At 59.6% G+C, this 212,807-nt stretch carries 197 protein-coding genes, 3 tRNA genes and 2 pseudogenes (1 of these 202 running past the window's edge); 110 read left to right on the top strand and 92 right to left on the bottom strand.

The window, feature by feature from the left end; all coding sequences use genetic code 11:
- Positions 1-192 precede the first annotated feature (192 nt).
- Positions 193-2,013, top strand: coding sequence for an ABCB family ABC transporter ATP-binding protein/permease (locus tag ACYQ0G_RS11790; protein WP_460102784.1), 1,821 nt, complete (start codon positions 193-195; stop codon positions 2,011-2,013).
- 112 nt (positions 2,014-2,125) lie between these two features.
- On the top strand, positions 2,126-3,619 hold the full coding sequence (locus ACYQ0G_RS11785; RefSeq protein ID WP_460102783.1) for a SulP family inorganic anion transporter: 1,494 nt from the start codon (positions 2,126-2,128) through the stop codon (positions 3,617-3,619).
- Here ACYQ0G_RS11785 and ACYQ0G_RS11780 read toward each other — a convergent pair whose 3' ends face one another.
- The 5 genes from ACYQ0G_RS11780 to ACYQ0G_RS11760 form a co-directional block, all read right to left on the bottom strand.
- Positions 3,620-3,991: an ACT domain-containing protein gene (locus tag ACYQ0G_RS11780; RefSeq protein ID WP_460102781.1), complete on the bottom strand. Its 372-nt coding sequence runs from the start codon at positions 3,989-3,991 to the stop codon at positions 3,620-3,622.
- Between the two features lie 21 nt (positions 3,992-4,012).
- The gene (locus tag ACYQ0G_RS11775) at positions 4,013-5,506 is read right to left on the bottom strand and encodes a S41 family peptidase (protein WP_460102778.1); all 1,494 of its coding nucleotides are present in this window, start codon (positions 5,504-5,506) and stop codon (positions 4,013-4,015) included.
- A gap of 64 nt (positions 5,507-5,570) precedes the next feature.
- Complete coding sequence (gene hslU, locus ACYQ0G_RS11770; RefSeq protein ID WP_460102776.1) at positions 5,571-6,872, bottom strand: ATP-dependent protease ATPase subunit HslU; 1,302 nt, start codon at positions 6,870-6,872, stop codon at positions 5,571-5,573.
- A gap of 64 nt (positions 6,873-6,936) precedes the next feature.
- Positions 6,937-7,497: an ATP-dependent protease subunit HslV gene (gene hslV, locus ACYQ0G_RS11765; RefSeq protein WP_460102774.1), complete on the bottom strand. Its 561-nt coding sequence runs from the start codon at positions 7,495-7,497 to the stop codon at positions 6,937-6,939.
- A 57-nt stretch (positions 7,498-7,554) separates the two neighbouring features.
- A complete protein-coding gene (locus tag ACYQ0G_RS11760; protein WP_460102773.1) occupies positions 7,555-8,031 on the bottom strand; it encodes an outer membrane protein assembly factor BamE in 477 nt (158 codons plus the stop codon).
- Between the two features lie 184 nt (positions 8,032-8,215).
- On the opposite strand from ACYQ0G_RS11760, the gene ACYQ0G_RS11755 reads away from it, so the two are divergent.
- From ACYQ0G_RS11755 to ACYQ0G_RS11740, 4 genes are all read left to right on the top strand, one after another.
- Positions 8,216-8,734, top strand: coding sequence for a ubiquinol-cytochrome C chaperone family protein (locus ACYQ0G_RS11755; protein WP_460102771.1), 519 nt, complete (start codon positions 8,216-8,218; stop codon positions 8,732-8,734).
- Entirely contained in the window at positions 8,731-9,267 is a 537-nt protein-coding gene (locus tag ACYQ0G_RS11750; RefSeq protein WP_460102768.1) for a YceD family protein, read from the top strand. Before ACYQ0G_RS11755 ends, ACYQ0G_RS11750 begins: the two co-directional genes overlap by 4 nt.
- A 45-nt stretch (positions 9,268-9,312) precedes the next feature.
- A complete protein-coding gene (gene arsN2 / locus ACYQ0G_RS11745) occupies positions 9,313-9,711 on the top strand; it encodes an arsenic resistance N-acetyltransferase ArsN2 (RefSeq protein ID WP_460102767.1) in 399 nt (132 codons plus the stop codon).
- Between the two features lie 350 nt (positions 9,712-10,061).
- Positions 10,062-10,466, top strand: a complete 405-nt coding sequence (locus ACYQ0G_RS11740; RefSeq protein WP_460102765.1) for a hypothetical protein — start codon at positions 10,062-10,064, stop codon at positions 10,464-10,466.
- Here ACYQ0G_RS11740 and ACYQ0G_RS11735 read toward each other — a convergent pair whose 3' ends face one another.
- From ACYQ0G_RS11735 to ACYQ0G_RS11720, 4 genes are all read right to left on the bottom strand, one after another.
- Positions 10,467-11,345, bottom strand: coding sequence for a hypothetical protein (locus tag ACYQ0G_RS11735; RefSeq protein WP_460102764.1), 879 nt, complete (start codon positions 11,343-11,345; stop codon positions 10,467-10,469).
- Positions 11,346-11,354: 9 nt separating this feature from the next.
- Entirely contained in the window at positions 11,355-13,826 is a 2,472-nt protein-coding gene (locus tag ACYQ0G_RS11730) for a fimbria/pilus outer membrane usher protein (protein ID WP_460102762.1), read from the bottom strand.
- Positions 13,827-13,851: 25 nt separating this feature from the next.
- Complete coding sequence (locus ACYQ0G_RS11725; RefSeq protein ID WP_460102761.1) at positions 13,852-14,502, bottom strand: fimbria/pilus periplasmic chaperone; 651 nt, start codon at positions 14,500-14,502, stop codon at positions 13,852-13,854.
- Positions 14,503-14,707: 205 nt separating this feature from the next.
- Positions 14,708-15,253, bottom strand: a complete 546-nt coding sequence (locus ACYQ0G_RS11720) for a Csu type fimbrial protein (protein WP_460102759.1) — start codon at positions 15,251-15,253, stop codon at positions 14,708-14,710.
- A gap of 624 nt (positions 15,254-15,877) precedes the next feature.
- On the opposite strand from ACYQ0G_RS11720, the gene ACYQ0G_RS11715 reads away from it, so the two are divergent.
- From ACYQ0G_RS11715 to ACYQ0G_RS11705, 3 genes are read left to right on the top strand one after another with little or no spacing between them, the layout of a single operon-like run.
- Positions 15,878-18,643 carry a beta strand repeat-containing protein gene (locus ACYQ0G_RS11715; protein ID WP_460102757.1) on the top strand — a complete coding sequence of 922 codons (2,766 nt, stop codon included), beginning with the start codon at positions 15,878-15,880 and terminating at the stop codon, positions 18,641-18,643.
- 11 nt (positions 18,644-18,654) lie between these two features.
- Positions 18,655-19,068 (top strand): curli assembly protein CsgF, encoded by a 414-nt coding sequence (locus ACYQ0G_RS11710; protein ID WP_460102755.1) that lies wholly within the window; start codon positions 18,655-18,657, stop codon positions 19,066-19,068.
- Positions 19,068-20,171, top strand: a complete 1,104-nt coding sequence (locus tag ACYQ0G_RS11705) for a CsgG/HfaB family protein (protein ID WP_460102753.1) — start codon at positions 19,068-19,070, stop codon at positions 20,169-20,171. The genes ACYQ0G_RS11710 and ACYQ0G_RS11705 overlap by 1 nt, the downstream gene beginning before the upstream one ends.
- Positions 20,172-20,268: 97 nt before the next feature.
- On the opposite strand, the gene ACYQ0G_RS11700 is transcribed toward ACYQ0G_RS11705, so the two are convergent.
- The gene (locus ACYQ0G_RS11700; protein WP_460102751.1) at positions 20,269-20,994 is read right to left on the bottom strand and encodes an SDR family oxidoreductase; all 726 of its coding nucleotides are present in this window, start codon (positions 20,992-20,994) and stop codon (positions 20,269-20,271) included.
- Positions 20,995-21,294: 300 nt separating this feature from the next.
- Here ACYQ0G_RS11700 and ACYQ0G_RS11695 point away from each other — a divergent pair.
- Positions 21,295-21,639 (top strand): annotated as a pseudogene (locus ACYQ0G_RS11695) (AraC family transcriptional regulator); the annotation flags it as partial.
- Positions 21,640-21,690: 51 nt separating this feature from the next.
- Here the strand turns inward: ACYQ0G_RS11695 and ACYQ0G_RS11690 are convergent.
- Together ACYQ0G_RS11690 and ACYQ0G_RS11685 are read right to left on the bottom strand one after the other, a co-directional pair.
- On the bottom strand, positions 21,691-23,676 hold the full coding sequence (locus ACYQ0G_RS11690) for a M48 family metalloprotease (protein ID WP_460102749.1): 1,986 nt from the start codon (positions 23,674-23,676) through the stop codon (positions 21,691-21,693).
- Between the two features lie 14 nt (positions 23,677-23,690).
- Positions 23,691-24,275: a LemA family protein gene (locus ACYQ0G_RS11685; RefSeq protein WP_460102747.1), complete on the bottom strand. Its 585-nt coding sequence runs from the start codon at positions 24,273-24,275 to the stop codon at positions 23,691-23,693.
- Between the two features lie 156 nt (positions 24,276-24,431).
- On the opposite strand from ACYQ0G_RS11685, the gene ACYQ0G_RS11680 reads away from it, so the two are divergent.
- The 3 genes and pseudogenes from ACYQ0G_RS11680 to ACYQ0G_RS11670 form a co-directional block, all read left to right on the top strand.
- On the top strand, positions 24,432-25,109 hold the full coding sequence (locus tag ACYQ0G_RS11680) for a PspA/IM30 family protein (protein ID WP_460102745.1): 678 nt from the start codon (positions 24,432-24,434) through the stop codon (positions 25,107-25,109).
- Between the two features lie 42 nt (positions 25,110-25,151).
- Positions 25,152-26,309: a hypothetical protein gene (locus ACYQ0G_RS11675; RefSeq protein WP_460102743.1), complete on the top strand. Its 1,158-nt coding sequence runs from the start codon at positions 25,152-25,154 to the stop codon at positions 26,307-26,309.
- 199 nt (positions 26,310-26,508) lie between these two features.
- Positions 26,509-27,127, top strand: a pseudogene (locus ACYQ0G_RS11670) (tyrosine-type recombinase/integrase); the annotation flags it as partial.
- Positions 27,128-27,289: 162 nt separating this feature from the next.
- Here the strand turns inward: ACYQ0G_RS11670 and ACYQ0G_RS11665 are convergent.
- From ACYQ0G_RS11665 to ACYQ0G_RS11640, 6 genes are all read right to left on the bottom strand, one after another.
- Positions 27,290-27,526: a hypothetical protein gene (locus ACYQ0G_RS11665; protein ID WP_460102741.1), complete on the bottom strand. Its 237-nt coding sequence runs from the start codon at positions 27,524-27,526 to the stop codon at positions 27,290-27,292.
- Between the two features lie 552 nt (positions 27,527-28,078).
- Positions 28,079-28,633, bottom strand: coding sequence for a single-stranded DNA-binding protein (ssb, locus tag ACYQ0G_RS11660; RefSeq protein ID WP_460102738.1), 555 nt, complete (start codon positions 28,631-28,633; stop codon positions 28,079-28,081).
- A gap of 170 nt (positions 28,634-28,803) precedes the next feature.
- Entirely contained in the window at positions 28,804-30,651 is a 1,848-nt protein-coding gene (feoB, locus tag ACYQ0G_RS11655; protein ID WP_460102736.1) for a ferrous iron transporter B, read from the bottom strand.
- Positions 30,648-30,887, bottom strand: a complete 240-nt coding sequence (locus tag ACYQ0G_RS11650) for a FeoA domain-containing protein (protein WP_221542631.1) — start codon at positions 30,885-30,887, stop codon at positions 30,648-30,650. Before ACYQ0G_RS11650 ends, feoB begins: the two co-directional genes overlap by 4 nt.
- Before the next feature lie 57 nt (positions 30,888-30,944).
- Positions 30,945-31,616 carry a COQ9 family protein gene (locus tag ACYQ0G_RS11645; protein WP_460102734.1) on the bottom strand — a complete coding sequence of 224 codons (672 nt, stop codon included), beginning with the start codon at positions 31,614-31,616 and terminating at the stop codon, positions 30,945-30,947.
- A gap of 1 nt (position 31,617) precedes the next feature.
- Positions 31,618-32,229, bottom strand: coding sequence for an ankyrin repeat domain-containing protein (locus ACYQ0G_RS11640; protein WP_460102732.1), 612 nt, complete (start codon positions 32,227-32,229; stop codon positions 31,618-31,620).
- A gap of 86 nt (positions 32,230-32,315) precedes the next feature.
- Between ACYQ0G_RS11640 and ACYQ0G_RS11635 the strand changes: the two genes are divergently transcribed.
- The 7 genes from ACYQ0G_RS11635 to ACYQ0G_RS11605 all read left to right on the top strand — a co-directional run bounded on the left by ACYQ0G_RS11635 (position 32,316) and on the right by ACYQ0G_RS11605 (position 37,032).
- Entirely contained in the window at positions 32,316-32,909 is a 594-nt protein-coding gene (locus ACYQ0G_RS11635; RefSeq protein WP_460102730.1) for an SCO family protein, read from the top strand.
- Positions 32,897-33,367, top strand: a complete 471-nt coding sequence (locus ACYQ0G_RS11630; protein ID WP_460102729.1) for a YcgN family cysteine cluster protein — start codon at positions 32,897-32,899, stop codon at positions 33,365-33,367. The genes ACYQ0G_RS11635 and ACYQ0G_RS11630 overlap by 13 nt, the downstream gene beginning before the upstream one ends.
- On the top strand, positions 33,364-34,086 hold the full coding sequence (locus ACYQ0G_RS11625; RefSeq protein ID WP_460102727.1) for a M48 family metallopeptidase: 723 nt from the start codon (positions 33,364-33,366) through the stop codon (positions 34,084-34,086). Before ACYQ0G_RS11630 ends, ACYQ0G_RS11625 begins: the two co-directional genes overlap by 4 nt.
- A 32-nt stretch (positions 34,087-34,118) precedes the next feature.
- Positions 34,119-34,604 (top strand): hypothetical protein, encoded by a 486-nt coding sequence (locus tag ACYQ0G_RS11620; RefSeq protein WP_460102726.1) that lies wholly within the window; start codon positions 34,119-34,121, stop codon positions 34,602-34,604.
- On the top strand, positions 34,585-35,574 hold the full coding sequence (gene ribD / locus ACYQ0G_RS11615) for a bifunctional diaminohydroxyphosphoribosylaminopyrimidine deaminase/5-amino-6-(5-phosphoribosylamino)uracil reductase RibD (protein ID WP_460102724.1): 990 nt from the start codon (positions 34,585-34,587) through the stop codon (positions 35,572-35,574). The genes ACYQ0G_RS11620 and ribD overlap by 20 nt, the downstream gene beginning before the upstream one ends.
- Before the next feature lies 1 nt (position 35,575).
- Positions 35,576-36,193: a riboflavin synthase gene (locus ACYQ0G_RS11610; protein WP_460102721.1), complete on the top strand. Its 618-nt coding sequence runs from the start codon at positions 35,576-35,578 to the stop codon at positions 36,191-36,193.
- A 344-nt stretch (positions 36,194-36,537) separates the two neighbouring features.
- The gene (locus ACYQ0G_RS11605; protein ID WP_460102720.1) at positions 36,538-37,032 is read left to right on the top strand and encodes a hypothetical protein; all 495 of its coding nucleotides are present in this window, start codon (positions 36,538-36,540) and stop codon (positions 37,030-37,032) included.
- A 40-nt stretch (positions 37,033-37,072) separates the two neighbouring features.
- Here ACYQ0G_RS11605 and ACYQ0G_RS11600 read toward each other — a convergent pair whose 3' ends face one another.
- Positions 37,073-38,272 carry an FAD-dependent oxidoreductase gene (locus ACYQ0G_RS11600; protein WP_460102719.1) on the bottom strand — a complete coding sequence of 400 codons (1,200 nt, stop codon included), beginning with the start codon at positions 38,270-38,272 and terminating at the stop codon, positions 37,073-37,075.
- Between the two features lie 336 nt (positions 38,273-38,608).
- On the opposite strand from ACYQ0G_RS11600, the gene ACYQ0G_RS11595 reads away from it, so the two are divergent.
- The 5 genes from ACYQ0G_RS11595 (at position 38,609) to ACYQ0G_RS11575 (ending at position 46,772) form a co-directional block, all read left to right on the top strand.
- A complete protein-coding gene (locus ACYQ0G_RS11595; protein WP_460102717.1) occupies positions 38,609-39,259 on the top strand; it encodes a helix-turn-helix domain-containing protein in 651 nt (216 codons plus the stop codon).
- 93 nt (positions 39,260-39,352) lie between these two features.
- Positions 39,353-40,540, top strand: a complete 1,188-nt coding sequence (locus ACYQ0G_RS11590) for a serine hydrolase domain-containing protein (protein WP_460102715.1) — start codon at positions 39,353-39,355, stop codon at positions 40,538-40,540.
- A 187-nt stretch (positions 40,541-40,727) separates the two neighbouring features.
- On the top strand, positions 40,728-43,283 hold the full coding sequence (locus ACYQ0G_RS11585) for a sensor domain-containing phosphodiesterase (protein ID WP_460102713.1): 2,556 nt from the start codon (positions 40,728-40,730) through the stop codon (positions 43,281-43,283).
- A gap of 166 nt (positions 43,284-43,449) precedes the next feature.
- Positions 43,450-44,607, top strand: coding sequence for a glycosyltransferase family 4 protein (locus ACYQ0G_RS11580; RefSeq protein WP_460102711.1), 1,158 nt, complete (start codon positions 43,450-43,452; stop codon positions 44,605-44,607).
- The gene (locus ACYQ0G_RS11575; protein ID WP_460102709.1) at positions 44,604-46,772 is read left to right on the top strand and encodes an amylo-alpha-1,6-glucosidase; all 2,169 of its coding nucleotides are present in this window, start codon (positions 44,604-44,606) and stop codon (positions 46,770-46,772) included. Before ACYQ0G_RS11580 ends, ACYQ0G_RS11575 begins: the two co-directional genes overlap by 4 nt.
- 23 nt (positions 46,773-46,795) lie before the next feature.
- Here the strand turns inward: ACYQ0G_RS11575 and ACYQ0G_RS11570 are convergent, their stop codons facing one another.
- Positions 46,796-47,521 (bottom strand): TetR/AcrR family transcriptional regulator, encoded by a 726-nt coding sequence (locus ACYQ0G_RS11570; protein WP_460102708.1) that lies wholly within the window; start codon positions 47,519-47,521, stop codon positions 46,796-46,798.
- Positions 47,522-47,621: 100 nt separating this feature from the next.
- Here ACYQ0G_RS11570 and ACYQ0G_RS11565 point away from each other — a divergent pair, with 100 nt between their 5' ends.
- A complete protein-coding gene (locus tag ACYQ0G_RS11565; RefSeq protein ID WP_460102706.1) occupies positions 47,622-48,479 on the top strand; it encodes an NmrA family NAD(P)-binding protein in 858 nt (285 codons plus the stop codon).
- A gap of 31 nt (positions 48,480-48,510) precedes the next feature.
- A complete protein-coding gene (locus ACYQ0G_RS11560) occupies positions 48,511-49,254 on the top strand; it encodes an SDR family oxidoreductase (protein ID WP_460102704.1) in 744 nt (247 codons plus the stop codon).
- Positions 49,255-49,319: 65 nt separating this feature from the next.
- On the opposite strand, the gene ACYQ0G_RS11555 is transcribed toward ACYQ0G_RS11560, so the two are convergent.
- From ACYQ0G_RS11555 to ACYQ0G_RS11535, 5 genes are all read right to left on the bottom strand, one after another.
- Positions 49,320-50,441: a serine hydrolase domain-containing protein gene (locus ACYQ0G_RS11555; protein WP_460102702.1), complete on the bottom strand. Its 1,122-nt coding sequence runs from the start codon at positions 50,439-50,441 to the stop codon at positions 49,320-49,322.
- A 174-nt stretch (positions 50,442-50,615) separates the two neighbouring features.
- Positions 50,616-50,750, bottom strand: a complete 135-nt coding sequence (locus ACYQ0G_RS11550) for an entericidin A/B family lipoprotein (protein ID WP_460102701.1) — start codon at positions 50,748-50,750, stop codon at positions 50,616-50,618.
- A gap of 98 nt (positions 50,751-50,848) precedes the next feature.
- Positions 50,849-51,394, bottom strand: a complete 546-nt coding sequence (locus ACYQ0G_RS11545) for a GNAT family N-acetyltransferase (RefSeq protein WP_460102699.1) — start codon at positions 51,392-51,394, stop codon at positions 50,849-50,851.
- A 6-nt stretch (positions 51,395-51,400) separates the two neighbouring features.
- The gene (locus ACYQ0G_RS11540; protein ID WP_460102697.1) at positions 51,401-52,582 is read right to left on the bottom strand and encodes an amino acid aminotransferase; all 1,182 of its coding nucleotides are present in this window, start codon (positions 52,580-52,582) and stop codon (positions 51,401-51,403) included.
- Between the two features lie 87 nt (positions 52,583-52,669).
- Entirely contained in the window at positions 52,670-53,479 is an 810-nt protein-coding gene (locus tag ACYQ0G_RS11535) for a DUF1134 domain-containing protein (RefSeq protein ID WP_460102695.1), read from the bottom strand.
- 227 nt (positions 53,480-53,706) lie between these two features.
- On the opposite strand from ACYQ0G_RS11535, the gene ACYQ0G_RS11530 reads away from it, so the two are divergent.
- Positions 53,707-53,798, top strand: a tRNA-Ser gene (locus ACYQ0G_RS11530).
- A 358-nt stretch (positions 53,799-54,156) separates the two neighbouring features.
- On the opposite strand, the gene ACYQ0G_RS11525 is transcribed toward ACYQ0G_RS11530, so the two are convergent.
- Positions 54,157-55,209 carry a sigma factor gene (locus ACYQ0G_RS11525; RefSeq protein WP_460102694.1) on the bottom strand — a complete coding sequence of 351 codons (1,053 nt, stop codon included), beginning with the start codon at positions 55,207-55,209 and terminating at the stop codon, positions 54,157-54,159.
- A gap of 597 nt (positions 55,210-55,806) precedes the next feature.
- Here ACYQ0G_RS11525 and ACYQ0G_RS11520 point away from each other — a divergent pair.
- From ACYQ0G_RS11520 to ACYQ0G_RS11505, 4 genes are read left to right on the top strand one after another with little or no spacing between them, the layout of a single operon-like run.
- Positions 55,807-56,274, top strand: a complete 468-nt coding sequence (locus ACYQ0G_RS11520; protein ID WP_460102692.1) for a response regulator — start codon at positions 55,807-55,809, stop codon at positions 56,272-56,274.
- Between the two features lie 2 nt (positions 56,275-56,276).
- Positions 56,277-58,619, top strand: coding sequence for a sensor histidine kinase (locus ACYQ0G_RS11515; RefSeq protein ID WP_460102690.1), 2,343 nt, complete (start codon positions 56,277-56,279; stop codon positions 58,617-58,619).
- Complete coding sequence (locus ACYQ0G_RS11510) at positions 58,612-59,775, top strand: EAL domain-containing protein (protein WP_460102688.1); 1,164 nt, start codon at positions 58,612-58,614, stop codon at positions 59,773-59,775. The genes ACYQ0G_RS11515 and ACYQ0G_RS11510 overlap by 8 nt, the downstream gene beginning before the upstream one ends.
- Before the next feature lie 49 nt (positions 59,776-59,824).
- Positions 59,825-60,433: a response regulator transcription factor gene (locus tag ACYQ0G_RS11505; RefSeq protein ID WP_460102686.1), complete on the top strand. Its 609-nt coding sequence runs from the start codon at positions 59,825-59,827 to the stop codon at positions 60,431-60,433.
- 58 nt (positions 60,434-60,491) lie between these two features.
- Here the strand turns inward: ACYQ0G_RS11505 and ACYQ0G_RS11500 are convergent, their stop codons facing one another.
- Positions 60,492-61,865, bottom strand: a complete 1,374-nt coding sequence (locus tag ACYQ0G_RS11500; protein WP_460102685.1) for an alginate export family protein — start codon at positions 61,863-61,865, stop codon at positions 60,492-60,494.
- Positions 61,866-62,069: 204 nt separating this feature from the next.
- Here ACYQ0G_RS11500 and ACYQ0G_RS11495 point away from each other — a divergent pair, with 204 nt between their 5' ends.
- Both ACYQ0G_RS11495 and ACYQ0G_RS11490 read left to right on the top strand, forming a co-directional pair.
- Positions 62,070-63,977 (top strand): methyl-accepting chemotaxis protein, encoded by a 1,908-nt coding sequence (locus ACYQ0G_RS11495; RefSeq protein WP_460102683.1) that lies wholly within the window; start codon positions 62,070-62,072, stop codon positions 63,975-63,977.
- Between the two features lie 254 nt (positions 63,978-64,231).
- The gene (locus ACYQ0G_RS11490) at positions 64,232-65,650 is read left to right on the top strand and encodes a methyl-accepting chemotaxis protein (protein WP_460102681.1); all 1,419 of its coding nucleotides are present in this window, start codon (positions 64,232-64,234) and stop codon (positions 65,648-65,650) included.
- Between the two features lie 381 nt (positions 65,651-66,031).
- Here ACYQ0G_RS11490 and flaF read toward each other — a convergent pair whose 3' ends face one another.
- Positions 66,032-66,394 (bottom strand): flagellar biosynthesis regulator FlaF, encoded by a 363-nt coding sequence (flaF, locus tag ACYQ0G_RS11485; protein WP_460102679.1) that lies wholly within the window; start codon positions 66,392-66,394, stop codon positions 66,032-66,034.
- A gap of 155 nt (positions 66,395-66,549) precedes the next feature.
- On the opposite strand from flaF, the gene ACYQ0G_RS11480 reads away from it, so the two are divergent.
- From ACYQ0G_RS11480 to ACYQ0G_RS11420, 13 genes are all read left to right on the top strand, one after another.
- Positions 66,550-67,266 (top strand): hypothetical protein, encoded by a 717-nt coding sequence (locus ACYQ0G_RS11480; protein ID WP_460102677.1) that lies wholly within the window; start codon positions 66,550-66,552, stop codon positions 67,264-67,266.
- Positions 67,267-67,350: 84 nt separating this feature from the next.
- Positions 67,351-68,235: a flagellar motor stator protein MotA gene (gene motA, locus ACYQ0G_RS11475; protein WP_460102675.1), complete on the top strand. Its 885-nt coding sequence runs from the start codon at positions 67,351-67,353 to the stop codon at positions 68,233-68,235.
- Positions 68,210-68,560, top strand: a complete 351-nt coding sequence (locus ACYQ0G_RS11470; RefSeq protein ID WP_460102673.1) for an STAS domain-containing protein — start codon at positions 68,210-68,212, stop codon at positions 68,558-68,560. Before motA ends, ACYQ0G_RS11470 begins: the two co-directional genes overlap by 26 nt.
- Positions 68,557-68,922: a response regulator gene (locus tag ACYQ0G_RS11465; RefSeq protein WP_460102671.1), complete on the top strand. Its 366-nt coding sequence runs from the start codon at positions 68,557-68,559 to the stop codon at positions 68,920-68,922. Before ACYQ0G_RS11470 ends, ACYQ0G_RS11465 begins: the two co-directional genes overlap by 4 nt.
- Positions 68,913-71,093 carry a chemotaxis protein CheA gene (locus ACYQ0G_RS11460; RefSeq protein ID WP_460102669.1) on the top strand — a complete coding sequence of 727 codons (2,181 nt, stop codon included), beginning with the start codon at positions 68,913-68,915 and terminating at the stop codon, positions 71,091-71,093. Before ACYQ0G_RS11465 ends, ACYQ0G_RS11460 begins: the two co-directional genes overlap by 10 nt.
- A 29-nt stretch (positions 71,094-71,122) precedes the next feature.
- On the top strand, positions 71,123-71,641 hold the full coding sequence (locus ACYQ0G_RS11455) for a chemotaxis protein CheW (protein ID WP_460102860.1): 519 nt from the start codon (positions 71,123-71,125) through the stop codon (positions 71,639-71,641).
- Positions 71,641-72,522, top strand: a complete 882-nt coding sequence (locus tag ACYQ0G_RS11450) for a CheR family methyltransferase (RefSeq protein ID WP_460102667.1) — start codon at positions 71,641-71,643, stop codon at positions 72,520-72,522. The genes ACYQ0G_RS11455 and ACYQ0G_RS11450 overlap by 1 nt, the downstream gene beginning before the upstream one ends.
- Positions 72,519-73,544, top strand: a complete 1,026-nt coding sequence (locus ACYQ0G_RS11445) for a protein-glutamate methylesterase/protein-glutamine glutaminase (RefSeq protein WP_460102665.1) — start codon at positions 72,519-72,521, stop codon at positions 73,542-73,544. The genes ACYQ0G_RS11450 and ACYQ0G_RS11445 overlap by 4 nt, the downstream gene beginning before the upstream one ends.
- Before the next feature lie 11 nt (positions 73,545-73,555).
- Positions 73,556-73,945 carry a response regulator gene (locus ACYQ0G_RS11440; protein ID WP_460102664.1) on the top strand — a complete coding sequence of 130 codons (390 nt, stop codon included), beginning with the start codon at positions 73,556-73,558 and terminating at the stop codon, positions 73,943-73,945.
- Positions 73,946-73,949: 4 nt separating this feature from the next.
- Positions 73,950-74,462 (top strand): chemotaxis protein CheD, encoded by a 513-nt coding sequence (locus ACYQ0G_RS11435; protein WP_460102662.1) that lies wholly within the window; start codon positions 73,950-73,952, stop codon positions 74,460-74,462.
- A gap of 42 nt (positions 74,463-74,504) precedes the next feature.
- Positions 74,505-74,795 carry a hypothetical protein gene (locus ACYQ0G_RS11430; RefSeq protein ID WP_460102661.1) on the top strand — a complete coding sequence of 97 codons (291 nt, stop codon included), beginning with the start codon at positions 74,505-74,507 and terminating at the stop codon, positions 74,793-74,795.
- Between the two features lie 2 nt (positions 74,796-74,797).
- On the top strand, positions 74,798-75,655 hold the full coding sequence (locus tag ACYQ0G_RS11425; RefSeq protein ID WP_460102659.1) for a flagellar motor protein MotB: 858 nt from the start codon (positions 74,798-74,800) through the stop codon (positions 75,653-75,655).
- A 29-nt stretch (positions 75,656-75,684) separates the two neighbouring features.
- Positions 75,685-76,143 carry a hypothetical protein gene (locus ACYQ0G_RS11420; protein ID WP_460102657.1) on the top strand — a complete coding sequence of 153 codons (459 nt, stop codon included), beginning with the start codon at positions 75,685-75,687 and terminating at the stop codon, positions 76,141-76,143.
- Between the two features lie 320 nt (positions 76,144-76,463).
- Here ACYQ0G_RS11420 and fliP read toward each other — a convergent pair whose 3' ends face one another.
- The 3 genes from fliP to ACYQ0G_RS11405 are packed head-to-tail and all read right to left on the bottom strand — an operon-like array spanning position 76,464 to position 77,824.
- A complete protein-coding gene (fliP, locus tag ACYQ0G_RS11415; RefSeq protein ID WP_460102655.1) occupies positions 76,464-77,201 on the bottom strand; it encodes a flagellar type III secretion system pore protein FliP in 738 nt (245 codons plus the stop codon).
- Between the two features lies 1 nt (position 77,202).
- Positions 77,203-77,580 carry a flagellar biosynthetic protein FliO gene (locus ACYQ0G_RS11410; RefSeq protein ID WP_460102653.1) on the bottom strand — a complete coding sequence of 126 codons (378 nt, stop codon included), beginning with the start codon at positions 77,578-77,580 and terminating at the stop codon, positions 77,203-77,205.
- A gap of 10 nt (positions 77,581-77,590) precedes the next feature.
- Positions 77,591-77,824 (bottom strand): FliM/FliN family flagellar motor switch protein, encoded by a 234-nt coding sequence (locus ACYQ0G_RS11405; RefSeq protein WP_460102651.1) that lies wholly within the window; start codon positions 77,822-77,824, stop codon positions 77,591-77,593.
- Between the two features lie 120 nt (positions 77,825-77,944).
- On the opposite strand from ACYQ0G_RS11405, the gene flgC reads away from it, so the two are divergent.
- Genes flgC through flhB form a run of 5 tightly spaced genes read left to right on the top strand, consistent with a single transcriptional unit; the run spans position 77,945 to position 80,800 of the window.
- Positions 77,945-78,352: a flagellar basal body rod protein FlgC gene (gene flgC / locus ACYQ0G_RS11400; protein ID WP_460102649.1), complete on the top strand. Its 408-nt coding sequence runs from the start codon at positions 77,945-77,947 to the stop codon at positions 78,350-78,352.
- 12 nt (positions 78,353-78,364) lie between these two features.
- Complete coding sequence (fliE, locus tag ACYQ0G_RS11395) at positions 78,365-78,691, top strand: flagellar hook-basal body complex protein FliE (protein WP_460102648.1); 327 nt, start codon at positions 78,365-78,367, stop codon at positions 78,689-78,691.
- Between the two features lie 23 nt (positions 78,692-78,714).
- The gene (locus ACYQ0G_RS11390; RefSeq protein WP_460102646.1) at positions 78,715-78,978 is read left to right on the top strand and encodes a flagellar biosynthetic protein FliQ; all 264 of its coding nucleotides are present in this window, start codon (positions 78,715-78,717) and stop codon (positions 78,976-78,978) included.
- Positions 78,926-79,732, top strand: a complete 807-nt coding sequence (gene fliR / locus ACYQ0G_RS11385; RefSeq protein ID WP_460102644.1) for a flagellar biosynthetic protein FliR — start codon at positions 78,926-78,928, stop codon at positions 79,730-79,732. The genes ACYQ0G_RS11390 and fliR overlap by 53 nt, the downstream gene beginning before the upstream one ends.
- 3 nt (positions 79,733-79,735) lie before the next feature.
- Entirely contained in the window at positions 79,736-80,800 is a 1,065-nt protein-coding gene (gene flhB / locus ACYQ0G_RS11380; protein WP_460102642.1) for a flagellar biosynthesis protein FlhB, read from the top strand.
- 45 nt (positions 80,801-80,845) lie between these two features.
- Here the strand turns inward: flhB and ACYQ0G_RS11375 are convergent, their stop codons facing one another.
- Positions 80,846-81,262, bottom strand: a complete 417-nt coding sequence (locus ACYQ0G_RS11375) for a flagellar assembly protein FliX (protein WP_460102641.1) — start codon at positions 81,260-81,262, stop codon at positions 80,846-80,848.
- 125 nt (positions 81,263-81,387) lie between these two features.
- Between ACYQ0G_RS11375 and ACYQ0G_RS11370 the strand changes: the two genes are divergently transcribed.
- From ACYQ0G_RS11370 to ACYQ0G_RS11360, 3 genes are read left to right on the top strand one after another with little or no spacing between them, the layout of a single operon-like run.
- Positions 81,388-82,452, top strand: a complete 1,065-nt coding sequence (locus tag ACYQ0G_RS11370; RefSeq protein WP_460102858.1) for a flagellar basal body P-ring protein FlgI — start codon at positions 81,388-81,390, stop codon at positions 82,450-82,452.
- Entirely contained in the window at positions 82,449-82,760 is a 312-nt protein-coding gene (locus ACYQ0G_RS11365) for a rod-binding protein (protein ID WP_460102639.1), read from the top strand. The genes ACYQ0G_RS11370 and ACYQ0G_RS11365 overlap by 4 nt, the downstream gene beginning before the upstream one ends.
- A complete protein-coding gene (locus ACYQ0G_RS11360) occupies positions 82,757-83,179 on the top strand; it encodes a flagellar protein FlgN (protein WP_460102637.1) in 423 nt (140 codons plus the stop codon). The genes ACYQ0G_RS11365 and ACYQ0G_RS11360 overlap by 4 nt, the downstream gene beginning before the upstream one ends.
- An 80-nt stretch (positions 83,180-83,259) precedes the next feature.
- On the opposite strand, the gene ACYQ0G_RS11355 is transcribed toward ACYQ0G_RS11360, so the two are convergent.
- Complete coding sequence (locus ACYQ0G_RS11355) at positions 83,260-83,682, bottom strand: flagellar basal body protein (protein ID WP_460102635.1); 423 nt, start codon at positions 83,680-83,682, stop codon at positions 83,260-83,262.
- Between the two features lie 24 nt (positions 83,683-83,706).
- Positions 83,707-86,448: an NHL repeat-containing protein gene (locus ACYQ0G_RS11350; protein ID WP_488199686.1), complete on the bottom strand. Its 2,742-nt coding sequence runs from the start codon at positions 86,446-86,448 to the stop codon at positions 83,707-83,709.
- Between the two features lie 104 nt (positions 86,449-86,552).
- Between ACYQ0G_RS11350 and fliG the strand changes: the two genes are divergently transcribed.
- From fliG to ACYQ0G_RS11310, 8 genes are all read left to right on the top strand, one after another.
- On the top strand, positions 86,553-87,587 hold the full coding sequence (gene fliG / locus ACYQ0G_RS11345; RefSeq protein ID WP_460102631.1) for a flagellar motor switch protein FliG: 1,035 nt from the start codon (positions 86,553-86,555) through the stop codon (positions 87,585-87,587).
- An 8-nt stretch (positions 87,588-87,595) separates the two neighbouring features.
- Positions 87,596-88,270: a FliH/SctL family protein gene (locus tag ACYQ0G_RS11340; RefSeq protein ID WP_460102629.1), complete on the top strand. Its 675-nt coding sequence runs from the start codon at positions 87,596-87,598 to the stop codon at positions 88,268-88,270.
- Between the two features lie 193 nt (positions 88,271-88,463).
- On the top strand, positions 88,464-90,005 hold the full coding sequence (gene fliF, locus ACYQ0G_RS11335; protein WP_460102856.1) for a flagellar basal-body MS-ring/collar protein FliF: 1,542 nt from the start codon (positions 88,464-88,466) through the stop codon (positions 90,003-90,005).
- Positions 90,006-90,016: 11 nt separating this feature from the next.
- A complete protein-coding gene (fliN, locus tag ACYQ0G_RS11330; protein ID WP_460102627.1) occupies positions 90,017-90,397 on the top strand; it encodes a flagellar motor switch protein FliN in 381 nt (126 codons plus the stop codon).
- Entirely contained in the window at positions 90,397-91,740 is a 1,344-nt protein-coding gene (locus ACYQ0G_RS11325) for a sigma-54-dependent transcriptional regulator (protein WP_460102625.1), read from the top strand. The genes fliN and ACYQ0G_RS11325 overlap by 1 nt, the downstream gene beginning before the upstream one ends.
- A 26-nt stretch (positions 91,741-91,766) precedes the next feature.
- On the top strand, positions 91,767-93,872 hold the full coding sequence (flhA, locus tag ACYQ0G_RS11320; protein ID WP_460102623.1) for a flagellar biosynthesis protein FlhA: 2,106 nt from the start codon (positions 91,767-91,769) through the stop codon (positions 93,870-93,872).
- A 470-nt stretch (positions 93,873-94,342) separates the two neighbouring features.
- A complete protein-coding gene (locus tag ACYQ0G_RS11315) occupies positions 94,343-95,392 on the top strand; it encodes a flagellar hook-length control protein FliK (protein WP_460102620.1) in 1,050 nt (349 codons plus the stop codon).
- Between the two features lie 10 nt (positions 95,393-95,402).
- Positions 95,403-96,068 carry a flagellar hook assembly protein FlgD gene (locus ACYQ0G_RS11310; protein ID WP_460102618.1) on the top strand — a complete coding sequence of 222 codons (666 nt, stop codon included), beginning with the start codon at positions 95,403-95,405 and terminating at the stop codon, positions 96,066-96,068.
- 243 nt (positions 96,069-96,311) lie between these two features.
- Here ACYQ0G_RS11310 and ACYQ0G_RS11305 read toward each other — a convergent pair whose 3' ends face one another.
- The 6 genes from ACYQ0G_RS11305 to ACYQ0G_RS11280 all read right to left on the bottom strand — a co-directional run bounded on the left by ACYQ0G_RS11305 (position 96,312) and on the right by ACYQ0G_RS11280 (position 100,752).
- Complete coding sequence (locus tag ACYQ0G_RS11305; RefSeq protein ID WP_460102615.1) at positions 96,312-96,725, bottom strand: hypothetical protein; 414 nt, start codon at positions 96,723-96,725, stop codon at positions 96,312-96,314.
- Between the two features lie 149 nt (positions 96,726-96,874).
- Positions 96,875-97,702: a flagellin gene (locus ACYQ0G_RS11300; RefSeq protein WP_460102612.1), complete on the bottom strand. Its 828-nt coding sequence runs from the start codon at positions 97,700-97,702 to the stop codon at positions 96,875-96,877.
- A 251-nt stretch (positions 97,703-97,953) separates the two neighbouring features.
- On the bottom strand, positions 97,954-98,694 hold the full coding sequence (gene flgH / locus ACYQ0G_RS11295) for a flagellar basal body L-ring protein FlgH (RefSeq protein WP_460102609.1): 741 nt from the start codon (positions 98,692-98,694) through the stop codon (positions 97,954-97,956).
- Between the two features lie 16 nt (positions 98,695-98,710).
- Positions 98,711-99,181 (bottom strand): flagellar basal body P-ring formation chaperone FlgA, encoded by a 471-nt coding sequence (gene flgA / locus ACYQ0G_RS11290; protein ID WP_460102607.1) that lies wholly within the window; start codon positions 99,179-99,181, stop codon positions 98,711-98,713.
- Positions 99,181-99,966: a flagellar basal-body rod protein FlgG gene (gene flgG, locus ACYQ0G_RS11285; protein ID WP_460102605.1), complete on the bottom strand. Its 786-nt coding sequence runs from the start codon at positions 99,964-99,966 to the stop codon at positions 99,181-99,183. The genes flgA and flgG overlap by 1 nt, the downstream gene beginning before the upstream one ends.
- A 39-nt stretch (positions 99,967-100,005) precedes the next feature.
- Positions 100,006-100,752 (bottom strand): flagellar hook basal-body protein, encoded by a 747-nt coding sequence (locus tag ACYQ0G_RS11280; protein ID WP_460102603.1) that lies wholly within the window; start codon positions 100,750-100,752, stop codon positions 100,006-100,008.
- Positions 100,753-100,885: 133 nt separating this feature from the next.
- Between ACYQ0G_RS11280 and ACYQ0G_RS11275 the strand changes: the two genes are divergently transcribed.
- The 4 genes from ACYQ0G_RS11275 to ACYQ0G_RS11260 are packed head-to-tail and all read left to right on the top strand — an operon-like array spanning position 100,886 to position 103,540.
- On the top strand, positions 100,886-101,401 hold the full coding sequence (locus ACYQ0G_RS11275; RefSeq protein WP_460102601.1) for a flagellar basal body-associated FliL family protein: 516 nt from the start codon (positions 100,886-100,888) through the stop codon (positions 101,399-101,401).
- Positions 101,401-102,420, top strand: coding sequence for a flagellar motor switch protein FliM (gene fliM / locus ACYQ0G_RS11270; protein WP_460102854.1), 1,020 nt, complete (start codon positions 101,401-101,403; stop codon positions 102,418-102,420). The genes ACYQ0G_RS11275 and fliM overlap by 1 nt, the downstream gene beginning before the upstream one ends.
- A complete protein-coding gene (locus ACYQ0G_RS11265; RefSeq protein WP_460102599.1) occupies positions 102,417-102,980 on the top strand; it encodes a DUF6468 domain-containing protein in 564 nt (187 codons plus the stop codon). Before fliM ends, ACYQ0G_RS11265 begins: the two co-directional genes overlap by 4 nt.
- Positions 102,977-103,540 (top strand): MotE family protein, encoded by a 564-nt coding sequence (locus ACYQ0G_RS11260; RefSeq protein ID WP_460102597.1) that lies wholly within the window; start codon positions 102,977-102,979, stop codon positions 103,538-103,540. Before ACYQ0G_RS11265 ends, ACYQ0G_RS11260 begins: the two co-directional genes overlap by 4 nt.
- 34 nt (positions 103,541-103,574) lie before the next feature.
- On the opposite strand, the gene ACYQ0G_RS11255 is transcribed toward ACYQ0G_RS11260, so the two are convergent.
- Complete coding sequence (locus ACYQ0G_RS11255) at positions 103,575-103,979, bottom strand: hypothetical protein (protein ID WP_460102595.1); 405 nt, start codon at positions 103,977-103,979, stop codon at positions 103,575-103,577.
- A 330-nt stretch (positions 103,980-104,309) separates the two neighbouring features.
- Between ACYQ0G_RS11255 and ACYQ0G_RS11250 the strand changes: the two genes are divergently transcribed.
- Positions 104,310-106,172, top strand: a complete 1,863-nt coding sequence (locus ACYQ0G_RS11250; protein WP_460102593.1) for a hypothetical protein — start codon at positions 104,310-104,312, stop codon at positions 106,170-106,172.
- A gap of 58 nt (positions 106,173-106,230) precedes the next feature.
- Here ACYQ0G_RS11250 and ACYQ0G_RS11245 read toward each other — a convergent pair whose 3' ends face one another.
- Genes ACYQ0G_RS11245 through ACYQ0G_RS11235 form a run of 3 tightly spaced genes read right to left on the bottom strand, consistent with a single transcriptional unit; the run spans position 106,231 to position 110,568 of the window.
- Positions 106,231-107,136 carry a flagellin family protein gene (locus ACYQ0G_RS11245; RefSeq protein WP_460102591.1) on the bottom strand — a complete coding sequence of 302 codons (906 nt, stop codon included), beginning with the start codon at positions 107,134-107,136 and terminating at the stop codon, positions 106,231-106,233.
- Positions 107,137-107,147: 11 nt separating this feature from the next.
- Positions 107,148-109,244, bottom strand: coding sequence for a flagellar hook-associated protein FlgK (locus tag ACYQ0G_RS11240; RefSeq protein WP_460102589.1), 2,097 nt, complete (start codon positions 109,242-109,244; stop codon positions 107,148-107,150).
- A gap of 25 nt (positions 109,245-109,269) precedes the next feature.
- Positions 109,270-110,568 (bottom strand): flagellar hook protein FlgE, encoded by a 1,299-nt coding sequence (locus ACYQ0G_RS11235; RefSeq protein ID WP_460102587.1) that lies wholly within the window; start codon positions 110,566-110,568, stop codon positions 109,270-109,272.
- 160 nt (positions 110,569-110,728) lie between these two features.
- On the opposite strand from ACYQ0G_RS11235, the gene ACYQ0G_RS11230 reads away from it, so the two are divergent.
- The 5 genes from ACYQ0G_RS11230 to ACYQ0G_RS11210 all read left to right on the top strand — a co-directional run bounded on the left by ACYQ0G_RS11230 (position 110,729) and on the right by ACYQ0G_RS11210 (position 115,335).
- Positions 110,729-111,133, top strand: coding sequence for a flagellar biosynthesis repressor FlbT (locus ACYQ0G_RS11230; RefSeq protein ID WP_460102585.1), 405 nt, complete (start codon positions 110,729-110,731; stop codon positions 111,131-111,133).
- 10 nt (positions 111,134-111,143) lie between these two features.
- Positions 111,144-112,472: a flagellar protein export ATPase FliI gene (gene fliI / locus ACYQ0G_RS11225; protein WP_460102852.1), complete on the top strand. Its 1,329-nt coding sequence runs from the start codon at positions 111,144-111,146 to the stop codon at positions 112,470-112,472.
- Positions 112,469-112,921: a hypothetical protein gene (locus tag ACYQ0G_RS11220; protein ID WP_460102583.1), complete on the top strand. Its 453-nt coding sequence runs from the start codon at positions 112,469-112,471 to the stop codon at positions 112,919-112,921. The genes fliI and ACYQ0G_RS11220 overlap by 4 nt, the downstream gene beginning before the upstream one ends.
- Before the next feature lie 183 nt (positions 112,922-113,104).
- Complete coding sequence (locus ACYQ0G_RS11215; RefSeq protein ID WP_460102581.1) at positions 113,105-114,001, top strand: peptidoglycan-binding protein; 897 nt, start codon at positions 113,105-113,107, stop codon at positions 113,999-114,001.
- A 275-nt stretch (positions 114,002-114,276) separates the two neighbouring features.
- Positions 114,277-115,335: a PAS domain-containing sensor histidine kinase gene (locus tag ACYQ0G_RS11210; protein ID WP_460102579.1), complete on the top strand. Its 1,059-nt coding sequence runs from the start codon at positions 114,277-114,279 to the stop codon at positions 115,333-115,335.
- On the opposite strand, the gene ACYQ0G_RS11205 is transcribed toward ACYQ0G_RS11210, so the two are convergent.
- Positions 115,304-115,696, bottom strand: coding sequence for a response regulator (locus ACYQ0G_RS11205; RefSeq protein WP_460102577.1), 393 nt, complete (start codon positions 115,694-115,696; stop codon positions 115,304-115,306). The two genes, ACYQ0G_RS11210 and ACYQ0G_RS11205, sit on opposite strands and share 32 nt — an antisense overlap.
- A gap of 422 nt (positions 115,697-116,118) precedes the next feature.
- On the opposite strand from ACYQ0G_RS11205, the gene ACYQ0G_RS11200 reads away from it, so the two are divergent.
- The 9 genes from ACYQ0G_RS11200 (at position 116,119) to ACYQ0G_RS11160 (ending at position 128,929) form a co-directional block, all read left to right on the top strand.
- Positions 116,119-119,613 carry a CHASE domain-containing protein gene (locus ACYQ0G_RS11200; RefSeq protein WP_460102575.1) on the top strand — a complete coding sequence of 1,165 codons (3,495 nt, stop codon included), beginning with the start codon at positions 116,119-116,121 and terminating at the stop codon, positions 119,611-119,613.
- Between the two features lie 99 nt (positions 119,614-119,712).
- Positions 119,713-120,081 carry a response regulator transcription factor gene (locus tag ACYQ0G_RS11195; RefSeq protein ID WP_460102573.1) on the top strand — a complete coding sequence of 123 codons (369 nt, stop codon included), beginning with the start codon at positions 119,713-119,715 and terminating at the stop codon, positions 120,079-120,081.
- A gap of 308 nt (positions 120,082-120,389) precedes the next feature.
- Positions 120,390-122,381, top strand: coding sequence for a TonB-dependent receptor (locus tag ACYQ0G_RS11190; RefSeq protein ID WP_460102570.1), 1,992 nt, complete (start codon positions 120,390-120,392; stop codon positions 122,379-122,381).
- 84 nt (positions 122,382-122,465) lie between these two features.
- Entirely contained in the window at positions 122,466-124,091 is a 1,626-nt protein-coding gene (locus ACYQ0G_RS11185) for an FMN-binding glutamate synthase family protein (protein ID WP_460102568.1), read from the top strand.
- 190 nt (positions 124,092-124,281) lie between these two features.
- A complete protein-coding gene (locus ACYQ0G_RS11180) occupies positions 124,282-125,124 on the top strand; it encodes a cytochrome c oxidase subunit II (RefSeq protein WP_460102565.1) in 843 nt (280 codons plus the stop codon).
- Positions 125,121-127,226 carry a cbb3-type cytochrome c oxidase subunit I gene (locus ACYQ0G_RS11175; protein ID WP_460102564.1) on the top strand — a complete coding sequence of 702 codons (2,106 nt, stop codon included), beginning with the start codon at positions 125,121-125,123 and terminating at the stop codon, positions 127,224-127,226. Before ACYQ0G_RS11180 ends, ACYQ0G_RS11175 begins: the two co-directional genes overlap by 4 nt.
- Positions 127,223-127,849, top strand: a complete 627-nt coding sequence (locus tag ACYQ0G_RS11170) for a cytochrome c oxidase subunit 3 (protein WP_460102563.1) — start codon at positions 127,223-127,225, stop codon at positions 127,847-127,849. Before ACYQ0G_RS11175 ends, ACYQ0G_RS11170 begins: the two co-directional genes overlap by 4 nt.
- A complete protein-coding gene (locus ACYQ0G_RS11165; RefSeq protein ID WP_460102561.1) occupies positions 127,846-128,226 on the top strand; it encodes a cytochrome o ubiquinol oxidase subunit IV in 381 nt (126 codons plus the stop codon). Before ACYQ0G_RS11170 ends, ACYQ0G_RS11165 begins: the two co-directional genes overlap by 4 nt.
- Before the next feature lie 7 nt (positions 128,227-128,233).
- Complete coding sequence (locus tag ACYQ0G_RS11160; RefSeq protein WP_460102560.1) at positions 128,234-128,929, top strand: YoaK family protein; 696 nt, start codon at positions 128,234-128,236, stop codon at positions 128,927-128,929.
- A gap of 29 nt (positions 128,930-128,958) precedes the next feature.
- On the opposite strand, the gene ACYQ0G_RS11155 is transcribed toward ACYQ0G_RS11160, so the two are convergent.
- Positions 128,959-129,639 carry a DUF4396 domain-containing protein gene (locus ACYQ0G_RS11155; RefSeq protein ID WP_460102559.1) on the bottom strand — a complete coding sequence of 227 codons (681 nt, stop codon included), beginning with the start codon at positions 129,637-129,639 and terminating at the stop codon, positions 128,959-128,961.
- 39 nt (positions 129,640-129,678) lie between these two features.
- Positions 129,679-131,982 carry an FdhF/YdeP family oxidoreductase gene (locus ACYQ0G_RS11150; protein WP_460102557.1) on the bottom strand — a complete coding sequence of 768 codons (2,304 nt, stop codon included), beginning with the start codon at positions 131,980-131,982 and terminating at the stop codon, positions 129,679-129,681.
- A gap of 189 nt (positions 131,983-132,171) precedes the next feature.
- Here ACYQ0G_RS11150 and fdhD point away from each other — a divergent pair, with 189 nt between their 5' ends.
- On the top strand, positions 132,172-133,554 hold the full coding sequence (gene fdhD / locus ACYQ0G_RS11145; RefSeq protein WP_460102555.1) for a formate dehydrogenase accessory sulfurtransferase FdhD: 1,383 nt from the start codon (positions 132,172-132,174) through the stop codon (positions 133,552-133,554).
- A gap of 25 nt (positions 133,555-133,579) precedes the next feature.
- On the opposite strand, the gene ACYQ0G_RS11140 is transcribed toward fdhD, so the two are convergent.
- Positions 133,580-134,785 carry a molybdopterin molybdotransferase MoeA gene (locus tag ACYQ0G_RS11140; RefSeq protein ID WP_460102552.1) on the bottom strand — a complete coding sequence of 402 codons (1,206 nt, stop codon included), beginning with the start codon at positions 134,783-134,785 and terminating at the stop codon, positions 133,580-133,582.
- Between the two features lie 160 nt (positions 134,786-134,945).
- Positions 134,946-135,614, bottom strand: a complete 669-nt coding sequence (locus tag ACYQ0G_RS11135; RefSeq protein WP_460102551.1) for an OmpW/AlkL family protein — start codon at positions 135,612-135,614, stop codon at positions 134,946-134,948.
- A gap of 144 nt (positions 135,615-135,758) precedes the next feature.
- On the opposite strand from ACYQ0G_RS11135, the gene ACYQ0G_RS11130 reads away from it, so the two are divergent.
- The 10 genes from ACYQ0G_RS11130 to hemN all read left to right on the top strand — a co-directional run bounded on the left by ACYQ0G_RS11130 (position 135,759) and on the right by hemN (position 145,886).
- Positions 135,759-136,460: a helix-turn-helix domain-containing protein gene (locus tag ACYQ0G_RS11130; RefSeq protein WP_460102549.1), complete on the top strand. Its 702-nt coding sequence runs from the start codon at positions 135,759-135,761 to the stop codon at positions 136,458-136,460.
- A 79-nt stretch (positions 136,461-136,539) separates the two neighbouring features.
- Positions 136,540-138,213: a cytochrome-c oxidase, cbb3-type subunit I gene (gene ccoN / locus ACYQ0G_RS11125; RefSeq protein ID WP_460102546.1), complete on the top strand. Its 1,674-nt coding sequence runs from the start codon at positions 136,540-136,542 to the stop codon at positions 138,211-138,213.
- Between the two features lie 12 nt (positions 138,214-138,225).
- Positions 138,226-138,990 (top strand): cytochrome-c oxidase, cbb3-type subunit II, encoded by a 765-nt coding sequence (ccoO, locus tag ACYQ0G_RS11120; protein ID WP_460102543.1) that lies wholly within the window; start codon positions 138,226-138,228, stop codon positions 138,988-138,990.
- Positions 138,987-139,151, top strand: a complete 165-nt coding sequence (locus tag ACYQ0G_RS11115) for a cbb3-type cytochrome c oxidase subunit 3 (protein WP_460102542.1) — start codon at positions 138,987-138,989, stop codon at positions 139,149-139,151. Before ccoO ends, ACYQ0G_RS11115 begins: the two co-directional genes overlap by 4 nt.
- On the top strand, positions 139,141-140,052 hold the full coding sequence (gene ccoP, locus ACYQ0G_RS11110) for a cytochrome-c oxidase, cbb3-type subunit III (RefSeq protein ID WP_460102540.1): 912 nt from the start codon (positions 139,141-139,143) through the stop codon (positions 140,050-140,052). Before ACYQ0G_RS11115 ends, ccoP begins: the two co-directional genes overlap by 11 nt.
- On the top strand, positions 140,039-141,619 hold the full coding sequence (ccoG, locus tag ACYQ0G_RS11105; RefSeq protein ID WP_460102537.1) for a cytochrome c oxidase accessory protein CcoG: 1,581 nt from the start codon (positions 140,039-140,041) through the stop codon (positions 141,617-141,619). Before ccoP ends, ccoG begins: the two co-directional genes overlap by 14 nt.
- Complete coding sequence (locus ACYQ0G_RS11100; protein WP_460102534.1) at positions 141,616-142,065, top strand: FixH family protein; 450 nt, start codon at positions 141,616-141,618, stop codon at positions 142,063-142,065. The genes ccoG and ACYQ0G_RS11100 overlap by 4 nt, the downstream gene beginning before the upstream one ends.
- Positions 142,062-144,179, top strand: coding sequence for a heavy metal translocating P-type ATPase (locus ACYQ0G_RS11095; RefSeq protein ID WP_460102532.1), 2,118 nt, complete (start codon positions 142,062-142,064; stop codon positions 144,177-144,179). The genes ACYQ0G_RS11100 and ACYQ0G_RS11095 overlap by 4 nt, the downstream gene beginning before the upstream one ends.
- Positions 144,176-144,328, top strand: coding sequence for a cbb3-type cytochrome oxidase assembly protein CcoS (gene ccoS / locus ACYQ0G_RS11090; RefSeq protein WP_460102531.1), 153 nt, complete (start codon positions 144,176-144,178; stop codon positions 144,326-144,328). The genes ACYQ0G_RS11095 and ccoS overlap by 4 nt, the downstream gene beginning before the upstream one ends.
- A gap of 244 nt (positions 144,329-144,572) precedes the next feature.
- Entirely contained in the window at positions 144,573-145,886 is a 1,314-nt protein-coding gene (gene hemN, locus ACYQ0G_RS11085; protein ID WP_460102529.1) for an oxygen-independent coproporphyrinogen III oxidase, read from the top strand.
- 406 nt (positions 145,887-146,292) lie between these two features.
- Here the strand turns inward: hemN and ACYQ0G_RS11080 are convergent, their stop codons facing one another.
- Positions 146,293-147,330, bottom strand: coding sequence for a histone deacetylase family protein (locus ACYQ0G_RS11080; protein ID WP_460102527.1), 1,038 nt, complete (start codon positions 147,328-147,330; stop codon positions 146,293-146,295).
- A 321-nt stretch (positions 147,331-147,651) separates the two neighbouring features.
- Between ACYQ0G_RS11080 and ACYQ0G_RS11075 the strand changes: the two genes are divergently transcribed.
- Entirely contained in the window at positions 147,652-149,688 is a 2,037-nt protein-coding gene (locus ACYQ0G_RS11075) for a S9 family peptidase (protein WP_460102525.1), read from the top strand.
- A 209-nt stretch (positions 149,689-149,897) separates the two neighbouring features.
- Here the strand turns inward: ACYQ0G_RS11075 and ACYQ0G_RS11070 are convergent, their stop codons facing one another.
- From ACYQ0G_RS11070 to ACYQ0G_RS11055, 4 genes are all read right to left on the bottom strand, one after another.
- On the bottom strand, positions 149,898-150,380 hold the full coding sequence (locus ACYQ0G_RS11070) for an Lrp/AsnC family transcriptional regulator (protein ID WP_460102523.1): 483 nt from the start codon (positions 150,378-150,380) through the stop codon (positions 149,898-149,900).
- Positions 150,381-150,571: 191 nt separating this feature from the next.
- On the bottom strand, positions 150,572-152,767 hold the full coding sequence (locus ACYQ0G_RS11065) for a TonB-dependent receptor (RefSeq protein WP_460102521.1): 2,196 nt from the start codon (positions 152,765-152,767) through the stop codon (positions 150,572-150,574).
- A 435-nt stretch (positions 152,768-153,202) separates the two neighbouring features.
- A complete protein-coding gene (locus tag ACYQ0G_RS11060) occupies positions 153,203-153,793 on the bottom strand; it encodes an FMN-binding negative transcriptional regulator (protein WP_460102519.1) in 591 nt (196 codons plus the stop codon).
- Between the two features lies 1 nt (position 153,794).
- Complete coding sequence (locus tag ACYQ0G_RS11055; RefSeq protein WP_460102517.1) at positions 153,795-154,748, bottom strand: alpha/beta hydrolase; 954 nt, start codon at positions 154,746-154,748, stop codon at positions 153,795-153,797.
- 217 nt (positions 154,749-154,965) lie between these two features.
- On the opposite strand from ACYQ0G_RS11055, the gene ACYQ0G_RS11050 reads away from it, so the two are divergent.
- On the top strand, positions 154,966-155,682 hold the full coding sequence (locus ACYQ0G_RS11050; RefSeq protein ID WP_460102515.1) for an AraC family transcriptional regulator: 717 nt from the start codon (positions 154,966-154,968) through the stop codon (positions 155,680-155,682).
- A 342-nt stretch (positions 155,683-156,024) separates the two neighbouring features.
- Here the strand turns inward: ACYQ0G_RS11050 and ACYQ0G_RS11045 are convergent, their stop codons facing one another.
- Genes ACYQ0G_RS11045 through kdpF form a run of 6 tightly spaced genes read right to left on the bottom strand, consistent with a single transcriptional unit; the run spans position 156,025 to position 163,748 of the window.
- Positions 156,025-156,723, bottom strand: coding sequence for a response regulator transcription factor (locus ACYQ0G_RS11045; RefSeq protein WP_460102513.1), 699 nt, complete (start codon positions 156,721-156,723; stop codon positions 156,025-156,027).
- Positions 156,716-159,361, bottom strand: a complete 2,646-nt coding sequence (locus ACYQ0G_RS11040; RefSeq protein WP_460102512.1) for an ATP-binding protein — start codon at positions 159,359-159,361, stop codon at positions 156,716-156,718. The genes ACYQ0G_RS11045 and ACYQ0G_RS11040 overlap by 8 nt, the downstream gene beginning before the upstream one ends.
- A gap of 11 nt (positions 159,362-159,372) precedes the next feature.
- A complete protein-coding gene (gene kdpC / locus ACYQ0G_RS11035; protein ID WP_460102510.1) occupies positions 159,373-159,927 on the bottom strand; it encodes a K(+)-transporting ATPase subunit C in 555 nt (184 codons plus the stop codon).
- A 28-nt stretch (positions 159,928-159,955) separates the two neighbouring features.
- Positions 159,956-161,614 (bottom strand): potassium-transporting ATPase subunit KdpA, encoded by a 1,659-nt coding sequence (gene kdpA, locus ACYQ0G_RS11030; RefSeq protein ID WP_460102508.1) that lies wholly within the window; start codon positions 161,612-161,614, stop codon positions 159,956-159,958.
- Positions 161,615-161,634: 20 nt separating this feature from the next.
- Positions 161,635-163,659: a potassium-transporting ATPase subunit KdpB gene (kdpB, locus tag ACYQ0G_RS11025; protein WP_460102506.1), complete on the bottom strand. Its 2,025-nt coding sequence runs from the start codon at positions 163,657-163,659 to the stop codon at positions 161,635-161,637.
- Positions 163,659-163,748 (bottom strand): K(+)-transporting ATPase subunit F, encoded by a 90-nt coding sequence (gene kdpF, locus ACYQ0G_RS11020; RefSeq protein ID WP_197635597.1) that lies wholly within the window; start codon positions 163,746-163,748, stop codon positions 163,659-163,661. Before kdpF ends, kdpB begins: the two co-directional genes overlap by 1 nt.
- 238 nt (positions 163,749-163,986) lie before the next feature.
- Here kdpF and ACYQ0G_RS11015 point away from each other — a divergent pair, with 238 nt between their 5' ends.
- Positions 163,987-164,739 (top strand): TorF family putative porin, encoded by a 753-nt coding sequence (locus ACYQ0G_RS11015; protein WP_460102503.1) that lies wholly within the window; start codon positions 163,987-163,989, stop codon positions 164,737-164,739.
- A gap of 275 nt (positions 164,740-165,014) precedes the next feature.
- Here ACYQ0G_RS11015 and nagE read toward each other — a convergent pair whose 3' ends face one another.
- The 3 genes from nagE to ACYQ0G_RS11000 form a co-directional block, all read right to left on the bottom strand.
- Positions 165,015-166,736: an N-acetylglucosamine-specific PTS transporter subunit IIBC gene (nagE, locus tag ACYQ0G_RS11010; RefSeq protein ID WP_460102502.1), complete on the bottom strand. Its 1,722-nt coding sequence runs from the start codon at positions 166,734-166,736 to the stop codon at positions 165,015-165,017.
- A 2-nt stretch (positions 166,737-166,738) separates the two neighbouring features.
- Complete coding sequence (ptsP, locus tag ACYQ0G_RS11005; RefSeq protein WP_460102500.1) at positions 166,739-169,291, bottom strand: phosphoenolpyruvate--protein phosphotransferase; 2,553 nt, start codon at positions 169,289-169,291, stop codon at positions 166,739-166,741.
- Between the two features lie 80 nt (positions 169,292-169,371).
- Positions 169,372-172,050: a TonB-dependent receptor gene (locus tag ACYQ0G_RS11000; RefSeq protein WP_460102498.1), complete on the bottom strand. Its 2,679-nt coding sequence runs from the start codon at positions 172,048-172,050 to the stop codon at positions 169,372-169,374.
- Between the two features lie 235 nt (positions 172,051-172,285).
- Between ACYQ0G_RS11000 and ACYQ0G_RS10995 the strand changes: the two genes are divergently transcribed.
- From ACYQ0G_RS10995 to ACYQ0G_RS10980, 4 genes are read left to right on the top strand one after another with little or no spacing between them, the layout of a single operon-like run.
- Positions 172,286-173,020: a GntR family transcriptional regulator gene (locus tag ACYQ0G_RS10995; protein ID WP_460102497.1), complete on the top strand. Its 735-nt coding sequence runs from the start codon at positions 172,286-172,288 to the stop codon at positions 173,018-173,020.
- A 31-nt stretch (positions 173,021-173,051) separates the two neighbouring features.
- The gene (locus ACYQ0G_RS10990) at positions 173,052-174,059 is read left to right on the top strand and encodes an SIS domain-containing protein (RefSeq protein ID WP_460102496.1); all 1,008 of its coding nucleotides are present in this window, start codon (positions 173,052-173,054) and stop codon (positions 174,057-174,059) included.
- A complete protein-coding gene (gene nagA, locus ACYQ0G_RS10985; RefSeq protein ID WP_460102494.1) occupies positions 174,056-175,213 on the top strand; it encodes an N-acetylglucosamine-6-phosphate deacetylase in 1,158 nt (385 codons plus the stop codon). The genes ACYQ0G_RS10990 and nagA overlap by 4 nt, the downstream gene beginning before the upstream one ends.
- Positions 175,206-177,779, top strand: coding sequence for a family 20 glycosylhydrolase (locus tag ACYQ0G_RS10980; protein WP_460102492.1), 2,574 nt, complete (start codon positions 175,206-175,208; stop codon positions 177,777-177,779). The genes nagA and ACYQ0G_RS10980 overlap by 8 nt, the downstream gene beginning before the upstream one ends.
- 729 nt (positions 177,780-178,508) lie before the next feature.
- Here the strand turns inward: ACYQ0G_RS10980 and ACYQ0G_RS10975 are convergent.
- From ACYQ0G_RS10975 to ACYQ0G_RS10965, 3 genes are all read right to left on the bottom strand, one after another.
- Complete coding sequence (locus ACYQ0G_RS10975; RefSeq protein ID WP_460102490.1) at positions 178,509-179,237, bottom strand: carbonic anhydrase; 729 nt, start codon at positions 179,235-179,237, stop codon at positions 178,509-178,511.
- A 16-nt stretch (positions 179,238-179,253) separates the two neighbouring features.
- Positions 179,254-180,234, bottom strand: a complete 981-nt coding sequence (locus ACYQ0G_RS10970) for a calcium/sodium antiporter (RefSeq protein WP_460102488.1) — start codon at positions 180,232-180,234, stop codon at positions 179,254-179,256.
- A gap of 244 nt (positions 180,235-180,478) precedes the next feature.
- Positions 180,479-180,688 carry an HP1242/YdcH family protein gene (locus ACYQ0G_RS10965; RefSeq protein WP_460102487.1) on the bottom strand — a complete coding sequence of 70 codons (210 nt, stop codon included), beginning with the start codon at positions 180,686-180,688 and terminating at the stop codon, positions 180,479-180,481.
- A 101-nt stretch (positions 180,689-180,789) separates the two neighbouring features.
- Between ACYQ0G_RS10965 and ACYQ0G_RS10960 the strand changes: the two genes are divergently transcribed.
- From ACYQ0G_RS10960 to ACYQ0G_RS10950, 3 genes are all read left to right on the top strand, one after another.
- Complete coding sequence (locus tag ACYQ0G_RS10960; protein ID WP_460102486.1) at positions 180,790-181,731, top strand: hydrogen peroxide-inducible genes activator; 942 nt, start codon at positions 180,790-180,792, stop codon at positions 181,729-181,731.
- A gap of 57 nt (positions 181,732-181,788) precedes the next feature.
- A complete protein-coding gene (locus ACYQ0G_RS10955; protein WP_460102484.1) occupies positions 181,789-182,250 on the top strand; it encodes a universal stress protein in 462 nt (153 codons plus the stop codon).
- Positions 182,251-182,418: 168 nt separating this feature from the next.
- Positions 182,419-184,227, top strand: coding sequence for an SLC13 family permease (locus ACYQ0G_RS10950; RefSeq protein ID WP_460102482.1), 1,809 nt, complete (start codon positions 182,419-182,421; stop codon positions 184,225-184,227).
- A gap of 484 nt (positions 184,228-184,711) precedes the next feature.
- On the opposite strand, the gene ACYQ0G_RS10945 is transcribed toward ACYQ0G_RS10950, so the two are convergent.
- Entirely contained in the window at positions 184,712-186,199 is a 1,488-nt protein-coding gene (locus ACYQ0G_RS10945; RefSeq protein ID WP_460102481.1) for a sensor histidine kinase, read from the bottom strand.
- Between the two features lie 201 nt (positions 186,200-186,400).
- Here ACYQ0G_RS10945 and ACYQ0G_RS10940 point away from each other — a divergent pair, with 201 nt between their 5' ends.
- Positions 186,401-186,598, top strand: a complete 198-nt coding sequence (locus tag ACYQ0G_RS10940; RefSeq protein ID WP_460102479.1) for a hypothetical protein — start codon at positions 186,401-186,403, stop codon at positions 186,596-186,598.
- A 487-nt stretch (positions 186,599-187,085) separates the two neighbouring features.
- Positions 187,086-187,640 carry a DUF421 domain-containing protein gene (locus tag ACYQ0G_RS10935; RefSeq protein ID WP_460102477.1) on the top strand — a complete coding sequence of 185 codons (555 nt, stop codon included), beginning with the start codon at positions 187,086-187,088 and terminating at the stop codon, positions 187,638-187,640.
- Positions 187,641-187,857: 217 nt separating this feature from the next.
- On the opposite strand, the gene ACYQ0G_RS10930 is transcribed toward ACYQ0G_RS10935, so the two are convergent.
- Positions 187,858-189,204 (bottom strand): hypothetical protein, encoded by a 1,347-nt coding sequence (locus ACYQ0G_RS10930; protein ID WP_460102475.1) that lies wholly within the window; start codon positions 189,202-189,204, stop codon positions 187,858-187,860.
- Positions 189,205-189,355: 151 nt separating this feature from the next.
- Between ACYQ0G_RS10930 and ACYQ0G_RS10925 the strand changes: the two genes are divergently transcribed.
- Positions 189,356-189,589: a hypothetical protein gene (locus ACYQ0G_RS10925; protein ID WP_460102473.1), complete on the top strand. Its 234-nt coding sequence runs from the start codon at positions 189,356-189,358 to the stop codon at positions 189,587-189,589.
- A 955-nt stretch (positions 189,590-190,544) separates the two neighbouring features.
- Here the strand turns inward: ACYQ0G_RS10925 and ACYQ0G_RS10920 are convergent.
- The 22 genes from ACYQ0G_RS10920 to ACYQ0G_RS10815 form a co-directional block, all read right to left on the bottom strand.
- Positions 190,545-190,991: a hypothetical protein gene (locus ACYQ0G_RS10920; protein ID WP_460102472.1), complete on the bottom strand. Its 447-nt coding sequence runs from the start codon at positions 190,989-190,991 to the stop codon at positions 190,545-190,547.
- Positions 190,992-191,212: 221 nt separating this feature from the next.
- Positions 191,213-191,533 (bottom strand): hypothetical protein, encoded by a 321-nt coding sequence (locus ACYQ0G_RS10915; RefSeq protein ID WP_460102470.1) that lies wholly within the window; start codon positions 191,531-191,533, stop codon positions 191,213-191,215.
- A gap of 28 nt (positions 191,534-191,561) precedes the next feature.
- Positions 191,562-192,119 carry a thermonuclease family protein gene (locus tag ACYQ0G_RS10910; protein ID WP_460102468.1) on the bottom strand — a complete coding sequence of 186 codons (558 nt, stop codon included), beginning with the start codon at positions 192,117-192,119 and terminating at the stop codon, positions 191,562-191,564.
- Between the two features lie 139 nt (positions 192,120-192,258).
- Positions 192,259-192,618 carry an MbcA/ParS/Xre antitoxin family protein gene (locus ACYQ0G_RS10905; RefSeq protein ID WP_460102467.1) on the bottom strand — a complete coding sequence of 120 codons (360 nt, stop codon included), beginning with the start codon at positions 192,616-192,618 and terminating at the stop codon, positions 192,259-192,261.
- A gap of 829 nt (positions 192,619-193,447) precedes the next feature.
- Positions 193,448-193,570 (bottom strand): M48 family metalloprotease, encoded by a 123-nt coding sequence (locus ACYQ0G_RS10900; protein ID WP_460102464.1) that lies wholly within the window; start codon positions 193,568-193,570, stop codon positions 193,448-193,450.
- Positions 193,571-193,977: 407 nt separating this feature from the next.
- On the bottom strand, positions 193,978-195,450 hold the full coding sequence (locus tag ACYQ0G_RS10895) for a TolC family outer membrane protein (protein WP_460102462.1): 1,473 nt from the start codon (positions 195,448-195,450) through the stop codon (positions 193,978-193,980).
- 87 nt (positions 195,451-195,537) lie between these two features.
- Positions 195,538-195,927 carry a hypothetical protein gene (locus tag ACYQ0G_RS10890; RefSeq protein WP_460102461.1) on the bottom strand — a complete coding sequence of 130 codons (390 nt, stop codon included), beginning with the start codon at positions 195,925-195,927 and terminating at the stop codon, positions 195,538-195,540.
- Entirely contained in the window at positions 195,924-197,729 is a 1,806-nt protein-coding gene (locus tag ACYQ0G_RS10885; protein WP_460102460.1) for an ABC transporter ATP-binding protein, read from the bottom strand. Before ACYQ0G_RS10885 ends, ACYQ0G_RS10890 begins: the two co-directional genes overlap by 4 nt.
- 75 nt (positions 197,730-197,804) lie before the next feature.
- Entirely contained in the window at positions 197,805-198,986 is a 1,182-nt protein-coding gene (locus tag ACYQ0G_RS10880; protein ID WP_460102458.1) for an ABC transporter permease, read from the bottom strand.
- Positions 198,986-200,137 carry an ABC transporter permease gene (locus ACYQ0G_RS10875; RefSeq protein ID WP_460102456.1) on the bottom strand — a complete coding sequence of 384 codons (1,152 nt, stop codon included), beginning with the start codon at positions 200,135-200,137 and terminating at the stop codon, positions 198,986-198,988. Before ACYQ0G_RS10875 ends, ACYQ0G_RS10880 begins: the two co-directional genes overlap by 1 nt.
- Positions 200,134-200,856 (bottom strand): ABC transporter ATP-binding protein, encoded by a 723-nt coding sequence (locus ACYQ0G_RS10870; protein ID WP_460102454.1) that lies wholly within the window; start codon positions 200,854-200,856, stop codon positions 200,134-200,136. The genes ACYQ0G_RS10875 and ACYQ0G_RS10870 overlap by 4 nt, the downstream gene beginning before the upstream one ends.
- Before the next feature lie 8 nt (positions 200,857-200,864).
- Positions 200,865-201,974 carry an efflux RND transporter periplasmic adaptor subunit gene (locus ACYQ0G_RS10865; protein WP_460102452.1) on the bottom strand — a complete coding sequence of 370 codons (1,110 nt, stop codon included), beginning with the start codon at positions 201,972-201,974 and terminating at the stop codon, positions 200,865-200,867.
- A gap of 23 nt (positions 201,975-201,997) precedes the next feature.
- A complete protein-coding gene (locus ACYQ0G_RS10860) occupies positions 201,998-202,909 on the bottom strand; it encodes a hypothetical protein (protein WP_460102451.1) in 912 nt (303 codons plus the stop codon).
- 16 nt (positions 202,910-202,925) lie between these two features.
- A complete protein-coding gene (locus ACYQ0G_RS10855) occupies positions 202,926-203,897 on the bottom strand; it encodes a HEAT repeat domain-containing protein (RefSeq protein WP_460102450.1) in 972 nt (323 codons plus the stop codon).
- Between the two features lie 34 nt (positions 203,898-203,931).
- A complete protein-coding gene (locus ACYQ0G_RS10850; RefSeq protein WP_460102448.1) occupies positions 203,932-204,063 on the bottom strand; it encodes a hypothetical protein in 132 nt (43 codons plus the stop codon).
- Positions 204,064-204,153: 90 nt separating this feature from the next.
- Positions 204,154-204,288 (bottom strand): hypothetical protein, encoded by a 135-nt coding sequence (locus tag ACYQ0G_RS10845; protein WP_460102444.1) that lies wholly within the window; start codon positions 204,286-204,288, stop codon positions 204,154-204,156.
- A gap of 160 nt (positions 204,289-204,448) precedes the next feature.
- Positions 204,449-204,586, bottom strand: a complete 138-nt coding sequence (locus ACYQ0G_RS10840; protein WP_460102439.1) for a hypothetical protein — start codon at positions 204,584-204,586, stop codon at positions 204,449-204,451.
- Between the two features lie 248 nt (positions 204,587-204,834).
- Positions 204,835-205,191, bottom strand: coding sequence for a hypothetical protein (locus ACYQ0G_RS10835; protein ID WP_460102438.1), 357 nt, complete (start codon positions 205,189-205,191; stop codon positions 204,835-204,837).
- 4 nt (positions 205,192-205,195) lie between these two features.
- A complete protein-coding gene (locus tag ACYQ0G_RS10830) occupies positions 205,196-205,372 on the bottom strand; it encodes a hypothetical protein (RefSeq protein ID WP_460102436.1) in 177 nt (58 codons plus the stop codon).
- A 666-nt stretch (positions 205,373-206,038) separates the two neighbouring features.
- Positions 206,039-206,329, bottom strand: coding sequence for a hypothetical protein (locus ACYQ0G_RS10825; protein WP_460102434.1), 291 nt, complete (start codon positions 206,327-206,329; stop codon positions 206,039-206,041).
- A gap of 228 nt (positions 206,330-206,557) precedes the next feature.
- Positions 206,558-206,633 (bottom strand) — tRNA-Thr (locus ACYQ0G_RS10820).
- A 23-nt stretch (positions 206,634-206,656) separates the two neighbouring features.
- Positions 206,657-206,730 (bottom strand) — tRNA-Cys (locus ACYQ0G_RS10815).
- A 113-nt stretch (positions 206,731-206,843) separates the two neighbouring features.
- Here ACYQ0G_RS10815 and ACYQ0G_RS10810 point away from each other — a divergent pair.
- Both ACYQ0G_RS10810 and ACYQ0G_RS10805 read left to right on the top strand, forming a co-directional pair.
- Positions 206,844-207,623, top strand: coding sequence for a thioesterase family protein (locus ACYQ0G_RS10810; RefSeq protein WP_460102433.1), 780 nt, complete (start codon positions 206,844-206,846; stop codon positions 207,621-207,623).
- Positions 207,624-207,633: 10 nt separating this feature from the next.
- Positions 207,634-208,083, top strand: coding sequence for a styrene oxide isomerase (locus tag ACYQ0G_RS10805; RefSeq protein ID WP_460102432.1), 450 nt, complete (start codon positions 207,634-207,636; stop codon positions 208,081-208,083).
- Positions 208,084-208,090: 7 nt separating this feature from the next.
- Here ACYQ0G_RS10805 and ACYQ0G_RS10800 read toward each other — a convergent pair whose 3' ends face one another.
- Positions 208,091-208,897, bottom strand: coding sequence for a crotonase/enoyl-CoA hydratase family protein (locus tag ACYQ0G_RS10800; protein ID WP_460102430.1), 807 nt, complete (start codon positions 208,895-208,897; stop codon positions 208,091-208,093).
- Positions 208,898-208,908: 11 nt separating this feature from the next.
- Positions 208,909-210,093 (bottom strand): LL-diaminopimelate aminotransferase, encoded by a 1,185-nt coding sequence (locus tag ACYQ0G_RS10795; protein ID WP_460102429.1) that lies wholly within the window; start codon positions 210,091-210,093, stop codon positions 208,909-208,911.
- Between the two features lie 136 nt (positions 210,094-210,229).
- Between ACYQ0G_RS10795 and ACYQ0G_RS10790 the strand changes: the two genes are divergently transcribed.
- Both ACYQ0G_RS10790 and ACYQ0G_RS10785 read left to right on the top strand, forming a co-directional pair.
- A complete protein-coding gene (locus ACYQ0G_RS10790) occupies positions 210,230-212,110 on the top strand; it encodes a PHA/PHB synthase family protein (RefSeq protein ID WP_460102427.1) in 1,881 nt (626 codons plus the stop codon).
- 14 nt (positions 212,111-212,124) lie between these two features.
- On the top strand, positions 212,125-212,807 hold the 5' portion of the coding sequence (locus ACYQ0G_RS10785; protein ID WP_460102424.1) for a phasin family protein. It continues 172 nt past the right edge of the window; the window shows 683 of its 855 coding nt (coding positions 1-683); the start codon lies at positions 212,125-212,127; its stop codon lies off the right edge, out of view.

The raw sequence follows: 212,807 nt of genomic DNA, 5'->3' as shown, positions 1-212,807 counted from the left end.
AAAGTTTTTTGAACTTTTTTCGAACCCGTCGCTTCCCGAGCATTTCTGCCTGTTTGATGTGGGTGCCGGGCCAGAACTTTCAAGAGGGCCTAGTAGAAACGTGGTGCAGGCTGCCGGACTGAAAGCAAGGTAATCTGGCAATTGCCCCGCGTGACCTTGCCCAGAACAGTGCGGCATCCCAAATAGCGGTCAATGCCACCCGATACCATTACCTCTGACCAGCGTCAGGATGCTGACAGCTGGAAAACGCTGAAGCGCTTCTTCCCATACCTCTGGCCTAAAGAGCACCCGGACTTGAGGCGGCGGATCGCGATCGCCATGGGCTTCGTGTTGCTGGCGAAAGCAACCACCTTGGCCCTGCCCTATGCGTATAAGAGAGCCGTGGACGCGATGACCACCCCGGCGAACGAGGCTGCGATGGTCGCGATCGCTTTTGTAATCGCTTATGCTGCAGGACGGCTCGCAAGTGTGGTGTTCGATAACACCCGCAACATCGTTTTCGAACGTGTCGGGCAGGAAGCGACGCGGCATCTGGCGGAAGACACTTTCGCCAGGCTCCACAACCTCTCGCTAAGGTTCCACCTTTCTCGACGCACTGGCGAAGTTACCAAGACGATCGAACGTGGAACGAAGAGCATCGATTCCATGCTCTATTTTCTGCTGTTCAATATCGCGCCGACGGTCATCGAACTGACTGCCGTTGCCATAATATTCTATTTCAACTTCGGTTGGGAACTGGTCGCAGCGACGGGAGCGACGGTCGTTACCTATATCGCTGTCACAAGGTGGATCACCGAATGGCGCACCAAGCTGCGCAGGCAAATGAATGACCTCGACGGGCAAGCCCTCTCGCGCGCGGTCGACAGCCTTTTGAATTATGAGACCGTCAAATATTTCGGCGCTGAGAAGCGCGAGCGCGAACGGTACGGCCGCGCTGCCCGTTCTTATGCCGAAGCCGCGATCAAGAGCGAAAATTCGCTCGGCATGCTTAACATGGTGCAGGCGCTGATCATGAACCTGCTGATGGGCGGCGCAATGGCCTATACCGTTTGGGGTTGGAGCAAAGGACAGCTGACGACGGGCGATCTAGTCTTCGTGAACACGTACCTCACTCAGCTATTCCGTCCGCTCGACATGCTGGGCTGGGTCTATCGCACGATTCGACAAGGCATCATCGATATGGCCGCGATGTTCAACCTGATCGATACTCCCGTCGAAGTGGCCGACAAGCCGGGAGCCCCTGCACTCTTAGTCAAAAGGCCTACCATCACTTTCGACCACGTGCATTTCGGTTACGAACCGGAGAGGACCATCCTTCATGGCCTTACCTTCGAAGTCCCTGCAGGCAGCAATATTGCAATCGTGGGCCCCTCGGGAGCCGGTAAGAGCACCATAGCGCGCCTGCTGTTCCGTTTCTACGACCCACAGCGTGGCCGCATCCTGATCGACGGACAGGACATCTCAGGTGTGACGCAAGAAAGCTTGCGGTCGCACATCGGCATTGTTCCGCAGGACAGCGTGTTGTTCAATGACACCATTGGCTACAACATTGCTTATGGCCGTGAAGGCGCAAAGCATGATGCAATCGTTGCTGCTGCTGACGCGGCTGCAATCCTGCCGTTTGTCGAACGACTGCCCGATGGTTTCGACACGGAAGTCGGCGAACGGGGCCTCAAGTTGTCGGGTGGAGAGAAGCAGCGGGTCGCTATTGCCCGTACAATGGTGAAAGACCCTCCGATACTTTTGCTGGATGAAGCCACCAGCGCCCTGGATAGCAGGACAGAGCAGGACATCTTGCGGACGCTGAAACGCGTTAGTGAGCATCGAACCACGCTGGCTATCGCTCACCGCCTCTCGACCATCGCTGACGCGGACCGTATCCTCGTACTGGACCACGGTCGGCTCGCGGAGATCGGCACACATGCGGAACTTCTTCGGAGAGGCGAACTCTACGCGGAGATGTGGGCCCGTCAGCAAGCGGAAAACAGCGAAGAGGAAAGCGCGCTCGCCTAAACACCTCTGCTATCGGTAAGGTGTGAGGGTTGTGCTGCAATGCACAATTGCTAAAGAGGGTCAGAGTTTTTCGGCGCGGGGCGCGCCTTTCCTTCAAAGCTGGACAACAAACATGCCTGACATCGGCGCGATCAAACGCGACTGGTTTTCCAACATCCGCGCAGACATTCTTGCTGGCATAGTCGTTGCGCTTGCCCTGATTCCCGAAGCGATCGGCTTCTCGATCATCGCAGGGGTCGATCCACGCGTTGGTCTTTATGCTTCTGTCGCCATCGCGATGGTCATCGCGTTCACCGGTGGCCGCCCAGGCATGATCAGCGCCGCGACGGCGGCAGTGGCCGTCGTCGTCGTACCTTTGGTGCGTGAATACGGAGTGGAATACCTTTTCGCTGCGACGATCCTGATGGGTATATTCCAGGGCATAGCCGCTTTGCTTCGGCTCGACCTTCTCATGCAGTTCGTCTCTCGTTCGGTCATAACCGGCTTTGTCAACGCTCTGGCAATTCTCATCTTCACCGCGCAGCTGCCGCAATTGACAAACGTCGGGTGGGAAACCTACGCGATGGTCGCTGCTGCTCTGGCGATTATCTACCTATTCCCCCGATTGACCACGGCAGTTCCCAGCCCCCTAGTGGCGATCATCGTCCTGACTGCCCTCAGCATTTGGATGGATGCTCCGGTTTACACCGTGGCGGATATGGGTGAATTGCCTGAGGGGCTGCCCTATTTCATCCTTCCGGACGTACCGCTTACGTGGGAAACACTGGCAATCATCGCTCCCTATTCGGCGACCATGGCTGCCGTTGGCCTGCTGGAATCATTGCTGACTGCGCAAATCGTGGACGATATGACTCATACTGGCTCTAACAAGCGTCGGGAAAGTGCAGGCCAGGGCGTGGCCAACATCGTCGCCGCGTTCTTCGGCGGGATGGGCGGATGCGCCATGATCGGCCAGTCGGTCATCAATGTCACGAGCGGCGGTCGCGGCCGCCTGTCGACCTTTACCGCCGGCTTGGCTTTGCTGATCCTGTTGGCCGTTCTCGGCAATCTTGTGGGTCAGGTGCCCATGCCTGCTCTTGTCGGGATCATGATCATGGTATCGATCGGTACATTCTCGTGGAATTCGATACCGAACCTTTCCAAGCATCCCTGGCAGTCCAGCGTGGTGATGCTGACGACGGTCGTCGTGGTTGTCGCCACCCATAACCTGGCACTGGGCGTATTGGCGGGTGTGATCCTTTCGGGTGTGTTCTTCACTCACAAGGTCATGACCATGTTCGAGGTGGTTCGCGAGCGCGAAGGTAACACTGCTATCTATAGGGCCAAGGGTCAGATTTTCTACGCCAGCGTAGAGCGCTTCGAAGCGGCTTTCGGCCCGGAAAGCTCCCAGCCCGATCCCGCCGACCATGTCGTTATCGACGTGCGCAAGGCGCATTTCTGGGACATCTCTGCCGTAGGCGCGCTGGACAAGGTCGTGGAGCGCATGCGCCGCAACGGCCGAAGCGTTCAGGTTCGCGGATTGAACAGGGCGAGCAGCGACCTCGTCGACAAGTTCGCACTGACCGACAAGACCGGCGTCGAAACCGGGCTTGCGCCACACCCCTGATCAGAGACTCATCTCTAGACCTTCCAGTATGGCCATGGCCTGGTCGGCGCGTGCCGCGGGTACGAACGCATGGTCGTGGTGGAAAGCTGCGACCATGTTGCAGGCAATTCCGGCCTCGGCCAATGCTGTCGCTATTTTTGCGGTGAGGCCGACTTCCTCCAGACCGGAATGGATCATCAAAGAGATCCTGCCAAAATCGGGGCCCTCGATACCAAGTTCATCGGCTGCACGAACGGGAACAATCGCCGTGATGCCTTCGTCCTCGCGGAAGGTTCCGATTGCTGAGCCCAACAACTGGGGAGCGTTGGCGGGATTGATGATGACAAACCGCCAGTATTGCCTGTCCAGACGTGGCTTAAGCGAGGTGCCCATTGAACTTGCGTGGTCCACAATTCATCCAGAGACTAGATCTGTCTCGATCCTGTCCAGGAACGCTTCAGTCGACCAGTCCAACTGATCCATCTCGATGTCGGGCTCGTAGATTACTCCCCATCCGCGCGGTCGTCCGACATATACCTTGCTCGGTATTACCAGCTGCCCGGGGCCAGCGGGAAGCGGAACGGATCGCACTTCCATGTACGTTGAATCGGCAGACGTCGGTGTGCCGATGAGTTTGGTGTTATCGAAAAGGGTGAAGAAGTCGTTCGCGTCGAGGCATGCGCTGGCGCACAGCCCCCAGTTCATCACATAAACCGGTGCCGTAAAATCGGTTTTTGCCGATACGTCCTGCCCCGGATTTGGGCTAACCTTATCCTCCGTTTCTCTCCAAAGAGGCTCGCCTGCATCACGCGCAGCTTTCATCTCTGTCGTTGCTTTAGACAACCAGTCGGCGATTTCGAGCTCGCCATTTTCGCGAAACTCAATTGTGGCCTCGTCCAGATAGGCGATCGTGTCCGGGCTGACGCGCCAATCGATAGCTTCGCTTCTGGGAACACGAGACTTGAGGGCGCTTTCACCCCATAATATCGAAGCCAGTCTGCGCGACCATTCCGACGATCCACCATTGTTGCCACGCATATCCAAGACGATGGCTCTTGCCTTCAGTAGCTCATCTCTCCTGCTCTCGACGGCCGAGTAGAGCGCGGCATATTCCGCCCGCATCCCTTCGTCGGGATCGAAATCCCCCAAGCCAATGACGAAAATCCCATCGCGAGGTTCACTGATAAGAGTTGGTTCTGCAGCAGGGAACACGCTTTCCCCGTAGAAGTCGCGCTCCTCCGCGTCGGGAACAGTCCAGTCCAAGATTCGGGTTAGCTCTTCTCCATCCGACAACGCAAAAGTGCATTCGCGCGGATGGATGCTCGTGGTCTCGCCTATGGAATAGAACAGTTGGGAAGGCCGGACCCACCACTGCCCTTGCTCATTCGGGCGGAAATTTCGGAACTGCAGCCGGTCCCTCAGGAAATCCTCGATCGCAGCACCATCGCATGCAGTAATCTGGCTGCCATTCAGGATCGCACTTCGATCCGGCGTACTGGCCAGCAGGCGGTCGCCGCGCCACAGCGCAACAAACCCCGGCCAGTATCGCGGAGCATCTGATGGAACTGGCGCAGAGACTGCGAAAGCCTGCGCATGTCCATCGGACAGAATTGAACTGAAACGGGCCAAGGCCAAAGCGTAGCCTGACCGGTCAGGGGCTTTCTCAGCGGCAGCCAGCCCGGCCGACCTCGCATCGCCTAGCTGCTGGAGAAAGCCTGGATTGGCGAGGTCGTAAACGCCCGGATGGTTTTCTATGAATTCGCGATAGGCCGCGAGAACATCAGTGCGTGCGGCCTCTGACCAATCACTTTCAGTCCAGTCCGCATATTCTGCCTGCGCACTATCCTGTGCGCTTGCCGGAATAGAGCCTGTGGCTGCCAGTAATGCAGCTGCAACGATTACCTTCACTATTGTCCTCCGACCCTCTAACACCACGGCAAGATAGAAGAATCATCCAGCCATGGTGATTTCGTCAGAGAATATACTTGCTCAGGTCCGTGTCGCCAGCAAGATCGTCAAGGCGTTCGCGAACGTAAGCCGCATCTATCGTGATGGTCTCACCTTTATGCTCTTCCGCTTCGAAGCTGATGTCTTCGAGCAAGCGCTCCATCACCGTCTGCAGCCGCCGTGCGCCGATGTTCTCTACGCTTTCGTTTACGCGGGCAGCGATTTTCGCCACTTCGGTGATGGCTTCGTCGGTTATGTCCAGAGTTACGTCTTCTGTACCGATCAGAGCCTTGTACTGCTGCGGAAGATTGGCGCGCGTCTCGGTAAGGATGCGGACGAAATCCTCTTCCGTCAGGGCGCGCAATTCGACCCGGATTGGCAAACGCCCCTGCAATTCGGGCAGCATGTCGGAAGGCTTCGAAACGTGAAACGCGCCGCTGGCGATGAAGAGGACGTGGTCGGTTTTCATCGGACCATACTTGGTAGCAACCGTGGTGCCTTCGATCAGAGGCAGCAGGTCACGCTGAACGCCTTCGCGGCTGACCGACCCGCCCCGAACGTCGCTGACAGCGATCTTGTCGATCTCGTCCAGGAATACGATGCCGTTGGTTTCTGCATTTTCCAGCGCGACGCGGTTCACGTCATCCTGGTCCATGCGCTTCTCGGCCTCTTCCTCGACCAGGCGATCCCATGCATCGGGGACCTTGAGTTTGCGGCGTTTGAGGTTTGACTTGCCCATCGCCTTGCCGAGCATGTCGGAAAGATCGATCATGCCGACATTGCCGGGCATGCCGGGTATCTCCATGTTCGACTGGGGCTGGTCCTTGACCTCGATCTCGACCTCGGTGTCGTTCATCGCGTTCTCGACGATCCGCTGGCGGAAAGCTTCTCGCGTTGCCTCGCTGGCGTTCTCGCCGACGAGGGCATTGAGCAAGCGCTCCATCGCCGCCTCGCTCGCGGTTTCGCGAACCGCTTCGCGCCGCCGATCCTTCTCCAGACGGATGGCTTCTTCGGCCAGGTCGCGTGCGATCTGCTCGACATCGCGGCCGACATAGCCGACCTCGGTGAACTTGGTCGCCTCGACCTTCACGAAGGGAGCTTCGGCAAGCTTGGCCAGACGCCGACTGATCTCGGTCTTGCCGCAGCCGGTGGGTCCGATCATGAGAATGTTCTTCGGCGTCACCTCGTCGCGCAGGTTGCGGTCGAGCCGCTGACGGCGCCAGCGATTGCGCAGGGCAACGGCGACAGCGCGCTTGGCTTCCTTCTGGCCGATGATGTGTTCATCGAGAGCGGCGACGATTGCCTTGGGGGTCAGATTTTCGATCAAGCTATCTTGTCCAATTTCACGCATATGAGGGGTGGCAATGTAGGATTGGCCCAGAGGGAATCCATCAGACCTCTTCGACGGTGACATTGCCATTGGTGAAGACGCAGATGTCCGCTGCGACCTGCATGGCCTTGCGGGCGATCACTTCGGCATCGTCTTCGTATTCGGCGATCGCCTTGGCGGCGGCGAGGGCATAGTTGCCGCCCGAACCGATGGCGGTGATGCCCCCTTCGGGTTCCAGCACATCGCCATTGCCGGTGAGGACGAGGAGGTTCTCCTTGTCCGCCACGATCATCAGCGCTTCCAGATTGCGCAGATATTTGTCGGTGCGCCAGTCCTTGGTCAGTTCGACCGCAGCGCGCAGCAGCTGTCCGCTATATTGTTCGAGCTTCTTTTCCAGCCGTTCGAACAGGGTAAAGGCGTCGGCCGTGGCCCCGGCAAAGCCGGCGACGACCTTGCCGCCTTCGCCGATCCGGCGAACCTTGCGGGCATTGGGCTTCATCACCGTGTTGCCCATGGAAACCTGCCCGTCGCCAGCGACGACGATGCGGTTGCCCTTGCGGACGCCGATGATGGTGGTTCCGTGCCACTGGACGAGGCCGTGGCGATTGTCCTGATCACTCATGCCGCGCGATATGGGGTGCGCGGCAGAGGGGTCAAGGCGAGGCGATCAAGCCGCGTGTCAGCGGCCCGGACCGCCCGGTCCCTGACCGCCGAGGCCCGGCTGACCGACAGTGCCGATATTGCCGAACAGATCTTCGAGGAATCCGCGCTCGCGGCCCAGTGTCGGCGTTTCCGCGCCATCGGGCGTGAGATAGACCACGTCCTCGATCCCGGTACGGTCCACCGAAAGGACATCGCCATCGGGGCCGAACTTCACGGCAAGCACCTGATGCGCTTCGACCCGGGGACGTACGAAGGGTTTGCGGCCCGTGGTGGACGACACGTAATACCAGGTCGGATCGCCGAACTGGCTGGTGAAGGTCGGGCGGCCCAGCGTCATTTCGACGCTGCGCTGATTGTCGATTCCCGGCTGGACCGAATTCAGCAGTACCGAATCGATGACATAGCCGCGGTTCTCCCGGATCGACGAGCAGGCCCCAAGGGAGAGGCCGGCTGCAACCAGTGCGGACGTGGCAAGGATTTTCGTGACCCTCATGGGAACTGCTTTACTCCGTTTCCGAGGCGCTTGGCCTGCTGGCCCGCGCGCCCTATATGCGCGAGCGAGGCCCTAAACCGCCGCGCGCGTCCATGCAACTTGGCTTTGCGTGCAACAGGGGATGGGCCCTGCCCCCGGCGGTTTGAATTGCCGCTGAACGATTTCGCGAAACGAGTACCGATCAATGTCTTTCCTCACCCGCCTCTTCGGCACGCAGCCAGACCCGCGCGAAGAATGGCGCCCGCTGTGGCACACGATTGTGGAACAGGCGCGCGAACCCGACTGGTATCGCATGTGCGGGGTGGCCGACACGCTGGAAGGCCGGTTCGACATGGTCACGCTGGTCCTCAGCCTGGTTCTCCTGCGCATGGAAGCAGACGAGGATCTGGCGCCGCACACCGCATTGGTGACCGAGCTTTTCGTGGAGGATATGGAAGGCCAGCTGCGCGAAGCCGGCATCGGCGATCCCACGGTGGGCAAGAAGATCGGCAATCTGATGAGCAGCATGGGCGGCCGCCTCGGCAGCTATCGCAGCGCCCTGGCCGATGAGGATCGCGCCGCGCTGGCCGAAGCGCTCAGGCGCAACGTCACCATGGCGCAGGAAGACGAAAGCCATGCCCTGGCCGAACGGATGATCCGGCTGCACAAAAGACTGGGGCGGACGACTGCCGACCAGCTGCGCGCCGGGGAGATTGCAGCATGAGCAAGGACAGCAACGAACTGGCGCGGGTGATAAAGCCGCGCGCCCTTCCCGCAGGATCGATGAATGTCGAAGCGGACGAGGCCGAGCGTGCGGCATTGGCGCGTCGGTTCGGCGTCAGCGAGATTCACAAGCTGACCGCCACCGTGGAGTTCGGCGAGAAGGACGGGGCGGTTCTGGCCGACGGCACTTTGTCCGCAAAGGTCGAGCAACCCTGCGCCGTCACCCGCGAAGATTTCGCCTACGACATCTCGGAAAGCTTCTCGCTCCGCTTTGTCCCCGCCGGGACCATGGGCGATTACGAAGAGGACGAGGAGTTCGAACTGACCGAGGAAGATCTCGACGAAATCGAATATGAGGGCGAAACCTTCGACCTTGGCGAAGCGATTGCGCAGGAACTCGGCCTTTCCATCGATCCCTATCGCGAAGGCCCGGGCGCAGATGAGCGGCGCGCCGAAGCTGGCATCGAAAGCGACGAGGAGCGCACCCCCACCGGGCCACTCGCCGAAGCGCTATCGGCGTTGAAGAAAGACTAATCCGTGGAGGTCATATCGCTTCATCCCTTTGGCGAGGCCAGCGATATGAACGACCTTGCCGCCGCGCTCGCGGCCGATGGACTACCCTATGACGACCTTTCGGAGCCGGGGCGCCAGTTCTACGTCATCCGCCGCGCGGACCGCCAGCTTGGCTATATCGGGATCGAGGGGACCGGAAGCGATCGCCTCCTGCGATCCTTCGTCATCCCGGCAGAACATCGATCTGCGGGAGTGGGCAGAGAAGCCCTCGCCGCTCTGGAGGGCCATGCCCGGGATGCCGGCACCAAACGGCTTCACCTTCTGACAACAACGGCCGCGGAGTTCTTTCGCCGGAGTGGCTACCAGCCTGCGAGCCGGGAGGACGCTCCAAACGACATTGCCGGTTCAAGAGAATTCACGACGCTTTGCCCGGCGAGTGCAGAGTATCTCGTGAAGGAATTGTGATCCGTTCGAAACGACGGTGATCGGAGCTGCACGAGCGCAGTCCGAGTCACGCAGATGTCCCGATTACTTCGGTTATGAGGCCAGCTCGGATCAACTGAGCGGTACCTGCACTCTAGCCCTTCCGCTACACATTCGGACCTCGAAAGAGCCCCGTCCGCCAACGACGAAACAGTTGCGGGCACCGAAGAGTATGAGCGGGCCATCTGGCCAAGTCCCCGAGGTGTTTCGGTTAACCAGTTCATCGCGCCGCGTTTTCCAAGTGGCAGCCCGCGGAACTTTGGCAGTGCGATGCACATTGTAGTGAATATTAACTATTATGGGTTAGTCGAGAACCATCTTGGAGACTGACTATGCAGAAATCTTGTCTTATTCTGATTGCGGCTCTGATGGGCACTTCGGCACACGCCAAGGCGAGTGATCTGGGCGGATTTTCAATGTCTGCCGTAGTCCCCGAGCACTGCGACATTGCTTCCGACGCACTTTCGATCGATCCGGCTTCAGGCGAAGCGCGCGGGACGCTGACGGAATTCTGCAATTCGTCGCGCGGCTACCATATCCTTGCAAGCCACCGTTCGCTTGCAGCCAATGAGAAAGTCGAAATCGACTTCAACGGGCAGTCCGTTTTGCTCAGCGCTTCGGGTCAGTCCCCCATTGCATTCCGGTCCGGCCCCCGCATGAGCCGGGAACCTATCGCCGTGCGATCGGAAAACCTGAATAGCGACATGGCGATAAGCCTGTCGCTTGCCCTCTACTGATCAGAGCGGCGACACCGTGACCGTTACCCGGTCGGAATAGCTTCCGGCGCGAGCCGTTGCCGGACCTGCCTGAACGCTGAGGCGGTGAATAATGCCAAGGGGCGGCGCGACGCTGGGTATAGTGAATTCGCTTCCCGTCGCGAGGTTTACGAGCATATTATCCATCCGCAGATCGTAGGGGATCTGGTCGAGACCAGCCTCATGCGCCAGAACGCCGGCATTTTCCGAAGTGAAGCTCACACTATAGGGGGAAGTGCTCCACACCCGCACACCGAAGGGATCGGACTGGTTGGGTCTTTCCTTCCCGATGGTCCCGAGATTGATCGAACGGATTGTTTCCGTCCCCGTCGCCCCGACCAAGCGCATGCTGACCGAAGACGGTATCTGCATGTTGATTGTCAGCACATGCCGATCGAGTACCTCACCGGCAGCATCGAGAAGCGTGAGCAGGAACTGTTCACTTCGAAAGCCCGCCTCAATCCCCCAGCGTGTAGGAACTGTAACGATGAACGGCACCGCGCGGCCGTTCGCGCCACCGGGAATTCCGTTCACCAGAAAATCGCTCTCCGCAGTGGCGGCAGATGCTTCCGTCGGCAGGATGTCGATCGAGTTCGAGCCTGACCGCAAGCTGTAGGCAAGCGGAGATCCAATGTTCGCCCCATCGATGCGCGCGACACGGATGCTCGCCGTACAGCGTCCTCTGCCTTCGTTGCGCACGCGAATGTTGAAGTTTTCGCGGGACACCTCATTTGCGCCGACATTCACGCCCCCGACCGTCACCGTGGTGCTCGCCTCGGTGAATTCGGGGGCGCAATCCTTTGCCATCGCCGGCGAGGAGAACAGGGAGGCGAAAGCGATCGCCTTGATGAAGTTTTTCATGCGTTTCTCCTAATCCTCCATTGCGGGCAGGTCGACTTCGTCGAGGCGAAGCAGGCCGGCGTTGTCTTCGGGAACGCTTATTTCGAATTCCCGTCCTTCGCGGCTGATCGTAACCCGGTAGGTTTTGCCCGGCGCCAGGCCGATGATACCGAACCTGCCTCTGGAATTGGTAAAGAACGGCATGGGTTCGAAGCCCTCGTCATCCACCGAAGTGATCGTGCCCGACCACAGTTCGGCCTGCGCCCCGCCAACTGTGAGCGTACCCACCGCGCTGACGAAACGGGAATTACCAACCACGATCTTGTAACCAGAGCGGAAGCGTGGCTCCACTCGCGCCGTACCATCCCCGACGGCCACGACCTGGTCGGCCCCCGCCAGATCGTACTGGATCGACTGGACATTGTAGGATGACAGGTCCGATTGAACGGCGGCCCCGAGTGGTCCGCTGCGCGCCGTATATTCGTTGTCGCTCAGCGAACGGCCCGAAATCACTTCCTGTTCGCGAAGGACCTGATTGGGTTTGAGCACGGCGAAGGAATCAAAAATCGGGCGACCGATGCCAAACGAACCGTCGGCATAGGCCAGCGATGTTCCCACCTGCAGGCGCGCGCGCTGGTCGGATGTGAGATCGCCGAAACCGGTGCCGCTGGATATTACGCTTGCCCGTGCATCGAACCGGTTACCGACATAATTGACGCTACCGTCCACGCTGGTGGACCCGCGCGTATCGGAAAAGCCGACGTCATAGCCGAAGGAGCCCACAGAATTGTCCGACCCGTGTGAGGCCGTGACACGGGTTGTTTCCCTCCGGCTGCGGTAATCCGCATTCAGGCGGCTGCGATCGCCGAATTGCCAGGCGAGACCGAGGTGAACGCCGAAGCTCTTGTCGGTAAATTCATCCTCGCCGAAGACGAGACCGCCGGTCAGCCTCATCCGATCCGTCAGCCGGTGGAAGACATCGACGAACGCCAGCTTGCGATCGTCTCTATTCCCGCCGCGCTTGGAATAGAGGACGCCGGCGCTGGCGTAGGTTCTTTCGGTGAGCGACTGGGTGTAGCTTCCGGAGACTGTCAGCAGGTCGAAATCGCTTGGAAATATGTCGCCGATCGTGGTGTAATTCGCGCTTTCGTAATCGACGGTAATGCTCAGTTGTCGACGGTCCGCCAGGCTGTTGCCGCCCTGCACGCGGTATCCGGCCCTCACCGACACACCCGTACCATCTGCAAAACTTGTGGCCACCTGTGCATCGAAGACGCCCGGCATTACTTGCGGCACGAAGGTCGTCTCGGCCGCGATGACCTGCACGTCTTCGGACACTTCGAGCGCGCCACCGAGGATGAGTGTCTCGTTCAGGGCGCGGCGGTAATACCCCGTCGCGACCGGGTCGCCAGTGTAATCGGGCTCGAATTCGATATCGCGCGCGATGAAGCCCGCACCGAGGACATATTCGTCCTCCCCCACGGCCAGATCGAGGGGTTCGAAAAAATAGTCGAGGTCGAGAGCCTGACGCCGGCCGGCAGAGTCCGTGATCACCACCCGCACATCGTTCGAACCGGTTTCCAGCGGGAGATTGCTGAAATCGTAGCGTCCCGGCTCGAGCTGCAGTGACCTCACCACGTCATCGTTCACGATCACTTCGACATCCGAACGGCTGTCGAGGAAAATTTCCCGCCCGCTGAGCAGCGGGACCGCGATGAATGGATCGAAGATTCGGCGCCGCTTCTCGACCGCGACGCCGCCGATGAAGGGCGTTCTCAGCACGGGAATAGTGTTCAGCCGAAGATCGCCTGCCTGGTAGCGGCGATAACTGTCGGGATCATCGTAAATGGCACGGACACTGCGGCGGTAGAAGCGGTAGTCTTCGCTAAACTGGCCGGTCAGCGCGCCGTCGAACTCGAGTACGACGTTGCGATAGCGCGCCGCTCCGAACGCGAAAAAGCTCGGCGTGTCCGCCCCGTCATTGTCCGAATAATCGAGGTTGGCGTTGATGTTCATGTAGGCGCTGAACTCAGCCGGCTCGATTGTGGGGAGCTCGGATGGAATGGGGGAATACCGTTCCCCGCCAAGCGAACCTACCGGACGAAATTCGCCGGGAAGAGTTTCAAGTACCAGTTCGAGCCGGCCATCGTCGAAACGCAGCGGGAAACCCTCCGCTGCAAGACGGGCAGGAGTTATGAAACGGGTATCACCGAGCACCTCATCGAGCGCCGCCAAGCCATCTTCATTCAGCAGTTGGGCCAGTTGGAGGCGCAGGCTTTCACGCTCGATCCGGGTTTCTCCGCCATACGGAGAGGTTTCCACCACCACATCGCCCAGCACCCGCTCGCCGTAAACGAGTGGTACAGCGAAGGTGATCTTCCGCTGGCTGGCGGGAACTTGTGACGGAGCGGTCTGCCAGGCAATCTTCTGCGCCCAAGCAGGCGTTGGCGCGACCGCTGCCAAAGCGGCAGAAATAGCGATCCTGCTCGCCAGCCCCTTCATGCTCCTGCCCCCATCTCGCATAATCTTAGGGGTTGATCTCGACCTGGACGCTGCCGGGGTTCAGCTTGACATCGGTCGGCAGAAAGAAACGCCGCGCGCGGCCCGGGCCGACCACACCTACGCCGATGTGGCGGGTCAACTCGCCACCTTTGAATTTCCCCTCGTAAGGAGCGCCGTCGGATGTCACGCCCGTGACGACCCAATCGGACAGGCCTGCCATGAAATATCGGTTGCCGTCATTTCGAACCAGCAGTTTGAGGCCGTTCTTCTCATCCTGTGTGGCGGGGCTCACCTCTGCCACAGCGGGCAGCGGAGCGGTCCCGTCGGGGACAACATTGATGAGGACGTTGTAGTTCACGACGATCTGGACTTGCGAGGCTTCGCCCTCGAATTCGACGGGCACCTGGCGCAGCGCGAGGTAGTAGATCTCGGATTGGGGAAGCTCTGGCTCGCCCACATATTGAACGCGAAAAACTTGCTGGGAATTGCCCTCGACGATTGCTTGTGCCGGGAAGACCAAGAACTGGTCCTCTGCCGGGGTCATTTGTAGCTCGCCATCCTCGGTAATGACGCCGCGCATTACGATCGCCTCGAAGGGAATATCGCGCAAACTGTCGTTTGTCATTTCAACGCGCGCGATCGAGTTCTGGCCTGCCGGCTTTAGCTCAACGATCATCGGGGAAATCTTAGCCGCCTGGCCGACCGCAGGATGCAAGATCAGAGCGAACCCCGCCAGTATCTTAAGTCCTTGGCGTATGAATGAACCCACGACTGCAGCCCTTTGTTATTTTCTCAATCCGCCTCGGCACGATCACCGTAATGGCGGGAAGTGAGAGAGGGGGCGCAAAACGCCCCCTCCCGGTTAATCACGGCCGGTGTGATCAGATTGCGCCGAGATTCACGGTCGCGGTGGAGGAATAGGCGCCTGCGAGAGGACGCTTGCCCTTTAGATCTTCTTGATTAACCACAACCGACAGTTTTGCGCGGTCGTGAAAGGCGTCGGTGTTCGTTTTGGAATCGCCTTCCTTGGTCAGCGAATCGAAGAACATCTTGCGGAACGACGTACCGTCGGATGCTTCGAGACCCATGCGAACCGGGATCACATTGGTGAAGTCGTCAGCGTCGGGCCCGTCGTTTGCTTCGTCGGTCGTCATCGATTCAGCGGCGATCGCCATATCGGCACCGTAGTTGCAGCTAACCCAGATATTCTGCGTTTGAGTACGGCGGCCGAAGGTGCCTTCAAGGGCGCTTTCGCCCGGATCTTCGTTAATTGCGAGATTGCCGAAGTTGACATCCTTGGGCGCTTCAACACTGCATTCTGGCAGAATGTTGGCGCTGATCGTGAAGCTTTGGCTGTCCGTGTCGCCGGCATAAGCAGCGGTGCTGAAAAGAGCGGCCGACATGGTCGCGAAAACAAGCTTCTTCATAGGGGGTACCCTCTCTAAGACTGAATATCGAAATTGGACGTCGATGTGCGGTTCCGAGATTGGTGAATGAACCAGATAGGTTCGAATCAATCTCGAAGTGCGACGACCGGGGACTACGAAGATTTTCGCAATCCGGCCGGAGAGATCCGCCTTTGTCCCAGATTGATGCAGTCTTAGTGTAAATCGGTCCACGTTATGAGATTGGCCCGGATCAGGCCGAACGAAGTACGGACACCTAGTTCACGTAACTCATATAAATCAGTTTGCCCGAGCGCACGAGCGCGTCACTGTAAAGTCATCGCTTTGACGATCGCCAAGCGGATGCTGCCGCGCTCTCGCCCCTTGGCCTAAAAGGACCCGCGGCTAAAACTTACGCTTTTTTGCAAGAAAGAACGCCCCACCGTAGGTCGCGCACAACTTATCGATAGTACACCCTGTGGGGTAGATTGTAATTTCTGACACTAATAGGGTCTCGAATCGCAGACGCTAAATATTACTATATGCTTTTATTACCTTTTATATTATAGCCTAGAAGGTGATCATGCATTATAAATTAAAATACGCCTAGTTTCTTTAATGTTTACCTTGAGTGAGGTCTAGATTAACTTATCGCGGAGAAGGATAATGCGCGCCAACCTTTCTGTTTCATCTATTGCAATAGCATTTGCGATAATTTCCAGCGGGTCATCCGCTCGTGCTCAGCAATCAGGTAATAGCCAGACCATCATTCAGGCTGACGAGGAAACACGCAGGAACTCGACCGCGAGGATCGAACAGGATGGCAGGGAGAACAAAGCAGACGGTACGTTCAGGGGGCGCGAATCGGTCACTCTTTTCAACGGCGAAACCGTCGATCTGGCGCCCAATGGTGCAGGGATCTACCAAGACGGCTCGGGCTCGACCGCGACAATAGATCAGTTTGGAAAAGGCAATGCTGCGGCCATTGACCAGGCAGATACTGTTGAAGGTGGTGCTGACAGTTCGACTGCGGTGATAAAGCAGGGTGAAAGCGGCAATGAAGCTCGTGATTCGATCGCTTATATCGAACAAGCCGGGGATGCGAGCGAGGCCACTATCGAGCAGAATGGTCGTCGCAACCAATCTTTCGGCGTCCAGCGAGGCAACTTGAGCGGAAGCCAAACAGGCAACAAGCAGACTCATACGATTGATGGCAACGACAATAGCAGCGAGATTTTTCAGGATGGTATCGCCAATGAAGCCGATGTTACCCTTACAGGCTCTCGGAACACAGGCCTGATCTCGCAGACAGCGCAACTCGACCGTGCTTCTATCAGTGCCAAGTCCGGAAAAGACAACCGGATCGAAATCAGCCAGTCGGGAAGCAGCGAAGGCAATAACGCCGATGTGGATGTGAATGGCGCGGACAATGACGTCACGATTGCCCAGAATGGCATGGGTGGCCAGCATGAAGCCACGGTTACACAAGCTGGGAAGAGACTGACCGCCGACGTCTCCCAGACGGACACGACCGAGGCGGGTGAAGGCAATCTCGCGACCATCAACCAGAACGGCAGGGATTCCAGTGCGACTTCTCTGCAAAACGGATCTGGGGGCGGCAATAGTGCTCAGATTGCTCAGGAAGGTTCCGGTTCGAGACGCCTTGATGCGCTCATCGACCAGGATGGCGATGGCGGGTCGAACAAGGCCGATATCGATCAGACGGGTTATGACCAGCTAGCCGAAATCACGCAAAACGGTCTTGGCGGAGGGAGCGTTGCCGCAGTCGATCAGTCCACCGACAACACGCGGCTGAACGCCGCGCGAATTACACAGACCGTGGATGCGGAAAACGGGACAGACGAAGTAGACGTCGATCAGGGTGGCAATCGAAATACGGCCAATGTCGCCCAGTCGCGTGCATCTGGTGGTACCGGCAACACTGCAACGGTGGTTCAACCGGGTGAGAGCGGAACGGCGGACATCGACCAGTCCGGCGAAGGCCAGCTCGCCAATGTCGCTCAGAACGGCAAGCTCGCGGTGGCGACTGTCGAACAAAGCGGCTTTGGTCAGAACACTGCCGATTTAGACCAGGCTGGCAAACAGAATGAAGGTACGATCCGCCAGAGCGGTGCAGGCGGTGGGAGCATCGCCGGAATTGATCAGTCGACAAGCGGAATATCCGAAAACACGGCGACTATCGTTCAGGCGATCGATGCTCAGGCCGGTACCGATAATGCGGACATCGACCAAGGTGGTAACCGCAATACAGCCCGTGTCGCGCAGGCGCGTGCAGATGGTGGTACCGGGAACACCGCCACGATTGTCCAACCGGGCAATGACGGTAAGGCGGATATCGATCAGTCGGGCGAAAGCCAACTCGCCAATGTGGCGCAAAATGGCAAGTTCGCCGTTGCGACTGTGGAACAGAGCGGCTTCGGTCAGAACACTGCCGATATCGATCAGGCAGGCAGGCAGAACGAAGGCACCATCCGTCAAAGCGGAGCTGGCGGTGGCAGCGAAGGTTCAATCGACCAGTCAGCCAGCGGAGCGTCCGATAACACGGCCACTATCGTTCAGGCCATCGATGCTGAGGCCGGCACCGATAACGCCGATATCGATCAGGGCGGAAAAGAGAATCGCGCGAAGGTCACTCAGACGCGGTTGGCAGGCGGAACCGGCAGCAATGCTTCGATCACCCAGCCGGGACGCAACAATTCGGGCACGATCGATCAGGATGGAAGCAATTTGTTGGGCCAGATCAGCCAGAACGGCGCGATGAACGAGGCGATTATCGAGCAAGCAGGCGAAGGCACTGCGGCCACGGCATCGATTGCCACCGGTACGGGGGCTGACAGCAACTTCGCGCGCATTATTCAGGACAGCGGCGGGACGATCGCCTCGATCGACCAGACTTCAAGCCGCAACAGTGCTAGGATCACGCAGGTCAATGCGCAGCCGATGAACGGTACGGTGGAAGCAGACATCGATCAGGGATCGGGCGAACGTAACGATGCCGAGATAGATCAGGCTGGAGAGGGTACGGCACGTGTCGCCACCATCGCGCAGGCAGGGTCCGAGAACCGCGCTTTCCTCGAGCAGGGCGGCGATGGTAGCACGATTACGGCGACGCTCCAGCAGTCTGGCAATCGGAACTACATCAACGCAGTGCAGATGGCCGAGGGTGGCAACAATCTCGCGCTTAACCTGCAGCAACAGGGCAACAACAATCGCATCGAATACGAACAGCGCGGATTCGAACTTGGCGGAGAAGTCTCGCAGGACGGCAATAACAATTTCGTCGATGTAACCCAGACTGGCAGCGGCTATGACGTGGCGATCACTCAGGAAGGCAATGGCCTGAGCTTCACCATGACCTATGATGGTCCGTCGCCGACGGGCGGTGGCTATACTGTTACCCAAACCGACTGAGGGGCTGTCAGATGAGGAAAGAATTGCGGCGGAACGCGATCGCCGGTCTTCTTGCAGTTACTTTGCCTGCGAGTGTTGCACAGGCCGGGGACGTCAAATACCGTCCGATCAATCCGAACTTCGGAGGCAATCCCTTCAACGGCGATTACCTGCTGAATCAGGCGCGTTTGCAGAACCAGCACGAGGAAGATGCGGAGGATCCGCTCGAGCGGTTCGATCGCGACCTGACCCGACGGTTGCTCAATCGTGCGGCATCGGAAATCGAGGACCGGCTATTCGGCGAGAATCCCGAAGACTCCGGAACCATTCCTTTGGGCGATTTGCAGATCGAGTTTGAGCGGATCGGCGCCAGCATCTTTCTCAAGGTCGTGGACCTGGTGACAGGCGGCGTAACCGAGATTGAAATTCCAGCTCCCGGCTCCTGATGATGCAGCTTCTGTCGATGATGCGACGCGGGTCAATTACATGTGCGGCTCTCGTACTGGGCGGCTGCGCATCCCTTCCAACCCCGTCGGGCGTTGAGCCAAGGCTAGCTGATTCCACCCAGACAGAGCGCCGTCTGCAAGAGCTGCCTCCACCTGCAGAGCCCGTGATCGTGGCGGTCTATCAGATGCCGGACAAAACCGGCCAGCATAAGCCGAACGACGATTTTTCAGAATATTCGCGCGCGGTTACGCAGGCTGGCACGGAGATACTAATCGAGGCATTGCAGGAAGCCGGGCGCGGCCAATGGTTCGTCATTCTCGACCGGTCCGGTCTGGATAGCATCTTGCGGGAGCGACAGCTCATTCGCTCGACGCGCGAACAATATCTTGGTCCGGACGGAAAGCCGCTCGGCCCACCGCCGCCGCTCCTCTATGCGCCCGTATTGATCGAGGGGGCAGTCGTCGCTTACGAAACCAACACCTATACAGGCGGTGCCGGAGCGCGCTTCCTGGGTATAGGAGGCAGCACGGTTTATGAGCACGATCGCGTTACGGTAAGCCTACGCGCCTCCAGCACACAGAATGGCCGGCTTTTACGGAGCGTTTCGGCAACGAAGGAAATCTATTCCCAAGGTATTCAGGCTGGCCTTTTTCGTTTTGTCGACTTCGACGAACTCCTTGAGGGGGAACTTGGATATTCGGTCAATGAGCCGCCCCAACTCGCCGTGAGACGTGCAATCGAAAAAGCCGTATACGCTCTGGTCATCGAAGGCGCACTAAGCGGCGCATGGAGCTTTGCGGACACTAATGCAGCGCAGCCGATTATTCAGGAATATCTCGAAGAGCGCGATGGTACCGTATCTATGAACCTGCCTGCACCTCCATCTCCGGGGGAATTGGCACCGGTAGATGACCGCTCCCGCGTGCGTGAACCGGCACCCTCGACCGACTTTTCCAACGAATTAGCCCAACGCCTCCGCGAAGCGACAGAGGATGGAGCAGATGCGGGCGATAGGGTGCGTGACGCAGATAGCACTGTTTTTGAGCCAACGCCGGAGAGCCGTCGCGACACCCCGCCACCGCAAAATCGTCCGGAATTCTGAGCGGCAGCCAGAAAGGACGTCGTGGGTCGTGATGGCGGTGTGCCACTCATGCTGGACTCTCTTCAGTCCAACGTCGGTGCACGCAATCTAGGGTCCGCTACATACCCGCGGCAGTGGGGCGAACGATTACTTCGTTGATATCGACGCCTTCGGGCTGTTCCAAAGCATAGCGGATCGCGCGGGCGATGGCATCGGGGGTCAGTGATTTTTGACGCCATGTCTGCAGTGCAGATGCGATTTCAGGATCGGTGATCTCACGGCCAAGTTCGGTGTCCACCACCCCGGGCGAAATAATCGTGGTTCGTATGTCGTCGTGCTCCTGCCGCAGCCCTTCCGTGATCGCCCAGACGGCGTATTTGGTCGCACAATAGACAGCTGCGCTAGGCATCACGAAATGAGCCGCGATCGAAGCCACATTTACGACGTGACCGGACTGCTGCGCGACGAACTTTGGCAGGACGGCCGCTATGCCATTTAGTACGCCGCGGACGTTCACATCAATCATCCGGGTCCACTCCTCCTGTTTCAGCGCTGCGAGACGCGATAGCGGCATGACACCGGCGTTATTGATGAGCACGTCGACGCTGCCGAACCGTTCACATCCCGCGCCGGCGAACTTTGCAAAGCTCGCCGTATCGGTCACGTCCAGTTCCTGCCACGCGACACTCTCGCCCAGCTCATCCGATAAGGCCTCAAGCCGGTCGGTACGCCGGGCGCCGATAAGAAGCCGTGCGCCCGCCGCTGCGAGCTCGCGCACTGTCGCTTCGCCAATGCCACTGGAAGCCCCAGTGATAAGCACTGTTTTGTCGATGCTGTTGGTCATTTACGATCCTTTCCTGTTACCGTTGCGACCAGCGACAAATGGCCCGACCTTTCCGCAAAGCGTGAGAGCAATCTCCCGGAAGTCTTGCCCAATCCTCCGAGATAGCATGCTGACCGATTGCAAATCGCGTCCGCTTAAGCTCACAGGATGGGCATGCAGCAGATATCCGAACTCGCAGCGTTGATTACGCGCCAGGTCCCGCGAACGGGCATGGTCGATACCGCCATTCCTTGCCTGTCGCTCTTTCGTGCCGATCAGCCGACTGAGCCGCTCCCAGCAGTTTAGGAGGCATCAGTTTGCCTGATAGCCCAAGGGTCCAAGGAGGTGTCTCTCGCCGCAAAGAGGCTCACTTACGACGCGAAGCATTATTTGCTGGTCTCGGTCGATTTACCATTGGTTGGCCATGTCACCGAGGCGAGCCGCGACAAGCCCTACCTCTGTGCGAAAATCGATATCGATCAAGCTGCATTGGCCGACATCATCATGGCGGAAGGAAAGCGCGCGCCGCAGGCAGAATCGCCAGCCCTGGCAGTGCATGAAAGCGATCGTGATCTGGTGGACGCAGCGTGCCGCTTGCTGCGGCTACTCGACCGAACGGAAAGTATCGCTCCGCTTGCTCCGCTGATCGAGCGGGAACTTCTCTATCGACTCGTCAATGAAATCGAAAAGCCACATTGGCATGCCAACACCCCTTTTTCAGCTAAATTTATCGAGCTTCTTAAGCACAAAGCATGGCACGTATTCGTTCGAATTTTTCAGAAGAGCAGAGACGCGGGCTTTGCCCACTTTATCGAAACGGTAACGGAATGCCGGCTCATCCCAGCGCTGGCGAAGCCGATTAAGCATCGCAGCATGACTTGGATTGTCGTAGGCTGCTTTCAAAATCTCGAAGCCACTCCGGCCCCAATTCGAGAAGCCAAGCGCGAGGTTCAACTCGCGATTTTCGATATATTCGACCAGCCATTCAGCTTCATCTTCGCTACCTGGAGTACCACGTGCGATAGAATCCATTGCAATTCGGCTCTCGAAGCTGGTGATGTCGTAGCCAAGTCGCCTATCTCCGTAGAGCGCAAATTCGCCTGCAGGATCACTATAGGGTGTCGAATAGCCATTATAGCAACCTACCTGATCGAGTTCGGCGATCTGCATTTCGTCGGGAATGCCGCTGCGGAAAGTACCGTCCGCGTATTTGAAATCATTGCCTTCCTGACTGGAGAAGCTGGCCATCACCCCTTTCATCCGACCGCTAATGCCCATCCATTCACGCCGGTATTCGCGGGAAGCATTCATAGTCGCGAGCGATACGTCAGTTGTTAAATAGCCCTCGGTCTGACGCCGCTTCCGTTCAGCGGCCAACCAGCCAGCAAGCGTGTTCTTCTGGCCATCGAACGCGGCGTAAGTGGCCTCGCGCTCTGCGTCGCACCTCTCCTTCGATAAAGTGCCCAGATCACAAGCGAGCGGACGTCCGACAGCCAAACTGATTGGGCGCACATCGAACTTCGCCAGCATGGTTTGCGGCTGGTCGATCTCGGACCAGTGAAGCCAAACGAGTCCAAGGATCGTCACGACGGCTGAAATCTGAGCCAGCCTGTCGAGCCCGATCCAATTGGTCCTCGAACCCTTTCGGATCCGCGGCAGCGCGCGCGTCGGCGGCAGTTGGCGCAAAAGGGAGCTGGCCTGCGCCTCGGACAGGGAAGGGTTGCGTTCGAACTCTCGCGACCGCGGGGACGAATGGCTGTTGAAGACCATCGAACCGGTCGTACGAGCGAGCGCCGCCACGCGCTGCGCCACGGTCGGGTGGGTCGCATTGTCGCCATCGGTATCGCCGGCGATCATCATCGCATCGTCTTCGTTTCGCGCGCCGTCGACGCGATAGGCATGCTCGACCTTGACCAAGGCGGAGGCCATCGCACCGGGATTCTTGGTCAGCGAGACCGCTTCTGCATCGGCGATATATTCGCGGCGGGAAGATATCATCAGGCGCGACATCTGGCCCGCCCTGAGCGCGACCGCGCCGATGAAGCTGCCGAGCAGCGCGAGCGGCAGCATCACCGGCACCGCTAGGGCCATCATTCCGTGGACCGGTGTCACCTGCATCGGGTTCGATCTGTGCATTTCGGTGAGTGCCGACATGAAAATGTTCGCCGCCGCCATCAACCGGATGTCGTTGTTCTTGATGTGGCTGAGCTCGTGCGCGAGCACGCATTCGAGTTCCTCGCGGGTCAGGCTGTCGATCAGGCCCCGGGTAACGACCACCACCGCCTTCTTGCGCCCGATCCCGCAGGCGAAGGCATTGCGCGCTTCGCTCTCGATCACGCCGACGAAGGGCACTGGCAGCCCCCACATGGTGATCAGTGGCTCGATCACCGCGCACAGATACGGTTCGTCGCGATTGTCGATAAAGTGGAAGCCGACCGCTTTTTTCACGGTCTCGATATGCCACCAGTACTTGACCGCGAACCAGACTACCGAGATCGCCAGGACTATCGGCGCGTAGCGGACGAGATAGCCGACCGTATTAAGAAACGGAGCGTGAAGCTGGTCGAAGATTACCAGCGGCAGGAACAGGATCGGGATTGCGATCAGCTGGACGGCGAGCAGGAACGCCAGAAACAGGCCGAGCGAACGTCCGTCATTGCTCCTGATCCAGCCGTAGAGACCGGTCGGTACGCCTTTCGCCATGATCCTGCGCCCGGTTAGAACTGGACCGCCATCGGCTCGTCGATCAGCGTGCGCTCGATCCCCAGATCGTATTGCTGGCGGCTGTTGAGGCGAAGCTTCGCAGCGATCACATTGCCGGGGAACATGCGCAGCGACGTGTTATATTCCTCGATCGCGAGATTGTAGAATCGACGCGCCGAAGTGATGCGGTTCTCGCAGTCAGTCAGTTCGCGGCGGAAATTGACGAATTCTGGCATCGTCTTGATTTCGGGATATTTGTCTAGCGAAGCCATCAGGGTGTCCAGCCGCGCGGTCAGATTGCCCTCGGCCTTCAGCTTGATGTCCGCATTCATGCTACCCAGTGCCTTGTTGCGCGCCTCGATCACGCCGAGGACCATGTCCTTCTCGTGATCGCGCACGCCCTTCACCGTGTTGAGCAAACTGGGAATGAGATTCTGACGATGCTTCAGGTGCACGTCGATATCGGCGAAGGCGGTGTCGCAGCGCTCGTCCAGCGCGACCAGCAAATTGTGCATCGACTTAAAGCGAAAATAGAGCCAGATGGCGCCCGTGATCAGCGCGGCGACCAGACCCAGAACGACGTATAGCAGCGTTTCCATCGACAACCCCCATCGACTTGCGGTGTTCGGGCTCTTGGTTACTCCATGAGAATTAACAATTTTCTACCGGTCCGACGGTTGGTCGATTAACCGCATTTTAAAACCTGGATGGCAATAGTGTTGCAATCGCACTAATACTGCCGGGGGTTTGAAATCATGGCTGAATCCGTATTCGCTCGCGTACGCCGCGTCCTTTCGGGCCGGATCGAGGATTCCGTCGACGCGATGGAGCGCGCCAATTCCGACGGTACGATGCGCGAAGCGATCCGCGAGGTCGATCGCGCCCTTGACGAGGTTCGCGGCGATAAGGAAGCTGCCATGACGCGTCGCCTGCAGGCCGCGCGCCAGCAGGAGATGATCGGCACGAAGATCGATGAACTGACGGGCAAGGCCAAGTTCGCGCTGCAGGAAGGGCGCGAGGACCTCGCTGAGGGTGCGCTCACTCGCCAGGTTGATCTTGAAGGCCAGTTCGCCAAGCTCGAGAAACTGCAAGCGCTGAGCCGGATCGAGGAACAGAAGCTCGAAGAAAGCATGACCGCGCTGCAGGGCCGCAAGTCGGAAATGGAAGAGGCGCTGGCTGCCTTCATGATCGCCCGCTCCGATGCCTCGATGGGCGGCGATGACGGGTTCGACAACAAGCTCGATATCGAAAAGAAGATTCGCAATGCCGAAGCGGCGTTCGATCGCGCCATGACCGGTGCTGGCGGCGTCGAATTCTCTCGCAGCGATGCCAAAGCGATCAACGCCGTGGCCGAACTCGACACGATGCAGAAGGGCGCCACCGTGGCCGAACGTCTCGCCGCGCTAAAGCAGGAATCTGGCAAGGCCGCTTGACCTGATCTTCAGAACCTGATCGGACAAGTGGGACCGCGAAGCATGATCCAGAAACCCAAGGATGAGGACTTCCGCGAAAGTCGCGTCGTGGCGACCGCGCGGACGACGAGCAAGATTGCGGTCGAGGGGTCGAAGGGCATCGGCGCTGGCGTGGGTCGACTCTATCTCTACTGGATCGGGGGGATGATGCTGTTCGGCCTAGTCGTCAGCGCCATTCCATATATCGGCTTCTGGGGCTTCCTGTTGTTGGCCGGTGGCGGCATCTTCTGGTGGAGGGATCATCGGAAGCAGGCTGCCGCCCGCATCGAGGCGCTTCGCCAGCAGCCGCAACGCTTCTTCGCCGCGGCCCCGGTCTGTGATCCAGCAGCGGCATTCCAGAGTCAGGCCCCGTCGCCTTTCGCCAATGGCAGCGATGACGGCGGATTCGCTTTTCCTGCGCACGTTCGCCGCGAAGCCAAGGTTCTTTTTGATATCGGGCAGGTGACGCAACAGGCAGCGGTATCGCTGGTCGCGGGACTCTTCTTCCTGTTCGTGTTGGGTAGAGCGCTGGAGAATGTTGGGACGATCATGGGCATTGTGCTGGTCATGCTTTCGGTGCTTGTCGCCTCGCGCTTGCTCGGCGATCGCGTGGCGATCGAGTGGACGCCGCGCGAGGTGACGGTTCACCACCTGCTTTCGACGGGTAGGATGCAGTGGGCGGATGTCGACGACGTGACGGTCGAGAAAAGCTCGAAGCTCAATCTGAAGACATACTTCCAGTCCGGTTCGAGCAAGAACATCGTGCTTCGCGCGCCGATCAACCGGCTCGGTGGGCCCACGGAAATGCGGGTACCGGTTCGACTGCTGAGCATGGAAACGGCGGAACTCGAACAGTTGCTGGCCGACCTTTTCTGCTGGCGGGCGGCGGGCAATACCCTGTCGCCGACCGCAACCCAACCGTCAGGCTACGCGCAACCATCCGGTCGACCCTCATCGCCCGGCAGCCAGGAGATCGCCGCTGAGCCGCTCGGTACCGCTTCTCCCTCCGCCGATTCGAATGCCAGCTTCGATCCGGATGCGATCATCGAACGCCATCTCGCCGAACGTCGGCGCCTATTTGCGGAGAACCGGCCTCCCGTGCGCTCCAATTCGGAACGAGTTTCGCCCGCCGCAGGCGTTCAGATAGCCACTAGGCCGACATTTGGGCGGAAAAGAATTTAGATTCTGGCGCTAGTCCAGGTTTCTGAAGTTCCTAATCCGTCGAGCTGTGCGGCCTTTCTCGTTCCGTTTGGCCGATTGATCACCAACGGCGATTATTGACGCCGGTGGTGTTTCACCTTTTAACTTCAGCAGATCGCTCCGACCCAAGCGCTGACACCTACAGTTACCTCTTGGGCCAATATCGGCCGAGGAGAAAACGATGGGATACTCACCATTTGACCCTACCATGCAGGGACGCGTCGCCTGGAATGCCGGCAAGAATGTTGGAACGAAGCGCCCGCTGACCCAGAAACAGATTTGGGCGATCCGGTTTCACCTCGATCGCGAAGGCCGACTGCGAGACAAAGCGCTCTTCGATCTTGCTATCGACAGCAAGTTGCGCGGCTGCGATTTAGTAAGATCAAGATTGGCGATGTCGTCGCTGGCCCTGACATCCGCAACCGCGCGACCGTCATTCAGCAGAAGACCAGTCGACCGGTGCAGTTCGAGCTTACCTCCGACGTACGAACGACCCTCCTCGCCCGGCTGGAACGACGCTGTGGCTCAACGGTCGATTGTTTCTTCCCAAGCAGGGCGATCATGCCGGGCACATGAGCACGCGTCAGTATGCCCTCCTCGTCGATGAATGGGTGACCGCAATTGGACTTCGGAAGTCCGAGTATGGAACACACTCGCTTCGGCGGACAAAAGCCGCGATGATCTATCGGGCTACCGGCAACATTCGTGCGATCCAGATCTTGCTGGGTCACACGAAGATCGAGAACACGGTCCGCTATCTCGGTGTCGACGTAGAGGACGCTTTGCGGAGAGGCAAGAATTGGGCCGAAAGCAGCCTGTCCGGTTTTGGCGATCACACCCAGATTCCTGCAATTTGCCGCGGATATCGCGGCACGATACTTCATAGGCGATCTCGATCCTCTAGCAGCGCGACCCGGCCCGCCTCGGATCAGATGTGAACGCTCGACGTTCGTCTGCCTGCCTCAGACGACAGGCGTCTCCAGAGGTTCGAATTTAGCGAATTGCTGGGTGCTCGGGCAATCGGCGCAGTCGCGGAGCGCATAGGCGCGCTGATGTGATCTCAGGCGCTGCGGCAAGGCCTCGAGATCGGCGGGGCTGTGCAAATCGTCTACCGAGATCTCGAAATGCTCGGGTGCGAAGCTGCACGGCGCGACCCGGCCCGCCTCGTCAATAAAGAGGAAGGTCTCGGCACCCGGCAATCGGTTATGGGAAGCGGTCGCCCCGCCACGCTATCAGCGAACCGTTCGAGATAGGCGGCACCACCGACCAAGGTTGTCCCCACGTGGGCCAGCTCGCAGCGCAGCCGCGACCGCCACATGGCGACGAGTTAGGAAATCAGCGAGCGATTCAATCTCGTGCGTCAAGAGGACCTGCCGATTTTGAAAGCGACGGCCAGATCGATCTCTTGGGACCAAGCCCAACGATACAGTTGGCGGATGCCGCTGAGCTCCGCATAGGCGGTGTTGAATACCTTCGATGCATTTCGGCAACGAACAGTTGCGAACAAAGTTGGGTACCATTCGGGGTACCCAACCGAGTTAAGCAGGATGGGATAGCGCTCGCCGTTTGCGAACGTAGTGCGGATCAATAGCAAGTCTGTCGTGCTTTGCATGCACGCCCAATCGCAACAGAATCTTAAGGTAGAGTATATGTCATCAATGCATCTGCCGCAAAAACTGCACCAAACCGCGCAAAGTCACTGGAATCAGTGCCTTACCTCCGTAAACGCAACAGGCCTACTGAGGTAGTTCCTAAAAGGGAATGTCGTCGTCCAAATCGTCGTAATTTGAGCCTCCGCCCTGGCTTCCGCCGGAGGATCCGCCACCTTGGTTCCAGCCGCCGCCGGACTGGCCGCCACCGCCGCCGCCGTAGTCTCCGCCGCGCGAAGCGCCGCCGCCGCCGCTTCCGCCGCCATAACCACCGCCGGAGCCCGAGCCGCCACCCTGACCGCCGCCGGGGCCATCGAGCATGGTCAGCGTCCCGTTGAAGCCGCGCAGTACGACTTCGGTCGAGTAGCGGTCATTGCCCTGCTGATCCTGCCATTTGCGGGTCTGCAGCTGGCCTTCGACGAAAACCTTGGAGCCTTTACGTAGGAAACGTTCGACCACGTTGATGAGGCCTTCGGAAAAGATCGAAACAGTGTGCCATTCGGTCCGTTCCTGGCGCTCGCCAGTGTTGCGGTCCTTCCACTGTTCGCTGGTGGCGATGCGCAGGTTCGCGACTTTCCCGCCATTGGGGAAGCTGCGGACTTCGGGGTCTGCGCCCAGATTTCCGATCAGCATGACTTTGTTGAGGCTTCCGGCCATCGATTCGTTCCTTCGTAAAAGTTGGCAGTGGCCTATCGAAACGCGGAAGGACTCTCCACCCCTACGATTGCTTACCCACATCGTCATTGCGAGCGAAGCGCAACAATCCAGAGCGGTTGCGTGCTAGCCTGGGATTGCCGCGTCGCCTGCGGCTCCTCGCAATGACGAGATTAGAGGCCTAAGGACACCGCGATCCAGTAAGTCGCACCGGCCGCCAACCATGCCAAAGCGAACAGATAGACGACCATGACGGTCGGCCACTTCCAGCCATTCGTTTCACGCCGTGCGACTGCAATCGTCGAGAGACACTGCGGCGCGAACACGAACCAGGCCAGGAATGCCAGCGCGGTCGGCAAGCTCCACAAGGCGGCGATCTTCTCGGTCACGCCTGCGGCTGCGACATCTTCGTCCTCCGCATCGACGGCATAGGTCGTGGCGAGTGCGGAGACAGCCACTTCACGGGCGGCGATGGCAGGCACGAGCGCGAGGCTCATCTCGCGATTGAAGCCGACCGGTTCCAGCACCGGATGGATCGTATCGGCCACTGCCCCGGCGAAGCTTGCATCGAGCTGGCTTTCGCCCGGCTCGGCCTTGGGGAAGCTCAGCAGCACCCAAAGCGCGATCGTGGCCACGAAGATGATCGTACCCGCGCGGCGCAGGAAGACCCAGGCACGCTGCCACAGGCCGATCGCAAGGTCCTTCAGGCGGGGCAACTGGTAACGCGGCAATTCCATGATGAAGCCGCTCGCCGCGCCCTTCGTCACTGTGCTGCGCAGGACCAGAGCGACGACCATGGCGCCGACGATGCCCGCCACATAAAGCGCGAACAATACGAGCCCCTGGATGCCGATACCGGGTCCGATGGTCGTCTGCGGGATGACGGCAGCGATTATGACCGCGTAAACCGGCAGCCGCGCCGAACAGGTCATCAAAGGCGCGATGAGGATGGTTGTCAGCCGGTCCTTGGGATCGGAAATACTGCGCGTCGCCATGATGCCCGGAATGGCGCAGGCGAAGCTGGAGAGCAGCGGAATGAAGCTTTTGCCGGACAGGCCGACACCCGCCATGAGCCGGTCCATCAGGAAGGCTGCGCGCGCCATGTAGCCGCTCGCTTCCATTATAAGGATAAAGGCGAAGAGGATCACGATCTGCGGAAGGAACACCACAACCGAACCGACACCGGCCAGCACGCCTTCGGTAAGGAAATCGCGCACGATCCCGGCGGGCAGCAAGTCCGTAGTCGCTTCGGTAAGGACACCGACGCCGCCTTCGAGCGCGTCGGCGAAGGGCGTAGCCCAGGCAAACACGGCCTGGAAGATAACGAAGAGCAACCCAAACAGGATGACAGGCCCGATCCACGGATTGAGGAGGACCTTGTCGACGCCGTTTTCGATGGTGTGCCGCGCGGATTTCGAAAGAATGGTACCGCGCGCGATGTGCTTGGCCGAAAGCCGCCGTTCGGGCAGCGTCAGGTGCCAACGGCTATGCGCTTCTTCGTCCGCATGGGTTTCAGCCTCGGCAATCGCCGCCAGCAATTCACTGATCCCGCGCCTGCGGACCGCCACCGTCGGCACCACGGGAACGCCGAGCGCTTCGGACAAGGCCGCCGGGTCCAGCGTCAGGCCATCGCGCTCTGCCAGATCGACCATGTTGAGCGCTACCACGGTGGGGCGCCCCAGTTCGAGCACTTCCTGCGCAAAAACGAGATGCTGTTCGAGATTCGCCGCATCGATAACGATGACCAGCACATCGGGCACGGCCTCGCCGTCGAAAGTGCCCTTCACCACATCCCGCGTGACCGCCTCGTCGGGACTCGCGGCATCGAAACTGTATGATCCGGGAAGGTCGAGCAGTTCGACCGGCTCACCGCTCGGCAGCATCAGGCGACCAGCCTTACGCTCCACGGTGACGCCGGCGTAATTGGCGATTTTCTGCCGGGCACCGGTCAGCGCGTTGAACAGCGCCGACTTGCCCGAATTGGGGTTGCCGAGCAGCGCGGCAGTGTATTTGCGGCTCATACGGCTTCTACCGTGATGGCTGCGGCATGGGCACGGCGGATCGCAATGGTCATGTTGCCGAGCCGCAAGGCTATCGGATCGCGCGTACCGAAGATTCCGCGGTGCATGATGGCAACCTCGGCCCCTTCGTCCACGCCCAGCGCCTGCAGCCGCTTGCTTTCATCCTCGGCAAGCGCTGCCCAGTCGACGCTGGTAATGCGAGCGCTTCTCTCACTGTCGAAACCATCCAATGTCATGCGCGCCCCCTCTCATATCGGAAGGCTTGTTGCAACTGGTTATCAATAGCGCAGCAGTTAGCGGGCGGGATAGCGCAACCGGCCAAGGAAACGCGTGACACTGAAGCTCTCACGCTCAGATCCCAGCCACTTCGCCTTGACCTTCTCGAAGGTCATCACCCCTTCGATCCGCCGGTCGAGAAAGGCGCGAGTGTCTTCCTTGCCTTCGCTCTGGTCGTCCACGAACACCGCCAGTGTCGCCCCGTAGATAGAGGCCAGAATGGCGCGCTTGGTATAGTGATTGTAGTCCGTCGCGGTATCGCCGGCGAGCCGCCACATCACATCGGCACTGTTCCAGCCCAGCTTCACCGCACGCGCGGCATTCTGGGGCATGGACATGATGGCCAAGCCGCGCCGCAGCGCCTCTTCCTGCCCCGCCACCGCGTCGAGCCTGAATTGCACGAGGCTGCGAATCCGCTCGCGTATCTTCATCTGGGCCAGCTTTTCCGGCGGAAGCGCGGCTGCCATCGCCACATCGACGGTTTCGATCCAGGCGCTGACCATGTCCATCGCCGAGACGCCGCCGCCCTTGCCCTTGAAGGCGAGCCGGGCGACATCGACATCCGCGCCCATCTGGTCTGCCGCCATTACCAGCGCCTCGTCGGTCCAGCCGTCGAATACGGCCGCATCGGCGATGGCCGGGGCAAGCGCCAGACGTAGCTCGTCCAGCGTCAGGTCGGCGGGGTTCATCTCAGCTTGGTCCATAGGTTTCGGCCTCGTCCTCGTCCGACTTTTCCGCCTTCTCGATGGCTTCCAGCGCCCCCGACCGTGCGCCCAGCAGCGTTGCATAGTCACGCGCGCTGCGGCCCGAATTGTCCGTCCGGTCAGGGTTGCCGCCTTCGGAAACAAGCAGTTCGATCAGCCCCAGATCGCGGCGATGGACCGCGCTGATGAGAGGCGTCTCGCCCGTGCTGTCGGAAACGTCGATATGCGCGCCGCCCGCAATCAGCCGCTCCACCCCTTCGACGAAGCCGAGCTGCGCGGCGATCTGGAGCGGATAGACGCCGTTCTTGTCGGCAATGTTGGGATTGGCGCCGCGCTGCAGCAGGAATTTCACCCAGGTGATGTCGCGCCGCTGAACCACGGCATGCAGGGCAGTCTCGCCCGTGCCGATATCGCGCGCGTTGATGATGGTGTTGCCCGGCTCATCCAGCAGCTTGGTCGCGACATCGCCTTCGCGATCGCGCACCGCCTTGATGAAGGTATAGCCATCGGATTGGCGCTGCGCCGCCACCGGGCTCGCCGAAAGAGCAAGCGCCGTTCCGGCAACCGCCAGAATCCGTTTCAGTCCAACAGTACGCACCGTTGCATTCTCCGTATCGAAATCGCGAATATCCTCGCGGCAAACCCTTGAACCCGAGCCGTTAGCAGACCATGAACCCCACTGTCATGCCCCGCTTTTCATTCCTGATCGCCGCAAGCCTTCTCATGGCTGCCTGTTCGCAAGCCGATTCTGCATCCAACCCGGGCGAGCCGCCGCTTGCCGGGGCGGCGATCGGCGGCGATTTCATGCTTACCAGCGAGACCGGGGAGCCGATCAGCTTCTCCGATTTCGATGGGCAATATCGCACGATCTACTTCGGTTACGCCTTCTGCCCTGACGTTTGCCCCACCGACAACCAGCGGGCGATGGCGGGGCTCAAACGCTTCGAGAAGGAAAATCCCGAGCTGGGCGCCAAGGTGCAGCCGCTGTTCGTCAGCATCGATCCGCAGCGCGACACGCCCGAGGTCCTGACCGAGTTCACCGACGCCTTCCATCCGCGCCTGATCGGGATGACGGGCAGCAAGGAACAGCTCGACAAGGCGGCATCCGACTTCGCCGTTTTCTACAGCAAGGGCGAAGAAACCTCCAATGGCGGCTATCTGATGGACCATTCCAACCAGACCTATCTGTTCGGCCCGGACGGCCAGCCCCTCGCCCTGCTGCCCACGTCGGACGGGCCGGATGCCGTTGCAGCGGAACTGGCGAAATGGGTGCGTTGAGGGAGAAATTCTGGGACCGGCCGCTCGCCGATCTCAACCGCGAAGAGTGGGAGGCGCTGTGCGATGGCTGCGGGCGCTGCTGCCTGCACAAGGTCGAATATGAGGACACGGGCGAGATCGAGGAGACGAATGTCGCCTGCACCCTGCTCGACTGCCAGACGGCGCAATGCCGCGACTACAAGCACCGCAAGGCCTTCGTGCCGGACTGTTTGCGCCTGACGCTCAAGCTGGTGGACCGGGTGCCGTGGCTGCCGGAAACCTGCGCCTATCGCCGCCGTGCCGAAGGGCGCGCCCTGCCCCGCTGGCACTACCTTTTATCGGGTGATCGCGAGGCGGTTATCGCGGCTGGAGTATCGGTTGCGGGGCGGGTTATTTCCGAGGACGAGGCCGGGCCGCTGGAGCATCACATCGTCGAATGGGGCGATGGCGAGGACCGGGACGGGGACTGGCCGGCATGATCGAATGGCTGCGGCAGGCGAGCGCCGATCCGCAGATTTCCGTGGGTTCGCGGGTGCTGCCGATTGAAATCCGGCGGCACAAGACGGCGAAAAGGCTGACTTTGCGGCTGGCGCCCGATGGCAGCGCGGTTCGCATAACCTTGCCGCGCTGGTGTGCCACGAAAGAGGCTGTCGCCTTTGCCGAGGATCGGCGCGAATGGCTGGCCCGGCAGCTGGAGAAAATCCCCGAAAAACAGGACCCTATCACCGCCGGTAAGGTGCTCTACCGCGGCGGCGAAATCCCCCTCGACTGGCGCGAGGATGCGCCCCGCAAACCCCTGCTGCGCGATGGCCGCCTGCAGCTTGGCGGCCCGCTGGAGTGTTCCGGAAAACGCCTCGAACACTGGCTTGATCGGGAGGCGATCGGCCTGATCACCGAGGATGTCCGCGATTATTGCGACCGGGCCGGCCTTCCCCCCGCCCAAGTCCGGCTGAGCCGTGCGAAACGCCGCTGGGGCAGCTGTTCGAGCAAGGGCGTGCTGCGCCTCAACTGGCGGCTGGTGCAGGCACCCGATTTCGTCCGCCGCTCGGTCGTGGCGCATGAAGTGGCCCACCTCGTCCACTTCGACCATTCACCCGCCTTCCACGCCCTGCTCGACGCGATCTACGAAGGCGAGATCGACAGCGCCAACCGCTGGCTCAAACAGCACGGCCGCACACTCTACGCCAGCTTCAGCTAGCGCTAAGGCGCGTCTGCTATTATCTAGGCATCATGCGTTTGAGAAACAGGATCAACCCTGTCGGTGGTTTTGCCGACTTCTGGACCGAATGGAAACGGCCCACCCCCTATCGCTGGCCGATCCTTGCCGCGTCCTTCGCCATGTCGGGAACGCTGCTGTTCTGGATCACGCAGGAAAATTACTTCTACCCGCCCGAACAGCCCAAGGTGACCTATATCACCACCTTCGCCGAAGGCCGGACCGACGAGGAAATCCGCCAGTCCAACATCGAAAACCAGAAGCTGAAGGAAGAACGCGCCGCCGAACGCGCCCGGATCGAGGAGCGCAAGCGCGAAATCTACCGCACGCTGGGCGCGGCCAGCGGCATGGATGTCGAGGCCATGGAAGCCGAGGCCGAAGCCGAACGGCTGGCCGAGGAACGCGCCGAACAGGAACGGCTCGACCGGCTTTTCGGTGAGCGTGAGGACAGCCCACGCGAGGAACAGGCGGACAGCGCGGTTGAAACCGGCGGCGAGTGATGCGCGCTGGCTGGCTGCGGCGGCGCGGCTGGCGTCGCGCGGCCGCCCGCTGTCGCGCCCCAACCCCTCGGTCGGCTGCCTGATCGTGAAGGATAGCCGCGTAGTCGGGCGCGGCTGGACGCAGGCCGGAGGCCGCCCCCATGCCGAAGCGGCGGCACTGGCACAGGCGGGCGATCACGCACGCGGCGCCACCGCCTATGTCACGCTGGAGCCCTGCGCCCACCAATCACCACGCGGCCCGGCCTGCTCCACCCTGCTGGCAGAAGCGAATGTCGCCCGCGTCGTGATCGGCGCGCAGGATCCCGATCCGCGCACCGCCGGCGCCGGGATAGAGCGGCTGCGCGCCGCCGGTATCGAAGTCGCCCTGCTTCCCCTTGCCGCCGTTCAGCACAGCCTTGAAGGCTATCTCGCCCGCGCCCGCCATGGCCGCCCACATGTCACCCTCAAGCTCGCGCTCTCGCTCGACGGGTGCATCGCCATGGCCGACGGGTCGAGCCAGTGGATCACCGGTGCAGAGGCGCGCGCCCATGTCCATTCGCGCCGCGCGCTGAGCGATGCCATCCTTGTGGGCGGCGGCACCTGGCGGCAGGATCGCCCCCGGCTCGATGTGCGGCTTGCCGGGCTGGAAGCATACAGCCCGCAGCGCGTCCTGCTCAGCCGCGGCGTCCCGCCCGACGGGGTGAAGGTCATCAACGCGCCCGATCAGATCGGCGCGCTGGACGGTGTGCAATATCTCTATGTCGAAGGCGGCGCAGGCGCGGCGGCCAGCTTCCTGAAGGCCGATCTGGTCGACCGGCTGGAAATCTACCGCGCCCCCATCGTGATCGGTGGCGGCATGGCGGCACTGGGCGATATCGGTCTCGCCAATCTAGCCGATGCGCATGGCCGCTGGCAGCTTGCCGAAACCCGCCAGCTTGGCAGCGACACATTCACCGCCTATCGCCGCACCAGACAGGAGGATCAGCCCTAACATGTTCACCGGTATCGTCACCGCCATCGGCACCATCGACAGCGTCGAACAGCGCGGCGACACGCATGTCACCGTCGCCTGTCCCTTCGATCCCGAAGGCATCGACATCGGTGCGTCCATCGCCTGTTCGGGCGTGTGCCTGACCGTGGTGACGCTGGCCGGGACCAGGGGCGATGCCCGCATCGGCTTCGACGTGTCGGGCGAAACAGTGGCCCGCACCGTGCCCGGCATGTGGGAGAAGGGCCGCAAGCTGAACCTCGAACCCGCGCTGCGGCTGGGCGACGAACTGGGCGGCCACCTCGTCACTGGCCATGTCGATACGGTGGGCGAAGTCGTGACGAAACAGGAAAAGGGCGGCAGCTGGCACCTCGCCATCCGCATCCCCCGCGACTTTGCGCCCTTCGTGGCCGAAAAAGGATCGATCACGGTCGACGGCGTATCGCTGACCGTGAACGAAGTGCACGACCGCGAAGACGGCACCTGCCACTTCGCCCTTAACATCATCCCCCACACCGCCGAAGTGACGACGCTGGGCACGCTGGAGGAAGGCGCCAAGGTCAATCTGGAGATCGACGTGCTGGCGCGTTATCTCAAGCGGATGCAGGGTTTGGCGGGGTAAACGTTCGCCATGTTTGGCAAACCGGTGCCCTAATCTTTTAAGTAGAAACGGCCCGCAGCGTCCTACGGGCCGTTTCCGTTAGTCCATAGTCCCGGATACCTCTCCCCGTTGTCCAAGGCTGTCTCTACGTACGGGACATCAAGGCGCGAATAACGATGCATCGGGACCTAAACTGATTGCTTATGCTTGGGCTGAGAAAGCGCCTTACTGCTAGGATGCGTAACGAACCTGCACGAACCGTAACGTTCAGCACGAACCAGCACATTGGAGCTCCAGACACTGCTGACCTATGGTAACGCAATAATTTCGGTGATCAGATCTATTGATGCCTTATGGGTGTCTAAGTGGAGCTTATGACACACTGCCAACTCAGCATCGAATACGAAGGTATGGTCAAACGCCGCGAACTCTACGCAAAGTATGGTATTGCTGCCGAGGCATCTCAGCTATTTGAAACCGAACTGGGAACAATACTTTTAGCTCTTCGAGCCCTTGAAGAGGGCTGGCATTCGATGCCGAATCCTGCAGCAGCACAGGAACTCCTTACAACGATAGATAAGAGCACTCTTGGTCGCATGCTCAACAAAGTGCGGGAAAATCTTAAGGTCAATGTTGAGCTCGATCAGATCCTCCAGTCCGGAGTAGAAGCGCGCAACAAGCTATCACACGGCTTCTTCGCAAAGCATAATTACCGAATTCAAAATGAGGACGGTCGTGCCGAGATGGTGGAGGAGCTTGGTAGACTGCATTTGGATGTTTTCGCGGCTTGGCAAGCCGCAAGCGCAATCTCCTCGTTATTGACGGAGCTTATCTTAGGCGGACATATAAAACCGGAGTGAGCGGCGACTGCCATTCCTCCGCTGCAGAGTTACCGCATCCCTATCGACTGTCTAATTCAAGCGTCGGCAGGGGATTGGCTACCAGCCCGGCGACCATCGCCGCCTGGATCTTGTTGGCTGGCCACAGGCGCGACAGGGGGCCGACCAGCCGATCGCGGATGAAGGGCAGCAACCGGCTGTCGGACTGATAGACCGGAGTGAAGAGCCAGGTCAGCCATTGATAGATGTCGACATGGGCACGCCGCAGCGCCACCGCATCCTTCAGCGCCGCCGCCACATCCTTATTGCGCGCCATGGCGAGCGAGAGCGCCCATGCATCCAGCAGCGCCATATTCGCACCCTGGCCCAGTTGCGGGCTCGCCGAATGCCAGGCATCGCCGATATGGATAAGCGCCTCTGCGGCCGGATGCTCCAGCGTGCGATGGGCATAGCGTGCGAAGGTAAGCTGGTCTGGCCGGGCGATCTGGTCCAGCAGCGGTTCGCATATCGGCCACAGGTTGCGGACTTGGCCTTTCCAATGATCGAGCCCCGCATCCTGCCACCGGGCATGATCGCTGCCCTTCAGCGACCAGAAGAACGCCAGCCGTTCCTGCGGCCCGCGCCCTTTGCCCAGCGGCAGCACACCCGCCATCGTGCTGGACAGCCGATAGCGCTGGGAAAGCGTGTCGCGCGGCAGATCGAAACCCTCGGGCCAGTCGAGTGAGGCCCAGAGCGCACCATAGGGCAGTTGACCCGACGGACCGGCGACAAGCGCCGAACGCGTGCCCAGCGCGTCGACGATCAGGTCGAACGGCTCGCTGGTCTCACCGTCTTCGAAACGCAGGCAGCGCTGCGATCCCTGCATGACCGAACCGGTGATCGTACGGCCGGTCCGCAGCGGAATGCCTTCGGCCTGCAGCGCATCGTAAAGCGCGGCGAACAGGCTGGCACGGTGGATGCCGATGCCGAACATGGCGGGCCGTGCCTTCAGCGCATCATAGCCGACCGAGAGGACCACGCGGTTTGCGGCCATGCCATGCAGCCGGTTTATCCGCGCGCCTTCCTCCATGATCAAGTCGGCAAGGCCGAGCCGGTGCAGAACGGCAAGGCCGGTGGGCTGGATCATCAGGCCCGAACCGATCGGCTGAGGCTCGGTAAAACGCTCGAACACCACCACGCGATCGCCTGCCCGCGCGAGCAGTAATGCAGCGGCCAATCCGCACGGACCACATCCCGCAATCGCAATCGAACGCCCCGTCATGCGGCGGTGTCTTAGCGACGGAGGCGTTGCAGGCAAGTCGCGAATGCAGGGATTAGGGGGACTTTTCTTGGCTTCGAAATCGTCGCTGGCGTGGGCGAAGCGGCCAGCGAAGCTATGCCCGGGAACTGGCGTGGCGGCGTACGACGCGCACGGGAGAGTGTCCAAAAACCAGAGTATAGAAGCAGGCACCAATCAGTTACTGGCTGTCCAAACCCTGTAAATGGCGCAGGTTTTACAGGGCCCGCGCCGACTATTCCCCATTATTCCCGAATATTCCGCTTGTATTCGTGCCATTCCTCCCCGTGAATACAGCTATCGAAAGCGGAAAGGGCGGATATGAAATTCGGCGACTATCTGAGGCAGAAACGGGCGGAGCGCGGCTGGACACAGCCGCAAGCTGCATCCCGTGCGAAGATCGAGCAGAGCTATCTGTCCAAGCTCGAGAACAACAAGTCGATCCCTTCGGGCGATATCTATGCGCGGCTGGTCGAGGCTTACCGCATCGATGCGGAGGAGATGGCCGGCGTGCTGTTCCCCGCCGAGCTCGACCGGCTGCGCGAGATCGATGCGCTGCGCGATCTGCTGCTTCAGCGCTCGCAGGCCGATATCGAAACGCCGCGCCGGATATTGATCGCAGGCCTCGCCGCGCTGATGATCGGCGGCGGCTTCCTCGGCTTCTCGCAGCTAGAACCTGCGCGCATGCTCACCCAATATACCTATCAGTCTACCGGCGTGACCGCCGCCAATGCCCCGTCGGATACCGAAATCCCGCCGGGCGCGCCGGGTGAGGATGAGCAGACCCTGTTCCTCACCCAGATGCGCGGGCCCGTGTTCACCGAACAGGTGGCAGGCGGCAAGCGTGTGTGGAACCTGGTTGGCAGCGACGTGGTCGCACAGGCGCCGCCTTACCGCTGGGCGCTCATCCCCGGGATCGCGCTGATCATCGGCGGGCTAGGCTGCTTCTTCGTCGCCTGGCGATGGCGATGACCTGCTGACGGACTCATTATCCGCAAACTCACACACCTACTTCCGCGCCTCTAGCGCAACCCTTTCGCTCGTCCCATTTAATAGGAGAATACCATGAAAACGCTGCCCCTTCTCGCCGCTACCCTGCTCGCGGCCTGCGCGCCCAATGCCCTCACCGCTCCTGTCGCGAGTGCTCAGCCGAGTGCCGTCACTGACGATTACGATGCGCTCGACACGCGGATCGAGGAATTGATGGCGGCCAATGACGTGAAGGGGATGGCGATCGCGATCATCGATGGCGACGAGATCCGCCACGTCCGCGCCTTCGGCCATGCCAATGTCGAAAAGCAGGTGCCGCTCGAGACCAATACGATCATGTATGCCGCATCGATTACCAAGGCGGCGTTCACCTATATGGTCCTGCAACTGGTCGATGAGGGCAAGATCGGCCTCGACTCGCCGATCAGTGAATATCTGGCCAGGCCGCTGCCCGAATATAGCAACGAGGATCGTGGCGACTGGTCGTCGCTCGAAGGGGACGAGGACTGGCGCCTGCTCACGCCGCGAATCTTGCTGACCCATAGCTCGGGCCTCGCAAACCTGCGCTGGTTCGAGCCCGACCACGACATGTCGTTCCACTTCACGCCGGGCACCGCTTATGCCTATTCGGGCGAAGGCTTCTACCTGCTGCAATTCGTGCTGGAGGAAGGGCTGGGCCTCAACGTGAAGGACGAGATGCAACGCCGCATCTTCGACCGCTTCGGAATGCCCAATACCAGCATGCAATGGCGCGAGGACTTCGCCAGCCACCTGGCGGATGGCTACAAATTCGACGGCAGCTTCGTCGAGCACGACGCGCGCAGCAATGTGAGCGCTTCGGGTTCGATGGACACGACCATCGCCGATCAGGCCAGCATGTGGCGGGGGATGCTGATGGGCGAAGGACTCTCGCCGGAACTGCGCGCCGAATGGACGCGCCCCGAAGTGCCGATCAGCACGAAATCGAAATTCCCCACGATTGAGGTGCTCGATACCTATGACCCTATCGGACCGGAGGTGAACCTCGCCGGCGGTCTGGGTGTCGATACGTGGGAGGGACCTTCCGGGCGTTTCTTCGCCAAGGGCGGTCACAACGAATGGACCGGCAACATCGCCCAATGCGACGAGGCGAACAAGCGTTGCGTCGTGCTTCTGGGCAACGATGTGCGCGCCGAACTGATCTACCCTGCCATCGTCACCATGGTGCTGGGCGACAATCGCTATCCCTGGGCGTGGACATATCCCAACCTGTTCCGGAAATGACGAAGGGGCGACGGTAAGCAGGGCCCGAGCCGCCACCCGTTCCAACGTGACGCTTCCATTTCTACCTGCTTTTGTTGCGAGGCTAATAGAGCCGCACTTCCGATCCCGGATAGCGCGGTAACTATGAGGTGATTGAATAGAAGTACAAGTATGGCTAATGTTCAGTTAAACAGCCATAGGGCATTGAATGGTTGAAAACCCAGGGTCGGAAGAAGAGCGGCTTCGAGCCCTGGTGAGCTATGGCATCGTTGATACCCCGCCGGAATTCGCGTTCGACGAGATTACGCGGCTGGCTGCCCTCCTGCTCGACGTGCCCAGCGCCGCGATCAGTCTCGTCGATGAGCAAAGGCAGTGGTTCAAGGCGCGGACAGGGATCGATTTCCAGGAGACCCCGCGCGAGCACGCCTTCTGCGCTCATGCCGTCGAGGCCCGTCAATTCTTCGAAGTCACCGACGCGGCGGATGACGTTCGATTTGCCAAAAATCCATTGGTTACACGAGAAAACGGCATTCGCTTTTATGCCGGCGCCCCGATGTTCGACGCTGCGGGATACTGCCTGGGTACAGTGTGTGTATTCGACACTTCGCCTCGTCCGCCACTTTCTTCCAGCCAGCGCCAGGCGCTGGGGGATTTGGCGCAGCTTGCCGTAGAACGGATCCAGGAACGCCTGAGCCGGATCGAGGGCGAAGTCGCCGCCAGCGTGGTCACGGCAACTTCGGACGCCGTGCTTGCCGTCGGGAATGACTGCCGGATCACCTTCTGGAATCCGGGTGCCGAACGAATGTTCGGATACGATGCTGCGGAGGCCATCGGACAATCGCTCGACCTCATCCTGCCTGCCGGAGAATTCGCAATACCGCCCCCTGGCGGACCTGCGACACCGGGCAGTGAAGACAAGGCTTTGCCGATCGGAACAACGGTGGAGCTGGAGGCGCACCGGGCTTCGGGCGAGACATTTCCAGTCGAGCTTTCGATCGCCCGGTGGAACGGCGAAGGCCAAGACGGGAAGGAAGGCTTCGCTGCCATCATCCGCGACGTCACCGACCGTAAATCGCTGGAACAGGACCGAGCGAGCACGCGCGCGTTTCTTGATACGATCATCGAGCAATTGCCTGCCATGCTGTTCGTGAAAGACAGCGTGACGCGTCGCTACCTGCTGCTCAACAAGGTGGGCGAAGAGGTAATTGGCCGCCCGGCGTCGGAAGTGATCGGCCGCACCGATCGCGAGCTGTTTCCGGACGTGGGGAAAGGATATTACGACCGCGATACCAGTGTGCTGAACTCCGATGACATAGAATTTTCCGAAAGCGCGTTCACAAATGACGACGGTCGGCACGTTATGCTGCGGACCAAGCGCCTCGTCGTGGACGCACCGGGGTCAGAAAAGAAATTCATCCTCGGATTGTCGGAGGACGTGACCGATTTGCGCCGGAACGAACGCCGCGCTTTCAAGCTTGCGCATTATGATTCCCTGACGGGGCTGTTTAATCTGAACAGCTTTGTTTCACGCATGGAACGGCTGATTGCAGAAAAAGCCTCCTTTGCTGTGCTGATGATCGATCTGGATCGCTTCAAGGCCGTGAATGATCAGTTCGGCCATTTGATCGGGGACCAGCTCTTGCTCGAAGTCGGCAATCGCTTGCGCAGCCTGGTCGATATCGAAGATGTCATCGCCCGTATCGGTGGCGACGAGTTCGCAATCATCGTGGTGGGGCGGGACCCAGCGATGCGGGCAAGGAGAGTTGCCAGCGCTGTCGTCGATGCCCTGTACCACCCCTACACTATCGATCGGTTCGAAGCGTATACGAGCGCCTGCATCGGCATCGTCGTATGTCCACGCGACGGTCAAACCGTCGATGGGCTGCGCCAGGCGGCCGATTTGGCATTGTATCAGGCCAAAGAGATAGGCCGGGGAAAAATCTCGTTTTTCAGCGCCGATCTTGATGAAGCCGCAGCAGATCGACGGGCAATCGAGTCAGAGCTTCGTAAGGCGATCGACTCCCGCAGAATCGAGGTTGCTTACCAGCCAGTGGTCTCGACGAGCACAGGCCGAATATCGAGTTGTGAAGCACTCGCGCGCTGGACACACCCTGACCGCGGCCCAATCGGCCCCGATGTCTTCATTTCGATCGCTGAAGAATGCGGCCTGATCGGCGAACTCGGCGCCCAGGTTCTCGAAAGCGCGTGTACCACTGCGACAACATGGCGCGAAGATATCCGCGTTGCGGTCAATCTTTCCCCAATGCAATTCGAGAACCCTGACTTGGTCGGACATATCAGTGACATTCTCGAAAAAACAGGATTGGCGCCCAACAGGCTTCAGCTGGAAGTGACCGAAGGGCTGGTGATACGCGATGTCGAAAACACGTTCCGCCTTCTAGCGGAATTGAGAGCGCTCGGCATCCAGATCCTAATGGACGATTTCGGTGTCGGCTATTCCGCTCTGAGTTATCTCGAGCGATTCCCTTTTGACAAGGTGAAGATCGACCGATCGTTCATCGGCAAGATCTCGACTTCGCCAGCGGCCAGGGCAGTGATCGAAGCCGTCGTCGGCCTCGGCAAGGCACTGGGAATGGGCATCGTCGCGGAGGGGGTAGAAACCGAAGCTCAAATGAAACTGCTGACTGACTTGGGGTGTACGCATCTCCAAGGTTACTTCTTCAGTGCCCCAAAGCCTGCAGGGGCGCTCGATTATCTATCGGCTCAAGCGCCCGACGAACGGTTTCTCAAAGAGATTTTGTGATAACGGTCAATTGAGTCGAGATAGCGGGCTTCCGAACCCGGTCCTGTAACGCCCTCCACGCGGTTGGGCTCAAAGGCGCACCCGCTCGTCGCGATAATTGTTCGATACCCAAGAGCATTTTCGGTCCGCGAGCGTTGATGGGTTATCCGCTGATGAAAGGGTTCCGATGCGCATCGCACAGATTGCTCCGCTGGCCGAAAGTTGCCCCCCTAAACTCTACGGCGGAACGGAGCGGATCGCTCACTTCCTGACCGAAGAACTGGTACGGATGGGGCATGACGTCACCCTGTTCGCATCGGGCGATTCCCAAACCTCGGCAGAACTGGTTCCCTGTACGCCGCGCGCCCTGCGACTTGTCGACGGAGCGGTCAATCTCGTACCGCATCATATCAGCATGATCGAACGCGTGGGCCAGCGGCTGGCCGATTTCGACGTGGTCCACTTTCATATCGACCTGTTTCACTATCCCGTAGTCCATTCATGGGATACGCCGACCGTAACGACGCTTCACGGGCGGCTAGATATCCCCGAGCTATACGATTGTTACGGTGTGTTCCGCGATGTGCCGCTGGTATCGATTTCGAACAATCAGCGGCTACCGTTGCCGCCGGTAAATTGGGTCGGGAATATCTATCACGGTCTGCCTGCCGACCTGCTCCCGTACAACGAGACAGGGGGCGATCATCTCGTCTTTCTGGGACGTATTTCACCCGAAAAAAGGCCGGACCGGGCGATCGAAATCGCGGTACGCAGCGGGCGCCGGCTGATCATGGCGGCCAAGATCGATGACGTGGATCGGGCTTACTGGGAAAGCGAGATCCGGCCGCTGGTCGAGCAACACGAACAGATCAGCTTCATCGGCGAGGTGAACGAACAGCAAAAAGCCGAATTGCTTGGAAATGCCGGAGCCTTGCTGTTTCCGATCGACTGGCCCGAACCCTTCGGGCTGGTCATGATCGAAGCCATGTCGTGCGGCACTCCGGTCGTGGCCTGGCGCAACGGCTCGGTCCTGGAAGTCATGGAAGACGGAGTTAGCGGCAGGGTAGTCGACAGCATGGGCGAAGCCGTTGCCGCCGTCGACGATGTGCTTGGCATGGATCGGGCCAAGGTGCGGTCCTATTTCGAAGAGCGGTTCACCGTTCAGCGCATGGCCAGCGACTATGTTCGGCTTTTCGAAGAACTCATCGACAAGCCTCGCGGGGGTGAGGCTATGCCGGATGCACGGATACCGCGCCATACTCCCACCCCTCCCTTTGCGCGGAAGCCCAAAGGTCTCGGCATCGCTACGGCTGCGCAACTCTCAAACGGGAAATTCGGATTTTGACAGAGCAGGAAACCATCGAAGCCGGCTACGAACATCAGATCCAGTCACCCAGTTCCATTCAGGAGCAGGAATTGCGCGCGGTGAAACATGGCGATTCCTTCGCGCTTTTCGACACGCATGGGGATGTGGTCGGAACCGAAAAGGCCCCGGAAGGCGTCTACTACCGCGACATGCGCCAGATTTCCTTCTGGCGGCTTACCCTGTGCGGGGCTTACCCATTGCTGCTCGGTTCGGCCTTGGACGACCGCGTCGATGCCCTGATCGTCGATCTTACCAACCCGCGCCTCACCAACCGGCAGGGACAGCAAATTCCCCCCGACGTGCTGCACTTCAGCCGGGTCAAATTTCTCTATGATGGTAGCGCTTTCGAACGGCTCGCAGTGCGCAATTTCGACAAGCGCACGCACGCTTTCAGCATTGAGCTGACCCTCGGTGCGGATTTCCGCGACATGTTCGAAGTTCGCGGTGATAGCCGGCCGCGTCGCGGCGCGCATGCGGCCCCTAACTGCAGCGCAAATGGCGTCGAATATACTTACACCGGCCTCGACGAGATCGAGCGCCAGACCGCAGTCAGCTTCGCGCCGGAGCCCGATTTCGTGGGAGCGCACAAGGTTCGTTTCGACGTCACGCTGGCACCGGGCGAGCGTAAGGTCTTCTACACGCGGGCGCGCTTTGACAAAGACGACGGTGTGGAGCCGATGCGGGCCTACCTCGAAGCCTATCGTGCCTTGCGCCGTGGACGACGCGAAGCTCTGGAGGGGCGCCCGTCGATCTTTTCCTCGAACACATCGTTCGATGCCATGATCGCGCGCAGCATCGCCGATGTGACCACTCTCACCACCCAGACGCCGCAGGGTCCCGCAGCTTACGCCGGAATTCCGTGGTATTGCACGCTCTTCGGGCGGGATTCCCTGATCACCGCTCTCGAAATGCTCTGGTACGACCCTTCGCTGGCTCAGGGGACGCTGCTTCGGCTCGCGGAATTACAGGCACAGTCCGATGATTCAGTAGCCGATGCCGAACTGGGAAAGATCCTTCACGAAACCCGTCTGAACGAAATGGCCAACACCGGCGAGGTGCCTTTCCGGCACTATTACGGCAGTGTCGATTCCACGCCCCTATTCGTCTTTCTTGCCGGAGAATATTTCCGGCGAACCGGCGACATGCAGACGGTCGACAGACTCTGGCCCCATATCGAGGCAGCTGCGGACTGGATCGAACGGTCGGGCGATCGCGATGGGGACGGGTTCTTCGAATATGGACGGCGCAATCAAGATGGCCTGCGCAATCAGGGCTGGAAAGATAGCCATGATGCGATCTCCCATGCAGACGGCAGGCTTGCCGAGGGACCGATCGCGCTGGTCGAGATGCAGGCGTATGTTTATGGTGCTTGGAACTCCCTCGCCGAGTTGTCGCAAGCGCGGGGTGATGAAGCGGCGGCGAAGGAATGGAGAGCAAAGGCAGCGGATCTCAAGGAACGTTTCGCGTCGACGTTCTTCGATGCGGAACTCGGTTGCTATATCCTTGCGCTGGATGGGGAAAAGAAGCCATGCCGGGTGGTGTCCTCGAACGCCGGCCACGCGTTGCTTACGGGAATTGCCACTCCGGAGCATGCCCAAGCCGTGGCGGACCGACTGCTGGAGCCGGACTGTTTTTCAGGCTGGGGAATAAGGACGCTGTCGCGGCGCGAAGTTCGCTACAATCCGATGAGTTATCATAACGGCTCGATCTGGCCGCACGACAATGCCCTGATCGTGGCTGGCCTTTCCCGGTACGGACTTCAAACTGCCGCGAACAAGGTGTTCGGCGCGCTTTTCGAAGCGACGTTCTATTTCGATCAGCAGCGGTTTCCCGAGCTCTTCTGCGGATTTGGCCGCCGCCACGGGCGTGGACCAACGCTCTACCCGGTTGCCTGCGCACCGCAGGCCTGGGCCAGTGCCGCCCCGATGTATATGGTGCAGGCTGTCTTGGGGATGAGTGTCTGTGCGCCGAGCGCCGTGCACTTCGCAAAGCCGCAGTTGCCGCCTTTTCTTGCCAGGCTGGCGATGAACGGTCTGGGTTGCGGAGAGGCCAACGCGGATCTCGACGTCCAGCAATTGGGGCCAGCGACCAGCGTGTTCGTACGCCGCACGGAAGGGGATATGGACGTGGCGATCGCGGTCTAGCACTTCATGCCACAGCTGCTGAACTATTCTGGTTCGGCTGCCAATCTGTCGAGCAATTCGCCAAGCAGCAGTTTCTCGCCGGCGCTTAGCCGTTTTTCGTCGTCGAGACGGGCACGCAGGCCTACCGCCAGCGGAGCGATTGTGTCTGTCTTTCCTGCGGGCAGATCGGTGAGAATTTCACCGAACACCGCCTTACGCGCATCGCCGGGCAGATTACCGCGATCCTCGGGCGGAAGCGCAAGCAAGGTCGATACCGTGCCGACGCCGGCTGCATGGATCAAAGCCACCGCTCTGGCCTCGGCCACCCTGAGGCGGCCTGCTTCCGCAATCCGGCGGACGCGCTGTTGAAGCACCGCCTTTCCTGCAAGGGAGGCTGACGATTGTGCCATGCGCGACCCGATCGCGTTCATGATCGCAAACACGGCCGGGTTGCCAAGTCCAAATTCGATATAGTGGTCCCATGCATCGCTCAGGTCCTGCACGGGATCCGGGTTCGGCATCATCGCGGCCTTTTCGGCTACGAACCGGGCCATGCCCTGCTCGGCTACTGCGTCGAGCAGGCCCTCCTTGTCACCGAACAGGCGATAGAGCGTGGGCGCCTGCACCCTGGCGGCCTGCGCCACGGCCCTGGTGGTCAAAGCACCAACGCCGCCCTCATCCACCAATTGCAGGGCTGCATTGACGATACGGTCGCGTACATTTTCGGGGCCGTTATGTTCTGGGGGTGACGGCCGGTCGGATGTATTCATGGCGTCGGAATATCACCGCTACGGGAACGATGATAGCGCCTATGGCTTTCCATTGTTATCACTGATAATGTATTTATGATAACAATGGAAAGGGTGTGGTATGATCGTCAATACGGGAGCAAGCGGGAAGCTTGGCCATGCAATTGCGGATCACGCGCTGCGCCGGGTGCCGAGCGCACGGCTGGCCGCCGCGAGCCGCAAACCAGAAGATCTAGATGATCTGGCAAATCGCGGAATGGACGTTCATGCTTGTGATTTCGCCGATCCGGAGAGCCTCGGCGCAGCATTCGCAGATGCGGACAAGGTCTTAATCGTCTCGGTAGACAAGCTCGGAGATGAGGCACGCACATTGCATCGCAATGCTATTGCGGCCTGCGCGCGAGCCGGTGTCGGACGCATTTTCTATACCAGTCATGCGGGCGCGAAACCCGTATCCTCCTTCGCCCCGGCGAGCCAGCATCACGCCACAGAAGCCGATCTCGCCGCCGCAGGTCCGAGTTTCACTGCTTTGCGCCATGGCTTCTACGCCGAAAGCTGCATGGCCATGATCGGCGACGATCTGAAAGCCGGGACCTTGCGCGTGCCCGAGGACGGTCCGATCGCCTGGACGGTCCGCGCGGACCTGGCCGAGGCTGATGCGGCCCTGCTGTGCAGCGCAGAGACTATCGATGGGCCGACCCCGCCTCTTACAGCGACGAGCGCCATAACGATGGCCGAAATAGCGCAGATTGCGTCCGAAATTACCGGACGCAGCATCCGCCACGAAATCGTCAGCGACGAGGAATGGAAGGACGCTCGCATCGCGGCAGGTTTGCCCGAACCTTACGCGGAAATGCTGCTCGGCGCATTCCAGGCAGCGCGTGATGGCGACTTCGCAGCGACCGACCCACTGCTTGGCGAGCTGCTGAACCGCAAACCGACATCGATGCGCGAATACCTGCGCGGTGCCCTTGCGTGAGCGCCCTCCCCTTATTCGAAAGGAATCTCCTATGACCAAACGCACCGCACTCGTGACCGGAGCCAATAAGGGCATCGGCCTGGAAATCGCCAGACAGCTGGGGCAGCAGGACTATCGCGTCTGGCTCGGCTGCCGTGACCGCGATCGCGGCGATAAAGCCGCGGCGGAGCTTGAAAAGGAAGGCATCGAAGCGGAGACGCTCCTTCTCGACGTCACCGATCAAATTAGCGTCAACATGGCAGCTGAAGCGCTCGGCTCGCAAATCGAGGGCCTCAACGCACTGGTCAATAATGCCGGGATGCATAAGGGTTACGCTGGCACCGTTAGCAATGAGTCGGTCGAGGACATGCGGACGATTTTCGACGTTAACGCGTTTGGCGCGGTGCGCGTCACACAGGCTTTTCTGCCCCTGCTGCGCGCAGCCGATGCGGCACGTGTCGTCATGATGAGCAGCGGGCTCGGTTCGATCTCCTCGACGCTCGATCCAACCAGCGAGAACTGGGATGTCGACTTTGCCGGCTACGGCGCATCGAAGGCCGCGCTCAACATGTTCGTCGCCAAGTTCGCGCGTGAACTGATGGCAGAGAAGATCAAGGTCAACGCCGCCGATCCAGGCCTTACTGCAACTGACCTTAATGGTCATATGGGCCAGCGAACCCCCGAAGAAGGCGCACGGATCGCGGTTCATCTGGCCACGCTCGACAATTTCGGCCCGACCGGCGGCTTCTTCCACGAGACTTCTGCCACCCCCCGTCCACCCCGCCATCCCTGGTGAGCGGCGACTAAATCCAGATCGCCAAGCGACCACTGCAGCCACCCACCAAGAAATGGAGTGGACGATCAGTGGTTGCCTTTCTCAAAGTCCGCCTCTGCCTGAACGAGGGTATTCAGCGGGTCATCTTCGACCAGCAAACGCAACACATCCGCGATGACCTGTCGACCGTTGGCGCCGCTCGTAAAAATCACAACGCCAAAGCCCTTGTCGGGTTCGAACAGGGCAATGGTGCGTTCGCCCCAGTCCTTGCCGTTATGCACAAGGAACCGGTTCTCGCCGCTATCATAGACGTTCCAGCCAAGCCCATAACCAGTCGCTTGGGGGCACTTGTCCTGCGGGATCAGGCCTTCGGGACAGGCCTGCGCGGTCTGATCGTCATAGATGGTGGCGCGCTGTTCGATCAGGGCGGGTGTCAGGCCATCGCCGCGCATCGCCGCCGCCACGAAGCGGGTGTAATCGCCGATCGTGGTGTGGACATTGTCGGCGGCGCTGCCTTGCGGGCTGTTATCGGGCAGGCGCAGGGAACCGTCCTTGCCCCGCACCATGGCAACACGCCCTTCCCATGCTTCGTCGGGAAGGAAATATGTGTCGCTCATCCCCGTGGGGTCGAAAAGCTGTTGCCTGGCCAGATCATCGAGCCGGGTCTGCGTCGCCATCATGGCGTAGCGGGCTGCCATGGCGTAGTTTTCACCCGAGTAGTGCGCGCGGGTGCCCGGCTCCCAGTCCAGGCGCAACTTGCCTCCCTCCATTCGGTCGCGCCAGTTGTCCGGCACACCCGTCCGATGCGAGAGCGCGTGGCGGAGAGTGATCTTCTGCGCGCGCGGGTCATCGGTAAGGTCGCGATCGACGAACTGGGTGGCCAGCGGCGTATCGAGATCGAGCGTTCCAGACCCGACAAGGCGCAAGATCGTCTCGGCAACGAGCGGCTTGGTGAGCGAGGCAATATTGTAAAGCGTGTCCTCGCCTGCCGCTTCGCCCGGAGCACGCTCTCCGTAAACGGCGGTCCAGGCGACTTCGCCATTCTCGATGTAGCCAACCGCCATGCTTGGCACATCGTTGGCGGCGAGCAACCCCGGCGCTGCGGCGTCGAGCGCCTCACGCTGCGGGGAGGACAAGGCAGTCGTGGCTGGAACGGTGGTGCACCCAGAAAGGGCAAAAAGTGCGGCAGCTTGAGCCAGAAGTTTCACGCTAATCTCCTTGTGAGTTAGCGTAGTAATACAGTAATACTAATTGCGATCAAGTCTTGTGTCTGAACTGAATTATAGACGCGCTTCGTTCCCCATTTCAGAGCTGCCAAACAAAGAAGGCGCCACCCACTTGGGGCGACGCCTTCTTTTGAACTGTTACAGTAAGCGAACTGCTCAGCAGTTGCCTTCTACGCCGTCGACGCAATCGCCAACGGATTCGACGTCTTCGCCGACACCGTCGATGGTGTTGCAGGCCGAAAGGGTCAGCGCGGTTCCGCCGAACAGCAGCATGGTAAGAAACTTCTTCATCGGTATTCTCCCCTTGGCGGATGCAAGCAATTGATTTGCCAGTCCGTTGAACCAGAACGGCGCGCGTGGCAGCTGGTTCCGTAAGACAGCTTTATCGGTCAGGCCAGCGGGCCATTCGCGAACGCCTCGCGCGTGATCCGATAGATGAGGTGGACGATACGCCGCCCCTGATAGCGGCCAAGTTCGTAGCGTTCGGTCCGCTCCGCACCGATTGCCTCCAACGCATTGCGCGAGCGGTAATTCGTGTCGCCGACGCGGAACTGGACTGTGGCCACCTGCCCGAACGCATGGCCGAGCATGGCGCGCTTCATTTCGGGGTTGAGCCCCCTGCCCCAGCATTCGGGTGCGAGGAAGGTCCAGCCGATCTCGACTACGCCGCCGTCATCGGCGTCGAAATGGTCATAGCGCGTATGGCCGATGATCGCGCCATCACTCTTGCGCAGCACGGCAAGCGAACCGCCGCTGGTCAGCCCTTCGTCGAAGAAGCCATCGAAAATCTCGCGCCGCCAGCGGTCGTGAACCGGGTGCTGTTCCCATACCGCCGGATCGGATGCGACGGAGTACAAAGCCTCGCGATCGTCCTCGGCCAATGGGCGCAGGGTGAGGCGCTCGGTCTCCAGCAGGGGTTGCCGGTCGAGCGCCATGTCCTGTCAGCCCTTCGTCACCTCGCCGAGCGCGGCAATGAACTTCTCGATATTGCCCTGGTGCAGGCCCGCCACATTGATGCGGCCCGATCCGGCCATGTAGATGCCGTGATCTTCACGAAGGCTGGCGATCTGGTTCTTGCTCAGCGGCAGCATGGCAAACAGGCCGTTCTGTCCGCCCAGCGCGGCGAGGTTGAGGCCCGGCACCTCGTTATCCGCTGCTGCCAGCCGGTCACGCACACGCCGCATGCGGGCGCGCATCTCGTCCAGCTCTTGCTGCCAGACGTCCGTCATGCCGTCATCTTCCAGCAGCAGGCGCACCGCCGCACCGCCGTGATCGGGCGGCATGGACCAGTTGGCGCGGGCCAGCGCATTGGCATTGGAGGAGATGGCGTCCATGTCGCCGCCTTCGCGTGCGATCATGTAGAAGGCACCGACCCGGTCGCGATAGAGGCCGAAATTCTTGTCGCAGCTATAGGCCACCAGCGCTTCGGGCACCTTGGCGAGTACAGCGCGCACACCGGCGACATCCTCTTCCATGCCCTGCCCCAGACCCTGATAGGCGATATCGAGGATCGGCAGGACACCGGTATCGGCAAAGGCATCGGCGATCGCATCCCACTGATCGGGCGTGTAATCGATACCGGTCGGGTTGTGGCAGCAGCCGTGGAGCAACACCGCGTCGCTGGCGCCAGCACCGCGGATCGCACCGAGCACGGCATCGAGATTGGCAGTCCCATCGGCATTGGCGTGATCGAAAGGCACGACTTCGACGCCCACATCCTGCAGGATCTGCGCGTGGTTGGGCCAGCTCGGCATGCCCAGATGGATGCGGGTGACCCCGGCCTTGGCCGCCAGCGAGACGGCAAGACGTACAGCACCAGTTCCGCCCGGGGTCTGCATCCCTTCGATGCGTCCGGCGAGCGGGCTATCATCGCCGAAAATATAGGGCATCAGCGCCTTCACGAAGCCGCCATCGCCTTCAGGGCCCAGATAGCTCTTGGAATCCTGCACTTCCAGCAGCCGCTTTTCGGCCTGCTTGATCGCGCGGAAAACGGGCGTCGCGCCTTCATTGGTGCGATAGACGCCCACGCCGAGGTCGATCTTGTCAGACCGGGGATCGGCGGCGTGCATCTTGATAAGGGCGAGAAGGGCGTCGGGCGCCTGCGGGGCAAGTTTGTCGAGCATGGCCCGCTCTTTGCGCAATCACGCGAAGGGCCGCAACCTCAATCGAGATTGCGGCCCCTCAAATGGCGCTTGTTTTCCTCTGCCGGATTAGAACGGCAGCCATTTCTGCTTTTTGGAGAACTTCATGTAACCCGCATTGACGCCCAAGCGCAGGCCGGCGCCCACGCGGATCGGGATGAGGACAACATCGCCCTTGCGCACATAGCTGGCGTTCAGCCCGCCCACCGCATAGGCCGTGCCTTCCGCAGCGGGGAAGCGTTCGTAAAGCTCTTCAGTGTCGTAGAGATTGTAGACCAGCACGAAGGTGCTGCCCGCATTGGCCCCAGCATCGAAACCGATCGACGGGCCTGTCCAATAGACCGGCATTTCGCCCTCGATCTTGTGGAACAGCGTTCCCGAACCATAACGCGCGCCGACGATGAACGCGCCGCCAGCCTCGCGGCCGACGATATAGCCATTGGGTTCGCCCTGATCGGCCAGCAGTTTGCGGATCATGTCGGCCACGCCCTTGGCACCCTTGCCGAACACGCCTTCTGCGGCGCCGATCAGATCATCTTCGCGATAGGTGGTGGCCGGATCGTCGACCCCCGCGCTGTTAACGGCGGCATCGGCCGCCACTTCCGCCTCGCTTTCCGACCATTGCGGCTGGCTGGTGGTCGCGGCGGCGGCGGGAGCCTGCGTCTCGGCCGCCTGCTCGTTCCATGCAGGCTGCTGGGTTTGCGCCGGGGCGGTTTCACCTACTGGCGGCAACTCATTCTGCGGCGCTTCGAGATCGCCATCGATCGGCGCATCCCAGGCCGCATCCGGATCCACGCTCTGGACCTGTGCGGCAAGCGGACTTGCCGCCAGCGTGAAGGCGGCCAGCAGGCTCGCAGTAAATTTGGTGGCGATGTTCATTCTGGTTCCCTCGTCCGGCATCGCGGGCAAAAAGCATGGTGCTGCCCCGCAAACAGAATCCCGTTTGAGCAGCCGCGCAATGAAACGGCGATGAACCGAATCGCGAATGCGCTGAATCGAGTCCTGCGCGCGTTATTTGGAAGGAATTGCGAATGGCCCGATTTCTTCCTTGAAGGGTGCGAAGGTGGTGGCTATAGCGCGCCCCTCGCAGCCGATATGCGTCATGCGGAGACGTGGGTGAGTGGCTGAAACCAGCTCCCTGCTAAGGAGCCATACCTGGTAACGGGTATCGAGGGTTCGAATCCCTCCGTCTCCGCCACCGGCCCTTTGCAGGCCGCATGATCTCCGCCGAACTTAGGGCGAGCGCTAAAGATGCGCGCGAGAAGCGGAACAGGCAGAGAATATCCTGTTCGTAGGACCGGTGGTTTCCGATTCAAAGGTAACAGAACAAGTAATCGGAACTTCAACTCGAGGCGAGCCGAACCGGATAAGGCTCACCGGTGCCGTTTCCACCTTGAAGCCGGCTTGAAGGGATCGAGTTCTTCAAGAACGATGGACTGGGATTGATAAATGGCGATACTAAGGTCGAATGATGGCCAGAACTCGCGAGCCTGCCAGTCAATTCAGCAAACTCCGGGAGCCATGTGAGCGTGGCGGCATGACGCCGCCACGATCTTTCAGAGAGAAACTCTGCTGGATGGCGGGTGAGCTGCGACAGGCGGAAGTTTGGCACTATCGTTAGGTCGGGTCGCGGACTGGGCAGGCTGCGACACGGTGACCTTCCGATCATGCGGCTGATGCATTGCCGGCAGGATGCTGGCAGGAGTGGCGGCAGACGCAGGGCGCTTCGCTGGGGTACGGGTTTGCTCGGCCCCGACCTGCTCGGCAAGCATCGCGAAACGAGGATCGGTGTGGACTAAGCGTGACATGTGCTTGCTCGCGCGGCGCACAATTTGACGGATACGCTCGCGGGTCAGACTGGTGTCGAGGCTCAGCGCGAGCTGGGTATCGCGGGAAAACAGACTGCGCTCTATGATCGCGCGATCACGCTCTAGTCGTTCATGCAGCTTGGCTAGTTCGACTGGGTCGGGGCCGGCCAAATCCGCGCGAAAGCTCGCTGGAAGATCGGGTCGAAGGACACGAATATCTCTCGCGGGCTTGCGCGCCCGAGCGCGCTTGCGCAATTGTTCGATGCCGGTACGGCGTTCGCTATCGATATAGGCATCGAGGAGCTTCTCGCAGGTCTGTTGTGCGAGGTAGTCTGCTGCGGAAAACTCGGTCCTTTCCAAAGCGCCTTCATCTTCGATGAGGGCTTCCAGGCTCGTCTCCTCTCCTTCCGGGGTACTCGCCGCGGAATGAAGCGAAATGGTGACGGCGTCGACTTTGCGGGCGGAGGGGCGTTGATCCGTCATCAGACGGAAGCGCAAGCTCTGCAGTTCGCCGCGGATCTGCCAGTTGAGAAAGGTCGTGAACGTCGCCTTGGTCGGGTCGTACGCCTCGATCGCACGGTGAACTGCAATAGCGCAGACCTGCTCGGCGTCTTCATAATGGGCGACAAGACCGTACTGGCGGATGAAATGGCGAATACGCGGGGCGACGATCTTCAGAATGCCAGCGAAGCACCGGTCGATCTTAGCACGCTGCCTCGCAGAACCTTGAGTTCCATCTGAATTAGTGTGGGCAATAATCTCAGCAACTGCGACTTCCAGCGCTTCAGTACTTTTGGACATTAGAAATCTCCCCATGGCTTCAACTTGCTGCTGAGCAAGGGGTAGGGGATGCGCCCACCTTTATCGCTTCGGGTTTTGTCCTTTAAGAAATACTACAGAAACCACATTCAGTAACCTTACGCAGCCTTGCCTACGGGGAATCCCGGAGGCCGAAATCCGAGCTTCGAGCCCCCAAAGGGGGTTGCCCACAGAAGTCCTAAAAGACCATTGTGATGGCGAAATCACAACTAGCCGTAAGCCACCATAACGAAGCTCTCTCGGACGTATCCGCCGTGAATGAGCTAGAATGAACTCGAAGCTCCGCGCCCTCTGATCTGGCAAAATTGATGATGGTCATGCTGCTCATCGAAGAACGCAGGAGCAGATACAAAGTGGTTGATGATCGACGCCTCCGCAGAAGCCTAAGAGCTGATGGCCAACCGGTAATATGATGCTGCCCGGTCTCGCAATGTCCTCCACAATTGCAGCATCGCTGCCGCATTCCTTCCAAGACGAATTAAAAGGCTTTCTTCACGCACGACGCCGCGTCCTCAGGTCTAAAATAGTTCGGCAAGCTCGGGGACTGGCGACGCATTCACTTCCACTGTGACTGCTACAATGAGACTCTGGCGTAATGGAAAGATTCCCTCATCGTTTACAGTTTGGAAGCGTTTGTTTACCAATATATTTAAGGATGATTCTAACATCGAAAAATCGTTTATGATTTTGGTAGTGGAAGACGAAGCCGACGTCCGCGAGGAGTTGATCGAAATGCTCGAACTGCGCGGTTTCGCGGTTTGCGGCGCGGCCAGCGTTGCATCCGCGCTCGACACGGTGCGCGAAGCCACCACTCCGCTGATTTTATTGACCGATCTTCGTCTGCGCGAAGGGAGTGGTCTCAGCCTCATTCGTCAGATCGACTCGGATCCGGCTCTTCGGCCAAAAGTCGCGCGTTCGATCCTTATGACCGGGCATATCGACCTGACCGAAAAGGCCCAGGGCGATGTAGGCAAACAAGATATTCCCATTCTTTTCAAACCAGTCGATTTCAAGGTACTGCTACCTCTTCTGGCAGAAGGAGTGTAGCTATGAGGGACAGCCTCCTCTCGCCCGATCTGAACCGCCCGAAATTCAGCGCCGACACGCTCGCCAAGATGACCGGCCGGGGTTGGTTCGTAGCGATCTGCCTGTGCGTCGTCGCGGTCGCCGCAAGTTCGTTCCGTATCGTAGTCGCCCCAGGCTTCGAACTCTATCTGGGACCACTGTTTTACCTGCTCGCCTACCGTCTGGGTGGCCTGAAGCTGGCGATCCCAATGGTATTAATGACGATGGGGGCTTCATACTTCTGGTGGGGTCATGTCTTCACCATCGTCGTGGCGCTGGCGCATATTCTTTTCATCGACCGCGTACGTTTTGCTGGCCGGTCTCTCGCGACGGCAACCGTCACCTTTTTCCTGACGGTTGGAGCGGTGGCTGCCTACCTGTTCCTCCATTTCTATTACGGCGCATCCCCGACGATCATCGCGCTGGCGATTATCAGAAAAGTTCTAAACGAGGCGCTGATGGCCGCCCTCGTCGACCTTGCCGTATCGCTGCTGGCCGTCGACCTTTTCACCGGGCGCGTGACCCGGCGGTCGTCCATAACCCTATCAGAGCTACTGCCCGCCTCTATAACCCTGATCGTACTTACATCCGCTCTGGTTTTGTTCGTCGGAAGTGTCGATCGCTTCCCGCGTGATTTCAGGGCTTTCCAGGCAGAGACCAAGCTCCAGGTCCAGCTCCGGATCGGCAGAGCAATATTCAACGACGAACCCTTTCTTGGTTTGGCCCAGTTGCAGCAAGACGGAATCACTAGCCAGAAAGTGCTGATTTCCGATCAGGAGAGCGAACTGCGGACGGCGGCCTCTCTAAATGTCTTCGGATGCGAACGGATCGATGACGGGTCGCAGGTCACCGGGCCCAACGACCGCAACACCTTCGCTTATTGGGTGTCTGCATGTCACCTCGATCGGGTGCAGATAGCAAATCGCCCATTCTACTATCTTTATTCCATACGGCCGCTTGCCGAAAGCGCGTATCGCGGTGTCTTGCTCCAGATGCTCGGTCCGGCTCTCATCCTTTTCTTTGCGATCTTGCTTCAGCTTTTCGTCACGCGCTCGCTGGGAAGATCGCTGAAGGCATGGAAAGAAATTGCAGAAGGCTTTGGGCGCCCCGGCCTGTCGGCTCCGGGAAAGCTCGTGTTTAGCGAGTTCGAGCGTCCCATCGAGCGGATCGTGGTGGCCAATAATGGTTTCGCGGAGCTGGTGGAGGAACGAAAGGGCATCGCCCGCACTGTGAGCGAACTGAAGCAGGAAATGGACCTGACCTTTGCGGCGGATGTTCGCTTCGACCCGCCGACATCATCCCTACAGTTTAATGACATCAACATGGATCGGGCCGCGGTCAGGCGTATCGAAAGCGTTCACCCGAACGATTGCATGGCCTTCTCAGAAGCAATGAATGCCGGCGATGCGTTCATCGAGTTTCGCATGGAAGGGGAGAATTCGGGCGACTGGTACCTGCTCGTTGTCCGCGATCTGCTCGCGCCGGGCCATTGGCGCTCAGGATGGTTGGTGCGGCTGCGCCAGTCCAAACTAGCCCAGAACCGCATGCTCCAGCAAGCACGGTTGGTGGAGCTTGGAGGAATGGCCTCGGCCCTGAGCCATGAACTCAAACAGCCGCTCTTCACAATTTCACTTTGCGCTGAAAATGGCCGATTGCTGCTTGATCAGAACAATGGCGAGAGCGTGGCTCGGACGCGCGGCAAGCTGGATCGGATCAGCGAACAGGTTGACCGCGCGCGCGAAATCATAGGCCGCATTTCGGGCTATGCACGCATAGAGGATAGCGCACCCGAACCTTTGTATCTGGCCGAGGTGTTTAGCGCGACACTTAGCTTCATGAGGCCGTTGCTGGTCCAGCATGATGTCGGGGTGAGAGTGAACTTGCCCGACAGCCCTGGAGTAAGGATGCTCGCGCCGCGAGTTGGCCTCGAACAGGTTCTCGTCAACGCTATCCAGAATGCAGTCGATTCTATTGCCATGCGTCGTGAGGAAGAAGGGCATGACCTGACGGGATCTATCGAACTGTCGGTCATCCTGACGGGGGATGGAATCCAGATCAGCGTCGCCGACAATGGTGCGGGGCTCTCTCTGAATCATTCCCAAGAAGCTTTCAATGCCTTCACGACGACGAAGGACTCCGATCGTGGAACGGGGCTCGGGCTGTATATCTCTCGTCAGATTGTCATGGAAATCGGTGGCAAGATCGCCATTGAATCGCGTCAGGCACCCGAAAAGGGGGCGGTCCTCACGATGGATTTTCCCGACTGGGTCATCCTGCCCCATGAGAAGCCCAGCAGCGGTTTGCAGAACGAGGCCACGCATGCGTAGGCCCAGTATACATATCGTCGACGACGACGAGGACATCTGCGTCGAAATATGTAGCGCGCTATCAGCCTTCGACTATGAATGCTCATGGGCCAACTCGGCCGCCCGATTGACGGGGCTAGAGGGTCGCGAACCAGATATCCTGCTACTCGATCTGAATCTCCCGGACATTGATGGCTTTGAGATCATCAAGCGTCTTGCCGACCGCGAACATCAACCGCATCTCATCGTGGCTAGCGGCGAGGATCAGAGGATCATCGAAACCGCAATCCGGTATTCGAAGAAATTGGGTCTGGATGTCCTGGGTTCGCTTCACAAGCCGTATCCACTGAGTTCGTTGTTCGCCCTCATAGAGAGTTCTGCCACGGCGGCTCGAAGGACACCGGCCAACGACATTGCTGCTATCTGCGAATTAGCGCAAAACGGTGCGCTTGAACGCAACCAGCGCACCGTTTTTCAGTCCAAGCGTCGCCTATCTGACGGCGCTGTCGTGGGATATGAGGCGCTATTGCGCATATCGATTAATGGTACGCCAATCTCCCCGGAAGCAGTCTTCGAGCCCGCTGTAAATTTGACGACTCAAATTGCCGTGACGAAAGCGGTTCTGGACGATGCATTACATTTCGGATCGAACCTGCGCGGACTGGGCACCCCCGTCCCAGTTTCGATCAATTGCACTCCCGAAATTCTTTGCACGCCAGATCTGCCGGACATGGTTACCCGGGCAATGAAAGACTGGGAGATGCCTGCCGCCTCGCTCATTATCGAGATTACCGAGCATGTCGCTGGCCAATCGTTTGATGCGGTTGCCTCGGCCGCGTGCCGACTGGCAATGCGCGGCTGTGGCATCTCAATCGACGATTTCGGGCGAGGATCCACGAGCCTCGAGCGCCTGTTCGACCTACCGCTGGCCGAACTAAAAATAGACAAGCAGATTTTCTGGAAGTGCTTCGACGGGAATGAGCCGCCCGAGCTTCTTCAGGAAGTGATCCGGTATTGCGAAAAGCGCAACATCATTTCCACGGTGGAAGGCATAGAGACTGCTTCTCACCTCGATCATGCCTTAGCGCTGGGCGCCAACTGCGGACAGGGTTTCTTCTGGGATCGGCCAAGTATCTACGATCTGGAACCGACGCACCACTCAAAATGTATGACTTAAAGGCCGTGAAATGAGCAACCCCGCATCAAATCGAATTTGATTAAGGCTTATGCGTAGCATCTATATTGTCGATGATGATCAAATTATCCGGTCAGAGCTTTATAGCCTGCTCTCGGTTTATCCCGACACCGTTCTGCGATCGTTCGCCTCCGGTGACGATTTCATAGCGCAGTTGGATCAGCTGGATTCCGCGCTTGTCCTGCTCGACATGCACATGCCGGGCGCCAGCGGTCTCGACGTTCTTACCGCTATCCGGGATCGCCAGGACCTTTCGCCGATCATCATTACTGGACAGGGAGACACGCGGCTTGCCGTACAGGCGATGAAAGCAGGGGCAACCGATTTTCTCGAAAAGCCCTGCGAGCCAAAGGAACTTCTGAAAACAATCGACCTCGCCTTCGAGCGACTTGACGAGACCGGGGAGGTTATCGCGCGCACCGAGCAGGCTCAGGAAAAACTAGCGCGGCTTTCTATGCGTGAACGAGAGGTCCTTGAAGGCCTGATCGAAGGGAAACCGAACAAGATCATTGGCTACGAACTGGATATCAGTCCACGCACGGTCGAGGTTTACCGGGGTAAGATGATGGAAAAACTGGAAGTCCAGAGCCTTTCCGAAGCACTGCGCCTCGCATTTACCGCAGGTGTCGTAGAGGCCTGAGAACAGGGCCACGCGGGAAAGGGGGAAGCCGCGTGGCCCTGAACCGGGGGCGCTATGATCAGAAGCTGAAGGTCACGTCCGAGAAGACGTACCGCGTGTCTCCAGTAGCGGGTGCATTCGCAGCCTCTTCGAGGAAGCGTCCTTTGCTTAGATAGGCACCGCCAAGCCCAAAGCGCAGCACTTTAGGCACGATCCAGTAACCCAGAGAACCTTCGATCTGCGTGCCGGCAAAGCGGCCCACGCTGCCGGACGGATCCTTGACGCCAGTTTTTGCAAAGGAATCCTTGGCGCTCTGCAGCCACGCGAGACGAGCCGAGACCGACCCGTCAATCGGCTTGTCCGGCTTTGCGGAAAGGCGCAGGCCAGGGGAGATGATGTTGGCAAAGGATAGCGGACCGAAATTGGCGGTTTGGCCGAAAGTACTGCGGCGGCCCCCGAAAAGGGAATCGAAACGCGTGTAATCGTTGCCTTGGCCGTCCCCCGAAGCTGCATCAAAAAGTGCTGCGATGTGCAAGCCGGTCGATGGGCTACTAAGAGAGTGACCGACCTCGGCGTGCAGCATCCAAGCCGAAACGTCCTGCTTTGGGGCAGTAACGGCCTTGCTCGTGCGGATGGTGCCCAGCTGATATGCGGCCTCGAAATCAAAATCGATGGCCCCTTGCTTGGGTTTGCGCACGAAACGCAGTCCGGGGGTGTAGAGACGCCGGTTGCGCGTCGCACGGTCAGACCGATCGTCTTCCAATAATCCGTAGCCATACAGTTCGAGTGTCGCACCCAGTCTGCCGAGCTTGGTCTGATAGTGGGATCCGAAGAGCTGGAGATCGGTCCCTTCTCGGTCAAGCTCGAACTCGTTGTCTCGAATGGATGCGGTATCGCTGGGGCGCCGCTCCTGCGGCATGGTCCAGAAGGCGCTGATCTTATCGCCGCCGACACCCTCGAAAGCGAACTGCGCTCCAGTGAACGAGGTGGTCACGTTGGAAAAGCCGACGCGGCCCACCAGTCGTCCGGAACCTTGCTTCATCGTGAAACGGCCCAGTTGCAAGCTACCATTCAGGCTACCAGCCACCTCGCCCAGGTCGGCTGCAACATATGCTTGTATCGGCTCGAGTGCGTTCACCGTTGAAATGCCTGCGGTCGAGCCGGGGTCGATCCCGTAAGCCCTCGCATCCTGCAATTCGCCGACGAAACGCACTGGGCCGCTCGCATATTCCGCTTTCACCAAAGTCCGGCTCGACCAAATCGTTTCATCGGGGAGCTTGCCCGGTCGGAATTCGTTCTCGATCCGCTCAACTCGTGCACGAACGCTGCCTTCGATCGAGAAGCCGTCACCCTGTTCGGTATCATCCGCCGCTAGCGCCGGGGCAGGCAATGCGGTCAGCGTCGCCATCGCGACGAGAGAGGTCCGAAGACCCGGATAGGCACTCAAAGTCATAATCTTCTCCGAAAGGAAACCGTGCTGCCCTTATAGGAGGTTCAGACAAGCTGCCGGTCGGCAAAGGCAGATTTTCTGCGCAGCACCGAATGGTCTTCGCCGGCGCGACATTTTCAGCCCGCCCGCCCTCCTCGGCTCGACTCATTCTATAATGGGCGCACGATCCGTTCGGTTTTCTTGCCGGCTAATATGGAGTGAGAATAAATGCTAAGTCGCCTTAATGACTGGCCACTATCGCGGAAGATGTTGATCGCTTTTGGCGCGCTGTTCATCGCTTTCGCTGCGATGGTGACGACCACCTTTGTATCAGAAAGATCAGCAGCCGCTTCGGCCGTGCAGAGCAACAAGCGGGGCCTCGCCGCTGTTTCTGCACTTGCTCGCGTACAGGACGAGATCAAGCAATACCGAATTCTGGTATTCGCACACGTAAACCGGCTCAACGAAGAGGACCGGATCAACACCGAGCAACGCATGGAAAAGGCGAATGTCGCGCTTCATACAGCGATGGAAGACTTTGCCGAAGCGGCAGAGCTTTCGGAACGTCCTGACGAGCCGGTAGCCCGTCAATATGCGGACTTGGAAACGGCGGTGGACCGGCTTGAGTCAACGAACCAGGAGCTCATTGCGATCAGCACCTCGCAACCGCGTGAAGTGGCCGTACAGTTCCTGCGCACCGACGCCAAGGAAGCCTCACATGGCGCCATTGGGGCTGTCGATACTTTAGTCAACGACGTAGTCGACACTCGCCAGGCTGCCTTCGAAGAAGCGCGCGCATTCGGTGAGCAGTTGAAGATGATCTCCATACTGATTTCCCTGTTCGGGATCCTCACGCTCGCTGGAATCTGGTACGGGCTGAACAAGAGTGTTGCCAACCCCCTCGCGGCGCTGGCGGACACCACGCAGCGCCTCGCCGGCGGGGCCGATCTGGCAGTCCCTTCCACCGACCGCAAAGACGAGGTCGGCCAGATCGCCATGGCGGTCGACAGCTTTCGGATTGCTGCGGCGGAGCGACAGGATACGGCTGCGCGCGAAGCGGAGGAACAGCGTGTCGTCACGACCGCGCTCAGCACCGGCCTCACCTCGCTGTCGGAAGGCGATCTGACGAGTGAAGTGAAGATCGATTTCCCGCCAGCCTACGCAGAGCTAAAGTCCAATTTCAATCAAGCTGTCATCGGTCTGCGCGAAATGATCGCGGCGGTCGGCGCAAGCGCCGAGGCCATTGGCACGGGCTCTCGAGAAATTGCTCAGGCATCGGAAGACCTTGCCCGCCGCACGGAAAGCAATGCAGCAAGCCTGGAAGAAACTTCCGCCTCGCTGACCCAGATCGACGAGCGGCTAAGGAACTCGGCCAAGTCTGGCCAGCAGACTGTTGCACGCGCCGACACGGCGATTTCCACGGTCAAGGACGGTCGCTCTATAGCTGATGAGGCGGTGCAGGCGATGGGTCGCGTTAGCGAAAGCGCAAAGGGGATCGACGCGGTTATCGAAGGGCTCGACAAGATTGCCTTCCAGACCCGAGTGCTCGCCATGAATGCTGCGGTCGAAGCGGGCCGTGCAGGCGAGGCCGGACGTGGTTTCGCCGTGGTTGCCGACCTCGTAAGCGCACTGGCAATGCGCGCCGAAGAAGAAGCCAAGCTCGCGCGTGATCAGCTGACCGTGACGCAGACCGATATCGGCACTGCCGTGGATGCCGTGCAGCGTGTCGATGGAGCCCTCTCCGACATCACCGATGGCGTGAGCGAGGTGCACAACCTGCTAGGCACCATGGCTGCCGATAACCAGACCCAGTCCTCTTCGGTGACCGAGATCAGCTCGGCCATCTCCAGCATGGACCAGAGCACACAGCAGAACGCTGCCATGGTAGAAGAAACCTCCGCCGCAGCACGCAACCTGCTGAGCGAAGTCGCGGCGCTTTCGGAGAATGCGGCGAAGTTCAACACCGGCGCCAAAGCTGCCCTGCGAAAGCCAGGCAACGCGCCGGTCAAGGTGACCGCACCAGCATCGAAAGCGACCACTCCGTCGCGTAGTCACGAAGATGCCTATGTTTCGCCGGTCGCGCCGCTGCGCTCGAACGGAGCGGATCACGGTGCGGCCGACTGGAACGACTTCTAGCTCCTCGTTCAACGCCAGGTCGGCCATTTTCGTGGTGCGGCCGGCCTGGCGCGCCTGTCTCATTCCTCAGCGTCTCGTTGATCACGACATGCTTGGTAACGAGATTGTGATGACCTCCGAAAATCTACTTAGTCATCGAGATTCCGGTTCAATTGCCAGGTTTCACGGCTGAACCCTTCTATAATGCCCACATTCGAGTTTGGCGGGACAGTCTATCCAAACGAATTGTCGCATCACAAGAACAAGGAATGACCATGCACTGGTTTCGCACAATAGCTCCGATCAGGTTGAAGTTGCTGGTGGCCTTCGGGTCACTTACCGCGCTCTGCGCGTCTGTTGGCATCGTCGGACTGGTGATCGGGGATGTGATCACGATGGTTGCCGGTGCGGTAGCCGTCGTGATCTCCGTCGTTCTCGGCGTCCTTTATCGCGCCAATATCGCCGACCCGTATGTCGCGACGGTGGTGCGCATGGAAGGCCTCGCCGCTGGTGACCTCGATTCCCCGATCGAATTCGTAGAATACCAGGACTGTGTTGGTCGTATCACCCGGGCCATGTTCACCTTCCGCGATGCTGCCGTCGAACAGAAGCGGCAAGCCGATGAGCAGGCCGAGGTGGTTAGAGTCCTGGCTGCGCACCTTGGCAAGCTGTCCGAAGGCGACCTGACTGCCGAAGTGAGCGCCGAATTCCCCTCCGCATACGCCGATCTCAAGACCAATTTCAACGAAGCGGTCGTGCGCCTTCGTGAAATGATCTCGGCCGTGGCCGACAGCGCCGATGCGATCGGCACGGGCTCACGCGAAATTGCGCAGGCGTCTGAGGATCTGGCGCGTCGGACTGAAGGCAATGCGGCGAGCCTCGAGCAAACCTCCGCCTCGCTAGCGCAGATAGACGAGCGGCTCCGTGCGACCGCCAAGTCGGGCCAGAAAACTGTCGAACGTGCCGATACCGCTATATCCACGGTCAAGGATGGCCGCTCGATCGCCGACGAGGCGGTGCAGGCGATGGGCCGCGTTAGCGAAAGCGCAAAGGGCATTGATGCCGTCATCGAAGGCCTCGACAAGATTGCCTTCCAGACCCGAGTGCTCGCCATGAATGCTGCGGTCGAAGCGGGTCGTGCAGGCGAGGCCGGACGTGGCTTCGCGGTCGTGGCTGATCTTGTTAGTGCGCTCGCCATGCGCGCCGAGGAGGAAGCCCAGCTCGCCCGTGACCAGCTGACCGTGACGCAGACCGATATCGGCACCGCCGTGAATGCGGTTGAGCGCGTTGATGGTGCGCTGGCCGAGATCACTGAGGGAGTGGGCGAAGTTCACAACCTGCTTGGCACCATGGCCGCCGACAATCAGACCCAGTCCTCTTCCGTGACCGAGATCAGCTCGGCCATCTCCAGCATGGACCAGAGCACGCAGCAGAACGCTGCCATGGTGGAAGAAACCTCCGCCGCGGCCCGCAACTTGCTGAACGAGGTATCTTCACTGTCTGAGCGAGCTGCGCTGTTCCAAACCGGCAAGGCGGCTACCAGCGCATCCAAAGTGACCGTCACTGCGCCAGCGTCGAAGGCGCGATCGCTTCCGACGCCTATCGAGAAGCCTGCGACCACCTACGTCTCCCCTGTCGCGGCCCTGCCCGCAAACGGCGCAGCGAGCTCTGCAGACGACTGGAACAATTTTTAAGCCGACATTCTGTCAAGTGTCAGGACGGCCGTCGCATCGAGAGAAGCGGCGGCCGTTAGATTGTGCTTAGGCAGGGGCTTCGCCAGATTCCATGCGGGCTACGGGCGATGCCTCTAGCGAAAACTGACGTCGGTATGAGCAAAACCGACCGCGCGTGCGCCCCTGCACAGCATTAAGAGGCTGCGGCATGAAAGCTGGGCTGATAGAATTAGACTTTCAGTAAAACGGGGGTCGTCGGTTCGGGAGAACCGTTGGCCCGGCCAATGCTTCACTGACCAATTCATAGGGAACGCCTTAGCGTCCGACTTGCTATGTTCAGCAAATAAAAAAGGGAGCGACAGCCAATCTGTCGCTCCCCTTCAGAGCTGCAATCGACTGTCTTCAGACAGTCGCAAGGCGATGCGCGGCGAGACCTTCCATCACAGAGCGGTTTACTTCGATAAGATCATCGACGCTCTCGCGCCCGGCAATAACCTCACTAGAGAAACGATCAATCCATAAGGCGAGCGAAATGATCGAAGCACGAAGCTGATCGGGAAGTTCGTTGCCTGGTGCAGCGCAATCGGCTGAGAACAGATTCCACATTTCCCGATTTCTATGCAGCGGCTCGGCCAGCTCGGCCCGTTCTTTGCGCGCATCGCGGGCACTGATCATCTCTCCGGTGATCTGCCCCATCAATCGATGCTCGATATCACGGGGCGCTTCAGAGAGTCGGCGAACACTCTGGTAAGAGGCAAGCGACATCAAAAACTCCTATGGCGGTGTCATTCTATTCTAGACGGTCCGCTCATTCCCTGTGCTTTAAGGAGGCATTTTAAAGGGCCTTTGCCCCCACCAGTGCCTGCCAACCTCCTATAATCGATGAGCACTCAGCATTCGTGTGAATAGAGGACTTTTCGATGGATTTACCCAGCCACCCCCTCGCCAGGGTGCGCCTTGCCTTTAGTGAGACGCTCAAGACAGCCGGGGTTGAACGGGTATACGCTATCGGGGACCTCGATCCGCTGAGCCAGGATTTCCTTTCCCAGTTCACACAAACTGGTGGCAAGTTCGAAAAACTCGATTGCACTTGCTGCGTGTCCACATTTCCTGGAACTTCCGGCAGCTGCGCCTGGATCCTGCCACCAGTCACCAACTACTATCACGCCTATCGCTTGCTGCATGGCATCCGGGCGATGTGCGCGATGCACGCGACACCGTTTCTGGTGCTTTGTCCGAAGCTTGAAAGCGCGATTATCCGCCGGGACTATTACATCGGCAGCTCTCAGGTTCCACCCGCATGGCGGCACTGCTCCGAAAGCTGTGTGATGAGCGGCAAAACGAGTGAGCGCGCGGCCTTCAAGGGTGGTCTGCGCAACGGGGTGCTTACGGCAATCGAGGATTTCACCGAGGAGCTTTGGGATGAAGGCACTGCGCTCGTTCATATTTTCCTGCCCACTCTTGGAGGGTTCTGCGCCCTATTCGATGTGGACGCCGACTGGTCAGCCAAGCTCGCGTATGACCTCGCCGCGTTTCATGAAAATGCTGCAGTCGCGCCGATGAGCGAACAGGAACTGCGAGACTATCTTGCAATGATCGAGCGATCCGGCCGACGCCCGGGAGAGGCCGCACAATAAACAGCCCCGCCGATCCCCACGTCGGTTGCGACCGAACTATAATTCAATTCAGTTTCCACATTCACGAAAGCGACGAAGCCCACCATGGTTAATGGCATCGGCCTTATCATTATCCTGGTTTGCGTGTTCGGCAGTTTTATCATGGCCGGCGGCAAAATGGACATCATTTCTCATGCGCTCCCGCATGAGATGATGGCTATCGGTGGCGCAGCCATCGGGGCGTTCCTCGTCGCCAATTCGATGCCCGTGGTCAAGAAGGCGGGCAAGGGCATCGTGCGCTCTTTCAAAGGGCCCCGGTGGAAGGAAAACGACTATCGCGATCTCCTGACGATGCTGTTCAGCTTGCTGACCACCTTCCGGAAAGGCGGCGCAACAGCAGTCGAACCACATCTCGACGATCCCGAGGAGAGCACTCTCTTCAACCGCTATCCGCGTATTCTCGCCGATCATCATCTAGTGGAGTTCATCTGTGACTACCTGCGGATGATGACGGTCAATTTCGAAGACCCGAACCAGATGACCGAAGCGATGGAAAACGACATCGAGCGGCATCACCACGAAGAGTTGGAGCCGCAGCACGCTCTCCAGGTAATGGCTGATGGCCTGCCTGCCATCGGCATCGTCGCAGCGGTGCTGGGTGTCATCAAGACGATGGGCTCGATTGATCAACCAACCGAAGTGCTCGGCGCAATGATCGGCGGCGCACTGGTAGGGACCTTTCTCGGCGTCCTTCTCTCATACTGCCTGGTCGGCCCGCTCGCGGCAAAGCTTCATGAAACGATTGAGGCCGATTCCAAGCCATTCAATATCGCAAAGACCGCAATCATCGGCCACGCACAGGGCCTGCCCACGCAGGTCGCAATCGAAATCGCCAGGCGCATGACCCCCTCGAGTTACGCGCCCTCCTTCCAACAACTCGAGACCGCACTTGAGGAGGCGAGCAATGAACTCAACGCCCAACCCGCCTGAAGACGATACGCCGCCACAAGCCGGCACCGAAAAAACGCCGGGGCCGCTCAAGCTTCCCGCCAACGGCACCACCGCTTCAGCGGAGGAGCTTCGCATCCAATTGGTCCTGCTCCTCGACGGACAGAACCCGACCGAGATCGACGCAAGCGAGGTGGAAAACATCGGTCAGGCCGTTTTGCAGTTGCTGGTCGCCGTCCAAGCGGAGGCGCGTACTGCCAACCGACCTCTGTCGTTCGTCAATCCGAGCGCGGCCTTCCGCGACCGCATCGAACGTTGCCGACTTACCGAACAGATCGGCCTACCCCCTGAAGGAGTTGCCGCGTGACCAAACGCATTCTGACCGTCGACGATTCCGCGAGTATGCGCATGCTGCTTAAGGCCTCGCTGACCAAGCAAGGGTTTCATATCGAGACCGCCGATGATGGCGAGCACGGTTTGGAGCGCATGTCCGAGCTATCCCCGGACTTGCTCATCACCGACATCAACATGCCCAAGATGGACGGTTTCGAACTTATCGAAGCGGTGCGAAGCAAATCGGAGTTCCGCGGGACACCCATTCTCGTCCTATCGACCGAATTCTCTGACGAGAAAAAGTCAAGGGCACGTAGCGCTGGCGCGACTGGCTGGATCACAAAGCCATTCGATCCCGACAAACTGGGAGCGGCAATTCGCCGGGTATGCCCGTGAGCGACGATCTCGACGATATCCAGGCGATCTTCTTCGAAGAATGCAACGAAGGTCTGGCGACCGCCGAGGAAGGCCTCAGCGCTATGGCCGACGGCGACACCTCAGCCGACGTGATTGCAGGCGTGTTCCGTGCGGTCCACTCGATCAAGGGCGGCGCCGGCGCCTTCGGGCATGAAGCGCTACAGAGCTTCTCCCACATCTTCGAGAATGTTCTCGACGAAGTGCGCGCGGACCGGATCGAACCGACAGTTGATGTCTGCCGCACAATGCTGCTGGCCTTCGACGTGCTGTCAGATCACGTGCAGGCGGCACAGGGCCATTCCGGTCTGCCGGATGATGCCGCCATGCTCGCAGATCTCGAGGCAGTCTTAGCCGGGAACGACGCTGACGCCACGGGTTCAGCCCCCCCACCCCCAGCTGTCGCTGCAGCAAACGAGGCTGCCAGTGAAGCCGACGAGTTCGGCTTCATGCCGGTGGTAGTGGATATTGAAGACCTCGACGGCGATCCCCTAGCCTTGCCCGAAGACAGCGAGCAGAGCCCGGGTAACTGGTCAGTCTTGTTTGCGCCTTCGCGCGATGCAATGGCTAATGGCGGTGAACCCCTGCTGGTCCTGCGCGAACTTGAGCGGCTAGGCGGCGAAGTCACTGATGTCGACACCGCGATGCTCCCGCCCTTGCGTGACCTTGATCCGGAAGGTGCCTATTTCAGCTGGTCAATCCGAATGCCGGACACGGTAGAGCGATCGGAGATAGAAGAGGCGTTTGAATTCGTCGCCCCCGATTCAACAATTGAGATCGCGCAGGAAACCTCGCCACCTGCTGTGCAGGTCGAAACAGACCGACAGCCGGAACTCGAAGCAGTCGAACAACAGGACACTGCAAAAACTGCTCCCGCTTCGGTAGCTCAACCGGCAAAGGATTCTGCCCCAGCAACCGAGACGAAAGCTGCGTCTGGTCCGGCGATTTCCGAGGCCAAAGTGATTGAGGCACCGCAGAATATCCGTGTCGAGGTTTCCAAGCTCGACATGCTGCTCAACCTCGTGGGCGAATTGGTGATCCGCAATTCGATCCTGTCGGACCGCCTCTCTTCGGCCGACCAGCAGCGTGTCGAACTGCCCGAACTCGCACGGCTGACGCGTGAGATTCAGGACAACGTCATGTCTTTGCGTGCGCAGCCAATTCGCCAGGCGTTCTCGCGCGTGCCGCGGATGCTCCGCGAGCTATGCTCGGCGACCAATAAGAACGTCGTACTCGACATGTCGGGCGAGACGACCGAGGTGGACAAAAGCGTAATCGAGAAGATCGGCGAACCGCTGACCCATATGATCCGCAATGCCGTCGATCACGGGATCGAAGGCGCGGAAGAGCGCGTGGCGAAAGGCAAACCCGCCCAAGGCAACCTTAAATTGTCCGCGGAGCAGAAGGGGGCGCGCATCTTCCTGCGCGTGGCCGATGACGGGCGCGGGATAGATCGCGAACGCGTGCTCGCCAAGGCGGTTGAGAAGGGCATTGTCGCCGCCGATGCAACCTTGAGCGATGAAGAGATCGACAATCTCATCTGCGCTCCCGGCTTCTCTACGGCCGAGCAGATCTCGTCTATCTCCGGGCGCGGTGTGGGTATGGATGTGGTGCGCAGTAACGTCGAAGCGCTCGGTGGACGGATAGAGATCAGTTCGGTGCCCGGCAAAGGTACCACCTTCACGATGATCCTTCCCCTAACACTGGCGATCCTCGACGGCATGGTGGTCCGCCTTTCCGGCCAGCGCTACGTCCTGCCGCTCTCGAACGTTGTCGAGACCGTCCAGCCCGAGCCGGGCCAGATGCGTCCGGTCGCCAACAGTTCGGAAGTGATCGACATGCGCGGAACCTACGTGCCAGTGAAGCGCCTTTCGGAGCTGTTCCAGTTACCGCCCGCCGATCGCGATGACGAGGACAGTGTTGTCATCATCGTCGAAACCGACGCGGGCAATGTAGGCCTCATGGTGGATACGATCGAGGACCGTCGCGAGGTGGTTATCAAGAGCCTCGACCAGAACCTCTATCCGATCCGCGGTCTCGGCGGAGCCACCATCCTCGGCGACGGCTCAATCGCGTTGATCCTCGATATCGAGGCGCTTGTGGCCTCATCCAACTCTCCCAACAAATTCGTTCTGAAAGGAATGGCAGCATGACTACCAACGAAACCGCCGAGCGTACGCCGATGACCGATGCCCCCATCACAGTAGGCGACGCGGACCACATCGACGACGCCGAGCACAAGATCGTTACCTTCCTGCTTGGCAAGCAAACTTTCGGAATCGACATGGCAGCACTGATCGAGATTCGCGAGTGGGAAGACCCAACCCCACTCCCCAGCGTCCCTTCCTATATCAAGGGCGTCACGAACCTTCGCGGCCATGTCGTACCCGTGGTCGGCCTTGCCGAGCGCCTCGGCTGGGAGCCGAGCGTACTGCACGCGCGCTCATGCATTCTGGTGGTCAATATCGATGGCAAGCATGCCGGCTTCTTGGTCGATGAGGTGGCTGACATCGTGTCGGTCGCGGACAGCGCCATCCAGCCGGCCCCCGAGGTCGAAGTGACCGAAACCAGCGTAATCCGCGGTCTGGTCGAAATCGGTCAGCGGAGCAAGGAAAGCTCGGAACAGAAGGACCTGATCATGGTCTCGCTACTCGAACTCGAGAAGCTCAGCCCCACCCGTCATTTGGACTTGGCCGCCTGATGACGCTCGCGCTCTCCCCTATCGGACAGCCTCCCGTATCCGCTCCCGAGGAAGCGCGGCTTGAACAGCGCGACTTCGCGCGGGTCGCCGCTATCGTGGATCGCGAAGCGCGCATTGCGCTTCCGCCCACCAAGGCAACGCTCGTCTTTTCGCGCTTGAGCCGCCGATTGCGCGAGCGTGGATTGGCCAGCTTTCGAGACTACCTGGCCTTGGTCGAGAACGATGCCGAAGAGCGTTCAACGATGGTCGAGGCGTTGACCACAAACCACACGCACTTCTTCCGCGAGGCGCATCACTTCGACCACTTCAGGGAAGTCGTCCTGAGCGAACTTCAGGGCCGCGCCCGCGCGGGGGAAGCAGTCAGGCTCTGGTCGGCGGGAAGCTCGAGCGGCGAAGAAGTCTACTCGCTGGTGATGTGCATGCTCGGGAAGTCGCGATCCGAAGCGCGCTGGGCGTTGGAGGCCAACGTTAAAGTCCTCGCAACCGACCTCTCCGCACGTGTAGTCGCCACCGCAGCGCGCGCGATCTATACGGAAGCCACGGTCAAGCCAATTCCGGAAGAGTATCGGAGCCAGTGGCTGCGTAAAGAGGGCGAGGACTATGCGGTCGTCGACGAGGCGCGGCGTCTTGTTACCGCGCGTGTGCTCAACCTGTTTGGCGAGTGGCCGATGCGCCAACAATACGACGTTATCTTCTGCCGCAACGTCATGATCTATTTCGACGACGCTGCGACCTCCGATCTAATCGCCAGGTTTGCGCGGCTCCTGCGGCCCGGTGGATACCTCTACATCGGCCATTCTGAACGCTTGATTGGTCCTGGTGCAGACGTACTGACCGGTTGCGGCCAGACGATCTATCGCAAGGAAGGGAGTCTCCGATGACCTCCCCCGTTCGTACCTTGGTGGTGGACGACAGCGCTGCAATGCGCGCTATGTTGAGCGCCGCGCTCGATGCCGATCCTGGCATCGAGGTGGTGGGTGCCGCCCCGGAGCCACATACGGCGCGGAAAATGATGCGGGAACTCGATCCCGACGTGGTCACTCTCGACGTGGAGATGCCGGGAATGGACGGCCTCTCGTTCCTGGAGAAGATCATGCGGCTGCGACCAACACCCGTCGTCATGTGCTCCTCGCTAACGACCCATGCTGCCGAAGTGACCATTGAAGCCCTGCGTCTCGGCGCGGTCGACTTTGTGGCCAAGCCGAACGGATCGGGCGGAGACATGGCGCACGCTGCTGCAGATCTATGCGAGAAAGTCAAAGCTGCGGCGCGCTCGCAAGTCCGACATTCACGGAGACCTACAGCTCCCGCGCCAGCCCTTGAAACAGGAAATGGGTTTTTTGGCGATCGCGTGATTGCGATCGGCTCCTCCACCGGCGGGGTTGATGCGCTATTCGCGATCCTGCCTTCGCTGCCCGAAGATGCGCCCCCGATACTGGTCGTACAGCATATGCCCCCGGCGTTCACCGCCAGCCTTGCGCAGCGGCTAGACGGCGCGTGCGCAATGAAAGTTGTTGAAGCGTATGATCGTGCGCCGATCGAACGTGGAACCGTCTATATTGCTCCTGGGGGCGAGCACCACATGGTGCTCTCCGGCCGGACCGTCCGCCTCATCGATGGCGACCGGGAAACCGGCCACCGCCCATCGGTAGACATGCTCTTTCGTTCGGTGGCACCGCTCGGCCCCAAGGGCTTGGGTGTAATCCTGACGGGCATGGGCGAAGACGGCGCGGCGGGCCTTTTGGCAATGCGCGAAGCGGGTGCCCGGACCTTCGGCCAGGATGTGCAGTCCTGTGTCATCTACGGCATGCCGCGTGCGGCCGCCGCGGTAGGCGCGGTGGAAAGAGAAATCAGTCTGTCTGCGATGCCGATGGCGATCATCGGCGCCTGCCGCAGCAAGTAAGGGGATCGGTTATGCCGGCAGCGGCCGCAATCAAAGTAATGGTGGTCGACGACCAGACCAGCATGCGCGCGATGATCCGCCGCACGCTTCAGGATCTGGGCTTTCGCGACGTACGCGACAAGGCGAGCGCGACCGAGGCGCTCGACGATGTGCGTTCAAATCGCGTCCACCTTATCATTTCCGACTACAATATGCCCGAAATGGACGGGCTGCAGTTCCTGCAGGAAGTGCGCAAGGATTCTGTCATCGGAAAGACAGTCTTTATCATGCTGACCGCGTCGGCGGAAAAGGAAATCGTCCAGAAGGCCGCAGAGATGGGCGTCAACAATTACGTGGTGAAACCGTTCACGCCTGCGGCTCTCAAAGAGAAGATAGAACGCGTCTTCGGGGCCTTGACCTGAGCCCATGAAACGCATCTCGATCATCCAGGGCGAACATCGCGTGCTAGGCGAACCGGAAGTCATGCTGACAACCGTGCTCGGATCGTGTGTGGCCGTATGCCTCCACGATTCCGTGGCCCGCATCGGCGGCATGAACCACTTTCTGCTCGGTGAACCTAGCGCTGGGCACAACCTTCAGCCCGAGGAAATGCAGCGCTACGGCGTGCATGCGATGGAACTGCTCATCAACGCGATGATGCAGGCGGGCGCAGTGCGGGAACGGCTTTGCGGCCATCTATACGGCGGCGCCAACATCATTGCCGGGCTTGGCGCGATTGGCAGCAGCAATGCTGCCTTCGCCCGCCGCTTCATGGAGACCGAAGGGCTGCAGATCAGGCATTGCGACCTTGGCGGCACAAGCGCCCGCAAGGTCGAATTCCTACCCTTTGCCGGCAAGGTGCGCTCCAACAAGGTTAACGACGTCCCGCTCGAGCAGCGTCCGCAACGTATCGCCACAAACGACGTCGAGCTTTTCTGAGTTGCCCGGCCCGAACATACTTTTGCTTCATCAGGATCGATCATGAACTCTGTCGAAAATCATACTGCCGAACTCTGCCGGGCAATCGCTGAAGAAATTCGCCAGGTTGGACTTCTGGTAGAAGAACTCGCAGCGGTGCTGGTCTCCGACGAGGAGGTTGCGCTAAAGCATATTCACCGTCTGCAGGCTTTCGATCTAGTGATCCAGCGGACCGGCGAGAGTGCTCGGCTGCTCGACAGGCTGGCTTCGGGCGTGCACTCGCACCAGGCGATCGATGCTGTATCGCTTGAAGCGCTGCAGAACCGACTGCGTGCGGCGACACGGCCTAACTGACCATGGCGTCAAGCGCATCCGATCCGCCCATCGTCATCCGGAGGGTGAAGAAGATCAGTGGTGGTGGGCACCATGGTGGCGCCTGGAAGGTCGCCTACGCGGACTTTGTCACTGCAATGATGGCATTCTTCATGCTGTTGTGGCTTACGGCCAATCCGGACAAGGAAATGCTTAAGGGCTTGGCTGAGTATTTCTCGCCAGCAGATCCGGGCTCACTCGGACCGGGCTATGGCGGGTCTGCGACCAGCGGGCAAGCGGGCGCAAGCAGTAGCCGCGCCGCGCAATCGAGCCAGCAACAGCCCTCGGGCACTCCGGCCATGGAAGCCGCGACGGCCGGAGCGGCGCGCGGGGGAAGCGCAAACGTGCCTGATGCTTCGCTGCGCGTACTCGCGCAGGAACTACGGCTTGCCATCGACAGCACCCCCGATCCCCGCGATGCTGATAATGTTAAGATGTTGGAGAACGCCGATACGCTGACCATCAGCCTGATGGACACCGCCAAGCGCCCCATGTTCAAGGACGGTTCGGGCGAACCCAACGCCTACGCCGCGAGCCTCTTGTCGCGCATCGCGCGGTTGGTGGCCGGGACCGGAGCCAACGTTTCGATCGAAGGGCATACTGACGCTGGCGGCGGTCTGGCGGAGGCGAACTGGAACCTGTCGAGCGAACGCGCGCAAGCCGCGCGCCGGATCATGCAGGGCGCGGGTCTCACCGCCGACCGCTTCACGCAGATTGCGGCGATGGCGAGCACGCGGCCCGTCTATCCCGACCAACCTATGCGCGCCGAAAATCGGCGGATCGCGATTATCATCAAGGCCGAAGGATCGGCGCTGCCGCCCGACACGAGTTTCGAATTTTAACGAACTCCAGGTCATACAGAGGAAGACCAATGCCCGGTATCAAGAAGATGATCCTGCCAATCGCGCTTCTGGCAGGCGGCTTGGGGGTTGGCGTCGGTGCGTCCTACGCAACCGCCACCCTACTAGGCCCCGTAGAGGCTGATTTTGAAAGCGGTGTCGATGAGCAAGAGCAACCAACTACCCTCGTCGAAGTAAACAATGTCATCGCACCGCTGGTGCTGCCTGATGGACAGCGTCTGGCCGGATACGTTTCGTTCGATATCGCCTTGCAGGTGCCCGAGGAGCAAGCGGAAACAGTCGCCTCCCATCTCCCCCTGCTCCTCCACGAGATCAACATGCGGACCTATCGTGAGCCGATGGCCAGCGGGCCTGACGGCACCTTGCCCACGCTTGAAATATTCCGCCAGCTCGTTCTCGAGGCAGCTGAAGTTGCCTTCGACAAAGGGACCGTCACCGCTGTGGCTATCGCCAGTGCAACACCTGCCTGACACCATCGGCGAAATAATCACATTGGTCCCGGCTTTGGTCAGCCCAACGGATCGGTCAGGGGGCTGCGGGCCTCTCCTTCGCGAGGAATGTTGAGCTACGGAAACCTTTAGCAACAGCGATGACACACCGTCGGCGCAAGAACGGCGACGCAGAGTCAGCACTTTCTAATATAGGCAATCGCACGATGAAAGGTCGATGGTCGACTCTGGGGAAGCGCGCATTGGGGAAATTAAGCTTGCGGCTGTAGGGTCGATCGCGACAACAGCTTTCCTAAACTTTGATACTACCCCCGAGGGTCGAGCATCCAATAGTCTTTCATTCAACCGCCCCCGAAGCTTTTGACGAGCGAGCCTGCAACCAACGCCCAGCCATCTACGAGAACGAAGAACACGATCTTCATCGGTAGCGAGATTGTAGGCGGCGGCAGCATCATCATGCCCATGGCCATCAGCACGGCGGAAACCGCCAGGTCGATGATGAGGAAGGGCAGCAGTAATAAAAAGCCGATTTCGAAACCCCGACGCAACTCGGATATCATGAAGGCAGGTACCAAAGTCGACATCGCCAGTTCTTCCCGGTTCGGCGCGGGCTTACCAGAGAGTTCGACGAAAAGCTCCAGATCATTCTCGTTAACCTGGCTAAGCATGAAGGCCCGGAAAGGTGCCGAAGTGCGCTCGAAGGCTTCTTCCTCGCCAATCTCGCCTTGCGTATAGGGCGTCACGCCATCCTGCCAAGCCGTTTCAAAAGTGGGCGCCATGACGAAGAACGACAGGAACAGCGCCAGGCTGATGATCACCGGATTGGGCGGCACTCCTGGCGCGCCGATACCCGTGCGCAGCAGGGACAGGGCCACGACGATACGAGTGAAGGACGTAACCGTCATCAGAATGCCGGGTGCAAGGCTCAGCACCGTCAGCATCAGGACAAGCTGGATCACACTGCCCGACATTGAGCCTCCGCTGCCCAAGTCGATCGAGGCAGATTGCGCCAGCGCAGGTCCAGAGATCAACAGTACGGTTGCGCCGGTTGCGGCGCGCAGAAAGCGGCAGAAGATCATGTCAATTCTTTCGCTTGAAGTCGCGCTTCGCTTGAATGGGTAAGGTGCGTCTGGGCTTGGCGAGGTTGCTATCGAGCAGCGCGGTAAAAGACTCAGGAAGTGGCCGCGTGGTCTTTTCCTGCACGGGCGTCTCGAGCGTTTCGACCACCAACTGGCCTTCCGGGGAAATAATCAGCAGATGCTCGCGATTGTCACGCCGGATCAGCACTGCTGAGCGGCGCTGATCGATCCCCAGCCGCTCAACCAGTTCCAAGCGCTTCTCCGGCTGGCGGGTGACGGCACCGGGCAGTCGGATATCGAACCGTCGCACGGACCACAGTGCTCCGGAAAGAAGGCCCAACAGAAGGGTGAGCGCGCCGAAGGTGCGAAGAAGGACCACAGCGTCCATCCTAGCGCCCCCGCTTAGCGAGGCTGGTGATCTCCAGCAGCATTTTGTCGCCTTCGACGAGGATTTGCCCTTTCGCGACCATCTGGCCGTTTATGAAAAGCATCGTGGGATCGTCCTCATCGCAATCGAGCGGAATCGTCGCGCCGCGCGACAGCTTGAGGATCTGCTTGATCGGTAGTGTGGTCGAACCGAGGGCAATGGTGCACTCGACCGGAACGTCGTTGAGTACGGACATGGAAGTAATCTCCTTGCCCGCATTCTAGGAAGAAAAGTCCTACCTCCCGCCCCAGCTAGGCAATATTTTCCTATCAGTATTCTGACGGCGCCGCCTGGGCGCACCAGAATGAGGGCCAAAATGTCAAATAATAGTTCGATCGGTATTTCCGCTTCAGGGCTTCGCGCACAAACGCTCCGGATGCGCGTGATCGCGGAGAATCTGGCCAATGCCAGTTCCGTGTCCGAGACCCCTGGTGGGGATCCCTACCGGCGCAAGGTGCCGACCTTCAAGGCAGCCTTAAACCGGGAAGACGGCTCTACTAGGGTCGAAATTACAGGCATCACTACCGACCGGTCCGAGTTCGCCCGGGTTCACCAGCCCGGCAATCCGGCCGCAGATGCTGATGGCTACGTAAAAATGCCAAACGTCAATTCGCTCGTCGAGAGCGCGGACATGAAGTCAGCCCAGCGTTCGTATGAAGCCAATCTCAACGCCATCGAGGCGGCGCGTAGCCTGACAATGCGCACCATCGACCTGCTAAAGTAAGGGGAATATCAAATGTCTATCAGCGCTTTCGACGCAGCTAACGCCTATGGCAGCGGCCTTGGCGGAATCCCCGCTTCGAAGACCGTTGGATCGCCCGCCTCGGCAACACCGGGGGGCGAGACAGGCAGCTTCGGCGATATAGTATCGGGACTTGTCGCGGATACCTCAGAAAAACTGCACCTGGCCGAGCAGGCGAGTATTCGGCAGGTGGCCGGCAAGGGTGATCTGATCGATGTGGTGACCGCGATTGGTGCGGCCGAAACGGCCCTCGATACGGTGGTCGCCGTGCGTGACCGCGTGGTCGGCGCCTATGGCGAAATCATGCGGATGCAGATCTAGCGACCCGATAGGGGGAATACGCGATGAACTCGACCGACGCTATCCAGATCGCCCACGCGGCATTAATCGTGATCCTCACGATATGCGGGCCGATGTTGCTCACCTCGCTAGTGATTGGCGTGGTTATTGGCCTGTTCCAAGCGCTTACGCAGATCCAGGAAATGACGCTCACCTTCGTGCCGAAGCTGTTCGTGATGGGCTTCGTTCTGCTCCTGTGCCTGCCGATGATCGGCGATGCGCTGGGAAATTTCATGGCGCAGGTATCCGACCGGATCGTGGCAGGCTGAGGTGCTGGAAGAATTGCCAGCGCAAATTTCGGCCTTTTTTGTCATATTCGCTCGTCTCGGCGGAGTGATGATGATGTTGCCCGTCTTTTCCGACGACGCAGTGCCTGGCCGTATTCGCCTGCTGATCGCAGCAGGAATCTCGCTGGCGCTGTTCGGCATGCTGGGCCCGCAAGTGCCAGCTTCCGATGTTAGCGTGGGTTTGGCGGGGATGGTCGTCGCGGAACTGCTTGTCGGATTGGCATTGGGAGCGATCGTGCGGATCATGTTTCTCGCGATTACAATCGCCGGATCGATCATCAGCTTACAGACCGGCCTAACGTCGGCAGTGATGCCGGACGCTGCACTCGGTGGACAATTGCCAGTTATGGCCAAGTTGGTGAGTGTGTCGGCTGCCGTACTGTGCTTTTCACTCGGCATCCATCACTTTTGGATCGCCGCGATGGTGAACAGTTACCTTGTTTTTCCAGTCGGCAACCTGCCGCCCGCAGTCGATTTTGCGCAGCTCGCTATCGCCACCACAACTAAGTCAATGGAGCTCGGCTTCTCGCTCGCCGCACCGTTGGTGGTCTACGGCATCGTGTTCAACGTTGCGCTGGGCCTCGCCGCGCGACTTGCTCCTACGATCCAGGTCTTCTTCATTGCTCAGCCGCTCAATATCCTGTTGGGCCTCGCGCTTTTCGCTGCCACACTGGGCGCGGTGCTCACCGGCTTCACGATGGCGATGACGGACTGGTTGCAGCAGGGCTGGGTCTGATCGATGGCGGACAACGATTCGGGCGAGAAGACGCACGACCCAACGGACAAGAAGCTCGAAGACGCACGTAAGAAAGGCGAGGTCGCGAGCGCGCCCGAGATGCGCCACGCCAGCATGTTCCTCGCTGCAGTCGTGGTAATGGGCGGCATGGGCGCGTGGAGCGTCTCGCGGATGCTAGCGATCTTCGTCAGTCTGTGGGGCGGAGCGGACGATCTGGATGTGGACGGCGGCGGATTGACTTTTGCTTACACGCTGATCGGCCAGGCTGGGATAGCGCTCGGACCACTGCTGGCCATGCTGTTGGCCTTCGCGCTTCTTACCTTATTTCTTCAGGGCCGGCCTACGCTGGCGTGGGCGCGCCTAAAAATTAAATGGAACAAGCTGTCCCCCCTATCTGGCATCAAACGGATGTTCGGTAGGCAGGGATTGGTAGAATTCGCCAAGACACTTGCGAAGTTCGGCCTTGTGACAGGGGTTGCGCTGATCGTGGTATGGCCGCACGCGCGCGGGATAGAGACGCTGGTTGGCGCGCCTGCACACGCGGTCGGCCAAGTCGCGGCTGATCTGGTCTTCCGGATGGTCAAGGCCGCGATGATGCTGGTCGCTGCGCTCGCCCTCTTCGATTTTGTTTACCAGCGCCGCGCCTTCATAAAGAAGATGCGCATGTCGCTGAAAGAGATCAAGGACGAGCACAAGGATGCCGAGGGTGATCCGCTCATCAAGGCTAAGGTGCGGGCGATCGGGATGGAACGCGCAAAGCGGAGGATGATGACCAAAGTGCCTCAGGCCAGCGTCATCATCACTAACCCGACACACTATGCTGTCGCGCTGCAGTACGATCATGCCGCGATGGCGGCTCCGGTCGTGGTGGCGAAAGGGGTTGACGCAGTCGCGCTCAAAATCCGTGAAATTGCCACGGGTCACGACATCCCAATTATCGAGAAGCCGCCCCTCGCCCGCGCCCTCCACGCCAGCACCAAACTTGATCAGCCTATCCCTGCCGAGCACTATCTCGCCGTAGCAGAGATCATATCCTACGTAATGAAGCTCGCGAAGCGGGCTGGATAAGAGGATCGCGCCGCTGCGCACCCGGCACTTCCCGGGCGGCGGCCGCTAGACCTCGATATCGAGTTTCGCCAGCTCGACGCGGACTCGCAGTTCGATTTCGGCGAGGATTTCGGCAAGCACCGGATCGGCAGGCGTCTCGACCTGCGCGACCCACTCGGCCAGTTGCTCGAGCCGTTCGGGCGTCGGCGCACCGGCGACGAGTTCCACCTGTAAAGCTTCCAGCTCGTCGAGACCGTCCGATCCCTGCTCGGCCATCTGTCGTCTCCGTTCGCGATCCGGATCGTAGGCGGCAAGCGTCACCAGCATCTGCACCGAACCCAGCGGCTGGCCCGGCTGCACTGCAGGCTGTTGCGGCACGTTCGCGCTGGGCGCGTCCGGCTCTTCCCCGACGCTGAACGTCGGGGACTTGCGGGCGAACCCCGCAAGCAAGGCCGGGGCAGGCAACAGCGCGCTGATTTGCACGATAAACTCCTACCGAAGTGCAATTCTCCTACCCTTCTATTCTATAAGAAAAGGACGCCCTTGCGGTAATCAGGATCGATAATATGCGCATCGTGACATTATTCGTCACTGTTTTCGCCCTGCTGATGATGGGGCCCGTGCAGGCCCAGTCGGGATCGCGGATCAAGGACATCGTCGATGTCGAGAACGTGCGTTCCAACCAGCTGGTCGGGTACGGCCTCGTGGTCGGCCTAGCGGGCACCGGCGACCGCACGCGCAACGTCCCCTTCACCGAGGAATCGCTGCAGGCCATGCTCGAACGCATGGGCGTAAGCGTGCGCGATACGCAGCTGCGCACGAAGAACGTCGCGGCGGTCTCGGTCACCGCCACCCTGCCCCCCTTCGCTCGCGCCGGGTCGCGGATCGACGTGCAGGTGTCCGCGATGGGCGATGCCACCAGCCTGCAGGGCGGCACGCTGCTGATCTCTCCGCTGCGCGCCCTGAACGGCGATATCTACGCCGTCGCGCAGGGCCCTCTCGCCGTGTCGGGCTTCAAGGCGCAGGGCGCGGGCGCGAGCATCAGCCGCGGCGTCTCGACCTCAGCGCGCATCGCGGGCGGTGCGATCGTGGAGCGTGAGGTGCCCTATGCGCTCTACGATGCAGACAGCCTGAAACTGGCGCTCAAGAACCCCGATTTCACCACCGCAAAGCGCGTCGCGCAGGCGATCAACAAGCGCTTCCCCGCTGCGGCGCAGATGCTCGACCCCGCCACCGTCGAACTGCGCGGCGGCCCGGGTTTCACCGGATCGCTGGTGGAGCTTCTGCCCGAGATCGAGAATCTCCCGATCGAGGTCGACCAGGTCGCCCGGATCGTCGTGAACGAAGCTGCCGGCACCGTGGTGATGACGGCCGATGTCCGGATCAGCCCGGTCGCGATCGCTCAGGGCGGCCTCACCATCAGCGTCGCCGAGAGCCCGATCGTATCGCAGCCCGCGCCGTTCTCCGAAGGGGAGACGACCGTCGTGCCGCGCACCCAGATCTCGGTCGACGACGGCAGCGGCGCCTCGCTCGCCATGCTCGAAGACGGCACCTCGCTGCGCGCGCTGGTCGACGGTCTCAACCGGCTGGGCGTGTCCCCGCGCGACCTCATCACCATCCTCCATGCGCTCAAAGGCGCAGGCGCACTGCAAGCGGAGATCACGCTCCAATGACGAACGCACTCACGGCGCCGGTGCCGGTCCCGTCGGCTCTGCCGACGGCGCCCGACCCGTCAGGTGCCTCACACGCCGACATCGCGAAGACCGCGAAGGAGTTCGAAGCCGTCTTCTTGGGCGAGATGTCCAAGCTCATGCTCGAAAGCGTCGAACTGGGCGACCAGTTTTCCGGCGGCCATGCGGAGCAAATCTTCCGCGGAATACTGGCGGAAAAGCTGGGTGGTGAAATCGCCCGGCGTGGCGGCGTGGGCCTTGCCCCCTCCGTGATGGAACAGATGATTAGAATGCAGGAAGGATCGCAATGATAGATAATTTGCTCGACACCGCCCGCTCGCTAGCATCGCTGATGGGCGAGGAGACCGGCGCATTAGGCGCACCGGGTCGCATGGCCAACCATGAGGAACTCGTTGCGGCAAAGCGCCGCTTGGTGGCGCAGCTCGAGGCGGAAATTGTGCGGCTTAATCGCGAGGTCCCAGGGTGGATGGACGATCTGGAGGAAGAGGAAGGGGCCGCCCTTTCGGAAGCGATGGACACGCTGCGCGTTGCGGCTATTTCGAACGTCGCTATAGTCGATCGCCAACTTAGCCTTTCGAATGACCTCATCGATGCGGTGGCAGCGGAAGCGCGGCGGCTTACCGGCAATTCCGGTCGCAGCTACCTTGGCACCGGCTCCATGATGCAGCGGGAAGGCACGAGCCCCATCTCAATTAACACGAGGCTCTGACCGGAGTTAGATTCTAGATCCCATTAGAAAAAGGGGCGATTGCACATTGCGATCGCCCCTTTCTTTCCCGTCCAACGGAACTAGCCGTTGCCGCCGCGTCCGGTGGCGATTTTCATCATCTGCATCTGCTTGCGATAGAGATTGGTCAACGCGGCGAACTCCGATTGCACCTCTCCGAGCTTGAGCACCTGCTCTTCCAGCGTCACATTGTTGCCGTCGGGCTTCGTCTCGACGATATCTTGGTCGAGCACGATTCCGCCCAACGTTTGCTGCTGTGCACCCAGCGCGCGCATTTCGGAACTGATCTGAACTGTCGGTCGCACAACGCGGGTCGCGCCGCTGGCATCGACCAGACCCGCAAAGCTGGGGGCCTCGACTTCGCGCGCCTTGTAGCCAGGGGTATCGCCATTCGCGATGTTTTGCGCGATCACCTGCTGGCGATCGGAAAGATGCCGCATGGCGACTCCGATGCCCTGCATAAGGGCTGGACTCGTGTTACTCATAACCAAGCTCCCTGGTCGAAAACTCTAGGAAAAGACGCCACTATTATAGCCGACCGTTAGGCTGCTAATGCGGGCGAGCGCATCCTGATATTGGGCGATCTGTGCCAGCTGTCGCGGGGAGGCTCCGCCAGCAGGACTGGCACCGCCATTGACGATCGCGGCTTTCCCAGTATCCCAATAGAGGGAGCGATAGGCCGTCTGGGACATCGAGATTGCGCTCTTGATCCGCCCCAGCGCAAGTGCGGCCCCTTCGCGTGTCGAAATGTCGAGCGCATGAGTCAGTTCCAATCCATAACTTCCACCAGGCGCCACCTTCGGTGCGTCCGGGTCGTAGGATGGCGGCGCGACCAGCTTGGCCTCAGGGAGGCCAAGCTTGCTGAGCGCATCGCGCCCCTCGCCGCCCGAGATCAGCTCGATAGCTTGCCCGGACTTGGCGCTGATACTGAGAGCTCGACCATCATCGCTGGACGGCATGGTGACACTCGCTTTGCTCCCGGTGATCCGGCTGACCTTTTGCGACAAAGTCCCCAAAGTCTCGTCGGCGTCGATGGTAATTCGCCTGGCGACTCCGCCGTTCACCTTTATGGAAAACTGGTCACCCACGCGCAAGCTCGTCTGCGCGGTCAGCAGAGTGGAATTGTTTTCGTCCAGCCGCCCCCGCTGCAGCCCCAGCGCGCCGAGCGCAGTGGAGCCGCCGGGGGCTGCAGCAATGCGGACAGGCTCGGTCGTGCGGGTGGCGAGGCCGAATTGCTGGACGGTGGCGATCGCGCCGGTCCCGGCATCCAGCCGCGCAACGAACCCGTCGCTCGTCCCGCGACGTGCCCCCTCGAGGCCGCCGTTGGTCCGTCCGCCCGCGTAGAGATTGCCGCCCATGAAGGCGAGGCTGTCCACCCGGTCGTCCGCCCCGGTGCCAATATAGCTGACTTCGCTGCTGGAGAGGTCGGCACCGATCCGGGCGACGAACCCGTCGCGTCCGCCCTGCAGGGTGTTGAGCTGACTGCCGGAAACCGCTCTCAACGCTGAACCGCCTACGCCGATAGTTCCGTCATCCGCGACAGCCAGCACGCGGGCGTCGACCTGGCCAAGCTCCATCGAGCCCAGCTCATTAACCAGTGAGGCGCTGTTGATCCGTCGCAGCGTGCCGACACCGCCTTCGCTAGTGAGTGCCAGCAACTCGCCGTTGCTTCCGATTGCGAGCGCGTTGACCGTGTCGCTGCCGCCGCTGTCGATCCGCCGCCGTTCGCGCAAACTGCCATCCGCGTCGAGCCGGGCGATGAAGGCATCGCCGCCGCCCGTCGCGCCGCGCCCGCCGACGAAGATCGATCCGTCGGCGGCGACCGCAAGCGCGCTGGCGCTGTCCTTGCCTATAGCGCGGATGACCGTGGAGGACAATTCCGCGCCACTCGCATCGAAGCGCGCGACGAGCATGTCGCCATCCGTATTGGCACCATCGAAGGCTCCATTGACGGTGCCGGCGACTACGATCTGACCATCCGGGCCAAGTGCGACCGCTGCGCCGCTGGCAGAGCCACTAGCCCCCAGCGCGCGTTGCCAAACGACCTCGCCTTCGCTGTCGAGCTTGGTCAGGAACAGGTCTTCCGACCCGGCGACCCTATTGGCGTCGAGATCTCCAGACGTGGTCCCGACAACAAAGCTAGAGCCATCCGCCGCGGTTACGACCGACTGCGCGGCGGTTTTCGCGAAACGCTCGGTCGAGGGCTTTTCGACGCCTTCGATCGGGGCATATTTCGGCGCATTCAGCTTGGCCCGTTCGGTGGCGAGCTGGTCGACCCCGGCAATCTGCGACAGCGTCGATCGCTGAGCGGACCCGGCCGGGTCGGAAATGCGCATCACCTGAGTCGATGCCGGTGCGTCGGGATCGGTCTGCCCGGTCACTACTATCAGTGCGTAGGGAGCATCCACCTGGTCGATCGAGACCTTTTCGAGACCGGGATTCTCGATCTTGAAGCCCCAACTTCCGGTGTTCTTGTCCGGCACGAAGCGCACCAGCCAGCGAGGCACCGGATTCCCGTTATCGTCGAGATTGACGCTGCCATCCGGCGCACGAAGTGGTACCGCGGCGATCGCCTCGTTGATCGAACTGGACACTGAATCGAGCGTCGGCGGTTGCGGCCCTCCAGCCAGATCGACGCTAATTGTGTCGCTTGCATCACCACGCCGGATGGTGATGGCGAACCTCTCCGTTCCCAAGAGCTCCGTCAGCGGCGCATCGCGCGCTTCGGCAACGCCTTTGCCCGCGATGGTACCAACCGCGCTCGTATTGTCGATGGCAACCGAGCGGGTACTACTGGAGGACTTGTCGAAGGCCAATGAGAGCTTTTCTCGCGGCGATGAGGCAACGAAGCTCTCCAGGTCATGAAGTCCCTTGGCGAACACCTCCTGTAAATTTTCGCGCAGCGAACTGGACGGCCCGGCGACTGCAGCTTCGGCCAGTGTACGCAGCCTATCGAGAGCTCGATAAGTAGTGAATACACTTGCGACATCGTCGGGCAGCTTACGATCGTTGTTCGGTCCCGCATCCACAATCGAAGAAAGGCGCCGGATGGCCGATACCTGTGACGATAGTGAACTACCCCGTTCCGGTTGCTTCCAAGGCGGTGTGGTTTCCGCGGTAGTGAACGCCGCCTTCGCTTTGCGGACCGCCAGGGAATCAAATGTGGGACCGCCGAACGAAAAGGTCGCGAAACTGTTCGTGCCGCTCAATAAACTAAGCCCGGCTAGGCTGCTGTTGAGGTTTAGTGTCACCTTCGCGCTGCGTCCGTCCAATTGGCCTATCTTGCCTCTATAATAGAACGAGCGCACCCTTCATGCGGGAATGACGCGCTAAATTCTTTCCTGGGGAGACTGAAATGACCATGGCCGCCAATCACTTGGAGCCAGCCGAACTGAAAAAGTTTTCAGGGCCGCAGCGTGCTGCCGCGCTGATGCTTGCCCTGGGTCAGGAATACGGCGCCCCGATCTGGCAGCAACTAAATACCGACGAGATCAAGGAACTTTCCGCAGGCATCGCACAACTCGGTCGGCTGCCCTCGGTTGCGGTGGAGCACCTGCTGGTTCAATTCAGCAGCGAAGTCTCCAGCATGGCGTCCCTGCACGGCTCGTTCGAGACGACGGAGCGCTTACTCAGCGGCATTCTCGGCGACGACAAGGTCAAGGAGATCATGGAGGACATTCGCGGGCCCTCCGGTCGCACGATGTGGGACAAACTTTCCAACGTCAACGAAGCGGTACTGGCCGCCTACCTGCGCAACGAATATCCGCAGACTGTATCGGTGATCCTTACCAAGCTGCGTCCGGAGCATGCGGCGAGGGTCATTTCAGAACTGCCAAGCGAATTCGCCACCGACGTGATCCAGCGCATGCTACGCATGGAGCCGGTGCAGAAAGAAATCGTCGCCGAGATCGAACAGACACTGAAGAGCGAATTCATGACGAATTTGGCGCGCTCGCAAAAGCGCGACCCGCACGAGGTGATGGCCGAAGTCTTCAACGCGCTTGATCGGTCGACCGAAGAACAGATGCTTGCCTCGCTCGAGGCGTGCAGCCCGGAATCGGCTGAACGCATACGCGCCCTAATGTTTACCTTTGAGGATCTCGGAAACCTCTTGCCAGCGTCGATCGCCACGGTGGTAAAGAACGCCGACAAGCGCGAAATGGCATTGGCGCTGAAGGGTGCGCCAGAGGAAATGCGTCAGCTGTTCATGGGGGCAATGACCGAGCGTGCGGCAAAGATGCTGCGTGAAGACATGACTGCGATGGGGCCAGTTCGCGCACGCGAATGCGAAGAGGCACAGACAGCGCTCGTGCGCCTGGCCAAGTCGCTCGCCGATCGCGGAGAGATCGTTCTGGTCGATCCCAAGTCCGATGAATCGATGATCTATTGATCAAGCTGATGCACGAGCACCTTCAGACACAACCCTTCTCTTTCGACCGGACCTTCCCGGTGCCAGACAGGGAACCGGCGCGCCAATATCGTCGGAAAACCGATCCTGCGAAGCTGTCGGATGAAATAGACATTCTGCAGCGAGAAATCGCGATGCTCGAGGAAAGCCACGCGAAAGAACTAGCCTGTGCGAGATCCGAGGCTTTCGAGGCGGGCCGCCATCACGTGCTTGCGGATCGCGAAGCGGCAATTCTGTCTGCTCTTGATGCTATGCAGGCATCAATGGAGGAGATATCGGAAAAATATTGCGAGCTCCGCACTCAGATCGCGAGCGATGCAACCCAATTGGCCTTCGCCGCGGCCGAGGCGATCGCGGGACATGCGATCGCAAGCCTGCCTGGCGGTGCCATTGACGAGGCTATCGGTCGCGCTCTCGCTCAAGTCTCTCGCGGGCAGGAAATCGAGGTCAAAGTCCATCCCGACCTGCTGGACGAAATTGAGGCGCGCATTGCGCTTCGTCAAAGCCGGGACCGTCGAAAACTCGGACTGGTCGTCCTGGCTGACAGTACCATTCCGCCAGGCGACGCGGTGCTCAACTGGGGCCGCGGCGGTATCATGGTGGACGCGGAGAACCGGCGCCAAGCTGTGCTGGAAGCACTCGCCCCCCTGATGAACGCCGGCTAGACAGTTGCCAGCCATCTTTTTGTAAGTAGCACCGGAAGCGGCAATAATTTCCTACCGGCAGAAAATGCCGGCACGATACCGTCCTATAATGATCCCGGAAGCCAGTTGCGATACCGGCAAAAATTTCGGCGGGGTCACTTTGAAAGCATTGCAAAACCTTGCAGGACAACTCGGACCACGCCGAGTGCTGTTAATGGGCGGCGTCGCGCTCGCCCTGCTTGCCGCGCTGGCGGCCGTCGCGATGAGCGGCGGTTCATCCGACAGGATGGGCTATCTCTACACCGACCTAGACCCGTCGGCTGCCCAGGCAATCACCGAAAAGCTGCGAGCTCAAAATGTCCCCTTCTCGCTCTCTGGGGATGGTACTGCGGTGCTGGCCCCTGAAAATCGTCTCCCCGAATTGCGGATGAACATGGCGGGCGAACAGCTTGGTGGGGCGATCGGCTATGAAGTGCTCGACACCCAGCAGGCCTTCGGAGTCTCCTCCTCACGCGAGAAACTGAACGAGACCAGAGCTATCGAGGGTGAGTTGGGTCGATCAATCGCCACCTTGCAGTCGATCGTCAACGCGCGAGTACACCTCGTAATGCCCGAACGCGCGTTGTTCGCTCCCGAAGCACGCAAAGCAAGTGCATCTGTCACGGTCAAGACCCGCGGCAAGCTATCATCAGGCAATGTCGAGGCCATTCGCTACCTCGTTGCGGCCGCCGTGCCCGAACTTTCGCCTGAAGCGATTTCAATCGTCGATCAGACCGGCGCGCTGTTGGCACGGGCCGGAGAGGCGGGCGAAGCCGGTGCAAGCCAGGCAGACGAGCGCCAGATTGCTACAGAAGCGCGTATCCGGAGCCAGATCGAAGCCTTGGTCGAGCCTATTGTGGGAGTTGGAAAGGTGCGTGCAGAGGTATCTGCAGAGATCGACCGTGACCACACCCGCGAAGAATCCGAAGTATTCGATCCTGATGCGCAGGTCATAGCTCGCCAGATTTCCGTGGAATCGGGCGACCAGAATCGGGAAAACGCAGCCGGCGATCCTGGTGTAACTGTCGGCGCGCAGCTTCCCGACGGCACTGATGTCCTTGGGCGCGGGGGTGACACTCGGGAGAGTGCGCGTAACGAGACCTCGGAAGACGTTACTTTCCAGAACAGCAGCCGTCGTACGTTGACCACCCGCTCCCCGGGCAAGGTTTCGCGCCTTACAGTAGCCGTCATGGTAGACGGCGGAGAGCAAGGACTTCCCGCCGAACAGGTTCAGCGCCTGACTCGGCTCGTCGAAAACGCCGTCGGTTACGATGCAGAGCGAGGCGACAGCGTCATAGTGGAAAGCATGGCTTTCGCGCAGCCTGATGAAGTCGGCGATGCCGAAGGCGGCTTGCTGTCCGACCTTCCGCTCGGCCAGCTTATGGACCTAGGTAAGCTGTTGGTGATCGCCGCGGTGGGTCTTCTAATCCTGCGGATGTTGCGTCCCAAGGGCGAGCTCTCCGCTGGAATGCTGCCCGCTCCCGAGCAAGAGCCTATCAACCTGACGCCCGAGCCGCGAGACGTCAGTGAGCCCACCCCCGAACAACTCGAAAACGGCGAGCCCCCTGCACTCAGCGGCCCCAAACTCGATGATGAAATTGCCCTCGCTCAGGTGGAGGGCAGCATCAAGGCTTCGGCCCTCAAGAGGATCGGCGACGCCATCAACGCCAGTCCGAGTGAATCCGCCGCCGTCGTGCGCCAATGGCTCAGTGCCTGAAGGAGAATTCGATGACCGAAATAGAAAATGAGACTGTCTCCGATTCGCCTCCGGAAGACGCTCCTGCCTTTGTCGACCTGCCGTCTCTCGGAGACGGAGAGTCTTCTGATCCCCTGAAAGACCTAGCACCCTACGAAGGGGAAGAGGGTTCCCTCGGGCTTGAAGCCATGCACGAAGTGCCGGTCAAGCTGCAGGCACTGCTGGGACGCGCCCGGATGACCGTGGCAGAATTGATGCAGGTTGCGCCAGGCCGGGTGGTCGAACTGGACCGTAAGGTCGGGGAGCCGGTCGACATTTTCGTGAGCAACCGGCTGATCGCTCGGGGCGAGGTCGTCCTTATCGACAGAACGCTTGGAGTGACGCTTACCGAGATCGTGCACGAAGGCGACTGATGTCCAATTCTCTCTCCACCCCCGTGCGCATGACGCTCGTCGGCGCGCCAAATTCGACCTTTCGCCAAGCCGCGCAGATAGCGCGCGAAACCGGCGCGCTCGTCACCATGGCGGACGATGAAGCGGCCGCGCTCGATCTGTTACGTCGCGCAAACGGAGACCTCGTCATGATCGACGTGACACTGGATGTTCCGGGGTTCATCTCTGCCCTGCGCGCCGAACGGATCGTCATCCCTACCATTGCCTGCGGGATCGATGCGACCGCTGAACGCGCGGTGGCTGCCGTGCGCGGAGGCGCCCGCGATTATCTGCCCTTGCCGCCGGATCGAGACCTCATCGCTGCAGCCATAATGTCAGTGGCCAGCCCGCCTCTCGCAATTGTTGGAAACTGCGACGCGATCCGCGATGCGATCGGCTTTGCAAAGTCGATGGCGACGAGCGCCGCGCCGATGCTGATCTGCGGCGGACCTGGGACTGGTAAAGAAGTCATGGCTCGCCTGATCCACGCGAGCTCCGGCAGGAGTGGCCATTTCGTGACCGTCGAGTGCCATGGTGTTGCGCCCGAAATACTGGAATCCGAGCTTTTCGGTCACGAGCGCGGCGCGTTTCCCGCAGCGATCGAGCGCCGCGTGGGGCGAATGGACGAAGCGAAAGGCGGCACGATCTTCCTGCGTGGCGTGGAAACGCTCGTACCTGCACTCCAAGCACGCTTGCTGGATGCGGCGCAAGCAGCGGAGACCTGCCGAGCCAGCACATATCTCGGCATCGGTGCAGGGGCGCGTCTGATCACCAGTTCAAATACGGATATCGGCTCACTGGTCGAGAAAGGCCAGTTCCGTGCAGACCTATTCGCGCGATTGGGTCTGGCCGAGATTCGCCTACCTCCACTGCGCGAAAGGGCGGAGGACATCATGGCCCTCGCGCGGCATTTCGCCACGCAGTTCTCCAAACTTTACGATCTCCCGACCCGCGATTTTGACGAGGAGGCATGTAAGGTGCTGAACGCCTATTCGTGGCCCGGTAATGTTCGCGAGCTGGAAGAAACCGTGCATCGCGCCACCTTGCTCGCACATTCGGGCATAATCGGCCAGGACGTCCTCGTGCACACGAATGGCGCGCGGTTCGAGAGTCTTCCTACGGACTCAGAGAGCAGTTTGCCCGTGGAAGACCTCGTTGGCCATACTGTCGCCGAGGTGGAGCGTGAATTAATCCTGCACACGCTCGAACGGTGTGGAGGCAATCGCACCTCGGCGTCCTCGATTCTGGGCATCTCTGTTCGCACCATGCGCAACAAGCTTAAAAGTTTTGTTCAGGCGGGTATCGCCGTCTCACCGTCTCATTGATTTCCACCAGCAAGGCCCGCGCCACCATGCCTGAGAATCTGAGCAGCTTCCTCGAACGCATCGGCGCCAATCGCGACCTCGCGCTGGCGATCGGAGTGATTGGTATCATTGCGATGCTGATACTACCTATGCCGGCATGGTTGCTGGATTTCGGCCTCGCCATATCTATCACGCTGTCAGTGATGATCCTGATGACCTCTCTGTTCATCGAGAAGCCGTTGCAGCTGTCCGCGTTCCCGACGATTCTGTTGATCGCGACAATGCTGCGCCTCGGTCTGAACCTTGCCTCTACTCGGCTCATCCTAGGGCACGGGCATGAGGGGCCGCAGGCCGCGGGGGGCGTAATCGGCGCTTTCGGGCAGTTTCTAATTGGCGGCGAAACCGTCATTGGACTCACTATCTTCATCATCCTGGTGGTCATCAACTTCGTAGTGATCACAAAGGGTGCAGGCCGTATCGCCGAGGTTGCCGCACGATTCAGCCTTGACGCAATGCCGGGCAAGCAGATGGCCATCGACGCCGATCTTGGCGCAGGAATGATCAGCGAAGAGCAAGCGCGCACAAGGCGGCAGGAGCTGGAGGCTGAAAGCGGTTTTTTCGGGGCGATGGACGGTGCTTCCAAGTTCGTGAAGGGTGATGCAATCGCTGGGCTGCTTATCACCGCGATCAACGTGCTGGTCGGTCTTGTCGTCGGCGTGGCGATCCACGGTGTCGAGTTCGGCGAGGCGGTCACGACATACACTTTGCTGACGGTCGGCGACGGTCTGGTCAGCCAAATCCCGGCGCTTATCGTCTCGACGGCTGCGGGCCTGCTTGTCTCCAAGGGCGGCATGTCGGGCAAGACCGGCAACGCTCTGGGCGAACAGCTGGGCCGCTATCCGAAAGCATTCGCGATGGTGTCGGTACTAATGACCGCGTTTGCTCTGCTACCCGGTTTTCCCTTCCTGCCCTTCGCGTTCGTTGCGGCAGCTAGCGGCTATTATGGATGGTGGGCTAGCCGTAAGCATCAGGAGCAGGTCGCGCGTGAAAAAGCCGAAAAGGCCGAGGCTGAAATCGCATCGGCCGAGACCGAAGAACCAATCGCCAACACAATCGCCATCGATGCGGTGCGCGTTGAGCTGGGCTATGGACTTTTGCCAATCATCAAGGGGTCGGCGGCCGAACCGCGCCTCGACGACCAAGTTCGCGCGCTGCGCCGCCAGATGGCCACCGATTTCGGCTTCGTGCTGCCCGCCGTGCGAATCATCGACAACATGGGGCTGGGTGCTCACGACTATCGCGTCTACATCCGCGAAACGGAGGTCGCGGCTGGCGAGCTGCGTCTCGACAAGCTGATGGTCATCAATCCTGGCGGAGGCGATGTCGGCCTCCCAGGCGACATCGCGCAGGAGCCCGTGTTCGGCCTGCCTGCCTTGTGGATCGACCGCGAACTGCGTGACGAGGCGGGTCTGCGCGATCTAACGGTCGTGGATTGCGGTACCATAGTCACCACCCATCTGGCGGAACTGGTCAAAGATAACATCGCCGATCTTTTGTCGTACACCGAAACCCAGAAACTGCTTAGCGAGGTGCACCGCGACGCGGAAAAGCTCGTGGCGGATCTAGTGCCTGCGAAAATCAGCATCTCGGGCATCCAGCGGATCCTGCAGAACCTGCTCGCTGAAGGCGTCTCTGTCCGAGACATGACAACGATTCTGGAAGCGATTGCGGAGACGGCTCCGCTGACGCAGAACCTCACTCAAATTACCGAGCATGTCCGCGCACGGCTGGCCCGGCAAATCTCGGCGCAGCAGACCCGTGACGGTTCCATCCCGATCCTTACCCTTTCTCCCGACTGGGACCAGCAGTTTGCCGAGAGCATTATCGGGGATGGGGACGAACGCCATCTCGCGATGGCCCCGTCGAACCTGCAGCGTTTCATCACTCAGGTGCGCGAGCTTTACGACACACTTGCCGCGAACAACGAAATCCCCTGCATTCTGGTAAGCCCAAGCATCCGGCCCTTTGTCCGTTCGATCATCGAGCGTGTACGCCCCGCAACCGTCGTCCTTTCGCAAAACGAGATACATCCCCGCACCCGTGTTCGCTCGGTGGGAAGTATCGGACAACAAACTTCGCTCGAAGCTCCCTGATCGATGGCATGCATCTATAATAGTTGGAGGCGCCCCCCGGGCGAAAGGAAAGCATGAACCAGATCCTATCGCTCGCACTCGGCAGCAGTTCCCCCTCTGGCTTGTCCGGGGGCGCCACCCCATCGCCTTCACCGAAGTTGTCATTCGCCGAATTGCTAATAACACCCTTGCCCGCCGCTGCGCCACCGATGGTGGTCCGCACAGGTATGCCAGGATTGCCAACGGCAGTCCGCAAGAGTGAAGAGCAGGTAAGTCTGTCTAAACTCGTCTCTGACATGTCCGAAACAACACCACCGCTTACCGGGAAGGTCTCGGCGCCTAATACGGCTGCGCGGGCCCTACCGCTGGCTCACCCGATCGAAAATGCCACTTTCGCCTCGTCCCCGATCGGCAGTAACACGACCGGACGAAGCTCCGTCCTAAATGCCGGTCTAGCCGCAGCAGAGGGCCCCGTAAAAACCTCAAAACAAGTGGTTGAGCTGAACGAAGCCGCTTTTCCGGTCGAGCCAATCGAATTGGCCGGAGTTGAGCCGGTCGCACTGGTCGAGCATACGAAACCCACCGAGCAGGGAGAAACGCCAAAGACGCTGGTCGACACCGCGCAGCGGTGGGTCGAGCAAGAAGGCGAGGACAATTACGACGATGGAGGTACGGTTGGTCCGCTGGCCGATCCCTCTAGCGGAGAACCTGAAGTTCTGACGACCATCACGGACGCCCCCGAATTCCGCCAGGACATTGTTGTGGTGGACCGCCTCGCAACCCCCTCCCCCGCGCTCGTAGGTAATCAGGTTGAAACCACAGAGGATGGAATTCCGCCGCAGGATACTGCTCGCACGGATGAACGGATCCTACGAACGATTAGGGGCCACAGTGAAGCTAGCGAAGTCAGTTCCCTTCGTTCTGGCTCAGCGCCTATCACTGTCGATGGCGCAAATGATTTCACTAAGGTGTTCAATATTGATGTAACAGAGGCGCCCGCAACATCGAACGAGAACGGTTCAGGAAATTCTGAAATTCTAACCCAGACTCGCAGCGAACCTGCCAAGCAAGCACTTGGTTCCGGTGCTCAGGCCGCGCCCGGCCCGCAACCCGTCTCCGCCCGCCCCGGTGAAATCGGCCATCAGCTTGGCGTGGAGATCGTGCGACAGGGCCTTGATGGACGGGACAGTCTAACTATCCGTCTCGATCCAGTGGAAATGGGCGAGATCCAGATCCGGCTGCAGTTCGACGATCGCGGCACCATGCGGGCCCATGTCACCGCCGAAAGCGTGGTCGCACTTGAAATGCTCCGGCGCGACAGCGCGGATCTCGTTCGCGCGCTGGGCGATGCCGGGGTGCGTACCGATGCACAGTCTTTCCAATTTGAAGGGCGCGGCCAAGGCGAGGAGGGGCAGCAGGGGCAGCACGGTCGACGCCAGACACTATCGGACCCACATGCGGCCCTCGTCGAAACAGATGAGGACGTTGCGTCTGCGCCGCAGAGGTTAAGCGCAAGCGGCCAGCTAGACATTATCGCCTAAGGACAAAGACATGACAGCTATTTCATCAATCTCGCCCATTGCGCAGGGCGATACTGGTCGTAACAAAGCGGGCGCTGAGCTGGATGCCAACTTCGACATGTTCCTGAAGTTGCTGACCACGCAGATGCAGAACCAAGACCCGCTCGACCCTATGGATACCTCTCAATACACTCAGCAACTCGTCCAGTATTCCCAGGTTGAGCAGTCGATTCAGCAGACCTCTACCCTAAAGGACATTCTCGCCAGTCTCTCCACGCAGGATCTCGCCCAATCTGCCAATTTCCTCGGCAAACGCGCCGAACTCGACAGCACCACATCCGGCCTGTCAGATCGGGGGCCGGCACAATGGATGTGGCAGGCCGATCGCCCCATCCAAATGCTCTCAGCGACCATCACGGATGCCCGTGGCACTGTGGTAGAAACCCGCAATATCGATCCGGCGAGCGCAGGAAGCTTCGCCTGGGACGGCTCACTGACCAGCGGAGGCAAGGCTAACGCTGGAGGCTATACTCTATCGCTGAATGCACTGGATGCGGCTGGCCAGCAAGTTCCCGTAACCATTCACAGCACGGGGGTGATAGAAGAGGTGGCAACACGTGATGGCGCCGTTACACTAGGAATAAACGGGGAAAGTTTCTCTATCGAAGCGCTCAAGCGCATAATCGACGGCGAATGAATTTGGGCAGCCAAGACCAGGATGCCTGGCGCTTGCTATACTACAAAGGATCGGCAGTTCCTCAGTTGCACTGTCAGATCAAGTCCTACGATCACCCTGCTCATCCCCAATGCAAACGAAGCGATAGCGTTCGCCTCGCGTCTTAGCACCGGAAGTTTACAACTCTTCCCTACCCAGGGATTTCTGACCGCATGTACATCGGGGTGACCGCCGGATAGCATATATCCGCCATCTCCGCTGGCTTTAATGGAGATGGGGCTGCCGCTGGCGCGTGAGTTCGCGGGCATGGGCGCAGACGATACACAAGTCTGCATACGCGCGATCCCATAACACCGCAGAAATTCTAAAGGGCTCTTCATCGTTGATCTGGTCGATGATGATTGCTGCATCGGGTTCGAGCTCGAGCTGGAAACGGGTCGGAAAGGCTCCGCCGATTTCTTCTCCCGGCATAATACCGGGAACAGCCAGCCGGGCCGACATGATGTAGCCGAGCAGGATGTCGGCGCCGTAGCTATCGAGCATCACCTTACCGGCTTCTTCTGCATCGGGGCGATCGATCAGGACCAGCGCACCGCGTGGATGGGGTTCCACACTGATCCTGACCACTTCGCCATACGGATCAGCGATTTCACGAATACGGGGAAAAATTGTAGCCACCGATAAAAGCACCTGTCCTGGACGTTGGCACCGCCGAGACTGGCGGATGCAGCGCGCTTATCCATGGCGCGACCAGAAAAAAAGGCCGGACGACATGCGCCCGGCCCGAGGATGCTATTCCTCGGTGAGGAATAGCTGCGTAGACCGGTTTAACGGAACAGCGAAGTGATCGTCTGCGGCGCCTGGTTGGCGATCGACAGGGCCTGAACACCCAGCTGCTGCTTGACCTGCAACGCCTGCAGCTTGGCCGATTCCTTGGCCAAATCGGCATCGACGAGGTTGCCGATACCGCTCTCGATCACATCAGACAGCTTACCGTTGAACTCCAACTGACCCTCGATTTTGCGCGAAGCAGAACCAAGGGTACTGAGCGTCGAAGTTACCGTGGCAGACACTGCATCGATCTCGGTCAGTGCAGTGTCGGCATCGGCCTTGGAGCCGAGACCGGTACCAAGGGCGGTGGTGACGTTAGTGTCGAAGGCCTGGTTCGCCACGCCGATCGTGCTCGTGGTATCGAGCGACTGGAGCGCAGACACCTTGCCGGTCGCAGTAGCGTCATCTTTCAGCAGGTTCGTGCCGTTGAACTCCGAGGAAGCGATGATCGTGGTGATCTGCTCCTTGAGAGCCGTGTAGTCGGCGTTGATCGCGGTGCGGCTATCAGCGTCGAGGCCGTCATCCGACGCCTGGATCGCCTTGGCCTTCATCTGGTTGAGGATGTCGGAGATTTGCTCCGTACCCGCAACCGCCACATCGACGGAGCTCTTCGCTCGATTGAGCGAGGAATTGACCGCCGAAAGACCACCCACATCTCCGCGGAGGGTCTGCGCAATCGTGAACGATGCTGAATCGTCCTTGGTCGATGCGACGTTCAGGCCGGTGTTGATGCGGCTCTGAACCTGCGACAGACCCTTGTTGGTCTGGTTGAGGCTCTGCAGAGCCGCCATTGCACCGATGTTGGTATTGACTGAGAACGCCATTCTTCATTTCCTTCTGGATAGGGGAACCGCCTTCTGCGGTCCGGGCCAGAAACGCTGGCCCTCGACGCGCTGCAAAAACACAGCCCGCCCTTCATTCTGGAAAGAAATGCCACCCGATCCCAAGCGATGTGGGAGATTTTTTCGCGCTCGCGCTGGCCAATGGTGCGCACACGAAGAGGCGGGCGGCGATGCCCGGTCGCCCGGGCCAGATCGCCGCCCTCCAATGTCGTCAGCAATGCCAGAAATGCGGTTCAGAAGGGAAACAGCGCCTCGTAGATCTGTTGGCCCCAGCGTGCCTGCTGCATGTCGGTCAGCTGGCCGCGACCGCCATAGCTGATCCGTGCTTCGGCGATATTCACGTGCTGGATCGTGTTGCCTCGTCGGATATCCTGCGGGCGCACGATGCCGGTCACGATCAGCTCGCGTAGTTCGAAATTGACGCGCATTTCCTGTCGCCCCCGGATCACCAGGTTGCCGTTCGGCAGGACGTCGGTGACGATCGCCGCCATCGTCATGCTGATCGTCTCGCTGCGGCTGGTGGTGCCCTGCCCGCCCGAGCGCGAGCTTGACGTCGCGTCCACCGCATCGCCCCCGATCACGTCTTCCAGACCCAGCAGGGCGCCGACTCCGACGCTTTCGGAGCCATTGCGCGAACGTGAGGTCGAATTACCCACCTCGGCCCTGTCCGCGACATTGATTTCCACGGTCAGGATATCGCCGACCTGAGAGGCACGCTGGTCCTGGAACAGTGTGCCCGCACCCGCCCGGAAGAGCGAGGCCGATGGCGCTGCGATGGCCTCGCGCGCCGCAGCGGGAGCGCCCGCACCCCTCGCAGCCACGCCGCCTCGTGCGATTGAGGGTTCGTAGCTGGGCACCTCCATCTGTTCGATGGGCGTCATCGCCGGTGGCTTGCCGACATTGGCGAGCCGGTCCATCGTGCCGCAACCCGCAAGCGTGGCCCCCATCGCGGTCAGCATGGCAATCTTCTTCATGGTTATCCCCTCGTTCTCAACCCGCAGAAAGGCGTACGCGGCCGCTGCTTTCGACGACGCCGTCGAGCGTCTGGTTGGTCGCTTCGCTGAACACGCGAACCGGATCGCCGAGCGCTCCGTCCGCCAGTGCACGGCCTGTGGCGCTGATCGATAGCGCCCCCGAGCGCAGGATGATCGTGACCGGCTGGCCACGGCGCACCAGGCGCGGTTCGGTCAGGTCGCTCGCGCGAATGGGGCTGCCACTGCGCAAGGTCCGCTTCGCCTCCAGGCCCGCGGCCTCCTTGGCCGACACGGTTCCCCGTGCCTGGCCTGCCGTAACCTTCTCGGAGGCGAAATCGCGCTCAGCAAGCAGGTCTCCGCGCTGGATCTGGCGGACGAGGACATCGGCCATGACGCCCTCTCCAGCCGTTTGCGCATACGCCGATCCGTACGGCGCAAGGACGAGGCCCGCGAGCAGCGCGACCCGGGAAAATGCTCGCCTGGTCATCACCGCAGCTGGCTCGTCGTGCCGAGCATTTCGTCGGCGGTCTTCACCACCCGGCTGTTCATCTCGTAGGCACGTTGTGCAGTGATTAGTGCGGTGATTTCCGCAACCGGATTGACGTTGGATGCCTCCACGAAACCCTGCGCCAAGTTGCCGAAACCCGGCTCGCCCGGCGCCGAAATGGTTGGCTCACCCGAAGCTGCGGTCGCGAGGAAAAGGTTATCGCCCTTGGCCTCCAGGCCCGCTTCGTTGACGAACGTAGCCAGCTCGATCTGGCCCACCGTCTGCAGTTCCGGCTCCCCAGCCAGCTTCACCTGTACCTCGCCCGTGCGCGAGACCACGACGTCGACCGCACCCTGTGGGACAGTGATCCCGGGCTCTACTGGGAGCCCCTGCGATGTGACCAGTTCGCCTTGATCGGAGAGTTGAAACGTTCCATCCCGCGTATAAGCGATGTCGCCCGTGGGCATCTGGACCTGGAAATAGCCGAGGCCCTGGATTGCGAGGTCGAAGCGGTTGTCGGTCTGCACCAGCGCACCCTGCTCGGCGATGCGGTATACGCCGCCAGTGCGAACGCCCGCGCCGATCTGAATGCCCGACGGCACGCGAGCTTCGGGTCCGTCGGATGCAGCTCCGGGGCGCGAGACCTGCTGGTAGAGCAAATCCTGGAACTGGGCGCGCTGACGCTTGAACCCGGTCGTGTTCATATTGGCAATGTTGTTGGAAATGACGTCAACATTGGTCTGCTGTGCAAGCATGCCCGTGCCGGCAATCGAGAGAGAACGCATAGTGTTTGTCCTTCGTAGATGGTGTCTATGTGAAGCGTATCAGCCAACCCGGCCGAGCCGGTCGAGTGCGCGCTTGCGCATGTCGTTGAGGCTTTCGGACATCCGAACGCTGCTCTGGTAGGAACGCAGAATGTCGATCATCGCTGTGGTTTCGACGATGGGCTGGACGTTGGACCCCTCCACTCCGCCGGTGCGAAACTTGGTCTCCTCTGCCGTAAGCACCCGCCCCGCAGCGCCTGAATAAAGTCCGTCGCCCCTTGGTGCGAGCCCGGTTTCATCGTCAAACACTGTGACTGCCAATCGTCCAAGAGGCCCATCCGCCCCCATGACGGTGCCGTCAGCAGCGATCGAGATACGACCTGACTGTTCCGGCGGCACTACTATCGGCTGCCCGGCCTCGTCGAGCAGGCGCTGCCCCCCTGCGGTGGCCAGTTCGCCCGTCTCGAGTACGTTGACGAAGCCCGCACGCGTATAGGCGGTTCCGGTTCCGTCCGGCAGTTGCACCGCCAGATAGCCGGGGCCCTCAATCATTACGTCTAGTGGGTTGCCGGTCGGCTGGAAGGCCCCGGGAGCAGTGTCGTGGATCGCACGAAAGTCGAGGACGAACGAGGTTGGCCGGGCGTCGTCGATAATGGCCTCTTCGGAGCGCTCTACATATTCGCGAAACATCGGCTGTTCGCGCCGAAAGCCGACGGTCGAAGTGTTCGCGAGGTTGTTCGCCACGATGTCCAGCCGCCGCCTGAGCGCCTGCTCTTGGCTAAGCAGAACGTAAGAAGAAATATCCATCGACTGGCCGCTCCGAAAAAATCTGCTTCAAAAAGGTGCACCAGGCAAATCTTGCCGGGTGACAAGCCTATAATAGGAAAGAAACCCAGCCGACGGGGGAACCGCTGGCTTTTGCTAAGAAAGGCAACAGAGCGTGAGCACCGAGATCGAGGACGAGACCTCGCCCAGCGAGGATATGAAGCCCCCGCGCTTTTCCAAAAAGAAGAAGTTGATCGCAGGCGCCGCAGCCGTGCTGTTACTTGGCGGCGGTGCAGGAAGCCTCTTTTTGTCTGGCGGCAACACTGAGGAAGGAGAGAATTCCGAACACGGCGACGGCACACCAAACACTGACGCCGAAGGAGGCGAAGACAATTTCGTCGAGGTTGAGCCGATGATCGTGAACTTGCGCACAAACGACGGCCAAGCCCGCTTTCTCAAGCTGCGCATCCTGCTCGCCGTCAAATCCCCCGAGGATGTGGCCGTGGTCGAGTCCAAGCTTCCCCTGATCATTGACCGCTATCAACCCTTTCTGCGTGAACTGCGACCGGAAGACTTGTCCGGATCGGCAGCAGTCTATCGGATCAAGGAAGAGCTCATCATACGGGCAGCAGATACTGTGGGCGCAGGCATCGTTGCCAATGTCCTCATCCAGGACATGATACAGCAATGATGGCCGACGACGACTTCGAGGAGCTCGAACTTCCCGATCCCCCGGCAATGAGTATGCCGGAAGACGCGACGTTCGATCAGGCGAGCATCGATGCCTTGTTCGGTGATGCCAATGCGGAGATCCCGCAGAAGAGCGGCTTGCGCGCGGTAATTGAATCGCGGGTGGTGAGCCACGCCCGGCTTCCGATGCTGGAGGTGGTGTGCGAGCGCATGGTCCGCTCGTTTGCTACCAGCATGCGAAACCTGACCTCGGACGCCATCGAGGTGTCACTCGACGAGATCGCCTCAGTCCGTTTCGGCGATTTTATGAACCGCGTGACCCTGCCTTCGATGCTGGCTGTATTCAAGGTTCCTGCGTGGCAGGACTACGGCCTGGTAACGGTCGAGGCCAATTTGATTTACGCGGTGGTGGATGCTCTTTTAGGCGGCCGGAAGGGCGGTGCCCCGCGAAAGATTGAGGGGCGCGCCTTTACCAGCATCGAGACCACACTGGTTTCGAAGATTATCGACCTCGCATTGCGCGAGTTCAGCACGGCATTTGAACCAATTGCGCCGGTTTCGATGGAGCTCGAGCGGATCGAAACCAGTCCGCGCTTTGCAGCGATCGCTGGATCGACCAACGTCGCCTCTGCCGCGACCTTCGCGGTCGATATGGATGGCAGGGGCGGAAAATTCACCATCCTACTGCCCTTTGCCACTCTCGAACCCGTGCGGGGTAAACTAACGCAACGTTTCATGGGCGAAAAGCTGGGCGGTGACACGACATGGCGCGATCACATGCGCTCTGAGATACTAAAGACCGAAGTCGAGATTTCCACCGTGCTTGGCGAACGAGAAATGGGGATCGCCGAGATCAATGCTCTGAAAATAGGTCAAACTATTACCTTCGATGTCACGCCGGACGATCCGTTCGAGGTCAGTTGCGGCGGCATACCGCTCGCCCGTGCGCAAATAGGCCGTCGCCGCAACCACGTTGCGATCGGCATAGTCTCCACCAACACAAAGGGGCTGACACGATGAGCTTCACTGCCTTCACCAATATCATCACGATCCTCTTCTGCCTCGCAGTGCTCATCCAGAGCGTACGTATGATGCGCAGTCTCAATCAGGTTCGTTATAGCGAGCTAGACAGTACAGTCGGCGCTCTAGACGCGGCCACCACGAAGGCTCGTGAAGTGCTCTCAGAAATGAAAGAGATCCTGACAAGCGAAGCGCCTGCCAATGCGCAAGTTCTGGCCGAGGCGCGGAAAGTGCGCGAAGAACTCGATATCATGGTTGGCATCGCCAATGCGATGGCTGAACGCCTGATCGAGGCTGCTTCCGCCGGTTCACGCAATGATGGCAAATCGATGCCCCAACCGGCAGAACTACCGCGAGCTAAGCCCGCCGCACCGAAACGCAGTGCCACCTCCCGACCCAGTGTAAAAGGGACGAAAGCCAAGAAGAGCACGGATGGCTGCACCGCCAATCATTCTGAAAATGCCACGGGCGTGGCGAAGAAAACAACGGCTAGGAAGACAGCCGGTCGCAGCCCCCGCAAGTCATCCGCTCCGACTACCGATGAAAAGGAATTCGCATGACCGTAAAGCGCCCTTCGCTGCTGATGCTGACGGCCAGCGCCGCAGCAATGTCGGCACTCGCCCACGGTGTGGCCGCTTCGGGGGCGCGCGAGGAAAATCCCGCCAGCCAAGCAGCGCCGACACGGCTAGGATCGGCAATTCAGTCGGAAGTTAGCGAAAAAAAGCGAACCGCTCGTGAACGCGAGCGCGCGCTAGACCTGCGCGAACAGGCAATCAGGGCATCGGAAAAGCGGCTTGAAGCTAATATTCAAAGTCAGCAGAAGAAGCCGGGTTCGGATAAGGACGCCCCAGCCGCCGGCAAGACGAAAGAGCAGACAGAAACGGCATCGACGCTCGATCAGTTGGCTCGTATTTACCAGTCTATGAAGCCGAAACAGGCCGCGCCGGTGTTCGAGCAACTGGACATGGATGTGCAGATTGCGGTGGCTCGCAAGATGCGCGAACGTTCGACCGCCCAGATACTGGCGGCGATGACACCGTCTAAAGCCGCGAACCTCAGCATGGCTTTGGCGGGAAAGCGCCCCAAGGTGAAAATTCCTGCCGGCGATCCGCCCGGTTGAACCGCGATATGGTTCGTCGGGCATTCGCTGCTGGTTAGGAGGGCCGAGCTGATACTTCGACCAGTAACACTCGGGAAAGCCCGTGTTCGCGTGCACGCAAAGCCTCGGTCATCTCTACGGACAGCTGGTGCGCATCAACGGCTAGGAAAGGCGACGCGCGCAAGCGAGAAAACTCCGCACCAGCGGCCAGTGCCTCGGCCCGCAAACCGGGCATATCGCCAGCAAGTAGTTCCGCAGTCGCGTCATCGTTTGCTTCCAGAACAAGACGGAAATGTAATGTTCCCTGCATCCTCGCTCCGTCGATGATCGGCACCGCAATAGGGTCCATGGCAACAAGTTCGCCATAGGCATTCTCGTCCCCCCCGCCCGCTCCGACCGCACTTTTCAGTGGCACGGAAGCGAGAAGGGCGCCGCCCAAAATGAGGATCTTGCCATTCATATATTGAGCCATTCCATTTTAAAACACGGTCGGCCGATTGCCGATAAAACTAGCGATACTCTATAATAGAGGATGTCCTGACCGGAGTGCACATGACTTACGATCAAAGACCTTCACGTATCAAGCTGGTCAGCGGCGGCGCACCTGTACCCGCCTCCAAAGACGAAAATGCAACCCCGGCAGCTGTCGAGCGGTTAGTCGAAGATTCGCACCCCGACGAGGAACGCGTCCCCCGCTCAACTCGCATGCGGAAAATCTTGTTCTTGGTTGGTTGCGCGATAGGCGGCGCCGCCGTCCCTGCGTGGCCGCATTTCGTAAGCTGAACTGATCGTGCGTAAATTTGCCGCCCTAGCAACTGCGTTGAGCTTGGCGCCGAGTGCGTCTGCCCTTGCCGAAGAAAATTCGGACGCCCCAGAAATTGAAGCTAGTATCGAGGCCGAATCCCACAGCCACACGGTCAGTCGGCCCGGTGCCAAACCAGCCGAGCACAAGCCTGCACCTGCCATCCGTCTGCCCGGTTTCGCAGCGGTTCTCGCCAACGATGCACCAATCGAAGATGACTCCGGCTGGCATATCATGCCCGAAGCAGACGCTTGGCAGGCGATTGCCCGAAGCACCACTGACACGCGCCAACAGGCAAGGTGGAGTTACGCTCGAAGCCTTATAGGGAAAGGGCGCGCGGCGGAAGCTTACGGCGTTTTGGTCGCAATGACACAGGACGATCCGGATCTCTCGCTTGTTCCGGCCCACAGTCTAGCGCGTGGCGTCACCCTTGTGGCCCTCAACCGCCATCAGGAGGCACTCGATGCCCTGTCAACTGAACAGTTGGCAGAAAATGCCGAAGCCTGTGCCTGGCGGCTGCGCGCTCTCGCCGCGCTCGAATTGAACGCAGAGGCAGTGAAGGAATGGACCTGCGCACGCCCGGCAATCTTTTCGCGGGTGGCAAGGTCGCGTACGCCTTTTCTGCTCGCGGCAGCCCAATCCGCGCTTCAGGAAGAGAAACCTGGCAGCGCAATTCAAATACTGAAGCCTGTGTCCGATATTGACGCTGCAGCCAATCTTATCCGCGGTCGCGCCTTCTTCCAACTAGGCAGTGAGCAGGAAGGCCGCCTGAGGCTGGGCAGGGCCGCAGAGAACGGTGCACCTGAGCAGCGCCTCGATGCCCGCGTCTCCTTGCTTGAGGAATTGGTGGCCCACGGCCATGCGAAGCCGCGCGAAGTTGCCTTCGAGCTTGATCGCATATGCTATTCTTGGCGTGGCGGGCCTCTTGAGCGACGCGTGCTAAAACTGCGGTTCAGCCTCGCGGAAAAAGCACGCGATGATCGCGCAATATTAGCCACTGGGGCCGCGCTGCTGCGTTACCATCCCATGAGTGGCGACAGCGGAATGCTGCTCAGCCTGCTTCAGGATAAGCTCGCTGCTATCCTTTCCCCCGGCAGCAAGATCCCCCTGGCCGAGGCCGCCGGACTGTTCTGGGACTATCGCGACCTCAGCCCTTCGGGTGCAGGTGGCGATTTGCTCGTAAGTCGCCTTGCCGACCGCTTGCAGGCCGCGGGTCTTTACGAGCGTGCGGCAGGGTTGCTTGACTACCAGCTGATGGCCCGCGCCAGGGATGTCGCACAAGGCCCGCTCTCGGTCCGCGTGGCGAAGCTCTACATCCTTGCCGAAAAGGCCGATGAGGCGTTGCGAGCGCTGCGCGCCACCGACGACAATATTTATCCTGATCCCATGCTGTGGGCGCGCCTGCGGATCGAGGCGGTCGCGCTTCACAAGCTCGGTCGTACCGACGAGGCCTTGGCTGTGCTAGACGGCGTGCCTGAAGGTGATGTGATCCGCGATGAGATCGAGTGGGGGCGTCGCAACTGGAAGGCTCTCTCTGCATCGGACAACCTGCCGACAGCCACTGGCGGACTGCTGAGCGAAGTTGAACAGACTATCATCCTGCGGCGCGCGGTTGCGCTTGCAATGCTCGGGCGCGAAAGCGAGCTAGCGGGCCTGCGCACGCGATACGCCCGCGCTTTTGCCGGGCAGACCGCCTCAGCACCGTTCGACTTGCTGACTGCTCCCGTAGAGGGGCTCGACTCCGCCAACGTCACCCAAGCTATGGCTGCCATGCCGGCTGCAAGTCCTGCAGGAGACATTGCTGATCTGCTTGTTGGCGAACCACGCAGGGCAAAAAGGGTGGCGTCCTAGCACGCGCAGGCATGCACTGGCTCTCCCGCGTGAGGTCCGCCCCTACTTTTATCCGCGTTCAGAGATACTTAGTAAGATTTAGCTGAGTGAGCTGAGCGAAGACAGAATAGCTCGCCTCGAGGGTCGCCTTCTGCTGCGCGAGGTCTACGGCCACCTGCCCAAGATCGGCATCGACGTTTGACGCGATAATGTCCTTCAGCAGCAGCGATCGGCGCTCGGCGCGCTCGCCAAGAACCTCCACGCGCTCTTGCCTGCGACCGTTCTCGGCATTTAGCGAGCGCAGGCCGACGGCGCTGGCATCAATCTGGGCAACAGCGTCCTGCAAGGCATCCTTCTGCGCAACTGTCAGCGTACTACCGATTGGGCCGGCCGCCGCCAGCGTGCGGAAGGTTTCGTATATCTCCGCGCCCACGTCGCTCGCGGTGAGGCCGTAGGTTACCTTGGTGCCCTCACCCAGATGTGCAACAGCCTTCACGTCGTCGTTTCGAAACGCATCATCGGCCGTCGTAGCGATCACGTCGTCCAGCGATTGCGGCACGAATGGTGTCACATCGGTGCGCGAACCGGCGAAGAGGGCTACGCCGCCTTCCCTCGCATTGAGGGTGCTGCGGAATTGCTCGAATGCGCTCTTGATCGTCTCCTGCAAGCCCACCGAATCTTCGGTCCCAATCGCAGTGACCAGCTGAGTGCGCAGGTCGATCATAGAGTTGTCCAGCCCGGTGACATGCGCATCGTAAATGGCGAGCGTGGTGGTCACGTGCTTCGAGACCACCGCCTGTGCATCCTGCTTGGCGAGCATGGTATTGGCCGACATCGTACGCACCGCCTCGGTCCCGAGGCTGGCATAATCCAGCGCCTTCTTGCCAGTCGAAAGCGCGGTCTGCGTCTTGGCGAGATTCTGCTGCGCGCGCTGGATGGCATCGGCCATCGTGCGTTGCAGCGGTATGGTGGCAACCCGGTTCATCGCGCGTTCCTTCAGCGGACCATGTCTAGGAGTGTGTCGTACATCTTGGTGGCGGTCGTCATGACGCGCGCCGCGGCGGCATAGCTGTTCTGGAGGACAACCATCTGCGAGAGTTCCTCGTCGAGGTTCACGCCCGAAAAGCTGTCGCGCCGGTTCACGGCATCGTCGCGCCGCGCGGCGGCGTCCGCCAGCATGTCGCGGGCCTGCGCCGCCTGCGTGCCCGTGCGACCCATCAGCAGGCCGGAGAACCGCTCCAGCGAAGCCACACCGGCCTTCCCGAAATCGACCGACCGCTCGAGCGCTTCCACGAATTCACCTGCGCCGCGCGTATCGCCGCGGCCCAGCGCCGGCTCCCCGATGGCCGCGTCCGTACGCAGGCGTGCGAGCGGGAGCCTGCCCGGATCGGCGAGAATGTCGGACCGCACGCCCGCTTCGCCCAGCCCCGTGGCGCCACCGGTAAGCCCGGCAAGCGCGCTGAACGAGACCCCTGTGCTGTAGCGGCTGGTGGAATCGCTCGGGATCGAAAGAAGCGTGCCGCTGTTACCGGGTGTCGGTTCGAACCGCACGCGTCCGCGATCGTCCATCGCGAAATTGCCGAAGGCTGCGATCGGGCTCTGGTTGAGTTCGCTCACCAGATCGCCGAACGTGGGGCCCAGGGTCCCCGTCATGGTGGTTTGGCCCAGCATCCGTCCGCTCGCATCGCGCAGCACCAGCTGGGCGGACTCGCCGGTGCCGAAGCCGTGCGCATCGCTCGCCACGAAGCCGGGCGGGACGAGCGGCGCGGCCTCGCTGCGCACGATATCGTTGAGCCCGAAGTAATGCGCGAAGCCGTTGCCCGCCCGCGCACTGGGCGGATCGCCCTGCGCCACCATCACGCCATCGGAGGAATTCGCGGCGGTGATCGACAGGCGGCCGTCCTGCAAGCTGGCAGTCGCCGCCCCGCCCAGCCCCGCGTTGATCGCAGCGATGCCATCGTCGATCGTCGCCAGCGGCCCCAAGGCATCGAAATCCACCGAGGTGCGCGCCAGCAGCACGCCGCGCTGGTCGGTCACCGCGAACGTCGCCTCGCCGGTGAAACCGAGCCTGTCGCCACCGAACAGCCCGGTCGGCCGTCCGTCGAGGTGGTTGGGTGGTGGAAAGGCGGTCCCTGCATTGGCCACGGCGTTGAGCGTTTCGGCCAGCCCGCCGAAAAGTGAGCCGAGCTGGTCGGAAAATTCCGGCAATGCCCGATCGCGCAGGTCGAGCAGGCCACCCAGCTTCCCGCCTACTGCCGCGGAATCGATCTTCTCGCCGGTCGCAGTGGTCGGCTCGCCCGCCTCGTTGGCGAAGCGGATGGAGATTACAGGGTAGGTTGGCTGTGCGACCCCGTCGCCCGCGATCGGGTAGGACAACTGGCGCAGCTTCCCGTCGAGCAGGACCGCGCCATTGGCCGCGTCGATATTGATCCGCCCGTCGGGCTGCTGGCGGACCGCGATCTTCATCATGCCGCTCAGTTCCTGAATCGCGGTCATGCGCTGATCCTCCGCCCCGCCAGTGCTGCGCCCGAGGCCCTTCATCTGCGCCACCGTGGCGTTCAGCCCGTGGATCCGTTCGAGCAGGCGGTTAATCGCTTCGACCGAATATCCGACCTCGGATTCCACGTCGCCGCGCAACACTTGGACATCGTCGTCGAGCTGGCGGAGCGCTCCTATAGCGTCCTGAACCTCACTGACGAAACCGGAAGCATTCTGCGGCGAGCTTTGCGCGCTGGTGAGCGCGATCGCCGCCGCGTTGATAGCATCGAGCCGGGCGGGCACCCCACTTTCGGCACCCGGTGCGCCAAGGAAGGACTGCAAGCGCTCCATATAATTCGCGGTCACGTCGGCCCGGCCCATGTCGCCCGAACGCAGGTACACCGTCTCCTCCAGGAAACGGTTGGCGATGCGCGTAGGCTCGCCGACCACCACGCCGGTGATGCGACCCTGGGTCACGCCGGTCGCCAGCGATACGCGCTCGCGCGCGTATCCCGGCGTACCGACATTGGAGATATTGTTTGATACCGACCTGATACCGGCCTGTGATGCCGACAGGCCGGATACCGCCGATCCCAGGATCTCGCTCAGCGACATTCAATCAACTCCGCCCAATCGATAGTTAGCGCTTGAGCCCACTGACTTCCTGAAGCATGTCGTCGACCGTAGTGATGATCTTCGAGGATGCGCTGTACGCGCGCTGGAAGCGGATCATGTTGGTGAATTCCTGGGCCAAGTCGACGTTGGAGGCCTCCAACGTACCCGCAGCGATTGTTCCACTCCCCAGTTCACCCGGGCGGCCGAGGGCAATATTGCCTGACTGCTGCGAAACGCCATATGCGTTGCCCGGCAGGCGGGCCAAGCCATCGGGGTTGGCGAAAGTTGCCACCGGCAGCTGGAATACTGCGCGTGCCGTGCCATCGTCGAAGATGGCGCTGACGATACCTTCCTTGCCAACTTCCACAGATACGAGATTGTTCAGCATTCCGCCGTCGGAACTGGAGGCGATGAGCGCCGACTGGCTGCCGAACTGGGTTAGGCCGTCGAGCCCGTCCTGGCTACCGAGACTCAGGTTGATCGGCGAAGAGCCGGCCTGGTTGGTCCACGCGACGTTAAGCGTATCGAACAATGCCGGCGCCGAATTAGCGAGATCGAGGCTGCCGTCCGGGTTGAAAGCCACATTACCGCTGGCCAGCAGTCCGTTCGCGGCGGTAACCTCCGCCGGGTCGCCATAGATTTCGGCTACCCACTGGTTCGGTCCCAGCTTCGAAAACCCCATCGTAATCTGATGACCGCCACCCTGTGCGTCGAAGATTTCGAAGGTACGGGAGAAATGCGGCTCCAGCGCGCCAGTCGCCATGTCGCCAGCGGCATAGGGCCCGGCGAGCGGCTCCTGCGTTGATTGCAGGTTTGCGCGGATCTGCAGTCGGGTGGTGGCTGCGGCGGTGCCGGTCAAACCGCTTAGGCGGACTGGCTCTAGTTCGTTGACGCCACCGGTGCTGGTATATCCGCCCGCCGCGTCCAGCCGCCAACCCTGAAGATAATAGCCACTGGTGTTGCGCAGATAGCCTTGCTCGTCGGGACGGAAGGCACCTGCCCGTGTGAATGCGACGCCACTGTTCGAATCAGCGCCTTGGCGCGTAACGAAAAAGCCGCCACCATCGATTCCGAGATCGGTCTGACTGCCCGAAGCCTGTAGCAGGCCCTGTTTGGAAATCATCGCGCGGGGTGCTGCGGTTACACCGCCTGCCGAATAGCTGCTGCTTACGCTCCCATCCGCAACAAGCGAGCGGAAGTCGGCTTCGACCCCCTTATAGCCAACGGTATTGATGTTGGTGATGTTGTCGGCAACCGTCGCCATTGCGCTTGATTGCGCGCCGAGGCCGGACACGCCGGCATAAAGGGCGGAATATAGGCTCACTTGAATACATCTCCTGGATGGCGGGCACACGCCCGGTCACAAGTGCATTGTAGGAGAGCCACTACCCGGAACCCAAAACAAGGCAGTTTTTTCCGGTCGCCCGCCGTCACTGGTTTCAATCCTCTATAATGACGTCATCCAGTCGAAAGGGGACATTGACATGCTTCGTATCAGCTTGCGGGATGGCGAAAAAATCGTGATCAACGGCGCAGTTCTTCGCTCTGCGGGACGCGCCGATATTGTGATCGAGAACGGAGCTGCGATCCTGCGGGGTAGCGATGTCATGTCACCCGAGGAAGCAGACACTCCGGCGAAGCGCCTCTATTTCGCATGTATGCTCGCCTATCTCGATCCAGCCAACCTCGGCCGCTATCAGACCCAGATTCTTTCGCTGTTCGAGGATATCGTCAACGCGCTGGAATCGCCTGAAGCGAAAAGCGACTGTCTCTCCTTCGCCCAAAACGTAGCGCATTGCGATTTTTACCGCGCACTTAACAATTGCCGCGCGCTGATCGCGTATGAAAACAAAGCTTTGGGCCGCCTCGTCCCGGCCAACGCAGCCTGACGCCGTTGCGATGCAGACGCTGGCTGCTGCCGCTGAGCGTATCCGCGCATTTCCGACGGATCGACACTTCGGCTCCGTAGCTGCGGTACGCGGCGCGTTGATTGAAGTAGAGGGCCTGCTGGGCGCAGCCCGTATAGGTTCGCGGATCGTGATTGAGTGCGAAAGTGGCCCCGTCGATGTCGAGGTTACCGGCCTCGACCGACAGAGCGCGTATTGCATGCCTTACAAAGATCCGCAGGGAATCTCCACGGGTTCCCGCGCCGACCTGGTACAAGGTCAATCCATGCTCCGACCGACGGGCCAATGGCTCGGAAGAGTGGTGGATGGGCTGGGCCGACCTATGGATGGGAAGGGTCCACTGCCATCGGGTGCCGATAACCGTCCGTTCAAGGCTGCCCCGCCCACAGCAACCCAACGTAACCGCGTTGGGCACAGGCTTGAAACCGGGGTCCGCGCCCTCGACGTATTTGCACCTCTATGCAGGGGTCAACGACTTGGCCTGTTCGCAGGATCGGGAGTAGGCAAGTCCACTCTTCTCTCGATGCTGGCGCGCTGGGTCGCGACCGACGTGGCCGTAATTGGCCTGATCGGCGAACGCGGACGCGAAGTGCAGGAGTTCATAGAGGACGATCTAGGGTCTGAAGGCCTCGCACGCAGTGTCGTGGTGGTGGCCACCTCTGATTCACCAGCCTTGATGCGCCGCCAGGCTGCTTGGACAACCCTCGCTATCGCCGAGCATTTTCGTGACACCGGGCGCGATGTCATGTGCCTGATGGACTCGGTCACCCGTTTTGCCATGGCGCAGCGTGAGATCGGGCTGGCTAACGGCGAACCGCCGGCAACCAAAGGCTACACGCCTACGGTCTTTGCCGAATTGCCCCGCCTCCTCGAACGCGCCGGACCAGGCGGACCCGAGCAGGGGTCCATTACAGGGCTATTCAGCGTGCTAGTTGACGGCGACGATCACGACGAACCGATTGCCGATGCAGTGCGCGGTATTCTGGACGGACATATCGTAATGTCGCGCAAGATCGGGGAACGTGGGCGCTTTCCCGCAATCGATATACTTAAATCGGTCTCCCGTATGTTGCCCCAGTGCCACGAAGAAGAAGAGAACCGCCTCCGCCTCGCCGCTCTGAACCATCTTTCGACGTTCGGAGATATGGAAGAGTTAGTTAGGTTGGGCGCCTACGAGGCCGGTGCCGATGTTAGGGTGGATGAAGCTATCCGACTCGCCCCGGCCATCGAAAATTTGCTGAAGCAGACCAAGAACGATCGCGGAACGGCGACCCATGCCTTTTCCCGGCTTGCCGAATTGATGACGGAGAGCCCGCAATGAGAACTCCTTTCGACACCGTTCTGCGCACACGCCGCCGGGAGATCGACCAAATGCGTATCGCAATCCACGCAGAGACCAGGCGCCTGCAGGAGATCGACAAGGAAAGGGAGGCGTTGGAGCAGGAACTGGCCCAAGAATACCAAGCCTGTGCCGAAAGCTTTGCTGTCTCTTCCGAGGCGTTTCTCCGGCGCAGGTTATCCCAGCAGGCGCAGCTTTTGGCGCAACGTGATACTGTAACGGGCGAGGTAAGTCGGCTGCGCCGCGAGGCGCTGGAAGCCTATGGCTCCCAACACGTACTGGAAAACGCCGCCGAGGCTTTTCGCGCTGATCGTAAACGCCAGCAGTCGCAGGCCGAGCAGCGCGAGACAGATGATTTGCGACCAGTGCGCATCACCATATTTCCCCGCTCGAACGCCGGACCGACAGATCTCCGGCTTCCAGCGCGGTAAACCGCCATGCAGATTCAAGGTCTCGAAGCACTCTCCCCCCAAGATCGGGCGCGCGTCATTTATACGCAGGCCCGATCATCCATGAATGACCGCCTTTGGAAAGCGGCAATTGGTGGGACGCAAGACGACAGCTCAATTAGTCAGGCGCCCTGTCGTCATGGTGCGATGAGGCTCCCAATAGAAATGAGCGATCTGCTTGGCACCCATCAGGAGGCCAGTGCGCTCGCGCGCTTTTTCGATGTTCCCACTGCTGCGGCAGGGCCGAGCCCCGCCACCGAGGACGCTTCCCCCCCTTTGGCCGAAACGGATATCCGCAGTGGCCCCATTCTTCCGACCGTATCCGGGCCGGGGCTCGGCTTGGATGCCGCCTCCTCAACGGGCCCCGCCTCGAAAGCGTCCTCCATCAGCCTTCCCCTTGGTGGTCTTGGCGCTAATTCCGGGTTCACCGGAATACTGCAAGCTGCCGCAAAGCGCAGCGGCCTTCCTGCTTCCACTCTTGCTGCCATCGTCGATGCCGAAGCGGCCAAGCGCCCCGATGGCAGCTGGAACCTGATGTCGCGCAACCCTCGTTCCAGCGCGGCGGGACTGGGCCAGTTCCTCTCGGGTACCTGGATTGGCATGGCCCAGACGCCCGGAAACTGGCTTCACGACGTTGCGCGTGAGAAAGGCTGGCTCAACGGGAACGACCGGGTCAAACCGGCCGCTCGGGGTTCGCTGCTGGCATTACGTTACGACGCACAGGCCTCGATCAACAGCATTGCTGACTACGCCACTTCGAATATCAATACCATCCGCCGCGCTGGGGTGAAGACGGCCGAGGATCCGCATGCTCTCGCCAAGATCGCATATCTCGGCCATCACTTGGGGCCTGGCGACGCGATCCGTTACCTCAAGGATGGTTTAAGCGAGAGCCGCGCTGCGCACCTTCTCAAGGCACAGATCGGCTCGAGCCGTGCAGTCGAGACCATCAACCGAACCGGCGACGCCGCAGTCGCGCACCGCGACTGGCTCAACAGCTATATTGCTCGGAAGATCCGTCCCGATCGGTTCGCAGCTTTACTATCAGCGAACCGTAGCTAGGCTAGAGCTTATTGTGGCAGCCAGATATGGCCTATTAGCCGAGCTCGCCATCACCTGAACGATGCAATTTCAGGTGAAAGCGATTGGCGATGACGGCGGGCCGTGATCGAAGCGTGCCAAACGCTGCCGGAAAGATCGTTTATCTCCGCTCGAATGTAGCGTAGAGACTAATAACCAAACGAAAATATCCGATCCAGCACCCAGAAGCTCGGCCGACACTGACTACCACTGCAAAAGGGATGCGTGCTGCCGGGGCCCCCGAAGGAAGACGCTGGATGGTTTACGACACGCAAGGAAGATACGGACTTACCTGGAATGTAACGCCAGATATGCTTGGGGTCCTGTGTGAGAACGGTCGCTTCGAAGCGACCAATCCGGCTTGGGAGAAGACCATTGGCTGGACCTCCAAGGAAATTGAGGACCGGCCTTTTTTCGATTTCGTTCACCCGGACGATATGGAAATTACCGAAAATGCGTTCGTGAAAATCAAGACCGGCGAGCCGATCTTGCAATTCGTCAATCGCTATCGCCATAAGGAGGGCGGTTACCGTTGGCTTTCGTGGAACTGTGTTCCGGAAGGTGGCAAATATTACTGCAGCGCCCGCGACATCACTCAGAATGTCGAAAACAAGAGCGCGCTTGCCGATAGCGAGGAAGAGGCGAGACTGCGGGAGCAGTTCATCGCTGTTCTTGGTCACGATTTGCGGAACCCGCTCGCCTCGCTGAAGGCCGGTTTTCAGATCCTTTCGCGCGAGGGGGAACTCAGCGCCCGCGGCGAAACGGTGATTGATGCCAGCACCCGGACCATTTCGCGCATGGCGCGTCTGATCGACGATCTGATGGACTTTGCGCGCACGCGACTAGGTAGCGGGCTATCCCTTGACATAGCCGACGGTGCCGATCTGGCACCAGCGCTTGAAGCCACTGTCGAGGAAATTCGATCCGTCCATAGCGAGAGCAAGATCGTAAGCCGGATTGAACTGGATCGGGATGTACCGTGCGACGTCTATCGCATTTGCCAACTGGCTTCCAATCTTGTCGCCAACGCAGTCACTCATGGGAACAGCGACGGCACCGTCACACTATCGGCGCGCACTTCGGAAAATGGTCTGGCGATCGATGTGACGAACCATGGCGAGACAATCCCTCAACGGATAATCGATCACCTTTTCGAACCCTTCGTGCGTGAAGAAGTGTCACCCTCTCAAGAAGGTTTGGGGTTGGGGCTGTTCATCTGTTCTCAGATCGCCCAAGCCCATGGCGCAGATCTAAAAGTAAACTCTGTCGACGGAGTTACGACTTTCAGTTTTCGGCTGCCTGCCCAGAATTCGTAGGGCAGTCTTCTTCAATCTCCACCAAGATATGTCCGATCTGATAGGGCTTGGAATGGAAATGAGAGCCCGGGGGTAGCTTCGCAGGACAATCCAGAGACTGACCCGAAGTCACTATAATGCACGCTTCAGGCATCTCCCGCCTGACTTCATGCGCCAGCTCTATACCACTCAACCCGCCAGGCATGTCGACATCGGTAAACAAAATCTGGATGGGGCCCTGGTTTTGAATTACCTCCATTGCGTCTTGAACGCATCCCGCCTCTAGCGTTTCAAAGCCTGCTGACTGCAACTGATCCACTGCATCCATCCTGATGAGCGGTTCGTCCTCTACAACAAGGATAACTCTGGACCCGCTTAACATTAAAATTCACTCCAACGATAGTTGGCCCGCATTTCGGATACTGGGTTAGTAACTGCAATTCACCATGTTCGATCCAAATAAAATTTTAAATACCATTTTCGAAGAATAATATTTCCTTCAGGATTACTTTCACCTCCACCAAAGTTAGAATGTCTTATTATTCTCATCGCCTGATAGCGGTGGCATTTGCGCGCACCCAAAAGATTATCGGCTCTTTTGCTCGTATCTTCGCAGCGAAACGCTCGACAGGTTGCCCGAGCCATTGACCAATTCCCACAACTGAATCTTAGTTCGGCTGAGTTCGGTCGGTGCTCGGGTTCACCCTCACACGCTCGATCAAGTGTTTCGTTGGGCCAATGACCTCTTGCGGCCTCACGCAACTGGCAAATAGCGCAATAAAGTAATATCAAGCCATTATACCCATGGAGAACATCGAGCCAAGAGAGGCCCAGACGAAGGGTGCCGGGCTGCTCAGACCATCAGTCTGGCGCGACATAATTCTGCTGGCTATTTGTTATTATATCGCCGGCCGCATCGGCATCTCGCTTGCCGTACCTCCTGGTTACGCAACGATCATATGGCCCGCTTCCGGAGTGGCCTTATGTGCTTTGCTGGCTCGAGGGTCTGCAAGGTGGCCGGGCATCTGGCTCGGATCCTTCGTTCTGAACGCAGTGGTTGGTATTGACAATGCGATGCCTGGGCCTGCCAACTGGCAGGTGTTCGCAATCGCAGCAGCCCTCGCTTCGGGTGCGGCGCTGCAGGCCCTAGTAGGCTTTAGTATTGCTTTACGCTTTGCGGATGACGTTGATCTGACGGATTTCCGCAGAGTTGGGCGAGCGATATTTGTAGTCATCGTCGTTCCATGCCTCATCGCTCCGACAATCGGGGCGGCCACCCTTTTGTTTTCAGGCGCGAGTGGATTGGACATGGCGTGGTCCAACTGGTCGACCTGGTACATGGGTGACCTGTTGGGTGTGCTCCTAACCCTGCCCATCCTCCTTTTTTCAAGTCGTTCACCAGTTGCAGTGCGCTGGAACGGTCAGCTTCTGCGAGAGATACACTCGCTGGTCGCTCTCAGTCTCGTAGCCACCCTTCTCCTCACCTTTTACGCTTGGAAGTTCATATCCGAGCAGGAATACGGACGGGCGAAGAGTTCCTTTTCAACAATGGCTTCCAACAGTGAAGAAGCTCTGCGCCATCGACTTCAGATCTATCAGACGGGGATGCAGGGCGCCGCCGCTTTCGTGGCGAGCAGCGATAACGTTACACCACCCGAATGGCGCGATTATATCGACCGTCTCGACCTAGCACGCGCTTACCCGGGGATGCGTGGTATCGGAATTTTCGAGCAAGCCGAAGATGCAGACATTCCGGCTTTAGCTGAAAAACTCCGGCTGCAGTATGGTGAACAGTTCAGAATTCATCCGCAAGTCCAGCGCGAACCGCATTATATTATCACTCGCATCGAACCGCTCTCCGCCAATTATACTGCACTCGGACTTGATCTTGCCTTTGAAGAAGGACGAAGGGAGGCAATCCTTCGTTCGCGAACGCAAGTTAATGCGGTCCTGACCCGACCTGTGGTTTTGAGTCAGGATGATAAACAAGGCGCTGGCTTCCTGCTGGTCCTTCCAATCCGAGATGATCGCGGCACGCCAACTGACGAGTGGATTTACGCTCCCTTGGTGGCTGAGGAACTATTTGCATCGCTCACTCCTGCGCAAGAAAAAGACTTTGCGATAGAAGTTTACCATGGCAGTTTAAAAGGCATCGGCGAACCACTTTACCGTTCGGCCAGCGCTGTTGAGAACCCTAAATTCAAAATCGAGCGCACGATAACATTGGCTGGCCAGCCGCTAATTATTCGCTGGACCAGCCTGCAACCTTTCGTCGAGCGCAATTCGTCCAGCGGTGCGGCAATCGCTGTGGGCGGTGGCCTTGCGATCACCTTGCTACTTGGCCTGCTACTAATCACATTCTTGCGCCGTGAAAATTTCGTGTTCAACGAAGTTGAACGCGCAACTATCGAGCTTGCAGAGCAGAACCGGATGCTCGAACTTGCCGAGGCAACGGCACATATAGGTCACTGGCGCCTGGACATTATAGAAAACAGCATTCGCTGGTCTGACGAGGTCTTCAGGCTACATGGTATCGAGATCGGCCAACCTCCCGAGCTCGAACATGCGATCGACCTCTATCATCCCGATGATCGAGCTCGTGTGGAGCAATCGCTCACCACTGCCATTGAGACCCGTGATCCGTACGAGTTGAGAGCAAGGCTCCTTGTCAAAAGCGGCGAGGTAAGAAATGTTGAAGTTCGGGGCCAGGTACAGACAGACCAAGAGGGGGAGGTGATAGCCGTTTTCGGTGTTATCATTGACCGCACCCAAGAAACTATCATGCGCGAACGGCTGACCGAATCAATCGAAGAGGCTCGCGCTGCAGACCGGGCCAAAACAAGCTTCCTTGCCAATATGAGTCACGAAATCCGGACTCCGATGAATGGCGTGATCGGCTTCACTGAACTCGCCCTATCAGCCGAAAAGAACCCTGATCAGAAGCGCCGTCTGCAGATGATTGCTGATTCCGGCAATGCGATGCTTCGCTTGCTAAACGACCTCCTCGATTTTGCGAAGATCGAGGCCAAGCAGATGGCCATTGTCAAGGAATCAACCAGTCTCTCCCACGCGCTACGCAGTTGCCAGCGCCTTATGGAACCGGTTGCCCGAGGCCAGGGCCTTGACCTAATTCTCGAAATCGATCCCGACATTCCCGAGCGCATAATGATAGACAAGATGCGGCTTCGGCAGATCGTACTCAATCTTCTAGGCAACGCCCTCAAGTTCACCGGCGAAGGCGAGGTGACTCTCTCCGCCGCAGTAGATCCGCAAGATCCCCAAACGCTCACGATAGCAGTAAAGGATACGGGCATCGGCATTCCGGACGATCGCCAGGAAAGCATTTTCGGAAAATTCACACAGGCCGACGATACCACTGCGCGGGAATATGGGGGCACCGGCCTGGGTCTGCCGATCAGTGCCGAACTTGCCGAACTTATGGGTGGAAAGCTCACGGTACGAAGCGCCCCCAGAGCAGGATCGACCTTCACCCTCTCGCTGCCGTTGGAGAAAGGCGCAGCAGTTGTAGATACGCGGCTCGGGTCGGATCCGGAGGAAGAAGCCCCGCGGGGCCGAAAACTAACCATCCTTGTTGCTGAAGATAACCCGGTAAATCAGGAACTCACCATGGCGATGGTCGAGCGAGCGGGTCATGAATGCGAACTGGCACGAGACGGCCGTGAGGCAGTCGACATGGTAATCCAGGGAGAAAAGGAAGATCGGCCTTTCGACATGGTGCTGATGGACATGCAGATGCCTCGACTGGACGGGATCGAGGCGACACGCACTATCAGGACGGCAGGGATTGACGCCGAAAAGCTGCCGATCCTGGCGATTACGGCCAATGCCTATGCCGACGACATCAAGCGCTGCGAACAGGCGGGAATGCAGGCCCATCTAGCGAAACCCCTTAGGTTGAAATATCTGCGAGCTGCGATTTCCGAATGGTCCCCGCTGACCGATAAGACCCTCGAGTCAGCCCCCCCGGAGAGCCCCACAAAAGAAACCCTCGAGCAGCAAGTCGACCCGCGCCTGCAAGCCATGTTCGAAGAACGCTTAACGATCGCCCATACTGCCATCGATCGCGTTCTGCACAAAGGCTCCGCGACCGATAAAGAGCGAAATGACATAGCCGATATCTTGCACCAGATTGCGGGAGTAGCTGCCTACTTCGGCCAAGAAGCCTTAGGCGCGCTTTGCCGGGCGAAATCGCATGAGCTGAACGATTCCTCCACGACCGACCAAACTTTAGCCCTTTTGACCATTGTCCAGGAACAACTGGCAATCTCGTTTGGTTAATATATTACTAATACAAGCCTTAATCTTCGGGTGTCCCAATATGGGAGGCCAGGGCCTACCGCCCCGAAAAGAACGATTTTGCTGTCGCAGGGGAATAACATGGCTGAGATCCTAGTTGCCGATGACGATCCAATTCTCGTCGAGATTCTGAAATACAGGCTCGAAGTTGCGGGACATTCCGTTACCGTAGTTTCCAACGGCGAAGACGCCTTGTCCGAGGCGCGTGAGAACCGCCCTCACCTGATCGTGCTTGATTCGACGATGCCAGTCCTTTCCGGTCCCAAAGTGCTCGCTGAACTCAAGTCAGATCCTGACCTTTCAACCATCCCGGTCGTTATGCTGACAGCACGGGATGGCGAAGAGGATGTGATTGCGGGCCTTCAAGGCGGAGCGGCGGAATATCTAACTAAACCCTTTGTCCCTCAGGAATTATTGGTGAGAATCTCCGGTCTCGTCGAAACGGTCTGATAATTACGGTCTCTTCTAGCGCGCCGAACCTATCGCGACTTGGCGCAGCCGTGATCCACGAGAAGTTCGAATATCATCAGATTAATCTGAAGTACCGTATCGACGCGATCCCTTTCCGCTAAGACGGTGGCTTCGCGCACACTCCGGCATTTCCGCCGGCTGCTTCAGGGGCCGTCCCGGACAGAATTCCTAGAGAAACACGAAGCCTTTGCTAGCGCGAACGGATCGGATAGGCGCAGCCACGACAGGGGATGATGATCGTGGCGAGATGCAATTCAATTAAGAGACAGCTTTTTTTCGGGGTATGCGTGCTTTGCGTATTACCCGCGCCGGCCTCTGCGCAGGAAGGCAATGACACTAACGGGGAAGACGAACCGCCGGTCATCGTCGTAACTGGCGAAGGCCTACCCCCTCCCCAATCGAGCGTTGCCTACGCCGCCGAAACAATTAGTCGCAAAAAGTTGGTCACGACCGCGTCCGGGCGCCTTGAAGACGCACTCGCATCAGTTGCCGGTTTCCAGCAGTTTCGTCGCTCGGACAGCCGCTCCTCCAACCCAAGCGCTCAGGGCGTCACACTTCGCGCACTCGGTGGCAATGCAACCAGCCGTGCATTGGTATTGCTCGACGGCGTACCAATGGCAGATCCCTTTTTCGGCTTTATTCCCCTCAGCGCAATCGCCCCCGAACGCTTGAGCGACGCGAGGGTTACCCGTGGTGGCGGCTCGGGGCCATTCGGTGCAGGTGCTCTTGCGGGCACTATCGAATTGACCAGCGCGGGACCTGGCCAACTTTCTCCCATCGGGGGGCATATATATGTGAACGATCGCGGCGAAACCGAAAGCGCCGCCCACCTCTCCGGTAAGCTTGGGTCTGGCTTCGCGGTAGTATCGGGCCGGTGGGATCGTGGAAAAGGCTTCTATACGGCACCGGCAGAAGATCGCGTTGCCGCTTCCGCCAGAGCTGCCTTCGACAGCTATTCGGTTCAGGCTCGCACTACTGCACCCTTGACGAATACGGTCGAACTTCAGGCGCGCGCGCTGGTCTACGAGGACCGCCGTACTTTGCGCTTCAATGGGGCTGATAGTTCGAGCACAGGACAGGATGCCAGCTTACGAGTGGTAGGTCGCGGCGCCCTCCCCTTCGATGCTCTTGGCTATGTGCAGTCGCGAAACTTCACTAACATTGTCGTCAGCTCCACGCGCTTTGTGCCGGTTCTCGATCAACGTAATACGCCATCGACCGGAGTTGGTGGCAAATTCGAAATCCGTCCTGAGCTTGGTGAAACCGTCAAATTTCGGCTGGGTACCGATTACCGTCTGAGCGACGGTCAATTGGCGGAAGTCTCTCTGAGCGCATTCAACGGGTCGGTTAACGAGCGCCGCGCTGCGGGTGGTCGGACGAGCGACCTCGGTGTTTTTGCCGAGAGCGATGTCTCGATCGGAAAGGTCATTCTTACCGCTGGAGCACGGGTGGATCGCACCACCATAAGCGATGGGTTCTACATCGCGCGTGACACCTCCGGACAGGCATTACAGACGGCATTCTATCCGCACCGCAGTGATTGGGAGTATTCTTTCCGGGGCGGCGCGATTTACGATATTGGTAACGATGTCCGCCTGAGAGGCGCAGCATATTCCGGCCTGCGCCTTCCCACCTTGAACGAGCTCTACCGCCCATTCACGGTCTTCCCCGTTACCACCGAAGCTAATGCAAGTCTCAGCAGTGAGCGGCTCGTCGGGTTCGAAGCCGGATTGGACCTGACCCCGAACGATGCCTTTCGTTTTTCTCTTACGGCGTTCGACAATCGCGTCGAAGATGCAATCGCGAATGTCACCCTTGGCCCGGTTACCCGGCAGCGGCGGAATATCGAGGAGATTTCGGCCCGCGGTCTCGAAGCGAGTGCCGACTTAAGTTTTGGCGCGCTGAGCTTCGATGGCTCGGTAGCCTACACAGACTCAGTAGCCCGCCAAACAGGTGCAACGTTCGATGGAAAGAGACCCGCACAAGTTCCCTCATGGGCTGGCAGTGGCAGTGTGCGCTACGATCTTGGTAACGGAAATATCCTCAGTGCAACGATCCGTCATGTCGGTAAGCAATACGAAGACGATCTTGAGACCGATGTCTTGCCTGCCGCCACCACGCTGGACGCTTACGGTGAATTTTCCCTCGACGAGACCCTCTCGCTAGTCGTGCGTGGAGAGAACCTCACGGACGAAACGGTAGTAACCCGGAATCAGGGTGGTTCGGTCGACTTAGGCGTGCCGCGCACTCTCTGGGTCGGCTTGAAGCTGAAGAGTTAGTGGGGAAGCACAAGGTGCAACGCACTTTACTTGCATGCGACTATCCTTACTAACCGGTGAAGCGGAGAGAAAAGGATATCCTGCATGGCGGTTCGCAGTCTGTTTGGCGACGAGAGTTTGGAAAGAAATCTCGGCCTGTGGGTTCCGCTGCTTCTCACGATCGCAACCTGCGTCCTCGGAGCCACGGTCGCGCCCGGATTCTTCTGGGCACTGGTGATCTTCGGACCGCTGCTGGCCTTAGCCGTGTGGGACCTGTTCCAAACTCGGCATTCGCTCCGCCGTAACTATCCGCTCACCGCCCGCTTCCGCTGGCTGTTCGAGGACTTGCGCCCGTTTCTGCGCAGCTACATCGTAGAGGGCCCGCTAGAAGGGCGGCCATTCGACCGCGTCTCCCGCTCACTGGTTTACGCTCGCGCGAAGAAACAGGAAGATGCCCATCCGTTCGGCACAGAACTGGACGTCTATTCCGAGGAATACGAAGCTCTCTGCCACTCGATCAATCCCAACTCCAATGCGCCGAAGCAAACCCGCGTGAAGGTAGGCACTGATCAGTGCAGCAAGCCCTATGAAGCAGCGCGCCTCAACATCAGTGCGATGAGCTTCGGGGCGCTGGGTAACCACGCAATCGAAGCGCTCAACCTCGGAGCGAAGATAGGCGATTTTTATCACGACACAGGCGAAGGCGGCCTGTCTCCCTATCACCTCAAACATGGTGGAGACGTCGTGTGGGAATTGGGTTCCGGTTACTTCGGCGCACGGGACGACGATGGAAATTTCGATCCGGAAAGCTTCCGCGACAAGGCGCAACACGATCAGGTGAAGATGACCGAGATCAAGCTGAGCCAAGGTGCAAAACCTGGGCATGGCGGCTTGTTACCAGCTGCGAAGGTCACAAAGGAAATAGCCGAAACCCGGCAGGTTCCAGCTCACGAAGACTGCCTTTCACCTCCAGGACATTCGGCCTTCTCGACGCCACGAGAAATGCTGGAATTTGCGGCGAAGATGCGTGAGCTTTCCGGTGGCAAGCCGGTGGGCATCAAGCTTTGTGTCGGGATGCCGCATGAAGTCTTCGCTATCTGCAAAGCGATGCTTGATAGCGGAATAACACTCGATTTCATCGTAGTGGATGGTGGTGGCGGCGGCACGGGTGCTGCGCCACTCGAACTGTCCGATCATGTGGGCCTGCCGCTGCGAATCGGGCTTTATTACGTTAATAACGCGCTGATCGGCACGGGTTTGAAAGACAAGATCAAGCTGGCTGCATCGGAAAAGGTATTTTCCGGTTCTTCCATCGCCATGAACGCAGCATTGGGGGCCAACTGGTGTAATGCAGCACGCGCTTTCATGTTCTCCCTTGGGTGTGTCCAGTCGCTGCGCTGTCATACAGGCACCTGCCCAACCGGTGTGGCGACCAGTTCACCGGCTCGTCAGCGCGGCCTCGTTATTCCGGAGAAAGCGCAGCGCGTCGCAAACTTCCAGTCGAAGACGCTCGACAGCCTTCACGATATTGTAGTCGCCTGCGGCCTTGAAAGTCCGGACGATTTCACGCCGCGGCATCTTCGCCAATGGAAGAACAACGCAGAAATGGTCCCTTGGTCACAGATCGTTCATGAGGTTCAGCCTGGCAAACTCCTGCACGAACCTGACGATACACCATTCGCCGAGTATTGGCACATGGCGAACCCGGACACCTTCAAACCAACGGTATGATGAGGCAACCTGATGTCAGTCTCCTTGTCAGCCAGATCATGAGGGCTTGGTGACAAGAGCGGCCTCTACCCACCGCAAGAGGGAAGCTCGGACAGGGGCATGGCTGATAACGGCAGCTTGTCTGCTGGTTATGATCGCAGCGGCCCCTGCGAGCGCTTCTTCAGCGCTTGAACAGAGCTTCTTGCAACCCATGGGACCAGTTGCCGAAGAACAATACAACCACCTTTGGCGGGTGGTGGCAATCACGATGGTTGTCATCCTTCCCGTACTGATCGGCGTGCCTCTGATCCTCTGGCGCTATCGTTATTCCAAACCGCACGGTGATTATTCACCCCAGTGGGAGTTTTCGAAAAAACTCGAATTTGCCTTGTGGGGTGTGCCGATATTGGTTGTCGCCATATTGGCGAGCTGGCTCTGGTATTCGACGCAGAAGCTAGATCCCTACGAGCAGATAGGCCCTGAGCCACTACAGGTGCAGGCTATCGGCCTAGATTGGAAATGGGTCTTCATCTACCCCCAGGAAGGCATCGCCACGGTGGACGAACTTGCCGTTCCGGTGGGCCGCCCGGTGGAGCTCACCGTCACTACCGACACCGTGATGCAAAGCTTGCTGATCGCTCCGCTAACAGGGCAAATCTACGCAATGCCCGGAATGACGACGAAGCTGAACTTTTCCGCCAACCGGAGCGGGGAAGCGGAGGGCGAGAATACGCAGTTCAATGGGGCAGGGTTTGGCCGTCAGAAATTCACCGTGCGTGCCCTTCAGCCGGATGATTACGTCGCCTGGGTAGAGCGCGGTAGCAATGGCCCAGTTCTGGACGAGGCAACCTATGCCACGCTGCGGCGGCAAAGCGTGCTGGCCGATGCGCGAGTGGACCTTGGCCTGGAGAAAAGGGCAGAGCCTATCCTGATGGAACTGGCCCATCAGGACGTGTTCAATCGGATCGTGGCGAAATATCACGGCCGCAGCGACGGATCTGCATGGGGCGGCACGGGCTTGCCTGAAGGAAGCACAGAGGGGTCAGGGCAATGAGCAATACCGTCAGCCCGATCTTCGGCAATCTGAACTGGAACGTCACGCCCTACACCGATCTGCTGCACGACGTGAACAGCAGTACCATCGTGGGCGCAGGCGCGGCCAGCGTGCTGGTGCTGGGTGCGATCGCCAGCATCGCATTGCTTACTTATATGCGTTGGTGGGGTCCGCTCTATCGAAATTGGCTGGTGTCGCCCGACGCAAAGAAGATCGGCATCATGTATATCGTGCTGGCGCTGGTGATGATGGCGCGCGGTATCATTGAGGGCTTCGTGATGCGCGCCCACCAGGCAACCGCACTGGGCACGCTGGCGCAGCAGGAAAGCGGGTTAGTTGCGCCCGATCACTTCGCGCAATTGTTCAGCACGCATGGCACGATCATGATTTTCTTTGTGGCGATGCCGCTTTTGATCGGCCTCATCAATTTTGTGCTGCCGCAACAGCTTGGCGCGCGAGACATGGCCTTTCCGGTGCTGAACCAGGTGAGCCTGGGCCTCACTGCCGCGGGCGCCGCGCTGGTGATGATCTCGCTGCTAATCGGCAAGTTCGGCACCGGCGGGTGGACCATGTACCCTCCCTACACTGGCAAAATATTCAGCCCCGGCGAAGGGGTGGATTACTGGGTCTGGGCAATCCTGATATCGGGCATGGGATCGACGCTAACGGGCATGAACTTTGCCGTCACCATCTTCAAGGAACGCGCTCCGGGCATGCATTTCATGCGCATGCCGCTGTTCTGCTGGACCAGCCTGTGCGTCGCAATCATGCTGATCTACGCCATGCCCGCGCTGACCGTGTCCAGCCTGATGCTGGTGCTGGATCGCTATGCCGATTTCCACTTCTTCACCAATGAGGCAGGCGGCAACATGATGAATTATGCCAACATCTTCTGGATGTTTGGCCACCCGGAAGTCTACATCCTGATCCTGCCCGCTTTCGGCGTATTCTCCGAAATCAGCTCCACCTTCTCGGGCAAACGGCTCTACGGCTACACCTCACTGGTGATCGCCAGCATGAGCATCGCGGTCATAAGCTTCACCGTGTGGCTGCACCACTTCTTCACCATGGGGCAAAGCGCGGGCGTAAACATCGCCTTCGGTATCGCCACGATGATTATCGGCATCCCGACGGGCGTGAAGATCTACGACTGGATGGCCACCATGTGGCGCGGCCGCGTGCGCATCACCGCGCCCATCGTGTATCTCACCGGCTTCTTCCTGCTGTTCGTGATCGGCGGATTGTCGGGCATCATCCTCGCCAATCCGTCAATCGATTATCAGGTCCACAACTCGACCTTCCTCGTCGCGCACTTCCACAATGTAATCATTCCCGGTGTTCTCTATGGAATGCTGGCAGGCATCCATTACTGGTTCCCCAAGGCCTTCGGTTTCCGCCTCAGCGAGACTTGGGGACGGCGCACCGCGCTATTGTTTGTAGGTGGATTTATCTTCACTTTCATGCCGCTTTACGTGCTTGGTCTGATGGGCATGCCGCGCCGATCGCCCACCTTCCAGAACCCCGACTTTATGCCTTGGATGTATCTTGCCGGCTTCGGGGCGGTCCTGATGCTGTGCGCGCTGGCCAGCCTCGCATGGACATTCTGTACGAGTTACCGCAACCGGCTAGCTCTGGCCGTTCCCGGCGGTGATCCGTGGAACGGCTCCACCCTGGAATGGTCCACGCCCGCGCCGGTGCCGGAATGGACGTTCCCGCGCATCCCGCAGGTGAAGGCGCGCCACGATTGGGGAGAGGCGAAGCGCGCCGGCGATCCGTGGAAGGGGCCGGCCGAATATCGCGACATCGAAATGCCTGCCGATACGGCGCACGGCCTGCTGATTGCAGGCGCATCTTTCGGCCTTGGCTTTGCTATGGTGTGGCACATCTGGTGGCTGGCCATCCTCAGCTTCCTTGCCATCCCCGCGCTGGTGGCTCTGCGCGGAATGCGGGTGATCGAGCCTAAGATCATCCCCGCCGCCCAAGTGGAGGAGGCAGACCGACGTTTCCGCCGGCAGGTTGCCAATCTCACACCAGCGACCCGCGCCCACGAGGAGACGGAACGCAATCGCGGCGTGCCGGACTTGTCGGAGTTTGCCGGATGAGCGAGAGCAATCTCTATCCTGGACTGAACCTTGGGGGCGGCCACGGCGAGGCACACGAGCAGGCCGAGAGCACCGTGTTCGGCTTCTGGGTGTTCCTGATGAGCGACCTCATCATCTTCGGAATCCTGTTCGCGTCCTATGCCTCCTATCTAGATCCCGTTGGTATGGCCGGCGCCCCCGGGCCGCAAGACCTGTTCGACATAAAGAGCGTGGCGATCCAGACAGCTTTTCTGCTGGTAGGCGGCGTTGCCTACGGCGGTGTGTCGCTGGCCGTGAAATACGAGCATGGGCGTGGCAAAGTGATCGGCTGGCTACTGCTATGCGCTGCATTGGGCAGCGGCTTTCTGTTCTTCGAGGTAAAGGATTTCATCACCCAGGCGGGTGAAGGCGGTGTGCCCCAGGCCAGCGGCTGGCTCAGTTCCTACTGGACGCTGGTTGGCCTTCACGGCATCCACGTCTTCTTCGGCATCATGTGGATTTTTGCCACGATCGGCCAGATTGTGTTTCGCGGGCTGGACGACGTAGTGAAGGTCCGCCTGTCGATGCTCGGCGTGTTCTGGCATTTCCTCGATCTAGTGTGGATCGGCATATTCAGCTTCGTGTTCCTGGTCCCTCTCGCATGACACAGCCTAACACCGGAGAGCTTGATCCCAAGGATGAAGCGGCAAGCGAGATCAGGAGCTACGCGATTGGTTTCGTGACCAGCCTGCTGTTGACGGCGGGGGCCTTCGCAGCCGTCCTGTCTGATATGCCCACGTCTTGGAAAATTATCATCGTTTGCGTCGCCGCGCTGCTGCAGATCATCACCCACCTGCGCAATTTCCTGCATCTCAGCTTTTCCGGCGAACAATCCCGCGAGGATTTACTGCTCGTTCTGTTCTCCGTCAGTCTGTTGGCGATCATGGCAGGTGGAACGTGGTATATAATGTCCGACCTGAGTGGCCGAATGCATCTCTTAGACGAAACCGCCCCAACTATGCACGAAGCGTCCGGACGTTGAACGGCACATGCGAGTGATTACCCGTAAGCAAGCCGTTTTCACTCTTAACTTCGTGGCAGGGTGGGTGGACGCAGTCGGTTTCCTCGCCTTGGTCGGCTCTGTGCAAGCCTTTCCATCATTCATGAGCGGAAACTCGACCAAGGTCGTTACCGATCTCGCATCCGGGAAGCTTTCTTTGGCCGGACTGGTCGCCGGGGTTGTGGTTACATTTATTCTGGGCACGGTGGTCGCGCGCTTGATTAATAACGGTGCCCGGTGGCGAGAAACCGCCGCCCTGTTCATGGTAGCCAGCACCCTGTGGTTAGCAACCGCTGGCGTCCTGATGGGGTGGGACGACTATATCCTCCTTATTCTCCTCGCTTTCGCGATGGGAATGATAAACCGCGCTCTGCAAGGCAGGAACGGCTTCACGGTTCATACTTTTGTCAGCGGTGCCGTCGTTGCAATTGGTTCAGATATTGCCGATGCTCTTTCGGGACGCGGCAAGTGGCGCCAAGTCCTTCTTCCCCTGACTATTTGGGGTGCTATTCTTGCTGGGGCGATCGCAGGCGGAATTCTTACGCTAGGAAAAGGGCTTTTCTTCGCGCTTGTCGTTCCTTCGCTTGCAGTCAGTTGCCTTGTGTTGATCAACGGAGCTAACTGGCTCGAAGCCCCGAGCAAAGCGCAAGATGGCCATACCAATGCTATTGAAACGCACGGCTGATGGACGCCGGCGACCCTTCGATCACCCTCTTACATTTTTTCTTTCAGTCCGACCCGGATAAGCAGCCAATTCGGGAAATAGGCGGTAGCGAAACCGGCCGTCATAGCGATTTGCATCGCTGCCCAGAACGATGGGTGGCCGGCATCAATCCTCGCCTCGAACAGAGCCGGGAACAGGATGAAATGCGCCAGCCCCATCAAGCCATACATCCCTACCTGCCAACTCGTGAGCGACAGAAAATCGGCTTTGGCAGCAGCTTTGATACCGTCAAATACCGGCAGGTTCCGCATGGGGACAATCGCAAAATACTGGAAAACAATGCCGGTCAATAGGGCAAAGATGTAATCCATGGTCCAGGTTGCAAACAGCTCTTCAGAAAAGAGCGTACCAAGACCGAAATATTTAAGGGTGCCGGGCACGTAATGCGCAAGGTTTTCGCAGATGATATCGGCCAGCGCGCAGCCCGCCCCACAATGAAGCGCTCCTTTTGCAACTGTCGCCGCGAATGGAGTGTCCTCAACCCCTTTCCGGCCATACCGGTGATAAAACCATATCAGCAGTGGTCCGGCAAACAGGGCGCACAGCGGCCAGACATAACGCATAATCATCATGGCTGAAGGATGGTGCACAATCTCCCGCACCATATAGAGAGCGCTAATTGCGCCAAACAGCAGCAAGGCGAAAGACAGTAGCTCAACCCATAACGACACAACTGCGGACCGCTTCGTCTGTTATGGAACTAGCCGCGGCTAAACAGCCTCGATTCGCACGGGGATCGACTTTGAAGCCGGTGTCTTGGATATCTGATCGTGATGGGTGATCGGCACTAGCACATTACATTCCGGATAATAGCCCGCAATAGTGCCGCGGGGCAGTTTGTACGCTACTAGCTTAAGCCCGCCCAGTTTGCGTTCGACATCGTCCCCATCATAATCGGTAACGAGTCTTACGGTGTCGCCGTCGGACAGGCCCGCTTTGGCGATATCGTCCGGATTCATCATCACGACATCACGGGTGCCCTCGATGCCGCGGAACCGGTCGCTGTAGCCATAAATGGTGGTATTGAACTGGTCGTTCGAACGGAGGGTGATAAGGCGATAGCGCCCCGGCTTATCCTCGAAACCCAGAGAGTCCAATTGCGGCGGAGTTGTAATAACCGCCTTGCCGCTATCGGTCTTCCAGAGACGTTCGGCAGCTGGATTTCCACGCCAGAAACCGCCTGGCTGGAACATGCGTTCGTTGAAATCATGAAAGTCGTCTGGATAAGTAGCCTCGATTAGATCCCGCACCAGCGAATAGTCACCAGTCCAATCATCCCATTTGAGCTTGGGGTTGGAATCGAGAGTAGCCTTTGCGATCCCGGTAACGATTGCCAGTTCGCTTTTGAGATGCTCGGATGGCGGCGGACGATGTCCGATCGAGCCGTTGATCATGGAGAAACTGTCTTCGCTGGTCACAGCCTGATTACCGCTAGCCTGCTCGTCGATCTCGGAACGGCCAAGGCACGGTAGAATATAGGCCGCTTTACCTGGATAGAGATGACTGCGATTTAGCTTGGTGGACACCATCACAATGATTTCCTGCGATGCCCATCCCTTCTCCATCCGTTCTTGATCGGGAACCGCACGCACTAAATTCCCGCCGAGAGAAATGAAACCCTTCACTTTTCCATCGATTAGCCCCTGTACGGCGTCGACGATATGCATGCCGTCCTTGGTCGGCGGGTCGAAATCGAACAGTTGCTTGAGCTTGTCCAACGGCACCAGATGGGCTTTCTCGGCGATGCCGACCGTGCGCTGCCCCTGAACGTTGGAATGTCCGCGCACGGGGCAACAGCCGGTGCCGGGCCGCCCGATATTGCCCTTGAGCAACAGCAGGTTGACCATCATCGCGATGTTGAGCGCACCATGCGTGTGCTGGGTGAAACCCATTCCATAGACGCCAATGGTCTTTTCGGCTTCGATATAGACCTGCGCCGCATCGCGGAGCGCGCTTTCCGTCAAACCGCTGGCATTTTCGATGTCGCTCCACTGCGCATCGCGGCAACAGGCGATGAACTCGCCGAACCCGGTCGTGTGCTGCTTGATGAAATCATGGTCGATGACCTCGCGCCTGCCTTCGGCTTGCGCGGCATCGTCCGCTTCGACCACCACCTTGCACAGGCCAAGGATCGCGGCGACATCGCCCCCTGCCTTCAGCTGGTGGTACTGATCGGAAATGATCGTTTCCTTGCCGGTCATCATTTCGAACGGGTTTTGCGGATCGACGAAGGAAACCAGCCCCTGCTCGATCACCGGATTGAAGGTGACGATCTTGCCGCCGCGGTCCTTCAGGTCTTTCAGATTGTGCAGGAAACGCGGGCTGTTGGTGCCTGGATTCTGGCCGAAATAGAAATAACAGTCCGTCTCGGCGAGATCTTCAAACGTCACCGTGCCCACCGGCGATCCGATCACCTTCGTCAGGCCGACCGATGTCGTTTCGTGGCACATGTTGGAGCTTTGGGGCAGATTGTTGTTGCCATAAGCGCGCGCCAGCAGCGCGTAGAGATAGGACGCTTCAAGCCCGGCATGGCCGGAAGCATAGAAAATCACATCGTCGCGCGGCAGGTCGCGCAGCGTGGTGCCGATCTCGGCAAAGGCCGTATCCCAGTCGATCGGGACATAGCGGTCCGATGCCGGGTCGTATTTCATCGGATGTGTCAGGCGGCCGGATTTCTCCAGCTCATGGTCCGACCATTCGCGCAGTTCGGCCAGCGTATGGCCTTCGGCGGCGAAAAATTCGGGCGTGCAGCGATCCTTGGTCAGTTCCCACAAGGTTGCCTTGGCCCCGTTTTCGCAAAACTCGAAAGCGGAGTAATTGGCCGGTTTCGGCCAGGCACAGGACATGCACATCACGCCCTTGGGTTTGTTCAGCCGCCGCAGACTGTCGAGCGCGCCGGGCGATGCCCAGGTTTCACCATAGATGCTGGCGATCCCCTTCATCGAGCCCCAGCCACCGGCGGGGCCGGGCGAGTGCGGGAGATCCTTGGGCTGGTGTGCGTTATCGTCGGCCATACATCTCTCCTGCTCGTTAACCCGGCGCATCCTGAACCCCAAACGCGGGCGTAGCAAGACTGTCGCCGGTCGATAAACGCAAGGAACCGGGAACGGTTCTCGCGAAATTCGATCCCAATTCTCCACGGTTGGCATATCTCCCGGACGGTGTATTCGCGGTGCCATGGCATTCGGTATGGGAGCATTGCATTGACGGCACAGCCTTTCCGCATTCTCGGAGCTGTCCTCGCAGGTGGGCAGAGCAGCCGCTTCGGCTCCGACAAGGGCGCTGCCGAATGGCAAGGCCAGTCCCTGCTGAGCCATTCAGTGCAGGCGCTGTGCGATACATGCGATGAAGTCGTGATCTGTGGCGGCTGCGATGAAGACATCGCCCAATCGCCAGCCCGGTTGCAGGACATCCCCGAAAGCGGGCTCGGGCCGCTCGGCGGACTGTGCGCCGCCCTTGCCTATGCACGCGACCATGGGTTCGATGCAGTGCTGAGCGTGCCGGTCGACGCGCATCCCGTGCCCGATGGTTTGCTGGACCGGCTCGCAGGCGCAGGTCCGGCAGCCCTTGATCGGCACTGGCTGTTCGGGTTTTGGCCCAGCGATCTGGCCGGGGCGCTGGAAGAGCATCTGCAATCCGGCAACCGGTCGGTCCTCTCCTGGATCGAAGCTTGCGGTGCCCGCATGGTGGACTATGCAGGCCGCGAGATCGTGAATGTGAACACGCCAGCCGCTCTCGATGCACTGGAGACGATGAGCGCGCTGGGGGCGGCAGCCGATGTCTATGGCGCTTACGAGCTTGCTTTCGAGACCGGGCAGGCGGAGGAAACCGCGCGCATCGTCCCCGTCGAAGTGCCGGTGGCGATCGAATATAACGGCATCGGCTATGCCGTGATGATGGCCACGCCGACCGATCTGGAAGATTTCGTGACCGGCTTCTCGCTCAGCGAAGGGCTGGCCCGGCAAAACCAGATCGGCGAAGTTTCCTTGTTCGAGACCGGCGGAGGCTGGATCGCGCGCGCAAATCTTCCCGCATCCAGCGTTCCGCGCGTCGCGGAACGTGCCCGCAGCCGGGTTTCGGAAAGCGGCTGCGGCATCTGCGGCATCGATTCCATCGCCGCCGCGCTGGCCCCGCTGCAGCCGGTCACGGCACAGCCGCGTGCCGATCATGCAGCCGTGCACCGGGCCCTGTCGGCGATGCGATCCCATCAGGATCTGGGCCGGGCCACCGGGGCGGCCCACGCCGCTGCATTCTGTTCCTTCGATGGCGAGATCATGCTGCTGCGCGAAGACGTCGGGCGGCACAACGCGCTCGACAAGCTGATCGGTGCGCTCGATCGGCAAGGTGTCGACCATGAACAGGGCTTCGTGCTGCTTTCGGCGCGGTGCAGCCAGGAACTGGTGGAAAAGACCGTGCGCTGGGGGGTCCCGATGCTGGTCACGATCAGCGCGCCGTCCACCCTGGCTATCAAGCGTGCGCGCGAGGGCAGGCTCACGCTGATCACTCTTGCGCGCAGCGACACTGCGCTGGTCATGAACGATCCGCACGGGCTGTTCCCGCGCAGGCGCCGCTCTGCGAAAAGTTAGGCGGCCAGATTTCGCCGCGACGGGATCAGAAGGCCAGCGCCTGCACCGCGCTTCCGGCAGCGGCGGCATCCGCACCCACGGCGCGGCGGATCAGCCAGTCGCTCGCGGCGAGCGGGGCCTGCGCACCGCTTTCCTGATTGGTGGCGGGTAGCAGCCCCTCTTGAGTTGCACGCGCCCTCACGAAGGTTTCCCGCGATCCGTTGGGCGGCAGATCGGCGGCAAGCAGATGCGGCATGAACTGCGTTTCGGCATCCGGCCGCCCACCCTGCAACGCCGCGATCAGAGGCGCGAGGAACAGGCGGGCGGTCACCATGGCGGAGGTGGGATTGCCCGGCAGGCCGAGCACGGGCTTTTCCCCCGCCATGCCGAACCACACCGGTTTGCCCGGCTTTATCGCCACTTTCGCAAAATGCTCTTCCAGCTCGGTCCCGGCGAACATCGGCCGGGCCAGATCGTGATCGCCCACCGAAGCGCCGCCGATGACCACGACGCAGTCTGCGCTGTCCAGGGCATCTTGCGCAAAACGCGCAAGGCTTTCCAGCTCGTCGCGCCCGGTCATTCTTGCCGCGATTGCCCCGCCCCGGCTTTCGGCCAGCGCGGCGACGCCGAAACTTCCCGATTCCGGAATGGCATGCGGCGATTGCGCGGCACGGCCCGGCTCGGCCAGTTCATCGCCCGTGGCGATAAGTGCGATGCGTGGGCGGCGGGCAACCTCGACCCGAGCGATGTCGGCCCCGGCAAGCGAGACCATCGCCCGGGGATCGAGGCGCTGCCCCTGTTCCAGCAGCACGTCCCCAGCCGAAAAATCGCCGGCTTTTGTGCGGATATGGCGCGCCGGGCCGAAGCCTTCCCGAAAGCGAACCTTGTCCCCGTCACGTTCGGCATATTCCTGCATCACGACGCAATCGGCGCCCGCAGGCAGGTGCGCGCCGGTAAAGATGCGCACGGCTTCGCCCGCATTCAATTGCCCTGCAAACGGAGCACCCGCCGCCGCTTCGCCGACCATGGTCAGGCTGCTCTCGCCCGCAGCATCGGCGATCCGGACGGCATACCCGTCCATCGCCGAAACATCCGCGCGGGGGGCATCGAGCGCTGCCGATACGTCCTGCGCGAGCACACGCCCTGCGGCCTGCGCAATCGGCACAGTCTCGCCCGAGAGGGGATGCACTGCACCGAGGATGGTTGAGAGAGCTTCTTCGTAGCTGATCACTGTTGCGCCATACCTTTTCATTCGGGCCCTGCGTCCAGGCGGTTTGCAAGACAGCGATCCGGCATAAACTTCGCTGGCGCAACTTCCAATCCGGCGGGTGCAAACAAAAACCCCCGGGACATGCCATCCCGGGGGTCTTGGACACGCCCCGCCCTGTTATGACGGGTCGAAAGTCTCCTGGTCAGAAGCGGTAGCTTACGCCTGCGCTCAGGACCCAGGGATCGAGCTTGTGCTCGGTTTCGATGGCCAGCGTATCGCCCGCATACCAGCGCGCCGTGGTGTCGACGAAATAGCGTTTCGCATCGAGTGTCAGGCCTAGGCCCTGATCGCCGATCGCAATGTCGGCGCCTGCCTGAAGGACCAGCCCCAGCTCGTCCGAAAGCGTCGTGCGCGTAACGCCGAGCGGGATCGTATCTGCGCCCGGTTCGACATCGACCCACCAGAAATAGGTCGCGCCTGCACCGACATATGGCTTCACGCTGCCTGCACCGAGATGGTATTTGGCGGTCAGCGTGGCGGGAATGAGCTTGGCATCCGACACCAGTTCGGCATTCGCCAGGCCGGATACGGCATCGACATCATGCTGGGTCATGCAGCAGATCGTCTCGACCGAGAAATTCGGGCTGACGAAATATTCAACTGCCAGCGTGGGGACGAAGTTCTCGTTGGCCTCGGTCTGCAGCGTGTCGGGAAGGCCGACGATATCCTCGTTCACCGCGGTGATCTTGCCATCGGGAATGACATAGCTGCCCAGCAGTTTGACCTGCACTTTGCCATCGCTGTCCTGTGCGTGAGCCGGGGCGGCGGTCATGGCTGCTCCGGCAAGAGCAAGTGCGAGATACCTTTTCATCTGAATTCACCTCTAGCGCCGCAGTAGCCGCACCGCGCGGCTCAGGGTGGTTGCAGCGGCTGACGGCGCAATAGGGCGGGATTTTCCTGTCTTCCTTGATCCAGATCAAGGAACCGGAACGCATTCGAGCCGACAGGGAGCGCCATGAACTCGCTGCCCGACGCCTTCGACCATTTCGCCATGCGCATATTGCCGCCCGGCCTGTCCGATGCGGCGCATCTGCGCTTCCAGACGCTCGCCCGATACGAGAAACTGGAATGCGATCAGTCGCTCGATTTCAGCGATGCCGGGCCGCATATCCTGTTCCTCGCCAGAGGGGCGATCAAGCTGGTCGCGCACGCATCCCGATCGCGCGACCAGATCGTCGCATTTCACTTCGGCGGCGAAATGCTGAGCGTCCCACGGCGCGACCATTATTCCTATTCCGTCTGCGCGCTGCGGCAGTGCCGGATCGTGAGCTTTCCCACTGCGGATTTTCTTCAGCTGGCAGCGGACGATGCGAAAGTGATGGGCTGCCTGCTCGAAAGAGCCACCCTGTCGCTGCAGCGATGCCGCGAAAAAGCCATCGCGCTGGGGCGCAAGACGGCCTCCGAACGCATCGCCATCTTCCTGATCGGCATGGCGGACCGCATCGGCAATATGCAGGAAGGCCGCATCCTGCTCGACCTGCCGATGTCCCGCCGCGACATCGCCGAAAGCCTGGGCCTGACGATCGAGACCGTCAGCCGGCGTCTCAGCGCGCTGAGGGCCGAGGGCGCAATCGAAACGGTGGGGCGATCGGCCATAATCCTGAACGATCTGGCCGGCTTGCAGAGCCGGGCCGGGTTCCTGCGAGAGGCGGCATGATTTCTTTTGCGAATTTGATCTGGGTCAATGCGACCCGCGCTTCCCGCGCTTAATCCCCGCCGCAAATAGGGAGTATTCTATGCAAGCGGAAACGGCACTTGGCCGAGTGGGCCTGTGGTTCCTGATCATGCTCGCGGCGCTGGCTGCCGCCGTCGGAGCCGCCGATAGCGGCTTCGCTGCGCACGCCATCATCATCGCCCTCGTCGCTTTCGTCATGGTCTGGCTGAGCGCATCCCGCTTCGACCCGATGGGTAAGGCCCAAGGCTTCTTCAAGATGCCCGAAGGACCCTCGCGCTACGATGACGACCCGATCCGCTGGGGCGTCATCGCGACCATGTTCTGGGGCCTGGCGGGCCTGCTAGCCGGTGTCTTCATCGCTTCGCAGCTGGCGTTTCCCTGGCTCAATATCGAACCCTATCTCAATTTCGGGCGACTGCGCCCGCTGCATACCAGCGCGGTCATCTTCGCATTCGGCGGCAACGCCCTGCTGGCAACCAGTTTCTATGTGGTGCAACGCACCTGCCGTACGCAGCTGGCCTTCCCCGGCCTCGCCCGGTTCGTGTTCTGGGGGTACCAGCTCTTCATCGTCCTGGCGGCGACCGGGTATCTTCTGGGCGTCACGCAATCGAAGGAATATGCCGAGCCGGAATGGTATGTCGACCTGTGGCTGACGATCGTCTGGGTGGCCTATTTCGTGGTCTTCGTCGGCACGCTCGCCAAGCGGAAAGAACCGCACATCTATGTGGCAAACTGGTTCTATCTCGCCTTCATCATCACCATCGCGATGCTTCACATCGTCAACAATCTGGCGGTTCCGGTCAGCTTCCTCGGCGCAAAGAGCTACAGCGCCTTTGCCGGGGTCCAGGATGCGCTGACGCAGTGGTGGTACGGCCATAACGCAGTGGGCTTCTTCCTCACTGCCGGTTTTCTGGCGATGATGTACTACTTCGTCCCGAAACAGGCCGAACGCCCCGTCTACAGCTACCGCCTGTCGATCATACACTTCTGGTCGCTGATCTTCCTCTATATCTGGGCCGGACCGCATCACCTCCATTACACGGCCCTGCCCGACTGGGCGCAGACGCTGGGCATGGTGTTCTCGATCATGCTGTGGATGCCCAGCTGGGGCGGCATGATCAACGGCCTGATGACGCTCAACGGCGCATGGGACAAGGTCCGCACCGATCCGATCATCCGCATGATGGTCATGGCGCTGGCCTTCTACGGCATGAGCACCTTCGAAGGCCCCATGCTGTCGATCAAGAGCGTCAACAGCCTCAGCCATTATACCGACTGGACCATCGGCCACGTGCATTCGGGCGCGCTGGGATGGAACGGCATGATCACCTTTGCCTGCATGTACTTCCTCGTCCCGCGGCTGTGGAAGCGCGAGCGGATGTATTCGCTACGCATGATCAACTGGCACTTCTGGCTGGCTGCTCTCGGCATCGTTTTCTACGCGGCCAGCATGTGGGTCGCCGGGATCCAGCAAGGGCTGATGTGGCGCGAATATGGGCCCGACGGCTATCTGGTCTGGTCCTTCGCGGACAGCGTCGCCGCCATGTTCCCCATGTATGTCATGCGCACGGTCGGGGGGCTGATGTACCTCGGCGGGGCCATCATCATGACCTACAACATCTGGATGACGCTTGCCGGAAAGCTGCGCGAGGAAAAGCCCCTGCGCGACGCGGCTTACGATCCGCAAGCAGATCGCCCCATCGTCAATCAGCCCAGCGCCGTTCCGGCCGAATAGGATCACCCAACCATGACCGATCCCGTCGTCGACGAAACCGTCAAGGGCCATAAACGGCTCGAACGCAACATAACCCTGCTGGCCATCGGCACTTTCGTGACCGTGGTGATCGGCGGCCTCGTCCAGATCACTCCGCTGTTCTATCTCGAAAATACGATCGAGGAAGTGGAGGGTGTGCGCCCCTACACGCCGCTGGAGCAGGCCGGGCGCGACATCTACATCCGTGAAGGCTGCTATGTCTGCCACAGCCAGATGATCCGCCCGTTCCGTGATGAAGTGGAACGTTATGGGCATTACAGCCTGGCGGCAGAAAGCATGTACGACCATCCTTTCCAATGGGGGTCCAAGCGCACCGGGCCGGATCTGGCGCGCGTCGGTGGGCGCTATTCCGACGAATGGCATGTCCAGCATCTGACCGATCCGCAAAGCGTGGTGCCGGAAAGCGTCATGCCGCAATATGGCTTCCTGAAGGAAACCCCGCTCGACATCGGGGATCCCAAGGCCACCATGACCGCGCTCATGCGGGTGGGCGTGCCCTACTCCAAGGATGATCTGGACAATGCCGAGGCCGACATGCTGGCCCAGGCTGACCCCGATGCCGATGCTGGCGATCTGGCCGCACGCTATCCCAAGGCGCAAATCCGCGATTTCGACGGCAATCCCGACAAGCTGACCGAGATGGATGCGCTCGTCGCCTATCTCCAGATGCTCGGCACGCTGGTCGATTTCGACAGCGCCGCACCCCTTGAAGAACTGGCCGAGGAGAAAGGGCGATGAGCCTTTACGAGACCCTGCGTCATTTCGCCGACAGCTATGCGCTCGTCGTCATGCTTACCCTGTTCGTAGGACTGTGTGCCTGGCCCTTCAGGCCCGGCGCCAGCAAGCGCAACAAGGCCGCAGCAACGCTGATATTCGAGGGGCAGGACGATGCCGAATAAGCGGATCGACGAACCGACCGGCGTCCATACTGTCGGCCACGAATGGGACGGGATCGAGGAACTCGATACGCCGCTTCCCCGCTGGTGGCTCTGGACCTTTTATCTCACGATCGTGTTCGCGATCGGCTATGTCATCGCCTATCCGGCCTGGCCCATGATCGACAAGGCGACCGAAGGCGTTCTTGGCTGGTCGAGCCGCGGCCAGCTTGCCGAGGACATGAGTGCTGCCGATCAGGCCCGCGCAACCATGCGCGAACGGCTGGCGCGCGTGCCGATCGAACGGCTGGAAGAAGACAGCGAATTAATGCAGCAGGCAGTGGCGGGCGGCGCCGCAGCATTCCGCGTCAATTGCGTGCAGTGTCACGGCTCGGGAGCCGGCGGCAGTCAGGAACTGGGCTATCCCAATCTGAATGACGACGACTGGCTGTGGGGCGGGGATCTCAAGGCGATCCACTATACGCTGACGCATGGTATCCGGCAGCCGGGCGATGCCGATACCCGGACCAGCCAGATGCCACCCTTTGCCGGGGCGTTCGACAGCAGCCAGCTCGACGATCTGGTGGACCATGTCCTATCCTTGAGCGGCAAGGCCGATGCCAGCCAGGCGGGTGCCCAGCTGTTCGCGGACAATTGTGCCGCCTGTCATGGCAGCAAGGGCACTGGCAATCGCGAACTCGGCGCGCCCGATCTCAGCGATGCGATCTGGCTGCGGGGCAATAGCCGCGAAGCGATCAAGCACCAGATTCTGGAACCGCGCATGGGCATGATGCCCAAATGGGAGGGCAGGCTGGATCCGGTCACCATCAAGATGCTGGCCGCCTATGTCCATTCGCTCGGGGGAGGCGAAGACTTCCTGGAGGTCGCCGCGAACCCCGAGGTGAAAGTCGATGAACAGCCCTGACGATCCATCCGGAGACCGGCGCGACTGGTCGGTGGTCGTCGATAGAGGCGTCGCCAAGACCAACCGCCCGGTCTCAAGTGCGGTAGCTGGGCCGGAAGCGGCCACCCGGCGCCACGAACCCCGCGAACCGGCGCGTGAAAGCCCGCCGCAAAAGCTCTACGAACCGCGCAGGCAGGTCCATAACAAGCGTATCGACGGGCCTTTCCGGCGCTTCAAATGGCTGATGATGCTGGTGACGCTGAGCATCTATTACGTCACGCCATGGCTGCGCTGGGACCGTGGGCCTTATGCGCCCGATCAGGCAGTACTTGTCGATCTGGCCAATCGCCGTTTCTACATGTTCGGCATCGAAATCTGGCCGCATGAATTCTATTTCGTCGCCGGTCTGCTGATCATGGCCGGGATCGGCCTGTTCCTAATCACCAGTGCGGTCGGCAGGGCATGGTGCGGTTACGCCTGTCCGCAAACCGTGTGGACCGACCTTTTCCAGCACATAGATCGCTTCATCGACGGCGATCGCAATGCGCGCATGCGGCTCGACGCGGCGCCGTGGACCTGGGGCAAGGTCGCCCGCCGCGGCCTCAAGTGGACGATCTACCTTGTCATCGGCTTCTGGACCGGCGGCGCGTGGATCATGTATTTCGCGGACGCGCCCACGCTGGTGCATGATTTCTGGCGCGGTGAGGCCGCGCCCGTCGCCTATATCACCGTTGCGGTGCTGACGATGACCACGGTGATCCTCGGCGGATTCATGCGTGAACAGGTCTGCATCTACATGTGCCCCTGGCCGCGCATCCAGACTGCTATGCTGGACGAAAAATCGCTGTTGGTCACTTACAAGGACTGGCGCGGCGAACCACGCGGAAGCGTGAAGAAATCGCAGAAAAATCCTGGCCAGTTCGGCGATTGCATCGACTGTCAGCAATGCGTCCAGGTCTGCCCCACCGGCATCGATATCCGTGAAGGTCCGCAGGTCGGTTGCATCACCTGCGCGCTGTGTATCGATGCTTGCGATCGGGTGATGAAAGATGTCGGCCGACCGCGCGGATTGATCGATTATGCAACGCTAGAGGATTGCGAACGCGAGGCCGCGGGCGGCGAGCCGAGGTCTCCCTGGCGCACCTTGTTCCGCCCCCGCACCATCGCCTATTTCATGATCTGGGGCGGCATCGGCGGGGCCTTGCTCTTCGCTCTCGGCGTGCGCAGCCATACCGAACTGACCGTGGCGCCTGATCGCAATCCGCCCTTCATGCTCTTGTCGGATGGGTCGATCCGCAATTCGTACACGCTCAAGCTGCGCAATATGGAAAGCCGGCCCCGCGAAATGGAAATCGCCATCGAAGGCGTGCCGGATGCCGCGATGTGGACCGACACCGTTGCCTATCCAAACGCAGCAGCCGTGCAGACGGTGACCGTGCCCGCCGATCTGGTGCGGCAAGTGCGCGCTTATGTGGCCGCGCCCGCCGGAACAGTTCCGCAAGCCCTGACATTCCGCGTCACTTCCCTCGATCAGCAGCGCGAGACCGATGCGGTCGAAACCCGCTTCGATGCACCGGAGACAGAATGATGAAACGCATATTCACCGGCAAGGACATGGCGATCATACTGGTGTGCGGATTTGCCGTAGTGGTCGCCGTCAATTTCTACATGGCGTCGGTGGCTATCGGCGGCTTTGGCGGCGTGGTGGTCGAAAACTCCTATGTCGCCAGCCAGAAATACAATGGCTGGCTGGAGCAGGCACGCAGGGCTGAAAGGCTAGGCTACGCGGTAAGTCTGGACCGCGACTCCCAAGGCCGCCTTGCCGCCATTGTCGACAACGCTCCAGCAAACGCAAAAATATCCGCAGAGCTGAGACGTCCACTGGGTCAGCCTGAAGTGAGAACCATCTCTCTGCAGCAAAACGCCGACGGGCGCTATCTGTCCCGCGACCCACTGCCCTCGGGGCGCTGGATCGCCCGGATCACAGTCGACACCGGCAACGCCCCGTGGATCGACGAGCTCGAGATAAAATGAACGCTCCTTTTCCCAGACATGACCTCACCGGCTTAGAACTGGAAGACAGCCGCTTCAATGTGCCTGGGATGCGCTGCGCCGGCTGCATCGCCAAGATAGAGCGAGGCCTGAACGAACTCGATGGCGTCGAATCTGCGCGAGTGAATTTCTCGACCAAGCGAGTTGCCGTACGGCATCAGAACATTCTCAGCCAAGCGGACTTGGTGCGTGTAATCGAAGGGATAGGTTTCGAAGCTCAACCCGCAGCGGAGAACCCGATGGCGTTGGATGGCCTTGAGGCAAAGGCGCTGTACCGAGCCGTCGCTGTCGCCGGCTTCGGCATGATGAATATCATGCTCCTCTCGATCAGCATCTGGTCAGGCGCAGGCGGGGTAACGCGCGATCTGTTTCATTGGCTGTCTGCGCTGATCGCAATTCCAGTAGCCGCCTATGCCGGACGCCCCTTTTTCTCGAGCGCGCTGATGGCTCTACGACATCGGCGAACCAATATGGACGTACCGATCAGCATTGGCGTCCTTCTGGCGACCGGGCTAAGCGCATACGAGACGTTGGTCGGCGGACAGCATGCATATTTCGACGGCGCAGTAATGCTGCTCTTCTTTCTGCTGACCGGCAGAGCACTGGACGCGGCGATGCGAAACCGGACCCGTGCCGGAATTGGCGCTCTGCTGTCACGCATGGGGCGAAGCGCCACCGTGCTGCGATCTAACGCCGCCTCCATGACCGTTGCAGCCGAAGATCTCGAACCTGGCATGATCATGCTGGTCTCACCCGGGGAAGCGCTTGCTGCAGACGGAATTCTCTTGGAAGGCTGCGCCACTTTCGACAATTCGATGCTAACGGGAGAGAGCCTGCCCGTATCTTCTGGTGCCGGCGAAAAAGCTTATGCGGGCGCGATCAATCTCGGGCATGCAGCGAAAGTTCGCGTGACTGCTGCGGCATCCCGAACTGTTCTTGCCGAGATCGCGCGTCTCATGGACGAAGCCGGGCGATCGCGCAGCGGCTATGTCCGTATAGCCGACCGCGCATCCCGGCTCTATGCCCCGGTGGTTCACTCGCTTGCCCTGCTCGCATTCGCTGGATGGATGGTCTCGGGCGCGGGTTGGTACCAGTCGCTCGTAATCGCCATCGCTGTGCTGATAATCACCTGCCCCTGCGCCATGGGGTTGGCCGTACCAGCCGCGCAGGTTGTCGCATCTGGCGCGCTGGCAAAACAGGGGCTGTTGGTCAAAGACGGCAGCGCGCTGGAGCGCCTTGCAGAAGTCGACATGGTCCTATTCGACAAGACTGGCACGCTGACGCAGGGCGAACCGATACCGGATATCAAGGCTCTTTCGGCAGACGAAGCATCGATCGCATTGACCCTATCGCAAGCGAGCAGCCACCCCCTGAGCAGAGGCCTTTCGCAAGCACTCAAAGCCAAGGGCTACGCGCCCACTTCTGTGACAGACATTAGGGAAGTTGCCGGAACGGGACTGACAGGACACCTCGGATCCATACCCGTTGCCCTCGAACGGCCGAACACATCACAGGGAGGGCTCGCCACCAGCCTTCGCGTAGGCGAAAAAAGCACCGTCATTCCTTTCTCCGATCCTCTGCGGACTGATTGCGGTGAAGTAATCGGACGTTTGCGCCGTGAAGGCTTGGAAAGCCAAGTGGTCTCCGGTGACCAAGCGGCGGCGGTTGCTGCTATCGCCAATCATCTCGACATGGACTTTAAGGCCGAATTGCTCCCGGAAGATAAGCTAACCTTAATCGACGGATTGAAGATCGATGGCCGGAAACCCCTTATGGTCGGGGATGGCATAAACGATGGTCCCGCACTTGCGGCGGCTCATGCCTCCATTGCCCCCGCAAGTGCAAGCGACGTAAGTCAGCAAGCTGCTGACGCTGTGTTTCTCGGAAAATCGTTGATGCCGGTAGCGCACGCTATGACCGTGGCACGTCGAACAATGCACATCATCCGCCAGAATTTCACATTCGCGGTGATATACAATGTCTTCGCTATCCCCCTGGCTCTGGCAGGATGGGTGACCCCGCTAATCGCGGCTGTGGCAATGTCTTTGAGTTCGCTTGTCGTTGTCGGCAATTCATTGCGGCTCGCAAAGCCATGATCGGTCTCGCTGTGCTTATTCCTGTTGCTCTGGGTCTGGGCCTCCTCGGTCTGACCGCTTTCTTCTGGGCAATGCGCAAAGGCCAGTTCGAGGATCTCGAGGGTGCCGCACAGCGCATTCTCATCGATGACGATGAGAATGCGCTGTGACTAGGACCTTCTACGCTGCAATCTTGGCACTGGTGCCATTGGTCGTCGGCCCTGCGGAATTGCCCTCAACCTCAGTCAGCATCTCTGCGAAACTCTGTAGCGGCGGCACGATAGATATTCCTATCAAACGCAGAGAAAGGCCAGTTCCGTCATGCCCTGAAAAGGCGTGCCATGCCGGAAGCTGCCGCAGGAGATTTGATCTAGCTCAATGACGCAGTTCGCCCATTGGCCCAAATGGGCTGACATGTGGACATATCACCCAGACCTGCTCGCCAAGCCCGTACCTCGATACACAAGCTATCCTACCGCCGCCGAGTTCGATGATCTCGACACCGAGCTTTATTGCCAGGCGCTGAGGCAGACCGATGGAGATATATCTCTCTACGTACACATCCCTTTCTGCGAGAAGATCTGCTTTTACTGTGGTTGCAACACCGCAGCTGCTGGTCGCAAGCAGCGTCTGGAATCCTATCTCGCCGCACTCCATACCGAAATTGAACTAGTCGCATCGCAGTTGCCCCAATCAGTGCGGGTGCGTCGTATAGCGTTTGGGGGTGGTAGCCCGAACGCGCTCCAGCCCGATGAATTTCAGCGGCTTATCGACACTATTTTTTCCCATTTCAGCTGCCACGATCCCGTTATCTCGATTGAGCTCGATCCACGCACCATGACGCGGGATTGGGCTGATGTTATCAAGCGTATCGGCATAGAAAGAGCTAGTCTGGGTGTGCAGACTTTCTCCCCTCAATGCCAACAAGCGATCGGTCGCATCCAATCCGAAGATTGCATTGCAAGGACGGTGGATTGGCTCCGGGAGGCGGGTGTCACATCGCTCAACTTCGATCTGATGTATGGCCTGCCAAACCAGTCGCTCTGCGATCTCGAAGACAGCCTGCAACGTACTCGGGTACTCGGTGCAGATCGGGTGGCTTTGTTCGGCTATGCTCACGTTCCGCATATCGTGGCTCGCCAAAGAGCTATTAGTGATCACGCCCTACCCGACCAACGACAACGTTTCGCCATGGCGCAGGTGGGCTATGCCTATTTCGTGACCCATGGGTACGCACCTATTGGCTTCGACCATTTTGCCAAACCCGGCGGCGATCCACTGGCTACGGCTGCTATGGCAGGTACACTTCGCCGCAATTTCCAAGGCTTTACCGACGACCAGAGCGACGTGCTGATCGGCCTTGGTGCCTCGTCGATCAGCAGCTTCCCCCACCTGCTCGCGCAGAACGAGAAGAATAGCGGTCGTTATCGAATGCTCGCCTCACAAATGCTGCTGACCGCCAATCGTGGTGCATTGCGAACTGCAGACTCCCGGTATCGGGGGGCGGTTATCGAGCAATTACTCTGCCATGGCCGTGCACAGCTTGGGGCGTGTCTGATGCACGAAGCTCGAGCCTCGCTGGCTCCGTTCATTGATCGCGGCCTTGCGTCGATCGATCGCCAATGGCTAACCATTCTCTCCGAGGGGCTGCCTTATGCCCGCACCATCGCGGCAATTTTCGATGTTCACCGTGCGCCGGCCGCCAGACAGTTCAGCTCCGCAGTCTAGGAGCACGTGATTCAAGCTATAAAGGGAAATGGTGCCCCATAGATGACAAAAATGGGCACTCAAATCATTGGGAAATTTCTCTGCGGAGGCCCTGATCTCTCTTCAGAGGCGCAGTTGCATGGCGGCTTTTGGGCCGAGAGCTGACAGTCCGCTTTGGGTTCAGTGCCGCTAGAAAGCGGCCAGGAGGAGATATAATCCCGACGGAAAAGGCTTTTAGATATCCAGCGATCGAGCAAGCTTGGCGTTTTTCTGAATTATGGCAGTGAACTATATCTAGCTCGACTAAACTACGCCTCCATAGAAAACGAAATCTTGAGCAGCATCAGTCAACGAATTTTTCAAGTGAATGGGCACGTAGCTATATAGCCGGTGATTTGCCTGCCATTCTAAAGGCGAAAAACAGTGGTCATTCTACAACTTCCGTCTGACCCTTAAAACCCGCAAGGAAGGCGATCAGGTTGTCCTGCAAATTTTCAGAAGGATACCCCCCTTCCTGAATTAAAACGGTTGGCCACCCCCCTTGGAAGATTATTCTCGCAGCTGACTGAAACCCGCTTTGGCTGACTTCCAAAACGCCAACCGGGTCATCGGCGGCTGCGTCGAGGCCGAGCGACACCACAAGAGCGCCCGGACAATATTCAGTGATTTCGTCCAACCCAGTTTTAATAGCGGCAAGATATTCGGCGTCTCCTGCACCGTGCCGCAACGGAATATTACGGTTGAAACCGGCTCCGTCCCCTGCCCCACGTTCATCTGCGTGCCCGGTGAAATGAGGGAAATAGGCTTCGCTTTCGGCGTGAATGGAGACTGTCAAAATGTCATCGCGTTCATAGAATATACGCTGTGTGCCGTCGCCGTGGTGCACATCGATGTCGAGTATTGCGATGCGGTCATGGTATTGCCTGAGGTGATCTGCCGCGATGGCCGCATTGTTGAGGAAGCAGAAGCCCGATCCATGGCCACGGTGGGCGTGATGGCCGGGAGGGCGACAAAGACCATAGGCAACCGAGGCTCCACCAGCCACCGCCTCCGCCGCGCTGATAGCAGTTTGTGCGGCAGCGTTGACCGCGCTCCACGTTCCCGCGCGGATCCCGGTGGAGGTATCGCTGCAATATACCCCCATCAGGCCACGCACTGTTTTCGGCCGTTGCAGCGGGGGCAGCTTGGAAAACTGCGTTGTGTTGATCTCCTCGCCAGTTTCCCCCTCTATCACCGCCATTTCCCAGGCGTTTTGCAGAAAAGCCAGATAATCAGGATCGTGGACGCGGGTCACGGGCGCGGTTCCATGGTCCCCTGCGGCTTGCAATTCGTGCCCTGACCGCGAGACGGCATCGAAAAGCAATCGGTAACGCTCCGCACTTTCAGGGTGCGGAACCTGAATGCCCAAACGGAAGAAATGGCTTGGATCGTGAAGGCGGGCGGCCTCCGAATGAAAAACGAGCATAGAAATTCTCGATCGCCTTTTAGCGCCGACGATCGCCGACTTGGCGAGCGGCTAATGGTATTTTTGTATCAGGTTCGACGAGGTCAATGTAACGGTTGGCCAGCTCGTATTTCGTGCGATTTGCGCGGGCGGCTACGAGTTTCGCAGATTTGTTCGGCGCCAAAGGTCATTCCCGCTTTGTGAGCTGCGAAGAACAAATCGCAGTTGACTGATAATTCCGGCCTGTTTTGTGCGGTTAGTACAGGAGAGAACCGATCCAATGCCGACGCCTTCGTCACTATGGTGTTCGGGTTGCCACATTCAGCAAGAGGCGTTTCGTCGATGTATCGCAGTTTCCTGACCTGTCTGGTGATTTTGTCTTGTACGATTGCTTTCCCGAATTCTCTTCTTGCGCGCGGAGTTGGTAACGGCGACCAATCGGTTACGGCGCAAACCGGTAAGGCAATCTCGCCGGAAGACATCATGACGCTGAACAATATGGTCGATCTCGCCCTTTCGCCGGACGGCGAAGAGATCGCCTTCGTCGTTTTGCCGCAAATGTCGACATTCGCAACGCCTGCTTCGGGCATATGGCTTGCTCCTACCGATGGTTCGTCGGCGCATCGGCTCCTCGTTCCTGCAGTGGCTGCCAACCGTAATCCCACCTGGTCGCCAACTGGCAAGCAGATTGCTTTCCTGTCCGACCGATGCACCACCGGCAAACCACATGATGAAAATGCCGAGAGTACGACAGCGCAGATTTGTGCAATCAACCGGGACGGCACGAACCCGGTCCGGTTGACGAATATGCCAGAGGGTGTGGCGGCATACGAGTGGTCTCCGGACGGCAAACATATTGCCTTCATTTCGAGTGATCCCGGCGAAGACGAAAGCGCCACCGAACGAGGCAACGTGCAGTTGGCAAGCGCCACGCAGCCCGTCGCACAGCTCTGGCTTCTGGATATGAAGAGCGGCCTTACCCGCCTCATTTCCCCCGATACCGTCAACGTGGCAGATATGGAGTGGAGCCCCGACAGCAAGCGCCTGGCGATCAGGGTGACGGACGAACCCGGGCTGAATTCTCTATTCTATCACAGCCGCATTGCGCTGATAGACACGGCGAGCGGGCAGATCAGCGATACTGCTGCTATCGATGCGGCAAGCGGGGCGAACTGGTCACCCGATGGCAGCAAGTTGACCTTCGCCGGCATTCGCAAGGACGGCCCTGATGGCCCTCTGACCGGGGGAATGTCGACCGATGTTCGTGTCCTGACGGTCACCGACAACACGGTGATGCGGTACGGCGAGGCACATAGAGGCTTTCTCCTCCATCCGCACTGGACCGATGGTGGACGCGCGCTTCTGGCCACCAGCTTCGAGAAAACGAGCTCGTCGCTGGTCAAGCTTGAGCCGGGAAGCCAAGCAATTCGAACAATTGCCCCTTTCAACGGTGAGATTTCTGAACTCGCAATCAATCATCGGGGCGATGTTGCCGTCATCGGCAACACGCCAGATCGGCCCGTTGACGCATGGGCGTTAGGTGACGCGGGATTTACTGCTATCACGGCGCTCAATCCTGACGTCGCTTCGTGGAGGCTAGGCAAGGTCGGGACAATCAGTTGGCAAAGTTCCACTGACGAACGCCGCATCCATGGCGTTTTGATCACCCCGCCCGGCTACGAGCCTGGAACACCAGTCAAGACGGTCGTTCAACTTCACGGCGGCCCCGAATGGGCGTGGTGGAGTGGCTGGATGGGAAGCTGGCACGAATGGGGCCAAATGCTGGCGAGCCATGGTTATGCCGTCCTTCTACCCAATCCGCGAGGATCCTACGGACAAGGCGCTGAATTTTCGCGGCTGGCGATCGGTGACTGGGGCGGAGGGGATTATCAGGATGTACTTGATGGCGTAGCTTATCTGGTGGACCGCAAGATCGCAGATCCAGACAGGATTGGAATCGGTGGTTGGAGTTATGGTGGATATCTCTCGGCCTGGGCAGCGACGCATGGCGGCCCTTTCAAAGCAGCCATTGTTGGAGCCGCTCCCACCGATGTGCTTGCCATGCTAAGGACTACCGATACACCCGATTTCGTGCTCGACTATTTCGGCAGTCCGGTTGAAAATCTGGCTGCATATGATGCTGCATCTCCGGTCCGAATGCTGGAGAAAGTCCACATGCCGATCCTGGTTCTGCATAGTGCACAGGACAGCCGAGTGCCCGTCGCACTGGGGCACCATTTCTACAACGGCCTCAAGCTCCTCGGAAAGGAGGCTGAAATGGTCACCTATCCCGGCGAAGGTCACTGGATGAGCGATCCTGCCTATCAAAGGGACATCCAACAACGTGTGCTCGATTTCTTCGAAGCGCATGTGCCCTGACGGAAAAGTGAGCGTTTCCACTGGCTAACGGTTTTGTCGCTTCCGTCGGGTACAAGGCATGCAAGGATATCCCTGTCCTACACTACAACACTACCGGACCTGATGGACGATTAGTCCAGGATAGCCAGGCCATTGCTGGGAACAGCTGGAAACCGTGTGTGATCGAGAATTGAAGCTTAAAAGCGGACCGCCAAACCCTGCCTGCTGCCCTATTCATCCAACCCCATAGCGTCGAGGGCGGGCGCCGGATAACCATAAAAAGGCTTTGTCTCCTCCATCACGATATGCGTCACCATCTTTTCCACCTTGTTGTCGGACGCGATCAGACGATGAGCGAAGTCGTGCCATTCGTGTACATCGGACAATAGTATCCGCACGATATAGTCCACCGGTCCGTTGACCCGCAGGATTTCCACGATTTCAGGCATAGATCTCAGCATGTTGTCGAATGCCTGAAGATCGCTTGGATGATGAGATGAAAGGGAGATTTCCGCCATCATCACAAGTGTCGGCCGAACCTTGTTAATGTCGATCCGGGCATGATAGCCGCAGATCACTCCGGCTTTTTCCATTTGTTGGACGCGTGATACGCAGGCGCTGGGCGACAAAGCCACGCGGTCCGCCATAGTGCGATAGGTGATTGAGTTGTCGGCCTGCAGTTCCTGCAGGATACGCAAGTCTCGCTTATCCAATCTGATCCTCGGATTAGTCGCCATTGATCACCCTTTCAGACCCCGTTTGCGATAGGGGCAGATGGATGTCGAGAGGTTATGCTTCTGGCCGCTGGCGTCCTTGTGCAGCTTGTGTCGCTCTAGGTGTCGTTTCTTGTACCGACAGGTGGCGGTGGCGCGCTCCGCTTCGGAACTAGCGCCACCGGACCAGGTCAGAAGAAATCGAACCGTAACGTGGCACCAATCGTGCGTGGCCGAGCAACTGCACCGGCAAAGCTGAACGGCGCGTTCAGAATGCCATAGGAATCGAGTATATTCTTTGCGAAAATGCTCAATTCGAGATTGGGCTGTATCTCTGCGGACGCGTTGAGATCGACGATGTGGTAATCGCCTTTGTCCAGTACAGCCCCGAACGCAACGGGCGCTTCGGACAAGTAGCGGTGAGCGATGCCGAAGCGCGGCTTCATCGGCGCGTCATCGAACGCAAGATCAAGCTGGTTGGCGATCATCCACTCCGACGAACCGGGAAGGCGAGTTCCCTCTGCATATCCGCCCCCCGGGGCGCTTGTGTCCGGCAGAAGGGAGGACAGACGCGCATCCGTATAGGTCAGATTCGTCGACCACGAGAGATCACGCGTAGGGCTGAATACGATGGACATCTCGACACCATCGATTTGCGCGCCGCCGCCGTTCGTCGTGTAGCTATCGAAAGTCACAGGCGTGAAAAGACGCGCCTGAATATTGTCCCACTCGATATGGTAGGCAGATATATCGAATGACATCTGGTTAGGAACCAGATCGAAACGTGTGCCAATTTCGTAGTTCTTCGTCGTATCGCTATTGAAATCTAGCGGCGCACCCGATGCGACAGAGTAAACGTTCGTTCCGCCGATCCGGAACCCTTCCGAGTAAAGCGCATAGGCCATGAAACGGTCGTTCGGCTCGTAAGACAGCGAAACCTTGGGTATGAAGCCGGATTCCTTCTTTTCTCCCGGCTGATAGTCGAAGGACGGAATTAGCTCTGCGTTGGGGAGGAACTGCAGGCGCGGCTCCGAACGATATTCGAACAATCGGCCACCCAGGGTCAGGGTAACAACGTCAGCGAAAGTGTACGCTGCTTCCCCGAAGAGCGCGACTTCCCGGACTTTGTTGGTGGAATTGGTACGCTGGGTGAAATCATCCGGCGCGATCACGGAACTCGGTTGACCGCCAAATTCGCCGGGGTTTGCATCAATATAGGCGGCTATCCCGGGAATCCGTACGCCATCCGTGCTGTCAGAGCGCAATTGCGTATAGTTCGCGCCGATGAGCCAGGTAAATGGCGTCTGGCCGTTGGATGCGACGCGAAGTTCGGCATAATCTGTCTTCGAAGTCCCCCGCGCCCCCGAAAGCTGCGCAGTATCGGTGCGGGGATCAATCCCAAGAAACACAGAATCGTCGAATGCGACGTCGCTGTTCTTTTCGATGTGGCTTCCGACCGCCGTTACTGTCGCGAAGCCCAAGTCCTGATCGATCCTCAAGCTGTTTAGGAAAAAGTCGGTATCCTGATATTCATCGACATTCGTACTACGCTGAAACCGGGGAAGGTCGAAAAGAGCATAGGTCTGATCGTCGAGCGCGTAGTCCTGGTACATGCTGGTCGCAGAAACGGTCGTCGTGGTACCCGGTGTCCACACCAGATTACCGCGCAGACCGCGTACACGAAGATCATTGCTCCCATCCTCACCCGTGCCGATATTGTCGAGATAGCCAGCATCGACACGTTGCAACGCAACAACCCGAAGGGCCAGCTTGTCGCGCGCGATCGGCACATTGATCATGGCCTTCGTTGCGTAATTAAGCTCACCCGCCCGCCGCGTGCTGGAAACGGTTCCCTCCACAGCGGCATCGAGTCCCGAGGGGTCGGCTTCGTTGACGACATAATTGATCGCGCCGCCCAGAGACGATGAGCCAAACAGCGTACCTTGCGGACCGCGCAGGACCTCCACTTGTTTCAGATCGAAGGCATCGACATCGGGGATGAGGAGCGGGAAGCCCGGTTCGATCAAAGGGATCTGATTGAGATAGTAGCCGGTCGTCGCCTGGTTTGCTTCGTGATAGGTGGTCGATGCGACCCCGCGGATGACCACTTCCGATACACCCGGCTGATAATCATTGAAGATCACCCCGGGGACCCTTGTGATATAATCGGAAAGGCTTTGCGCATTCAGGTCAGCTAGCTCTTCCTCGCTCACAGCAGAAACCGAACCGGCTACCTCGTCCAACGCCTGATCGCGCTTGTTGGCTGTCACAACGATTACGTTGGAAATCTCAGAGCCACCAGATTGCTGCGCCATCGCAGCCGGAGCGAAGAGGATCGCGGTCGCGATTGTGGCAACACTCGTGCCCGTCCAAACGGCTTTTCGCATGATTTTCCTACCTACCCTGTCGATGTTTCAGAATTAAACCGCTGACCCAAACACTCGCTGACCTTCAGAAATTCCACCTAAGGCAGCTGAAATATTTGGAGCCAATCGCGCCCCCAAGACGTAATAATTGTATGCTAGCAACTAGTTGCACGCCATAATGGCGCTTGTTCGCACTTGCAGCAGAACAAACCCTCCAGCTTTCTCGATGAAACCGCTGGATGTTCGCAGCGCTGACGTCATTCTCGATTGCTCCCACCCCGATCCTCGTGGATCGCAAACATGTCAGATCATGAGTGTAGGCGTGGCCGGTACTTGAACTTGAGAAACCCGGTACAAATCGATTGCAGCTTCCAGATACCGCTCCCGGGTGCGGACTGAATTTCACCGACAACCAAGGTTGTGCACATTGCCGGCGCATCGCGAAAACCGCCCAGATTATTTCTGTTCTTCCACCATCTCATGCATCCAGTTCGCGAGTTGCCTGTCCGGATGGTTGCTCACGATCTGCGCAAAGATTTGAGCGCTCTCGTCCTGGCCCAGTTTGAACGTTGGGGTGCAGTCGATAACATGAGCACGAAAGGCAACGATGCGATCTAGCATGGCCTCATACCGTGCGCCCAGTTCCGAGGTTTTCCATCGGCCGGGTTCGCAGCCTTCGAGATGGTTCAGGAGGCGCTCGACCGAATTGCGTGTCTCGCCGGGAAGAAATTCGACTTCGACCGTGAAGCGCAGAACCGCATAGTTCCAGGTCGGCCCCCAGTCGGTCTCGCTGATATGGCGAGGGGAAACATAACCGGCCGGACCGTTGAACAAGACCAGACCAGACGGATCCCGCGCAAAATCCTCGCAAAGGGGATTGCCCCGAGCGCAGTGACCGAAAAGCGCTGCGATCTCGCCCTCTGCGGTTCCCTCCGCCAGCAGCGGCAGCGGGCTGGCATTGAATTGGCGGGATACCAGCCAAGCCAACGGATATTCGTGGACGAGTTTCGCCATCCACCTCTGCGTATCGGGACTGTGTGTAGACATGTCAGCTCACTTCCAGTCGCTCGCGCAGCCACTCGGCCTGCTCTGAAAAGGCATGCTGAGCAAGCGGGGCGATCGCCACCGCTTCGAGAAAACTGTGCGTGGCACCGCTGTAGATGCTGCGATGAACCGGCACCTCGGCAGCCTCTAGCTTGTCGGCAAATGCGATATTGCTGTCGGTGAGAACGTCGCACTCGGCAATACCCACAAACGCTGGCGGCAGACCCTCCAAATTTGCCTTGATGGGCGCGACGAGCGGATCCTCCAGATCCTGCTCACTCCGAACATAACCTCTCCAGAAGGCATCCATTTCGTCAGCCTCGAGCGTGTAGTCGGGTCCCGAAAAGGTTTTATAGCTTCCGCGATGCGCGGGATCGTACGCGCCGTAATTGAGCAGCATTCCCGCCAGCGTCCGGTGGTCCGCATCACGTCGGCGCAGACAGGCGGCGACCGAGAGGTTCGCTCCTGCGGAATCCCCTCCAATAGCGATTCGCCGTGGATCAATGCCCAACTGGGCGCCCTCATGTTCTAACCAGTCCAAGGTTTCGACGATTTCATCCAAAGCTACCGGGTAGCGGCTTTCCGGGGCAAGACTGTAATCGATACCGATCACCGCCACGCCCGCGCGCGCTGCATATTCGCGCATAAGCCGATCATGCGTATCGATGCTGAAGATCGTCCACCCGCCTCCGTGGATATAGAATAGCGCGGGTAGTTCTTCGGCTTCCACCGGGAGGTAGAGACGCATTCGCAAGCCAGCGCGATCCCATGTCGTGGTTTTCGCCATGGCTGGGCCACCGCTACGCCATTCCTCACGCACCAGTTCAGCAATGTGGCGGCGCTGGGTTGGGCTGACCGGTTGCGAAGGAGAGTGTTCGGCGTAGGCGGCTGCCAACGCCGAGACGAAGCGAGCGATGTCGGGGTCCACCCGGCGGTTGTTCGCGTTCACTGCGGCCATCGTTTCGTCTTTCTTTCTACCTTTTGCCCGCATCTCACGTAATGGCACAGCAGCGCTAACTCTACTCCAGTAGGGTTGATGAGGTGCACGATCAGGCCAAGTCCTACCTAGCAGTTGCAATATCTGCGCTTATGGCGTTCAATTTGCTCGCAATTACGAAAGCTCAATGAAGCATAGCTTAGACATCATTGCCGAGAACCAGCCTGTCGTCGTTCTGGTGGACGAATATCCCGCAGGATATCTTGACCTGCTTCACCGCCACGATCATATTCAAGTGCTGTATGCATCCGCTGGCGTGATGTCGGTCCGTACGCCGGATGTCAGCTACGTCATTCCGCCTCAGCGCGCCGTTTGGATACCCGCGCATACCGATCACGAGGTTCATTGCCGCGGTCCCGTTTCGCTCAGGACCTTATATCTCAAGCCTGAGCTGAACACTCGCGGACATGAATGCCGCGCTTTCGAAGTATCACCTTTCCTGAAAGCGCTGATCTTGGAGGCTGCGCGCCTCGATAGGCAGGTTGATCAAACCGGCCGTAGCGACCGCATCTTAGCCATGCTTTTGGAAGAGATCGAACTGATGCAGTCTGCGCCTTACCGAGTAAACATGCCGCGAGATCCGCGCTTATTGAAGGTATGCGAAGCTCTCCTTCTGGATCCATCCTGCAACCGCGATATTGACGAGTGGGCCAGTGAAATCGGTATGGCACGAAGAACCTTTACAAGGTCGTTCAAGGCAGAGACCGGTATGGGCCTGGCGGTGTGGCGCCAACAGATCCGCCTCATGGAAGCATTGTCGCTTTTGAACGAGGGGATGTCAGTCACGCGCGCGGCCCATGAAGTTGGATATGAAAGCGCGAGCGGTTTCAGCGCCATGTTCCGCCGTCATTTTGGCCAATCACCACGCGAATACCTGGTTCCAGAAGTAATTTAGGCAGTAATAGTGCCGTCTTAGATAATTAATCGCGGGTTACCTGTTCCCGCAAAATTGCACTAGGCTGCTTTAATAAGATTAAGAGGCTCGAAGGCGAAGACTCTGACGGGCGGGCAAGATTGATGGTGGCATTCTCAAATTTACAGCTGCTAGTTAGTCCTCTTGGGATAGAAACCGACGAGTTTAGTAGCGTAGCACTTTTGAAAAGCGTGTTTGAAGCAGACGGTCCGCTTTTCGCTGCTCGAATACGGCCCTCGAATGACCGACACTAGGGCGCTTACACGACAGGCAGAATCTGGGCCGTTAGCGGACAGTCCGCTCTGTCTTGCATATCGGATCGCATCAGACACTCCGCCCTAGGTTCACAGCTACACGATAGCCCACGCCTGGTTCGTTCACGATTAGCCGCGGATTACTCGGATCTTGCTCCATCTTCCGTCGGAGCGAACGGATCGCGACCCGCAGATAGTCCAGATCCTGCCGGTGCGCCGGCCCCCACACCGTCTCGAGCAGGCTCTCATGCGTGACTATGCGCCCCGGGTGTTCGGCTAGCGCCCATAGCAGGTTGAACTCGCGCGGCGTCAGTTCGACTTTCTCGCCCCGTAGAGTGACGGCATGCGCCTCGCGGTCTATCGTGCCATCGGCGAATTCGCGCAAAGCGGTGTCGGCGAGCGGGCCTGCCTTGCGCCGCAGCGCGGAACGGACCCGGGCGAGCAGTTCTTCGCTGTCGAACGGTTTGGTCACGAAATCGTCGGCCCCCAGATCGAGGGCGGCGACCTTTTCCTCGGTCGCGTCGCGAGCGGTCAGGACGATCACTGCCAGGCCTAGCGCGGCAAGCTGCGGGACGATCTCGAGCCCGTCGCGATCGGGCAGCCCGAGGTCGAGGAGCGCGACCAGCGGTGTCGGCTGAGCCTTTGCCATTCGCAGTGCTTCGCCCGCGCTCGCCGCCTCGGCATGGCTGATACCGCTGCGGTCGAGCGCGCCGACGAGCAAACGCCGGATCGCTGGCTCGTCGTCGATGATCAGCACGTCGCTACGCATGGCCGGCGGTCTCCTCGGACAGGGCCATAGCCTGTGGCAGCGCGATCGCGAACACTGCGCCGCCACCCTCGCGGTTCTCCGCCGCAATCGAGCCACCAACCGCCTCCACAAAGTTCTTCGCGATCCATAGACCAAGGCCGGAACCACCTAAGCGATCGGTTCCTTCAAGTCGCTCGAACCGGTCGAACAATGCGACTTCGCTCGACGGGAGCCCCGGCCCCCGGTCGAGCACTCGCAGCGTCACGTAATTGTCCCTGCAATCGAGCTCGACCAGAATGCTGCTCGACTGCGGCGAGAATTTGAGCGCGTTGTCGATCAGGTTTATCAGCACATGGCGGACCAGCAGGGAGTCAGTTTGCACCAGTGGGCAGTCAGCATCGATCGCGGTGTCGACCCGCGTATCGGGGCCGGTCTGCCGAAGGTCGCCCAGGACTGCGGCGATCACATCGGTCATGTCCACGCTCTCCATCCTGGGCCGGATCGCGGCATGCTCGATCCGAGAGGCTTCGAGAAGATCATTCAGGAAGCGCTGCAAACGCCGCGATTCCTCGCGTGCGATCAGCACCTCGGTGGCAAATGATCCTTCGGACGGGATCGCCTCGGTCGCGGCGATCACTGCGGTCAGCGGCGTTCGCAGGTCGTGGGCAATACTGCCGAGCAGGGCTCCACGAAGCTGATCGCGTTGCTGCAATGCGTCGACCTCGCGCGCACGCCCCTCCAGCACTAGCCGCTCGTGCGCCAAAGCGGTCTGGTCGGCCAGCGAGGCGAGCAACGTGGCATCGTCGGGGCGGATTACGCGCTGCTGCGACGGCCGTGCGATTCCCAGAACACCCATCATACCGAGCGCCGTCTTTAAGGGATGGAACTGCCAGTCAGCTGCGTTCAGCGTGCCGGTATCGCGGCCCGTTGGTTCACCGTTTTGGAGCGCCCATTTGGCCGCGGCCTCATCGATCATATCGAGTTCGCGATAGTTCTCGTTGCCGCGCACCACCAGCCGGTCATCTTCGATCGAAACGATGATCGCCATAACATCGAGCAGGCCGCCGATCTCGGTGCACGCGACGCGCGCAGTCTCGTCTTTGTTGGATAGCCCGCCCATCAGCCCTGCGAAGCGCGCCAGCGAAGCATTGAGCCGGGCAACGCCCGCGCTTGTTTCGGCCTGGCGTCGCACCTTGCCTGCCAACCCACCGATGACCATGGCCACCGCGAAAAGGACCACAAAGGTAACGATGTCCGCGCTGCTGTAGATGCTGAGCGTGTAAAGCGGCTGGGTGAAGAAGAAATTGTAGCCCAGCGCCGCCCAGATCGACGCCCAAATCCCGGGACGCAAACCGAGCAAGGTTGCCCCGGCGACGACCGGGAGCAGAAGGACAAGATCGATCGCGCTCCGCGAGATGAACGGCTGCGCAAAATGCAGTCCGAGGATGGTGAAGGCCACCAGACAGAAGGCGAAGATGTTATTGCGCTGCGAGTAAGGGTCTTTTGGTTTCGCGGGCTTCTCGTCCGCCTCGTTGAGGGGGACGACGTGGATTGAAACGCCCTTAGCCTTGCGAACCACTTCTTGTGCGATCGAGCCGTGCCGCCACTCGAACCAGCGGCTGCGACGGCTCTTGCCGATTACGATCTGACTCGTCCGCAATTCGCGCGCCTGATCGATCAGCGCTTGGCCGACATCGGTCGCTGCGACCGTCATCAGCGAGGCGCCTAGCGACGCTGCGAGAGCGAGATTGTCGGCCAACTGCTCGCGCTGCGCGCCCTCAACCGCGCGCGCGCTGCCGCTTTCGATCACGACCGCGGTCCAGCGGGCGTGCAGCATATCCGCCAGCCGCTTGGCCTCGCGCACAACTTGCGCACCGCCCTTGCCGGGGCTCACCGCCACCATCAGCCGGTCGCCAGAGACGAAACCGCTTCCTTCGCCGCTCAGTTCGAGTTGATCGCTCAACCGCCGATCGACATTGCTTGCGGCGTAGCGCAGCGCGAGCTCGCGCAGGGCGGCGAGCTTGGTGGGGGTAAAAAAGTTGGACAGCGCGCGTCCGGCGGTTTCTGGCAGGTAGATCTTGCCCGCTTCCAGCCGTTCGATCAGTGCTTCGGGTGGAAGGTCGACGGCGATGATCTCGGCGCGTTCGAGGATATTGTCAGGCACCGTCTCGCGCACGCGGACGTGGGTGATCCCGGCCACAATATCGTTGAGGCTTTCCAAGTGCTGGATATTTATGGTGGTTGCGACATCAATGCCTGAAATGAGGAGTTCCGCGACATCCTGCCAGCGTTTGGGATGGCGACAGCCTGGCGCATTGGCGTGCGCCAGTTCGTCGACCAGGATGAGCTGCGGTCGCCGCTCCAGGGCGGCATCGATGTCGAACTCCTCCAGCCGATGGCCTTCGTGATTGTAGTGGCGGCGCGACATCACTTCTAGCGGTTTGAGCAATAGTGCGGTCTCGCTCCGTCCGTGGGTCTCGGCGACACCCACGACCGCGTCGACGCCTTCCGCCTGCCGCCGGGCAGCGTCCTGCAGCATGCGGTAGGTCTTCCCGACACCGGGTGCCGCGCCGAGGTAGATGGTCAGGCGACCGCGTTCCTCGGCGCGAGCGAGCCGCAGGAACCGAGTCGCATCGCTGGTTGGCTGATCTTCGACCATTGCTGCCTCGCTTATTCTTCCAAGCGGCCGAGCGCCAGATTGAGTTGCAGCACGTTCACGATGCGCTCGGGCGCAAAGATCGCGCCCGGCGCGATGGCCTGCTGCTTGATAAGGTCGCACACCCGGGCCGGATCGAGCCCGCGCGCAGCTGCGACCCGATCGGCCTGATAGAGTGCACCGTCGAGCGAGATGTGCGGGTCGAGCCCGCCGCCCGATGCCGCCACCAGATCCGCCGGAACCGGGTTCTCGGCAGTGGCACCGTAGCGGGCGACGGTCTCTTCGGCGCGCGCGGCGATGTCCGCGCTGGTGGGCGACAGGTTGCTCCCCGCCGCGCCCATCCCCTCGTAACCGGCAGCCGAGGGGCGCGGCCAGAAGTAGCGCGCGCTGGTGAAGTCTTGCGCGATCAGCTCGCTACCCACGGCCCGGCCGTCCACTTCGACGATCGACGCATTGGCCTGGTAGGGGGCGACGGTCTGGGCAAAGGCGAGCACCAGCCCAGTATAGATAACCACGCAGACGAGGATCGTCACCAGCCACAGGCGGAGCGAAGGGAGGACATAGTTCATCGTGTCGGATCCTTAGTTACGGCTGCGGTCAGCGCATGAAGGTCAGGTGTTCGGCTACGGGGCCGAGCGCGGCGGCGGGGAAGAAGGTCAGCGCGCCGAAGATCAGGATGGTGATCACCAGCATCACGCCGAAGGTGCTGCTTTCCACACTGAGCGTACCCGCGCTTTCCGCACTGCGACGCTTGGCCATCATCGAACCGACGATGGCGAGCGGAACGATGATCGGCAGGTAACGCCCGATCAGCATCACGAGGGCGGTGGCGATGTTCCATGGCACGGTGTTGTCGCCAAGACCTTCGAACCCGGAACCATTGTTGGCAGCGGCCGAACTGAATTCGTAGAGGATCTCGGAGAAGCCGTGCGCGCCGACGTTGTTGAGCGTGCCCTGACCCCACGCGGTCGCCGCGAAAAGCGCCGTGCCGCCGAGGATGAGCACCGGGTGGCTGATGAGCGCCAGCACCGCGAGCCGCATCTCGCGCCCCTCGATCCGGTGGCCGAGATACTCCGGCGTGCGCCCAACCATCATGCCCGCAACGAAAACTGCGACAACGATGTAGAGAAACATGTTGATCATGCCCACGCCGACGCCGCCGAAGGTTTCGTTGAGCCACATGCCCGCCATCGGCACGAGCCCCGTCAACGGGTTGAGGCTGTCGTGCATCGCGCCGACCGAACCATTGCTAGTCGAGGTGGTCAACACCGCCCATAGCGGGCCGGTGGTGGCACCGAGCCGCAGCTCCTTGCCTTCAAGATTGCCAACATCCTGCGCCACGGGCAGGTTCAGGAAGGCTTGGGTCGGTGCAGTCTCGAACCCGACCGACGCGGTGATCTTGATCAGCAGCAGCGCCGCCATCACGCCGAACACGACGGTGGCATGCTTGGGTCGGCCGATGATCCGACCGAACATCCATACACAGGCCATCGGGATCAGGATGATCGCGACCATTTCGAACGCGTTGGACCAGAAGTTGGGGTTCTCCAGCGGATGGGTCGAGTTAGGGCCGAAGAAGCCCCCGCCATTGGTTCCGAGTTGCTTGATTGCTACAAAGGCAGCGGCAGGTCCGCGCGCGATGGTTTGCGTCACGCCTTCGAGCGTGGAGACCTGCGCCGCGCCTTGCAGCGTCATCGGCACGCCGTTCAATGCGAGCACTGCGGCTACAAAGACCGCCAATGGCAAAAGCACGCAGAACGATGCGCGCTGCACGTCGACGAAGAAGTTGCCCATCGTCGGTTTTCCGCCAATCCCTCGTGCCAGCGCAGCGAGGGCTGCAATGCCGGTTGCAGCAGAGACGAACTGCAGCCACATCAGCCCGCCGATCTGAGCGAGGTAGCTCCAGGTGCTCTCGCCGGAATAGTGCTGCAAGTTCGTGTTTGTGGTGAAGCTGGCAGCAGTGTTGAACACTAGGTCAAGTGAGGCCGCGCTCTGACCGTCCGGGTTGAATGGCAGCATGTGCTGGGTCGCCAACAGGATGAAGACGAAGCCGAACATCACGATGTTGAAGGCGATCAGGGCGAGCGAATACTGTTTCCAGTCCTGCTCGGGCGCCCCGCCAACCGAGCGGGCAAACAGTCCGTCGGCCTGTGCGAAGCGGCCCGAGAAAAGCCCGGCCATGTATTTTCCGAGCGGCCACGCCAGCAGCGCAGTGCCGCCGACGATTAGGATGATAGTGAGAATTGCGGAAAGCATGGAGAATGTCCTTCGCTGGCTTACGCGAGGCCGAGGCCGGCGACGGCGAGATCGATGAGCTTGATGCCGACGAAGGGAGCGATCACGCCGCCCACGCCGTAGATGCCGAGATTGCGCAGCAGCTGGCTGGCAGCGGGCATCGGGCGATACGCAACGCCCTTCAGAGCCAGCGGCACCAGCAGCGGAATGATGATCGCGTTGAAGATGATCGCCGAAAGGATAGCGCTCTGCGGACTTGCGAGCCCCATCACGTTGAGCGCACCCAGCGCGGGGTAGAGTACCACGAAGATCGCCGGTAGGATCGCGAAATACTTCGCGACGTCGTTGGCGATCGAAAAGGTGGTGAGGCTGCCACGCGTCATTAGCAGCTGCTTGCCGATGCCGACGACCTCGATAAGCTTGGTCGGGTCACTATCGAGATCGACCATGTTGCCCGCTTCGCGCGCGGCCTGAGTGCCTGTGTTCATCGCCACGCCCACGTCGGATTGGGCGAGCGCTGGGGCATCATTGGTGCCGTCGCCGCACATGGCGACCAACTTGCCCTCGGACTGCTCCTTGCGGATGTAGGCCAGTTTGTCCTCGGGCGTCGCTTCGGCGAGGAAATCATCGACCCCCGCTTCGGCCGCGATGGCGGCGGCGGTGAGCGGGTTGTCGCCCGTGATCATCACCGTGCGGATGCCCATCCGGCGCAGCTCGACGAAGCGCTCGCGAATGCCCGCCTTGATGATATCCTTCAGATGGATCGCACCAAGCAGGCGTTTGTTCTCGACCACCGCCAGCGGGGTGCCTCCAGCCTGCGCGATCTTGTCAGTGATCTTCTTGAGCGCCAGCACGGCATCTTCAGGAAAGTCGCCAAGCTTCAGAACCGCATCGACCGCGCCTTTGCGGATGTTTCGGCCAGGCAAGTCGACTCCGCTGACCCGGGTCTGCGCTGAGAAGGCGACCGGTTCCGCATCGCCCGGCAGCGCTTCCTCGCCCCCCGCCAGCGCAACGATCGAGCGTCCCTCGGGTGTCGTGTCGGCGAGGCTTGAAAGACGCGCCGCCTCGATTAAGTCGGTCTCGGCGATGCCGGGTAGGGTGACGAACTCACTCGCCTGCCGGTCGCCAATCGTGATCGTCCCCGTCTTGTCGAGCAACAACGTGCCGACATCGCCGGCCGCCTCCACCGCGCGGCCCGACTTGGCGAGCACGTTGAAACGGATCAACCGGTCCATTCCCGCGATGCCGATGGCCGAGAGAAGCGCGGAGATGGTCGTCGGGATCAGCGCCACGAACAGCGCGATCAGCACCGGCACTGCAATCGCGCCACCGGCGAATTCCGCGAATGCTGGCAGCGTGCCGACTGCGACGAGGAAGATCAGCGTCAGGCCTGTCAGCAGGATCGTCAGCGCGATCTCGTTCGGCGTCTTCTGGCGGCTTGCGCCTTCGACAAGCGCGATCATCCGGTCGAGGAAGCCACTGCCCGGTTCGGCGGTCACCTTCACACGAATTCTGTCGGAGATCACGGTGGTGCCCGCGGTCACCGCTGACCGGTCGCCGCCCGCCTCGCGGATCACTGGCGCGCTTTCTCCGGTGATCGCCGCTTCATTGACTGACGCGACTCCCGCCACGACTTCACCATCGGCAGGTATTTGCTGCCCTTCGCAGACCAGGACGATTTCGCCATGGCGCAGCTGGGTCGCGGGGATCTCCTCGGTGGCGCCATTTTCACCGATCCTGAGCGCGGTAAGTCTCTCCTTGGTGTCGCGCAGCGCCCTGGCCTGTGCCTTACCGCGCCCCTCGGCGAGCGCTTCGGCGAAATTGCCGAACAGCACGGTCAGCCACAGCCAGAACACCAGTTGCGCCTGGAAGCCGATGTCCTCGGCTTCGGTGGCGATCCCCCGCAGCAGGATTACGGTCGCGGTCGCCGCGACGATTCCCGTGACGAACATCACCGGGTTGCGCATCAGCGTGCGCGGATCGAGCTTCACGAAGGAATCGCGGATCGCAGGGACGACCAGCTCGCGCTGGAACAGTCCGGTTTGGCCAGAGGCAGCACGCTCCATCAGAAGCGCTCCGGCCGCAGGAGGACTGCGGTGAGATAGGCCAGCAGGCCGAGCGCCACGAGCCCCACGAGGATGAGATCGAATGTCATGCGAAACAGCTCCCTTATTCGGCAGTTGCTCTGGACCTCGCGTGGATGAAAATTCGCCGGGGGAACGCCCGCCAGCGCATTAAATCCGCGTAAAAACGGGGTGAGAAGGCCCCGCTTTCATGCGGATTTCACAAGCCACCCCCGCGATCCGCATGGCGTTTTAACGGGCAGTGGGAAGAGAGACCTTGCGCATGGCGCGGCGATGGTCGCCGCCCTTTCATCAAGGATAGTTTTTCCAATGCGCATGATCTTCCTTGCCGCGCTTGCGGCCTCGCTCGCCACGCCCGTTTACGCCCAGGATGTGCAGGAGGAAACCGACCAGACCGAAGCCGACGCTGTCACTGTCTCCGGCGGAACGGCGCTGGTTTCCTCCTACCGGTTTCGCGGGATCGACCTGTCGGATGAGAAAGTGGCGGTGCAGGGATGGGTCAGCGTCTCCCACAAGAATGGCCTTTACGCCGGCACCTGGGCTTCGGGCATCGACGGTTTCGGCGAGCTTGGCGGCTCCAATCTTGAGCTTGATCTCTACGTAGGCTACAAGACAAAGGTCGCTGATGGCGTTACATTGGATGGCGGAGTGATCTATTACGCCTATCCGGGGTCGACCGGCGGAAAATTCGAGTTCTTCGAGCCTTATGCCAAGTTCGGTCTGGCGGCCGGCCCCGCCGTTGTTACGCTCGGCGTCGCATACGCACCCGCGCAGGATGCGATCGGCGGCAACAACAATCTTTATGCTTCCGCCGATGCCACGCTGCCTATTGAGGGCACTCCGTTTGCGCTGGACTCGCATGTCGGACGATCGGAAGGCGAGACTACGCTGACCCCCGGCGGGAATTACACCGACTGGTCGCTGGGCGTGGCCGGAAGCTGGAACGCACTGACGGCGCGCGTCGCCTATGTCGACACTGACATCTCAGATTTCAGCTTGCTCGGCACGACACCGAACATCGTCGACGAAGCAGTGGTCGTCTCGCTTACGGCCGCCTTCTGAACTCGAGTTCAGTCGCGCAGGACAGCGATCCGCGGGGAGCGGTTAGTTCCAATTCTCTGCAACGCGGTTATCTCTCCAGAGTTACGGCACGCTATAGGCAAATCACATTCCGCATCGGCGACTGACCCATCCTCAGCGCCATGAGTTGCACGAACTACCGCTTTCGGCGTTCACTGCTATCGTCATGAGACCGATCATTTTCATATCGCGCATGCCATCATCGAACATCCACACAATCTTAGAAATTGCGCTTACCCAATGGGGCACCAAATTCTTCAAGACTGGATGGATTGCGAGGCACTTTCATCGATCATCAAGTGCAGAAACTTGTTCCCGACAACACGTGTGTGAAAGTAGCGATATGTCCTCGGCAACGCTTCGTGGTCGAACTTCGCAGGGTCGATCAGGTCGGCGATGATACGTCCGGGCGCCCGCAGCAGTTCAGTGACGTTCGCTTCGCCGCCCAGCGCGGCATAGAACTCCGCCTCTTCGAAGGGGGGCGGCGATGCTGCTGGCGTGGTCGCGGAAATCTCGACCGCGTCTCGCCTTCGCGAAGTCATGGCTTTCGCGATCCGTCCGGCCAGCAGTTCCGCCGTCGGCCCGATGATAACCTGCATCGTTTCGGGCGTCGGCCGGATGACCCCGTGAGCGCCGAGTTTCTTCAGCGCGGGTTCGTCGGCCATCCCGCTATCGGCGAGAACAAGACGCAGCCTAGTGGTGCATGCGCCCAACTGCAGGACGTTTCCTTCGCCTCCGAGGGCGCGAAGCCATTCCCCGGCAAGCTCGGTATCATCTGCTGCAGCATCCGGCATGACGTTCGCATCGACCGCTAACCTGCCAGGAGTCGCGAGATTCATGCGCCTGATCACGAAACTGAACGAGAAATAATACGCGACGAAATAGGCTGCTCCGACCGGAAGCAGGAGGAGCGGATTTGTGGCTATCCCGAAATTGAGGACATAGTCGATCAAGCCTGCCGAAAAACCGAAGCCCAGCTTCACGTCGAGCAGGTTCATGACAACCATCGCTAGGCCCGTCAGCACGGCATGCACGACATAAAGGACCGGCGCGAGGAAGATGAATGTGAACTCGATCGGTTCGGTAATACCGGTGAGGGCGGATGTAAGGGCCATCGAAAGGTAGAGTCCGCTCACCCCTTTGCGTCTTTCCGGCGGGGCTGCACGATACATGGCGAGGCACGCCGCTGGCATTCCGAACATCATCACGGGGAAGAACCCGGCCATGAAGGCCCCCGCAGTCGGATCCCCCGCGAAAAAGCGGCGTAAGTCGCCCGTCGCGCCATCGTAGTCACCGATCACGAACCAAGCGACATTGTTGAGAATGTGATGGAGTCCGGTGACGATCAGCAGGCGGTTGAGCGCGCCATAGACGAACAGGCCGATATCACCTGCTCCTACGATCCCGCGGCTGGCAGCGTCGATCGCGCTTTCGACGTAGTGCCAGTATTCGCCGAAAAGGAAGCCGAGGACAAGCGCCACACCGCCGGCTGCGATGGGCACAAAGCGGCGCCCACCGAAAAATGCCAGGAAGTCCGGCAGCTTGATCTCGGCGAAGCGATTGAAAAGCTGCCCGCCGATAATGCCGCACAAGATGCCCAGCGGCACGCCCAGCTTGGCGATCGCCGCCGCGCGGAAATCGGCGATGGCTCTTGCGGTCGCTTCGGTGTCGAGTCCTGCGAGAAGGTCGGACGGTGCTTCGATCAGCGCCTGAGCGCTGTTGGTCGCGATGAGAAAGGCTACAAGGCCGGCCAAGCCCGCTGCCCCGTGATTGTCTCGTGCAAAGCCGATCGCGACGCCGATTGCGAAAATCGATCCCAGATTTGCGAAGATCGCTTCGCCCGCCGCCGAAACGAATGTGATGTCTAGCAGGTCGGGTTGGCCCAGGCGCAGGAGCAGACCGGCCACCGGCAACACCGCGATAGGCAGCATTAGCGAACGGCCCAACTGCTGCACGGCGGTGAAAACGCGCTCCCTCATGGCTATACCTCTTCCAGTTCTAGCAGGCGGCTGGCGGTGCTCCGCACTTCCTGTGGGCTCTCGCAGACCACAGCTGCTTTTGCAGCCGCGCGGCACTGATCGAGCGTTAGCCCGCGCAGATGCTGCTTGAGCTCGGGGATGCGCGCGGCGCTTGCCGACAGCTCGGTTACGCCCAATCCAATTAGGATGAGCGCGGCCAGATGGTCTCCTGCGGCGCCTCCGCAGACGCCCAACTGAACGCCTTGGGCGGAGCACGCTTCGCCGGTCATGGCGATTAGGCGCAGGACGGCTGGGTGAAGGGGATCGAGCATTCCGGCAAGCGCCGGATTGGTCCGGTCGACGGCCAGCGCATATTGCGTGAGATCGTTCGTGCCCAGCGACAGAAAGTCTACCCTTCGCGCCAGTGCATCGGCTAGCAAGGCGCTTGCAGGCGTCTCGATCATCGCGCCGAGCCGCACTTGCGCAGAATGCATCATGTCTTCGCGAATGCTATCGACAATCGCGCGAAGCGTGTCGAACTCCTCTGCGGAGGTGATCATGGGTGCCATGATATGGGTGGGGCGCGATCCCGCCGCGCGCAGGATGGCGCGTAGCTGACTTTCCAGCAAGTCGGGAAAGCGCAGCGAGATGCGGATCCCGCGCAGACCCAGCGCGGGGTTCTCTTCCGGCTCCAGCGCAAGATAGTTGGCCGGTTTGTCGGCGCCGATGTCCAACGTCCGGATGATGACCGGCCGGTCGCCAAAGGAGTCCATGATCTCGCCATAGATCTGCGCTTGTTCTTCCTCGGATGGAGGTGCGTCGCGGTGCAGGAAGAGGAATTCGGTGCGTAGCAGGCCGGCACCCTCAGCCCCCAGGCGGACCGCCTCGCTCGCATCAGCGACACTTCCGAGATTGGCGAAGACCTCTATCCGCTCCCCGCTGGCAAGCCGGGTATCCGTCATGGTCTGCCGCAGCGCCGTCTCATGAGCGGCACTGCGGCGTTCGATATCGCGGGAAAGGTCGCGCTGCTCTGCCTCGGACAAGCCGTGACGAATCAGGCCCGTGTTCCCGTCGAGGTGAATTGGGCTATCATCGGGCACGTTCAACAGCGGTTTGCCGAAGGCGACCGCCATGGGAATGCCCGCCGATGCCGCCAGGATGGCGAGGTGTGATGTCGGGCCGCCGGCCATCGTCGCGATGCCTCCGATGCCGGACGCCATCAGCGTCTGGAAATCGGACGGGTAGAGGTCGTTCGCGATGACGATCGAACCTCTCGGAGCCATCACCTCATCCGCCTCGCCCATGAACAAGCGCAGACCCCGTTGGCGCAGATCGGCGAAGTCGTCGGCACGGTCGGCGAGGTGGCTATCCGCGAGAGCGCGCATTTCCGCTTCCTGCTGGCTCATGACATTCTGCCAGGCCATCGCGGCACTTGCGCCGTCCTCGATCCGCGTCTTCACCGTGTCGAGCAGGACTGGGTCGTCAAGAATGGCGAGATGCGCGGTGGCGATGGCGGCGCCGAAGCCGTCGCTCTCGGCATCGAGGCTCTCGCGAAGATCTACTATCGTATCGGCGAAGCGTTGATGCTCGACATCGGCGTCCTGCGAGGATTCGGTCACTTCCAGTCTCGAGCGATGGAGGTGGAAAGCCCTCGCCAGCGCCCGACCCGGCGCTGCGGCGACCCCTGCTATCGTCCCTTGCGGCGCTTGCGGTTGCAGGCGCTGCGGGGCCAAGTGGAGCTTGGGACTGGCGGGCGCGAATGCCGCCTTGGTATCGCCTTCGATAACGTCGCCCGCGCCGGATTCTATCAGCGCTACGATAGCATCCAGAGCTTGCGCGGCATTGCTGCCACCCGCTCGCACTGTCAGGCACGCGCCATGGCTGGCGCCGAGCTTCATCAGCGATGTGGTACTACGCGCGTCGGCGATCTTGGCGCCAAGTGCGATTTCTACCAGCGCGTCCCACCGCGCTGCTTCGGCAGCAATCGTGGCGGCAGGGCGTGCATGAAGACCGTGCGGGAGTGGCAGGATCACATTGCGTTCTTCCGACATGCCCGCAGGCGGATCGGCCCGATCTGCCGCTTTCTCTGAACCGATAATCCGGAAAAGTGGATCACCCGCTTCGCAGGATCGGGGAAATGCACCCTGTGCTTCGATGTCGCCGGGTTCAGTATCCGGCACGATGATCGGTGTGGCCAAGCTTTTACCGGCGCGAGCCACGGCGGGGAGGTCGACCCGCATCAATGGGTCGCCGGCCATAACCGTGTCGCCTTCCGATACCAGCATCGCGAAAGGCGAGCCGCCCAGCGCGACCGTATCGATACCGCAGTGGATGAGGATCTGCCGCCCGTCACCCACTTCGATCGTCACAGCGTGCCGGGCAGTTGCGACTGCGGCGACCAGCCCATCGCAAGGAGACTGTATGGTTTCGCCCAGAAGCTCGATCGCCAGACCAGAGCCTAGCGCACCAGAGGCAAAGGCTGGGTCGGGGACCTGGTCGAGCGGAACTACCCATCCCGCGCACGGCGCGCAGATCATCGGCCATTCCGCTCCGGTCGAGGAGGTCGATACTGCCACACATGTCTCCCCAGAGGTCTGCAAGAGCGCAAGGATCTCGCCTCGCCGATAATCCTATCAGCGGGGCGAAGGAACCTGCATCAATATTCGAAACGGGCGCCGAAGAAGAAGTAGCGGCCGTTATCGTAGATAGCGCGCGGCCTGAATTCCTCGCCCGCGAACTGCACGATCTTCTCATTAGTCAGATTGACCGCGTCGAAGGTTAGTGTCGCGAACTCGGTCACCCGCAGATCCAACGAGGCATCAAGCGAACCAAAGCTTTTTTGGTTGAGCGAGGTGGCGCGGTCCAGGGTGATGAAGAAGTCATCGCGCCAGTTATAAGTTATCTGGGCGCTCATGAAGCTGTCCTCGTAGTAACCACCTGCCTGAAAGGCATGCTTCGAATTGCCTGGTACGGGATCGCCATTGTCCGTTTTCGCATCCGAATAGCTGTAGTTCGCGTTGATCCCGAAATTGCCATAGATCGGCATCTGCGCGATCAGTTCGACACCCTTCACTTCGGCCGAACCGCCGTTGGCGCGGCGATTGATCGAGAACTGACAATCGTAGAGATCGGGATTAGTCGATCCCGGCGTGGGAACGCAGCGCGACTGATCGGGGGCCGCCGTCTCGACCGCGAAACTTTCATTGGAGACGCGGTCAGTCACAAAATTCGACACGTCCTTGTAATAGAGCGCCATCGCCAGCAGTCCGCGATTGGGCAGATAGTATTCGAACGACAGATCGAACTGGTTGGCGCGGTAGGGCTCCACATCGGCGCTGCCGCCCGATCCCGTCAGCGCGCCTGGATTCAGCGTCACCCGCGGAGCGATGTCGGTGAAGTCGGGGCGGGTCAAAGTGCGAGCGGCCGCGGCCCGCAGAATGAAGTCGTCTGTAAGGTCGAACGTCATGTTCAGGCTGGGCAGGAAGTCGGTGTAGCCGCGCTCCTCGGTCACCGGGAGGAAGTCGCCATAGGCGTTTGAAACTTGGCCTTCACCCTCGGCGCCCTGAATGTAGCCACTCGAAGTCTGATCGGTGTGGATGATCCTCAACCCTGCATTGCCGCGCCAGCCATCCCCGCCGAATTTGCCCATGACGTATCCGCCGTAGGTCTTCTCGTTAACCGAAAAGATTTCGGAATAGAGCGGAAGACGCTCTGATGCCGCAGGGAAGGCCCCGATCTGATCGCGGATGAGGCCTGGCGTCGGCAGGAAGAAATCCGTGAGCGAGCCGGGGAGGGCGATACTGTCGGCATAATTGCCTGGCGTCTGATCACTCCCGAATGATGATGGAGTGCATACGCCGCCGCAGCCGCCATCGCGGAAGGGAATGAAGAAATCACCATAAGTGGTGGCTTGGAAATCGGTCGTCCGATCGTGCTCGGTATATTTGAAGCCTGTCTTGACCATTTGGAGCACGCCGAGATCGAGCTCTTGCTCGAAGTCGAGGTATGAGAAGAATTCGCTATCGTCATTCCCGATCGAATGGTTCGACGCAAATTCGAAAGCGAGATCATTGGGAACTGCAGGGTCGACGGTATCGAAGGACACGACCGGCGCTCGACCCGTCAGGTCGAAACTGAAATCGCTGTTACCCAGAAATTCGACAAAGGGTTGGCGCACCGTGTCGCCTTGCGCCTCGGTGTAGCCCACCTGCCCAGTGATAGTCAGGCCGCCACCGGTCTCATAAGAGAGGTTGCCTGCAATATACTTGGTTTCGGCAAAGGCTTCACGATCAAAGATGTCGTAAACTTGACCGAATCCCCCTGCCTCCGCGATGCCCTCAATGCGGCCCGCGACCACCGTATCCCCCTCAACCTGAGTCTCGGTCAGCGTAACGCCGTTGGTACCGCCCAGACCCGAACGGGCTGGCCAAGCGAGATAGTTATAGTTGGTATTGTTGGCGTTGAAGCGGGTCCACAGCCCGCTGATGCCGAACTCGAGCTGGTCGTTGGGGCGGAATTGCAGTTCGAGATTGCCGCCGTATCGCTCGCGTTCTTGAAGGAACAGGGCGGAGCCGATCAGGGTGGGAACCTGCAGTTCCTGCCCCGATGGATCGAGTGCGCTATCGTAACCGAGGATTTCGAAACCGTCCCGGCGGATGTTACGCTTTTGATAGACCGCCGCGGCGAGTACGCCGAACGTGCCTGCGGGGTTCGACCAGCTCAGCACGCCGGAAACCTGCGGATCTAGGGAATCTGCCTTTTCGGTATACGCGCCCTCAACCGAGATTGTGGCGACGAGGGGATCGATGTCCAGCGGCTTACGCGTCAGCACATTGATTGTGCCGCCGATTCCACCTTCCTCGATGTCGGCAGTCGGGCTTTTGAATACCTGTAGCTCGCCCACCACGTCGGATGGCAGGACCAAGTAGTTGAAATTGCGTGTGGCAGCCTGCTGATCGAGAACGAACCAGTCTGCGGTGGCAACGGCGTGACCGTTGACCAGCGTGCGGGTCTGGTTGGGGGCGAGGCCGCGGAGCGAGACGCGCTCGCCTTCGCCGAATTCTCGGTTCGTTACTACTCCCGGCACGCGCTGCAGCGATTCGGCCACGTTTCGGTCGGGGAACTTGCCGATGTCCTCTGCCGAGATGGCATCGACGATCGCGTCGGCATTACGCTTGATATTTATCGCGTCCTCGAGAGATGCGCGAATGCCGGTCACGACAATCGTTTTCCCAACCTCGTTCTCATTCTCCGTGGTATCTTGTGCGTAGGCCGCCGGGCCCGAAAGGGCGATTGCCGAGACCGTTGCGCCAAGGGTCCAAACTGACTTCTTCATTGAAACCTCCCTGTAATCCGCTTGCATCGTGTTTCACCGATCCGGACGAAGGCGAAGCAATCCAGCGTTGAGAACAGGTTTACGACAATATTGTTGCTATAAGCAATACCAAACGATAACCAATCCTTGCATATGTGGAATAATTTAGGTATTGGTATTACTCTTAAATGAGTACATTAGCGCCCGCCATTTTGGGCGACTCACGCAATACAAGGGTTTTGATGGGTTGCAGACGTTGATCGATCTCAAGCACAGGTTTGATACCAGTGAGGCAACGCCGCTCTACCAGCGGTTGAAAAAGGCGATGCGCGAGAACATCGATTCGCACGCGTGGGAACCCGACGACCCCGTCCCGTCCGAGCGTGATATCGCCGAGCGACTCGAGATTTCCCGCGTTACCGTGCGCAAGGCCATTGACGGTCTGGTCGAAGATGGAATGCTGGTGCGCAAGCGCGGTTCGGGAACGTTCGTGGCGGGCCGCGTGGAAAAGAGTTTCGCCACGCTGACGTCGTTTACGGAGGATATGGCTGCGCGCGGGCGCAAGGTGCGCAGCGACTGGCTGGTCCGCGAAAAGGGAAGCGTGACGCCAGAGGAGTCGCTCAGCCTTTCGCTCAGTCCCGGAACGGCAGTCTATCGCTTCAACCGTATCCGCTTTGCCGACAACGTCGCGATGGCGCTGGAATATTCAACGATACCTGCAGAGTGCCTTGGGTCGGGCGCTGTAGTGGAGGAGTCGCTTTATGCCGCCCTGCGCGCCCGGAATCACAATCCCGTCCGCGCTCTTCAGCGGCTGAGGGCTGTGCTTTTCAGCGCAGAGCAGGCCGAACTGCTGGACGTTCCGGCATCAAGTGCCGGGCTGCTGATCGAACGCATTGGCTATAATTCGGCCGGAAGCGCGGTGGAATGGACAAGGTCCTATTACCGCGGCGACGCATATGACTTCGTTGCCGAACTTAATCTTGGGAAATGAGGGGCTGACGGTGGATCCATCGGACACGCAAATGTACCGCGAAGCAGGCGAGGCGCCTAGCTGCGTGGCTCGACAGGCGGACGAGGCTGCGGCGGCGGTGGCAGAGATCGGAACAGCCTTGCGCGACCTCTCTCCGCGCCTTGTGGCAACAATTGCGCGCGGTAGTTCCGATCACGCCGCAACCTACGCGAAATATCTGATTGAGACCGCCACCGGCGCGCCTGTTGCATCGTTCGCGCCATCGGTCAGTTCGGTCTACGAAGCGCACAGCACGATGCGCGGTGCCGCCTGCATCGCGATTTCCCAGTCGGGCATGAGCCCGGACCTCGTGTCTGCGACCCAGAGCGCGTCGCGAGGAGGGGCTTTAAGCATTGCTTTGGTCAACGACACCGCTTCGCCATTGGCCAAGGAGGCGAAACTGGTCGCGCCACTATGTGCTTTCCCGGAAACCGCGGTGGCCGCGACCAAGTCCTATCTCGCCTCGCTCGCGCTGAGCGCACGCATCGTCGCCTCATGGTCGCAGGACGCGGAGTTGGAAGCGGCGATCGACCGCCTGCCGGAGGCGATGGCGCGCGCGTGGGCGCTGGACTGGAGCGAGGCCGAGAACGGCATGATCGGCGCGCGTAGCCTGTTCGTGATTGGCCGGGGCTCCGGGCTCGGAATTGCGCAGGAAGCGGCGCTGAAGTTCAAGGAAACGTGCCGGATCCATGTCGAGGCCTATAGCTCTGCGGAGGTTTTGCATGGCCCGGCCGCGGTGGTGCGGGATGGCTTTCCAATACTCGCTTTGGCGCAAGATGACGCTTCGCGGGAAAGCGTTTGCGAAACCTGCACCAGACTTGCCGAAATGGGCGCGCGCGTGTTTCTTGCCGGGGCACAAGCGCAGGGCTGCATCTCCCTTCCTTCGCTTCCGGAGGATGCACGTCTTCAGCCAATATTGCTGGCACAGGCGTTCTACCGCCTGGCCAATGCCTGTGCCGCGAGGCTGGGCGAAAATCCTGACGCTCCGCCGAATTTGATGAAAGTGACCGAGACCACATGAGCGCAACTCTCCTAGTCGGCGGCCAGGTGCTGCTGGACGGTGCTCTTGAAAGCGGAAAGGCTCTGGCCATCGACAATGGCCGGATCGTCGCCATTTGCGATGCGGGCGAGGCTGCAGGTGCAGTCGCCATGGCTGCCGAAGTCGTCGATCTGGACGGCGGCATCGTGCTGCCCGGTTTCATCGACGTACAGGTCAATGGTGGCGGCGGGCGCCTGTTCAATGCCGACCCCAGCGTTGAAACGATCCGGCTGATTGCGGACACCCACGCGCGTTTTGGGACCACTACGCTGCTCCCCACCCTCATCAGCGATGGGCTGGACAAGATCGAGGCCGCGATAATCGCCGTCGACGCGGCGATTGAAGCGGGCGTGTGCGGCATCGCGGGCATCCACTTAGAGGGCCCGTTCCTCAGTACCGATCGCAAGGGCGTACATGACGAAACCAAGTTTCGCGAATTCGAGGAACGGCATATCGACCTGATGTCGAGTTTGAAGCATGGCCGTACTATGGTGACTTTGTCGCCCGAGCGCGCAGCGCCCAAGGTCATTGCCGGATTGAGGGCGCGGGGCGCGGTCGTCAGCGCTGGCCACACGAATGCAAGTTACGAACAAATGCGCGCCGCTCTGGAGGCTGGCGTTACCGGGTTTACCCATCTGTTCAACGCGATGTCGCCGCTTAACAGCCGCGAGCCCGGAGTGGTTGGCGCCGCGCTGGAGGATCGCGAAAGCTGGTGCGGGTTGATCGTGGACGGACACCACGTATCGCCGGTCACGATGAAGCTGGCCATGCGCTGCAAGCCGATAGACAAATTCATCCTCGTGACCGATGCAATGCCGTCGGTCGGAATGGAGGATGGAAGTTTCATGCTTCAGGGTCGCCGGATTCATGTGGAAGACGGCATCTGCATCACCGATGATGGCACCCTCGCCGGATCCGATCTCGACATGGCCCGGGCCTTGCGTAACGCGGTAGCGATGCTGGACGTCGATATCGGACAGGCCAGCGCTATGGCGTCGCGAAACCCCGCTGCCTTCATCGGCATAGCGGACGACCGGGGTACGATCCGGGAGGGAGCACGGGCAGACCTGGTCGTGCTGGACGAGCAAATGCATGTGAGATCGACCTGGATCGACGGGGCGAAGGTTCATGGCTAAATCCTCCCTTGCAGTGCTAATTGCAATCGGCCTCAGTGGGTGTTCCACCATGGCACCGGAGGCCGAGGACTCGCGTGCCGACGCCATCGGATCGGCATTGCAGATCACTTACCGCGTTCTAGCCAATCGCGAAGAAGGCGGCTGCACGGTTCCCGGCGCTTCCGAAAAGACTGGGGATGCGTGCTACGAGGCCGAGCTTTCGATCGCCAGCGATCGCCCAATCGATCTGACAGGCAGCAAGATCTTTTTCAGCCAGGTCGACCCCGTTACGCAGGTCGGCGGGGCCGGATCGGTTCGCCTTGCGCATGTAAACGGAGATCTGCACGAGCTTACCATTTCCGGCTCCGCTGCGGCGATCGGCCCGCGTGCGCCGGTCACGCTTCCTTTCGTCGTTCAAGGCACGCTTTTGACGCGCGCCAAGATCATGCCGAATTACTTCGTGGTCGATGCCAGGGGTCAGGCTGCGCTGATCGAGTCCACAAAGGAAGTACCGGTCGAAGCGACGGGGCGCAAAGCCCTGCCGTTCCTAGCCCCTTTGCCTTCCGACCTGAAGCGGGCCCCCGAAGACGTGACCCCGATCGAAACGCCAGAGGTCACATATCGGCAGAATGTAGAGACGCAGTTCGTCTCGGAGGCCGTCGATAGCGGAATCATACCCACCCCGATGCGGGTGAAGAGCGGTGGCAACATGCGCGTCGATCTCTCGCGGGGTATCGCGCCAGTCCTGACAGGCGTTGTGGAAGCCGAATTGGCAGCCGCGTTGAAGCGGCTCTCTGATCTGGGGCTCGTCCGGTCGGAACAGGGTGTGCCGCTGCTTGTGAAGGTCGATCCGTCGCTCGGGATCGAAACCGAGGGTTATGATATGACGACTGCGCCCGAAGCGGTGACGATCCGCGCGAGCGATTCGGCGGGCGCTTTCTACGGGCTACAGAGCCTCGCGGCGCTGATCAAACCCGGCGCTAGCAGCATACCCGCGCTGCATATCGAGGACTCCCCGCGGTTCGCCTTCAGGGGCCAGCACCTCGACATCGCGCGCAATTTCCAGCGGCTCGAAACGATCCGCGCCCTGATCGATCAGATGGCGGCTTACAAGCTCAACAGGCTGCATCTTCATCTTGCCGACGACGAGGGCTGGCGACTTGAAATCGAGGGTTTGCCGGAACTGACCGATGTGGGATCGCGCCGCTGTTACGACCCTGGCGAAACGCGCTGCTTATTGCCGCAGCTTGGGAGCGGACCCGATGCGGGGACTTCGGGCAGCGGGTACCTAACCAAAGAGGAATATGTGCGCCTGGTGAGCTACGCCGCTGCGCGGCACATTGAGATCATCCCCGCGATTGACATGCCTGGCCACGCGCGCGCTGCGGTAAAGGCAATGGAGGCGCGCTACCAACGCATGAGGGCCGAAGGCGCGAGCGAGGATTTGGCTTCGCAATATCTGCTCAGCGATCCGGACGATCGCACGATCTATGACAGTATCCAGCACTATTCGGACAACGCCATAAATGTGTGCCGCCCTTCGGCCTACAAGTTCGTCGGTCACGTTCTCGATCGCGTCGCCGAAATGCACGCCGCGGCGGGGCAACCGCTCCAGCGGTTCCATATCGGTGCGGACGAGACGGCGGGCGCATGGACCGAGTCCCCAATGTGCGCAGTGTTTCTGGCGCAACCGGATGCCCCTTCCTCCGCGCAGGATTTGGCGGGTTACTTCGTCGAGCGCGTGGCAAGCATGGCCAGCGAGCGCGGGGTCATGCCGGGCGCCTGGAGCGACGGGCTCTCCCGCGCCGACCCCGCGCGGTTGCCTCCCACTCTTCAGTCGAACATCTGGGACACTCTTGCCTGGGGGGCGGCCAAGTCGGCGAAGGATCACGCGGATCTCGGCTGGGACGTCGTGCTCTCGATACCCGATGCCCTTTACTTCGATATGCCCTACGCCGCGCACCCGGAGGAGGGCGGGTATTACTGGGCCATTCGCAGCGCACCCACGCGCAAGCTCTTCTCCATGATGCCGGAGAACCTTACGGCGACGGCAAGCTATTGGCGAGACCGTGACGGGCAACCGATAGAGCAACCTGTTCTTGAGCGCCCTCGCCATCGGTTTGCTGGAATTCAGGGGCAGGTCTGGTCCGAAACGATCCGGGACAGGGAAACGCTAGGATACCAGCTCTTCCCTCGAATGCTGGCGCTAGCCGAGAAGGCCTGGCACCGCGCGGACTGGGAGCTGGAGGATGGCGTGGGCAAGGCAGACGAGACCGATCTGGCTGCGGCCATGCACGCCGACTGGAATCGCTTCGCGTCGATCTTGTCAGCAAAGGAGCTCGCCAAGCTTACGAAAGCCGGATGGTCTTATCGATTACCGCCGCCGGGCGTGTCTAAGGATGGCGATCTTATCAGATTCAATGCTGCCCTGCCGGGTCTCGAGATCCAATGTGACATGGGATCGGGTGAGCGATCAGGCTGGCAGCCAGCTTCGCAGTGCGCATCTGCAGAAGGCGGGCATGTGAAGGTTCGGGTGGTTGGGCCTGCAGGGACTCGCTCCAGCCGGATCGTAACGGTTCCGGAATAGATTATCCGTAAAAGTCTGTGCGGATATAAGCGAGCGAACAGCGGCCTAGCCACCCCTTAACGCTTTCGTCGAGCACTCGGGTTAATTATAAGAACACTTTGAGGCTAGCCGAACCTACACTGTACGCGGATATATTCTTCCCTCTCGCTCGACGTCTCTGGCTTTCGTAAAAATTGAAGCTTCAACGATCGCTTCCGGATCATATAAAACTCCGTCGGCGGCCATCTCAAATCATCGCGGGTTGCTTTTCCCCCATGCGAATAAATGACTGCTTACAAGTCACCGCGCGAGCCTCCCGAATGACCGAAATGAGGGCGCAAAGCGGACATAGCCGCGCCGGTCTCTTTCGAAAGTTCTCAGCAGTCAGGAGTGGGGTGGCCAAGAAATGGCGGTTTTCTGCGGTTCCTGAAAAGTGGTGCCCCATAAACGACAAAAATGGGCACTCAAATCATTGGGAAATTTCTCTGCGGAGACCCTGATTTTAGTCAATCAGCCCAATTCGCCGACAGCTTTGGGCCGTCAGCAGGCAGTCCGCTTCTGAGTGCCAGAACCATGCAAGCCGACATTCCGCAAACCATTCGATCGCTTACATCGTTGTTTACAGTGTCTGTATGAACGGGAACGGGTCCGCATTCCGAGGGTAAGCAGAGATCCCACGACAGGAAGGGGCGCGCTCTATTTGATCCGGTATTGGCGTGCCACCGAAAACCAGACGCTCCGCTAAAGGTGTCAGGGCCGGTCGAAGAAATCGACCGCGCCCGTGGCGAGATCATAATGAGCCCCAACTACCTTCAGCTTACCGGTCTCCTGCGGTTTGAGCAGCAGCGGATCGGTGGATGTTCGCAACTGCTTTACTACCCGGGAAACATTGGCACGGATGGCATGGTCCAGCATATCACCTTCGCGCCCGCGCACTTCCAGTACGGCAGGAATGATCGGTTCGATCATGCGCCCGATGCTGCCAGGAAACGTCGCGTTGTCGTCAACAACGGCCTTGGCTGCTTTGACAGCCCCGCAGGCTTCGTGTCCCATGACCACGACAAGCGGCACACCCAGTTCGGCAACGGCATACTCGATGGAACCGAGCGCGACCGTATCCACGGTATTGCCCGCGTTTCGGATGATGAAGAGCTCGCCAAGGCCACGGCCGAAGAGGATTTCAGGAGACACACGGCTGTCGGAACAGGTGACGTAGGCTGCGAAAGGCGCTTGCCCTTGTGCGATCTCGAGCCGGCGTTCGCGTCCTATCGGAGCAGAGGTTGGAACGTCATTGAGGAAGTTTTGATTCCCTTCGACAAGAAGATCAAGCGCTTCATCCGGGGAAAGAGCGGTCTTCCCGTTGATGACAGGAGCCAAGCGCGCGGGCCGCGCCGTTTGTGCGGCAGCGGCACCGCCGCCTAACGTGAGGGCACTGCCAGCCACGGTAGCACCCGCTAGAACATTGCGTCGAGAAATCATGGCATTCTCCTTGAGTTTATGCATTCCTGATCAGGAAAACGAGATAGGCGGCATAGATTGCCAGCAGTAAGACGGCGGGCAGACGCCGCACATCTCGGAAGATAGCGAAGGCCAGGATCGCGCCTGCGGACATCAGAACAAGCCCGATATCCAGTGGCAGCAAGTTGCCCGGAATCGCGCCCGGCGCGAGCAACATGGTGGCGCCGCCGATCCCCAGAATATTGTAGATGTTCGAACCTACGACGTTGCCGAATGCAACTTCGACCTCGCCCTTGCGCGCAGCTATTACGGAAGTGACCAGTTCCGGCAGAGAAGTGCCAACCGCTACGATCGTCAGACCGATTAGCGTTTCAGTCAAACCGGCGAAGCGTGCCAAATCGATAGCGCCAGTAACCAGCAACCTACCACCGCCGATGAGGACCATTAGGCCCAGCAATGTAAAAAGGACCGGTCTGGCCCATCCGTCCTTGGCAGGATGCAGGCCCTTATCCGTTATCTCAAGGGCTAGAGCCCGGTCGTGGGGTGCGTTGTGCAGAACTTCTGGCTCGGCAAGTCGCTCTTCGCGATAACACCAGGAGATATAGCCGCCTAGGCCCGCGATAAGTGCGACGCCTATGAAGACGCTCCCCGTTCCCGAGGCCGCAAGCAGTAAAAGAACCAGACTGGCGCCGAGCGCGACCGCCGGATCCCGCCACCGATTTCGACTTTCGATTGCGAGCGGTGCCACGAGAGCGGCGGTCCCCAAGATAAGCAAGCTGTTGGCGATGTTTGAACCGACGATGTTTCCCCATGCAATCGCTGGGGAGCCTGACATTGCGGCTTCGACGCTGGTCACCAGTTCAGGCATGGAAGTGCCGAAGCCGACGATGACGAGACCGATGATCAGAGCGCTGACCCCTGCCTTTTCGGCCAGCCCGACGGCTCCGCGAACAAGCAACTCTCCGCCTGCGACCAGAAGGACCAGCCCAACGACTACAAGGATTATAGCTGCCATCATGCGCGGTATGCCTCCGTGTCTATGCGCGCTGCTGTCCTCGGGGCGATCATGCCCCCTACAGTAGCGACCGGCGATCCGCTTGGCGCGCCGAACGGGACAGCGGCGAAGGTCCCGAGTGTGGTTAGTGCGACGTTGGGCACGAAATCGCACAGGCTTTCGACAGGAAGGGAGTCCGTTCGGGTTATGACAAGAAGGGAGCAGCGACGGCCCAGGGGAATGGGAAAAGCACAGTCGCCGCGCCGGGTCATCCGGTCACACCACGTCCGTAATAGTGGCGTTGCAGCGCAGCGATCTTGTCTTTGATATGCAAACGCAGTCGTTTCATCGACTTCATTTCCTCGCTGGCGCCGAGCGACTTCGCAGTGTCAATCATACGATTGAGCGCACGATGCTCGCGCGTGAGCTTGAGCAGATAGGGTTTCATGATCTTTTCGTCAGGGGACATATGGGTCATGTTAATCTCCGTAGTTTGACCAAGAAAACCTAGACCTAAGCCGGACGATTATCCAATTCGAACAATTGCAGGTCCGCGATAAGTTTTGCTAATGGCAATTCATGCCCACGCTCAAGCAGATCGCGATATTCGCAAAGCTGGCAGAGACTGAGAATATGGGAGAGGCCGCACAAGGTCTCGGCCTGAGCCAGCCCGCATTAAGTCAACAATTGATAGCTCTTGAAAAGGAGCTGGCCTTAAGGCTTTTCGAACGTGTGCCGAAGGGAATGCAATTAACGCCAAGTGGTCGAGAGCTTCTGCCTGCAGCACTTGCGGTCCTTGGCGCGGCCCGCGAATTTGGCGACGTTGCTGATCGTATTGCAAATCGATTAGTGGGCTCGATCAGATTTGGCGTCACGCCGACTCTTGGTCCTTACCTGATGCCTGCGGTAATCAAACGGCTGCACGAGCGCTATCCAGACATGCGGCTATTCATTCGAGAAGGTATTCCGGAACAACAGCACGCCGAACTCGCTGCAGGACAACTCGACATGGTACTTTCGCCCCTGCCCGTCGAAGGGCGCGGTCTGCATATTGAACCGTTATTTCGGGAGCCTTTGCACATTGTCGCACCGCCGGACGATGTTCTCAACGCAAGCGATCGGATCTCCAAGAAAGATTTTGCAGATCGCACGTTTCTCACTCTCGACCACCGCCATCATTACCACCGGCAACTTGAAGATATCTGCCGTAAGCTCGGCGCAACTATTCTGTCAGATTACGAAGGCACGAGTCTCGATGCCCTACAGCAGATGGTGGGTTCGGGCGTTGGCCTGGCAATTCTCCCCGAACTGTACATCAGGTCAGGTGCGGGTGGTCTCGATATGGTGACGGTCACCAATCCGCCGGGGTGGGACGTATTTCGCAGCATCGGTGCCGTGTGGCGTCCGGCAGCGGCCTTTGCGGATCTCTACGCGGAGATTGCGGAAGTGATCACAGCGGAAGCGCGGCTCAAACTGAATAGAGTTATGGATCCCGCATCGGAAGACAATTTGATATCCTGAGATAAAGAAAGCGTCCATCATGACCGATAGCAACTGATTTCTAGAGAGGAGATCACCGTGTTCGAGAGAGTGATCGTGGCCTACGACGGCAAGAAGGAATCAACATTCGCTCTCAAGCAGGCCGCAAGTCTTGCGTTCGCATATCGCGCAGAGATTTACCTTATCGGCGTTGTTTCCATCATTCCCACCACAGCCATGGCTGATCCATATCCGCAAGACGACTTTCTGGTCGCTGGTCGGGATCGTTTACTGCGGTCTTTGCACAAAGAAGCCGAAGACCTTCGAAAGAAAGGGATGAGGGTTTTTGCTGAAATCTTGCAAGGCAGTCCTGTCACCAAGATTGCTGCATATGCAAGATCAATTCATGCCGATTTGGTCGTAATCGGTCATACAGAAAACGGTTGGCTGGCACGATGGTTCAACGGCTCGATTGGCTCCCAGCTTATCCGGGAACTGCCATGCAGCCTATTGATCGCTACCGGCGAAGTAGATGAGATCGAAAATGTGAGCATCGGATAGCGTTCGGATCTGTGAGACCTTTTTCGTCGGGATTGCGGCAATCTAAAATCCGCGCCCCATTATTGCAGGTTTGCCGCTCATGGTAACCTGTGCGTTAAAAGTTCGTTGCCAAGGGTTGCATACGCTCTTGCTGGAGGATGTGGCTGAAGCCACGATAAACCACCTGATATGCTGAACAGCTTCAGAGATGTCGTAGCGATTTATTCGGCCCTGATTGGTCTCGGGGTGCTTGTGGGCGTTTTCATCGCCTTCGCCCTCGAACGGCGCCCCCCAGTGGTTATTGCGGTTCTCGGCGGTATCGCAATGATGGTGCTTGGCTTTCTACCGGTTGATGAAGCTCTCGCGGTATTTGCGAACCCGGCGCCAATCACAATTGCAGCGATGTTCATTCTGTCCGGTGCTCTCCTTCGTACCGGAGCGCTCGAAGAGATTTCGGGCTGGGTGATCAGGCGCACGCTGCGGAAACCTCGCGTTGCGATAGCGGAAATCGGTGGTGGCACTATTGTGGCCTCGGCGTTTATGAACAACACCCCCGTCGTAATTGTTATGATCCCCATCGTGCAGCGCCTGGGGCGGGTTCTGGGCGTGGCATCCACCCGGTTGCTCATACCACTGTCCTACATTTCGATCTTGGGCGGTACACTTACCTTGATCGGCACTTCGACGAACCTCCTGGTCGACGGGGTAGCGCAGGATCAGGGCCTGGCTGCATTCGGCATATTCGAGATGACCACGATTGGCCTTTTTGCAGGAGCAGCGGGGCTCGTCGTCCTCGGTATTCTTGGTCCGTTTCTGTTGCCTGACCGGCCGCCACACGCGCTCGACGAACAGGGAGAAAGTGATTCCTACCTCTCCCACCTAATCCTCGAGAGTACCAGCGGGCTCATAGGTAGGCGAATAGGTGAATTGGCTATCTCCCGCCGGCCAGGTCTGCGCATAGTCGGGTTTCAAAGAGGGCGCTCAATCGAACGACACAGTTTCGAGGATTGCATACTCAAAGCTGGTGATCAGCTTATCGTAGCAGCCAGTCCGGCAGAACTCGCGTCGCTTGCCGAGGCTTTCGATTTTCGCACCGGCCTGACCGGTGTTGGCGGCGGTATCACAACGGCCGGGCCCAATAGGCCGGACGACTTGAAGCTGATCGAGGCAGTCATAGGTCCCTCACATCCTATTATCGGGCGGCGGCTGGCAGAAATCCCACTCCTTTCCCGGTTGAAGGTTAGAGTTCTCGGCGTGTCCCGGCCGAGACATCTTGCGGGACCGGACCTTCCGAATGTCCGGGTCCGGGCGGGCGATCGTCTGCTGATCGCTACCGGAAGTGACGGGGCACAGGCACTTCAGAGCAATGTGGGCCTGAGTGATGTAAGCGAAGCGCCTGCGCGTGCATTCAGGCGTATGCGGGCGCCCATCGCCATCGCGACACTAGCTGGGGTGGTCGTCATGGCTGCAATATTCGGCTTTCCCATCGAAGGCTTGGCGCTGGCAGGCGTGGGCGTCGTGTTGCTCACCAAATGCATCGAGCCGGAGGAAGCTTGGGGGTCACTCGATGGAAGTACCCTTGTCTTGATATTCGGCATGTTGGCCTTCGGCAAAGGCCTAGAAAATGCAGGTACGGTCGAACTGCTCGTAGACTGGCTCCAACCGCTGTTTTCAGTCGCTTCGCCGCTTCTTTTGCTGCTGGCCATATACGCGGTCACCAGCGTCCTTACAGAGACCGTTACCAATAACGCCGTGGCTGTGATCATGACACCGATAGCGATCGGCTTGGCTGAAGCACTGGACTTAGATGCTCGCCAATTGGTTCTGGCGGTAATGTTCGCAGCCAGCGCAAGCTTCGCAACACCAATTGGTTATCAAACTAATACACTCGTTTACGGAGCGGCCAATTACCGTTTTATGGATTTCGTGCGGATCGGATTGCCGATGAATCTCGTGGTTGGCTTGGCCACGTGTGTGGCCATCACTCTGTTAGCTTAGGGCCTCGCAAACCTCCGAACCGTTTATGGCACTGTAGGTACAAAGTCGCAATTGAGGTGGCTTGGGGATGCAGCAGTGCGATGCACATTGATATGGAAATGTTCAACAGCAAGGCACACGTCAGACGCTTGTCCGCAATCGGCTAAAACGTCTGAGAATCTGACCTTTGGCAAACGGACCGAATGGAGACGCTAAGATTATGAACTTGATAACTAGTAGCGGGCAACCGATCCGCTCAGATGCGTCGCTGTTGAGGCGTTAACCGGCGGTGTTGAATACGCGCCTGCTTTCGGCGGGTAGCTTAAGTCCGTATTGAATAGCCCGAAAGCGGACGTTACCGACGTCTGACGGCTATGACCGTTTCGGGAGCTGCTGGCGGTTTCTCTAAGCACCGAGTAGCAAGTTCTCCAGCTAATCTAACGGAACTGAGCCGGTCAGCATATAGGCGTTCGGCAATCAGTGACGGGTACGCTAACGTTTTATCCTAGCTTCTTTTCTTGAACCTGGCGAACGAGCGTCCGTACTCCACCGATTGCGGATCTTTGGCTACATGGATGGCGAGGCAGCATTTCAGGCCTCCGGGTAGAAACTCCATGGTAACATCTGCATCCCCGCCGGAATGCGAGCCGCGTTCAATCAGCCGCGTCCCAAAGCCCTTCCGTTCTGGTTCGACAACGGTCGGTCCGCCGTATTCCTGCCATGTCATGAGAATTACATTGCCATCCTCGCTGCCGCTTACCGACCAACCAATCGAGACCTGTCCATCGTCAACGGAAAGCGAGCCGTATTTGACTGCGTTGGTAGCCAGTTCATGGAACGTCATCGTAAGATCGAGGGCTGTTTCGGGATCGAGGAGGTGCTCCGGGCCGTCCATGCTGACGCGTCCGGTCCAATCGCCCAGCGACGCGCCTAGAGTTGCACTAAGAAGACTACGCAAGGATGCTGGTCTCCAACTACTCTCGGTAAGCAAGCTGTGGGCAGCGGACAGGGCGGATAGCCGGGCGGTAAACTGCTCCAGCGCACCATTAGCTGCGGGGACTGCTCGGAATGTCTGCTTAGCGAGAGCTTGGACCACCGCTATCGTATTCTTCACTCGATGCTGCAGCTCGTTGATCAGTAATTCCTGCCGGTCTTCATAGGCGACTTCTTCAGTGATGTCGTAGCCTTGGATGATAATCCCAGAGATCTCGTTTGCGGCATTGAAGAAAGGTTGGAAGATGAAATTCAGATAGCGAATGGCGCCGGCCTCATCATCGGCCGTATTCAGCATGACCTGTTCACGCTTTCCTATATAGGGTTCGCCGCTCCTATAGACCTCATCGAGTATATTGACGAAACCCTGATCAACAACTTCAGGAAGCGCCTCCTCCACCGTCCTTCCGACGATGTCAGTCCGGCCGACCAAATCCAGATAGGCCGTGTTCGCCATTTCAAAGACATGACCGGGTCCTCCAAGAACCGCGACGAAACCAGGAGCCTGATCGAAGAACTCGGTAAGGCGCCTGCTTTCCCGCACTAAAGTTAGGTTTCTAGACTGGACCTTTTCCGCACGACGAATGAGATCGGCCTGCTGGCGAAGCTGCCTCAGTTCCTGCAACTCCGTTACATCTACGGTGTGCTGAAGGATCAATTTTACATCGCCATCGTCATCGAACAGCGGCGTATGAGTTGCGCTCCAATAGCGGCTTTCCATGCCATTGTCTGGACCGGCGATGTCGTAGCGAATGAGGGCGATCTCGTCGACTTCCGCTGTCTTCAATACCCGCCGTAGAGAACCGTCCAGCAGCCGGAAACTTTCGCTCGCACGATCGGCCGGGAACGCGTCGAACAGCCGTTTGCCGATGATATCTTCGCGTTTGCGCATGGTCGCGCCGAGATAGGCTTCATTGACCCAGACGAGCCGCAGATCCGGGTCCATAACCATGTAAGGGTTTGGCGATGCTTCCAGCAACGCGGCAAAATCGATACTCAAGCGAATTCCAACCTGTCCCTGAACTTAGTATCATTTTATTGCGGGCCAAAAGCTGGGTCAGGAGAACCTGCCCTTGCGGCCACAATTGGTAAATCGCTCGGCTTATGGTTTGGTTTCCATGTGATATGCCCTGTTAACCGCCATCAACCTTACTCAGTGCGCTACCTTGCGCGGATCCAGTACTCTTATTATGATTTAGTTATGACTGACGAAGAGTGCGAACTTCGCCACGAGCTGAGAAATGCAGAGCAAGACAAGCTTGCTTTGAAGCAGATCATTAATCGCGCTGCTGATGAAATCGATGAATTGGTTAATACTGATTGTTCCGAAGCGTCCATCAAACATGCCAGGGCACAAGCTATGCGATTGCGTAAAGTGGGCGACCTCCCGTCCAAATAGTCTTGGCTCATTCTAGGGTATATAGCGGGCCTGTCGCCCGATAGATAAGGTACCGACACTCGCGTAATGCTATATGGACTAGGTTGAAGCACGCGCATTGCTCGCACCTCCCCCAAATTTTTGAAACTGCCTTCCGAGGTTTCCTCAAAAGCACCTCTAGAACTGGCGATGCAAGGCTGCGAATTCAGCGTTGTAGTGCGTCAAGTGTTCAGGCTCCCTTATCTTTCTTCATCTCTCTTTGAGTTCGCGGTAGCGAGGCAGAAAGCACCATGTGCCAGCGTCATAAGCTGTAGTTGGATTTTCCTTCCCTTATTCGGAGGAGTAACAAATGTGGGCTTCGGGGCCCAACGCGGTTGATTTTCGTATCTGCAGGGTATGACGGGTCCGGAAGGTATGGCGGGGCAAAGAGGGAACTTCGGCGAGTTTTGCTATTTGCGGGCTCAGATAGGCCACTTTTCCACTAGATAGGACCCAAGGAAATTAACGCATGTTTGGATTAACCGATTACCCCGATGCAATTCTGCGCGGCGCATCGTTCGGCATCGTGACTCTGATCTGGATAATCATCGTCGTGCGCATAATCGGTCTTCGAACGTTTTCGAAAATGACCGCTTTCGACTTCGTTGTTACGCTCGCTACCGGTTCGCTACTCGCATCAGCTGCAACCGTTACCGAATGGACGGCGCTGGCTCAGGCGTTCAGCGCGATACTCGCCCTGCTGACTGCTCAAGTCATATTGGCAGTTCTTCGCCGTGGTTCGCGAACCTTCCAGCTACTCATAGAAAACGATCCAGTCATGCTAATGCACGACGGCAAGATACTCAAAGGCGCGCTCGCAAAAACGCGCGTAAGCGAGAGCGACGTTCTTTATGAGATACGCCTACAAGGTATCAACGACATATCGGATGTGCGATCGATGGTTTTAGAGAGTACAGGCGATATCTCGATCATATCGGGCAAGGCTGGTCCTACCGAAGAAGTTATGAAAGAGGTCGATTGCTGCTATGGTCCGGAAAAGCATCACTCCACCCGGCAGAAATGATGTGCTGGCCGCGGAATCCGCTGAAAGGCTCCATCTTAACGACCCGAGTTGGGCCGTTTGCGGACAGTCGGCTTTCGGCGAGTGCACCGCTAAAAAGCCGACGGGGCACAGCGATTTATCTTGCGCGCAACTCGCTTTCGATGAGACCTTGTAGAGGTCAAGATTACGTGGTGCCAAACGCGCACATTCCCCCGAGGAGCGGGTAGGGATAAGCCTACTAGAATGACCTGAGGTCGAAGGATTGCCCATAGAACACCCCGAATTTCACGTCTTCGTCGTCATCTTCCGATACTAGACCAATTCGGATACCGGCGACCAAGCCGTCCTTTTTGCTGGTCACGAGATAGACCGGCAAGTCGAACGCGAAGTCATCCGACAGGACGTCGTATTCGAACTTGGGCGCGAACCCCAAGCTGCGGATCAGACCGGACTGGCTGAGCGGGATCAGCCTGCGGAACTGCGGGGCGAGGATGAGCTTTTCCTGTTCGTTCGGAGCAGCCGGGGCGCCGGTCACGCAGGTCAGGAAGCTGTCGCCATCGCCGGGATCAGTCGGGCACCTTGTCACCGAGGTCGCGGCCTTCCACGAGCGCTGGTATTCGGTCTCGAAGAGAAATGACGTATTCCTCGACGGGAAATAGAGTGCTCCAGCCTTGATGCCATAGGAGAGGCGTTCGACCTCATCTTCAGCTAGCGCAGGCGCCGGAAAGAAGGCGAACTCTTCATAGCCGAGCGAGCCGGCCACCGTTAGGCCGAAGCTGTCCTTTACTACGCTATCGAACACAAAGCGATCGTATGCTGCACGTTCTTCCGGCGTCATGTAGCGCGAAAGGAAGGCCTCATCGACACGAATACACGTGTCATAAGCGCCTGCGTTCTGCTCGGCACAGCGCGTGCGCGCCGCGGCAACGGGAGCGCTGCTAAACACGGCGTGTGCAGGAGGGACGCGGCCAAGGAAACGCGTGAAGCGAACTTCGGCCTTAGTACCGGTGGCGAGGCCATCGAGGGTCGCAAAACTTGTGTCGCCCGACTTGGCAAGCGGTGCCGACAACGAGAGAGATGTCACGTCCTGTCTGTATCCGGCACTTGTGTCATTGCACCGTTCATTCGGATCAATCACTTCGCCTGGCTGGAGGGTGCAGTCTGTCGGCGATGCGCGGAACGCGGATCGGCTAACGGTAACGGAGGCGCGCGAACTGTCCTTTCCAGCCAAGAGCCCGACCGTCGCAACCGTTCCGCCGGTTGCAGGACTGCTGCCGGTACCCACCGACACCAGATCAGGGCGCGGCAGGTTGTACTGGGCAGGCTTTACAACTGGAGCGATTGCGCCCGCGCCGGGGGACATTTGGAATGTACCGTCGGCATTTGCTAGCTGGGTATCGGTCTTGGCTTCACTAAGCGTTTCCAGTCGGTCCTCGAGCTTTTCGATATGCTCTTTCGCGGCACGTAGCTCGCTCCTAAGCGCCTCGATTTCGGCATCCCTGTCGCTCGCATCCTGCGCCAAAAGAGGCAAGGGTACTGCAAGGCAGGCGGCACCGAGCACGACTAGGAAGCTGCCTTTCGTCACTTTGCGTCTCCGGGCGTCGCATCGACTACAACCGCAAACCTGTCGAGAGCCAGCGCAGTTATCTCGTTCGCGGGGATCTTGGCTGTGAGCTTTTTGAAACCGCGGGTTCCGGGCTGACGGTCCTCAGAAATCCCACAAGCTTGCAGTCGCGGTGCACCGCCTCGATTTCGACCGTCGCCTCGTTTCCGGCTTTACCCTCACACACGACCAGCAGGTTGTAGCAGGCATCCTGGTGGACTCGCACCACAAGGCTGCCGCTGCCAAAATCGGTGAGCTTGCCGTGAACGCTGCAGACGAGCCGCGCACCGTCGCTTTTGCTACCCGTAAGTTTGATTTCCCTAATCGTCGCCACGCCTGCCCCCTCGATCTTACCGGAAGAGCTTAAAGGAAAACAGCTAGATCCCCTCAGGCCAAACAAACACTCGAAGGGAAGTATTTGTCAAGTAAATGCAATATCTGTCAAGCCGATCGGCTCTAACGAAGGCGTAGCGATAAGCGCGGCCGAAACCACAAAGCTCAGTTTTTTCATGATATGCCCCTAATGAGCGACAATGCCCCCTGCATCATCGCAAGGTGTCATATTGCGAGGATTCACGTTTAAATCTAGCTAATTTAGAATGCGCTGAGCAAGATTTTCTAAAGGTTGAAGAGACTTGAGAGCGGCCACGCCACCAGTAACACAACCAGCACGGCTCCGGCGCCCAAGGCTAGGACCGTTTTAATGCGTTCGCCCCGGCCCTTTACCGAAGGCGCGCTTTCCCATCGAACCGGCGAATGAGCATCACGCCTGCGTTCAAAGTTTTTCGGATTGTAATTCAACTTGCCCCCACTTCACGATAATACATGAACCGAAGGGTTATTGTATTTAATTAGCAAGTATTAAAAGCCCGAATTGCTATCGATTACCCTTAATAGTCAGCCAACGTCTCGATCGAATTTACGCAGAATGATTGCAGCAACAAGCTATTCAATCGGATGAGGCGATCCCAAAAGAGAGCCTTAGTGTGCAAATAGTGATAGTGTCCTAGACAGCGTGTCTATCCATTCGGGACCGCATGCGAAGCGTGGCACATAACAATCTATAATCTACATCCGGAAACATCGCAGTGAATGAACGCCGCGTGATAGGCTTGTCTTTGAGATCCAGAATTTCGACGAGGCCGTAAGATGCGAGCCAAGCGGTTCCATCCCAGATGAAGGCTATTGCTCGCCCGCGTTCCACAATAACCGGATGCCCAGCTGTAGCATAGTAATTTAAAACCGGACGATCGGATTTGAACTGCTGCCCCATCGGGCAAACTTATAATAAAATAAGTTTTACCGGCGTAAACTACGGTTACCTATTTGCCCTTAAGTGTTTCAACCCACTCAAAACACCGGCTAGGCAACAATTGGTTTTCTTGGTCTCGGCGATGCGGCGCAATGAACCGTTCTTCCTCGCCAATCATCGCGCTCAAGGATCGCTCGATACGGTCGCGGCCCTGATCTGTAAGCCGGACGAGGGTAAAACGTTTATCCCGATCAGTTTTTTCACGAGCAAGGTCGCCCCATTCTTCAAGCAAATCGACGTATCGGGAAAATGTCGTGGCCGGCACCTTGGCGGGGTCTACCAAGTGCTTCATCATTATGTCCCCGCGGCCCTCCACGGTAAGAATGTAAGTCTCGATCAAGATATTCCAGGCAGGCTCGCCAAAGTATTTCTCTTCGAATGCTTTAACGCGCGCTAATCTTCTTGCCCGCTCGCGCCGCGCAGCAGCGATACATTCCTCTACATTGCGCAGCTGCACCTCAAACACCCTCTTAATTAATTTACCGGGGTTTCATGGCCCCTCTGAGCGGGATTGTTGACGCCTGAGTAATAATAAATTTTTACCAAATGTGCTGGCTGCAGAGTACGCGAACTCTAAGTAATTCCACGGAATTACCGATGCGCTGAGCTTGCCAGCTTAATCGTATTTGCCTCGTCGGTGAGGTGATGTAGCTTGGGGATTGGTCCGGTTCGATGGACTTAACAGCGCGGCAGCGGATCGATGGGGCTAGTTCGTCTGCTGTCTTCACAGGAACCGCTCTGTCCATCGGTTGCAATGTAGGAAACCACGAACTTGACCGATGTTCTCATGATGTTCCAAAGCGAGGCATGGTTCGTCACAGCCTCGATTCGATCAGCGACTGCGCCCGCAGTGGGTACAACCTTCGCATCGCGTGCCTGAAATGCGATCACATCATTGAAGTGAACGCTGTCCTTTTCATGCAGCAGGTTGGCCCACGGATAGCAAAAATGCCGTTGGACAAATTCGAGGATCGTGCTCGCTGCACCGCCTGCGGTCACCGAGGTGCCCACACGGCGCCCTGCGAAATCAATTTCTGACGAAATCCGGACAAGTACGTGCCACAGCACGTTCGTCGTCCCACCGTTCTACGTAAATGGCTTGTCCGCCAGCGAGCTGGTGACATGACAGATCGGTCTCGCCGGCACGAACCAAGGCCAAGGTACGTCCGTAGTGATCCTCGCCCAGGCGAACGATCGAAAGTGGACCATTGCCAAATGCGTTTTGAAGGCTCTCGTTCGAAGCGAACGGGTCGCCCGGCGCGCACTGGCGCCCTAGCCGGCAATGACCTGGCTTTTCCGGCGCATCGATCCCGAGCAGGCGTATCCGCTCATCACCGCAGCGGATCGTGTCGCCCTCGGTGACGGAGCAGGATGTGTCGATTGCGACCGCTACCGGCAGGGGGCTGCACGCAGCACAAAGAATTGGAAAAAGGATCATGGGAAGCAGCCATATTTTCTGCAGTTGCGGCTGCAACCGTGCAAAGATCCGTGGTGTAGGTAAACGACTGATTTGTGGAAAAATTCGCTTTGCTCCGGTACGAAAACAATTTGCAATTCCATGCCGAAGATTGAGATTCTGACGCATTTTGAAATTCCAGCGTTCATCAAACATGAGGTTGATAAAAAGTATAAGATATTGGGTTGTCGGAAGTAGAAGACCTCCGAAAAAGGATCGCCCTCGCCCGAACGGATGAGCGGAATGCAGCCTACTCAAATCTCCGCCGCTACCGCCCTTCCATCGCGGCGATGATATCGTGAGGCAGCTCATCGAAATCATCGGGTATCTCGATTTTGCCTTTAAGCACGGCAAACATTCGATTGGGGTAGTCGAGGGGCGGTGCTTCTGCATCGAGGTATTGCCGAACGATCTTCAGGTCCTCGATTTGGCCGTCCGTCATCCAATCAAGCGCGCTACGGCCGCCGAAGATCGGCGCCTCATTCGGCTTGCGCATCCATGCGTCGGCCACTTCAGGGACGGGTAGCAGCGTGTTGATCGCTCGAAAGATGCCGAGAACGTAGGACATCCGCAGCTTCGTCTCTTTGCCGATCTCCGGTCCACTTTCCTCCTTCCAGGCGCGCAGCACTTCGCGATCCGGTTGACCAAGTATGGCCGCCTCTTCGTCCTCGCTCAGGCCCCAAGCCTTCGCAATTTTGAAAACTGTACTAAGCCTTCCCTGGGCACTCAAATTGTCACACACGCTGCTCTCTGCCTACCTAGTCATCGATTAGCTATTCCCCGCAGCCAGTATCGAGCAGGGTGCAGCGGGAAACAATAGAAATGTCCGCTTCTGGGTCGAGAGCAGCCTGTCCGGTTTGTGTGTTGGAGGATCACAAGCAGACCTGCTTAAGTACAAATGCGGAGGGACAATAAGGGGCGACAACTTATGCGTGAACACCCCAATCAACCGCAGTGAGGAACTGGGCGACTTCGTTACCACGACCTTGCTCAACCAATTGCCGGGCGGTCAGCTTACCAAATCCTGGAATTGGTTGCGTGTGGTACCACTCTGTAGCGAGCAGCTCTGAAGCGAACCGGGGCCCGATTAGTGCCTTGATATCTGCTTCTATCATCTGGGTCATTCCGAACGGTGCCCGTATCTGCGGACCACCCGACGGTTAACGATCGCAGGCGACGAAAAGAGACCATTCGCTCGCGCTAGCTCTTCACGCGTGACGTCGCCTCGAGCCAAAGCCCGGGCATCAGCGTCTCGCTGCGCCTGCTTTTCAGCCCGACGCTCAATGGGATCGAGGATAAGCTTATCGTCCATGATCGGATAGTGACTTACTTCGACTTGCGACGCAATTCACCTGATTTTATCTCAAACTGGCAACTTTTGGCCGTTAGCGGAATGACGGCTTTTCGCAAAAGATGGCCGAGAGCGGACTGTCCGCAAACGGCCCCAAAGCTGCCGGTCAGAAATGCGACAGTTCATGCCCCATCAGCCCGAGCAGCTCCTCCTTCGCCAGTTTTTCGAGGATCGGACTGAAGAAGACGAAGTGGATTTCGCCCGGCATGTAAACGAGCAAGGCGTTCATCGAGCCATCGTTCGCCTTGGTAAAGCGTGACCGGAGCTTCGATGCTAAGCTTGCCCATCGCCTCCTCACAGGTGGCGTAGTAATCGGGATACGCGGCGGGCACGAGCCGGTAGCTGCCGCGCAGCATCGCCTCGCGCACCTCCTCGGTCTCGACCGGCTACCCCTGCCCCTCGGCCCAACGCCAGGCATGCGGCTCCTCGGCCTGGAGGTTAGCGACAAGGTCGTCGGGATAGGAAAGCGGCGTCAAGCGCGCATCGCGCGTGGCGGGGTCTTGCAGGGGCGCGCTACACTCGAAGCGAGAAGAGCTTGCAAGCGTTCCCGTACTGGCGCTGACCGGTGGTAAAGCGCGCAACGCTGTATAGCATCGCGCCGTTGCCAATCTTATCCCGCCATTGGTTTCCAAGTAATTAGTGGCTCGTCGACAGAGGCGCGAACTCGTCTGTCGTGGCGGGCCAGCCCGACGTGCCCGTCGCCTGCACCACGGGATCGGCATCGCGGCTCCAGTCCCACAGGATATTGCGGACCCGTGTGCTATTGACCGTAGGATCGTAAAGCGCTGCGCCGGTTTCGAGATTAAGGGAGCGCGCTTCGGCGAGTCCCATCGCCGCAAGCAGTGTGAAGCCCGCAACATAGGCGTTGCGCCGCGCAGTGATGAGCTGCACGCGGGCCGAAAGCAATTCCTGCTGAGCATTGAGCACGTCGAGCACGGTGCGGTTGCCCACCGTGCTTTCCGCGCGCACGCCTTCCAGCCCGATCTCCGCCCCCTCTATCGCCACGCGCGCATTCTCGATCACCGCTAGCGACGCCTGCCAGTTGGCAAAGGCCGCGCGGGTCTGCTGGACGATCTCGCGTTCTATCAGCACGGCGCGCTCCAGCGCGCTCGCCTCGCGCGCCTGTGCACGGCGATGGCGGGCAGCCGGGGCGCCGCCCCGGAACAGCGGGAAGGTCAGCCTGACGCCCACATTGCCAGTCACTTCGGACTGCGCAAAACCGGCAGCCACCGGCCCGCCCAGCGTCCCGAAGAAGTCGCTGTATTCGGCGTTGGAGAACAGCGAGACGCGCGGCGAGCGTTCAGCTCCCGCCGCTTCGTTGTCGAACCTTGCAGCGTCGACCGACCGTTGCGCGGCAGCGAGGTCCGGATTGTTGTCGAGTGCAGTTGCGACAGCGCTTTCGATTGTGTCGGGGATATCGGGCAGCGGCGGCGGGGGCGCGAGATCGCCCGGCACATCTCCTACGAGTTGCAGGAACGTCTCTCGCGCCGTGATGAGGCCCGCCAGCGCAATACGCAGTTCGCTTTGGGCCAGCGCAACGCGCGACTGCGACTGCCCGAAATCGGTGCGCGTCACATCGCCCAGTTCGAACCGTCCACGTGTCGATGCGAGGTCCGCGCCGAGGACATCGACCTGGTTCTGCGCGAGCGCCGCCAGTGCCTCTGTGCGCAGCACATCCATATAGGCCGCAACCGTCCGGCTGAAGATGGCGCTTTCGGTGGCCCGCAGTTCGGCGCGGCCAGCCTCGACGCGCATTTCTGCGCCGCGCACCGCGTTGCGCACGGCTCCGCCCGAATAAACCGGCACCAGCAATTGCGCATTGACGCCAAGGTTGCGGTCGGGCGCGGTGAACTGGTTCGACGACTGGCTGACGAATTCGACATAAGTCGCGTCGACATTGAGCGTGGGCAGGCCCTCGGCGCGATTGATCGGGACCTCCTCGTCGAGCGCACGCAGGTCGGCGCGCGCGCCGGTGAGCGTCGGATTGCCCTGATAGGCAAGCGCCAGCGCTTCGGGCAGCGTCTCGACCTGTGCCCGGGCTTCGGTCGCTCCTCCAAGGGTCGCCGCCAGCAGGGCCGGGAGAAAGGCGGAAATGGGGAGTTTGGTCACAGGCACGTCTTCAATCTTTTCTTTCGGAATTTAAGCGGGTCGGGGGTCGGAGCGAGACCTGCCCGGACGATGGCATTTTGCAGCTGGTCAGAGTTCGGAACGGGCGAGCCACCGGACGATGAAAGACGCGGCCAGCAAGTCGACGAGTATCGATGTGGAACCGATGGCGAAAGGCAGGTTGCGCCAGTAATCTTCCACCAGATCGAGATAGACCAGCCACAGCGATACGAGCAGCGACAGGATGTAAACCACACCGGCCAGCTTGCTGCGGAACCGAATCACGGCAAGGCCAACTAGCAGCGAAAGCACGGGCGAGACGAACAGCTTGGTGAGGCTGATCGCCCATCCGTTGACATCCAGCGACGGGGCCATCTGCAACGTCCCTTGCAGGATGGAGAGCGCGAAACTCGCCCATACCAGCCGTTCGAAAGTCCGGGCACCGTCGAGCGGGCGTCTTGTTGTAGCGGTCGCCGTCATTGTGCGACTTCCTTGCGGCGGGCTTCACCCGGCGCTTCCGCAGGCTCGGGCGTGCACCGGGCCTGTCCCTGCTCGACGACGATCACATTATCGAACCGCTCCAAGCTGGATACGCGGTGGGTGATGGCGATGGTCGTGCGCCCAGCCATCAGCGATTCCAGAGCAGTCAGGACGCGGTCCTCGTTCCCGGCGTCGAGCGCCGAGGTCGCTTCGTCGAGCAGCAGGATCTGCGGATCACGGTAGAACATGCGTGCAATCGCGACACGCTGCTTCTGCCCGCCCGACAGCAGCACACCGCTCTCGCCGACTTCGCGCAGGAGGTCGTCTGGCCCGGCTAGGAAATCGTCGCAATGGGCGGCCTTGGCCGCTTCCCATGCCCGAACCGGGCACGGGTCCGGGTCGCCGTAGACGATGTTGTCGAGCACCGTACCGGACAGCAGGTTGCTGCCCTGCGGCACGACACCGATTATGCCGCGCCACTGGGCAAGGTCGAACCCGGCGATATCGCGGCCGCGATACAGCACCCGACCGGTTTGCGGGGCGTAGAACCGCTGGATCATCGCAAACAGGGTGGACTTGCCGCCGCCGCTCGGGCCGATGATGGCCGTGCGCTTGCCCAGCGGAATTGCGATGTCGTCGAAGTAGAACACCCACTCGCCCTCGCTCGCACCAGCCTCGGCTTCGTCATTGGCGGCATAGGCGAAGCGCACGTTCTGGAATGCGATAGCGTTGGCCGGTCCGATGGCGGGGAGACTCGCAGCCGCATCTTCGGGTGCTTCGTCGCACTCGTCCGGCTCCCCGGCTTGAGCATCGAGCATGTCGGCCAGCACAGCCGAAGAGCCGAGCGCCGCCTGGTACTGGGTGAAGATCATCGAGAACTGGATGATCGGACCGACGATGTTGAAGATATAGAGGATGAAGGCGGTCAGCGTACCGATCGAGAGCGTGCCGAGTGCGACCCGCATGCCGCCATATCCGAAGATGATTAGCATCGCGAGGGTGAGCGCCAGCCCGTTCATCGGCGAAATCAGCGCCTCGATCTTGCCGATCCGCAGATTGTCTCGGAAGATTTCGGCCAGTTTGCGTTCCGTGCGCTGCGCCTCGACAGGCTCGGCATTGAAGGCCTTCACCAGCCGGATTTCCCCGAAGACGCGGGTCAGCATGCTGCCTAACCGGGCGTTCTGATCGTTGATGCGCTCGGTGAATTTCGCTGTCTTGATCAGGACCGGGGCCATGATCGCGAACGAGCCCAGGATAACGCCGAAGATCATCAGGGTCAGCGGAACGTCGAGCATGAAAAGCAGCACCGCGGAACCGGACAGCACGAGGCCTCCTTCGAACACGCCCGCTAGGTTTTTCGTGACGAGGCCCGAGATATTGCGCGTGTCATTGGCGAAACGGCTCACCAGCTCGCCGCTTTCCGTGCGGTCGAAATAGCCTACCGGACGGCGCAGGATCGTGGCGAATAGCTGACCCTTGAGCCGCTGCGCGATCAGCATGCCGGCTTTCGACAGGAGGTAGGCGCTGATGCCGCTGGCGATCGCGCCGAGCACGAGCAGGGCGAACAGCGCCTGGCTGGTGGGCGAGGACATAAGCCCGGGGAGCGAAAATGTCTCATCGCCCATCGAATCGACGAGCTGCTTAGCGACCAGCGGGAAGGCCAGCGTTGCGGCCACATCGACCAGCGCGATGGCGATCCCGACCGCGATCAGACCCTTGCGCGGTGCGCTGGCGGCCAGCACCGTCCGCAAGGTTGCCGTCGTGCCGCAGTTCTTGCTGATTTGTTCGTTATGTTCGGCCATCTTTCCCTCCCGAAGGCTCTTATCGTTGTTATCGTCTTGCCTCGTCCCGCCGCCCTTTTGGCCATGCGGGAAAACCTATTCCTTCAATCCGTCGAGGATCGGCTTGCGCGCGGCGTGCATTGCCGGGAACAGCCCGCCGATCAGGCCAACTATCGTGGCGAGCACGATGGCCTGGACGATCGACTGTCCTGAAACCGCGAACTTGAATGTCATGAGCGAATGCGAGCTGCTCATCGTAGTGCCCTCAAGGCCCTGGAACAGCGCGGTCGCAGCCATCGCGCCGATGACGCCGCCGACGAGCACGAGCACGAAGGCCTCAGCCATCACCGCGATGAACACCGGCATACCGCCGAAGCCGAGCGCGCGCAGCGTGGCGATCTCGCGGGTCTGGGCCTCCACGGAGTTGTACATCGTGTTGATCGCGGCCGCGATTGCACCCACCGCCATGATGATGGCTATCGGCCAGCCGATCAGTTCGATGATTTTGACGATACCCTGCGCCTGCGCGCTGTAGAATTCGTCCTCGCCGACGACTTCGAGATCGGTCAGGCGCGGATCGCGCTTCACAGCGGCCTGCAGGTCTGCGGCGGTAAAGCCGCTCGCGAGCGCCATGCGGACGGCATTATAACCGGTGCCGGTCCCGTAGACATCCTTAAGCGATTGCGCGTCCGTCCATATCTCGGCGCCGTGCAATCCCGATTGAGCGGAAAACGCGCCGACGACGGTCCACTGCGCCCCGGCAATCGCGACCGTATTGCCGACCGCAAGCTGCGGGTGCTGGGCGATGGCGATCTCGCCCACAAGCAATTCGCGCGCTCCGGCAGCAAAGGGCCGCCCTTCGATCACGTCGAGCCCGGGGCGGATGGCGAGGCCCTTCGTGTCCATGCCGCGCAGCCCCAGCGTCTTTTCTTCGCCGGATGCGTCGGGAAGGCTGATGCCCTGGTAAACCTCCGCCGAGATCATCGGGCTGCCGGCATCGGTGCGCACGCCTTGGAGTTCGCTGGCGAGCAGGGCCTGCTGCGGTTCAACCCAGCTCATCGGCTCTGCATTCGCGCCATCGCTGACGAGCAGCGCAACCCTGTCGGACCCGGTTTCTTCCAGCGTCCGGCGAAAGCCTTCCGACATGGCGAGGAAACCGAGCAAGACGATGACGACCAGCGCAACCCCGACCACGGTGGAAGCGGCGAGCCGCCAGCGATGGCCCATGCTCTGCAGCGAGGTTTTTGCGACTGCGGCGATCTGCAAACCGTAATTCATCACGCTCTCCTGAATGCTTCGGTCGGCTGCAGCTGCATCGCCCGGTAGCTCGGCAGGCCGCCGGTCAGCAGGGCCACGCCGATGGCAAAGGCCAGTCCGAGCAGCACGGTTTCGAGCGGCAGGTAGAACAGCGGCATCTGGCCTCCGGCGAATGCCTCGAAGATGCGCGCGACCAGGAAGGCTGCGAGCGTCATGCCGAGGGCGAAGGCGACCGCGACAAGGAAGACCGTTTCCGACAGGACGATGGCAAACACCCGGCGGCGGCTGAAGCCGAGCGCGCGAAGGATGCCGATCTCCTTGGTGCGCTGCTGCACACCAAGCGAGATCGAATTGCCGACGACCAGCAGCATGGTGACGAAGGCAGCACCGACGATAGCCTGCACGATGAAGGTCAGATCGCCGATCTGCGAGAGAAACGCCTTGGCCATAGCAGCGCCGGGTTCGGTCTTCGTTTCCGCCGCCGAATTGGCGAAACGCTGGTCGATTTCCGCCGCCACCGCGTCGTTGCGGTCGGGCGAAATCGTCCGGATCAGCAGCCAGTGAACCTTGTCCTCGAAGGCCAGCACATCGCTGTTGACGTAATCGTAATGGCCAATGACCCCCCAGCCGCCATCCTCGCCGGTGACATCGTAGATGCCTGCGACCTGAACCGGCCAGTCGCCGCTGCCATCCTTGTGGCGCACGAGATCGCTGGTCAGCGAGAAGCGGTCGCCCACGTCCCAGCCATAAAGTTCCGAAAGTTCGCGGTCAATCAGGATACCGTCGCGCTGCGCCAACAGGCGTTCGCGGGCTGCGGCATCGACCACTATTTCGCCTTCGTGAAAGGCAAGGTAACGCTCCACATCGGTCATCGTCGTCGTGATCGGGTTGCTGGGCTCGCCGAAATAGCTTGCAAGCAGCAGCACCGGCGCCCAACCGGCAACGCTGTCCAGCGAGCCGACCTGCTGCCCGTAATGCAGCGGAATTCCCAACAACAGGCCGACCTTCGAATGGACCATCAGCTCGTCGCTGTCCTCGACGTCGCCGGTCGGGTCCACGGCCTTCAGCGCGCCGGCCAGCGTACCGAAGATCAGGAACGCGATCATCGCGACCAGCGTCAGCAGGACGGTGCGCAACTTGTGCTGGCGAAGATGGGCGAAAACTAGGTTCATACCTGCACCGTGCGGCTGGCGGGCGATACCAGTTGGCCCTTGTCGAGATGCAGCACCCGTGTGGCCATGTCCGCCGCACTCTGGTCATGCGTGACCATGATGACGGTCTTGCCCAGCGAAACGCACAGCAGCTGCAGCAGGTCGAGGACGCTGTCGGCGGTCTCGCGATCGAGGTCCCCGGTCGGCTCGTCCGCGAGCAGCAGTTCAGGATCGGTGGCAAGCGCGCGGGCGATCGCGACGCGCTGCTGCTGGCCACCCGAAAGCTGGCTCGGCCGGTGATCTGCACGGTCGTCGAGCCCGACGATACCCAGCATCGCGTGCACGCGAGCGCGGCGCTGAGCCTTGTTCAGCCGCGTGAGCGTGAGCGGCAGTTCGACATTCTGCGCCGCCGTGAGGCCGGGCATCAGGTTGTAGAACTGGAAGATGAAACCGACATTGCGCGCACGCCACTGGCCCGCTTCGTGGTCGGACATTTTCGAGATGTCGCGATCGTGGAACATGACCTTGCCGCTGTCGATCCGGTCGATCCCGCCCAGGATGTTGAGCAGCGTCGTTTTGCCGGAACCCGACGGCCCCATGATCGCGGTGAACTCGTCGGCGGAGAATTCGAGATCGAGATCGCTGAAGATCGGGATTTCGAAATTCGTGCGACGATAGGATTTCGACACGCCTTCGAGGCGAAGGATCGGATCGGTCTGGGAGTCTTTCATGATGTTCATGTGCATTGTTATGGCTTACCTAGGAAGCGGACATTGGCAACCATTTCGGGCAGCATCCGCTCGTCGCGATTGAGAACCTCGATGCGGACCTTAAAGCTGGCCTTGCTGCGATCGGCGATGGGAACCACCGTGATCACGCGGCCTTCGTACCTAACGTCCGGATAGGCGGAGAGGGTGATTTCGACAGGATCGCCCTCGCCGACCCGCGCGATATGCGCCTCGGCGACATCGACTTCGAGTTCGAGGCTTTCCATGTCGACGATGGTGCAGATGCCGGTGCGGGTGAACCCGCCGCCCGAGGATATGGGGGAGACGATTTCGCCCTCCTGTGCGTTGATCGCGATCACGGTCCCGCCAAACGGTGCGCGGATCGCATATTGCGACAGCGTGTTCTGCACCCCGGCAAGGTCTGCCGCAGCGGCGCTGACATCGGCGCGCACCTGCCGGCCGCGAGCTTCCAGCATTGCGACCTGCGCGCGGGATGCGTCGAGATCCTTGCGGGTAGCGAAGCCGCGTGCGGCCAGCTCTTCATAGCGTGCCAGCGTGGTGCGCGCATTGCCAAGCTCGGCATCGACCGCAGCGACCTGCGCATAGGTGCCGGACTTCCGCGCACCAGCGGAGGCTAGTGAACTGGCGAGCGCGCTGGAATCCATCCGCGCGATCAACTGACCCGCTTCGACGCGCATGCCCTCGGTGACGAGGATGCTGGCCACCTGACCGGTGAACTGTGCGGCGATCGTCGCCTGGCGGCGGGCCACCACGTACCCGGACGCGGTGAGTACGCCTTCGACAGGGGCCGGCCGCATCGTAGTCGGCGATGCGGACGCGTGCTGGACGACGGTCCCCAGTTCCTGTGCCGCCGAGTGGTCTTGAAAAGACCAGGCCAGCACGGCGCAGGAACCGAGGACCGCCGCAGCGGCAGACAAAGCCAGCTTCTTGCGGCCGGGATTGTCATTGTCTGCCAGTGCGACCGTTTTCGGGGCGCCAGGAATAGACGGTGATTTCCGTTCGAACTGCGCACCATCGAGCGGCACGAGCTTGAGCTTCTCTTCCAGCGACAAATTCGCTGCCGAGCCCTTCACAACCGCTTTCGTGTCCAGTGCAGAAACCATCGTCATGATAACCTCCTCGCGTCCCCGGTTCAGTCGACGAGCTCTTCGAGAGCCGTCAGCCTTGTGCGGCAAAAGCCGCGAACCTGATTTTGATCATTGGCGTTGCCCGCCCGGTAGACGTCGAGGGCACCCTCCACGCCGTCCTGAACGCTCGCCAGAGCACCCAGCGCCAGGCAACGGACCCGGCCGCTCTGGTGCGTCCGGCTGACTTCGCGCAGGAAGTCCTCGCCGTTCTCGTCGTCGGACATGGCGACGATCGACATCAGCGCCTGCGCGGGCACGCGGTTGACTAGTTCGGAGATGCAGCCGTTCTCGATATCGAACTGGTACTGATCCATGAAGCTGCCGCGCAGCGTGCTTTCCATGATGTTGATGCTCATCGACATCGCTTCGCCGGGGCGCTGGTCGTGGACATCGGTAAAGGCGCGGTAGAGCATGACCTTGCCTTCCTCGAGTGCGGTATTCTCCACGAATTTCAAGTCGACCTTCTCGCCCGGATAGCCATCCACTGCGGTGTAGTCGTACTCGTAGTAATTGCTGCGATAGCCCGGACCGAGATGGCCGACGGTCATGAAGTTGAAATTGTGATCGTGCGGTACGTAATAAAAGAACGACCGAGATTTAGACGCGCGGAAGATGTGGTCGTTCTCGCTCGGCCAGAAGTTCGCACGTATGTAGAAGTTCTGGCTGCGGTCATGGTGCAGCATGATCGTCTGCGGGCCATACGACACTTTCGACGCATCGAAATTATTGCGGCCTTTCAGATTGCGCAGGGCGAAATCGGCGACGAGCTTCTTGTCGTTACTGACCTTGCGCAGCAATTCCGACGTGGCCAACATGTCGTCGTGCGACGTGGTGTCGATCTTGTGATCGACCATGAATTCGATCAGGTCCCCAAGTTGGGCGGTTTCTTGAGTATTGACCTTGGCGACTAAGGGCATCGCTTCTCTCCTCGGGTCAGGCGGCTTGCGCTTCGGGCGAAGCAGCAAGCATGGTCAGGGTTTTCACCGCGGCGCGGCGGACGGCTGGCTGGGGATCGTCCTCGGCCATTTTGGCGAGGCGGGGCCAGGCGCGGTCGCGGTCTAGACCGAGAAGTTCGCGCATGGCGTGCCAGCGGATGAAGTGGTGCTTGTCGTCGAGCAGCTCTTCGATCGCGTCGACCGCATCGACCCGGCCAAGCAAGCGCAGCAGCGTACTCTGCATCTGCAAGCCGGTACACAGTGCGTCTGATGCAGACACCGTCGCGACCGAGCCGTCGTCGATATAGAGCGAGAGGTCGAGCGGGACGTTGCCGACGTTCATCTGCGTATAGAGGAACAGGCACGACTGGTCGTGGGCCAAGTATTCGAGCGATTCAAAGTCCGCCTGGCGCAGGCGGCTGCCCGGCTTGAGGACGATGGGCTCGTCGCAGCGCAGGCCTGAGTCGAACGTCTTGAGATCGGTCGCGTCATCGAATGGCTGCATGCGCCAGACGCGGACCTTCATCTCCCCCTTCAGCACGACGTATTCGGCGCGGCCGCTCGGGAAGCTGACGGTGCGGCGCGAACCCTGCTTGCGCTTCTTGGCGAGCGCCAGCATGTGCGGATCCATCGCGCTGACGAGCGACAGGGCGTGGCGGGAGCGCATGACGGCGAAAGATGCCTGCTCGCTCGAGACCGCGGGGGTGAAGAGCGATTCGTAACTCGGCACCCGGGCAAAGGCATTCTGTTCGACCGACAGCATGTGCTGCACGCGATCGAGAGTGAAATGTTTGTGGACCGCATCGAAGATAGCATCGGCATTCCCGTCCGCCTGGCGCATCTTTTCTTCCAGCGCCATGTTGTCGATGGACGACATGATGGCATCGCGCTGCTCGCGACCGCTTTCCCGCAGGCGGGTGCGATAATCGGGATCGAGCAACATGGCCTCGAATTCTTCAGCGTTTTTCATAACAACCCTCCTGGTAAGTCGACCCGGCGACCGTTCACACCGGCATCGGCATCACGCCGGCGACGATCGCCTCGATGATCTTGGAACGCGTTATGACGGAGTCATCCATGTCGAAGGCCTGCATGCCTGCTTCGTGGTCCAGTGCCGGAATGTCGTTCACGTTCATTTTAAGTCCCCTTGATGATATCTTTCTATTAATCCCGGAAGTATCTGGAGGCTGCACCGCGCCGCATCGACGCGGTGCAGCACATCCTTATTACGACGAAACGCCGATGGCGATGCCGGTGATGATCGCACCGATGACCTTGGAGCGCGAGGTAACCGCGTCATCCATGTCGCAGAGTTCCATGCCTGCTTCGTGGTCCAGTGCCGGAATGTTGTTCACGTTCATTTTAAGTCCCCTCAATTCTATTTTGTTGTCGATACCGAAATAAAGCTGTCTCGTGCCGGCCCTTCTTATCGTCCCAGGGCTCTTGTTATCTTCGTTTCAGAACCGTCCCTCTCTTCAGATCCGGCCCGGCATTCGATGCCTTTCGGTTTGCCTCAGGTGATTACCACTTCGAGCCGATAAACACGGCGATCCCGGACGTGATCTGGTCGACCAAGCGACCGTTCACGTCCGCTTCGGCGCCCACGGCGACGAAACCGGCTTCGAAGTCGAGGTTCGGGAGTTCGTTATTATCGAGCATTGTTTTCTCCTTCTCGTTGTTGGCCCTTCTGTTTGGGCCCCATCTTGCTGCCACACGATTTTGCGAAACGCATTTCCAATTCACGCCAATCTGACAGGCAAACGGCTTCGGTTTTTACCTCCAGATTGACAGCTACCGGCTTGTATCCCGCACGGGACGCGGCGTTGCTCACAAACTAAGTCTCGTAATAAAAAGCCAAAAACAGAGAGGATCCGGTAATTTTCTGTGCCGGAAACCTGCTCTTCGCGTCAGATTGGGAGAATCGAAGCGGCGATCAGCGCGCTACACGCTGTGTCGAAAGCGAACGCCACGACGCCTAGGCGATAGTCGCGCCGCACGCGCCAACGCCGCCGGTCGGACCATGCAAGTCCACCCGCCGTCAGCGTCAACGCGATCGTCAGCAACCCAGCCCATACGAGGCCGGCGCGCGTAAAGAAGAAGACTAGACCCAGCGAGAGCAGCGGCGCGCCCAGCAACGCGGCAACAGCCATGGGCTTCCCGCGCAACCGCGCGGCACGGCGGAACTGGTACGCCGCCTGTGCGCAAGTCGTCGCAAAGGCCGCAATAGCAGTCAGTTCGATCCACAACCGGACGATATCGTTCATCACGTCAGTGCCTATTGCCCGCGAGGTAACGCTCGACACGCTTTTTCAGTCCGGGCGAGAGGACCATGATGAAGCTGCGATAATCGTCGGGGTTCCGCACCCTTTGGAGATGCCCCTCGCGCTCCAGCATCTTCAACGTCCGCAGCGCGGTCGTTTCCGGCAGTCCGGACCCCAGCCACAAGCTCTTAACCGTAAGACCGCCTCCCGATTCGGAAGCAATGTAAAGTTCCAGAAGAATCCGCCAGACCTTTTCCTGCGAGCCTACATGGCCGAAATCACTGTCCCAGCGGCGCGCGCGGACAAGTTCTCTCGCGGCTATCTCCGCTGCGGATTCTTCCTGGAGTTCGGGAATAGTGCGCTACTCCGGCGGGGGCCGTCCGAGCGGCGGGTCGCAGGGACTTCCTGAATACAATGTCAAACCGCACTCCCACAAGGTTGGTGGCTGTCTGGGTGGGCGGCCGGTTCCTCCCATGTTCGAAACGTCCGGTTCCCGCGATTGCCAAATCGTAGTCGGGGGCAAGCGAGGCCGCATGGCGGGCCGCGGCGTCCGCACACTGGTTGGCGTTTCGATATGGTCGAGGCTGTGCAGGGGGTTGCCGGGACGCACTGAAATATCCTTTGACAGCAAAGATGGACTCAGAACGCCAGAAAAAACGTGATTTGTCAAAAGCGAGTGACAAGTGTTTGGCCCGATCCCTACGATTTCTGACAATCAACAGGACTGATCGCGAAGAATTAATTATTTACGTAGCTTTAGATTTCACGAAGAATGAATTGTCCCACTTTTGGAATTCGACAGATTGTGCGCACAACCTTCGGCGGCGGCTACAGACCCAAAAAGCGGCAATTAGGCGCGTAGCTCGGTTACATACCTGTTCAGAGAATCAGCAACTTCATTTGCCCGTCGGTAAACGTCGGGTGCCTCGCCTAGGTCCATGTATTCCGTTTCGATACTGACCAAGTAGTTCGCTACTTCCTCTCGGCTCGCGCCATTCCACAAGCGCCCAGCTGCTTGGAGTAGATAGCTGTCGTATTCATCTTCGGGCCAATCGTCAGTCCCGCCCAATCCGATTGGATCCCACTTCGCCCAGCCGATTTCACGAAGCCTCGAAAGCTTGAACTTGGGGCGAGTACTCATCAGCAAATCCTACACGCCCCATGTCCGCTTTCCACCCATAATCGGACATTAGCGGCGCTGATTACCGGAGCAAAGCTGCCGGTCCACTTTTAGGCAATCCTGGCAAGAGCCCGAACGTCCGAAATTGGGGCGCAAAGCGGACATAGCCGCGCCGGTCTCTTTCGAAAGTTCTCAGCAGTCAGGAGTGGGGTGGCCAAGAAATGGCGGTTTTCTGCGGTTCCTGAAAAGTGGTGCCGCTTAGGTGACTCGAACACCTGACCCCATCATTACGAATGATGTGCTCTACCAACTGAGCTAAAGCGGCACATTCTCTACACCAGAGAGAAGTGGAGGCCCGAGCCGGAATCGAACCGGCGTGCAAGGATTTGCAGTCCTCTGCGTAACCACTCCGCCATCGGGCCTCGCCCGGCCTCTCGGCACGGGAAGCGGCCCACTAGCGATTCTGCGACAGCTTTGCAATCGCCTTACGTAACGTCGTACTGGACGCAGCCGAAAACCTTGGCAAATACCGTGTATGAGTATTGCTAGATTGACCGATCCGGTTGCCATTAATGGTGGCCCGACACGCTTCGAAAATCTCGATCATTGGATGCAGGGGCGCACTCTTTATGGCGGCGCGTCCGCCCTCATAGCCTATACCGCTGCAATCAAGGCATTCCCTGACTTACCGCCATTGAGAGCGGGCCAGATCTCTTTCGTTGCCCCCACAGGACCGGAGGTGGAACTCAAACGCGAAATCGTCCGTCAGGGACGCAATGTCGCTCAAGTGCGCAGCGAGATCTGGTGCGAGGGGCAATGTACGCTTACGGCCTTCTGGCTATTCGGTACCGAGCGCGACGCGAATGCCGAGCATCCCGCTGCGCAAATTGCGAATTGGCCTGGCTCACCCGAAGATGCCGAAGTAACAATGACCGACAAGGGTCCCGCGTTTATCCAGAATAATTTCGAGTTACGCCGTGCACAGGACATCAGCGGCCCCGGGGAACCGGTCGTCCGCCGTTGGGCCCGCCTTACGGACAGCGAACGGCTGGATCCCATTAGTGAACTGGTCCTGCTAGGTGACGTCCTGCCTCCTGGGGCGATGCGGGCGATGAAACGGCAGGGGCCGCTCAGTTCGATAAATTGGTCCTTTAATCTTCTGACCACGAACCCGAAAACGCGTGATGGATGGTGGCTTTCCGAAAACGCCAGCCAACATGCTGCGGGTGGCTATTCTTCGGAACGCCTCCGATTGTGGAATACCGAAGGAGATCAGGTTCTGGACGGAATGCAATGCGTCGCAATCTTCGGTTAGGGGCATCAGGATGCAGGAAGGAATAGTCCTGACGAGAGATCAGCGAACCCTGATCCTTGCAGGCGCCACCCTGTTCCTTTTCAGCCTGCTCCAAGGAGCGGCACTGCAATTCTTCGCTAATCCGAGAATGGCTTTGTCCGCACATTTGACCGGGGTGCAAAGCGGCATGGCCCTAATGATTGTAGGTGCGATATGGACCGCTGGCCACCTCCGCCCCTCCGTCGCCAAAATCGGCAAGTGGGCGATTATTGTCGGTATGGTCGCACTTTGGCTTGGCCTTACTGCCGCAGCTGCAACGGGCGCGAGCAGTTCTCTACCTATAGCCGGCAATGGGTACAGAGCCGGCCCGATGACGGAACTGCTGGTCTCGGCTGCGGTGCTCGGTGGAAGTGGATCGATGACCGTGGGGTGGTTGATTTTTGTTCGGGGTTTAATTCGAGGAATGCGGAATGCGCCCTGATCTAGGGTTACCGCGTCGGCGTGTCGGTATACTTGGCCGGACGTTTTTGCATCCCGGCCATCACGGCTTCGATCTGGTTGGGAGTGCGCATAACGGCAGCTTGTTCAAGGCTTTCAGCCAATAATATCTCGTCTCCCGAATTTTCCAACATAGCTTCGGAAAGACGTTTGGCCCCGCGGATGGCATCCGGGTTACGATTAGCGATTTCATTAGCGATATCGGTCGCCTTACCTAGCGGGTCCTCGCTGACATGCGTCGCGAGGCCGTAAGAATGCGCTTCGGTCCCGGAAAATTCACGGTTGGTGTAGACCAGCTCGCGCAGGATATCGTCTCGCACAAGTCCGCGCCAAAGATGATAGCCGCCCATGTCGGGAACCAGGCCCCATTTCAACTCCATGATCGCCATGCGCGATGCGGGATGCACAACCCGTATATCCGCGCCACTTGCAATTTGCAGACCGCCGCCGAAGCATACGCCGTGGACCGCAGCAACGACAGGTACCGGGCATTTTCGCCAGGTCATTGCGACTTCCTGAAACGCATTGGCGTTGCCATGAGTGCGCTCTGCCAAAGGCTTGCGATCAGTATCTGCTGCGGCGGTGAAGCTCGAGACATCCAGCCCGGCGCAAAAAGCTCTCCCCTCTCCCGCAAGGACCACAGCCCGCAAACCTTCCATGCTGCGCAATTGCTCCCCTACATTTATGATCGCTTCGAACTGGGCAGGGTCGAGTGCATTCATCTTGTCCGGGCGATTGAGGCGAACCTGCGCGACCCCATTATCGGCAAGATCGATGGTAACGCGTTCGGTGCTCATGGCTCTCTCCCTTAACTCGCGCGGTCGGCGAGGAATTTTTTAATATTCCTCGCGGCTTGGCGAATGCGCTGTTCGTTTTCGACCATGGCAATTCGCACATAGCCCTCACCTTCTTCGCCATAGCCGACGCCTGCCGCGACGGCGACGCCCGCATGTTCGAGCAGTTGCTTGGAAAATTCCAGGCTACCCATGTGCTTGAAACCATCCGGCAAGGGCGCCCAAGCGAACATGCTCGCGGCAGGCACGGGAACGTCCCAACCGGCGCGGCCGAAGCTTTCGACCATGACATCACGCCGATGCTGATAGCGTTCGCGGTTTTGCTCCACGATATCCTGAGGCCCGTTCAGTGCTGCACAGGCGGCCGCCTGAATTGGCGTGAAAGCGCCGTAATCGAGATAGCTTTTCACGCGCGTAAGTGCTGCGATCAATTTCTCATTGCCCACGGCGAATCCCATGCGCCACCCAGCCATGGAATAGGTCTTCGACATGGATGTAAACTCGACCGCCACATCCTTTGCCCCGTCGGCTTGCAGGATAGAAGGCGTCGGTTTGCCATCGTAATAAAGCTCGGAATAGGCGAGGTCGGAGAGCACCCAGACGTTGTTCTCCTTGGCCCAGTCAACAACCCGCTGATAGAAGGCGGCATCGACAACCTCCGCAGTAGGATTGCTGGGATAATTGACCACCAGCACGGTCGGGCGCGGCACGGTATAGGCCATGGCGCTGTCGAGCGCCTGCCAATAGTGCTCGTCCGGCGTAGTGGGGACGGAACGGATTGTCGCTCCTGCAATGATGAAGCCGAAGGTGTGAATAGGATAGCTGGGGCTCGGCGCGAGGATCACGTCACCCGGTGCCGTGATTGCCGTCGCCATGGACGAAAGACCTTCCTTCGATCCCATGGTGACGACCACCTCGGTTTCAGGATCGAGTTCCACGCCGAAGCGTGATTGGTAATATTTCGCCTGCGCCTTCCTCAGGCCCGGAATGCCCTTCGACTGCGAATAACCGTGCGCGCTGGGCTTCTGGGCAACTTCGCAAAGCTTTTCGACGATGTGCTGCGGTGGTGGGTGATCGGGATTTCCCATTCCAAGGTCGATCACGTCACGTCCGGCTTGGCGCGCCGCGTGCCGCATCGCGTTGACCTCTGCGATCACATAGGGAGGCAGGCGCTTGATGCGGTAAAATTCGTCGGACATTTAGGCTCCGTTGCGCGTAGTTAGTATCGCACTGATTACCTATTCGCGCCTCAAGCGCAAAGGTGCTCGCTTTTGCGGGCCTGCGAATTATCGTAGAGGCCTGACAAGCGCTGCTTCACAGCCGCAGGGGAGAGACATGACCGAGACACCTGATCCGTTCACCAACCTCTATGAACAGCCAGCCAAGCTGATGCGCGCACTTTTCGCCCCGATGACCGGCGCGATGGATCCGGCAGCTATGACCGGCGATCATCTGATGAGTTCGGAGGAAATGAGAGCCTGGTCCGAGTCGACGGCACAGCTGCAGGTCTTGTGGGCTCAATTTCAAACCGAGCAGATTAGCAACCCGCAGGCACTAGTTCCGTATTTCGATCCGGCACGATGGATGGCTCTGGCAACCGACTGGTATAAACAAATGCCCATCGCACAGACAGAGCAGCAGCAGGCTTTGTGGAACGAAGGTATGCAGCTCTGGTCCGATGTGCTGGGTCAGTACGGCTTCGGGCCAAAAGCGGCTGAGAAAAGCGCTGAGGAAATAGAGCTACCACGGAAAGACCGCCGGTTTTCGAATGAGAAGTGGCGGGCCCATCCCTCCTACGCACTCATCCATCAGACTTATCTCTTCCTGGCGGAGCGGTTGGAGCAGATGGCTGAAAGCTTGCCCGATCTCAGCCCTCAGCAGCGCGACCAATTGCGGTTTACCACAAAGGCAATCACCGAGGCTGCTAGTCCTGCCAATTTCCCCTTGCTTAACCCAGTGGTGATGGAGCGGACGTTGGAAACCCATGGCCAGAATCTGGTCAAGGGCATGGAACATCTTCTCGCCGACATGCAACGCGGTCAGCTCAGTCACACCGACGCCAGCGCATTCACCCTGGGCGAAAACATAGCGACCACGCCGGGTAAGGTTGTGCATGAAACACCGCTGTACCAGTTGATCCAGTACACGCCGAGCACCGACAAAGTACTGGCTACTCCGCTGGTGATATTTCCCCCTTGGATAAACCGATTTTATATTCTCGACCTCAACGAAAAGAAGAGCTTCGTGAAATGGGCGGTCGACCAGGGCGTAACGGTATTCATGGTTAGCTGGAAGTCAGCCGACGCCAGCATGAAAGACGTTATTTGGGACGATTATGCGCTGGCCCAGGTCGATGCGATCGACCACGTCCGCGAGCGACTTGATGTCCCCAGCGTTCATACGATCGGCTACTGCGTGGCCGGAACCACACTAGCCGCTACACTCGCCCTGCTGCACCGGCGCGGCGAAGCCGACCGTGTGAAAAGCGCGACGTTCTTCACGGCACAGGTAGACTTTGAAAAAGCTGGCGAACTGCTCAATTTTGTGGACGATCAACAGCTGGGAACCGTCAAGGCATTATCGCCCGACGGTTATCTTGATGGGCGCTACATGGCTGCGACTTTCAATCTTCTGCGCGGCACGGACCTGATCTGGAACTACGTCGTAAAAAACTATCTCCTAGGGGAAGATTATCCGGCGTTCGACCTGCTCCATTGGAACGGGGACGTCACTAACCTGCCCGCGAAGTGGCACCAGCAATATCTACGCGACCTTTATCGGGACAATCTGCTGGTACAAGCTGATGCGCTGAAAATCGACGGGACGCCGATTGATCTCGGCCTGATTGATACGCCAACATATATTCAGGCGGGAAAAGAAGACCATATCGCACCGGCCGAGAGCGTCTGGCGGATGACCGAGCACTTCGCCGGTCCGGTCAAATTCATTCTGGCTGGTTCGGGCCACATTGCTGGAGTGGTCAATCCACCTTCATCAGGCAAGTATCAGTATTGGACGAACGAGAGAAATCCGCGCACCCTTGCCGAATTTCGCGAAGCTGCCGAAGAGCACCCGGGAAGTTGGTGGCCCGACTGGATTGAATGGCTCCGCAGCCAAGATGATACGATGGCGCCCACTACCGGAAAGCTCACGCCAGGCAGCAATGGCGACGAGGTTATTGAGGATGCTCCCGGGCGATACGTAAGAGCGAGATAGCTTTTTACACGCTATTGTGCACTGCACAAAAATGCTTGACTTCAAAGCCGCGATGCCTATTTTGTGCAGTGCAGCAATTTGAGGTTATTGCGATGGCCAAAAGCCAGACTAAGCATGGCTCCACAGCTAAAAAAGCTGATGCGGGTGCAATCGATAAGTCAGTTACCGCTAGCGCGGAAAAGGTTGGCGAGGCAATCGAGGTCGATAGCCACCAACCGGTAAAAGTGGACGCAGTGGCCGAGGCCGTAGCTGCTCCTTCCGGGCTCGACGCAAGCGGAGCTACGGACAAAAAATCGACTGGCCCCAAAGCACCAGCAAAGAAGAAACCCTCTTCGCGCAAAAGCACTTTGAAAAAAGCAGCCAGCCGTCAGGTCGCTGACCCCTCAAATACCCCCATCGCGAAATTGAAGGAAACTATCATGGCAACTGCCAACACAGAAAAAACCACCGAATACACAGCAGTCACGAACGATATGGCTGAAGAAATGCAGAGCCGTGCCAAGGCTGCTTATGACAAGGGAACCGAAATGACCAAGGAAGCTGTCGAATTCCAGAAGGGCAATTTCGAGGCAATGGTCGAGAGCAGCAAGATCCTTGCTTCGGGTATGCAGGACATGGGCCGGACCTATGTGGAAGAAGCCAAATCGGTAGCTGATGCCATGCAGGGCGACGTCAAGAACCTTGCGTCCGCAAAGTC

The organism is Qipengyuania triglochinis (genome assembly GCF_054655615.1).
Note: the sequence above shows the minus strand (reverse complement) of the source record. Positions and strands in the feature narration are given on the sequence as shown.

Bases quoted from the DNA above. Each gene is read 5' to 3' on its own strand.
- ACYQ0G_RS11790 (WP_460102784.1), top strand. From the start codon at position 193: ATGCCACCCGATACCATTACCTCTGACCAGCGTCAGGATGCTGACAGC.
- ACYQ0G_RS11785 (WP_460102783.1), top strand. From the start codon at position 2,126: ATGCCTGACATCGGCGCGATCAAACGCGACTGGTTTTCCAACATCCGC.
- ACYQ0G_RS11780 (WP_460102781.1), bottom strand. From the start codon at position 3,991: ATGGGCACCTCGCTTAAGCCACGTCTGGACAGGCAATACTGGCGGTTT.
- hslV (WP_460102774.1), bottom strand. From the start codon at position 7,497: ATGAGTGATCAGGACAATCGCCACGGCCTCGTCCAGTGGCACGGAACC.
- ACYQ0G_RS11760 (WP_460102773.1), bottom strand. From the start codon at position 8,031: ATGAGGGTCACGAAAATCCTTGCCACGTCCGCACTGGTTGCAGCCGGC.
- ACYQ0G_RS11755 (WP_460102771.1), top strand. From the start codon at position 8,216: ATGTCTTTCCTCACCCGCCTCTTCGGCACGCAGCCAGACCCGCGCGAA.
- ACYQ0G_RS11750 (WP_460102768.1), top strand. From the start codon at position 8,731: ATGAGCAAGGACAGCAACGAACTGGCGCGGGTGATAAAGCCGCGCGCC.
- arsN2 (WP_460102767.1), top strand. From the start codon at position 9,313: ATGAACGACCTTGCCGCCGCGCTCGCGGCCGATGGACTACCCTATGAC.
- ACYQ0G_RS11740 (WP_460102765.1), top strand. From the start codon at position 10,062: ATGCAGAAATCTTGTCTTATTCTGATTGCGGCTCTGATGGGCACTTCG.
- ACYQ0G_RS11735 (WP_460102764.1), bottom strand. From the start codon at position 11,345: ATGAAAAACTTCATCAAGGCGATCGCTTTCGCCTCCCTGTTCTCCTCG.
- ACYQ0G_RS11730 (WP_460102762.1), bottom strand. From the start codon at position 13,826: ATGAAGGGGCTGGCGAGCAGGATCGCTATTTCTGCCGCTTTGGCAGCG.
- ACYQ0G_RS11725 (WP_460102761.1), bottom strand. From the start codon at position 14,502: ATGATCGTTGAGCTAAAGCCGGCAGGCCAGAACTCGATCGCGCGCGTT.
- ACYQ0G_RS11720 (WP_460102759.1), bottom strand. From the start codon at position 15,253: ATGAAGAAGCTTGTTTTCGCGACCATGTCGGCCGCTCTTTTCAGCACC.
- ACYQ0G_RS11715 (WP_460102757.1), top strand. From the start codon at position 15,878: ATGCGCGCCAACCTTTCTGTTTCATCTATTGCAATAGCATTTGCGATA.
- ACYQ0G_RS11710 (WP_460102755.1), top strand. From the start codon at position 18,655: ATGAGGAAAGAATTGCGGCGGAACGCGATCGCCGGTCTTCTTGCAGTT.
- ACYQ0G_RS11705 (WP_460102753.1), top strand. From the start codon at position 19,068: ATGATGCAGCTTCTGTCGATGATGCGACGCGGGTCAATTACATGTGCG.
- ACYQ0G_RS11700 (WP_460102751.1), bottom strand. From the start codon at position 20,994: ATGACCAACAGCATCGACAAAACAGTGCTTATCACTGGGGCTTCCAGT.
- ACYQ0G_RS11690 (WP_460102749.1), bottom strand. From the start codon at position 23,676: ATGGCGAAAGGCGTACCGACCGGTCTCTACGGCTGGATCAGGAGCAAT.
- ACYQ0G_RS11685 (WP_460102747.1), bottom strand. From the start codon at position 24,275: ATGGAAACGCTGCTATACGTCGTTCTGGGTCTGGTCGCCGCGCTGATC.
- ACYQ0G_RS11680 (WP_460102745.1), top strand. From the start codon at position 24,432: ATGGCTGAATCCGTATTCGCTCGCGTACGCCGCGTCCTTTCGGGCCGG.
- ACYQ0G_RS11675 (WP_460102743.1), top strand. From the start codon at position 25,152: ATGATCCAGAAACCCAAGGATGAGGACTTCCGCGAAAGTCGCGTCGTG.
- ssb (WP_460102738.1), bottom strand. From the start codon at position 28,633: ATGGCCGGAAGCCTCAACAAAGTCATGCTGATCGGAAATCTGGGCGCA.
- feoB (WP_460102736.1), bottom strand. From the start codon at position 30,651: ATGAGCCGCAAATACACTGCCGCGCTGCTCGGCAACCCCAATTCGGGC.
- ACYQ0G_RS11650 (WP_221542631.1), bottom strand. From the start codon at position 30,887: ATGACATTGGATGGTTTCGACAGTGAGAGAAGCGCTCGCATTACCAGC.
- ACYQ0G_RS11645 (WP_460102734.1), bottom strand. From the start codon at position 31,616: ATGAACCCCGCCGACCTGACGCTGGACGAGCTACGTCTGGCGCTTGCC.
- ACYQ0G_RS11635 (WP_460102730.1), top strand. From the start codon at position 32,316: ATGCCCCGCTTTTCATTCCTGATCGCCGCAAGCCTTCTCATGGCTGCC.
- ACYQ0G_RS11630 (WP_460102729.1), top strand. From the start codon at position 32,897: ATGGGTGCGTTGAGGGAGAAATTCTGGGACCGGCCGCTCGCCGATCTC.
- ACYQ0G_RS11625 (WP_460102727.1), top strand. From the start codon at position 33,364: ATGATCGAATGGCTGCGGCAGGCGAGCGCCGATCCGCAGATTTCCGTG.
- ACYQ0G_RS11620 (WP_460102726.1), top strand. From the start codon at position 34,119: ATGCGTTTGAGAAACAGGATCAACCCTGTCGGTGGTTTTGCCGACTTC.
- ACYQ0G_RS11610 (WP_460102721.1), top strand. From the start codon at position 35,576: ATGTTCACCGGTATCGTCACCGCCATCGGCACCATCGACAGCGTCGAA.
- ACYQ0G_RS11600 (WP_460102719.1), bottom strand. From the start codon at position 38,272: ATGACGGGGCGTTCGATTGCGATTGCGGGATGTGGTCCGTGCGGATTG.
- ACYQ0G_RS11595 (WP_460102717.1), top strand. From the start codon at position 38,609: ATGAAATTCGGCGACTATCTGAGGCAGAAACGGGCGGAGCGCGGCTGG.
- ACYQ0G_RS11590 (WP_460102715.1), top strand. From the start codon at position 39,353: ATGAAAACGCTGCCCCTTCTCGCCGCTACCCTGCTCGCGGCCTGCGCG.
- ACYQ0G_RS11585 (WP_460102713.1), top strand. From the start codon at position 40,728: ATGGTTGAAAACCCAGGGTCGGAAGAAGAGCGGCTTCGAGCCCTGGTG.
- ACYQ0G_RS11580 (WP_460102711.1), top strand. From the start codon at position 43,450: ATGCGCATCGCACAGATTGCTCCGCTGGCCGAAAGTTGCCCCCCTAAA.
- ACYQ0G_RS11570 (WP_460102708.1), bottom strand. From the start codon at position 47,521: ATGAATACATCCGACCGGCCGTCACCCCCAGAACATAACGGCCCCGAA.
- ACYQ0G_RS11565 (WP_460102706.1), top strand. From the start codon at position 47,622: ATGATCGTCAATACGGGAGCAAGCGGGAAGCTTGGCCATGCAATTGCG.
- ACYQ0G_RS11560 (WP_460102704.1), top strand. From the start codon at position 48,511: ATGACCAAACGCACCGCACTCGTGACCGGAGCCAATAAGGGCATCGGC.
- ACYQ0G_RS11550 (WP_460102701.1), bottom strand. From the start codon at position 50,750: ATGAAGAAGTTTCTTACCATGCTGCTGTTCGGCGGAACCGCGCTGACC.
- ACYQ0G_RS11545 (WP_460102699.1), bottom strand. From the start codon at position 51,394: ATGGCGCTCGACCGGCAACCCCTGCTGGAGACCGAGCGCCTCACCCTG.
- ACYQ0G_RS11540 (WP_460102697.1), bottom strand. From the start codon at position 52,582: ATGCTCGACAAACTTGCCCCGCAGGCGCCCGACGCCCTTCTCGCCCTT.
- ACYQ0G_RS11535 (WP_460102695.1), bottom strand. From the start codon at position 53,479: ATGAACATCGCCACCAAATTTACTGCGAGCCTGCTGGCCGCCTTCACG.
- ACYQ0G_RS11525 (WP_460102694.1), bottom strand. From the start codon at position 55,209: ATGTCCAAAAGTACTGAAGCGCTGGAAGTCGCAGTTGCTGAGATTATT.
- ACYQ0G_RS11520 (WP_460102692.1), top strand. From the start codon at position 55,807: ATGAGACTCTGGCGTAATGGAAAGATTCCCTCATCGTTTACAGTTTGG.
- ACYQ0G_RS11515 (WP_460102690.1), top strand. From the start codon at position 56,277: ATGAGGGACAGCCTCCTCTCGCCCGATCTGAACCGCCCGAAATTCAGC.
- ACYQ0G_RS11510 (WP_460102688.1), top strand. From the start codon at position 58,612: ATGCGTAGGCCCAGTATACATATCGTCGACGACGACGAGGACATCTGC.
- ACYQ0G_RS11505 (WP_460102686.1), top strand. From the start codon at position 59,825: ATGCGTAGCATCTATATTGTCGATGATGATCAAATTATCCGGTCAGAG.
- ACYQ0G_RS11500 (WP_460102685.1), bottom strand. From the start codon at position 61,865: ATGACTTTGAGTGCCTATCCGGGTCTTCGGACCTCTCTCGTCGCGATG.
- ACYQ0G_RS11495 (WP_460102683.1), top strand. From the start codon at position 62,070: ATGCTAAGTCGCCTTAATGACTGGCCACTATCGCGGAAGATGTTGATC.
- ACYQ0G_RS11490 (WP_460102681.1), top strand. From the start codon at position 64,232: ATGCACTGGTTTCGCACAATAGCTCCGATCAGGTTGAAGTTGCTGGTG.
- flaF (WP_460102679.1), bottom strand. From the start codon at position 66,394: ATGTCGCTTGCCTCTTACCAGAGTGTTCGCCGACTCTCTGAAGCGCCC.
- ACYQ0G_RS11480 (WP_460102677.1), top strand. From the start codon at position 66,550: ATGGATTTACCCAGCCACCCCCTCGCCAGGGTGCGCCTTGCCTTTAGT.
- motA (WP_460102675.1), top strand. From the start codon at position 67,351: ATGGTTAATGGCATCGGCCTTATCATTATCCTGGTTTGCGTGTTCGGC.
- ACYQ0G_RS11470 (WP_460102673.1), top strand. From the start codon at position 68,210: ATGAACTCAACGCCCAACCCGCCTGAAGACGATACGCCGCCACAAGCC.
- ACYQ0G_RS11460 (WP_460102669.1), top strand. From the start codon at position 68,913: ATGCCCGTGAGCGACGATCTCGACGATATCCAGGCGATCTTCTTCGAA.
- ACYQ0G_RS11455 (WP_460102860.1), top strand. From the start codon at position 71,123: ATGACCGATGCCCCCATCACAGTAGGCGACGCGGACCACATCGACGAC.
- ACYQ0G_RS11450 (WP_460102667.1), top strand. From the start codon at position 71,641: ATGACGCTCGCGCTCTCCCCTATCGGACAGCCTCCCGTATCCGCTCCC.
- ACYQ0G_RS11445 (WP_460102665.1), top strand. From the start codon at position 72,519: ATGACCTCCCCCGTTCGTACCTTGGTGGTGGACGACAGCGCTGCAATG.
- ACYQ0G_RS11440 (WP_460102664.1), top strand. From the start codon at position 73,556: ATGCCGGCAGCGGCCGCAATCAAAGTAATGGTGGTCGACGACCAGACC.
- ACYQ0G_RS11435 (WP_460102662.1), top strand. From the start codon at position 73,950: ATGAAACGCATCTCGATCATCCAGGGCGAACATCGCGTGCTAGGCGAA.
- ACYQ0G_RS11430 (WP_460102661.1), top strand. From the start codon at position 74,505: ATGAACTCTGTCGAAAATCATACTGCCGAACTCTGCCGGGCAATCGCT.
- ACYQ0G_RS11425 (WP_460102659.1), top strand. From the start codon at position 74,798: ATGGCGTCAAGCGCATCCGATCCGCCCATCGTCATCCGGAGGGTGAAG.
- ACYQ0G_RS11420 (WP_460102657.1), top strand. From the start codon at position 75,685: ATGCCCGGTATCAAGAAGATGATCCTGCCAATCGCGCTTCTGGCAGGC.
- fliP (WP_460102655.1), bottom strand. From the start codon at position 77,201: ATGATCTTCTGCCGCTTTCTGCGCGCCGCAACCGGCGCAACCGTACTG.
- ACYQ0G_RS11405 (WP_460102651.1), bottom strand. From the start codon at position 77,824: ATGTCCGTACTCAACGACGTTCCGGTCGAGTGCACCATTGCCCTCGGT.
- flgC (WP_460102649.1), top strand. From the start codon at position 77,945: ATGTCAAATAATAGTTCGATCGGTATTTCCGCTTCAGGGCTTCGCGCA.
- fliE (WP_460102648.1), top strand. From the start codon at position 78,365: ATGTCTATCAGCGCTTTCGACGCAGCTAACGCCTATGGCAGCGGCCTT.
- ACYQ0G_RS11390 (WP_460102646.1), top strand. From the start codon at position 78,715: ATGAACTCGACCGACGCTATCCAGATCGCCCACGCGGCATTAATCGTG.
- fliR (WP_460102644.1), top strand. From the start codon at position 78,926: ATGCGCTGGGAAATTTCATGGCGCAGGTATCCGACCGGATCGTGGCAG.
- flhB (WP_460102642.1), top strand. From the start codon at position 79,736: ATGGCGGACAACGATTCGGGCGAGAAGACGCACGACCCAACGGACAAG.
- ACYQ0G_RS11370 (WP_460102858.1), top strand. From the start codon at position 81,388: ATGATGGGGCCCGTGCAGGCCCAGTCGGGATCGCGGATCAAGGACATC.
- ACYQ0G_RS11365 (WP_460102639.1), top strand. From the start codon at position 82,449: ATGACGAACGCACTCACGGCGCCGGTGCCGGTCCCGTCGGCTCTGCCG.
- ACYQ0G_RS11360 (WP_460102637.1), top strand. From the start codon at position 82,757: ATGATAGATAATTTGCTCGACACCGCCCGCTCGCTAGCATCGCTGATG.
- ACYQ0G_RS11355 (WP_460102635.1), bottom strand. From the start codon at position 83,682: ATGAGTAACACGAGTCCAGCCCTTATGCAGGGCATCGGAGTCGCCATG.
- fliG (WP_460102631.1), top strand. From the start codon at position 86,553: ATGACCATGGCCGCCAATCACTTGGAGCCAGCCGAACTGAAAAAGTTT.
- ACYQ0G_RS11340 (WP_460102629.1), top strand. From the start codon at position 87,596: ATGCACGAGCACCTTCAGACACAACCCTTCTCTTTCGACCGGACCTTC.
- fliF (WP_460102856.1), top strand. From the start codon at position 88,464: ATGGGCGGCGTCGCGCTCGCCCTGCTTGCCGCGCTGGCGGCCGTCGCG.
- fliN (WP_460102627.1), top strand. From the start codon at position 90,017: ATGACCGAAATAGAAAATGAGACTGTCTCCGATTCGCCTCCGGAAGAC.
- ACYQ0G_RS11325 (WP_460102625.1), top strand. From the start codon at position 90,397: ATGTCCAATTCTCTCTCCACCCCCGTGCGCATGACGCTCGTCGGCGCG.
- flhA (WP_460102623.1), top strand. From the start codon at position 91,767: ATGCCTGAGAATCTGAGCAGCTTCCTCGAACGCATCGGCGCCAATCGC.
- ACYQ0G_RS11310 (WP_460102618.1), top strand. From the start codon at position 95,403: ATGACAGCTATTTCATCAATCTCGCCCATTGCGCAGGGCGATACTGGT.
- ACYQ0G_RS11300 (WP_460102612.1), bottom strand. From the start codon at position 97,702: ATGGCGTTCTCAGTCAATACCAACATCGGTGCAATGGCGGCTCTGCAG.
- flgH (WP_460102609.1), bottom strand. From the start codon at position 98,694: ATGAAGAAGATTGCCATGCTGACCGCGATGGGGGCCACGCTTGCGGGT.
- flgA (WP_460102607.1), bottom strand. From the start codon at position 99,181: ATGACCAGGCGAGCATTTTCCCGGGTCGCGCTGCTCGCGGGCCTCGTC.
- flgG (WP_460102605.1), bottom strand. From the start codon at position 99,966: ATGCGTTCTCTCTCGATTGCCGGCACGGGCATGCTTGCACAGCAGACC.
- ACYQ0G_RS11280 (WP_460102603.1), bottom strand. From the start codon at position 100,752: ATGGATATTTCTTCTTACGTTCTGCTTAGCCAAGAGCAGGCGCTCAGG.
- fliM (WP_460102854.1), top strand. From the start codon at position 101,401: ATGGCCGACGACGACTTCGAGGAGCTCGAACTTCCCGATCCCCCGGCA.
- ACYQ0G_RS11265 (WP_460102599.1), top strand. From the start codon at position 102,417: ATGAGCTTCACTGCCTTCACCAATATCATCACGATCCTCTTCTGCCTC.
- ACYQ0G_RS11260 (WP_460102597.1), top strand. From the start codon at position 102,977: ATGACCGTAAAGCGCCCTTCGCTGCTGATGCTGACGGCCAGCGCCGCA.
- ACYQ0G_RS11255 (WP_460102595.1), bottom strand. From the start codon at position 103,979: ATGAATGGCAAGATCCTCATTTTGGGCGGCGCCCTTCTCGCTTCCGTG.
- ACYQ0G_RS11245 (WP_460102591.1), bottom strand. From the start codon at position 107,136: ATGAACCGGGTTGCCACCATACCGCTGCAACGCACGATGGCCGATGCC.
- ACYQ0G_RS11240 (WP_460102589.1), bottom strand. From the start codon at position 109,244: ATGTCGCTGAGCGAGATCCTGGGATCGGCGGTATCCGGCCTGTCGGCA.
- ACYQ0G_RS11230 (WP_460102585.1), top strand. From the start codon at position 110,729: ATGCTTCGTATCAGCTTGCGGGATGGCGAAAAAATCGTGATCAACGGC.
- fliI (WP_460102852.1), top strand. From the start codon at position 111,144: ATGCAGACGCTGGCTGCTGCCGCTGAGCGTATCCGCGCATTTCCGACG.
- ACYQ0G_RS11220 (WP_460102583.1), top strand. From the start codon at position 112,469: ATGAGAACTCCTTTCGACACCGTTCTGCGCACACGCCGCCGGGAGATC.
- ACYQ0G_RS11215 (WP_460102581.1), top strand. From the start codon at position 113,105: ATGAGCGATCTGCTTGGCACCCATCAGGAGGCCAGTGCGCTCGCGCGC.
- ACYQ0G_RS11210 (WP_460102579.1), top strand. From the start codon at position 114,277: ATGGTTTACGACACGCAAGGAAGATACGGACTTACCTGGAATGTAACG.
- ACYQ0G_RS11205 (WP_460102577.1), bottom strand. From the start codon at position 115,696: ATGTTAAGCGGGTCCAGAGTTATCCTTGTTGTAGAGGACGAACCGCTC.
- ACYQ0G_RS11200 (WP_460102575.1), top strand. From the start codon at position 116,119: ATGGAGAACATCGAGCCAAGAGAGGCCCAGACGAAGGGTGCCGGGCTG.
- ACYQ0G_RS11195 (WP_460102573.1), top strand. From the start codon at position 119,713: ATGGCTGAGATCCTAGTTGCCGATGACGATCCAATTCTCGTCGAGATT.
- ACYQ0G_RS11185 (WP_460102568.1), top strand. From the start codon at position 122,466: ATGGCGGTTCGCAGTCTGTTTGGCGACGAGAGTTTGGAAAGAAATCTC.
- ACYQ0G_RS11180 (WP_460102565.1), top strand. From the start codon at position 124,282: ATGGGACCAGTTGCCGAAGAACAATACAACCACCTTTGGCGGGTGGTG.
- ACYQ0G_RS11175 (WP_460102564.1), top strand. From the start codon at position 125,121: ATGAGCAATACCGTCAGCCCGATCTTCGGCAATCTGAACTGGAACGTC.
- ACYQ0G_RS11170 (WP_460102563.1), top strand. From the start codon at position 127,223: ATGAGCGAGAGCAATCTCTATCCTGGACTGAACCTTGGGGGCGGCCAC.
- ACYQ0G_RS11165 (WP_460102561.1), top strand. From the start codon at position 127,846: ATGACACAGCCTAACACCGGAGAGCTTGATCCCAAGGATGAAGCGGCA.
- ACYQ0G_RS11160 (WP_460102560.1), top strand. From the start codon at position 128,234: ATGCGAGTGATTACCCGTAAGCAAGCCGTTTTCACTCTTAACTTCGTG.
- ACYQ0G_RS11150 (WP_460102557.1), bottom strand. From the start codon at position 131,982: ATGGCCGACGATAACGCACACCAGCCCAAGGATCTCCCGCACTCGCCC.
- ACYQ0G_RS11140 (WP_460102552.1), bottom strand. From the start codon at position 134,785: ATGAAAAGGTATGGCGCAACAGTGATCAGCTACGAAGAAGCTCTCTCA.
- ACYQ0G_RS11135 (WP_460102551.1), bottom strand. From the start codon at position 135,614: ATGAAAAGGTATCTCGCACTTGCTCTTGCCGGAGCAGCCATGACCGCC.
- ACYQ0G_RS11130 (WP_460102549.1), top strand. From the start codon at position 135,759: ATGAACTCGCTGCCCGACGCCTTCGACCATTTCGCCATGCGCATATTG.
- ccoN (WP_460102546.1), top strand. From the start codon at position 136,540: ATGCAAGCGGAAACGGCACTTGGCCGAGTGGGCCTGTGGTTCCTGATC.
- ccoO (WP_460102543.1), top strand. From the start codon at position 138,226: ATGACCGATCCCGTCGTCGACGAAACCGTCAAGGGCCATAAACGGCTC.
- ACYQ0G_RS11115 (WP_460102542.1), top strand. From the start codon at position 138,987: ATGAGCCTTTACGAGACCCTGCGTCATTTCGCCGACAGCTATGCGCTC.
- ccoP (WP_460102540.1), top strand. From the start codon at position 139,141: ATGCCGAATAAGCGGATCGACGAACCGACCGGCGTCCATACTGTCGGC.
- ccoG (WP_460102537.1), top strand. From the start codon at position 140,039: ATGAACAGCCCTGACGATCCATCCGGAGACCGGCGCGACTGGTCGGTG.
- ACYQ0G_RS11100 (WP_460102534.1), top strand. From the start codon at position 141,616: ATGATGAAACGCATATTCACCGGCAAGGACATGGCGATCATACTGGTG.
- ACYQ0G_RS11095 (WP_460102532.1), top strand. From the start codon at position 142,062: ATGAACGCTCCTTTTCCCAGACATGACCTCACCGGCTTAGAACTGGAA.
- ccoS (WP_460102531.1), top strand. From the start codon at position 144,176: ATGATCGGTCTCGCTGTGCTTATTCCTGTTGCTCTGGGTCTGGGCCTC.
- hemN (WP_460102529.1), top strand. From the start codon at position 144,573: ATGTGGACATATCACCCAGACCTGCTCGCCAAGCCCGTACCTCGATAC.
- ACYQ0G_RS11080 (WP_460102527.1), bottom strand. From the start codon at position 147,330: ATGCTCGTTTTTCATTCGGAGGCCGCCCGCCTTCACGATCCAAGCCAT.
- ACYQ0G_RS11075 (WP_460102525.1), top strand. From the start codon at position 147,652: ATGTATCGCAGTTTCCTGACCTGTCTGGTGATTTTGTCTTGTACGATT.
- ACYQ0G_RS11065 (WP_460102521.1), bottom strand. From the start codon at position 152,767: ATGCGAAAAGCCGTTTGGACGGGCACGAGTGTTGCCACAATCGCGACC.
- ACYQ0G_RS11060 (WP_460102519.1), bottom strand. From the start codon at position 153,793: ATGTCTACACACAGTCCCGATACGCAGAGGTGGATGGCGAAACTCGTC.
- ACYQ0G_RS11055 (WP_460102517.1), bottom strand. From the start codon at position 154,748: ATGGCCGCAGTGAACGCGAACAACCGCCGGGTGGACCCCGACATCGCT.
- ACYQ0G_RS11045 (WP_460102513.1), bottom strand. From the start codon at position 156,723: ATGCGTAGCGACGTGCTGATCATCGACGACGAGCCAGCGATCCGGCGT.
- ACYQ0G_RS11040 (WP_460102512.1), bottom strand. From the start codon at position 159,361: ATGGTCGAAGATCAGCCAACCAGCGATGCGACTCGGTTCCTGCGGCTC.
- kdpC (WP_460102510.1), bottom strand. From the start codon at position 159,927: ATGAACTATGTCCTCCCTTCGCTCCGCCTGTGGCTGGTGACGATCCTC.
- kdpA (WP_460102508.1), bottom strand. From the start codon at position 161,614: ATGCTTTCCGCAATTCTCACTATCATCCTAATCGTCGGCGGCACTGCG.
- kdpB (WP_460102506.1), bottom strand. From the start codon at position 163,659: ATGGAGCGTGCTGCCTCTGGCCAAACCGGACTGTTCCAGCGCGAGCTG.
- kdpF (WP_197635597.1), bottom strand. From the start codon at position 163,748: ATGACATTCGATCTCATCCTCGTGGGGCTCGTGGCGCTCGGCCTGCTG.
- ACYQ0G_RS11015 (WP_460102503.1), top strand. From the start codon at position 163,987: ATGCGCATGATCTTCCTTGCCGCGCTTGCGGCCTCGCTCGCCACGCCC.
- nagE (WP_460102502.1), bottom strand. From the start codon at position 166,736: ATGAGGGAGCGCGTTTTCACCGCCGTGCAGCAGTTGGGCCGTTCGCTA.
- ACYQ0G_RS11000 (WP_460102498.1), bottom strand. From the start codon at position 172,050: ATGAAGAAGTCAGTTTGGACCCTTGGCGCAACGGTCTCGGCAATCGCC.
- ACYQ0G_RS10990 (WP_460102496.1), top strand. From the start codon at position 173,052: ATGTACCGCGAAGCAGGCGAGGCGCCTAGCTGCGTGGCTCGACAGGCG.
- nagA (WP_460102494.1), top strand. From the start codon at position 174,056: ATGAGCGCAACTCTCCTAGTCGGCGGCCAGGTGCTGCTGGACGGTGCT.
- ACYQ0G_RS10980 (WP_460102492.1), top strand. From the start codon at position 175,206: ATGGCTAAATCCTCCCTTGCAGTGCTAATTGCAATCGGCCTCAGTGGG.
- ACYQ0G_RS10975 (WP_460102490.1), bottom strand. From the start codon at position 179,237: ATGATTTCTCGACGCAATGTTCTAGCGGGTGCTACCGTGGCTGGCAGT.
- ACYQ0G_RS10970 (WP_460102488.1), bottom strand. From the start codon at position 180,234: ATGATGGCAGCTATAATCCTTGTAGTCGTTGGGCTGGTCCTTCTGGTC.
- ACYQ0G_RS10965 (WP_460102487.1), bottom strand. From the start codon at position 180,688: ATGACCCATATGTCCCCTGACGAAAAGATCATGAAACCCTATCTGCTC.
- ACYQ0G_RS10960 (WP_460102486.1), top strand. From the start codon at position 180,790: ATGCCCACGCTCAAGCAGATCGCGATATTCGCAAAGCTGGCAGAGACT.
- ACYQ0G_RS10950 (WP_460102482.1), top strand. From the start codon at position 182,419: ATGCTGAACAGCTTCAGAGATGTCGTAGCGATTTATTCGGCCCTGATT.
- ACYQ0G_RS10940 (WP_460102479.1), top strand. From the start codon at position 186,401: ATGACTGACGAAGAGTGCGAACTTCGCCACGAGCTGAGAAATGCAGAG.
- ACYQ0G_RS10935 (WP_460102477.1), top strand. From the start codon at position 187,086: ATGTTTGGATTAACCGATTACCCCGATGCAATTCTGCGCGGCGCATCG.
- ACYQ0G_RS10910 (WP_460102468.1), bottom strand. From the start codon at position 192,119: ATGCGTCAGAATCTCAATCTTCGGCATGGAATTGCAAATTGTTTTCGT.
- ACYQ0G_RS10900 (WP_460102464.1), bottom strand. From the start codon at position 193,570: ATGAACGCCTTGCTCGTTTACATGCCGGGCGAAATCCACTTCGTCTTC.
- ACYQ0G_RS10890 (WP_460102461.1), bottom strand. From the start codon at position 195,927: ATGACGGCGACCGCTACAACAAGACGCCCGCTCGACGGTGCCCGGACT.
- ACYQ0G_RS10885 (WP_460102460.1), bottom strand. From the start codon at position 197,729: ATGGCCGAACATAACGAACAAATCAGCAAGAACTGCGGCACGACGGCA.
- ACYQ0G_RS10880 (WP_460102458.1), bottom strand. From the start codon at position 198,986: ATGAATTACGGTTTGCAGATCGCCGCAGTCGCAAAAACCTCGCTGCAG.
- ACYQ0G_RS10875 (WP_460102456.1), bottom strand. From the start codon at position 200,137: ATGAACCTAGTTTTCGCCCATCTTCGCCAGCACAAGTTGCGCACCGTC.
- ACYQ0G_RS10870 (WP_460102454.1), bottom strand. From the start codon at position 200,856: ATGAACATCATGAAAGACTCCCAGACCGATCCGATCCTTCGCCTCGAA.
- ACYQ0G_RS10865 (WP_460102452.1), bottom strand. From the start codon at position 201,974: ATGACGATGGTTTCTGCACTGGACACGAAAGCGGTTGTGAAGGGCTCG.
- ACYQ0G_RS10860 (WP_460102451.1), bottom strand. From the start codon at position 202,909: ATGCCCTTAGTCGCCAAGGTCAATACTCAAGAAACCGCCCAACTTGGG.
- ACYQ0G_RS10855 (WP_460102450.1), bottom strand. From the start codon at position 203,897: ATGAAAAACGCTGAAGAATTCGAGGCCATGTTGCTCGATCCCGATTAT.
- ACYQ0G_RS10850 (WP_460102448.1), bottom strand. From the start codon at position 204,063: ATGAACGTGAACGACATTCCGGCACTGGACCACGAAGCAGGCATGCAG.
- ACYQ0G_RS10845 (WP_460102444.1), bottom strand. From the start codon at position 204,288: ATGAACGTGAACAACATTCCGGCACTGGACCACGAAGCAGGCATGGAA.
- ACYQ0G_RS10840 (WP_460102439.1), bottom strand. From the start codon at position 204,586: ATGCTCGATAATAACGAACTCCCGAACCTCGACTTCGAAGCCGGTTTC.
- ACYQ0G_RS10835 (WP_460102438.1), bottom strand. From the start codon at position 205,191: ATGAACGATATCGTCCGGTTGTGGATCGAACTGACTGCTATTGCGGCC.
- ACYQ0G_RS10825 (WP_460102434.1), bottom strand. From the start codon at position 206,329: ATGAGTACTCGCCCCAAGTTCAAGCTTTCGAGGCTTCGTGAAATCGGC.
- ACYQ0G_RS10810 (WP_460102433.1), top strand. From the start codon at position 206,844: ATGAGTATTGCTAGATTGACCGATCCGGTTGCCATTAATGGTGGCCCG.
- ACYQ0G_RS10805 (WP_460102432.1), top strand. From the start codon at position 207,634: ATGCAGGAAGGAATAGTCCTGACGAGAGATCAGCGAACCCTGATCCTT.
- ACYQ0G_RS10800 (WP_460102430.1), bottom strand. From the start codon at position 208,897: ATGAGCACCGAACGCGTTACCATCGATCTTGCCGATAATGGGGTCGCG.
- ACYQ0G_RS10795 (WP_460102429.1), bottom strand. From the start codon at position 210,093: ATGTCCGACGAATTTTACCGCATCAAGCGCCTGCCTCCCTATGTGATC.
- ACYQ0G_RS10790 (WP_460102427.1), top strand. From the start codon at position 210,230: ATGACCGAGACACCTGATCCGTTCACCAACCTCTATGAACAGCCAGCC.